The organism is Aquicella lusitana, assembly GCF_902459475.1.
In the GTDB taxonomy this organism is placed as follows: domain Bacteria; phylum Pseudomonadota; class Gammaproteobacteria; order DSM-16500; family DSM-16500; genus Aquicella; species Aquicella lusitana.
On sequence record NZ_LR699114.1, the window covers coordinates 1,958,642 to 2,154,315 of the forward strand.

Genomic DNA, 195,674 nt, shown 5'->3' on the forward strand with positions numbered 1-195,674 from the left:
CCTCACGGTGTTTTGCCTGGCGGAATGCCGCCACTTCTCTCGCACGTTTTTCATCAGGCACAATAATAAAATCATCACCTGCCTGTGGAACGCCAGAAAGACCCAGCACTTCAGCGGGAATAGAAGGTCCTGCGCTTTCAATCGGCTTGCCGGTTTCGTCAAATAACGCGCGAATACGACCGTATTCAAGACCCGCAAGAATAATGTCACCCTTGCGTAATGTTCCTTGCTGAACCAGTACGCTCATCACAGCGCCTCGTCCACGATCAAGACGGGATTCAATGACAACACCGCGTGCGGGACAATCAACAACCGCTTTAAGTTCTAATACTTCAGCCTGTACCAGCACGGAATCCAGCAGGTTATCGATACCCATACCCGTCTTTGCTGAAATAGGCACAAACATGGTATCACCGCCCCATTCTTCAGGAATCAACCCCTGCTTGGCCAATTCGTTTTTCACACGATCGGGATCGATACCGGGTTTATCCATCTTATTCATTGCGACCACAATGGGTACGTTCGCCGCCTTGGCATGCTGAATAGCTTCAACGGTCTGCGGCATGACGCCATCATCGGCAGCCACCACCAGAATAACAATATCCGTTAATTTTGCACCGCGTGCACGCATGGCGGTAAACGCAGCGTGGCCAGGCGTATCAAGAAAAGTAATGGTTCCTTTGGGTGTTTGGACATGGTAGGCGCCAATATGCTGTGTGATACCACCGGCTTCAGAAGCGGCGACTTTGGTGGTGCGTATATAATCGAGCAGTGTTGTTTTGCCATGATCAACGTGACCCATGATGGTAATAACAGGGGGACGCAGTTGGGCTTCTCCCTGCACTTCGACAGATTTCGCCAATGCTTCTTCGATCGCATCTGAACTGACAGGCTTTGGTTTGTGCCCCATTTCTTCAACGATGAGAACGGCCGTATCCTGATCAATGGTCTGGTTAATCGTGGCCATGACACCCATTTTCATGAGCACCTTAATTACTTCAGCTGCCTTCACAGACATTCGCTGTGCCAGCTCCCCCAGGTTGATCGTTTCGGGAATTTCGACTTCGCGTACCACTGGTGCAGTGGGTCGGGTAAAAGCTTGTACTTTGACTTTAGGTTGTGCGCCCGCCCGCATTTTGCCGCCTCGTCTTACGGCGGTATCAGCTAAATCGTCATCCGCATGCCGCAGCACACGACTTAAATCAGCGCCTCTCGCTAAAAGGGCTTCAAAATTTCTTTCCTCGACAACGCGGGAAGCATCACGCACTTTCTTTTTCTTTTTCCGCTCGCTTTCCAATTCTTCTGCTTCAGCATCACGGAATTTTTCTTTACGCTTAACAGCGGGCTTGGCTTTTTCTTCCGCTGTTTTTTCCTCTGCCGTTTTAGCCGCAGCTTCCTGATCGGAAACCGCTTCTGCAGGCACTGCCTGCGCTTCGCCGGTTGGTTCCGCTACAACTTCAGGTTTAGCAGCTTGAATTTCGGTGACTCCGGAAGGCGTTTCTGATACTTCTACGAGTGTGACAGGTTCAGCCTTGGCTTCTTCCGGTTTGCCTTTGGTTTCTTCTTCACTTAACGCGCGTTTTACATAAGTCCGCTTCTTGCGCACTTGAATACTGACCGTCTTGCCTGCGCCATGTGAACCGCCCAGCTTGATTTCGCTCGTTTTAGCTCGTCGCAATACAATTTTATCCGGCGCAGCTTCCTGTTTGGCGCCATGATGCTGCTGAAGATAACGCAAAAATTTTTGCATCTGATCTTCGTTGATAAATTTGTCTACCTTAATGCCGGCATCTTTAAACTGCTCATGCAAACGGTCTACAGACTTAACGCCAATTTCTTCAGCAAATTGTTCAATTGGCACGCCTTTCTTTTCAGTCTCTTTTACCATTCTCTTCACCACGCGGCTTATCTTCTTTAACCCTATATATTTTTCCGGGTACCATACCCGACCCTTTCTCCCGCCATGCCCTTCGCTTCGCCGCGGGAGAAGGAAGCTTCAAATTATACATGCAACAATATTATTTTGATTGCGGGTTTTTTTATTTTTTACGCCTTACCAGCCTCATCATCAAACCAGATTTTACGGGCTGTCATAATAAGTTTAGCAGCTGTATCTTCGTCTATTTCTCCAATATCAAGTAAATCATCCACGGATTGCTCGGCCAGATCTTCGCGGGTAACGATGCCATGGCTTGCCAGCTTGTAAGCCATCTGCTTGTCCATGCCTTCCATCTCCATCAGGTCCTGAGCAGGCTCAACTTCCAACGCCTGTTCTTCAGCGATGGCCTGGGTCAACAGCGCCGCTTTGGCACGTTCGCGCAGGGTATTCACCAGGGTCTGATCAAAACCATCAATCTCCAATAGTTCTTGCACCGGCACATAAGCGATTTCTTCCAGTGAGGAAAAGCCTTCATTCGTCAAAATCTCGGCGACCTGCTCATCTACATCCAGTTTCTCCTGGAACAATTTCAGCACTTTTTCACCTTCTTCTGCTGATTTGGCTTGCGCTTCCTCTTCTGTCATCACGTTAAGCGTCCAGCCGGTTAACTCGCTTGCCAGCCGCACATTCTGACCGTGTCTGCCAATCGCCTGAGACAATTGGTCCGCCTTGACAGCAATATCCATTGTATGGGTATCTTCATCCACTACAATAGAAGCCACTTCTGCCGGCGACATAGCGTTAATAACAAGCTGCGCAGGGTTGTCATCCCACAATACGATATCGATACGCTCTCCACCCAGCTCGCCTGAAACAGCCTGAACGCGGGAACCGCGCATGCCAACGCACGCACCAATTGGATCGATGCGTCCATCATTCGTTTTAACGGCAATCTTCGCACGTGATCCTGGGTCTCGCGCAGCCGCTTTGATCTCGATCAGCTCCTCTCCTATCTCCGGCACTTCAATCTTGAAAAGTTCAATCAACATTTCAGGACGCGTGCGGCTAACCAGGATTTGCGGGCTTTTCCCGCCATCAGCCTGAATATCGTACAAGTAGGAACGAACGCGGTCACCCACGCGAAAAGCTTCGTGAGGGATCATCTCAGCGCGCGGCAAGAGAGCTTCAGCATTATTGCCCATATCGAGCACAATAAAATCACGCGTCACTTTTTTGACAGTGCCATTAATGAGCTGGCCAATTTTTTCTTTATAAGCATTAACAATTTGAGCGCGCTCGGCTTCCAGCACCTTTTGAATAATCACTTGCTTAGCTTTTTGTGCAGCGATACGGCCAAACTCGACGGATTCCATCGGGTCCAACAAGTATTCGCCTGCCTTGATAGTGGCTTGCCGTTTTTTTGCTTCGCTCAATGTCAGGGTTGTCAGGCCGTCGTCCCCTTCCTCTTCTTCTTTGGCATCTTCAATCACCAGCCAACGGCGGAAAGTAGAATAATCGCCTGTTTTGCGGTTAATCTCGACTTTGACATCAATTTCTTCGTCTGCCTTTTTTTTCGTCGCCGTTTCCAGGGCAGCTTCTATCGCCTGAAAAATAACCTCTCTATCCACACCTTTTTCGTTGGATACAGCCTCAACTACCAATAAGATCTCTTTGTTCATAGCGCGACCTCATACGTCAGAAACCAGAAATCAGAAGTCAGATGCTTACCGACTTAGTCTTCTGTCTTCTGACTTTTGGCATCTGACTTTTGAAAACGGATATCACCAATTACATTACCTTTTTCAATCGTAGAAAAAGGCAGCACAACTTCCTGCTCCGAGTCCTCTACCAATAGGTAGATATTCTCATCCTCAACTCGTTTCAGCACACCCTTATACTGTTTACGTTGATTGATGGGCGAATACAACCGTATTTTCACCCGGCTACCTACCTGTTTCTGATAATGCCCGAGCTCAAAAAGCGGCCGATTAATGCCTGGCGAGGAAACTTCCAGGGAATAACGCCCCTGAAGAGGGTCCTCTACATCCATCATTGCGCTGACCTGATAGCTCACACTAGAGCAGTCATCTATTGTCACCCCTTTAGGGCTATCTATATAGATACGAAACACCATCTGCCGGCCCTGCGATAACAACTCGCAGCCAATCAACTCATAACCCATTGAACTTATTAGCTTTGCCAATCGTTCATGCAATTCGGGATCAATCTTTTTCATTATACTTGACCGATACAAAAAATGGGTCGTCATTTATGACCCACCATAAACAAAAAACCCCATAAGGGGTTCTATGTTTTTACTATTATTTGGTAGCGGGGGCAGGATTTGAACCTACGACCTTCGGGTTATGAGCCCGACGAGCTACCAGACTGCTCCACCCCGCAGTAACGGCGCTATTCTATTAAAAATTTGCAAATCCAGCAAGGTAAAAAGCAGTTATTTATAAAATAACCCAGGGCTTACGTCATGCCTCTGCCAGAATAGGGTAAAATAGTGTCATAGGCTAGATGAGTGTTATGCTATCTGAATGGCCCATGGAAAGGAGAAATAAGGATGAAACACGAAATGAAAAACAAAACTTCCGCTGCCCACAAGAAAAACCCTCAGTTAATTGACAGCCTTGCCCATCTGCTTGCTGATACTTATCATCTGTATCTCAAAACTCAGAATTTTCACTGGAATGTCAGAGGTCCACATTTTTTTGAATATCATAAAATGTTTGAAGAACAGTACCAGCAACTAGCCGATGCGACTGACAAGATCGCTGAACGCATGCGGGCACTCCGTGAACCCGCACCCGCTTCTTTTTCCAAATTTCTGCAATTAACCTCACTGGCAGAAGCAGGACACAACCTGAGCGCGAAAGAAATGCTGGAAGAAGCGCTTGCAGACCATGAAGCCATTGCGAAAACGATTGCCGGATTATTTGAAATCGCTGAGGAATGCGGCGATGAAGTCACGCTCGACCTTTTTATTGAGCGCAAAACGGAACATGACAAAACCGCATGGATGCTGCGCAGCCTGCTGGAAGCGAGGTAAAGGTAAGCGTGATTATTGCAAAGTGGTTTGATACAGAACGCATCACGCACAGCATTAAGACAGCGATAGCCTGCATGATTGGTTTTCTGTTAGCCAATATCGTGGGCTTTCCTACAGCAAGCCAATGGATCGTGGTTTCCATCATCGTCGTCATGTGTGCGCAAATTTATGTAGGCGGAATGATGCAGAAAGCCTATTTGCGCTTCCTGGGCACGATTGTCGGTTGCTTGTTCGCCATTATCGCGCTCACATCGGCTGGCGATACCGACCTCGTCATCATGATTACGCTCGCTCTCTCCAGTTTTATCTTTAGCTATCTTGCCACAGGCCAGGAAAGCATGAGTTATGCCGGCACCCTGGGTGCCGCCACCACAGCAATTATCATGCTGGGCAATCCACCTACCCTCCTAACAGCGGGCGCTCGCTTCATGGAAATCAGCATAGGCATTCTGATCGCAGCCCTTGTCTCACAATTTGTTTTACCCATCCACGCCCGCACCCATTTACGCCGCACGCAGGCCGCTACACTGTCTCAATTACGCGATTTTTACAAGAACCTCATGACCTCTTTCACGAGCAGCAGTGAGGCCATGCAATACGAAGAGCTTGATGACAGCATTGTCAAATCCATCTCGAGGCAGCGATTACTCGCTAAAGAAGCCTTGCGGGAAAGAGTGGGCGCCCTCTTCGACCCCAAACACTTTGTGCATTCCTTGTATTGCGAAAGAGAAATGCTACGCGCAATTGACTTCATGCACCATGCGCTGGTCAATATTAAAGATGCACGAGACCTCTTTACCCAATCCGCCGCGCTGCATACGCTTAACGATACAATTATTCAGTCTCTGGATACCATTATTCAAACCATTGAAGCAGGCACGGCCACGCCTGGACACATTCACATTCCTTCAATTGATCCACTCAGGGAAGATATTCAAAAGTCTGTATCCACACCTACACGGGAACAACAAATTTATATCAATGGCTTCCTTTTTTCCGCAGAAGTGCTGCTCCATTCCTTATCGAAGCTGGCAATGCTCTATCAAGTGCCTGTTTTTACCGTCAGTGAAGCGCCCGAGACGGTGAAAAAAGAAACGTAACTATTGCCTATTTTCTCTAAATCAACCAGAATTTAGCGCTTCTTGTTTAGTGCCATAGGCCGCGCAGGGATTCGCCGCTCCCATTTTTCAGTCCGGATGAAAGAGCCATTTTGATTAAAAGCTGTCCGGAGATAACATGAAAACAACCTCTTTTTTTGTCCTGATGGGAACCACCTGCTTTTTATCCTTCGCAGGCACAGCCTACGCTGATAATTACTATAGTTCTTCTTCCCAAATGCCCAATGAAGGCTATTATTCATCCCAAAGCGCAAATGACGGTGACTGGTATAGCAGCAATACAGAAAGAGAACGAACCCACCCTCATACAAAATCGCATCATGGCATATCCATTTCAGTAAACGTACCGAGCCTCAACGGCCGCGTGATAGCCGGTCGGGAAGGAACGTATTTTGTACCAGCACACGCGCGACGTCAGCACAACAGGACACCCCATTGGATCGACATGATGTCTGGCATGCCTGCGCCTGAAGACGCGGTTATTGGCGGAATCGAGCCCCAGAACACGCTGTATGTGTGCCGCGGCAACTATCGTGGCGGCATTCATCCGGGCAAAGTCGTTGCCGGCAAATGCAATATAAGCTGGGGCGGTGATGAAATTTCTCTATCCCGCTATCAAATCCTAGTAAGCCGTTCCCGCTTAAGCTGGGTTTCAGCGAGCCACGGCTATATCCCCGCCAATGCTATTCAAGGGGGTAATGAACACGGCGCCCCATTATATATTTGCCAAGCAAATTATCGCGGCAGCATGCACCCAGGCAAAGTAGTCGGACAAATGTGCAACATTGGCTGGGGCGGAAGAGAAATCGCGATTCCTTATTATAATGTGCTGGTAAGTTAGCGAAGGAAATTGAGAGAGTGTTTATTTGGCTAGCCACGTCATTCCCGCGCAGAGGACAGCATAGTTTTGATAAACACTCCCCGGAATTTTGTTTCTTATTCAATGCGGATTTTCCAAACTCAATACGCCTGAGTTGTAATCATATGCAAAGAGTTCCGCATAGCGACCCCACTCAATGACGGTACGCAACACACGCTCTGCTTCACTTTCTGACAAATAATCTTCCAGCAAAGACAAGTAATTTTCTTCCAGCGCACGGTGCCGCGGGTGTCGTATCAGCTGATCGTAAATATAACGGGCAAGTGGTACAAATTTTTTGAGATGAATAGAGAAAAGCTTTTTTCGCTCCAAAATATCCGCATCCACGAATGCCTTACCTTCTTCGGTAATGGTGATGTCCCCTTTGGAAACTTTGGCAAAACGCAAAATCTCGAGTAATTCCGTGAGCGGGAAAAGATCATCTATATCGAGCATTAAGGTTTCCGCCACATCGGGCAAATCCATTTTTCCCTGATGTTCGGGCGAATTCAATATCTCAAGGAGGCCGGTGACTTCCGCCACACTCGCTTCCGGCAGGCGATAACCGATATCGATAAAGCCCTGCTGCAACTTTTCTTCCTGGGGCTGCGTCGTCATTAGGGTATAAACACGATCAACCTGATTGCGAAATCGCGGATCCAGATCGCTGCGCGGAAATGGCAGCGTGACTTTCAAGTCGGAACGTATTGAGCCCGGGTTACTGCCAAAAATAATGATGCGGTCTGCGATAGCGATGGCTTCTTCAATACTGTGCGTTACAAACAAAATGGCATTTAATCCTGTTTGCTTGCTTTGCCACAAATCAATAAGATCGCTTTTGAGGTTGTCCGCCGTTAATACATCCAAAGCGGAAAACGGTTCATCCATCAATAGAATATCCGGATTCACCACCAGCGCCCGCGCAAAGCCCACGCGCTGGCGCATACCGCCTGATAATTCTTTTGGTAGCGCGGATTCAAAACCATCCAATCCGATCATGTCTATGGCTTTTAAGGCCCGTTCACGGCGCTGCTCGCGTTCAATGCCGAGCGCTTCCAGCCCAAGCTCCACATTTTGCAGTACAGTCAACCAGGGTAAAAGAGCGAATGTTTGAAATACCATGGAAATCCCGCGCACCGGTCCTGATACAGGCCGGCCACGATAATGAACGGTGCCTCCGCTGGGTTTTACCAGTCCCGCGATAATGCGTAACAACGTTGATTTGCCGGAGCCTGACTTCCCGAGGATAGCAACGATTTCCCCTTCATACATTTTAAAATGAATGTCGTCCAGGACGAGCAATTCCTGACGATCGCCTTTTTTAAACGATTTCTGTACGCCAATTACTTCAATAATCGGTTCATTTGTCATTCATTACTCCAGCGTGAAACGATTTTCGGCATACACATAAAGCGGCCGCCAAATTAAACGATTAAATACCAGCACCAGCAAACACATCATGCCTATTCCCAACGCCGTGCGTGAAAAATTACCTACCGTTGTGTACTCTGTAATGTAAGCTCCAAGGCCCGTTGCCGCTAGCTTTTCCTGCCCCCAACTCGCTACTTCCGCCACGATGCTTGCATTCCAGGCACCCCCTGCGGCCGTGATAGCGCCGGTGATGTAATAAGGAAAAATACCCGGCAGCAACAAGCGGCTCCAGCGCAACCAGCCACCCACACTCAGATTGTCCACTACCTGCAGCAAATCCTTGGGCAGCATGGAAGCGCCCGCGATGACGTTAAACAAAATATACCATTGCGCGCCCAGAATCATGAGCGGCGTCAACCAGATATTGGGGCTTAAATGATAATTGACGATAAACATCACAATAAATGGATAAAAAAGATTGGCAGGAAAAGCCGCCAGAATTTGCGCGATAGGCTGCGCGAGCTGCGCAACGCCCGGTCTTAGCCCTATCCAGACACCCACCGGCACCCAGATCAGAGAACAAAGAATAATCAAAATAAAAACGCGTAATGCCGTCACCAGACCTAACAAAAAAACATGTCCGATTTCACTGAGTGCCAGGTTTTGCCACATGTAATAACCCAAAAACACAACCGCACCGGCGCCCAATATAAAAATAATAGCGTCCCAGAGCAGCGAAATAACCCGGTCACTAACGGTCTTTTCGATTTCTTCTGCTGGGATGGAATAAGGAATTCGCAGCAACCGGACATTCACAAAAGCATCAAACAACCGCGCCATCTGTAGACCCAAATCCCGAATCATGCGGGTACGACGGAATAAGTTGATAACCCAGGATTCTGCCATTTTTTCCGCCGCCTGACTTTCCGGCTTGAATTTTTCCGCCCAGGCAACCAGTGGGCGAAATAGCAATTGGTCGTAAACCAGGATCACCACAAACATGGTGATGACAGCATAGGCGACCGCGCGCATATTGGCTGCTTGAATGGCCACCGCAATGTAGGAACCAATGCCCGGCAATAAAATCTCCTGATTGGAAACTGTGATGGCCTCTGCTGCCACGACAAAAAACCAGCCGGCTGACATGGATGCCATGGTATTCCACAACAATCCCGGCATGGAATAAGGCACTTCAATACGCCAAAAACGTTGCCAGGCAGAAAGATGCAGCATCTTCGCTGCCTCTTCCACTTCGGAGGGAACGGATCGCACTGTTTGATAAAAACCAAACGCCATGTTCCATGCCTGGGAAGTAAAAATCGCAAAAATAGCGGCACATTCCGGCCCCAGCATACTGCCTGGAAAAAGAGCAATGAAACCGGCGACCGTCACGGACAAGAAACCCAGGATGGGAACAGATTGCAGGACATCAATAGTAGGAATAATAATGCGTTCAGCGCGAGGGCTTTTAGCTGCCCAAGTACCAAAAATAAACGTAAAAAGAAGTGAAAAAAATAGAGCAATCAACATGCGCACTACCGTACGGGCAGCATACAGAGGCAGCGCAGAAGGATGGAGGGTGATGGGAATGGCCTCACCCAATTGGTAAGGCGTCGCCATTTGCTTGGCGTTCCACCCGAATAAAGTAATGATCGCAAGCACTAGTAACAAAGCAATGATGTCCCAGTAATTAGGATACAATCTTGCCCTGTACGCTGTCATAAATGTGTTGCGAAGAAAGCTCATGGCGCTCAACCGCCTCTTATTTTTACTGTCTACTGCCTGTATTTAAAGTCAGTTTCGCGCCGCCAAGCGTTAGCAAAAACCGCCTCACCGATGGTTATTAGCGGTTTCTTGTCTAGCCCAAAGTACGGCCGCCATCAATATTTAATATCTGCCCCGTGATAAAATCGGCATCCCGCACGAAAAAAAGCACTGCCTTAGCAACGTCCTCAGGACTGCCGGAGCGTAGCAAGGGTGTACGCTCAATAATTTTCTGTTTGTCTTCTTCTGACAGGGCATTATCCCCTTCTGGCCACAGGATTGAACCTGGCGAAATGCCATTGACACGGATAAGCGGCCCTAATTCTTTAGCCAGTATTTTTGTCATCGCGACCAGCCCGGCTTTGGAAATGCAGTATACGGCAAAATCATGCAGAGGCCTGTCAGCATTCACGTCGGTAATATTAATAATCGTTCCCTGCGTCGCCGCCAAAAAAGGAGCCGCGGACTGAGCCAGAAAAAAAGGCGCCTTCAGGTTGCTGTTCATTAAATCATCCCATGCATAGTCCGTGATTTTTCCAATCGAGGTCCGATAAAAACGTGATGCATTATTCACCAGCACGTCCAGGCGCTTCCAGGTTTCCGCCGCTTTTTGTATCAGCATTTTCCCGCTTTCTGCTTCTTGTAATTCAGCACGCATGACGACAGCAGATTCTTTGCGTTTTTGATTAAGCTGCTCGCAAAGTTTAAACGCTTCTTCTTCTGATACGTTATAATGGAGCACGATATTCATCCCGGCATCATGCAGCGTTCGGGCAATCTCGGCGCCAACTCGTCGTGCCGACCCGGTGATCAGAGCGACCTTCGAAGCTAATGAACTCTTTTTCATGGCACGTTTTCCTTTATGATAAGGCCCAATATTGATTAACATTATAGACACATATGGCAACATCTTCTAACGCATTAATACAAATCCTCCGCCAGGAAATAGAGAAAGAAGACGGACGCATTTCATTTGCGGCATTTATGGAGCGGGCACTTTATCACCCGGCATTTGGTTATTACAATACACCGCAATTCAATCTGGGCAGGGAAGGTGATTTTACGACGGCACCCGAGATTTCCCCGCTGTTCGCTCGCTGTTTTGCGAGGCAATACATGGAGATTTTTGATGCGCTCAGCACAGGCAACCTGCTGGAACTGGGTGCTGGCACCGGCCGTTTCGCAAGCGACTGCCTGCTTGAACTTGAGCGCCACCGCAGCCTGCCTGACCGTTATTTCATTTATGAAATCAGCGAAACATTACGTCTAAAACAGCAAGCACTGCTTGCATCTACCTGCCCACATCTGCTTCCCCGCGTAGTCTGGCTCAACGAATTGCCTCAGCAATTTGTTGGCATTATAGTGGCCAATGAAGTGCTGGATGCGCTGCCGGTGCACTGCTTTCGTATCGAGGGACATACTGTTAAAGAGCGCTGCGTAGCATGGGGAAAAGACCGATTTATCTGGCAGCCGACGGCACCCACCGTGACAGAGCTGGCAGAAAAAACAATGAAAATTCGTGAACGATATGAACTCGCCGACGGCTATGAGTCAGAATTGAATTTAAACCTGCCACGCTTCATTGAATCCCTGACAGGCGCCCTCGCACAAGGGGTTATCTTGCTCGCGGATTATGGTTATGGGCAGCAGGAGTATTATCATCCGGAACGCAGACAGGGCACCCTGACCTGCTTTTACCAACATCGCCGCCATGACGATCCTTTGATCCTTCCCGGACTACAGGATATTACCGCGCATGTGGATTTTACCCCCGTTGTAGAAACTGCTGTCGCGAACGAATGCACCCTGGGCGGCTATACAACACAAGCAGCATTTCTTTTCGCCAATGGATTGATTGAACTGGCTGAAATAGAAGAAAAAAATCTTTCGCCAGCCGATACTTTCCATCTCCATCAAGCCATCAAACAGCTTACACTGCCCACAGAAATGGGCGACCGCATTAAGGTCATGGCCCTTTGCAAGAACATGGAACATCCTCTCTCGGGTTTCAGTTTACTAGATAGAGGACGCGATCTCTGAATTTGTGTATAATTGCGCCCCGTTTTAATAAAAAGCAGGTTACAACAACACAGGCACCTCCCACGGGGCTGCCGTACAAACAGAGGAATAGCAAGTGGTCCGTTTTGCCAGTCTAGCGATACAAAAAGAAGAGCTTTCTTTTTCCGCCGGTCATTTCACCATTTTTTCAGCGACTGAGCGTGAACAACTGCATGGGCATAATTATTATGTCAGCATTGAATTTCTTATAAAAATTGAGCATAACGGCCTGTCCTTCGATTACCGCCACTACAAGCGAAAAATGCTGACACTCTGCGACCAATTAGACCGGCATTTTCTCCTCCCCAGCCAATCGCCCTATCTCAGACTTGAAGACAGTGGAGAATACTGGATTGCCCATTTCAACCAGCGCAAGCTTCCTTTTCTTAAAGAAGACATTGTGCTTTTACCCCTGACCAATATCACCATTGAAGAATTGTCTCACTGGTTTTTACAAAAAATACTGGATGATTCAAAGCAGCTTGCCGAGCACAGCATTCACGGCGTTACAGTAAAAGTCTATAATGGCCCGGGTCAATCGGCAGGTGCAAGCTGGGACAAAAGCGCATCCTAGTTACTGCATCTTCTCCTGCAAATCCATTTCACTCGAGTAATTCTTTCATAGTAAGATTGTCGCGCCGGGACATTCTTTCATATGGAATAGAACATGAAAAAATCAAGCATTTTTGTTGGCTCGCTTTCCTTATTTTCTCTTCTATCGGCTTGTTCTCCGATTGATTCGCTCAAGCCATTTGACCAGCAGCAAGCGGCAATACTCATGCAGCAACGCGGCGCAGCCACTCCTTCAAAACAAATGGTGAGCCTCTCACTACCACAGAAAGAAGCGTGGAAAAAAACCCGATTCACACCCGATGAAACCAGCGCTTTAGTCGTTCTTGTACCGAAGCAACAAACCCCTGCGGATTTTAGTGAAAGCATTCAGGCAAGAGTCCTTCCCTACGAATACACGCCTGATGTCACTGCAAAAAAATATGTGGACGCAGAAATAGCTTATGCAAGAAAAAATTGCCGGCAAACGGAAGCCAGCCTACTGCGTGATACCGCACAGGAAGTCATTTACCGCATGAAAATGATCCAGTGCCACAATAGTCAAGATCAATGGCAAATAGGCAAAGTATTTAACGGCGTGGATGGTGTTTATTCAGTGCGCTATGTGGGCGACGCCGGCAGCATATCAGAAAAACACTTTATGCAAATGGCACAAGTCATCAGTACAGCAACATTGGTAGGTGATCCCAGAGCAGGCCTTTAAGTTTAGCGCTCTTTGCTTAACATGATTAATTCACGATTAATGGAGAAACTCAGCAAGGTTCGAATAACAACAATGATCGCCAAAAGCCCGACGGCGTAATAATCCGGTGTTGTCGTTGTACCAATCAGATCTGCTGCTACAATAAACTCTAATCCCAAAATCAGGATGCGGCCCAAATTGAGCCTGATATCATTCACTTTAGTGCCTTTTTGGATCAACTGGCCGGTAAGGATATAAAAAAGGTATTGAACCAAGGCAATGGCCACACCCGAAATGATAATAAGAATACCAATCGTTGAAACCGTTCGTTGCATGAAGACGAGAACTGTGTGAATTATTTGCCAATCCATTGACAGACCTTTCTCTTTCACCTAACCATGCTCTTATCTTAAAGGTTATTTGTCGGCAACAGCAATAAAAACTTCATTAACTCTGGGCAAACCAGCAACTAAGCAGCACGACTGCGTTGACACTTTCCTTTTCAGCGACACCAGTTTTAAGACTTCCTTAAGCAAAACTCGCTTATGATGTGAGTTCACCCAAGGATCAATTTTAAAAACGGAAAGGGAGGAGGTTTGCACATGGGACAACCGCTTAAGAAATTTATTCCACTCGCCACGACTGAGTTAATTCAACGTGTCAATATTGTTCGATCCAACTATAAAAATAAAAATCCATCCAGGCTGGAGTTGATTGAAATACTCGACACCTTTCAATCCCTGGTCGGCTCAATTGGGCAGGATGAAACGCGATCAGAAACAGAGACGCAGGAAATTGCCATGGGAGCCTGGGTTTACTGCCTTGAAATTATCCTACAGGAATACTACCTGCTTTCACCCGAACACAAACCAGGCTACGTTTTTAACACTGGCAGTACGCTGTACAGTATCTTACTGGAACAACTGGATATTAATGAAGAAAACTTACTGGAAGATCACGATAAACTGCGTTATCTGGAAAAATTTTATTACTACTTTTTAAACGACGAAAATGTAGATATGGGTGCAGCTGAAGCATTAGAAAAAAAGCAGCTTTCACTATCCAACATCAAAAAACAATCCATTGAATTAATGAAAAATATTTTAAAACGGATGAGCACAGAGATAGCCCATACAGTCAATGCCATCCCAACCGAACAATCCATCGATAACCAGATGTCCCATTTGCACACGGATTTTAAAAAAGACGAAGAAAAAGGCAAATATCCCTACCCTTTTTCCCTATTTCAGTCACAGAATGAAAATCACGAATTCCTGACCCAGCTCGCCGAAGCTCTGACGCATATTAAGGTTGTGGGCGAAGAGAACCTCCCCCCTAACACCATGAGTCGCGCCCAAAAAATAAAAATGGGTCTGCTGTTATATATCATGCTGCTCATCGAAAATGAATATAGCTGGCGAAGCCCAACCAATGACCCGCTCTACGTCCGATGCAGCAAAATGCTGAATGTCGCTTGCGTTAAAAATTATAACCACAGCATCAAATTAGCCTGTATATCCGCTTTAGAAACATTTCTATCTGATAAAGACTGCCCTGTTTATTTAGAAAATTATGGCCGACAGAATTTTAAGGATAAAAATTTATTACAAGACGTTGACGCAAAACTGATTGATCTGCGTAAGGGATTAGAAAACAGCAGACTCAATCTGCAAAAATCGCCGCCCACTTCCTGGCCCATTACTAAAACAATGTATGGGATTGGCGAAATGATTGGTGCAGCACCCGGTTACGGATTGGGCTACGTCGTGGGATACACGGCAAGCGAAACCAATAAAGCTGTACCCACTAAAATAGCACTAAGCAAAGGCGTCAGTTACATTGGCACTGCTTTTTTTGGCCAAACCAGCGGCTGCCTGGGTTTTCTGGCTGCAGATTTTATCGTCGCCTCTACGCTAACACGCGCCTTTGCAAAGGTATTTGAGCAAATCGGAAAATTATTGGGCGGTGCCACTTTGGGCATGGTTGGGTTGACAGTAGAATTGTCATGGAGTGGACTTCAAAATCTATGCAATTATTTTTTCCACTTGCATACCAAAATCGATGACCCTGAACTCATCAGCAAAGTCGACCCGGAAATAGTAAAAACCCTCGCTGGGCTTCCTCTCGCGGCTTTTGACAAGCAGGAACATATTAATCGCTTGGTATATGGAGAATCCAATCTCAATTTTGACGCTGGACAGGATGACGCGGTCAGACGTAATTTTGTATTTATGTAAATTAGCGCTCCCTATGGGACTCGAACCCATGTTACCGCCGTGAGAGGGCGACGTCCTAACCACTAGACGAAGGGAGCAAGGCATGAAAGAGCGCGTATTATTACGCAATTTTTGGGCTTTGGTAAGCGGTTTTTCATTTATCGAGGCAGGTGATAACCGGTCTCTCGTCGAGACTCTCTTCCCCGGGAAAAAGATGGTCAGCACCCCATTCTGCCCATGAACCATCGTATAGTGAATGTTCAGTGTGACCCATGAGATCCAGCATGAAATCCAGAATGGATGCCGTCATGCCTGAACCGCACATCGAGATAACAGGATAATGCAAATCCACGCCAATGCCGGTTAATTGTTTACGTATTTTTTCCATCGGCTTAAAGCGTCCATCGGCCTCGAACATGGTCATATAAGGAAAGGAATAACTGCCCGGTATGTGCCCTGAGCGCAAACCCTGACGCAGTTCTGGGCCACCGGCATAACGCACAGGATGCCGCATATCTACTACTTGCTCTGCGGGATGATGCAAATTGGTTTTCATCTGCACTAGCGTGCGAATCAAGTGAGCTTCAAAATTCGTTTGGTAGATTTTAGATGAAATATGCTTTGCCTCGCCGACTTCAATTTTTCCACCGTATCGCTCCCATACGGAATAGCCGCCATCTAATATATACAGCAGGTTGGGATTATGCCCGAACACTTTAAACATCCATAAAGCACGGCAACTGGTGTGATTATCACTATTATCATAAAAAATAACTTTATGTTCTTTGGTAATGCCGAGTGCGCCCATTTTTTCACTGATCAAGGCCTCATCACGTATCAGCATATTAGGCAGGCTGGATTCCTTGTCATGAAAAGCATCCAGATCAAGAAACCGTGCGCCCACAATATGGGTCTTTAGAAACTCTTCCCGGGCATCACGGCCAGTGACGGGCAGGTGCGAAGTTGCATCCAGCAGAACGACATTCTTCTGGCTTTTTCGGAATTTGTCTAACTGTGCGGCATTAATCAACCAAGGCATAAATTTTCTTCATTATAATGTTACCTCACCGGAGCGGGCCTTTGGCCAGAACCTCGCCCATTCCTATTGGAAATCCATATTACTCCGGTGAGCGTTGTGACTACAACCAGTAAACAAATACAAACAGAAATAACCAGACCACATCCACAAAGTGCCAATACCAAGAAACGGCTTCAAACGCAAAGTGGTGTTCGGGCTGGAAGTGACCTTTAAGGCAGCGCAAGAGAATAATGAAAAGCATAATGATACCGATGCTTACATGCATAGCGTGCAATCCCGTCAGGGTGAAGAAAGTCGTGCCGTAAATACCGCTATGCAAGGTCAGCCCAAGCTCGGTGTAAGCCTCAATATATTCATGTGCTTGAAAGCCTTCGAAGATAAGCCCCAACAAAATGGTCGCAATCAGACCAATAACAAGCTGCTTTCGGTTGTCTTTCTTTAATCCCCAATGTGCCCAGGTAACAGTGACGGCGCTAGTCAATAAAATGAGGGTATTGAGCGCCGGAATGCCCCAGGTTTCAATCACTGCTTTAGGCCCTACAAATAAAGCAGGATCCGGATTGGTCAAGAGAGGCCACTCAGCCTGGAAGTGCGGCCACAAATACTGGTGGGTAGCAGGTCCTTTGGTCATTAGCAAATCCCTGGCAAATTCAAACGGCGCAGCGCCCAGCTCAGGGATGGTAAAAAGCCGTGTATAAAATAGTGCGAAGAAAAAAATGGTAAACAAGGCGACTTCGGACACAATGAACCAGAGCATGGCCCACCGATAAGTTCTGTCCATTTGCGGACTGTGTAACCCCTGCAGACTTTCATGGATGACATGGCCAAACCAGCCAAACATGGTCGTCAGCAAAATAAGCACTCCGAATCCTGTCAGGTAGGGCCCAAAACTGCCTCCGTGGAGTATCTGCACGAAACCCAATACCGTGCAAAAAAGCCCAATGGAGCCAACAATAGGCCAGAAAGAAGGCTCGGCGATATAATAATATTTAACTAACTGATGTTTTTTCATGTCTTGTCTCATTACTGTCATTGAATTATCCCTTGCTCGCTTCGTTTGGCGTAGCATCAAATAGAGTATAGGCCAAGGTGATTACTTGTGTCTCTTTTGGCAAGTCCTTGTCAATCTGAAACAGCAAGCCCATTTCCCTGCTTTCACCCGCTTTCAGTTTTTGCTGATTAAAGCAGAAACATTCAATTTTGTGAAAATGGCTGATTGCTTCCGTCGGTGTCATCGCAGGAATGGCTTGTGCGGTCATGTTTTTCTCGGTGGGATTTTTGGCGTAAAAATACACTTGCACTTTTTCACCCGGGTGGACTTTGACTGATTTAGTGCGCGGATAAAAGTCCCAGGGCATTCCCATATGATTCGTCGCGGTAAATTGCACCGTGATTTCGCGAGACATATCAATATTCTTACCCAATGCTGCCGCAACACTGGGTTTAGTCAATTCCGTGCCTGCTACCGATGTAGTGTTAATACCCGTTTTTTTGCAGATCAGTGTATAAAGCGGCACCATCGCAAAACAGAATCCAAACATGAGTACGGCGACAATACCGCCGATGATAAAAATTTTGCGGTGTGATTTCTTCTCCACCATTGATCTGCTTCCTTATGGTTGAACATGTTCGAATTTGTCATCCGCTTCCGTTTTGATTTCACCAAATTTGGGCGGCGTGGAAAAACTGTGATAAGGAGCAGGTGATTCAAGCGTCCATTCAAGGCCATGCGAAGCTTCCCATACACGCGCATCCGCTTTTTTACCTTTCCCGAACATGGTAGCCAGCACATTATACAGGAAGATAAATTGGGCAAATCCAAGGATGAAAGCACCAATGGTGGCCATCATATTAAATTCCGTATACTGCACGGCATAGTCGGTAATACGCCGCGGCATACCCGTGAGGCCCAAAAAGTGCATCGGGAAAAACGTAATATTGATCGCGATGACAGTCAGCCAGAAATGCCATTTACCCAGCGTTTCGTTGTAATAACGGCCCGTCCATTTTGGCAGCCAGTAATAAACCGCACAAAAGATAGAGAGCAACGCACCCGCCACCAATACATAATGGAAATGGGCGACAACAAAATATGTATCCTGATACTGGTAATCAGCCGGCACAATCGCAAGCATCAAGCCAGAAAAACCGCCGATGGTAAAGAGAACCACGAATGCAATGGCAAACAGCATGGGCGTTTCAAAAGTTAATGATCCCCGCCACATGGTAGCTACCCAGTTAAATACTTTAACGCCTGTTGGCACGGCAATCAGCATGGTCGCATACATAAAGTACAATTGCGTACCTACCGCCATACCGGCCGTGAACATATGATGTCCCCAGACGATATAAGACAGGAAAGCAATAGCCGCGACCGCGCCCACCATAAATTCATAACCGAATAATTTTTTGCGCGCGAAAGTCGGGATCACTTCAGACACAATGCCGAAAGCAGGCAAAATCATGATATACACCTCAGGATGGCCAAAGAACCAGAACAGATGCTGGTACATTACCGGATCGCCGCCACCTGCTGCATTAAAAAAGCTGGTGCCAAAATGGCGATCAAACAGAATCATGGTCACCACACCCGCGAGCACAGGCATTGCCCCGATCAATAAAAAGGCGGTGATAAACCACGTCCACACAAAGAGCGGCATCTTCATCCAGGTCATGCCTGGTGCGCGCAGGTTAGTGATGGTAGCAATGATATTGATCGCGCCTAACACAGAAGAAATACCCATTAAATGGATAGCCACGATCAGATAATCCGTGCTGGGCGGCCCATAGGTAGAAGAAAGAGGTGCATACAGCGTCCAGCCAAAGTTGGGGCCGGAACCTGGTACAAAAAGGGAAATCGTCAGCAAAGCGAATGCAAACGGCAGGATCCAGAAACTCCAGTTATTTAACCGTGGCAACGCCATATCAGGCGCACCAATCATCATCGGAATCATCCAGTTGGCGAGCCCTACAAACGCCGGCATGATAACGCCAAATACCATTACCAGGCCATGTACTGTCACCAATTCATTATAAAAATTGGGATCAAAAAAGCGCGCGCCCGGCTGAAAAAGCTGAAGCCGAATCAGCAACGCCATGGCGCCGCCGTAAAACAACATAATCAAGCTTAAAATCAGATAAAGCGTGCCTATATCTTTATGGTTGGTCGTAAAAAGCCAGCCCTTGGTCCATGCCACAAAACCATTCTTCATTGAATGATGCGGCGGTGATTCATGCTCATGGTCATGCGCATGGCCATGTGCTTGATGATGTTCGTGGGTCGTCATGATTTCGCTCCCTGTTATTTATTGTTTTTGCCCTGTTTGACCTGATTGACGCGCTGCCTTGATATTCTCCGGCTTCACCAGCGTACCTGTATTGTTACCCCAGGCGTTACGCTCATAAGTCACCACATCAGCAATTTCCTGATCATTCAGCTGGTCTTTGAAAGCCTGCATTGCTGTACCGGGTTTGCCATATAAAACCTGGTGTATATGTGCATCTACCGGCCCTGTTGTGATCTTGCCTCCTTTTAATGCCGGGAAAGTAGGCGGCATACCCGTTCCAGCCGGCTGATGGCAAACGGCGCAAGTATTTAGATATACCTTTTCGCCGCGCTCCATAGCTGCTTTCAGCGCATCGGCAGGCGAAGCAGCAGGCGCTTCAGCCGGTTTCGCTGCTTCTGCAGGCACTGGCGAAACCGATTTCATGGGTTCCGCAGGCTTGGTTGACTCACCTTCCGGTTTGCCTTCTGGCGGAGTCGGTTTGGCAGGCTCTCCTTTGGGTGCCGCTTCCGGTTTGGCAGCCAGCGCCTCATCCATGGATTTGCCGTCACGCAATGCCTTGATTTGTACAGGCTGCACCATCGTCCCTGTGTTATTACCCCAGGCATTGCGCTCATAGGTGATCACAGAAGCCAGCTCAACATCGTTTAGCTGGTTTTTAAACGCCTGCATCGCTGTACCAGATTTGCCGTTAAACACGATATTGATGTGGTCCCCAACGGGGCCTGTTGCAATCTTGCTGCCCTTTAATGCTGGGAAAGTTGGCGGGAGACCGGTGCCAGCAGGCTGGTGACAGGCAGCGCAAATGCGTGAATAAGTCTGCTCACCCTGCTTCATCAATTCCTGCATGGTCCATTGCTTATTAACATCAGCCGCACCCTGTGTCGCTTCGCCTTTTTGCTGGGCCACCCAGTTTTTGTAACCTTCTTCTGTTGTTGCGATAACAACGATAGGCATAAAGGCATGGTTAATGCCGCACAATTCCGCACACTGGCCATAATACGTGCCAGGCTTATCTACCTTGGTCCAGGCTTCATTGATCAATCCCGCGATCGCATCGCGCTTCACACCAAAGTCTGGCACCCACCAGGCGTGATTAACGTCGTTTGAAGTAATCAAGAAACGCACTTTTTTATGAATGGGAATCACAAGCGGATGGTCCACTTCGCGCAAGTAATTTTTGCCTTTCGGCGCTTTATTTTGCATCTGGTCAGCAGGCGTTGAAAGATTGCTAAAAAAGCGGATGCCGTCTTCCATATACTCATATTGCCATTTCCACTGATAACCAGTGATTTTGATAGTCAGCTCATCTTTTTCATAGTTATTCATATTGAGCAGCACTTTGGTTGCCGGTATCACCATCAATACAAGAATAATGACAGGCACAATGGTCCAACCGATTTCAAGCCAGGTATGGGAATGAAAATCAGCCGCTTTTGCGCCGCGTGATTTGCGATGATAGATGATGGAATAAAACATGACGCCAAACACAACGAGTCCGATAACAACACAGATCCAGAAAATCGTCATGTGCAATTCATAGACGTCATGGCTAATAGGCGAAACGCCCCGAGTTAAATTCAGTGTCGTGTCCGCATAGGCCGCGCTACTTGCGGCAAGCAATGCAAACAAGGTAGATTGTACGCTTCGCACGCTATCTCCTTCCGTGAGTTTACGGTTTAATTATCGTTAGGGTTAAATTTAGTTTGGCGAATTATAGCTACACTTTTCTTTGATTAAAACCATGGGAATAAAAAAATATGCAAGATATGAATAACAACAACGACATTAACACTGTTCTGGTACGCGATCTTCTTAAGGAAAAACGCGCAGATCGCCGTTGGAAAAACATTCGTTTTATTGCCTGGTTCGCATTATTTGCCTATTTGATTATCGCTACTTTCAGTTTTCTGGGCAAAACACCCACGCCTGCCGGCATCGTCAATGGCAAATATGCTGCGCTGATTCGGCTAGATGGCATGATTGCACCAGGCAGAGATCTTTCCGCTGATGAACTACTTCCTGTTATGCGTGAAGCTTTTGCAGACAAAAACGCGGTAGGTGTTGTGATTAACATCAATTCACCCGGCGGCACCCCCGTGCAGGCAGCCATTATTCACGACGCCATTATTGCCTATAAAAAGAAATATCACAAAAAAGTGATCGTAGTAGGCGAAGATCTTTTAACATCAGGCGCATATTATGTCGCTGTCGCAGGAGATAAAATTTACGTCAACCCCAATACCATTACCGGCTCAATCGGCGTCATCATGAAAGGATTTGGATTCGTTGATCTTATGAAAAAAGTCGGTGTTGAGCGGCGTGTTTATACAGCAGGCGACAACAAGGACCGTCTCGATCCTTTCCTGCCTCAGACCCCGGCGGATCTGGAAAAAATCAAGGAAGTGATGACTGAAGTGCATCAGAATTTTGTACAGGCGGTTATTGAAGGACGCAAGGGCAAGCTAAATGGCGATCCAAAACAGCTGTTTAGCGGTGATTTCTGGTCAGGCCAGACAGCTGTCAAACTGGGCCTGGTAGATGATCTTGGTAATCTCATGGAAGCCATGAACAAGGAATTCAAGACCACGGAATACAAGGAATACGGCCCTTCAGCCAATATCTTTCGTATGCTAAGCGGTCAGTTAAGCAGCGCCTTTGAATTATTTTATACTTACGCGTAATAGTGATATGTAACATTGTCTATTTCATCCCTGCGCAGGCGGGGATGACATGATTTAGTAAATACTCTCATTTTATATAACTCATCGCACGCGCTGAACGCTTGGGTTTCCAGGGTGTACGCGGGCGGGAAGATATGCCTTCCATCTTGTAAAGATAGGGATGCGAAAGCGTGTAGGAATAAGGCCGGTATTCACTGTAATAATTACACCAATGACTATTACCCATTGAAATAATCCTGCCATCGCCGTTCACATATTCCGAAACAAGATTTGAAGGGCCAAAGAAATAAATACTGCTATCGCCTGCTGCAGAAGCAAACAATTTCTGGCTAGCTGTCACATTCATATGCGATGTATCATGCGCCCTGACAAACGCGCTTTGAGTGCAAAAATCACGCCCATAAAAACGGGAAGCATTAAATGTGTAAGCAGACAAAGTGCGCGCACAACCCGCAAGGCCAACACGGGCATGCTGATAAGCAGAAACCTTTATATTGTCGCTATTTACCAGATAAGCATAGACACAAGCATCATCTTTGGCTTCTACTTCTTTCAGATTCACAAAACCCTGGATGCCAATTTTGCCTTTTCCTTCGGCGCGAATGTTAAGTCCATTACTGTTTGCACCGATGATATTAATATCGCCCGCGCCCTGATGCTCAATGGATCGTACACCTACACTGCCGCTAATATTCACAGAGCCCGTACCGGATGTCTTGATTTCCAGCGCGGGCGTATACGCACCAAAAACACTAATGGCAGCATTGCCTGCGTTATCGACCCGCCTCAAATTGACATTTCCCGCCAAATAAACATTGCCGCAGGCGGTATTGGTGGCAGCGATGCAAAGGTTGCTGCTTCGGATGCGGATCGCTTCAATCGTACCGCATCCCATCTGGGTCAGATTACGCAAGCGCCGGACACCGATGCGTACAATGACACGCTCCATTACCTTGGGTGAAATATACTGTGTCTGGCGTATATAAAGCGTTTTGCCCTGAATTTCTACCGCCACCTCACGCACCCCTTCATTAGGACCATAAAGGTAGAGAGTGTTGTGTTCGTCTGTACCAAAAATCTGGACCTGAAAGGCGCCATCAATTTTGATATCGGTATAGTTGTCCGGCACAGTGACTTTCATTGTACTAATCGCCGCCCCATAAGGCGCGCGGCGGTTTATTAATTCTGCCATGTTCGGATTCCCCGTAAGGAACCAGCTATCAGCGCCTTTTGTCCATCGATGGGGATTGGTATCGACCAATTGACGCCAGTTTTCCTGGGTATGATCCGTACTAAGATAGGGGTTTTGATTGGTGCAGGCGGCCAAGGAAAGAAAAAAAGGAAAGACAACCCCTGCTAATAAATATCGTTTCATGACAATCCTCTTGTCACATGCCGGTGAAAAATATTAAATATTCACACTGTTGAAAATTTACCATACACACAGATCATTGTCATGCGAGAACCCCCAGCGCTTCTTATGGAGAAGGTTTCTGCAACAGATAGACATAACCCGGCACAGGCTGGCCTTCCTGGGTACGCAAGGCAGCTTTCCCTGCCGACAGCACAGCAAAATGATTTTGCAAAGCCAGCCTCGCAAGATAACGAGCATGATGAGCAAATCGTCCCGAAGCAGTCATCATATAGGCATCCGCTTCGCTGATTTCCGTGTTAAAAATAAAAAGCCCGCCCGGCTTTAACGCTTTCGCAACCGCCAAAAAAACACCCTCCAGATCGCCAAAATAGATGATGACATCACCAGCAATAATCAGGTCATACTTTTCCTTTTGATCATATAAAAAAGACAGCATCTCGGATTGGATGAGTCGGTCATAACAATTTTTTTGTGCCGCGACAGCGAGCATTTTTTCGGAGAGATCTACACCCGTCAGCGTTTTAGCCAATGGTTTAAACTGCTCGCCACACAAGCCTGTCCCACAACCCAAATCCAGTATCGCCCACCGCTGGCCTTCAACTGGAACCGCCTCTTGAATGATTTGGTACATCATTTGGGGCAATCGGTAATCGAGTAAATGCAGCAGATGCGGTTCATAATGGTCTGCATAGGAATCGAACAAAGAACGAATATATTCGGGCGGTGAAACAGATAAATCTTTTCTGTGCGTCAGAATATCAATGGTATGGCGTATCGCTTTGTTATGCGGCTCCTGGCGTAGACATGCGCGGAAATGGTCTAGCGCCTCATCCGGCTTTTTCATGACCAGATAGACAAAACCAAGATTGTTGTGCGCCTCATAAAAATCGGGCTTGATCTCTAAGGCCCTGGAATAAAACTCGATAGCCTGAACCAATTGGCCTTGCTGCATGCTGATCACGCCCAGATTAAAAAGCACCTGCACATCATCAGGCTGAATCGCCAGCGCTTTTTGATAATGGATTTTCGCCTCGTTAAGCTTTCCCTGCTTTAAATAACACGCTGCCAGATTGATCTGCGTTTCAAGATGAAAAGGATGGTTGTCTTCAATGAGACGGAAATGTTCGATAGCCTGTGCATATTGCGCCTTCTGCATCGCAAGACAGCCCAGCTGAAAATGCGCACCCGCATGTTGCGGAATCAGCTCGACCAATGCCTGATAAGCATGCCATGCCGCGTCATGGCGACCAGATTTTTTAAATGCAAGTCCGAGATTATAATAAGCATCTACGTAATCAGGTTGAATTTGAATGGCAGCCTGAAAAGCATCAATGGCTTTCTGCCATTGATCCTGAACAAAATACACTGTTCCCAGATTATTAAACGCCGCTGCAAAATCCGGATGCCGCTCAATGAGATCAAGCAGAATCTGTTCGGCTGCGGCATAAGACTGTTTTGCTTTTAACAAGTTTGCATAATGGATGAGAAAAACAGGGTTATCTGGTTGAATGCTGATCGCTTTTTTAAGTAAAGCCTCAGCCTCGGCAAGCTCGCCTTCTTCGGCATATAAAAGTGCCAGCGAGTGCAATACGGCAGGGTCATCAGGATAAGTTTTCAGCAAAGCAAGATAACCCTCCCGAGCTTCTTCCAGCCGTCCGGCCTGATGTAATTGCTGGACTTCAGTGATGTTCAGCGACTTTTTCATATCTTATCTTTAATGATCTTGATAAATTGAGTATAACGTATGTATCAGCCAAGGTTGACAAGGAAGCCCTATGCAGCTCACGATCAGGACCGCCAAAGCACCCATACAAGCCAATGTGATCATACCGGGTTCAAAAAATATTGCCTATCGCGCAATCATTTTGTCGGCGCTAGCAGATGGCGTGTGTGAAATTTCGGGACTACAGGTGAGCGAGAATATCAAGCTATTGATTGCTGCGCTGCGCGAACTCGGTATTGTCACGCAGCTAGATGAAGCATCACGGTACTGCATTATTGCAGGTGGCAACGGTAAACTCCCCAAGAAGCAAGCAACTTTATGGTGTCATGATTCGCTTACACTTTCCTACCTGTTAATGGCTATCTGCTCGGCCACTTCCGGCGTGTACTACTTTGACGGCAGCGCATCGTTACGTGAACGTCCGCTCACATTTATGATGAATACTTTAAGTCGTCAGGGCATCCAATTTATCCCAGGCGATTCACAAAAAATGCCTTTTACACTCGTAGGTGCAGACACGCTGGAAGGAGGCGAAGTCATTTTGGATCACACTGCCAACCAACATATCGCCAGCGCACTGCTCATGATCGCACCCTTTGCACGTTCGCCTTTTACTTTCACCCTGCATGAAACGGTTAACCAAAGCCATATTGATATGACTTGCGCGATGATGGCGGAGTTTGGCGTACTCGTCCACCGCATCCATCAAAGGCAACTAATGGTACCCGTTCCCCAACGTTATCATGCCAAAGATTATGTAGTTGAACCTGATTTCGCTATCGCTGCTTATTTTTTTGCTGCCGCTGCAGTAACCGGCGGTGAAATTACCATCCAGCCCGTCAAGCTTGCGCAATCCAAACAGCCTAACGCCAAATTTCTCACTATCTTGGAAAAAATGGGATGTCGCATTCGCGAAACCAAAACAGGTCTTACACTTTCCGGGCCGGCGCAATTGCAAGGCATTGAAGTCAGCATGCGCGATTTTGCCGACACCTTTCTGGCTCTCGCTGCTATTGCCCCTTTTGCCAAATCCCCTGTTCGCATTTCTCATCTGGGTCCACTGCGTCAAAAAGAAAAAAGCCGCATGACTGCGATGAAAACCGAGTTAACCAAAATGGGCATCCAAGTCGAAACAGGCGAAGACTGGATTAAAATTTTCCCCGGCTCGCCTCTGGGCGGCGTTATAAACACGCATGCAGATGCCCGCATTGCCATGGCTGCTGCCATTATCGGACTAAAAGCTCCAGGCGTGATCATTGATGACGCAAAGTATGCAGAAAAAACCTGCCCTGAATTTTTTTCCCTATGGGAAAAATTGGCAGAACCGCTCAACATCAGTGCATGAGCGCTGGATCAGCGCAAGACATGGATACTTAATAGTTACTAACTCTGTACACGACAAAATTTCTAACCGTTCGCCCTTCGAGACGGCCGCTTCGTCGGTCTCGAAGGGCGAACGGTTAGAAATTTTGTCGTGTACAGAGAGTTACTAATTATTCTCGTCGCTATGCATTTTTCCTGCAGACCAAACCGCAAGCGCGATCTCAATGAGCAGTAATGCGGCGACTACATATTGCCCATAACCCGCAATCAGCATAACAAGCACATTTGCATCAGGTTGGTAAAGAAAATAAAAGAGCGTAAACGCATAAAACATTCCGAATGTAAAATTACGCGACCACTGCGGCGTGCGATAAACCCAGAGGCCCTTCATGAATCCTTTTAGGCGGATACGTATCATAAGGCGAGAAAATTCCAACAGTTCAACGATGAAAAAAGAAATCGCTGTCCACCACCACGCTGCCGCTATGATCCAGTCAGGAAATACTTGCAGCGAAATAATAGCAAGGCCCGTAATAGCCATGGCGCCATGATTGATGCAATTTGCATCCGGCCAGACAGCCACCAGATGTCGTCTGTGTGAGCAAATAAGATAACGCAAAATCAAGTACAAACCGAGCAGATAAAATAAGAAACCTGCTATTATAAGCAGCTGGTAACTCCACATCGGAAGATGATGATGGAAAAGCGCTTGAAGCATTAACACAATCGCCTGAGTACTTACCGCCGCCAGCAAAATCATGCCATTTTCTGGCATATGTAATCGCTTGCGTATCGCGCGCCAGAACCATTTACTAATCATGGCTAAATAAATAACCCACATCAGAATAGCTATCATCGATAACAACACGATGACGCCATGTAATGTTTCTTCCACCTGATCGAGCAACAATACGGTAATGGCTGTACCTGCCACCCAGGTTCCCATGCCTGCACAGTGATCAAACCGATTCAAGAAAAACAAACCCTGCAAATAGGCATTCAAAAACCCTACAGCCAGATAAAACCAAATGATTAGCACTTCAAAAGCAACCATGCGCATCACCAGAGCAGGAAAATGAAACTGTGGCAAGCAGTGCAATGCAAATATACCTATCGCCATCACAATGGCGCCGCTTGAAACTGGTGGGATCAGATGGCTGAAAAAATGATAATAAATTAGGTGCGTAAAAGCCAAAAGCAGAACGAGCAAAACAAGCGGTGACTCGATAAGCGCAGTCCATTCAAGCATCGTAGCTGGCATCCCTGCATTCAAATGACATGGCACTTTCTTTTATTATACCTTATCAGGGCATGAATATTTTGACCTTTTCTCTTCAATCTTTGCACATTTTACAAGCATCCACTTCCTAAAAAGCGGAGCCGGGGAAGGATAACTCCGCATAGTTTTTTTTTGAAAAAATAGGTACTCTAATATTATTTCCCGCGTTAGGAATGGAGCCGGACCATGGAAAAAGTGTCAGCCACTACCTCAAAAGTAAACACGAACACGGATACCGCTAAAAATATTGCACAACAGCTTTTGGAATCAGCCGGCATTGCCATTAATGGTCACGAACCATGGGATATACAAATTCACAATGAAGAAATCTATTCACGCGTCTTACATGATAACTCTCTGGGCCTCGGCGAAGCTTACATGGACAAATGGTGGGACTGCCAGCGATTGGATATTTTCTTCGAAAAAATTCTTCGCGCCCGACTTGATGCGAAAATAAAAATTCCTTTTCATTTTTATTTAAGGCTCCTTTTAGCCCGCATTATTAATTTTCAAACTAAAAGCCGCGCAAAACAGGTGGCTTATAAACACTATGATCTTGGCAATCCGCTTTTCACCGCGATGCTGGACAAACGCATGATTTACAGCTGCGCCTACTGGAAAGATGCCGCAACGCTCGAAGAAGCACAAGAAAAAAAATTGGACCTTATCTGCCAAAAATTGCAGTTGAAACCAGGTCACCGCTTGCTGGATATAGGCTGCGGCTGGGGCGGGCTCGCACGATTCGCCGCCGAAAATTATGGCGCGAACGTAGTAGGCGTCACCATTTCAGAACAGCAATATCGTTATGCAAAAGAATACTGCAAAGATTTGCCAGTCGAAATCCGGCTACAGGACTATCGTGACATCAACGAAACATTTGACCGCATCGTCTCGGTTGGCATGTTTGAACATGTGGGTTATATGAATTATCCCACTTTTATGGCAACAGCACATCGCGCACTCGCCGACAATGGATTGTTTTTGCTACATACCATCGGCGTAAATGAATCGAGCTATTTCGCAAATGAATGGATCACCAAATATATTTTTCCCAACGGCATGCTGCCTTCCATTGCGCAAGTTGCAAAACCTACTGAAAAACTATTCGTTATGGAAGATTGGCATAACTTCGGCTCTTATTACGACAACACCCTCATGGCCTGGCATGAAAATTTCTTACGTCATTGGGAAAATTTAAAATCGCAATATGATGATCGTTTCTATCGCATGTGGACTTATTATCTGCTTTCCTGTGCAGGAGGCTTTCGTGCGCGCACGATTCAATTATGGCAAATTGTATTCTCCAAACGGGGTGTCATCGGCGGCTATCTCGCGCCACGCTAATAAACTTATTGTACAGGCAGCGTTGACACCAATTGCAATAACAGCTTGCGCGCCTCTTTTATGTCATAGATGAACCCTACCACGGTTAGAAAATCAGGCGAAATATCCAGCAATTCCAGCTGAGCCGGTATCAACGACTTTACCTTATTTTCCAGTTCCGAAATGTCACTTGTGAAATCAGATTCGGTTTTGACAAGCTGGGCACTGGCGAGGTATGCAACCAATATCCTCATCAACTCTTCATTTTTTTGCGTGACAATCGTGACTGGTGTAGACAGTTTTTTAATCAGCTCCGGATCTACCGGCTGTGCAGCCCGATAGTCCATCGAAAAAAATGTATCCGTGAGATGCTCGAGGTTGGTTAAAAAAAAACGAAAGCCCGCACGCAAGCCAGGATTAAATCCCGCTTCATAAACCCATTCCGGGTAATTGCCTTTTTGTGTTTGCAGTGCTTTTTCAACCTCAGACTTTATTCTCAACAGCGCATCCGCATCCTGATTTTGTCCGGTAAACCGTTCTGTAATACCATGCGAATAATTGATTAGCGCATGCAACAACGGCAACAAACCACTGCAAAATTCCCTATCAAACTGAACCGGCAATATGATTTGACTGCATATCACGCCGATGGCCGCTCCCATCACTGCATCTATAAATTGATCACGTAACGGCGAAATTGCCGTGGGCGATAGGGCAATGACAAGTAAAACCAGAGAAAAAAGCATGATGAGAAAAAAAGTTTTATTCTGTACCGGGCGATAGATGAATGTCAGATAACCACTGAGCATAAAGATGGCACTAATCAACAGATAAATCACACTCCGCTGCTTTATAACTGTCAGCGCCAGTGCAAAGACCAGTATACCTGTCAGCACAATGAGCGAGTAGAGCAATCCCTGACGCAGCGGTGTGCCGCGCGTTGTTTGGCTTACCAGAAATGCTGTCAGCACAAGAAAACCTTCACCGCCGTAGGCCAAATGCTGATTGGCGTATACTGAAAGAAAAATAGCCACACCTGCGCTTATGGCATGACGAGCAGTAAATGATTTCAGCCAAGTCATCTTACTTTCTCTCTCGCTTTTACTATAACCGAATACAGGCTATTCATTTCATCCTGCAGTGATTTCAAGCTCGCGATAAACAAGGCAAAAACTAATGGGTCTTGCGCAGCAATTTGTAGCACATGATGGTAGGTGTCTTCAAAGCGCTCGATTTTTTCATTTAAACCCTGCGTATTAATATGGTATCTTTTGCCGCGCAAAACAGCCATCATGTCAGAAAAAATAGCATGGATTTGCTCGCCTATGGCAGTTAATTCCTCTGCGCACACTGATAAAACAGTATAATCACCCACTCGTATACGCAGTAGCGCACAGTCGATCAACATGCCGTAGAGCACTTCAGACTGGTTGGCAAATGCGGTTAACACCCTGCTATCGGTTTCAATTTTTTTTGTCTCGGACAGCTTGATGAACTCCCTCAGCTGGCTGATGGAATGCAGATATTGGGTTTTCTTTACGTGTAATCTTCTTTCATGCAGATAGATGTTTTCTGGGTATGAAGGCGTTAAGAAACAAGTAAATATTTCCTGCTGTAGTTTAAGCAGGCTGCGCAATGTCAGCATCATCCATGCCTGCAATTCATTCCTCACAAAATAGGGCCAAAATAGAATCTGAGGCAAGCCAGCAATGAGGGTTCCTATCAGGATAAACTGGGCACTGGTCGCGGTAGGCAAATTACTAACAGAAACGACGGCAAATAACATTATCAGGAAAACAGGAAAAAAATAATTCGGGTAGCGCTGAACCAGATACATGCCTATCCCCGTTATCACACTGAGATAAACAGCAAGGAGCAGCGTAAATGACGCAGCGCCGCCTGTTAGCAGCACAGTGATAGCCAGCAGCACACCTGTCGCGCCCAAGACCATTATTCTGCGACTGAATGTGTTTCCGAACTGGATCAGTGACAAGGCAAATGCCGACCAGACAATCCAGTGACTTTGCGCCCCTCCAATTTCATGCTGCGCCAGCAATGCGCCTGACATCACAATGAGAAGATAAATGAAACGCTTGATGGATAACGCGGTGAAAATCAAATCCATGTGGGTTCCAAGTGGTGGTTTATCTCGGGTTATCAGTCATCCAGACTTCAAGTTTACACCTGATGACACTTGCAGTGTAGATTTTGCAACTTCATCCCCGCGCAGGCGGGGATCTTTTCATCCTTGGCAACAACAGTGCTAGAAAAATGATGGGTCCCCGCTTGCGCGGGGATGATACTTGTGTGGGAATGACAGCTTCTATTCTTTCTTATGTTTCTTTACATCTTTCCAGTATTCGCGTTTCAGCAAATACATAAGCACAAAGAGGATGACGAGGAAACCTAATACCCACCATCCAATACGCTGCTGTTCCTCATGATAGGGCTCAGCCGCATAGGCAAGAAAATTGACCAAATCCGCAATAGTGGCGTCAAATTGCTCCGGCGTCATGCTGCCCTGCTTGGTGAGCTTAAGCAAGTCATAGTATTGCACATCACCAAAAATGGCACCGGCATCCGGTTTCGTCGTCAGCAACACCTGGTCACCCTGATAAGGTGCGAGTATATCGGGCATAGCCGTATTGGGCACCAGCAGATTATTGACGCCGGTAGGACGGGAACTATCCATATAGAAACTATGGAGATAGGTATAAATCCAGTTAACGCCACGAATATCCGTTTCCAGTGACAAATCAGGCGGTGTGACGCCATACGGCCAGCTCTTGATATTGATCGGCATTTTATCGAGAGTGATTCCCGCTTCTTTTGCCACTTTGTCATAGCGCAGATAAATCATGGTGTGACAAGTCATGCAGTTAGTAGCAAAAAACTTGGCGCCTCGCTTAATGGATTCCATATCAGATCGATCAATGGGCGCGCTCGCGAGCACAAGCCCTTTAGACGATTCACTTCCTTCCGCCCAAATCTGGGTAGAAAACGCAGCCACTAAAATGGCCAACAAGATTTTAAATACGCGATGCTGCCTCATCATTCTGTGACCCGTTCTGGTAAAGGTTTGGTTTTTTCGATCTTTGAATAAAACGGCATTAGCAAAAAGAATGCAAAATAAGTTACCGTCAACAGTCTGGCGAGCAGCGTATAGAGCGTAGAAACGGGTTCGCTGCCCAGATAGCCCAAGCCAACGAAACTGATAACAAAGATAACAATGGCAATTTTCGATAGCGTTCCTTTATAACGAATTGAACGCACCGGGCTTCTATCCAGCCAAGGCAACACAAACATGACGGCAATACCCGCAGCCATTGTCATCAAGCCAAAAAGTTTATTGGGAATGGCACGTAGCATGGCATAGAACGGCGTCATGTACCATACAGGAGAGATTTCCAACGGTGTCTGCAAGGGATTGGCTGGTATAAAATTATCATGTTCTATAAAGTAGCCGCCCATTTTTGGCGTGAAAAACACAACAATACTGAACACAAACAAGAAAACGACTACACCCACCAAATCCTTAACCGTGTAATAAGGATGAAAAGGTATACCATCCAGCGGCACGCCTTCCTTATTTTTCTTTTTCTTGATGTCAATGCCATCAGGATTGTTAGAGCCCACCTGATGCAGCGCGACTAAATGCACGAAAACCAGCACCGCCAAAAAGAGCGGAATGGCAATCACGTGAAGCGAGAAGAATCGATGCAGTGTCACGCCGGATACGTTAAAGTCTCCGCGCAGCCAGATCAGAAGAAGATCGCCTAAATAAGGGATCGCACTGGCAAAAGAAGTGATAACCGCAGCACCCCAGTAAGACATTTGCCCCCAGGGAAGCACATAGCCGGTAAACGCTTCGATCAGCAGAGCAAAATAGATAACCATACCAATTAACCAAACTAGTTCGCGCGGTTTCTGATAGGATCCGTAAATCAGCGCACGGTACATATGCAGGTAAACCACGACAAAAAAGGCTGAAGCGCCGGTAGTATGCATGAATCGCAGCAACCATCCGTACCGTACTTCGCGCATGATATGCTGAACGGAAGCAAAGGAACCATCCGCAGTAGGGACATATTCCATTACCAGCCAGATGCCTGTGAGAATTTGCATGACAAACACAAGCAGCGAAAAGGAACCAAAGAAATACCAGAAATTAAAATTTTTAGGTGCGTAATACTCCGTCAAGTGCTTACGCATGAAATCAGTCCACGGATAACGCGTATCCACCCATTCCATAAACCGATTTTTTTTATTCACGGCTTTTTCAGTCATTATGTATTTTTAACTCCTTCCTTGCACTAGCTAATGGAAATTGCGCCCTGTACGCCATCCTTATCTTCACCTATCAGGATTTCCGTATCACTCACGTACATGTGGCGCGGAATCTTCAGATTCAAAGGAGCGGGTACATCTTTATAAACTCTTCCCGCCAAATCATACTTAGAACCATGGCAGGGACAATAAAAACCACCCAGCCAATCCGGAGAAACACTGGCTACATCCGGTCTATAAGTAGGCACGCAGCCAAGATGAGTGCAGATACCGATCGCAACCAGGAATTGAGGCTTGATGGAACGATGAATATTTTTGCAATAAGCAGGCTGCTGATCCTGTTCGCTCAGCGGGTCACGCAGGGTGCTATCCAGTTTGGGAAGCGTATCCAGCATTTCCTGGTCACGGTAGATGACCCAGACAGGCATGCCGCGCCATGGCACCGTTAACTGCTCACGTGGCTTCATTTTGCTGATGTCAATCTTGATTGGCGCGGCCGCTGCTTCAGTATCGGCACTCGGCATCCAGTATGAAAAAAACGGGACAGAAGCTGCTGCGAGTCCGATCCCCCCTACAGCAGTTGTTGCACGGCGCAAAAAGCATCGCCGCTTTTGATCAATTTCGTCCTTCACGCTCTTATGTCCTTAGCTTGACTTTTATTGTTTTAGACTCGGTTTAAAGCTCGTAAGTTTAATCATTCAAAAATAAGATGGCCAGTGTTTTTTAAGTGATGCGACGCGAATACATTGCCATTCAGGCAAAACAGGAGACTTAATCAACCATTTCACATTACCGTCCCGGTATAAAAAGTAAAACCAAACATCTCCATCATGTTTTCGCGATGCCATAAAAAAACAGCAACTCAAGTTGGGCGTAGAGTTATACCGAGAACGAACGAAATTATCAAATAATTATTGCGGTATCGATCCTGAATCGGCTGGCTAACGCTGAGTTCATACTCAAAAATCAACAGATAGAATTGCTTGCTCAGTGATGAGCTTCAGTTTATCCAGTATTTCCATATCAATGGTAAGAGGCGGCAACCAATAAAGTGTGTTACCCAGCGGCCGCAATAATGCGCCAAGCGCTACGGCCTTCTGATAAATCTCAAAACCCAGCCGCCGTCCTGGTTGATCACACACTAAATCTGCCGCAACGATTGCGCCAATCTGCCTGACATGTGTTAGCTTTTGTGTTTTATCCGCAATTGATTGCATATAAGTGCGCATCATAGAGCCAATTTGATTGGCTCTGTCACATATTTTATCTTCCTTCATCATAGCAAGCACTTCCACCGCGATACTTGCCGCAAGTACATTCCCGGAATAGGTATGTGAATGGAGAAAAGACTTTCCAGACGCATAATCATCATAAAACAGATCATAAACAGCAGAGGTCGTTAATACGGCGCTCAAAGGCAGCCAACCGGCTGTGAGCCCTTTTGATAGGCATAAAAAATCTGGCTCAACATTCGCGTATTCACAGGCTAGCATTTTTCCAGTACGACCTATTCCTGTCATAATTTCATCTGCTATAACATGAATACCGTGCTGCCTGGCCCAGACACATAAACGCCTGAGAAAATCCTGACTATAAATCCGCATGCCGCCCGCACCCTGCACAATCGGCTCAACCAGAATGGCTGTAATGCGTTCAGATAACGGTTCCAACTGTTTTTCAATGGCACGCCAGGCAAAGCCGCAATCTACCCATAGAGGATGATCTGCGTGATTCACGTAAGGCAGCGCAGAAATAAAATAAGCATCAAACAGGAACGGCGTATAAGGATCTCGATAAATGCCAAGATCGCTCACACTCAAGGCACCGATGCTTTCGCCATGATAACTATTCTCCAGCGAAACAAACAACGTTCGCTGATGTTCGCCTTGTATTTTTCTGGCGTGCGCACTCATTTTAATTGCCACCTCAATGGCAGAAGAACCATCGCTGGCATAAAAAACCTTGCTGAGCGAGCGGGTTAATTGCGTCAGTTTTTCCGACAAATTAACGATGACTTCGTTGGTCGTATTAGCCAATGCGACATGTTCAAATTTTTCAATTTGCCGCTTGATTACGGCTTTTAAACGAGGATGGCCATGCCCTAACGACTTGCACCACCAACTTGAATTCGCATCAATAATCTGCCGGCCGTCTTTTAACTCTATATGCGCACCTTGGGCCGCGACCACTTCCAGCGGCTTGAATAGCTCATAATCTTTCATCTGTGAGCAAGGATGCCAAATAGGGTTTAAATTTTTTTCTTCCCTATACGTATCGAGATTCATTTATAGTAAACCTTATTTTTTTTATTGGTTGACTGTTTGAGAAAGCTAACATATATTTTTTCAGCCGACAATAAAATAAAAATAAGGACCCCTCTCAACCATGTCAGAATCAAAATGGAATACAGAAAGCGTAAAGCGACTATTTGAATTGCCACTTGTTCATTTGCTGTTTGAAGCACAATGCGTGCACCGGCTGTACTTTCACGCAGATGAACTTGAGCTTTGCACTTTGCTTAGCATCAAAACCGGCGCCTGCCCTGAAGATTGTGCATATTGCCCGCAAAGCGCCCACTACAGTGCTGATGCTAGCCGTGAAAAGCTAATCGATGTTGAAAAAGTTGTACGGCAAGCGCAAATCGCCAAAGAAAAAGGTGCGGTGCGTTTTTGCATGGGCGCAGCATGGCGCAGTCCTCCCAAAAAAGATTTTCACAAGGTGCTGGAAATCATTCGCGCTGTTAAAAACCTTGGCCTTGAAACCTGTGTAACACTCGGCATGCTAAATGCAGAACAGGCAGCCATGCTGTATGCGTCCGGGCTGGATTTTTACAATCACAACCTGGATACTTCGCCGGAATATTATAAAAAAATCATTACCACCCGCACATATCAAGACCGGCTGGATACATTGCACCACGTGAGAACAGCCGGCATTAAAGTTTGCTGTGGCGGCATCATTGGCATGGGGGAATCGCGCGAAGATCGTATTGCGCTTTTAATCCAGCTTGCAAGCTTGCCTAAGCCACCCGAAAGCGTTCCTATTAATCGCCTCATTCCTTTTGAAGGAACACCATTGGCAAACTCGCCTACGCTAGACAATTTCGAGTTCATACGCACCATTGCTGTTGCGCGCATTTTAATGCCGACATCAATACTGCGACTGTCTGCTGGCAGGATCACCATGTCGGAAGAAATGCAGGCCTTGTGCTTTATGGCGGGCATTAACTCGATGTGGCTGGGTGAAAAGCTATTGACCGCCAAAAACCCACAATGTGGTGAGGATCATGCCCTTTTGCAAAAACTGGGAATGAAAAACAGAAAAGTGGCCACACAATGAAAATCATTCCATCTATTCAGAACAAACTTGATCAGCGAGCGGCTCGCTTTCTGCTAAGGCAGCGATATATCATCGATACCAAACACAACAATGAAGTATTCATAAGCGGAAAACGCTTAATTAATTTTTGCAGCAATGATTATTTAAATCTGTCCGGCCATGTTGAAATAAAAAACGCATTTATGCGAAGCGCGCAAAGATATGGAACAGGGAGCTGTTCATCGGCATTGATTTCGGGCTATTCCAAATCGCATTATCAACTCGAAGAAACTGTTGCTGACTATCTAAATCAGGACAGAGCTATTCTCTTTAACTCGGGATATCATGCCAATCTTGGCGTCTTAACTGCGCTTGCCCATAAAAACAGCCTGATCATTGCTGATAAATTTTGCCATGCATCACTCATAGACGGTATCCAGTTATCGCAGGCCAAATTCCATCGATATCGCCATCATGATCTCAATCATGCGAGCGCGCTAGCTGAGAAATACAAGCACTCTCCCTTGCTATTTGTCACCGAAAGTGTTTTCAGCATGGAGGGCAACATTACCGATTTAAGAAAGCTTTCTTCGCTCGCTAGCCAACATAAGGCAGCACTCATCGTCGATGACGCGCATGGTTTTGGCGTATTAGGCGCTAAAGGAAAAGGCATCATTGAACATTTGCAAATGTCAGCAACTGATATTACCTGCCTTATCATTCCCTTTGGAAAAGCATTGGGCAGCTTTGGCGCCATCGTTTCTGGAAGCGAGGAAATAACAGAAGCCATTCTGCAGCTGGCAAGAACTTACTGCTATAGCACCGCCTTGCCTCCGGCCATTTGCGACGCCACAAGACAAGCCATCAGAATCATGCAGGCAGAAAATTGGCGCAGGGAAAAATTGCTTTACCTGATCAAATTATTTATTCAGGAAGCCAAAGCAAGACAACTACCCTTGACTTCTGACGATGAAACACCCATCAAATCCATCTTGATTCGAAATAATCAGCTCGCACTGCGATTACAGCAAAGATTAATGCAAATGGGCTGGTTCGTCTCCTGCATTCGTCCACCTACCGTACCCGACCAGACATCACGAATACGTCTATCGCTTAATTGCATGCACACTGAAAAACAGATCATAGCACTGCTTGATCACATCAAAACGCTATTCGATATCGTTACAAAAACACAATGATGGACAAAAAAGCGCATCTTAAAAAATTATTTAACAAAGCTTCCCACAGCTATGATGAACAGTGCCAACCGCAACAATACATCGGCAGCAAACTACTTCGTTTACTCATGTTATCTTCACCCTCTTCACAACGTATTATGGATTTAGGCTGCGGCACAGGTCTTGTTACCGCAGAGCTTGCGCGCACGTTTACGTACCAGGATTTTCACGCAATTGATATTTCTAATGAGTCGCTTTGTCTTGCCGCCAAACGGCTGCATTGTTTAGGTATAAAGACTTATGAAGCTGATTTTGACCGGCTATCTGCCTATGGCACACCATTTGATATAATATTCTCTAATATGGCGCTGCATTGGAGCACCTGTTTTATCTCCACACTGAGCCGGTTGAGCACGCTGCTTTCTCCTCATGGCACACTTGCCTTTTCCATTCCACTTCCAGGGACATTTCATGAATTGCAAAACGCTTATTCCCGTTATTATTTTTTCGATCAAACGTTTATCGCAACACTGCTTACACACTGCGGGTATGATGTGCTCATACAAGAGCGAGAAACCATGATTTATAAATTTTCAGATACCGTTTCTGCCTTGCGCTCGATCAAACAGACTGGCGCTTCGTATGCTTCCGATAGACGCCACCGTAGTTTGTTAGGCAAATCGTTTATTCAACCGACGAAAGTAACTCAGTTAACCTACGTAGCTGGCTTCTTTATCGCTGTCAAAAGGGACATTCATGTCAATCAAATTATTCGTCGCCGGAACCGATACCGATGCAGGAAAAACCTATATTAGCACCGGATTATTGAGAGCCTTTCATCATGCTGGCTTGTCTAGCCTTGGCATTAAACCCGTTGCTTCGGGCTGCTTTCAGGATGGAACACATGTATTCAATCGTGATGCACTGTTGTTACAACAAGCTTCATCTATAAAATTAAGTTATGAAAAAATTAATCCCTTCGCTTTTCTGCCGCCAATTGCACCTCATCTTGCGGCCCAGCAGGCTGGGATCGCTCTTAACCGAGAAAAACTCAGTCACGGCATTCATGCTGCACTCAATTCGCCTGCCTATTTTTGCCTGATTGAAGGGGCGGGGGGATGGCATGTTCCACTCAATGACACGGAAACGCTGGCGGACTTGGTCATGCATCACCGCTGGCCTGTATTGCTGGTAGTTGGTATGCGGCTTGGCTGCCTGAATCATGCAATTTTAACCTGCAAGGCAATACAACAAAGCGGTGTAACGCTCATAGGCTGGATCGCAAACTGCATTGATCCCGGCATGGCTTATTGTCAGGAAAATATTGCAGCACTACAAAAATGGCTTTCTGCTCCTTTGCTTGGCATTGTGGGACAAAATGAATTGCCGGAGAGAATGATGGATTTAGATATGCTAAGGAAGATAATGCGGGATGACAGGGGGAGCAAGCGAGTGCGGTTGACTACTTAGGAGTGACCAGGAGAAGAATGTTCACCCTTCTTCACAATCGAAGTATCACCCGATGAAAACGCCCGAATAGAACCATTTGCAAGCCGCAGTAACAAGTGCCCATGCTCATTGATGCCGGCAACTTTGCCTCTTATTTCTTCTCTGACGTTCTTAAGCGTAATCGTTTGGTTTGCCAGAGCATCTGCTTCTGACCATCTATCAACAAAACCTGAAAATCCAACCTCCTCAAATTCGCGCAAATCAGCAAGCAGCGTATTAATCAGGCGTGCACAAAGTTCATTCCTATCCACAGGGCTGCCGAGAATTTTCCGCATGGAAGTCCATGCCTGGGTAATCGGTAGATCACCGCCAAGCATGTTAACGTTTAAGCCGACCCCGATAATGGCCTGACAGAACCCGTGTGTTTCTGCCTGGATTTCAATCAAACTGCCAGCGATTTTTTTATTACCATGTACAATATCATTGGGCCATTTCACAAACAGTCCTGTGATACCATAGTTTTTTAATGTTTTTAAAATCGTAAGACTGATCACCAAGCTCAACCCCGATAATTCGCTGATGTCTTTTTGGAAAGAATAAAGGCAAGATAGGTAAATATTCCTGCCAAAAGGCGAATACCACTCGCGGTTCAATCTCCCCTTGCCACTGGTCTGCTGTTCTGCCAAGCAAAAAGAAATGCCTTTGACCGGCTTGATTGATTTCAGGTAATCGTTAGTTGATGCAATGCTTTCGAACAAATGCAGATCCACTTTCTCATTAAGCCTTTTCTTAATTTTTTGCGTTTCAAGCAAAATCAATGGATCAAACAAGGCATATCCCTTACCTTTAACGGAATCGATAGCAACCTCATAAGCTTCCAGCTTTTTAATCGTTTTCCACACGGCACTGCGCGTCATGCCAAGCCTTCTGCCAACAGAATCGCCGTCATGATACTGACCATCATTTAATATATTTAACAGCTTGACGAGATTGGGATTGAATTTTTTCATCATGGGCATTTCGACCATAACCTAATGATTAAAGTGTCACAAAATTAAGATTGATTTTTATCTCACCAAACTAACGCGCCTATCTTGAGCCTTTACCTAACAGGGAGATATAAATATCCTGATGCCTGTCTGATTCGGGAATCATGTTTTCGCTTTCAATGAATCGGGTCTTCTTTAACACAGATATCAATTCCTTTTTATTCCACGGCTGCCCTTCAAAGAAGGTGTCCGGCGTTTCTGTAATAAAACGAGAAAATGCATTCAAATAATCCTCATCCGATTTTTCTCGACTGATTTTATTCAGCGCTTTGCTTACCAATTTAGCTAACTCGCTATGGCGAGGAGGATTATACATCATAGCAAATCCAGCTCGGCGACATGCTACTCTGTATTCCTCCTGAATGAATTTCAAAGCAAAAAACAATGCGCCTTTAAGTGCAGCAGCGCTTATCGAGGGTTCGTTTTTTAACAGGATCAAGAAATTGATCAAAGCAATACGTTGCTGATTTGAATGACGATATGATTCTTTTATTTCTTCTATTTTCTCGCCCACTTCCCGCAATTCACGATACCTGCATTGCTCTTTATAATTAAGACTATCATTAAACTTTAACTCTCCCTTATGCGCAGCAGATGCATAAAGCCCGAACCATAATCTATTATTATCAGCCAATTCCTTGGTTTCTTTTGAAACCAGTGAAAGCATCAGTAAATCTTTTATTTCTAAATACTTCAGTATCTCCAGGGCGATATCGAACGGAAACACAAAGGTTCTATTCTGCGGCGGCTGAATTTTTTCTACAAGCTGTCTGCCTATCATGATTATCTTTCCTCGTTTGAATGTTTTAAATGAAAGAATGCAACCTTAAATAGAAACATTTCCAAGTAAAGGTATATAGCTGCTCTTCTTTGACGCAGCATTTGCCTTCTCTATTTCCATTAGCATGATTTTATTAATAGCGGTTATTAATTCCAGCCTTTTCCAGCGCAAATCAGCAAAGAACATATCTGGTTGCGTCTTGATGAACTGGTGTAACACTTCCAAGTAATCGTTATCGGATCTATCTAGATTCATCTTATTCAATGCAGTGCCTATTAAGGAAGCGAGCTGATGACACTTACCATAGAGGCAAAAGGCGGCACTCGAGCTAACGATTTGTTTCGACACAAAAAGAAGCGCGCCTTTAAGCACATCTGAACCCACAGAAGGATTTGCTTTTAACTGCGTTAGCAGGTTGACGAGAGCGAGTCGATCAACATTCTGTGTGCAATACACACCTTTAATCCGCTCTATTTCCTCGCCTATCTGTTTAACTTCCATTTCAGACTGTTTCTTATACTGATCCTTATAACAAACCGTGTCATCGATTTTTAACAATGACTGCTGGGCACGGGCAGCATAAAACGGAAACCATAGCCGGTTATTCTCGGCCAATTCCTTGGTTTTTTTTGAAACCAGCGAAAGCATCAGCAAATCTTTTATTTTTAAATACCTCAGTATCTCCAGGGTGATATCAAATGGAAATGGAAAAGGAAACGTATCATTTTTTTGTGATTGATTTTTTTCTGCAACCGCTCTGCCTGTCATGTTCTCTCCTCATTTCGTTCATTTATAAATTTTAAGTTTATGAACTCTTTACACAGACGCATTACTACGCCTCACAAACCGTGACATCAGAATACCCGCCTCATATAGCAGCCATATTGGCACCGCCAGAACAGTTTGCGATAGTACATCCGGCGGCGCGAGCAGCATACCAATAATAAAAGCGCCTACAATGGCATACGACCGCATTTTAATGAAACGTTCGCGGGTCACGACGCCCGTCGAAACTAGCAGCACCATGATGATGGGAATCTCAAACAAGCCGCCAAAGACCAACAGCAACTTGATAGTAAAATCCAGATACTCGCTGATATCGGGACTTAAAATGACACCCACTGGCGCAATACGGGCTAAAAAATGAAACAGCATGGGAAAAATAACAAAATAGGCAAACGCAATCCCTGCATAAAAGAGACCCGCGCTCACCAGCAAAAAAGGCCAAATCATGCGGCGCTCATGGCCATACAGGGCGGGGGCGATAAACGCCCAGGACTGATAAAGAAAAAACGGCACAGCGAGTAGCATCGACGCCATGAAAGCGAGTTTGAAAGGCACAAAAAAGGGTGAAACAATCTGGGTAGCGATCAAGTGTCCCTGGGGTAAAAACTTGAGTAAAGGCAAAGCGAGCAGGGTATAAAGATGATTGGCAAAATAGACAAGGACCGCGAATAACAGAAGCAAAACAATCAGTGAATAAATGAGCCTCCTGCGCAATTCCACTAAAAAGTTGATGGCCTCATTACTGTTGCTGCTCACGTTTGCGCTCATTAGAAGTATCAACCGTATCGATGAAACCGTTTAAATCATCTTTCATGCGGCCAAACAGACGGCGCACAGATTGCATGAAGCGGCCCAGTGTGTAGGCAACTTCCGGTAGCTGCTCAGGCTTGATGACCAGCAGGGCGATCAACAGGATAACGATAATTTCACTGATACTGAAATTCACGATTTATTTTCCTTGCTCTCTTCTGTATTGCCCTGATCTTCCTGTAAACCTTTACGGAAATTACGGATAGCAATCGCAAGATCATTACCGATGTCACGCAGGCGCTGCGTACCAAATACCATCATGAGGATCATGAATACCAGCAGCAACGTGCCAAAATTACGAAAACCCATACATCCTCCTTACCCAATGGAATGCGGAGTAATCCATCCCAAGGCAAAAGCGATAATTAATAAGACAAATAAAACCAATGACAAGCTAATACGCCAAGTCAATGCCTTGACGATACGCGTGGAATCTCCTTTCTCGCCGCGAACAAGATAATAAAGAGCGCTGGCCAGCGAGAAAAAAATAAACGCAAGCAATGCGATGATAATTATTTTGATAAATAAAGTCATTGTACTTACAATCCCTTAGTCCTGCCGTGTGCGCTTAGTATATTCAGATACCGTAAGGAATGCACTACATAATGCCAATCAGAATTAAAATTAAAAACTGGAAGCTAGCACTCCTCGCTTTTGTCTTTTTCTGCCTCTTTTGCAGCCTGGGTACCTGGCAACTATCCCGCGCCAATCAAAAAAAAATACTCTTAAAGTCCTTTCATGAGCGTACTCTTCACGCTCCCTTCCTGGCGGCTCACCTCAACACCGCCCAGGACTTACGTTTTTATCGGACTCAACTTACCGGCTCGTTTGATAACGCGCATTCTATCCTGCTGGATAATAAAATTTTTCACGGGAAAGTGGGGTATGAAGTTTTCACGCCTTTTAAGGCTGATGGGATCGCAACACCCATACTCATTGATCGGGGCTTTGTACCCATGGGCACCAACCGTAAAACACTGCCTCCACTCACCCGCATTCACGGACATGTTACCCTGACCGGCCTTATCAATCAGCCGCCTGCTTATGTGGCGCTCGGCTCCATGATGGAGTCCACAACGCCCGTGTGGCCGCTGCGTATTGAGTACATTAATATGGACACCCTCTCCACCCTGCTGAACCAGCCCTTATTCCCTTATATAGTAACCCTTGCGCCCACGGATGCCGCGGCTTACGCCATCGAATGGCAGATCGTCACCATGGGACCTGAGAAACATCAGGGCTATGCCGTACAATGGTTTGCTTTAGCACTCACCTTGTTGATATTATTTGTCGCGCTTAACCGTGACAGAGGCCAGACATAACGCTGCGTAATGATGCGGTTCGCCGTCAGAAACTATATGTCCATGAAGAAGATAGCAAAAATTTGATTGAGGACAACTCCTTGACCCATTACTGGTTTATATCAACAAAATATCGACGCAATTCCAAGCTGGCGCTGTTTACGTTCCTTTTAGCTTTCGTCGTGATCCTGCTTGGCGCCTACACACGTCTCACCGACGCAGGATTGTCCTGTCCAGACTGGCCCCATTGTTACGGCTTTATCACAGCCCCGCATACCGCTTCTCAGCTGCAGGATGCCGCACAAAAATACCCCATGGCACCCGTCGACATCAAAAAAGCCTGGACTGAAATGACCCACCGTTATTTTGCCGGAACAGAAGGCATTCTCATCCTCATTCTGGCCTTTTCCATTCTATTTACTCGCAAGGCCAAGGATGTGAAAGCCAAAACAATCGCCTTCGCCCTGATTGCCCTGTTAGGCGTGCAAGTCATGCTGGGCATGCTGACAGTGACCGAAAAACTGAAGCCTGTTATTGTACTCGCCCATTTGTTAACAGGCATTTCTATCCTGAGCGTCCTCTGGTGGGCTTATCTGGATGTGCATGTACACGACGATTCTTTTGTCAAAAAAACCAGTCCATTGCTCATTCCCTGGATTTGGCTCGGCCTTCTGATCGTTGCCATACAAATTACGCTGGGCGGATGGGTAAGCACGCATTATGCAGGCCTTGCCTGTATCGATTTTCCTTATTGTAACGGACAGCTTCTGCCCAATCTGCAGTTGAACAAAGCAGACACCGACCTCATCACCATTCATATGCTGCACCGCCTGGGCGCCCTGGTCACTGCCATCTATCTTGGCATCCTGGCCTTGTTTTTATTTGGCAAATCCTCCTTTAAATCCATTGCCCTATTGATCTTTGCCTTGGTGGTCTTGCAGATTACGCTCGGGATCCTTAATATTGTGTGGCTGCGTCCTGTCTGGGTCGCACTGATTCACCATTCAGTTGCCATTATTTTGTTATTAACGCTAATAACGGCGCTGGTAAAAGCTTATTTTCAATCACGGGATAATCGGTATGGCTCCTTTCTTGCGTGATTATCTTGTTCTCTGCAAACCGCGCGTCGTCCTGCTGATGCTGCTCACTACGTGGGCAGGCATGTACCTTGCCACCACGCAGTCGCTGCCCTGGTCCTTGTGGATTTATGCTACTGTCGGTATCGCGTTGATGTCAGGTTCAGCAGCGACACTGAATCATATTATTGATCATCGCGTGGATGCATTAATGGAGCGGACCAAAAACCGGCCGCTCGTCACTGGAAAACTTTCACTGCGTTCGGCATGGATTTTTGCCACAATGCAGGGCGTCATCGGTTTTCTGATTCTCTATTTTGGCGTCAACCCGCTCACAGCCATCTTAACTTTCCTGGCCGCCGTTGGTTACGCAGGCGTTTACTCCCTTTATCTGAAACGCGCAACATCGCAGAATATCGTGATCGGTGGGCTAGCAGGTGCCATGCCGCCACTCCTCGGATGGACTTCCGTCACTGGCCAGCTTGACCCCGAAGGCTGGCTGCTCGTGCTGATTATTTTCAGCTGGACACCTGCGCATTTCTGGGCGTTGTGCTTACACCGTTATAATGAATACAAACAGACGTCCATTCCCATGCTGCCCATTACCCATGGCATCTCCTTCACCAAACTGAATATTGTATTGTACAGCTTGCTCACGATTGCCTGCAGTCTGCTACCTTTTGCCATCGGCATGAGCGGCCAATTCTATCTCATCTGTGTGCTGCTGCTGGATGCGGGCCTGCTGATATATGCACTGAAATTACAGTTTGCCACCCAAGACAATTTAATCGCGCTCAAAACATTTCAGTATTCACTGATTTACTTGACGGGATTGTTTTTAGTGATATTACTGGATCATCATTTACTGATTAACTGAATACATTTATGGAAGAAGCCAATCAGACTGTTTCAACGCAGAAAATTATTCTGTTCGTGGTATTTATTTCCGCAGCATTAATGACACTACTTTTTGTTTTTCATATGGGGCATAAACCCCAACCCACACTGGCGGAAGGGGATGGCACGCTTTTTCCCGCGCCGCGCGATATTAAGCCCTTTCAGCTTGCCACAGACAAGCAATCTTTCACGCAAAAAGATTTTCTTAATCACTGGACGCTGCTGTTTTTTGGCTTCACGCATTGTTCCAGTGTTTGCCCTGTTACCATGACCATGCTCAATCAGGCTTATGAAAAACTCCAGCGCACTTATCCTGGCGTGCAAGTCGTACTGGTTTCACTGGACCCGGATCGTGATACGCCGTCTTCCGTCATGAAGTACGCACGGTCTTTCAATCCGAACTTTATTGGCGTAACAGGAAAAATTCCGGAACTGCGAAAATTACAAAGCCAATTAGGTATTTTTGCTGCACGAGATGCATCTGCTACCGAAAATAATTATCAATTGCAGCATACTTCTTCCATCCTACTCATCAACCCGCAGGGAAAATGGGCAGGGATTTTTAAATACGGCATGCCGCCTGAACAATTCGCTAATGCATTTGATGTGAGCATCAAATCATTGTCACGTTATGCTTGATCAACAGGCGGCACTCAGCACCGCCTGTTTGGAGTTGTCAGCTTGTCTTTGTCGGCTTAAGCTGTGCCAAAGCTTTAATTTCCGCGCAATCCCTGAGCTCGGAAAGCATCTTTGCTATTTTGATTTCATAATTGTTTGGCATAGAGCTTCCATGGGGTGAGTGTAAAGCCCAAGCGCTCAAAACTGACTGCACTTCATGATTCACTGCGCCAATATTAAGACCCAAATGCTGATAAAGCGCTTCCAGCACGCGCACACGCAGCTTCAGGCTTGTTTCAAAAGGCTTGCCATCCTTGTTTAAATCCTGCCAAACCGTACGGAGCAAATCTTGGTTGCCCAATGCGTAGTCTGTTACAAAACGTTGATAAGCTGTCGCTCGGTTGCGTCCCGACGCTCCGCTTCCTGATAGGAACGTCAAAATATTGGTTACCACCGATGATTCTTTTGGTTGGGGGTTATCAAACGTAAAATATTCATCAATTTTGCTTAACAAAATTTCTCTTAATGAGGTTCTTGTTTGCATTTCTTCTCCTCCTTTAATAATTGGAATATTCGATCAGGCTGCTGAAACCAAGAGATAGCCCTTTCTCGTCTTTACCCGCAAAACTACACAAAAGCCAACATGACTGCAACCTACATTATTCTGCCCAGAAGGACTGCCAGCGCGGCGTTATTCAGCTATAATGCCTCCCTTTCAATGACAGGTTTTATTTTTATTATGTTCAATCAGCTTTTTGCCTACAGTCAGTACCTGCTACCTCAGCATCTTTTATCCGCTCTGGCGGGACGCCTCGCTGAGTCCCGCTCACCCCGACTTAAAAATAGTCTGATCCGGTTTTTTATTCATCGCTATAAGGTGGATTTAAGTGAAGCCATCAGTGAAAATCTGGATGATTACCCTACCTTCAACAGTTTTTTTATCCGCCAATTAAAACCCGGCATTCGCCCCTTGGCATTAGCACCTGAAGCTGTTATCAGCCCTGTTGATGGCCGCGTTGCTGCGCTCGGCAAAATTAATCAAAACCAGCTCTTACAGGCAAAAAAGCATTATTACAACCTTGAAACGCTACTCGGCAACGATAAAGAGCTAGCAACACTTTTTTCTGACGGCGATTTTGCCACGCTCTATCTTGCACCGCAGAATTATCATCGTGTGCACATGCCTTTATCCGGCACGTTAACAAAAAGTATTTACGTGCCTGGCAAGTTATTCTCTGTCAACCGTATTACATCCGAACTTATCCCTAATCTTTACAGCCGGAATGAACGTCTTATCTCGTTGTTCGATACTGAAGCGGGAAAAATGGCCATGATTCTTGTTGGTGCAATGATTGTTGGCAGCATCCAAACTGTTTGGATGACTCAACCCATACGTTCGCACCAGATGATCACCGAAACTTTTACCAATGGATTAACCCTGCAAAAAAGTGCTGAACTGGGTTATTTTAAAATGGGCTCTACTGTCATCCTGTTATTTGAAAAAAACAAAGTAACGTGGTCGCCCTCATTTAAAACTAACAGCGCTATCCATTTTGGGCAATTTTTAGGAAAAATCGCCAAATAAGTCACGAAATTAAGCTTGTCTTAAGATAAATTATTTAGAATGGTTATCACCTGACCATATTCTAAACAAGAAATAAAAAATTATGCGCAAACTCGTTTCACAAAACATAAGTAAATTCATCATCACTGTCACAGCCATTTATATGGCTTATTATCTATTGTTACATGATAATTTTTTGCATAGCTCCATTGCATCGATCATTGACTCTGCAAACCGGCTGAATATTAAGGAGCACTTACTCATCGTCGGGCTATTACCTATCTACATTGCGATGATGATTTTTGGCGCAGCACTGGCGGGTGTTTATCTCGGATCAAAATTACAACTTTTGTTTGATCGCTATCCCATTCAAAATATACTCTGGCTTAATACCAAAATAAGCGACTAAGCATTTCGACATTTTTCTTGTAAGATAATACATATAAATCTTGTAAGCTTTAATCCATCAATCTTCTGCTCACGCCCAATTAAGCACTTGAAAGCAATGCAAATCAATCTTCTCTATTTTACTCCCCCACCACCATACTCGCATAAAAACATTGAGCTAGTTTAAATCCTTTTGTTAATCTAGAAGTTGTCATGGATGAGCGCTAAGGACAGGCATCAGGGAATCGATGCACCAATCACGGATAGTACCGCCAAGGACACGGTAGACTGGGCTAGGAAGCCTGGGTAGGCAAAAAGGGGCAGTTTAAGGATTAAGCTGCCCCTTTTGCTTTTCTCGATCATACAGATGTTATGCCACTGCTTTTTTTTGCTGATAACGCTTTATGCTATCCATAATTTCCTTTTTCGCTGACTCTATGCCTTCCCAGCCTTCCAGCTTTGCCCACTTGCCTTTATCCAGATCTTTATAGTGTGTAAAGAAGTGTGCAATGGTATCTAGCAACTCTTTCCCCAAATCTTCAGGTTTATGCACCTGGTGATAGCGCGTTGTCAGTTTATCAACTGGGACAGCCAGAATTTTGGCATCTTTGCCCGACTCATCTGTCATGCGCAGGAGCCCCACGGGGCGGCAGCGTATCACTGAGCCTGGCAGCAGGGAGAAAGGAGAAATAACCAATACGTCTACAGGATCGCCGTCTTCCGATAAAGTATGGGGTACAAAGCCGTATTCGCAGGGATAAAACATGGCTGTTCCCAGAAAACGATCTACCATTACCATCCCGCTTTCTTTATCAATTTCATACTTGATCGGACTGTGATGCGAAGGTATTTCAATCACTACATTGATATCATCAGGAACCTGCTTTCCCGCTTGGAGATTTTCTAATCCCATAAAACATCCTCTTCATATTTTTGGATAAGCCATAAAAATTCGGGCGTCAGTGCATGTCACTCCCTGAATAATGGGGAAAAAAAATGACACCTGCGTGAGCCTAGTGTACTTTCCATTACCAATTTTGCAAGTCAGACACAATATAATCTCCTCAGGGGGAGCGGAGGACAGTTTTGACGAACACTCACGTACAAATTTATTATCTCATTGATTAAAATGGATTTCCTTTAAAAATAGCCGACATATTCTTCATACTCACCTAACTTGCGTATATACTACCCCCACCTTGGATGAGGAGTTGTGATATGGATTGCTTATTTTGTAAAATTGCTAACGGAGAAATACCGGCCCAGATTATTTATCGGGATGATCTTATTGTAGCGTTTGATGATATCAATCCACAGGCGCCACAACATAAAATTATTATTCCGCAAAAGCACATTGCAACGCTTAATGAATTGCGTGGAGAAGACAGCGAACTCATCGGATACATGGTTCAATCCGCTGTCATGCTGGCTAAGCAGCTTAATATTGCCCATGACGGATATCGAGTGCTTTTTAATTGCAACGCCGGCGCAGGCCAGAGCGTATTTCATATCCATCTGCACTTACTAGGCGGTAGGCGCATGAACTGGCCGCCGGGCTAACAGATAGAAAACATGACAACGACAGGTACTAAACAATGCAAACCTATTTCAAAAAAATCATCGAAGCGCTGGGCGAAAATCCAGAGCGCGAGGGATTAAAAAATACACCTAAACGAGCCGCTAAAGCCATGGAATTTTTAACGCAGGGATATCATCAGTCTATTGATCAGATTCTAAATGGCGCGCTTTTTGAAACAGACAATGATGAAATGATTCTTGTCAAAAACATTGAACTCTATTCATTGTGCGAACATCATTTACTTCCCTTTATTGGCAAATGCCATGTCGCTTATGTTCCCAACGGAAAAATCATCGGGCTATCCAAGATAGCGCGCATCGTCGATATGCATGCAAGACGGCTGCAAGTTCAGGAAAATCTTACGCGCGAAATTGCACAAACCATCTTTGATGTCGTAGGCGCAAAAGGCGTGGGCGTTATCATCGAGGCACAACATCTTTGCATGATGATGCGCGGCGTTGAAAAACAAAATTCAGTAATGAGCACTTCTGTCATGCTGGGTCTGTTACGCGAAGACTCACGATCACGAGCGGAATTTTTAAGCCTTGTGAAGCATTAATTTTTTCCTGCATCAGGACGGGATTAAATAAAAGCCGTTCCATGTTCCAGCAGCGGAAGACCCAGGTGTTTGGCAAGGGTTTGCCCGATATCAGCGAAAGTATCACGCAACCCAATAGGACCTGGTTTGACGGAAGGTCCAAAGGCAATCACGGGTACGTGTTCCCGTGTATGATCCGAGCCCTGCCAGGTGGGATCGCAACCATGATCCGCGGTGATAATCACCAAATCATTTTGTTTTAATTCTTTTTCGAAAGCAGGCAACCATCCGTCAAATTCTTCCAGTGCTTTTGCATAACCTGCCACATCACGACGGTGGCCATAGAGCATGTCAAAATCAACCAGGTTTACAAAGGTAATACTGTGATCAGGCGCATGTGTAGCCGCTTCCATAAAAGCAGCAAACAATGCCTGGTTACCATCGGCTTTGATTGTGCGAGTAATGCCTTGATGAGCATAAATGTCAGCAACTTTACCTATCGCTATAACTTCGCCGCCATCTTCTGTCAGCTTGTCCAGCAATGTGGGCGCAGGAGGTGGTGTTGCATAATCACGACGGTTGCCTGTGCGGTAATAATGACCTGGCACACCCAAAAACGGCCGTGCAATCACCCGGCCAATATTGTATTGATCCACCAGCTCGCGGGTAACTTCACATACGTCATAGAGACGCTGCAATCCAAATGTTTCTTCATGCGCTGCTATCTGAAAAACACTGTCGGCGGAAGTGTACACAATAGGTTTGCCAGTTTTTTGATGCTCTTGACCAAGTTCCGCGATAATCATTGTGCCTGAAGCGTGTTTATTCCCCAACACACCAGGAAGATTGGCGCGATGAATAAGTTCATCTAGCAATGCTTTGGGAAAACTGGGATAAGCGGGTGAAAAATAACCCCATTCAAACAGGACCGGCACCCCAGCCATTTCCCAATGGCCGCTTTGTGTATCTTTGCCAAGACTTATTTCTTTCGCGCATCCATAAGCCGCCTTGATAGGAGCGTTTTCATCAAGTCCGGGAACCGCTTTGCCGCTGCTGATCATTGCTGCGCCGTTTAATCCTAGCCTCGTCAGATTAGGAAGGTGCAGGGAGCCTGAACGTACACCGGCTTTATTTGCTTTGCCCTGTTGGCAATGCTCAGCGATATGGAGCAAGGTATTGGCGCCTTCATCACCGTACTTGTACGCATCGGCAGTCGCGCCTAATCCGAACGAATCCAGCATAATGATGAAAGCACGCGCCATGTTTTCGTCCTCTATGCTTGCGAGCGGCAGTAGGTTTCACGAATAAAAAACGCGATCACGAGAGCAATAATAAATGCAATCGGCATGACCAGCATAGCACGATTAAAATCCTGGGCTGTATAGATTGTCAAACCATTCACAACTGCATGCACGCCTGTGCCTTCCATTAACCAGCCAAAAAACGGCGGTACAACAAATCCGCTTACCATGATGCAAACTGAATCAATACTGACAGCCGTACTGGTAAGATAAATAGGATTCAACTCAGCAATGGTGGGATAGGTCAGTACTTGTGAACTGGTAACAAGGCCCACCAGGAAGAACAGCAGAATCAGCGACCAGAGCGATAACCCCGGCACATACATCAGGATACCCATTACAACCAGGGAGATAATGGCACCCACTATCATGGGGAATACGCGCCTTTCAATATGATCTGAAATCCAGCCATAAATCAGCGAGCCAAAAATAACCCCTACAAAAAACATTGTCGTGGCATAGGAGGCTTCTGCCATCGTGATATGGTGAACATTCGTAAGATACAGGATTCCCCACAATCCACCGAGGATAAAAACGGGTAGGTTCATGAGGGACGTATAAAGCCCGCCAAACCAGTTTTGCGGGTTAAGCGCTGCCAGCTTGATGCAACGCCACAAACCGAGTTCTTTCAGATGCTGGTGATCAGCTTTGGCTTCTTCATGCGAATCCGGCGGCCGGTCCTGCACGACAAAAAGTACGGCCAGTAAAATCACCACCCCGAGTCCGGTATTGATCATCAGCGCCTGACGCCAGCTACCGAGGTAACTGACAAGTAAAGCAAAGGGTGTCTGCGCAACCAGGCCGCCTAGCATGGCCATCGTGACAATGACCCCTGTCACAAATGCCATTCGGTGCGGCGGAAACCAGCGCGAAGCAAGGCGAATACAGCTTAAAAAACAGAACGAAGCGCCGCAACCTACCAGAAACCGGCCAAGCGCTGCGACCCAGAAAACATTGGCAATAGTGAAAATGAATGTGCCGAGGGTACAGATGCTGACTGCAAAAGTGAGCATTTTTTTAGTGGAAAAACGATCAAGCAGGTTCCCTACCGGGAAAAGACATAGTGCATTGGCATAAAAATACATGGAAAATAACTGGCCAATCTGTACCGCATCGAGCTGAAACGTTTCTCTTAATTGGGTATTAATAGAATTAAAAAAATTCATCTGGATGAATTCGTAAAAGAAGAAAAGCGAAGCAGTCAATGTCACTGCCCAAGCGAGCTTGTTGTGCGATGTTTTTTCATGTCGGTATGTGTTTGGCATAGGATGCTATTATCTAGTTATGTTATGGAGTTAAAAGTTGGCTAATTTTAAACACAAGTGAAGGAATTATACTAGCCCATTTGATGCCTTGAGGCGGTCATTCCCGCGTTCACTAAACCCCAAGCACCCGGCAAGTGAGTGGCAAAATTAAAAGAGATGATTGCCCTTGTAAAGGATCCTCAATTGGCATTAAATACAATGCAGTATCTCATCCACTAGCTTGCTTGAACCGATTCTAAAAGTATCCGGAGAGATCCAGTTTTTGCCCAGTATTTGATCAGCCAGCTCAACATATTGAGCTGCCTGCTCCATGCTTCTTATGCCGCCAGCCACTTTTAACCCCATGGGACGCTTGATATGCGCATTCAAATGCTCGACCACTAACAGCATCGTTGCTGCTGCTTCCAGTGTCGCGCCTTCCGGTATTTTTCCTGTCGACGTTTTAATAAAATCCGCCCCGCTGGTGAGCACATCCAGACTGGCATCCGCAATGATGGCAAGATCACTTAGCACCCCTGTTTCCAAAATGACTTTGAGGGTGACTGCATTGCCGCACGCCGCCTTGCACGCAGCAACAAAACTATGTGCATATTGCCGCTCACCGGCCAAATAACGTTCATAAGGAAAAACTACGTCTACTTCTTGCGCGCCATCCTGTATGGCTTGGCCAATTTCAATCAGAACAGTCTCAAGCGATCCATCACCCTTTGGAAAATTGGCAACCGTCGCCGTTTTAACGGGCGAGCCAGCAAAAACTTCCGCCACTTGTCGGACAAAAGGACGTCCCACGCAAACAGCTGCCACATGCCCTAAGGGTGTTTGTGCTTTTTTGCAAAGCGCTGCGATATTCGCTTCAGTATCCGTTTCATTTAGGCTGGTGAGATCTATTAAACCCAGCATTCTATGTTGTAGCGCCGTATCTACCTTGATTGGCTTTAATGCATCAATCTGCTTCCTGACCGCTTCAGCCCATTGCATAAATGCTGTTCGCTTCTTTGATAAACTCAGGAATCAGTTTCGTTAATTTGCGTGCCGCTAACTCACCGAAGTGCAGTGTACCGTCATGGCTGATTTTCTCTTTGCTAAGCCCCGCAGCGAGATTCGTAATAGCTGCCACGCAGGCTACGCGCATGCCGCAATGCCGTGCCAAAATGACTTCCGGCACGACTGACATGCCTACCGCATCAGCGCCCCACCGTTTGAAAGCGCGAATTTCTGCTGGTGTTTCAAAAGACGGTCCCAATGTTGAAATATAAACCCCTCTGTGCAGAGTAATATTTAACTTGTCCGCGGCCGTTTGCATAATATCCTGCAGATCAATGTCATAAGCATCATCCATGGCAAGGAAACGCGGCCCGATGGTTTCATCGTTAGGCCCCACTAGCGGATTACCGGGATGGAAATTGATATGATCATTGATCATCATCAACTCGCCCGGCTCTGTTTCTTCACGCAACGAACCTGCGGCGCCAGTGACAATAAAGATATTGCAGCCCAGTTTTCTGACAATGCGCACCAGGAGGCGAATGGAATCATAGGAAACACCTTCATAAAGATGCAAACGGCCGCGCAGACAGACCACTGGCACATCATTCAGATAGCCCATCACCAACAACGAGGCATGCCCCGCCACATTTCCGGTTTGCAAACCGGGTATCGCCTGATAAGGAACAGAAACAGGATTAACGATTTGTTCAGCCAGGGAAGAAAGGCCGGAACCCAGGATCATGCCAATTCGGGGATTAAAGCCCTTTGGCACATAACGTTGAATGACTTGCATCACCTCAGCTAGGGAAGAGGCCATGTTTTTTCTCCGGTTAATGATATTTCGAGAACATTTACCTAACTATGCCATCCCTGCCTACGCGGGGATGGCAAACACAAACTAGGAAAGGGTGCTACGTCGATTTGCCGCTCCCTACAAGCTGCTTTTACTTAAGCACTCAGCTTGGATCGCTCAGTTGTTTCACCTGATAAGCTTGATACCTTCATCCAAGCAACGGCTACATCCAGCATGCGGTTTGAGAAGCCCCACTCATTGTCATACCAGGCAAGCACTTTAACCAAGTTACCCATCACTTTAGTACCAAAGGTATCAAAAATAGCCGAGGCAGGATGATGATTGAAATCAATGGATACTAACTGTTCATCATTATAAGCCAGTACACCTTTCAAGGCGCCGTTTGCTGCTTTTTGAATGACGTTATTGATTTCATCCACCGAAGTAGCTCGTTTGGCTTCAAACGTCAGGTCAACCAGCGAAACATTGATGGTCGGCACGCGTACTGCAAAACCATCCAGTTTTCCATTCAACTCGGGAAGAACTAGACCGACAGCGGAAGCTGCGCCTGTCTTCGTGGGAATAATGGATTGCGTAGCTGAACGAGCACGGCGCAAGTCGCTGTGATAAACATCCAGTAGGCTTTGATCGTTCGTAAACGCATGCACGGTATTCATCAGACCGCTGACCACGCCCACTGCTTCATGCAGTGGCTTGACAATGGTGGCAAGACAATTGGTGGTGCAGGAAGCGTTGGAAATCACGGTATCGCTCGCTTTAAGGACATCATGGTTCACGCCATACACAATCGTCGCATCGACACCGGTTGCTGGCGCGGAAATAATGACTTTCTTGGCACCCGCTTCAAGATGCTGTGCCGCTTTTTCCTTGGAAGTAAACAGACCAGTGCATTCAAATACGATATCCACATTCAACTCTTTCCAGGGAAGTTTTTTGGGATCCCGCTCGGCAACTACACGGATTTTATCGCCGTTCACAATCATTTCATTTCCCGACAGCGATACTTCGCCTGGAAATTTACCGTGCGTCGTGTCATAACGCGTAAGATGCACATTGGTATTCACATCGCCCAGATCGTTGATAGCGACAATCTGAATTTCTGGATGCACTTTTTTTTCATAATGAGCACGCAAGATATTGCGGCCGATACGACCATAACCATTAATCGCGACGCGAATTGCCATGAGATGTCTCCTTAAAACTGAAGCCTGTTTTAAAAAATGTCTTTCTCATCTCTAAAAGAGAGAATTTGCTTATTTAGCTATGTCATGCCTGCGAAGGCTTGCATGACAATCCTTAACGCCTTCCTGAAAAAACTTACTTTTCCATTCCTGATGCGCATTTTGCATCAAAATGCAGCGAAGCATTGGCAGCAGAATATATAACTTCCTTAGTAATTGCTACTACGTGGTCAACGGTAAAACCGCAATCGCGGAACACGTCCTTAGCTGGAGCAGAAGCACCAAAGCGGTTCATGCCTATTACCTTCCCATGCAAGCCCACGAAGCGATACCAGTAATCGCCGGCCGCCGCCTCAATAGCCACTTTTGCCAAAACCGAACCAGGCAAAACTTGGTTGCGATAGTTTTCATCCTGCGCGAGAAAGACGTCAGTAGAAGGCATGGAAACCACGCGCACATAGATTTTCGCGTCTTTCAATTGCTTTGCCGCTTCAACAGCCAGTGCAACTTCTGACCCTGTTGCAATTAAAATCGCGTCAGGTTTGCCGTCTGCATAATCCAGAAGAATATAACCGCCGCGCTGAACCAATGGCAACTGGTCCGGATGCCGCTCCTGGTGAGGCAAGGCCTGGCGCGAAAAAAGAAGACAAGTCGGCCCCTGGCGTTCGATCGCAGCCCGCCAGGCCACAGCCGTTTCTACCGTATCGCAGGGACGCCAGACAGAAAGCCCAGGCATGAGACGCAAGCCCGGTAGCTGCTCCACCGGCTGATGGGTAGGGCCATCTTCACCCAGCCCGATCGAATCATGCGTATAAACAAAAATGACCCGCTGACGCATTAACGAAGCGAGCCTGATGGCATTACGCGCATAATCTGAAAAAGTTAAAAAAGTGCCGCCAAACGGAATGATGCCCTTGTAAAGCGCTAAGCCATTCATGATGGCAGACATGCCAAACTCGCGCACACCGTAGTGAATATAGCGGCCTTCTGGCACCTGGTCAGAAAACACTTTCATGCCCTGCCAATTCGTGCAGTTTGATTCTGTTAAATCTGCGGAACCGCCCATCATTTCAGGCAGATGATTGGCATAGAGGTTAAGACAAAGTTGGGAGGCCTTGCGGGTCGCAACAGACTGTTTTTTTTCATTCAGCTCATGCAGCAACTTGTCTGCTTGTGTCTGCCAGTCAGCAGGTAACCGGCCTTCTATACGGCGCAGCAATTCTTTTGCGAGCTCCGGATATTGATGCTGATAACGGTCGAACAATGCCTGCCACGCTTTTTCAAGTGCCGTCCCTTTTTGACGAGCATCCCAGGAAGCATAAACCTCTTCTGGAATCACAAAAGGAGTATGCGGCCAATTAAGCTGTGTTCGTACAGCAGCGATTTCTTTCTCGCCCAGCGCTGCGCCGTGCGTCTCAGCTTTACCAGCCAGATTGGGTGATCCCCAGCCTATCGTGGTCTTACAGCAAATGAGCGTGGGCTTATCCGTCACCGCCTGTGCAGCAATGATAGCCTGATGTATCGCTTCGCTGTCATGGCCGTTTACATTCGGAATCACATGCCAGCCATAAGCCTCAAAGCGGAGCGGGGTGTTATCGCGAAACCAGTTTACAACTTCACCATCGATGGAAATGCCATTGTCGTCATAAAAAACGATCAGCTTGCCGAGCCCCAATGTTCCTGCTAGGGAACAAGCTTCATGCGAAATACCTTCCATCAGGCAGCCGTCGCCGGCAAAACAATAAGTATAATGATCAATGATGGGAAAACCGGGCTTATTAAAAAGAGAAGCGAGATGTTTTTCTGCGATAGCCATCCCCACGGCATTCGCAATGCCCTGACCCAAAGGACCCGTCGTGGTTTCCACCCCCGGCGTTTCGCCAAATTCGGGATGCCCGGGCGTCCTGGAGTGTAACTGACGGAACTGCTTGATATCTTCAATTGTCAAATCATAACCAGCGAGATGCAAAAGCGCATATTGCAGCATGGCGCCATGTCCGTTAGAGAGCATAAAACGGTCGCGGTTCATCCAGTGTGGATTGAGGGGATTATGGCGTAAGAAATCATGCCATAGCACTTCAGCAATATCTGCCATACCCATTGGCATGCCAGGATGGCCGGAATTGGCTTTTTGTACGGCATCAATACTTAAAAATCGAATGGCGTCTGCACGATCTCTACGCGTAGGCTGTGACATAGCTATTACCCTCGGGTTAATCCGTTAGATCCTAATGAGAATGATTGAGCGCATCTTACCTGAATTTGCATGAATCCACCAAGTGGGAGGTGGTCTTATTAACACCCTGGTCTGCACTGGCAAACGTTCATTGAAGAATCTGAACTTCTTCGCCATAAAACTGATTAAATTCCCGAAGCAGTATCGCAAGGGGAGCGCTTTTAGCAAAAGGAGAGGAAAGCCCTATCGTCCACTTGCCTGTTCTTACATTCACTAGCACAAAATAGGGACCAATATCATACGGTTTCAAAGTGAGCTGGTCCGGTTTAGCAGGTGAAACAGGTACAAAACCCAGCCGTGTTTCCCTGGGATAATGCGCCAGCAGCCAGTCGCCCAACAGCATGGCCCTTTGCTTATTTTTGAGTATGGACTGTTCGAATGCCGCATTCAAAGTCAGCAATCCATTATTCAAATTAATAGAATAAGCACTGATTCGTTTACCTAGTACATTTTGAATATTGATATGACTGCCTTCTGCCTCCGCCACTCTGTCACCTGTTTCCATAAATAATGGTCGAAGCGACACGGCCTGGTTTTCTTGCTTGAGTAAATAATTTTTAAGTGAAAGACCATCTGCAGGCTTCAGGGGCGGCAAACCAAGCCAATCTAGAATGGTAGGCGCTACATCCATAAGGGAAACAGCTTCATTCACGCGCTGAGAAGGGATGCGCAGCCCATACCCCTTAAACGCTATCAGCACATGAGACTGCTTAAGACTCAGTACATCATTACCCTGGCCATAAGCAGCGCCAATGGAATAATCTTTTTTGAAATTGGCACTGAAAGGGGTGGCCGTATTGAGACGTGAGACGGAAATCCGTGACAGCAAGCGCTGATCACCCTGATATTTTTCTTTAGCCACAATGCGGTCATCAGGGAGACCAAGGGCTGTACCGTGATCGGATAGGAGAACCACCAGGCTGTTTTCCAGCAAACCCTTCGCCTTTAATAAGCGCAGCAATTTACCCAATTGCGCATCTACCGCAGAAACGCTGCTACGATAGCGCTCGGATAAAATTAAATCTTTTTCCTGCCCGTCACGTGCCCATGTATATGGCCAATGTGTCAGACACAAATGGACTGCAAGCATCACAGGCTTGTCTGCAGGCTCTGCAAGACCCGCGTTTATCAATTGTAAAAAACTGTCAGGCTCATAGGTAATACTGGCGGCGCGATTGCCATAATTATAGGGGAAAATCCATCGCCCAATAGGCAGCCGGATGAGAAGATTGCTCAGGGGGAAATCATTCAAACCGCCGATTAAAAAGTCATTTGCCCCCATGCGCGGCCCGATAATGCGATCAAACCCGTACTGCTTGGTAATATTGCTGAAACGCTTTTCATCCGTCGCGTAGATAGTCTCGTAACCCGCTTGTTGCAACCGTGTGGCCAATGTTGTCTGGGCCAGCAAGGTAGAAGGGTCCGCCAAATTATTGCGTGCACGATGATGCTTGGGGTAGCGCGCTGTTAAAATACTCATCCAGGCAGGAAAGGTGCGAGCAAGCGGTGTATATCCTTGGGTAAAAAGCGTTGCCTGCCGCATGAATTGATCTATATGCGGTGTATGTACCCTTTTGTTACCCAAAAAGCCGGTAAAATCCGGTCGCAATGAATCAAGGCCGATCAGGATAATATTGGGTTTTAAAGAAGGTTGATGTACTCTCTCACGAGAAAGATAGTATTTGTCGCCGAGACAAATCGCTATCAAAACGGTTCCTATCAGCAACAATAGGTAACCGGTTATAACATATCCGCTGCGCTTATTTTTATCGCGCCAGAAAAAATAAACATACGCCAAGAGTGTCATGAGCAGCAGGATCACCCCCAATCCCATCAGTAAGAAATGGCTTAGAGCATCAATCCATGCATAGTAATGAAATGGCGCGGCGAAGAATGAATCCGGAAAGTAACAATGGTTTAACAGCAAGATAAAAATGCAGCCCAAAAACCACACGAGAATGCTTGACCAGCCAGTCGCATCGGCCGACAACCTGAACAACGCTCCCAAGGAAACAGAAACAAACCAGATCCAGCTGACAAACAAAATATAGGCAACAACTTGGATGAAAACAAACTGCAGGACAGGGACCAAAATCACCGGGCGCAGCAAAACCGGCAAAATGGAACTGCGTGTAAGCGAATCAATGAGTTCTGCTACATGATAATGAGGATAAAAAAACGCCAGCTGGCCAAAAACAAAGAGCCCGGTCAGACATAAAAGCCTATTAAAAAGATTTTTTGGTCTGGCAGTATGGCGCATGATTCAAAAATCCATTTGAGATCGCCTAAGAAACCTTTACCAATGGCTATAATAACATGTTATTATTCTGCGCAATTTTTAATTTTAGGCAGCATTGCTGCATAAGTCCCCGCCTTCAAACCGGGGAGAATTGGGGTAAGGCATGAAACGGCAAAATGAATTTTTATTTACGTCTGAATCTGTTTCGGAAGGCCATCCTGACAAAATTGCAGACCAGATTTCTGATGCTATCCTCGATGCCATTTTACAACAAGACAAGCGGGCACGCGTGGCCTGCGAGACGCTTGTCAAAACAGGTATGGTTTTCGTTGGGGGTGAAATCACTACCAATGCCTGGGTTGATATTGAGCAAATTACCCGTGAAGTGATCCGTGATATTGGCTATACCAGCTCAGAAATGGGCTTCGATGCAGATTCCTGCGCGGTGATTACGGCTATTGGCAAGCAGTCCAGCGACATTGCCATCGGCGTGGATAAAAAAACCCATGAAGAGCAGGGTGCAGGCGACCAGGGCCTTATGTTTGGCTATGCCTCAAATGAAACAGATGTGCTAATGCCAGCACCAATCACCTATGCACACCGCTTGATGCGCCGGCAAGCCCAGCTTAGAAAAGAAGATGTGCTGCCGTGGCTCCGGCCCGATGCAAAAGCTCAGATTACTTTCCGCTACCTGGATGGGAAACCTGCTGAAGTCACCAACGTCGTACTTTCCACACAACATCACCCCGACATCAGCCATGTGAATTTAGTTGAAGCAGTGATCGAGGAAATCATTAAACCCACACTGCCTGAAGAATGGCTAAAAAAAACAACTTACTACATTAATCCCACCGGGCGGTTTGTGATAGGCGGGCCCCAGGGAGATTGTGGACTGACGGGACGCAAAATCATCGTTGACACGTATGGCGGCATGGCTCGTCATGGCGGCGGCTGTTTTTCCGGTAAAGATCCTTCTAAAGTAGATCGTTCCGCTGCTTATGCCGCCCGTTATGTTGCTAAAAATATTGTCGCGGCCGGCCTTGCTGCACGCTGCGAAATCCAGATTTCTTATGCCATCGGCGTTGCTGAACCAACCGCTATTCATCTCGAAACGTTTGGCACTGGCAAGATCCCCGATCAGGAAATCATTAATCTTATTCAAAAACATTTTGATTTGCGGCCATACGGCATCATCAAAATGCTGAATCTGCTAAGGCCCATCTATCGTCAAACCGCGAGTTACGGGCATTTTGGCCGCGATGATTTAAATGTTCAATGGGAAAAAACAGATAAAGCTGACATGCTTCGTGAAGCAGCGCATATAGAAAAACAGTAAAGCCTGCGGCAAGAAGCCGCGGGACCCCGTATTAATAAAATAGGAGAAACATCATGCAGGTATCCATGAAAGCTATTGCAACGGACTACAAAGTCGCCGATCTCAAACTCGCCGAATGGGGCAGAAAAGAAATACAGATTGCCGAAACGGAAATGCCGGGTCTCATGGCTTTACGTGAACAATATAAAGGAAAAAAACCACTCCAAGGCGCGCGCATCGCCGGCTGCCTGCATATGACTATTCAGACTGCCGTTTTAATTGAAACCCTGGTAGAGCTGGGCGCTTCAGTTCGCTGGTCTTCCTGCAATATCTTTTCCACGCAGGATCATGCTGCGGCAGCCATCGCAAAAGCCGGCATCCCTGTTTTCGCCTGGAAAGGTGAATCAGAAGAAGAATACCTGTGGTGCATTAGGCAAACCATCGAAGGACCGGATAACTGGCATCCTAATCTGATTCTCGATGATGGTGGCGATCTGACGCTTATGATGCACAATGAATATCCCGAGCTGTTGCAAAAAGAAGTCAAGGGATTATCAGAAGAAACGACAACAGGGGTGCATCGTCTTTATGAAATGCATAAAAAAGGCGAATTAAAAGTTCCCGCCATCAATGTCAATGACTCCGTCACCAAATCCAAATTTGACAATCTGTACGGCTGCCGCGAATCCTTGCTTGACGGCATCAAGCGGGCAACCGATGTCATGATTGCAGGAAAAATTGCAGTCGTCTGCGGTTATGGTGAAGTGGGGAAAGGCTGTGCGCAGGCGCTGCGTTCTTTTGGCGCGATTGTGCTGATCACCGAAATTGATCCCATCTGCGCCTTGCAGGCTGCGATGGAAGGCTATCGTGTAGTAACGATGGAAGATGCGGCACCCATTGCGAATATTTTTGTAACCGCAACCGGCAATTATCACGTAATTACACATGACCACATGTTAAAAATGCAGGACCAAGCCATTGTCTGCAACATCGGACACTTTGACTCTGAAATTGATATCGCCTCTTTGCGTCAATACAAATGGGAAAATATCAAACCGCAAGTGGATCACGTCACGCTGCCCAGCGGCAATAAGATCATTATCCTGGCGGAAGGACGCCTGGTAAACTTGGGTTGTGCAACCGGCCATCCCAGCTTTGTGATGTCTACTTCCTTCACCAATCAGGTGCTGGCTCAAATTGAGCTCTGGCAAAACCATAAAAACTATCCAGTGGGCGTCTATGTTCTGCCCAAAAAACTGGATGAAATGGTGGCACGCCTACATCTTCAAAAATTGGGCGCAAAGCTGACCCAATTGACAAAAGAACAGTCGGAATACCTGAATATTTCCCAAGAAGGTCCGTATAAATCTGATCAGTATCGCTATTAATTCAAGCAACCCTTCTCCCGCATCACGCGGGAGAAGGGAACTTTTAATCTCCTCTCAGCAAATCACTACTTTCCACCGCTTTAAATTACGGCTAAACTTTTTTTATTCAGGGAGATCTTCACCATGCAAAAAAAATTATTGATTGCGCTTTGTTCTTTATTCGCTTGTTCATTGAGTTACGCCGACACCTGCCCTAGCGTTCAGGACATCAAAACAAACAAACTGCATGGCTGGAAAGCCTATGATAGTGACGAAGATACACAGCTACCGCCCAAGCGACTGGCCATTTTCAAAAAAGAAGTCACACAGTTTGTATTGGCAGAATTGGGCAACGAGCACAACAAAAATAATACCATGCGCTGCTACTACAGCGACAGCAATGGATCACATCTGGAAACCTATCTGGCCAAAGATCATTTCTCGCTATCAAAATCCAAATCCTACTGGTATCAAGTCAGCGGCTCCATGCATTGCGCAGCCGGTGTGGATAAATGCAAATTTAATCCATACGTGCTGTCGCAAAATCAGTTGGCGAGAAAATAAACCCTGACGCGACCACTACCCGGCGATAGAAACTGAGCACAGCAAATCGCATAAAACTGGATCTTGGCCATTTTCAAAATACTCGACAATGTTGTCATCCTGAGCGAAGCACACTACTGTCCGGTGAACCAGATTAAAAATTGATCGTCCTTGGTAAAGCGCTATGATAGCGCGCTAAACACCACATTTAGCACCAAGGACGAACTGATGAAAGATACCGTTTTTCAACGATTATTAAAACCCGTTACAAAAAAATTAATGAAGGAATGTATAGAACGCTTTCGATCTGATCATCGTTATGAATCATTTAATACATTTGAACATTTAAAAACGATGATTTATGCACATATTAATGAAATTAAAAGCTTACGCACGTTAGAGGTTGCGATAAACAGTCAAAAAATTGGTATAAAAACGCAAGTAAAACGCTCGACCTTAAGTGATGCCAATCGAAAACGACCAGCCGAAAGTTTCTTTTGGATATTAGAACAGCTTATGTCTTTGTTACCCAGGAAAAAACATAAAGAAATAAAAAAAGTAATCAGGATATTAGATAGTAGCCCGATACAGCTAAGAGGCCAAGGGTACGATGAGTGGTCAAAGCAATATGCGACTCGGCATATACAAGGATTAAAACTACATGTTGAATATGATTTAGGATTAGATTTGCCCTTAAGGATGAAGTTGAGTCATCCAAATTGTAATGATGCGACGATGGGACAAAAATGGCCAATCCTTAAAAACACCCTTTATGTGTTTGATAAAGGTTACTACGATTACAATTGGTGGTGGAGCATCAACAAAAGGCAGGCTTATTTTGTGACTCGATTAAAGAAGAATGCGGCCATTGTTATAGAAAGCCGGCAAAAAAATACTCGCGAACCCATCTTACAAGATTGTCTTTTTAGAATTTCAAATAAAGTTCCACGTGGTGGAAAACGCATGGAATATAGCGAGACGCTGAGATATATAAGTGTAAAAAGGGAAGGAAAAACTCCTCTTATTTTGGTAACTAACTTGAAAGATTTACCAGCAGAAAATATTGCTAAGCTTTATAAAGCCCGATGGGAAATAGAGCTATTTTTTAAATGGATCAAGCAAAATCTTCGACTTAAAAAATTTCTGGGCCGATCTTCTAATGCGGTTAAAATTCAAATAGCAACAGCCTTGATTGCTTTTATATTGATACAGATATTTAAAAATGTTTCAAATGAGAAACGTTCATTACATCTCGTTTTAGTCTGGATCAGACATAATTTGCATGTTGCAGAATATCGCAATAGACAATACAAGCCTCCTATTTATTTAATTTCAAGGAGACCTGTTTATTTATGATACAGGTTCACCGGACAGTAGTGGAGCGAAGCAAAGGATCTCCTTTTGCACATCGGGAGATCCTTTGCTTCGCTCAGGATGACAACATTCAAAATATTTTCTTTGTATATTGACCCTCGCTTCAATACACGGTAGATTGCCCTCCGCAATGTAATAGGTGACGGGAAGTTGGTGCAAAACCAACGCTGCCCCCGCAACGGTAATCATCTTTTTAGAGCCTGCTTCAAATATCACTGTTTTGAATTGGATTCTAGATGAGTCAGATAACGCCACTGTACTAACAATATGGGAAGGCGCTGACTGATGTGAAATAACTTCACTTGATGTAAGCCCGGAGACCGGCCTGCTACATATTTTATTCACTCAAGTAGCGGAGGGCTCACATGAGAATACGCACTCATTTTTATTGTTTATTTTTTTCTGCATTACCTGTCAGCGCAGTCGCGATGAGCGACAGCCAAAACACAGTTATTCCGCCGGTCATTGTGAAAGCCAAACAAACACTTTCCCTGACAGCAGGTCCCAAAACCGTCATTACGCACGAACAAATGACAGCAACCGGTGTCACAACACTTGCGCAAGCGCTACAAAGCCTGGGCGGCGTACAATTGCAAGATACGGCCGGAAACGGCAGTCAAGTCCTGCTCAGTATGCGCGGGTTTGGTGCCAATGCCAGTAGTAATACACTTATGCTGGTGAACGGCATTCCTTTGACGAATCCAGATCTCGCACCGCCCGATTTGAATGCGATTCCGATCAGTGAAATTAAATATATTGAAATTATTGCCGGTAGTGAAAGTGTGCTATACGGTGACCAGGCGGTGGGCGGCATCATCAATGTTATTACCCATCCTGAAAAAAAAGAACGTGTTGCCCTTTCGTGCGGAGCAGGAAGTTATAATCAAAAGAATTGTTATGCAACTTATAGTCATCACTATCGCCAATTAAATTTTGATATTACTGCCTCTGCGAGCCATACCGATAATTATCGCGATCATAACGATTATGATCAAGCACTGGTATTTGGCAAACTGGATTATCCTTATCAGACAGGGCGGATCAGCTTTGATTACAAGCTTGCAAAGGAAAATATGCAGTATCCGGGTGCATTAACCGCAGCTCAGGTCAGACAAGATCGGCGACAAGCCAGTAATAATACGGATTTCTTCAAGGATTGGAGTGATTTCTTTCATCTTCGCCATCAGCAAAATCTGAATGAACGCTGGCACCTGCTGACTGATCTGGCATTTCGTGAAATGCAGGGTGACGGTGTCCTTTCTGTTCCCTTCACACAGTCGAGAAATATTCTTTACGTGAAACCTCAATTAGCCGGCAAGCTGGGAACGACGCGTGTCACAGGCGGCGCAGATTTCCAAAGTGACCGTTATCATCTGGACAGCGCTTTTGGTACCACCAAAGATGATGAGCAAAAATATGGTCTTTTTGGTATTGCCCGCATGCCGATTTATCCCAAACTTACCTTATCCCTGGGCGCACGCGGTGCACAACAAAACAGCCGTCTCACCACAACCACTGAAAATAATAATATCAATCGTGCTTTCGCGAGCACAGTGGGTATCCTCTACCAAATTACGACTGATATTGATTTTTATTTGCGCCGTGCAGGCAGCTTTCGTTTTCCCAAAGCCGATGAAAATGCAGCCACCGCTTCCGGTATAACTTCTCTTCGGACGCAGCGAGGAATCGCTTATGAAACAGGCGTACAGATGGAAAGGGAAGAGTATTCCGCGAAGATTGAACTCTATCAGCTCGATTTACGAGATGAAATTGCATTTGATCCAACGCAAACGCCTCAAGACCCTTTTGGCTCAAATCGTAATTTATCACCCACACAACGCCGGGGATTCACGCTGTCGGGAAAAAGAAAAATTACGCAACAATTAACGGTGGATGGACAATATAATTATGTCAATGCGCGGTTTCAGGATGGGATCAATGCGGGCAATCGTATTCCGCTGGTTGCTGAGAATGTTTTGCGTGCAGGACTCAATTATCAGTTTGCCCAGTATTGGCAGGCCTATACTGAAGCACTGTATACTGGTAATCAGTATGCCGCCAATGACGACGCAAACGTCGCTGGAAAAACGGGTGGATTCACCACTTTTAATTTTAACTTGCGTTATACTTATCGCAAACTCGCAGCTTCTTTTCGCGTCAACAATATCTTCGATAGGGATTATTATTTTTATACTGTTTATCAACCGAGCATGCAGAGTGAATTTTTCTATCCTGCACCGGGCAGAAATTTTACACTGATCGTTAATTATTTATTCGATTGATACAAATAGGATAGCGGAGCGAGGCATCTCGTCTTCGCTTACCTTCATGCGGATAAGCGAAAGTGGTCACTAACTACAAATATTATCTCTTGTTTTCAACCCTGGGGCACCTGATATTAGTGCTTTTGCTTGCTTTAAATCTGGTTAACTCCAGCAATTTAAAAAAATCCGGGGGAAACCCCCTACCAGCCTACGCCGCTTCTTTTCCCCCTCGTTTTGCAAGACAGCAGGAAAATAAAAAAACGGATATATTGTCAGTCAAAAAATCAGCCGTGATAAAGCCTGCCCATACTAAAAAACTACTCAGCGAGAAAAATAATTTGCGACATCAAACAAGCTCTCAGGCAGCAAATAATAGTGATAGCCATAAAGCCAACAAAGATGAGCAGAAGATATTAACACTCTTGCATCAGGCCATTGCCGCAAGACAATCCTATCCGGATGATGCATTAGCATTACAGCAAACGGGAAAAGTAACCATTCGATTTTTACTCTATCCTAACGGCCACCTTGAAAATGTCGCTATCATTAAATCAAGCGGCATTACGAGTATTGATCATGCGGCACTCATTGCAATCAATGCCATTTCACCTATCAGAGAGGTAAGCGCTTATTTGGCAAAAGCTGCGTTTTTTTCGGTCGACATCGTTTTTCAATAGTTATCCATCCACTTTCCAACCTCCTAATCACTGGCTTAATCAGTACAGATATAGTAGATTTTTTATAATTATCACCCTGATAAAGGATACTTGTTATGATAGGCGAGTTAAGTAATACTTTTTTTACTCAATATGGCAAGTATTTTTCTTCGCAACAGATAAAAAAAGCTTCATCGATCCCCTTCAAGGATCATCCGCAGTTTGGTGTCCTGATTGACATTCTGAGCCGCAAAGATAATCATCATGTTGTTCTGCACTCGGAATATTCCCACCGGATGCATATCGCTTTTATTGAAGCATTATTGCTCAATTTAACACATGAACACATTCCCTATCCCCTGCAGGACAGCGAATTAATTTATCTGGATACGGAAAATTTAATCGTTAATGAAACAGAAACAAGCCTGATTGAAAAAAATTTTCAGGATTTAAAGCGTTTATTGGATTTTGCGGATAAAAATCTGCTCCTGGTGTTGAATCGCTACGATTTAATGAACGACACTTTCTTGAAAAAGCAGTTTGCGAGGCTTTTTAATCATCACAAATGCCGCTTCCTTATTTTTTCGCCGCGTTTCAATTTCGACAACCTTAACCAGCCTTATCTGGCCAAATTATTTTCCAACCTGCACTTGACTGCTGCGACAGAGACAGACATTTTCCTGCTGCTAAAACAGCAGCGCACCGAGCTTGAAAATTACCATCATGTTCTGATCCCTGATGAATTATTGTCCCAAGCTTATGCCTTGACTGAGCGCTATTTATCCGCCACCGATATACTTGAAAAAACCATCCAATTGCTTGATAGCAGCGCTGCACGCGCAGGGGCGATTGAGCGGATGGATAATAACACTCAATTCAAGCCGGTTTTAACGACTTCCATACTCATTAACGTGCTATCTAACTGGACACAGATACCTGTTACGCATTTACAGATAAACAAATTCAAACTCAGCGAATTCACACAAGGCATGCATCAGCGTGTTTTTGGACAGGAAGCAGCAGTAACAGCACTGGGTAATGCCCTGCAGCAAGCAAACGCGCGCGTGCAGCATCATACCGGCCCTTTTTGCAGTCTGCTTTTTGCCGGACCAGAACATACGGGCAAAAGAACCACAGCACTTGCACTTTCCGAACAGTTATTTAAACAATTGCATTTGCTTTATTTCGCTGCGCTTCCTTCCAAACAGCACTCCATTCTGGATTTACAGCTGCAACGCTGTACTGATAAGCGCTATCTTACGTTGAGAGAAATCATTAGTCAGACACCCTATGCCATTATTTTGCTCGAAAATATCCACCATGCCGCACCCGCGCTGCTAGAGGACATACAGAAAATATTGGATACGGGATTAATTCATGATGAAGGATGCGCTTATCACTTTCACCAGTCCATCCTAATCCTAAGCACCACTCTGGGTTCACAGCGGCTCGGCATTCTGGCGCAATCGTTATCGCCCAATGAAGATGCGCAGCCAGTTGACCTGATGCAATTGATCATGAATGAACAGAAAGAAAATGTGCTTTCTCAACACAACCTCTATTCGCCGCAAGAAATCATTGACGAAATCCTGCCAGAGATCAGCGCTTCTTTTCCGCTGACCGCTTGCGAACATTTGCATGTCATACCTTTTATTCCGTTAAACCGGTCAGCTGTTGAGCAAATCACACGGCTCAAGCTTAAACTATTAGGTAAAATGCTGGATTCCCGGTATGGCATTGAACTGGGTTACGCCCCTGAAGTTATTCGTTATTTAGCCAATGAAATTTTGGCTAAACAGGATGCCGAGAAGCAGGTTATTGATACAGACAAGGCATTGAAGCAACTTTATTTTGTCATCGAACAGGCGGTGCTAAGCCAAGCCGATAATAAAAATCGGCCTAACCAACTGTTTATGCAATTAAATGAAACAGGACAATTATTGCGCTGCGATTGGTTATCGATGACCGCTGTACGGCAACATACGCCGTAAGACATCATCCCTCTTAATATAGTGATGATAAAGCGCTGCAGTGACATGAATCACAAAAAGAACAATAATGACTATCGCAACGATGCCATGAAGCTCAAAAGCAGCCTCGGCTAAGGCTTTATTTTGCTCAATGGGTAAAGTAAATTTGAAGTCGCCTAAATGAGGCGGCCGGCCACCTGCTACTGAACCAATCCAACCTGCGAGCGGCATGGTGATAACCGCTACATAAAACAGAAAATGCACTATGCGCTCTGCCATGCGTTGCCAAGCCAAGGTATCCGCAGGTAATGCAGGTTTGGGATTCACAAGCGCCCAGAAACCGCGCAAAACCATCAGTGCAAGAATGGTTAATCCTGTCAGCTTATGAAGGTTATATGCTACCGGTTGATAATCTTTGGGCAGATCTTCCAGAAAAAAACCGAAGACAATCATGAAAAATAACAAAAGAAAAATCAGCCAATGAAAGAATTTAGCAACACTGCCGTAGGTAGATACCGTATTCCGCAGGCTCATAACTGTTATTTTCTTTTAGTTAATTTTTATCTAAAAAAACAGCAGGATACTAATGTATCCCGCTGTTTTAAACCAATTACGGATTAAGTGTATAAGTGATCGTACCGCAGCCGGAGGCAACTGTATAATTTGCACTAGCGGTAAGCTGTCTTGTAACCAGATCGCATACACCCGTTGGGACATTTGCTGCAGTAATAGTAAAACCTGTTGAAGAGCCCGCGACAGTCAACCCCGAGCCTCCCCATGGTGGGATGAGACCGTTTGGCGGCAATATGGCTTGAATACTCGTCTCAGATAAACCGGAATAAGTTCCTGTCGATTGCGACATACTGTTCATCGCAGAGCTAATCGCCTGTACCTGCGACAAGAAAGCATTGGCCTGCTGGGATATGCTGGCTGATTGATAGTAGCGTACCGACATAACAATAATCATTGCAGCAATAGCTAATACCAACATGATTTCAAGCAAGGTAACGCCTAGCATCGAGGACTTCAATCTTTTCATAAAAACTCCCTTCCTACTTAAAACAGGATTATTTACATTCAGGCATAGCGATTATTATGTTATTTTTCCGTTCGATTAAGCAAGTAAATTATGAAAATGAAAAGGTTACCTATGCCAGCTAAAAACACGAACACTTTATCCGCGATTGAAATCGCACCTGAGTCTGTTGCAAAACGAAGTATCATCTGGCTGCATGGCCTCGGCGCAGACGGAACTGATTTTGTACCTATTGTTTCCGAGTTGCATTTACCTGCTGCAATGGGAGTACGTTTTATTTTTCCGCATGCACCTATTATGCCTATCACGGTCAATAATGGTTATGAAATGCGCGCATGGTATGATATTGCATCATTAACAATCGATGGCATGATCGATAAAACCGGCATACTGAGATCAATCCATCAGCTTGAAATGCTGATTGAAAAAGAAGAGGCGCGTGGAATGGCTACACGCGATATCATGCTAGCTGGTTTCTCCCAAGGGGCAGCTATCGCTCTCGCTACGGGTGTTCGATATACCAAACCGCTCGGCGGCATCATTGCCCTGTCCGGTTATTTGCCTTTGGCACAGGAAACATTTGAACATGCCAGCAAAGCGAATCAATCCATTCCTATTTTTCTTGCTCATGGCATGGAAGATCCCATCGTACCGTATGCGCTTGGCAAGGCTTCTTACGTCATGCTAAAGCAGGCAAACTATCCTGTCTCATGGCACAGTTATAACATGCCACATTCTGTTTGCGCAGCCGAGATCCAGGATCTCAGCAACTGGCTAAAAACCGTTTGGAATAAATGAGCATGCCTCCTTCGCTTTCAAACTCTGCCATTCCTGCCTGCGCGGGAATGGCAGTGAAACTAATGCGAGGATGGCACAGTTAAAATAAACGCCTCAAAAATCTTAGAGAGGAGCAGCATGCCAGTTTTTTGCTGGCATGCATGCGGAATGATTTAACCAAAAATAGCAGAAACACCAATAGAATAAAGGTCAGCCGTACCGGTGCGATTACTCCCTTCAGCACGCTGCCATTGGCCAACCATCGCTATCTCAGGTGTAAAATAATATTGCCCGCCAACGCCCAGATAGAGACCTGTCGCCGTGTTGTCACTGCTGCTAAGACCAATATTATTGGCCGCCGCAGAATTGCTCAAGCTAACGCGGGAATACAGACGCTGTACGCCCACTTTTGCAAATAGCTCCAGGCCCGAGTCATACACAGGCACAATGCCTTTGCCGGCTAAATCAATGGAATGACGTTTATTATTAGCCGCCTTCGTACCGGTTTGATCCTTGATATCCTGGCTGGAATATTGGGTATAACCTACCTCAGCCGCAAAATACGGCATGAATTTATATCCAACATTGATGTTGCCGCCCAATCCGGAATTGGTGGTCGAGCTGCCGGGTGGATTATTTTCATTCGAAATGCGCGTCGCGCCGATATTGCCTTCAGCATACCATCCATAAGGCGCAGACATGCTGCCATAAGCTAAAGCGGATACGGAAGCAGATAATGCTGCGAAGCTGGCCGCAGCGAGTAACGTTTTTTTACCCAGCATGAACAATCCTCCCTAATCTAACTGGGATTAGTATATATCCAGAAAGTTGAAACAATAAAACGTTTTAAAAAATCTTTTAGCAGAAATGACGGGAGCCACACTAAGACTGCAACAACGCAATGTCTGCTACTTGCAAGAATAGCGCGCGCAGCTTGCCCAACAGTAAAATACGATTTTCACGCCGCGCTTTATCTTCCGTCATTACCATGACATGATCAAAAAAATCATCGACTGGCTGGCGCAATTCTGCTAACTGCAGCAATATCTCATTGTAGTTTCCTGATTGCGATAATGCCTCGATAGTGCGGCTTTTAAATTCAAGCTGTCGGGCTAATTCCTGTTCGGATTCGTTTTCAAAAAAATCGCGGTTAATCTGTTTGGCGTCAATGGTATCAGCATATTTTGCCAAAATATTGCTGACGCGTTTATTGGCAACACTCAATGCTTCCGCTTCGTTTAATTGCTTGAAGGATTGTACGGCTTTGATGCGTTTATAAGCATCGTAAGGATTGGTAATCTGGATCGCAGCGACCGCAGCAAACACATCCGCAGGCACTCCTGACTCCAAGCACCAGGAACGCATTCTTTCTTGAATAAACGCGAGCACTTGCTGCACTGTTTCGGGATTACTTAATTTCTGCTCATAACATGAAGCAGCAAATTCCATCACAGGTTTCAAATCCAAATCTATTGTTTTTTCAATTAGGATGCGCAAAATTCCAAGCGCCGCGCGGCGTAAACCATAAGGATCCTTATCGCCCGTAGGTATCTGATGAATACCAAACGCACCTGTTAACGTATCAACACGATCTGCAATCGAGAGCGCCTGTCCAATCGCATTTTCAGGTAGTCTATCGCCCGCAAAGCGCGGCAGGTAGTGTTCCTTCATGGCCTTAGCGATATTATCGGATTCACCGTCATGAATGGCATAATAATACCCCATCACACCCTGCAGCTCAGGAAATTCGCCTACCATATTGGTCGTTAGATCGGTTTTTGCCAGCATGCCGGCCCGCGTTGCTTCATCAATTGAAGCGTCGGTTTTTTGGGCAATAAAAGCGGCAAGCTTGCTAATGCGTTCGGCTTTTTCATATAACGTACCAAGCTTCGCCTGAAAGATAATTCCCTTTAAACGCTCAACCCGCTCAGCCAAGCTTTCTTTCTGGTCCGTGTCATAAAAAAACGCAGCATCGGCAAGACGCGCACGCAACACCCGCTCATTACCATGAATCACACGCTGCGGTTCATGGCTTTGGATGTTGCTAATAGTCACAAAATAGGGGAGCAATTTTCCCTGATGATCTTTCACGGGAAAATAACGCTGATGATCTTCCATTGAAGAAATGAGTACTTCTTCAGGCAACTTTAAATAAATCGAATCAAGCTTGCCGCAGAGCGCAACAGGCCATTCAACCAAGCCCGTTACTTCATCAAGAAACGCATCACTTGAAATATAAACCTCGCCTTTCGATTGCAATTCTTTATTCACGCAATCAACCGCTTTTTGACGAACCAGTTGACGACGCTTGACAAAATCGGCGACCACATACCCTTCCGTTTCCAACAAGGATTCATAGGCGGCGGCATGTGGAATCGTGATCCATTCAGGTGCATGGAAACGGTGTCCACGCGTCACCCGATTAGCAGGGCAGCCCAATAACGTCGCATCCATTACCTGGTCGCCATAAAGCATGATGACTGAAAGCACGGGCCGCACGAATTGCGAATCCCCTTCGCCCCAGCGCATGCGCTTTGGGATAGGCAAGGTTGCGATGGATTGTTCAGCAATCTCCGGCATCAATTCACTGACGGATTTTCCGCGCACATGCTGCCTGAAACCTACCCATTCTCCCTGATCATTACTAATGGTAATAAGCGATTCGGGCGCAACACCACAGGAACGCGCAAATCCAATGCAGGCCTTGGAAGGATGGCCTTCTGCATCAAATGCGGCACTTTTGGCAGGCCCTCTGCGTTCGACCATTTGATCCGGCTGTTCGGCAGCCAATTCTTCTACCAATACGGCAAGACGACGCGGGGTGGCATAGGATTTAATTTTTGTAAACGCAAGACCCGCTTTTTGCAACCCTTCTTCTATGCCTGCGCGAAAGGCATCGGCAAGCTTCGCCAATGCTTTAGGCGGCAATTCTTCTGTGAGAATTTCAATGAGAAAATCATCGCGCTTCATTATTTTTTCCTTGCAGCAAAGGGAAACCGAGGGCTTCGCGTGCCTGATAATAACTTTCCGCCACCGCCTTGGCGAGGCGGCGTATCTTTAAAATATGATGCTGACGCTCGGTCACTGAAATAGCGCGACGCGCATCTAGCAAATTAAACGCATGCGACGCTTTCATGACCATTTCATACGCTGGCAAAGGCAAGCCTGCTTCGATTAACCGCAAACTTTCTTTTTCGTAAAAATGAAAATCCTTGAAAAGCATGTCCACGTCCGCCATTTCAAAATTGTATTTTGACATTTCGACTTCTGTCTGATGGCAAACGTCACCATAGGTCACGACGCCTTGCGGCCCCACACACCAGACCAGGTCATAAATATTGTCAACGCCCTGCAACGCCATCGCCAGCCGTTCCAGGCCATAGGTAATCTCACCCGTTACGGGTTTACATTCCAGCCCGCCTACTTGCTGAAAATAAGTAAACTGTGTTACCTCCATGCCATTCAACCAGACTTCCCAGCCCAGGCCCCAGGCACCCAGCGTAGGTGACTCCCAATTGTCTTCGACGAAACGTATATCATCTACAAGCGTATCTACTCCAAGCGTGCGCAAGGAAGCCAGATAAAGATCCTGAATATCGGCAGGTGAAGGCTTCAGCACAACTTGAAACTGATGGTGCCGCTGGACACGGTTTGGATTTTCACCATAACGGCCATCCGCAGGTCGTCGGCTTGGCTGCACATAGGCAGCACGCCAAGGCTCAGGGCCAATGGCTCCCAGAAAACTTGCAATATGAAAAGTACCGGCTCCCACTTCCAGATCGACCGGCTGCATGAGCACGCAACCCTTGCTGCCCCAAAAATTCTGCAGCGCAGAAATAAGCCCTTGAAAAGTTTTAGTATTCGCTAAGTCCATGTATTTATCGCCAAAATTGAATCGCTCGGATATGATAAGCGGCAGATTATAGCATTCTTAATCAAGATAGGGAGTGCTATCCTTATAATATAGATTCAAGTCTTATCGATTCTTAAAAATTCCAATAAAAACAATTGATTTTAGGAGTGCGCCCATGTTGAATCCACCATTCAGCCAATCTGATCTTCCTCGGTTCAAAGCAATTGATCCGGTGAAAATTAAGCCGGAAATCAGCACGTTGCTTGAAAAAAACAAGCAAAAAATCAATGGATTATTATCTTCAGCTGGCCCTTTTACTTGGGACAATTTGATGCAGCCGCTAGAAGACTTAAGCGATGAATTGAGTAAAATTTGGTCACCCATTTCTCATCTGCACGCCGTCATGGAATCAGATGAACTGCGTAAAGCTTATAATGAAACCGTTCCCTTGATCACCGAATATCACACCCAACTTTCACAGAACGAAAAGCTTTTTCAGGCTATCCAGTCTCTCATTCGCAGCCCTGATTTTGAAATGCTGAGCCCCGCGCAAAAAAAAATCATTGAAAATGATTTGCGCGATTTCAGATTAGCAGGTGTTCATCTGCCCGCTGATCAAAAAGAACGAATGGCAACGCTGCAAAAAGAACTCACACAGCTCATGACCAAATATTCAGAAAATGTAATGGACGCAACGCAAAGCTGGACTTTGCACATTACTGATCCCTACCAACTGGAAGGCCTGCCGCCACAAGCCCTGCAGCTCGCGATCGATAATGCAAAACGGCGTGGATTGGAAGGTTATGTTTTCACGCTGGATTATCCTTCTTATTCCACAGCGGTCCGATTTTTACGTGATCGAGAGTTGCGTAAACAGCTTTATGAAGCTTACTCAACACGCGCCTCAGACCAGGGACCGATGGCAGGCAAGTGGGATAATACCGCGATCATGGAAAAAATTCTGAAAGTCCGTCATGAAATCGCACAGCTAGTAGGATTTAAAAACTATGCGGAATATTCGCTCGCCACTAAAATGGCAAAGACACCCGATGAAGTCTTGCATTTTTTGCATGACTTATTGATAAGAAGCAAAGCCATCGCGGAAAAAGAATATGAAGAAGTCAGGCAGCTTGCCAAATCACTGGACAACCTGAGCGCGCTTGAAATCTGGGATGTCTCTTATTATTCCGAAAAACTACAGGAATTAAAGTTCAAATTTTCACAAGAAGATTTCCGTCCTTATTTTCCCATCCAAAAAGTCCTAGACGGTATGTTTACACTTGTTAATAAACTCTATGGCATCCATATTCGCGAAGAGAAAAATATAGAAGTATGGCATCCGCATGTGCGGTTCTTTTCCATTCATGATGATAAAAATGAATTGCGCGGCGGATTCTATATTGATCTTTACGCGCGTCCGCATAAGCGTGACGGCGCATGGATGGATGAATGCCGTGTGCGCCGTTTATTAGATGGAAAAGGTATTCAGCATCCTATCGCTTATCTCACCTGCAATTTCATGCCACCCGTAGACGGCCTTCCGGGTTTATTAACCCATGACGACGTATTGACACTCTTTCATGAATTTGGCCACTGCCTGCATCATATGTTAACTAAAGTGGATTATCCGTCTGTCGCGGGTATTAATGGCGTTCCATGGGACGCTGTCGAATTCCCAAGCCAGTTCATGGAAAATTATTGCTGGGAAAAAGAATCCCTATCCCTGATTTCGGGCCATTATGAAACGGGTGAGCCACTCCCTGACGAACTCTATCAAAAAATGATCGCAGCAAAACATTTCCAGACAGGGCTGCAAATGGTGAGACAGCTTGAATTTGCGATTTTTGATTTTCGCCTGCATCTGGAATACGATCCGGCAAAATCGGGAGAAGGTGAGCCGCAAACACAACTTATTCTAAATGATGTACGCAAAAACACCTCCGTCATCCCTGTGCCTGCTTTCAATCGCTTCCAGCATAGCTTCTCGCATGTTTTTGCTGGCAGTTACGCGGCGGGCTATTACAGCTACAAATGGGCCGAGGTGTTATCGTCTGATGCATATGCCAAATTTGAAGAACAGGGTATTTTTGACCGCAAAACAGGTCGAGCCTTTATGGAAAATATTTTGGAAATGGGTGGTGTACGCGACCCCATGTCAGCTTTTATCGCATTCCGGGGGCGCGAACCCACGATCGATGCCTTACTCAAGCAAAATGGAATCACCAAACGCACAGCAGCTTGACGCTCCAACCATTCTTGTACGGATGTTTTCACCCGCACTGCGCTATTGTCACACTGCACTTGCTTTATGTCATTCCGCATTGATCACTCTGTCACCCCGCGCTTGTTGCTGAGGGATGACAAAAAGCAAGTGCGGGATGACCAGAAGGCAGGTGTGGGTGAAGAAAGCAAATACTGGAAAAAGCCCCGTTAATGACCCATAACTAATGACATCTCTTACCATCAGCGCCATAATATCGGGTTCTATTGATTAATCGTGTCAGGAGAAAACTTATGGATGCCGTCAAATCGCATCATCCACGGGCGTTGCCATTTTTATTTTTTACAGAAATGTGGGAGCGATTTGGTTTTTACATTGCGCAAGGGTTACTTGTGCTTTACATGACGCAGCACTATGGCTTCTCTGATGATATCAGCGACACCATTTCTGGAATATTTGCAGGACTTGTTTATATTTCGCCTTTCGTAGGCGGCTTCCTGGCGGACAGGATTCTGGGATTCAAAACCTCGATTATCTGGGGAGGTTTTTTTCTGATAGCGGGTTACGCCCTCCTGGCACTGTCATCTACCTTTGCCCTGTTTTATACCGCTCTTGCGACCATTATTGTCGGCAACGGCCTCTTTAAACCCAATATTTCCGGTCTGCTTGGCACCCAATATGCACCCAACGATCCGCATCGGGATGCAGGTTTTACCATTTTTTATATTGGCATTAATATTGGCGCCGCGCTTTCGGGCCTTTCCGGCTATGTCAAAAATGCATTTGGCTGGAATATCACCTTTGCCATGGCGAGCATAGGCTTGATCATTGGGTTAATCACGTTTTCTTTTGGCCTAAAATATATCAAGCCCACACAACAGCTCAAACCCGTTACCCGCAAATTCAAGTATCAGTTATTCCTCTATTGCATACTTGCCATTATCGGGCTCAGTTTTTTACTCAAGATACACTCGCTGGCAAATTATTTGCTGCCCGGAGCAGGCCTTGTGTTGCTCGTCTTTCTTGTCGTCTTGACCCTGCAACAAAATGCCGAATATCGTAAACGCCTGCTTATTCTTAACACGCTGATTGTTTCATCCATTATTTTCTGGGCGTTATTTCTTCAACTATTTATCTCAGCCAATTTATTTGTCGACAGGCTCGTGGACAAAAACCTGTTTGGTATCCCGCTGACAACGACTGTGTTTTATGCCTCTGAAAGTGTATTCATTATTTTGCTGGGCCCCCTCTTTGCCTGGTCATGGCAGACACTTGGCAAGAATGACCGGAATCCCTCACCTGTTAGCAAATTTGTCATTGGTATTTTCTTTGCCGGTCTTGGATTCTTCGCGCTCAGCACGAGCACACTGTATCCGGATAGCGCAGGCATGATTCATCCGTTGTGGGTATTTTTTGCCTATCTACTCATTACCATCGGCGAATTATTACTTTCCCCCATTGGCTTATCTGCCGTTACCTTGCTTGCTCCTCCTCACTTGGTGGGCATGATGATGGGCATCTGGTTTGTAGCGACTGGATTTGGCGGCCTTTTCGCTGGCATGATTGCAAAGATTGGCAGTGTGCCCGAAACGGCAGTCACTAACGCAGAAAAATTAGTCATTTATCATACAGCTTTTCTCGACTTCGCTTATTTGGCTTTCGTTGTGGCAATAGTATTATTTTTCGTGCAGCTGCTGCTAAAAAAATTGACTCAATCGTCATAGCAGACCATTTGCTCTGGGGGCATCGCAAGGTTATCATAAGGCCCATTTGCGATGTCGCAACATAGGCAAGCTGTATGCTGTTTCGCGGCACACCACCATTTTCCTAGGAGTCAGGCACATTATGTCAATGTACGGTTTAAATGAAATACGAAGCGGGATGAAACTCATTATTGATGGCGATCCTTGCGTTGTAGTAGACAATGAGTTCGTCAAACCCGGCAAAGGGCAGGCTTTTAACCGCCTACGCTATCGCAATCTTAAGACAGGCCGCGTCATCGAGCGCACCTATAAATCAGGCGACAGCATTCAGGCTGCGGATGTAGTCGAAATTGACGCGCAGTTTCTCTATGGCGACGGTAATGAATGGCATTTCATGGCAACCGAAACGTATGAGCAGTATGCGCTCCATGAAGCAGAAGTCGCTGAAGCCAAGCTCTGGCTCAAAGAGCAAGCCGAATGCAAATTAACCTTATGGAATGGCACGCCTATTCTTGTGATGCCATCCACTTTTGTACAATTAAAAATTGTAGAAACCGATCCAGGCCTGAAAGGCGACACAGCTGGCAGCGGCGGCAAACCAGCCAAATTAGAAACCGGCGCGGTTGTGCGTGTGCCTTTATTCGTTCAGGAAGGTGAAGTAATCAAAGTGGATACTCGCACAGGCGAATATGTGTCCCGGGTGAAGGAATAATACTTTTCCACTGGCCATGATGCAGGTCTAATATTCTGCATCATAGCGTTGGCTATAGCCTATGAAAACAAAATGGCAGCCTTCGGCTCCCTTAAAAAACCTGCAGCTTCGTGCACATATCTTAAGCCAGATTCGCGGTTTTTTTGCGGCACGCAACGTGATGGAAGTGGAAACACCGCTGCTCTGTCATACATCGGTAACGGATCCGTTTATCCAAAGCATCCCTGCGTTTTTCCAGGCGCAACCCCGCGCACAGACTCAACGCTACTACCTGCAAACCTCGCCTGAATACGCCATGAAGCGGTTACTGGCGGCAGGCAGCGGCGCAATTTATCAAATCACAAAAGCCTTCAGGCAAGGCGAGGTTGGGCGCTTTCATAATCCGGAATTTACCATGCTGGAATGGTACCGGCCTGGCTTTGACCATCATGACTTGATGAATGAAATGGATGAATTGCTGCAACTGATATTTAAATCACCCGCAGCAGAGCGTAAAACTTATGCGGAATTATTTCAGGACTTTCTGCATATTGACCCCCATTCCGCCAGTATAGAAGCATTGCGAAACTGCGCGGGTGAAAATCATATTGTAGTCAATACCGAGCTAACCGATCGCGACAGCTGGCTTAACTTATTGCTTTCGCACTGCATTGAACCGCAGCTTGGCAAGGATCGCCCTTGCTTTATCTATGACTTCCCCGCCACACAAGCAGCGCTTGCGCGAATCAGCCAGGACAATCCGCCCGTAGCGGCCCGCTTTGAAGTGTACATGCAAGGGATTGAACTCGCGAACGGATTCCACGAATTACAGGATGCGCACGAACAGCGTCGACGCTTTGAAAAAAATCTTGCCACGCGCAAACAACAAGGACTGGAAGAAGTAGTAATAGATGAATATTTTCTTGCCGCGCTGGAACAAGGCTTGCCTGATTGTGCAGGCGTTGCATTGGGAATCGATCGGCTGGTCATGCTGGCAACCAGCAGTAGTCAAATCGCGGAAGTATTAAGTTTTGATTTCTCTCGCGCTTAAGTGGATCCAGTCTGCGCTATCATACCCTTGACCGGAATCTGTCATCCTAAGAGTGTTTTTTGCTCGAAGGATCTCTGTATGCACAACAGGAGATCCTTCGCTGCGCTCAGGATGACAAAGCTGTACTACCGCGCATTATACAGATTAATGTTTCATGATAACTGGTTAAGCTCGCTTCTCAAGCACTGAACGTGGTACCCCTTTCACATCCCAAACAATGCCGAGCAATTCCATTAACTTGATCACATAATATGTGATATCAATTTCCCACCACACAAAACCCTGACGCGCTGTGGCAGGGTAATAGTGATGATTATTGTGCCAACCCTCACCGAAGGTCAGCAATGCGAGTAAAAAATTATTGCGGCTGTTATCTTTAGTAGCAAAACGCTTTTTGCCTATAACGTGCGAAACGGAATTAATAGTAACCGTGGTATGAAACAGGGCAATGGTCGAAATACAGAATCCCCAGACGATCATTTGTCCTGCGCTTGTGCCAAGTCCTGGCGCAAACTTATGCATCAGAAAACCGGCGACAAACAAGGAAATAAACAGAACAGTAGGCATCAGATTGTCATAACGGTCCAAAAACACGAGCTCGGGGTAACGAGCAAGGTCTTTAACACGTTCAGGATTATAATAATAATGTTTTTTGGATAAAAACCATCCTACATGGCTCCAGAAAAATCCATGCTGCACTGGCGAATGCGCATCCGCTGGCTCATCAGAAACCATGTGGTGCTGACGATGATGAGCAGCCCACCAAAGCGGCCCGCGCTGAGCGGAACTCGAGCCTATCATGGCAAAAATACATTGCCAGAATCGGTTGGTTTTATATGTCTTATGTGAAAAATAACGGTGATAAAACGCACCAATTGAGAATAACCGTACAAAATATAAAACGGCAGCCGTGATAAACGCCACCCAACTAAACCCAACCCAAAATACTAACAAACATCCTAGGTTAACAAGAATGAAGGGCATGGCGCGTAACCAGTCAATTTTATCTGGGTAATTTGCGTTGGGATCATAGTTATTTTCATTTGCCAGCCATTTAAGCATTGTTTGCCAAAGCGTCTTCATTAAAAACTCGTTCCTGTCTAAAAAAAATCGATGGTGGGGTATTCATTTAAAACGCCAATATACTAGCGTTATCAGCCATAAATAGAAACAGAAATATAACCCAACACCCAGTAAGCGAATAGAAACAACACTAAACTTTTCCCATCTCCACCTTGCTACTTCAGGCAAAAAGAGTAAAGAAATGATAAAAGCACTTGCTTTCTTGCCAAAATAATGTTCAGATATCCTTACTGAGTTTTTATATTATCATTACCAATGCGTTAAATTCCCTTCCAAAGTAATTGTTACTCACGCAGGGGCCACCTGAATAAATCGAGGTTACATTGGCGATGATATGCTTTCCGGGTTATAAGCCCTTGAAAGTATTACATTAACAGCCAGCTATTTAGGTCCTTTTTCCTTGCAGAAATAATGCGAATACTGAACCTACATGGCTCGCATTATTCTATAACGAGGAAAAAAAAGTGTTATTCTCACAATTAAATTTACATCCCGCTATTTTTAAAGCAATCGAAGCATGCGGCTATACAACTCCAACACCCGTGCAAGCAAAATCCATTCCGAGCATTCTGGCGGGCAAAGATATTATTGCTTCCGCACAAACCGGTTCAGGAAAAACCGCAGCATTTGTATTACCGGCGCTTCATCATCTTTCAGAGAAAAAAGGCCCGAGAAAACCTTGCATCCTGATTCTAACCCCCACACGTGAACTGGCAAACCAAATTACCAAGGCCGCCAACACGTATGGAAAATTTCTTCGATTCAATATCGTGAGTCTGGTCGGCGGTATGCCATATCATCACCAGATCAAAGATCTGGCGCGCGGAGCCGATATTATTGTGGCCACGCCAGGACGCCTGATGGACCATTGGGAGAACAAGCGAGTTGATTTATCCGCTATTGAAATGCTCGTACTTGATGAAGCCGACCGCATGTTAGACATGGGTTTTATTGATGATGTTCAGGCAATCGCCAAACTTACACCTGCTCATCGCCAAACATTACTATTTAGCGCAACTGTAGACAAGAAGCTCTCTAAAATTACGCAGCAGCTGCTAAAAAATCCGCAGCGAATTGACTTGTCACAAGAAAAAATTTCCGCACCTAAAATCAAACAGGAACTCTATAAAGCCAACAATGCGCATCATAAGACACGCTTGTTAAAACATTTTCTCAATGACGCCAATATTTATAAAGCGATCATCTTTTCAGCCACAAAGATCAATGCTGACAAGCTCGCTAATGAACTGCGGAATGAAGGTTTTTCTGCTGCAGCACTGCATGGTGATCTAAAACAGAATGTACGCAACCGCACTATCGAGCAACTGCGTCATGGCAAAATTCAATTCCTGGTAGCAACAGACGTTGCTGCGCGCGGCATTGACATTCATGATGTTACGCATGTCATCAACTATGATTTGCCAAAATTTTGCGAAGATTATGTACATCGCATTGGCCGCACAGGACGCGCTGGGAAAAGCGGTGTCGCTATTTCCTTTGTATTGCCTTCTGATGCAAAGCATCTTCAGCGCATTGAACGTTACATCGGTGAACGGATAAAAATGGTTCACAATGTTGAAATGGATCAGGCAGACTTTACAAAACCCAGTCCAGTTTCAATTGATAAAGTATCTATACAAAAAAACAAATCTGCCGCTCATCATGATGCCGCGCCATCCAAAAAGAAGTTTTCTTCAGCTAAGAAACGCTGGTCTAGCAATGATCGCTATAACAAACCTTCTGAGAAAAACAATCAGCGCTTTCAAAAGAAAACGGGCAATAAAGACCGCTAGTCCTTGCATGAAATAAATGTTAGCCAAGCAGTTCATCCGGCAAGGGTGAAACTGCTTGCTGCATAGCTGGTTCACCTTTTACCTGCAAAGTCCTAAACGTGTGCGATCTCACCACTACTGTATCAGTGGTGAGATCGCATTTGATAGAGAGAATATTTTTTATTTGCCGCCTAATTCTACAATTCGTTTCCATTCTTCCTTTGTCACTGGAGTAATGGAAAGTCGATTACCTTTTCGCATGATGAGCATATTTTTTAACTGCGGTTGCTTTTTAATTTCATCCAGCGCAACAAAATGCGAAAATTTTTTAATTAATTTCACATCCACCATATACCAGCGCGGATTTTCAGGCGTGCTCTTGGGATCATAATGCTCTGAATCCAGGTCCCAGGCGGTAAAATCAGGATAACCCTCTCTCACTACTTCTATGATGCCGGCAACGCCGGGCGGGGTACAACTCGAATGATAAAAAAAACCTTGATCCCCTTTTTTAATCTGATCACGTAGCATATTTCTTACTTGATAATTGCGCACGCCATCCCAAGGCGATATTTGCTTAGGCCGTTTGCTTAAATCATCAATACTAAAACAGCCGGGCTCTGACTTAAATAACCAATATTGCATATCTATTACCTAATTTTAGTTGCAACAGCATCCAGAATATCCCAGTTTACAACCCAGCGGAAACAAGAAACCAAAAGAGGAAAATAGAATTTCTCTCATCACGGATAATCCGGTTCTATAAAAAACCCGGACAATTGTTTTGTCCGGGTTTGGGTGGAGAATAAAAAAAGAGAGAATTAAAATCGCTTCATGGCATCAAAAAATTCATCATTGGTTTTAGTATCTTTCATCTTGTCCATGAGAAACTCGACAGCGCTTTCTTCCATGGGCTGCAAGAGTTTGCGTAAAATCCATATTTTTTGCAGCTCTTCTTTTGGAACAAATTTTTCATCACGGCGTGTACCGCTGCGGTTAATGTTTATCGCCGGATAAATACGCCTTTCTGCAATACGGCGGTCCAAATGGATTTCCATATTGCCGGTGCCTTTAAATTCTTCATAAATGACATCGTCCATTTTGGAACCGGTTTCCACCAACGCAGTTGCGATAATGGTCAAACTACCACCTTCCTCAATATTACGTGCGGCACCAAAGAAGCGCTTGGGGCGCTGCAAAGCATTCGAATCCACACCACCCGTCAGCACCTTGCCAGAGGCGGGCACGACCGTGTTGTAAGCGCGTGCAAGACGTGTAATCGAGTCAAGCAGAATGACTACATCACGCTTGTGCTCAACCAACCGTTTCGCTTTCTCAATGACCATTTCCGCCACCTGAACGTGACGGTTGGCAGGTTCATCAAAGGTACTGGCAATCACTTCGCCTTTTACCGAACGCGACATTTCCGTTACTTCTTCCGGGCGTTCATCAATCAAAAGCACAATGAGATAACACTCCGGATGATTATGAGCGATGGAATGCGCAATGTTCTGCAGCATCATCGTTTTACCTGCCTTCGGCGGCGACACAATCAAGCCGCGCTGGCCCTTGCCAAACGGAGCGATGAGGTCAATCACCCGAGCGGTAATGTCTTCCGTGCTACCGTTGCCGCACTGCATGGTCAGGCGCTGTTCGGCAAAAAGCGGTGTCAGGTTTTCAAATAAGACTTTGTTTCGCGCGCTTTCTGGCGCTTCAAAATTGATTTCATCTACTTTTAACAGAGCGAAATAGCGTTCACCTTCTTTAGGCGGGCGAATCTTGCCAGAAATGGTATCGCCGGTACGCAGGTTAAAGCGGCGAATCTGGCTGGGAGAAACATAAATATCGTCAGGACCGGCAAGATAAGAGCCTTCCGCAGATCTTAGAAAGCCAAATCCATCCTGAAGAATTTCAAGCACCCCATCCCCGTAGATATCTTCACCGCGTTTCGCATGCTCCTTCAAAATGGCAAAAATTATATCCTGCTTCCTTGAGCGGGCCATGTTTTCCAGCCCATACTGCTCAGCCAAAGTAATAAGCTCAGCTGCACTTTTCTTTTTAAGCTCAGTTAAATTCATAATAATGTAGATCCTAACTATAAGAATATTGATTGATTTTTTATAACAGAAGTGACCTTATTGCCTGCGCTTCATAAACCTTCGATTCGCTGTTTTTTTTCGTAACGATCACGCTGATGAAGTCAGGCTCAAAAACAGTGTCCGACAAGTCCGCAACACACCTGATAACCGCAAACACAAGCTATGGAATTAACGACAGGTAAGGGGGTTATCTATAAGGCTAAAAATAGCATTAATTGATAAGAATATCCAGCACTCTTGCGTGCTCCCTTATGATGACATAACCTGGTTAACTGCCGTCGTCCCGCGACAGCAAGAGCGGGAAATTACCGGACAGTAATGCGCCTTCGCGGGGATGACAAAATCATGGTGGGCACATTATGCCTTGCCCACCGGAAAATATAAAAGGGGAGTTAAAACCAAACGCCTAAGATAGATGACTATCAATAAACTGGACCAGCTCCGCCTTGTTCAAAAGACCCACCTGCGTTGCCTTTACCTGGCCGTCCTTAAAGAGAATCAAAGTGGGAATACCGCGCACCCCGAACTTAGGTGGTGTGGATGGATTGCGGTCCACATCAAGTTTGACGAATTTCACTTTATCCGTATATTTTTGAGCAATTTCTTCAAGAAGCGGTGCCAATGCCTTGCACGGACCGCACCATTGGGCCCAAAAATCAACGAGAACCGGCGTAGTGGATTCTATCACTTCTTTTTCGAATGAATCATCGCTGATAGCATGAATATGACTGCTCATGGTGATACCTTCTCTGATTGTTTATAGTAGATTTGGTCATCTTATTAAATATGGCCGCACAAGGCCATACAGAAATCAATAATGCGTTAGTTTTAAGCCCGGAGGTGCCCAGGCAATATGCGTTTTATATCATACATGAACAGGCCGCACACCTTCTTTTTCCTTCTTTTGTTATCCGGTATTTGCCTATTGGCCTGGCTGATTCAGCGTGAGCTGATTTTTAATTATGATGTTAGCTGGCTACTGGAGGCATCGAAACGATTAAGTGCTGGCGGAACATATGCCCATGATTTCTTTGAAAATAATCCGCCACTTATTTTATATCTCTATATGCCGCCCCTTGCGCTCAGCCATTTGTTTTCCCTAAATCTGATCCTCTCCATGCAGATCTATATCTGCTTGTTGTCACTTTTATCGCTCTATCTATGTTCATTTTTCACCCGCAAAATTTTCCTTGAAAAACCGGCGTTGAATTTCCTATTTTTAATAACACTTGCGTTTATTTATCTTGTACTACCCCTCTTTGACTTTGCTCAGCGGGAACATTTATTAATTCTTTTTTGTATGCCCTACCTTTTGATGATTACCTATCGCCTCGAAGGGAACTCAATGCAGCGATACCACGCAGCTGCAATCGGCCTGCTGGGCGGCATTGGGTTTGCCATCAAACCTTATTTTTTAACAGTATTTTTTCTACTCGAACTCTATTACGTTCTTTATCAAAAAAATAGTCTGGCATGGATAAGAGTTGAAACAGGCGTGATTACTGCTTTATTAATGTGTTATCTGGCGGTAATTTTTTTCTTTCATTCTGATTATCTTTTTATTGTCATGCCTTTTTCACTGCGCTGGTGTTATCTGGGCGTCAGCTTGCCTTGGCCCATTGTTTTATTCCATCCGCCTGTCCTTTTTTGTCTTTGCGTCATTCTGTTTTACGCAGCACAACCACGCCCCCATCCCTACCCATTACTTTGCTCAGCGCTAGTAATTGCAATTATCGGGTTTTTATTTTCCTACGCAGTCCAACGCACCATCTTTTCCTATCATCTATTTCCTGCATATGCATTGGCGTTTTTATTATTAGCGATGTCTTTTGGCTTGCAAGCGCGACAAATCCTGCCTGACAAATATTGGCGAATACGACAAGCACTGTTTATAGTCATAATGTCACTCTTCCTCTATTACAATGCCCCCAATGTATGGACTATACTCGTATTCCAGCCTGCTGCTTTCTTTATTTTTTTTACCGGACTATTTTTTATATCGCTCTATTTAAATCCACTTGATCAAAGGCCTTTTAAAGTTCTTAAAATCATTTTTTCCGTATCTATTATCATTACTACTGGCTTTTTATTTTCACATTGGCTACAAGGCACCGCATGGTACGGCAATCGCTTTTTAATCACTGTCATTTTGCTTATTGGTTTATTTGCATTATTGTCACCTGGTACTGCCGCTACTAAAGTAAATTATTTAATCCTCGCGACTTCCGCCACACTCTTTTTTTCTTTCCCGGCCTATCTTGCGTATACGTATTACAATAAAAATGTCGCCTATAAAACCACGCTGCGGAAATTAACAGATTTTGTTACTTCGCATGCAGCGAATCGTCCTGTCTTTATCTTTAGCACCTGGATTTATCCTTTTTCACAAGTGTGGGACAGCGCCCAGCACGGTTCACGATTTTCCGCTTTTTGGATGATTGGAGGACTCGTTAAACAATCTTATTTGCCCATGAAAGAAGACCGGCGGCTGCAGCTGCAAAAAGACAAGCGCTTTCTTATCGACATGATCGCCGAGGATTTGAACCGATACAAACCTGTTTATGTATTGATTGAAACCACTAAAAATAAAACACATCTGGCTTTTTTTGAAAAATCAGGCGGTACTCATCTTCCCACTTACCTGCCTTTTGAATACCTGCCTTATTTCTTGAAAAACCCGAACTTTCAAGAAGCATGGCAAGCGTATCACTATGTAACCACGCTTAAGGAAGACGCTAATTCTGAACAGCCTATTTATCAATTTGCCGTATTTGAACGCAAAAGCCGATCTTCTTTTACCTTCACCGGCAGTATTAATAAAATGCCCATCACAAAAAAAGTGAGCACGGTTGCCATGCCTACACGTTGACTATCAAAAGCCAGCGTCATCTCTCCCAATAACCACGGGCCGATAAATGCGGTAATTTTACCTGACAGGGCATACAGCCCAAACATTTCAGTCGCCGCGCCTTTTCCGGCAATCAGACGCACCATTAATGATCGACTGGCTGATTGAACAGGCCCTACAAACAAGCACAATACCAGCGCCATTGCCCAGAATCCGTATTTGTGCTCCATAAACAGAATAGGGAGACCAAAGATGAGTATACAAATTAATGAAACGATAACTGTAAACTTTGAACCCAGGTAATCATCCACCCACGAAAGCAGGATCGCGCCCAAGCCCGCTGTTATATTCATGGTAATGCCAAATATCAAGACTTCTTTAAAACTGAGCCCATACGTACCTGCCGCATAAATGCCGCCAAACGCAAAGAGGGTATTCAGCCCATCGGCATAAATCATATGAGCAACCAGAAAGAGAAGAATATTTTTTTCACTTGGCAGTTTTTTTAGTGTCGCTAGCAAATCACGAAAACCAAAACGAATAGCTTGCCGCAAGGGATGTGGCTGAGAAGGAATATCTGGCGTAAGAAAAAACATGGGAAGAGAAAAGAGCGCATACCAGATCGCGACAAAAGGGCCGCTGATGCGAATTTCTTCAGCGTTTTGAGTATTGAGCCCCAAAGCGTTTGCATCCACAAATACAACGAGCGCGATCGTAAGCGCCAGAATACCGCCGATATAACCCGTACCCCAGCCCCAACCCGAAATGCGGCCTAGATAATTCTTTGGAGCAATATAGGCGAGGTAAGCATTATAAAATACAGTACCCACTTCCAAACCGATGGTGCCCACCACCACGCATGCCAGCGTAAAATAGACGGCACTATGGTGCGGATAGGCAAACCACAACAGTGCACTCGCGATAATGGCGAGCCAGGTAAAGCAAAACAGCCAGCGTTTATGATGGCCGCCATAATCTGCAATCGCACCAAAAAGCGGGCTGGTAAAAGCAATAATAATACCGGCAAGCGCAGTCGCGTTCGCCCATTGATAAGTGCCTATGATCGTATTTTCTGCAACTTTTGTTGTGAAATAAGTAGCAAAGATAAAAGTCGTTACAATGACAGGAAACGCGGAAGATGCCCAGTCATATAGACACCAGGCGCCAATCACGATGACAGGATGTCGGCTTTGCAATGCTCCTCCTCAATTTATCGTTGTGGCTTGGGTGCGACTGTTTGCGCGGCAATCATATGAAGTGATGGCTCGCCACAATATTTTTCAATCTCGGCACGCACAGCGCTCCGCAGTTGCGTGATGTCCTGCCACTCAGCGCCCGATGGCTGAATTGGCTCACAAACAGTCATGGTGATATGACCTGGCTGCATCAATTTTTCATCTGCACGCAGGATTGATCGGGTTCCTTTTAAAGCAATAGGACACACCGGCACATTGGTTTCAGCCGCGATTTTAAAAGCACCAAGGCGAAATGGCCGCAAACCCGATGCATAGCCAAATGTACCTTCAGGAAAAATGAGAATGGAATGACCCTGCTTTAAAGTCGCTTCTATATGGCGTGTATCTTCCAGTCCTTTGGGCAAATCCATACGATCAACGCCAAGATATCCCAACTTATGCATAAAGGTGCGTATCACCGGCGTGGAAAATAATTCCTTTTTTCCCACAAAGCGGGTATCCGGCGGCAAAAATGCGATCAAAGCAACGGCATCAATATAGCTTGCGTGATTGGCTGCAAATACTGCCGGCTTCGCCTTCTCCAGGTTAGCAAGACCCGACGTTGTCATGGGACAAAAGACAGCTTTTTGTATCACTTTCGCCCATATCCTGCATGCACGGGCAAAGGACTGACGAGAGGCAAAGAATGCAAATAAATAAAGCGGAAACAGGGTAGTGACTAACAGAAAACCCACATAGGCCGTATAAATTGCCTTCGCTAAGGTTTTAAAAACAGCCATACTTTTTCGCCCCAGCCACTCCGTTCCCAATTTGCTTACCTGAAGCCACGGGGGCAGGCCTGTTTTGCCCAATTGGCCTGCTAAATACTTTTTCTTGCACGCAGCACGCTGTAATTTACCGCTAGACGTTTTAGGTACTGCATGCGGGGGAACCAGTATCACTTTGTCCGGCACGATATCCTGCATAGTGGCCATTGCTTCTCTGATTTTATCTTCGATCTCCTGCCGTTTTGCCTTATTTTTTTCGCGTGTTTCAGCCACAACGATGAGCTGCTCCGTGCTTTGGTTTTCATCCATTACACTAAAGGCCGTCACGCAGCCCTGACGCACGCCAGGAATGTGGCCGACCAATTCTTCAATTTCGACCGGATAGAGATTGCGGCCTGCCTTGATGATCAAATCCTTGCGGCGACCGGTAATAAAAATCTCACCATCTGCCTGATAGGCCAAGTCACCGCTATCGATCCAGCCATCATGAAAAACTGCTTTTGTTGCTGTTGGATTATTATAATAACCCTGCATGCTGGAAGGTCCGCGAAACTGTAAATTGCCCACGCACCGTTCGCCCAGCACATTGTCCTGATCATCCACAATGCGAACTTCATGTCCTTCCAGCGGCAAGCCGCACGAAGCAAATTCCAGTGCATTTTTTTCATCGGAGGGAACAGCGCGCGACTGCTCTTCAAATTTTCTTCTATCAACGCGATCAACGCGGAATTCACGATCAAGCGGTGGAATAGTTAACGCCACACTGGATTCTGCCAGCCCATAAACGGGCAAGAGTATTTTGGAATTCAATCCATAAGGAGCGAATTTAGTGGCGAAATCTTTTAATGTACGGGGATAGACTTTTTCGGCGCCATTTGCTGCCATGCGCCAGGAACTTAAATCCAACCCTTCGATCATGGCCGGCTCGATCTTGCGCAGGCATAATTCATAAGCAAAATTGGGTGCGCCTGAATGCGTGCCACGATGATGATGAATAGCCCATAACCAACGTTCAGGACGATTCAAAAAAGAAAAAGGTGTCATCAGAATAAGCGGAATACCATGGTACAAACTACCCAGCCACATGCCTATCAATCCCATATCATGATAAAGCGGCAGCCAGCTGACAGCGACTGAATCCGGCGTCACATTGATTCCCTTGCCATATGCGCGTATGTTGCTAAGCAGATTATAATGCGTTAACACCACACCCTTCGGATCAGCCGTGCTGCCGGAGGTATATTGAATGAAAGCGATATGATCGGATTTTGCCTTCATGGCATTTTGCAGCTTTTCCGGCTGCATCAATTCATGCACCGTCGTAACCGTCTTTAGGCTTGGCACAAACCCCTGCAGTAATCGGCTTAATTTTTCCGCTTGTTCAAAAGTCACTAAAATACGGACTTCGGCATTACTCAAAATGCGTGATTCGGTTTTAGCATAAGCTTCCAGCATGTACATACGAAAGGGCGGATAAATCGGCACGGGAATGCCGCCCGCCAAAAGCGTTCCAAAAAAAGTATAAAAAAATCCGGGATGCGTCGGCAGCATGATAGCAACGGTTTCGCCCTGCTGAAGACCTCGCTCAATGAGTCCCTTTGCTACTTGTAATGAAGCAGTCAATAATTGTTGATAGGTGATCACTTCCTCATTGCCGTCTTCATTTTGAAAATAAATGTGCGCCTTGTCCGGCGATTGTTCGGCATAGAGCAGCAGCGCTTCAGTCAATGTAGCGGCACGAGAAGGATCAACATGTGAAGGCTCACCATGGGAAGTAACGATACTTAGTTTCTCGATTTTTTTGCTGCCGGGATGCGCTTCATAAATAAAACTTGCAATATCACTTAGGGTTTCTGCTTCTGCCAGAATGCGGTCTGGCACCGTTACATCAAATTTTTTTTCAATACGGCGAAACAATTCTGCCCGCCCCAGGCTATCAATGCCAAGGCGCTGCAAGGAAGCATCCAGCCGTATTTCCCGTTGCTGAGTTTCGCCCGCTTCTTTTAATAGCCGGTCGGTTATGTCAATTAATTCTTTTTCTATATCACGAGGAGGATTTTTTGTCATAATTCCTTTGCACTCAAAAGTAAACGGGGAACAGAACCTGTTCTGCCCATCATTGTCTCTATAAATCGCTTCTTAATCGGCGTGGCCAAATCAAACCCTGTCATACAAAGCGGCAAAAGGAAACTTAAGCATCGGGAATCTGTGGAAAGCAGCCGTGGAAGACGGTCTGATACCGCGATGCTTGCCGCTTGTTGTTTTTGCGTCTGCGCCAGCGTTTCTGCCAGATCCACGGCGGAAAACGGCTGATGCTTGCTTATTTTTTCCATGATGTTTTCGATGAACACCGCGACTTCATACAAAGCCAGATTAAATCCCTGCGCCGCAATAGGGTGCAATGTGTGCGCTGAATTACCGAGCAGATAAACGCATTGATCTACTGCTTTCGTTGCGCGCACCATCCGTAAAGGAAAAACATGCCGTTCTCGAATGCCCCGCAAACGACCCAATCGATAACCGAAAGCATTTTGTAATTCATAAAGGAACAGCTCGTCTGAAAGCGCCATCAACTCAGCAATACGCTTACTATCTGCCGTCCAAATGGTGGCGCTTTCGTCTCCGGTCAGCGGCAGCATGGCAATGGTTCCGCGAGGCGTGAAGCGTTCATAGGCGATATGCTGATGCGAACGCTTGAGCAGCGTACGCGTAACAAGGGCGCTTTGTTTGTAGTCGACAATATCCGCCTCAATATTCAAGAGTGAACGCACTGTCGATTCGGTACCGTCTGCGCCAATAACGAGCGGCGACTGCAGCACGGTTTGGCCTTCAGGCTTGTCCAACGTCAACGTAGCGGTCTGCGCTTGTTGTTGAAGTGCAATCAGCTTGGCAGGTCTGAATAAATCAATAGCCGGATCATCAAGCAACAGTGTATTTAATGCGGATTCAATCCATCGCGCAGGAATAACGTAACCCAGTGAAGCAAGATGCACATCTTCACGGTTTAAACGCACCGCACCAAAACGACCCTGATAAGAGACATGTACCTGGTGAATAGCTGCCGCATGTTCTGCGAGCTCCTCCCAGATACCAACATTCTTCAGAAACTGACAGCTACCGGCGTTTAATGCGAATAAGCGCGGATCATTACTGCTGGGCAGCCGCGCATCAACCAACGCAATTTTGATACCCGCATGACGCAAACCCGCTGCCAATCCCGCGCCAACGAGTCCGCCGCCGACGATAATAAGATCATAATACATCGATCACGCCCACTCATTTCTTCATGACTGCTTCAATATCCGCAACCGTTTTTGGAATACGTTGACTGAGTACGTCTCGGCCTTTTTCAGTGACGACAACATTGTCTTCGATACGCACGCCGATGTTATGCCATCGTTTGGGGACACCGGGAATGTCAGCAGAAATATAAATACCGGGCTCCACCGTCAGCACCATACCCGGCTCAAATGGCCGCCACTTCTTATTCACTCGGTAGCAACCCACATCATGCACATCCAGCCCCAGCCAGTGCCCTGACCGGTGCATATAAAATGGGAAATAAGCCTGTTTTTCGATTAAATCATCCAGGTTTCCCTTCAAAATACCCAGGTCAATCAACCCCTGGGTTATGATTTTTACAATGACATTCTGCGGCGCAGTCCATGCAGCGCCTGGCTTCACCGCCTTGATTGCCGCCATTTGCGCATCGAGGACAAGCTCATAAATAGCGCGCTGCTCCGCTGAAAAACGGCCGTTTGCCGGGAAAGTTCGTGTCACATCCGCCGCGTAATTTTGATATTCTGCACCCGCATCGATTAGAACCATATCACCGTCAGCGATTTTCTGGTTGTTGTTAACATAATGCAAAATACACGTATTGCGACCTGCGCCCACAATGGGATTATAGGCAGGGAAGCGCGCACCATTGCGTATAAATGCATACATCAATTCAGCCTCGAGCTGATATTCATACATACCAGGCTCGCATACTTCCATCGCACGCAGATGCGCTTTTTCGGTAATATCAACCGCCTTCTGCATAACAGCAATTTCAGCCGCGCTTTTAAACAGACGCATTTCATGCAGTGAAGGCGCAATATCAATAAAAGCAATGGGAGCCTGCAATCCGCTACGAATTCTGGCACGAATATTATTGACAGCATTCAATAGTAATTTATCAAAGTGCTTGTTCAAACCGAGTGAATAGTGAATAGATTCGCGCCCAGCTAATAATTCAGGCAACATGGATTCCAATTCGCTTATTGGAAAAGCCTGGTCCGCCAGAAAATCATTCACTGCACCTTCTTGACCTGCGCGGGGACCATCCCATATTTCGCGATCGCGATCGCGGACGCGATTAAAAAGCAGGTATTCACCTTCCTTACGCTTTGGCGCCAGAATAACAACGGCTTCCGGTTCTTCAAAACCCGTTAGGTAATAAAAATCGCTATTTTGACGATAAGGATAAACCGCGTCACCGTTACGCGGTACTTCTGGAGCTGCCGGGAGAATAGCAATACCCGTAGGGCCAATGGTTTGTATTAATTCTTTTCGTCGTTTGGCGTATTCACTCATTTTAATCATGGCATTTCCCTTTTATTTATCAGCCACTCCCGCTTAAACGCGCGGGAACGCCTTAATTGCTTATTTACCTAACGCGACAAGCGAGGCTTCGCTTGCTTATACGGAAAGGAAGAATCACCATTCTTCTCTCCAAGAACACTCCGCAGCGGCCATGTGAATCTTTCTGCCGTGATCATGCCAGCCATCTAAATGACAGGGCATTTTTGTGCAGAATGATTAAACCTGTTTTAATGCAGATGATTAGAAGAGCGAGTTGCTTTTGCAGCGGTTTCATTCTCACGCAAATCCTGATAAATAAGCACCACTGCCATGCGTACATATTCAACCAGCTCTACATAAGCCTCTTCATCTTCTTCGTTTGCCACTACTTCTTCATAATTCATTTTTGCAATTTCAATCAGGTCATTGATCGCTTCCGTCATTTCACTGGGTTCGCGTTCAATAATCTGTACTTGCGCCACCTTAAGACCTGTCAGAAATCCCTGGCACCACAATGTCAATGCTTCAGCTCGCATAGGCAGCGTTTCCGAATCAGCAGGCAGGCTCAATTGAAATTCAAATAAAAAGTCGCGTAACTGTTTGGCGCTGGCATCATAGAGTGACTGCAGCACCTCGTGCGTTTTGCCTGGCTCTTTTCCGCCTGTAACCAGCTCTTCCCACGCCTCGGAACTATGGGGGTTACCGCTAAGAATGCCGCAAATGAGGCCATGGACCTGAGAGGGATGCAATTTAAGCGTCGTTTTGCTGAGCACCTGATCAATCTCATGGTATTTAGGCAGGGATGTTTTTGTCATATTAAAAGCACCGGCATAAAACGTCCCATATTATCGAAATCCACCCGTGCCGTCATCCCCTGTAAGCGCAGAGCGAGGCAAAAGTACAGAACACCGGCCCTGTTCAAAAGAAGTGTATCTGCTACAATCAGCACGAATATATCCGATCAGAGATTGTTTATGATTCTCTCAGCCATCGCCGCCCTATCAGAAAATCGTGTCATCGGTAAAAATAATCAACTCCCCTGGCACTTGCCGGCTGACCTTAAACATTTTAAAGCATTAACAACTGGGCACCCTATCGTAATGGGGCGCAAGACATATGATTCCATTGGCAAACCACTGCCGCAACGAACCAATATTATTATGACACGTGACTCTTCCTTTCAAGCGCCCGGCTGTCGGATAGTCAACTCGATTGAGGAGGCAAAGGCAGTTGCCGAGAAAGAGCAGGCAGAGGAGCTTTTCATCATCGGTGGCGCACAAATTTATAGCCAGCTATTGCCGATAACACAGCGTCTTTATCTCACCATTGTGCATCAAATGTTCGAAGGCGACGCTTTTTTTCCTGATCTAAATATGAGCGAGTGGAGTGAGACGGAACGCGAAACGCATCGTTCCGATGAAAAAAATCCTTATGATTACAGCTTCGTGCGATTGGAACGAATCATTAACCACACTTCACAGTAAAACGCTTTTCATCCTCCAAGCGCATGGCCGTCAGGCAGTTTCCCCATACGCAACCCGTATCAAGCGGATAGATATTGGACACATCGGCTTTTCCACCCAGCGCAGCCCAGTGGCCGAATAAAATTTTAACGTTGCTATTCGCCCGGTCCGGCACATCAAACCAAGGAATTAGCCCTGGAGGCATTGTATCGATACGGCCTTTGTAAGATAACTCGAGCCGGCCATCTGGATGGCAAAGACGCATGCGCGTCAGATAATTGGTAATGCAGCGCAGCCGTTCGATACCTGTCAAACGATCTTCCCATAGATCAGGCTGATTACCGTACATCTGCTTAAGATAATAAGCAGGTGTATTCCCCCGCAAAACAGCTTCCACTTCCTGTGCCAATAGGCGTGCTTGTTTCAGGCTCCACGCAGGCGCAAGCCCTGCGTGTGTCAGCACAAAACCCGTATTTTTATCTTCATAAAGTAACGGACGATGACGTAACCAATCCATTAACTCATTGCGGTCAGGCGCTGCTAGCACCGCCTGCAAAGTATCATCGTGATGCAACTCGCGCACTCCGTATGCCACAGCCAGAAGATGTAAATCATGGTTACCCAGCACCGTTTTTTGGCGCGCTTCGCCCAATGTTTTAATGAAACGCAGTACCTCGAGTGATTGCGGACCGCGATTTACCAGGTCGCCGGTAAACCAGAGGATATCGCGTGAGGAATCAAAGTGAATGGCAGTAAGCAGCCTTTCCAAGGCGTCAAAACAACCCTGTACATCACCGATCACATAAGTTGTCATGCCTTCGCCCCCTGATCCAGGCTATTGCTGATCTCGACAAAATCCTGAACAGACAAATTCTCCGGACGCAAATCAGAATGAATGCCTATGTGGGCCCAGACATCATCATTAATCAATTCTTTTAAACTATTACGTAATGTTTTACGGCGCTGGCCAAAAGCCTGTTTGACAATAGATTCAAATAAAGCGTAATTTTTCGCAGGATAGGGATAGTCACGATAAGGTGTCAGCCGCACGATACTGGACTCCACTTGTGGAGGAGGATAAAAAGCACTCGCCGGCACATTAAATAGCAACGCTACCTGACAGTGATACTGAACCATGACACTGAGACGCCCGTAAGCTTCACTATTCGGCTTTGCAGCCATTCGCTCTGCGACTTCTTTCTGCAGCATAAACAGCATATCCGAAATGATAGAAGCATAGTCGAGCAAATGAAAAATCAGCGGCGTAGAAATGTTATAAGGCAAATTGCCAAAAACACGCAGCGGCCGGTCATCCTGTTTAACGCTCGCAAAATCAAAGGCAAGCACATCAGAAGAATAAATGACAAGTTCGCCATGTCTTCGCACACGCGACCTGAGTTCAAGAATCAGGTCACGATCAATCTCCACCGCTTCAAGATGATGAATTTGCTTGATGACAGGAAGCGTAAGCGCGCCCTGACCAGGCCCAATCTCGATCAAGTGCTCATCTGGTTGAGGAGCAAGCGCGGCAATGATGCGCTGAATAATTGCCTGGTCATGCAAAAAATGCTGGCCGAAACGCTTGCGCGGGGCAGGCATTGTAATTAAGACCGGGCTAGCGCGATACGTGCCGGTTCAAAACCATGCGCAGCGGATTTTTGTATCCATTGCATGGCGAGTGTTTTATTGGGTGGTGTGCCGAGACCATGGAAATACATCAATCCAAGATTATATTGGGCACTAGCCAATCCATGATTAGCCGCTTTCTGGTAATAACTTAATGCTTTTCCATAATCACGGGAAGTGCCTTTGCCGGTTGCATACATATAAGCCACTTCATTTTCAGCAAACGGATCATCGTCATCCGCTCCCTGCTTGAAATAGGTAAACGCTTTCGCATCATTTTGTGCAACGCCCCTGCCGAGCAAATAGCGCGCGCCTTTATCTGTTGCCGTCTCTGGCCTTCCGGATGCCTGCATATCGTAACCATACTGTCCTGTACAGCCCGCAAATAGCACGCACAATCCCATTAATAACGTGATTTTTTTAATGGACATATCGTAAACCTTCTTTTATGAATCAGGAAAAGTTATTCTCATGCCCTTCAAAAAACTGGCAGGTAGAATAGATGCTATTATAATGTGGCTTGCCGAGATTGGGAACGAATAGTCAAAAAACAAGCTAATTGAATGAGGAGCCCTGGGTGATACCGTACACATATACCCCGCTTTTAACAGATCTTTATCAATTCACCATGGCTTATGGGTATTGGAAGCTCAATATGCACGAGCAGGAAGCGGTGTTCCACCTGATCTTCCGTAAAAACCCGTTCAAAAGCAATCGCGCGCTCTGCTGTGGACTGGCTAGCGTCGTGGAATTTCTTAAAAATTGGCGCTTTCAGCAAGATGATCTTGACTTTCTCGCGACCTTGAAAAATATACGCAATGAGCCCTTGTTGCCCGATGAGTTTTTGCATTATTTGAGCCGGCTAACCTTCACCTGTGATGTGGACGCTATCCCGGAAGGAACGGTCGTGTTTCCGCATGAGCCATTATTGCGTATTCAGGGCCCTTTGCTTCAGTGCCAATTGTTGGAGTCGCCGCTGCTTAATATCATCAACTTCCAAACTTTGATCGCCACCAAAGCATCTCGAGTCTGCCGTGCCGCTCAAGGAGAACCCGTCATCGAATTTGGTATGCGCCGCGCACAAGGTCCTGATGGCGCTCTGTCAGCTAGCCGCGCATCTTACATTGGCGGTTGTGTCGCCACTTCGAATACCCTGGCCGGCAAGCTCTATGATATCCCCGTGCGCGGTACGCACGCGCATAGCTGGGTTACCGCTTTTGCGAATGAAAAAGAAGCTTTTGCGTCGTACGCGAGCATCATGCCGCATAATTGTGTTCTGCTTGTTGATACCTATAACACCGTGGAAGGGGTAAAAAACGCCATTGAAATTGGAAAAAAACTGCGTGAGCAAGAAGCAGATTTGCTGGCGATCCGCCTGGATTCGGGCGACATGGCGGACTTGAGTATAAAAGCAAGAACCTTGCTGGATGAAGCCGGATTTGAGAAAACAGGCATCCTCGCGAGCAACTCGCTCGATGAATATGTCATTCATGAACTCAAAGAACAGGGTGCAAAAATTTCGTCCTGGGGCGTCGGCACGAATCTTGCTACCGCATACGATCATCCTGCGCTGGATGGCGTATACAAATTGTCTGCCTTACGCGACCCGGAAGGCCAATGGCAATATAAACTGAAATTATCCGAACAGTCTGTCAAAATTTCCAATCCTGGCAGACATCAGGTTCGCCGTTTTTTCTGCAATGAAAAATATGTTATGGACGTGATTTACGATTTGGAACTCGGCATTTCCGATACACCTGAAGCCGTTTTGTTGGATCCGGGGCAACAGCTCAAAAAACTGGATGACATTGATGCCTTTGTCGATCTTCTAGAACCCGTGTTCCGCAAGGGACAATATATCCATGAAGCAACATCTATTCACACGATTCGTGAAAACGCCATCGAAGAAACAAGCAATTTCTATAGGATGCATGGCGAGTCACAATATGATGTAGGACTGGAAAAAAATCTTTATACCCTCAAGCTTGAGCTGATTGAAAAAGTAAAACCCTAAGCGAAAATTTTTAATAACTGCATCAGGTTGTGATTGCTGCCAGTACGCTGTTTACGTTTTTTTGCAAGTGATCAGGATTAATGGTGCCCACAATCACACTGGTCACACCGGGTTCTGCAAATATAAACCGCATGGTGTCCTGAACGGGATCTGCGGACTGCATTTTTTGCAAATGCCCGCTCATCAGTGCTTTTTTGATAAAAATACTTTTATTTTTTTGCTGCGCATACGCCATCACAATGCGTTCATCTACATACTCAGGATTAAATGCCACCATTGCAATGTCTGCCATCTCAATCGTTAGCAATCCGCCAGCAATCGTTTTGGTTGACATGCCATAAGCACGAATTTTGCCTGCCTGTTTCAGTGCATTGAGCGTCGCAAAAACATTTTCTTCTTCAATAAGCCGCTTATCTTCACCGTTGGAATGCACCAGCACAATATCAAGATAATCGGTACGCAAGCGTCTTAAACTGCGCTCCACACTTTTCTGGATGGCCTGTGGTGAAAAATCAAAATGTGATTCGCCTTCAATAAATTCCTCGCCAACTTTAGTCGAAATGATCCAGTCTCTGCGTCTACCCTGTAATAACAAGCCTAAACGCTCTTCACTGGTACCGTAAGCAGGCGCGGTATCAAGCAGATTGACGCCTAATTCGACAGCACCATTTAATAGCCGTTCTATTTCTTCATCTGTTGGCAGTGAAAAAGAAGCAGGGTATTTAACGCCTTGATTGCGACCAAATTTGATCGTACCCAATCCAATGATACTCACCTCAATATCGGTGCTGCCTACGCGACGCTTTTGCAAAATGCCTCCTCCCATACTGGTCGCGCCAAAGGCGGCATCGGCCAGGAACGTAATTCCCGTGTATCAAACAGTTTGGGTGTCAATTGTAAACCTTGCAGCTGCGCGATAATGTCTTCTGCCAATCGAGGGGCTAGCGCCAGCTTGGTGGGCCACCCGATTATCATATTTTGAATCCGCTTGGTATAAACCGTTTCAGGTTTTAAGCCGCTTTTTTGCAACGGTTCTGCCCGGTCAATCATAAACGAAGCAAATTCCGCTTCTGTAAAATCAAGCCAGGGAAAAAGTGCATGCAGCTCCGCTCTCGCTGCTTTAATCTGTGACTCGCTATCTCTGCTTACGCCGTCTTCTGCCAGCTGGCCTCCCAGATACCAGATAGTGCTGCCATCCTGTGTGTGATGCGTTGTAATAGTGATACGTGGACGCGGGCCAAATCCCAGACAGTGGGCATAAAGCGGATAATCAAACGGCGTCTTAACCAGCACCATGTGCAGAGGCCGGCGCTGCATGGCAATATCCTGATGCTTGAGGCGCTTGATAATGACTTCATTACCAGCGCCTGCTGTAAAGATAAAATGCTGCGCCTGTACTTCAATCGATTTGCCTGACAAAGAGATTGTCGCTGAACACAACCGACCTGCATCATCCAATTTCAGGCCTGCATCACAGAGCGGCTCAATTTTAAAAATTGCATCCTGATTAGCTTTGACCAACTCGCGCACCAATGCTGGCACATCAATGACTATTTCATCCAGCGAAAACACTTCACCCTTGAAGGCGGCATGGCGAAAAACTGCGGGATACGTTTCCCGCGCCAGCGATTCGACTTTGCTGGTGAGTGTTGCGCTCGCCAAAAAACCCGTCAGCTTGGAAGCGAGCCTTGAAGGAGACCACAAATAATGCCGGGAAGAGAGAACAGGGACATGAGAAAGATCAAGCTCGCCTTTGCCAAGCAAGCATTGCCGCCATCGTTCGGGCATATCCGCCATGACACGCGCCTCGGATGTCAACGCTCCCTGCAAGGCGTATTTCATGCCGCCATGGATGATGCCCTGGGATTTATGTGTCTGACCGCCTCCCAAGGCGCCAGATTCAAATAAAATCGTCGAAAATCCAGACTGACGTAGCCGGTTCAACAGCCACAGTCCTGCGATACCGCCGCCGAAAATAACAATATCGGCTGCTGCTGCATTTTTCATAAGGTCCTCATTGCTGGTGGAGTAGAAGAGTTATATTTTTTCTTTCAGAAGAGATGAGCCGCTCAGGCCACTCTTTTTCAAACCATGGATTTTAACTTTTTTGGCCGGGATAGTAAAATTTTCGCTCAGCGGTTAGAATAACGCTCCTAAAAGGGCGGTCACCCCATTTTTGATTGAAATAAATTAATATTATGATAAATATAAAAAATAAATTTGATGTCATTGTGGTCGGCGGCGGTCATGCGGGAACTGAGGCTGCGCTCGCTGCTGCACGTATGGGAGCTAAGACGCTCCTGCTCACTCACAACATTGAAACGCTGGGACAAATGTCCTGCAATCCCGCCATTGGCGGTATTGGTAAAGGCCATCTGGTCAAGGAAATCGATGCCCTAGGCGGCGCCATGGCGCGCGCCATTGACAAGGCCGGCATCCATTTCCGCATTTTGAATGCCAGCAAAGGCCCCGCCGTGCGGGCAACCCGAGCGCAGGCTGACCGTGTGCTTTACAAACAGGCGATACGTACTTTCCTTGAGACACAGCCCAATCTGGTGCTGTTTCAGCAAGCAGTGGATGATATTCTGATCGAACAGAATCGCGTTGTCGGTGTCGTCACTCAAATGGGCCTAACCATTCAATCCGCCGCCGTTGTACTGACCGCTGGCACGTTTCTGGCTGGCAAAATCCATATTGGCCTTAATCATTATGAAGCAGGGCGGGCCGGCGATCCGCCTGCCAAAACACTGGCAGCACGTTTGCGTGACCTACCGTTTCGCGTCAACCGCTTAAAAACCGGCACGCCGCCACGCATTGATGGCAAAACCGTCGATTTTAGCGTAATGGAAAAACAAGAAGGCGACACGCCTACGCCCGTTTTTTCATTTATGGGTCGTGCTTCAGACCACCCCCAACAGGTTTGTTGTTACATAACGCACACGAATGAAACCACGCATGCACATATACGAAACGGCCTTTCCGAATCACCCATGTACACGGGTGTTATTGAAGGCATTGGTCCACGATATTGTCCTTCTATTGAAGACAAAGTAGTACGTTTCGCTGATAAAACTTCGCACCAGATTTTTGTCGAACCGGAAGGATTGACCACACATGAACTCTATCCAAACGGTATTTCCACCAGCTTGCCCTTTGATATACAACTTGAGTTTGTGCGCTCTATCCGCGGATTCGAGCGCGCTCACATCACCCGACCGGGTTATGCGATTGAATATGACTTTTTTGATCCGCGGGATTTGAAACCTTCTCTTGAGACCAAAGCTATCGCAGGCCTTTTCTTCGCCGGGCAAATTAATGGCACGACAGGCTATGAAGAAGCGGCCGCACAGGGGATTATTGCCGGCATGAATGCCGCCCGTTGTGTACAAGATAAAGAGCCCTGGACACCACGTCGTGATGAAGCCTACATTGGTGTCCTGATTGATGACCTGGTCACACGCGGTACACTGGAGCCCTATCGCATGTTTACTAGCCGCGCAGAATATCGGCTGTTGCTGCGTGAAGATAATGCTGATTTACGCCTGACACCTAAAGCACATGAGCTCGGGCTGATTGATGAAGACCGCTGGCGCCGCTTTCAACAGAAACAGACGCTGATCGCGGAGGAAGGCAAACGCCTGCAGGCCACCTGGGTACGGCCCAATACGCCTGCTGCGCATCAATTAGAAGCGCGAGTGGCACAACCACTCGCGCGCGAATACCGCGCGATGGAATTATTGCGCCGTCCGAACCTTACTTATCGTGACCTAATGAACATCGAAGGCCTGGGCCCTGGCATCACTGATGCTGATGCGGCACAGCAAATCGAGATTCAAGCCAAATACGCAGGCTACATTGACCGGCAGGAAGAAGAAATCGCCAAGCTGGTGCGTTATGAAACGTTAAAATTACCCGCCGACTTAAATTATGCCGACATTGTCGGCTTATCCACGGAAGTGCGACAAAAGCTGAGCATGGCCACGCCTGCGACCGTAGGGCAGGCATCACGTATTCCGGGCATGACACCAGCAGCGGTTTCATTGCTATTGGTGCATTTGAAAAAGAAAAAGGCGAATGGAAATGAAGATGCTGCTCACTCAGGCGCTTAAAGAAAATTCGCTTTCACTTTCAGGCGCCGTTCAGCAAAAACTGCTGCGCTATCTAGCATTGTTACAAACCTGGAACCGAGTTTTTAATCTCACGACCATTACCGACCCGCGGGAAATGATTTATCTCCACCTGATAGACAGCCTGGTCATGTCGCCTTATCTTCAGGGGATACGCTTGCTGGATGTAGGAAGCGGCGCAGGTCTGCCTGGTATCCCCCTTGCCATCGCGCATCCTGACCAGCAATGGACACTACTCGATAAAAGCAGCAAAAAAACACGATTTTTAACGCAGGCAGCCGCGGAGCTAGAACTGGCGAATGTTTCTGTCATCCATCATCGTTGCGAAGATTTTCAACCCCCTGCCGGTTTTGATAGTATTCTCTCACGTGCCTTCGGTACGATACGCATGTTTGCGGAAACAACCGTGCATCTTCTCGCGCCGGATGGCATCCTGATTGCCATGAAAGGCAAATACCCGCAAGAAGAGCTTGCGGACGTGCCCGCAGCTTTTACAGTCGAAGATGTCATACGTCTGGATATAAAAGGAATCAATGCCGAGCGTCATATTGTTCGTTTACGGATGAAAAAATAAGAGGAATCATTGTGGGAAAAATTATTGCGATCGCCAATCAGAAAGGCGGGGTAGGAAAAACGACTACCAGCATCAACCTGACCGCTTCCTTCGCTGCCATGAAGCGCAAAGTGCTGCTGATCGATTTGGATCCGCAGGGAAACGCAACGGTTGGTAGTGGTGTGCATGCCGACCAGGTGCAATATACTTCCAGCCAGGTTCTGTGCAATGAAGTTCCTCTTAAAGATGCGCTGGTTAAAACAGCAGGGGGCTTTGATCTACTTGCCACGCATCAGGAATTAATTGTAGCTGAGATGCAATTGCTACAAGCACCACAACGCGAACAGCGTCTCAAGTCTATTTTAACACCCCACATCAACGACTACGATTATATTCTGATTGACTGCCCGCCTTCCTTGAGCGTATTGACTGTTAATGCATTAGTGGCTGCGCATTCCGTGCTGATACCGATACAGTGCGAATATTTTGCACTTGAAGGATTGAGCGCGCTCTTAAACACGATTGAACAAATACGCAACACAATCAATCCCGCACTGCACATAGAAGGTCTGCTGCGCACCATGTATGATGGCCGCAACCGGCTGGCGCTCGATGTATCCGCGCAGTTGCTCGCGCATTTTCCTGAACGCGTTTATCGCACCGTCATCCCGCGTAATGTGCGTCTTGCGGAAGCGCCAAGTCACGGTACGCCTGTTCTTCATTATGATGAAAAATCGCAGGGCGCCATGGCCTATCTGGCGCTGGCAGGTGAAATTTTGCGACGGGGTCAATAGAAAAAAAACCGAGAACAGCATTCATGCGAAACATTGATTTATCTCAGGCACCACTTGGCAAAAGCGCCACCTATCACTCCCATTACAAACGTGATTTGCTTTTCACGCTTCCGCGCAAAACCAAGCGTGAAGAAATTGGCATCGCCGGTACTTTGCCCTTTCAGGGCAATGACATCTGGAATGGCTTTGAATTATCCTGGCTCAATACTAAAGGCAAGCCTGTGGTTGCGATGGCTGAATTCATTATTCCATGCGAATCGCCGCGTCTGATTGAATCAAAGTCTTTCAAACTCTATTTGAATTCCTTTAACAATACGCAATTTGATTCTTATGCTACGGTAGAAAATCTTCTAGTGCGTGATCTTTCCGAAGCGGCGGGCGCGTCCATTACCGTTACACTGTTACCCCTTTCGCACGCTCCCGCTCTTCTACAGCGACAGTTTGAAGGCGTGTCCCTGGATGAGCAAGATATTATCTGCGACAGGTACACCCCTGAGCCCCGTTACTTAAAAACAGATAATGAAACAGTAACAGAGACGCTTTATTCAGACCTGCTAAAATCAAACTGCCTGGTCACAGGACAGCCTGACTGGGCTAGCCTGCAAATTACTTATACCGGCAAAAAAATAAATCATGCCGGCCTGCTGCAATATATTGTTTCCTTTCGCGACCATAATGAATTTCATGAACAATGCGTCGAGCGTATTTTTGTTGATATTTCAACTTATTGCAGGCCAGAACGTCTGCTGGTGTATGCGCGTTATACCCGGCGTGGCGGCCTTGATATCAACCCCTATCGGGCGAACTATCCTATTCATTTGAAAAATATAAGGTTATGCCGGCAATAAGCGATCTTTTTCAGCCATTTTGGCCATCTGCGCTATACTAAATAAAGCTAATCATTTTCCAGGTGGGGAAATTATGAAATGGAAGCAAGTTAATCCCAAACTGCTTTTAAATCTGTTTCTTATCGCGGTCATATTTGGCTTGTCGCCTGAAGCATTTAGCCAGATCCGTATTACTCCAGGAATCGAGGCTCAGCCAATAAATGTAACGCCCTCTCCTTCACCAAAAGGAACCAGCACGCTAAATACGCCACTTAGTCCTACGAATGTGACGGTTAAATATCCATCACAAACCATTCCGACTGCACCCGTATCGAGCGAGCAATACGGTCTGCTGCCATCCTGCCCGGGCGATCCAGCTCCGACGACCAGTATTAGTTACATAACTGGGTTTTCTTGGCCAGGTGGCTTTACTTCCGCTACGCGTCCTACTACGCCCAAATGCCCGGATATTAATAACCGCTGGCCTGAAGATGCACGGGGTGACCAGGGTTTCACTATTTTTACTGATGCTTATGGCACGGGGAGAATTGTATCAACGAGTATGTTTTTCTGCCCGGATATTTGCACTGTCACTCGTTCTGTCACCACCTCCGGCAACCAGATAACAAGCACGCAATCGCCTGTTTGCCCGGTGGGATATACCCAGGTGGGTCAATTTAATATGCAGCGTGAAATTATTTATAATCCCAGTGCTTCGCCTGTCACCAATATCACTAGCCAGGCAACCATTAATAATTATATTAGTTCCGGATGGACGTGTTCCGTGACAGGATCAACTGGAACAAGGCCACTTTGTGATGACGATAATCCAAACTTATCACTCGGGGTAAATACCTCGATTCCAACAAATGCTGGGACATTTATAGGACAATATTATTCTGTCTCGAGCGTAGGCTGCTATATAAATAGTTTTTGCAGTGGTATCACTATGGACTGTGATTTAGCAAGGCTTTTTACGGGGTTTCAGGATCCTTATAGAAATTATTATTACCGCTATCGGCTCATTGTCTGCAATCCGCCTGCATCCGGTTTATATTATACAGATCATCGAATATCTGCCTCGCTCATCTGTGCGCGTACAAAACCCGAATGGCATGACAGGAAATAATTACCCTTGTTCGCTAACGGGGATGACCCCGCCCTGATTTCACGTATAATAAGTGTTGTTTCATTTCATTAAAAATCAGGGTGTATAAAATTCATGTCATGGGATGTTAATAAAAAAACCACGCATTTTGGTTACCGTGAAGTGCCTGTTTCTGAAAAAGCCAATTTGGTAGGTGAGGTATTTCGTTCAGTTGCACCCAAATATGACCTGATGAATGATTTAATGTCACTGGGATTGCATCGATTATGGAAGCGCATGACCATCAGCGAAGCCAGCCTTCGGCCGGGTGATCGCGTGCTGGACGTTGCCTCAGGCACGGGTGATCTTGCAAAGGCGTTTGCCAAAATCGTCGGCAAGCGGGGCAAAGTCATCATGACTGACATCAATGAAGCCATGCTGAGCGTAGGACGTGACCGGCTGGCTGATCAAGGTATCATCGGCAATGTAGACTGCGTGCAGGCCGATGCGGAAAACCTGCCTTTCGCGGATAATTATTTCGATTGTGCGACCATTGCATTTGGCCTGCGGAATGTTACTAACAAACACGCAGCGCTCGCTTCACTCTATCGTGTCCTGAAGCCGGGCGGCAGATTGCTGATACTGGAATTTTCACATCCAACCCTGCCTTTGATAAATACCCTTTATGATCTTTATTCTTTTCATGTGATCCCCAAACTGGGTGAAATTATTACGAGAGATCGTGGGAGCTACCAATATCTGGTCGAGTCCATACGCATGCACCCAGATCAGGAAACACTCAAGGCCATGATGCTGGAAGCGGGCTTTGAAGACGTAGATTATCTCAATTTAAGTGGCGGCATTGTCGCCCTGCACAAAGGATTCAAGTACTAACATGCATCCCTTTTTTCTTTCCACATTTGCTCGTGCAATGAATGCCTGCCTCCGCATGGATCCGGAATCCAAGCTGCGTTTATCCCGACTACAGGGCAGGGTCATTACAATTGAATTGCTTCCATTTCACTATATTTTTCAGTGTCAATTTACGGAAGCAGGCGTCACATTGCACGCCAATGAGCCCTTTCCCGCTGAAGCCGCGCTTCGCGGTACGCCCCTCAATCTGCTTGGTGTGATGCTAGCCAAAGATCATCGGCATCGTTTTTTTGCTGAAGACCTAGTCATAACAGGCAACGCAGAATTGGGACAACAGGTGATCGAATTATTTGACGAATTGCAAATTGATTGGGAAGAGCAGCTTTCCCATTTAACAGGTGATGTTCCCGCCTATCATGTTGGTCGCTTCATACGCGGCATCAGTGAATGGCTGCGCCGTACGGAAAAAACAGTTGCGCAGGATGTCAATGAATTTGTACACGAAGAAACTGACTGGTTCCCTGCGCGCGAAGCCCTGCAGGATTTTTTCAACGACATTGATGGTTTGCGTATGGATGTAGACCGCATGGAAGCCCGCATTATCCAGTTGCAGGGCTTGATATCGCCGACCGCAGACTATGCAAATAAAAAAAATAGTGAAGATGAGGGATCTCAGTGAAATTTATTACACGTTTGTTTCGCCTGGCTCGCATCAACTTTATTCTGGCGCGTTATAACATTGATGAAATTGTACTGGGTTCACACTGGTTTTATCCCATGCGTTTTATCATGTATTTCAATCCCTTTTATTGGACAACGGGAAGAAAATTGCCACGCGGTGTGCGTATTCGCCGTGCACTCGAAGATTTGGGCCCTATCTTTGTCAAGATTGGGCAGATTATCTCGACGCGCCGTGATTTGTTACCCGACGATATTGCTATTGAGCTTGCCAAATTGCAAGACCGTGTTCCGCCTTTTTCAGGCGTCATCGCTAAAGCTACCATTGAGGAAGCATTAAATTGCCGCATTGAAGACGCTTTTTCTGAATTTGACATGAATGCGCTCGCTTCTGCTTCTATCGCGCAAGTACATGCAGCCCGCTTACTCAATGGCGAAGCCGTGGTGGTAAAAGTGTTGCGCCCGCAAATCAGAAAAATTATTGAGAACGACATTGATTTGCTCACTACTTTTGCGACCATGGCTGAGCGTTACCTCTCTCATGCACGTCCATTTAAACCTAGACAGATCGTCTCGGAAGTCGCGCAAACCCTGTATGATGAACTCGATCTCATGCGCGAAGGCGCCAATGCTTCGCAGTTGCGTCGCAATTTCGCTGCTTCTCCACTTTTATATGTACCCAAGATCCACTGGGAGTATTGCCGGTCCAATGTGCTGGTAATGGAACGCATCTATGGCATTCCTGTTCACGATGTGGAAAGACTTCGCCGCGCCGGTGTCAATATGACAAAGCTGGCGCAACGGGGCATTGAAATCTTTTTTACCCAAGTATTTCGCGACAGCTTCTTCCACGCCGATCTGCATCCTGGCAATATTTTTGTTTGCGATACTGATCCTGAAAATCCTACTTATATCGCTGTGGATTTTGGTATCGCCGGTTCACTCAGCCATAATGATCAACGCTATCTGGCCGAAAATATGATTGCTTTTTTTAAACGCGATTATCAGCGCGTTGCTGAACTGCATATCGCCTGTGGCTGGCTACCGCCGGATACGCGCATTGACCAGTTCGAAGGCGCTATTCGTGCTGTGTCAGAACCTATCTTTGAACAACCCCTGCGCGATGTTTCATTCGGTCAATTACTGTTACGGTTATTCCAGGTGGCACGGCGATTTAATATCAATATCCAGCCGCAATTAGTTTTGCTACAGAAAACATTATTGAGCATAGAAGGCTTGAGCAGAACGTTGGCGCCTGATCTTGATCTCTGGGGATCCGCCGCGCCACAAATCGAAAAATGGTTAAAAAAACAGGTTGGGGTAAAAGCATTTTTCAACCGTATTCGTGAAAACCTGCCACTTTGGTCTGAACAGTTGCCCGAGATGCCTTCCCTGATTTATGAAGTATTGAAAGAATCCAAACAACAGCAGGAACGCGTACGCTTTGCCCGTATGATTTCAAACGCCCAAATAGAAGCAACGGCTCATATGACGAAAACGAAAGTCGTTTATTTTCTTACGGGTGTAGGTGTATCACTTCTGGCGATGGGTGTGTTTTTTTATTTCGGATTTTAAGGACTGATGCCATCTGCGCAAAACGCATTACTATTTGGTAAATTTCCGCTCTCGGCGTCTAAACCCCGCTGACAAGCAGCGGGACGGCGGTGGTTTAATCATCCCAGCCGCTTGTATCGTGTAAGCGCCGTGACAATTTTGTCTTCGATAGCCTTGTAACGCCAGCCCAATCCTTTGCTACCATTTATCATAATAACAAAGGCAAGCGGTTCTTTGTCCCCGCTAACTGCATAACCTGCGAGGCTCACGACCCCTGAAATTGTACCCGTTTTTGCACGCACCTTTCGGGCAATATTACCCATGCGATGCTTTAAGGTGCCATCCACGCCCGCGATGGGCAGCGCAGAAACAAACTCATAACTGGTAGGATAGTGGTGGAAAGCAAAATCCAGTACTTGCATCATTTGCGAAGCGGAAGTGAGATTATCCGGCGAAAGACCGGAGCCATCAAGCACGCGCAAGCCGGCAATATTGACGCCCGCACGTTTGGAAAGAATCTGCGATACAGCAAAGCTTCCATTTTCCCAGCTGCCCGGTTGACGCGTATACAACTGACCCAGTTTCTTGAATAGCGCACCTGCAATGATATTGTCCGATTTTTTTAGCATATCATTGATCAGCAATCTTAAAGGCTTAGACGCGTGCGCACCCACCAGAGAAAGATTCTGCGGAGTAGATCCAAATGTCACACTGCCAAACACATTAATTCCCTGCCGACTCAGCAGATTCTTAAACAAAGCGCGATTATACTCTGGAATATCTGTAACCACATAACTGACACCCCAGGCATAGCGTCCTTTGGGCATGCACCCATCGATAGAAATCATGCTTCCCGGATCTTTGGATAACCGCACGGAACAGGAGCGGGAAGGATTTGCTCTGGTAACAACGGAGTTTTTGATCGGTGGATAAAAATATTTGGGCGAAGTGACAACCTGGGCAAGGCGACCTGTCACTTTGGAAGGCGCTACTTTAAATGAGATGCAATTATGGTTAATGATGCTTGCGCTGATAGGCGCAGCATAACAATAATTTTTATCTTCCCATACCCAGCCTGGACCATAAAAACTTTCATCATATGCCGTATTGTCTATATAAACGTTCCCTGCAATCGCCTGGATTTGCTGGGATTTGAGTGTCAGCATCAAGTCTACTAGGTCATAGTAGGTAAGCGTAGGATCTCCGCTTAACACAATATAGAGATTACCTTCCAATATGCCGTTTTTAACGGTTTTGGCATCGGTCAGCACACGAGTAGAAAATCGGTAATCGGGTCCCAGATAAAGCAGGGCCGCTTCCGCTGTCAGGATTTTTAGGGTACTTGCAGGTGTAAAAAATTCGTAGATGTTGCGTGCATAAAGCGAATCGCTGTTTTTCATTGATTTAACATAAACAGTAATATCTGCTTTAGAAATGCCCGAGTTAATAATATTATTCAGCTCATTTGACAACTGTGCCACCCCATAAATGGCAGGCACAGCAACATGGGCGCGGGAAATACGTTTTGTCTTTTGCTTGGACTTTGATTTTGACTTTGCAAATGCCATATCGCTTGAGCAAAACACGATTCCTATTAGCGATATTAAAAATATATAAAGTATTCTCATTGAATCTCCATCAGGGGCGCATGCTGCTTTTCTGTACAATCGCCAGGCCACACCTTACTAAAGTTATAAAATGATGTAAATATCATCTTCGCAATAAATCAGGCTCTTATGACCATCTTGTACAATCCTCGCTCCTGGAAGATGCCTTAGCTTATTTCCGCTATTATGCTATAATTCCAACTTGTTAGAGGAGCCCTTATTTATGATAAATATTAAAGAACTTCTCGGTCTTACCTATTATACGAGCGAACTGGATCAATTTCTTTCAGATTTTGATAAAAAGCACCCCAAGCTGTCCGCTTCACAGCGCAAGGAAAAAGATAAATACGATCGCATTTATCGGCTTCGGGACAAACCTATCCAGGATGGATTAGAGCATACTTTCTGGGATAAATTTTAATCCATCGTCTGAGGCAGATTATGCAGCGCTTTCTTAATCAGCTTATTCCATTCCTTTTACTGGGCATCGCCATTGTCGCCTTCGTATTAGGCATTATGTTACTTGCCTATTTGTTTCTGTTCGGCGCTATCGTGGGGTTAATTCTGTTTGTTATTGCCTGGATACGGCAAAAATTCTTCCCTGCCAAAACCGTGGCACGTACCAAAAAACGCACTTCTGGCCGCATTATCGACTCCGATGATTGGAAAAAGCTCTAACCGTTCTCCAAAGCTATTTAGCAAAAGAGCACGTTAAGCTATGATAATAGGATGATCGTTTCGTCTCACAGGGAACATCCATCATGGCGCTTACATGGAAAGAGCAGCTGCAAAACCGACTGATTCAGCAGTATGGAAATAAAAAAGGGTTGGCGCTTAGTAAAAAATACAGCCACGCTTTTTCAGCCGGTTACAGTGACGAATACACCGTAGACACAGCTGTCAGCGATATTGACTATCTCGAGCAGCTCTCTCCAGAAGACACTTTAAGAATCAGCTTCTATTACGCACCCGAAAAAGAATATCCCCTCCACTTGCGCCTTTTTCAATGGCAAAAACCGATACCCCTGTCAGATATTCTTCCCATGCTTGAAAATCTCGACTTGCGTACTTACAGCGAGCGTCCACATAAAATCATGGTCGGCAAGGATCAACCGATCTGGATCAGTGATTTTGCTGTTGTCTACACGCGATCGCAATTTGAAATTGATAAGGTCAAATTACTGTTTCAGGATGCGTTCTCACATGTTTATTTTGGCTTATCTGAAAATGACGGATTTAACAAGCTGGTATTGGGTGCTTCTCTCTCCTGGCGACAGATTATCATTTTACGCACTTATGCAAAATATCTGCGCCAAGTTGGTTTTCGTTTTAGCCAGTCTTATATCGAAAAAGCTTTGGTCAACAATGCCCCGGTGACCAAAGCCCTGGTTGAGCTTTTCGAAGCGCTGCACAATCCAGAGAAGCAGGCCAAAGCAAACACGCAGGCTGCACACCTGGAAAAGCAAATTCTGCAAGCGCTCGAATCCATCAGCAGCCTAGACGAAGATCGTATTATTCGGCGCATGCTCGACCTTGTCAAAGCAACCTTGCGCACTAATTATTTTCAACCGAATAAAGACGGCACACCCAAGCATTATCTCGCTTTAAAATTAAACTCCAAAACCATCCCCGAGTTGCCCTTGCCGGTTCCTTTGTATGAAATTTTTGTTTATTCGCCTCGCTTTGAAGGTATTCATCTGCGTTACACCAAAGTCGCCCGCGGCGGCATTCGCTGGTCGGATCGCCTCGAAGATTTTCGCACTGAAATATTGGGATTAATGAAAGCGCAGACGGTTAAAAATGCGATCATCGTCCCATCAGGGGCAAAAGGCGGATTCGTGTTAAAAGCGGTTCCTGTGCCGGCCACGCGAGAATCTCTTCAAACCGAAGTGATTGCCTGTTATAAATCATTCATTAGCGGTTTACTGGACCTGACGGACAATATCAAAGACTCAAAATTTATTCGTCCTAAAAATGTGGTTTGTTATGACGACACCGATCCTTATCTTGTTGTCGCAGCCGACAAAGGAACGGCTACTTTTTCTGATATCGCAAACAGCCTTTCAAACGCCTATGATTTTTGGCTGGGCGATGCTTTCGCATCGGGTGGCTCGACAGGATACGACCACAAAAAAATGGGCATTACTGCGCGCGGCGCATGGGAATCTGTAAAGCGGCATTTTCGCGAGCTGGATATCGACATTCACCGAACCGACATTACGGTTGTCGGTATTGGAGACATGAGCGGTGACGTGTTTGGCAACGGTATGATTTATTCCAAGCACATCAAACTGGTTGGCGCTTTTGATCACCGGCATATTTTTCTGGATCCGGATCCCAATCCGGAAATAGCTTATTATGAACGCGTGCGTCTTTTCAATTTACCAACGTCCTCATGGGAGGACTATAATGCAAAATTAATTTCAAAAGGCGGCGGCGTATTCAGACGCAGCGTCAAATCCATTACACTCACGCCACAGATCAAAAAAATATTAAACGTACAAGACAACGTGCTTACTCCCACTGACCTGATACGTGCGCTGTTAAAAGCGCCCATTGATTTATTATTTAATGGCGGCATTGGTACGTATGTCAAAGCCAGCACGGAATCAAACGCCGACGTGGGCGACCGTAACAATGATTACTGCCGTGTGAACGGCGGCGAACTGCAATGCAAGGTGGTGGGCGAAGGCGGCAATTTGGGATTCACTCAACTGGGTCGCGTTGAGTTTGCCTTAAAAGGCGGCCTGATCAACACTGATTTTATTGATAATTCGGCGGGCGTTGATTGTTCAGATCACGAAGTGAATTTAAAAATCCTCCTAGGACAGGATGTACAAAAAGGCAAGCTGACGCTTAAAAAGCGCAACACCTTACTCTCGTCTGTTACACAAGAAGTAGCTGACCTGGTATTGAACGATAATTATGAGCAGGCGCTGGTGATGAGCTTTTCCGCATTCCATGCCAAAAAAAATGTGGGCTTGCATACGAGTTATATAAAAGAACTGGAAAGCCTTGGCATTCTAAATAGGCAAGTCGAATTTTTGCCCGATGATAAAAAGCTTCTGGAACGCAAGGCTGCAGGGGAGGGACTGACCCGACCGGAATTAGCCATCTTGCTTGCTTATACCAAGATTCATGTCAAACACGAAATTTTGAAATCTTCCTTGCCGGAAAATCCTTATTTGTCTCAGATTGTTGAAACGGCTTTCCCGCCTTCCATCCGTAAAAAATACCAGCATGCAATGAATGATCACCGTCTGCGTCGAGACATTATTGCCACACAACTCAGTAATCGTGTAGTCAATGAAATGGGTTTTACTTTTGTGTATCGGTTGCAAGTCGAAACGGGCGCAACCGTTGACGAAATTATTCAGGCACAGGTCGTAGCCTCACAAATTTTTGGTGCGCCTGAATTGAGAAATCTCATCCAATCGTTGGATTTTAAAATCCCGATTAGCGATCAATATGAAATGCTTTTCAATATTCGCAACCTGATTAATCTTGCCGCCCGTTGGTTCCTGCACACCAATTATCTCAAAACGGATTTAAAAACGTTGATCGAGCATTTTTCAGAGCGCGTAAAAAAACTGGAAGGTTTAATTCCCGATCTCATGGGAGGCCTCACCAAGGAATACCTGAACACGCTTGTCGACCGCTTTCTAAAAAGCGGTCTTTCCAAGGAAATTGCCTTGCGCATCGCGACTTATAGGGCAATTTATACTGCATTAAACATTATTGACGTTTCAACACAAAACAAACTTGACCTGATGAAAACGGCCAAAGTTTATTTTGCAGCAGGCGAACGAATTAATCTGCTCTGGTTCCGGGATCAAATTGCGCATGATACACGCGAGGGGCACTGGAACACGCTGGCGCGCTTAACGCTACGAGATGAACTGGATTTTTCACAACGCGCGTTGACTGTCGCGATCATTGGCAAAAATAAAAAAGAAACTGATACGACAAAATTAATTGATAACTGGATGAGCCAAAATCAGCGGGCACTGGAACGCTGGGAAAAAGTATTATCCATGCTGCATGCAAGTACCAGCGTTGAATATACTATGTTCTTTATCGCAATCCGTGAATTAGTTGGCATGATTCTCACCAGTCAATGACGTAAGGACACTATGCAAAACCTATTAATTGCCGGCTTAGGCGGTTTTATTGGTACCATGATGCGTTATCTGCTTAATAACGCCATTTATAAAATACTTAACTATCCGCTTTATCCATATGGAACCATGACGATCAATATCACTGGTTGTTTTTTTATAGGCTTGATTGCTAGCCTGGCTGAATCACGCATTACCCTGACACCTGAAGTGCGCACATTTATTCAAATTGGCATACTGGGCGGGTTTACCACTTTTTCAACATTTGGTTATGAAACATTTACACTGATGCGTGACGGACAATTTATATTATGCGTCACGAATATTTTGACGCAGGTGCTGCTGGGTCTTGTTGGTGTATGGCTAGGATATCAGTTAGGACAATAGCGCTAAGGAAAATGGATTATGTTAACTGAAGACGGCTATTTATTACGGGTTTTTATAGGCGAATCTGATAAAAAGGACGGAATGCCGCTCTATGAATGGATTGTCAGGCGCGCAAAGAAGGAAGGCATCGCAGGCGCGACTGTTTTACGCGGTATCGAAGGTTACGGCGGCAGCAGCCAGATTCATACCGCTAAAATCTTGCAACTCTCGACCGATTTGCCCGTCATTATCGAGCTCATTGATACACTAGATAAAATAGATCGTTTTATGGCTGTCCTGGAAGAGGTCATCGAAGGCGGGCTGGTGACACAAGAGAAAGCAAAAATTCGCTTGTTCAGGAGCGCGCGATAACGCTTACGGTAGTTTTGAGTCAGGATCAATATGAAAAAATCGAAACGATCTTCAGAACTTCTCATGGAGATTGCACAAGACAAACCATTAGCGGGTGATTTGACTTATCAGCACTTTTTGCAAAGGCTTGGCGACCGTGCATTTGGTATTGTTTTATTATTTTTTGCTTTGCCAAGCGCATTACCTTCTTCATTTCTTCCTGGCATTTCTTTAATTTTTAGTCTACCTATCGCGATTTTTGCGCTGCAAATAATTTTTGCCAGGAAGACACTTTGGTTACCCAATGTGATTGGGAAGCGAAAAATTTCTCATGAAAAAATCTCGAAGATCATCCATGCAGCCGTACCTTATTTAGCGAAAATCGAGCGATTTCTAAAACCTCGATGGGATTTGATGATGATGCCTGTCATGGAAATCATCCATGGCATTGCTATTTTCTTTTTGGCCTTATTGTTAATACTGCCCATCCCATTTAGTAATTTTATTCTTGCAACGTTAGTTATTATTTTTAGCCTTGGTTTCGCTGAGAAAGACGGTGTCTTCATTGTGATAGGCTACATCGGTTCTATTCTTTATGTTTCTTTTATTTATTTATTAATTATTGCCACCATTAAAACGGTTTTATCAGGACATGGGGTTTAATACACGCAACCATTTTTCTTCTGTCATTATCGCATCCACCGTGACATCCCATGGGTCCGATGGCAAACGCTCCGCCTGCTGAACGGCATAACCCACGCCGACGATAAAAGGCTTGTCAGTAAGTTGGGTATGAATAAATGCAAAGGTACGATCATAATACCCGCCGCCTGTCCCTAAACGATGACCATGCACATCGAATGCAATTAGCGGTGTAATAACTATTTCCAGTCTTTCTGGAGTAATGATACCCGAGAGATTGTCAGGCTCGGGAATGCCATAACGATTAGGTCGCAGCGTGTCGCCAGGCTGATAGAGCGCGAAACGGAGTGGTGTTTCTTTTTCTTCAGCAAGCACAGGCAGGTAGCAATATTTTTGTGCTTGCCAGATAGACTCAATCAAAGGCATGGTTTCGAATTCATGATGAAACGCAAGATAACAGGCAATATGCTGGCTTTGTTTAAAAACTGCCTGACTGACGAAAATATTCGCTGCCGCAAGCGCAGCCTTGTCACGATAAGCTGGAGAAATGGCCTTGCGTACTTCGCGAAAGTGTTTTCGAAGTGTCGCCTTGGGATCGGTGCTCATATCCATGATAATCACTACAGGATAACGCAGCTTTGCTTATTCTGCAGTATAGATTAGTTCCGTTTGCATCGCTTTATTAATAGTCGTATCCAGCTTGTCCTGCAGTAGCGTAATACGTTGATTGATCTTGCTCATGAGGCTGGTTTTCTGTTGGTCTGATTGCAGAAATTGATAAGCAATATTGAGCGCTGTAATGATGGCAATGCGCTCCACATTAATCGCCTTGCCAGACTCCTTGACCTCCAGCATCTTCTGGTTAAGAAAAGCAGCGGCCTGCTGCAATGACTTCAATTCCGATTCCGGGCATCTAATCGGGTAGAGCTTGCCTAAAATATCAATGGTGGTGGTGATGATTTTATCCGTCATGGCAGATTCTCTATTTCCTTTAATTTGGATATCAACGTTTTGATCTGTGAGATGGCCTTTTGCTGCTTTCCCAGTAATAATTCTCGTTCACGGATGAGCGATGACTTTCCCTGATACAGGCTTTGATTCGATTGCTTTAACTGATCATGTTGAGCTATCAGTGCCTTGATCTGCTTTTCGAGACGTTTCAGTAACTCTTCCATGATTGATGGCCTTATCTCATAAAAAAACACGCAGAACTGAATATCATCATATTGATACAAAATAATTTATAAGCATCATATAATATACATGGCTAAATATAAAGTGTATAGAATGAACGTACCAGGACGCCTCTAACATCATGAAAAATCTTACTGAATTACCCGAATGGCAGGCGCTCTTCGCGCATCACCAGGAAGTCGCAAACCTGCATTTGCGCGCGCTGTTTGCCGAAGACAGGTCGCGTTTTGCCCGATTTTCTCTGGAATCCGGCGAGCTTTTTCTGGATTATTCACGCAATCGTATTTCATCCGAAACCATTAAATTGCTCACAGAACTCGCGGAGGCTGTTCAATTACGCCAGAAAATAGAAGCCCTGTTTAACGGACAACCGATCAATCATACTGAAAAACGGCCTGCGCTACACACAGCCTTGCGTGATAAAAGACACACGCCCATACAGGTTAATGGAGAAAATATCGCTTCCATTATTGCGCATATGCAACAGCAACTACATGATTTTGTTGATAATATTCATTCAAAGACCTGGAAGGGCGTGACGGGCAAACCCATCAAACATATCGTAAATCTGGGCATAGGCGGCTCCCATCATGGCCCTCAGATGGCAATTCATGCGCTAAAGGATTTTGCAGTAAGCGATCTGCAATTTCATTTTATTTCCAGCGTGGATAAGGCCCATCTAAATGATGTATTGGAACAAATTGATCCGGAAACATCGCTTTTTATCCTCTCATCTAAATCTTTTACAACCATCGAAACACTCACCAATGCACGCACTATCCTGGCCTGGCTTAGGGATAAATTCGGCGAAAATGTCCTCAAACACCACTTTGTGGCTGTGACAGCCGCACCAGAAAAAGCCATTGCCTTTGGCATTCCCAAAGAAAATATTTTCCCGCTATGGGACTGGGTAGGTGGACGTTATTCGATTTGGTCGGCCATTGGATTGCCCATCGCCCTGATGCTGGGCAACAAGCATTTCGAAGATTTCCTGGCAGGCGCCTATGAGATGGATCAACATTTCAGGCAGGCGGATTTTTCTAAAAATATGCCGGTTTTATTAGCCCTGTTGACCGTTTGGTACCTTAATTTTTTTGGTGCGCGTGCACAAGCCATCGTGCCTTATGCCCACCGCCTCCGATACCTTGTTCCCTATTTGCAGCAGGCGGAAATGGAAAGCAACGGTAAATGTATTCGCTCTGATAGCAGTCACATTCTTTATGCGACAGGACCTGTTATTTTTGGCGAAGAAGGCTGTAATGGTCAGCACACTTATCATCAGTTGCTGCATCAAGGGCAGCATCTGATTCCAGTCGATTTTATTCTGATTGGCAAAATGTCTCCGTCAGCAAACGATCACCATCATGAAACACTCATAGCAAGCGGCTTAAGTCAGGCCCAGGCGCTGATGCGTGGCAAAACATTTGATGAAGCTTACCAGGAACTAATCGCCCGGCATTGTTCGCCCGACGAAGCAAAACAGCTTGCGCATCACCAGATGATCCCAGGCAATAAACCGAGCAACGTGCTGGTGATGGAACAACTGACGCCTCGAAATCTGGGCGCGCTCCTTGCGCTTTATGAGCATAAAATTTTCGTCCAGGGTATCATCTGGGACATTAATCCCTTTGATCAATGGGGCGTGGAGTTGGGCAAACAGTTGTTACCGCAGATTATTCATCGCCTGAAGCATATGCATACAGAAGATGAAACAGATTGTGCAACAGAAGGCTTGATTCATCATTATAAAAAAATACAGGATAGATTATGAAAAAAGGATTTATTTTCTTGCTTGCCGCCTGCCTGATACTTTGTGCCTGCGGCCAATCAGGCAAGCTTTATTTACCTGATCCTAATGCGGTTTCCGAACAAGATCAGGGGCCGGATCAAAATCAGAATTAGGATTAACCATCATTTTAAAATGAATATAGCCATGCAGAAAAAAATCCATTTCGCCAAAATGCACGGTCTTGGCAATGACTTTGTTGTTATTAACGCAACCCATCAGGCTTTTGATTTAACTAGCCTGTCTATAGTTGGCCTCGCCGATCGGCATACGGGTATTGGGTTCGACCAGCTTCTGATTATTCAACCTTCTGATCGCGCGAATTACTTTTGCCGCATTTTTAATGCCGACGGCAGCGAAGCGGAGCAATGCGGTAACGGCTTGCGTTGTGTCGCGCGTTTTCTGCACGAAACTGGATTTTCCTCTTCTTCGCTTCAGTTAGAAACAAAAGCAGGTATTTTTCCCATTGCCATCAAAGATTATGATCATATCCGCGTCACCATGGGTGTTCCGCATATTCAAAATAATCTTGTTGAACTGCCGATAAAAAATACTACTCAGCCTCTGCACGCGAGTGTGCTGTCATTGGGCAATCCGCATGCCATCATCAAGGTTGAATCCGTTGATACTGTGCGCACTGACCAATTAGGTGCTGAAATCTCAACCCATGTTTTTTTTCCTCAAGGCGCCAATGTAGGATTCATGCAAATTGTTAATCAAAACCATATACGCCTGCGCACATTCGAAAGAGGTGTAGGCGAAACCCTGGCGTGCGGCAGCAATGCCTGTGCAGCTATTTGTGCAGGGATTGTAAATGGCTGGCTTGGTGATCAAGTTAAAGTAGAGTTTCGTCATGGGGATTTATGGATTGAATGGGACAGAGAAAAGCAACTGATTCACATGACCGGGCCTGCTGCTTATGTATTCTCTGGTGAGTTTTTATTGTAAAAAGCCGGTGTATGACACTTTACAATGCTGTCATCCTGGGCGAGCTGTCATCCTGAGCGAAGCGAAGGATCTCCTTTTGTACATCGAGGAGATCCTTCGCTTCGCTCAGGATGACAAAGTCATAACCACCTGATTCTTCTGAAGTTAAATAATGGGTACGAGCGAAATTTTCTTTCGCACATTATTTTTTTCCAAAATCACACCTGATCTATCGATGGAAACTACTTTCGAACCATCTGGAGGTAAGATGTCCCCAACAGTTACATTATAAAGGCTGCCTTGATAACCTAATACGGCGTTCCATTTGTAGCGCAACTGAGAAACTGAAATTACAGTATAGCTAATTTCTGGTTGCGAAGGTGCTGAAATAGTAGGCGGCATTTGTATGGGAGGCTGGGTGGGCTGAGCAGGCCGCGCCGTACCCGGCATCACCAAACCTCTCGCATAATCCGGCGTAATTTGAGGAGCAGGAGGCGCCAGGAGATCCACGATACCTTTCTGTGCTGTCACGGTCGCCAGTCTCGCGGTTGCAATAGCTTGATTGGTTTCAGCTAATTCCCGTTCTACTCTTAACATTTGAAGCTCATTTAATGCAGAAAGGTATTTAGTCTGCGTTTCCTGCTGGAGCTTTAACAATTCCATTTCACGTTGTGACATAGGCTGCTGTTTTTGCAATTGAGCAGGCAGCGGCTTTTGAGGTTGCGGCTGTGTCATTCCCGGTGCTGCGCCTGGCGCTGCACCTGTCATGGTTGTCGGCCGCGTCGCTGGTGCGGGGACAGGGGTAGTGGTCCCACCTCCGCCAAACAAGCCGGCGACCTGCCAAATAATAATAATCAGGATCAGGATAAAAACACCTGCTGTCACCTTTTGACGTGTCGTCATGTTTTTAAACTGTTGCATGATGTCTGCCATAGTTAGCTACCCAATGCTTCAATTGTGATTGAACCCGAGAAGTTTCCATTCGTCACTGTCAGGTTTACCTTGCTTAACACCAATGGTAACCCTTTAAGCTGCTCTCCTATCAACGCTAAGATAACGGGTGTCACATCCGTTAATGTGAGCGTCATTGTTACCTGAGTAAATACACCCTTATTCAAAAAATTGCCCAGCCTTAGATTGTTTCCTGGATAAACATCCGCTAAGCGGTCTACCAACTCCCCGATGACCTGTTTAATGGGATAAATACGATTTGGAACAGGGCGATTAGGCATCGTCAGTGTTAGTGCCACAAAGATGCCAGTGGATTTGATATTAATAACGGCTTTGTTTTGACTTGCCCATTCAAATAACTGCTCAGTCTTGCTGCCAGTCGATTGCACCAAGGCGGAGAGATTGCGATTGCTGTAATCAATGGTATAAGGCAGCCAGCCTGGCATCGTAAATAACAGTCGCACACCATCCAGAAATTTTTTCATTTCTTCATCCGGCGCCGGTGTGGCAAGCGTTGTATTGTATAGTTGATAGGGATTGGGTTCAGCCAAGAATTCAGGCATTGCTTCTCTACGCGCGGAAAGGAAGGACCAAGCCATCCAGAGCAACCCCAAAACAACAATCACCAGCATTACCTGTTTAATGGGAAATACACCGATACCATGCGCTTTCAGTACAGTATCGACGAGTTGTAATTGATATATCTTTAACAAAGGAAGCGTGGGGAATACAGGCTTGTCCAGCACAGTAAACGTTTTGACTGAGCTCGCATCAAAACTGAACTTGCCTTCTTCAGGCATCTGGCTAATGGGAACATCGCCATAGATATAAATTTCAAAATTATTCTGCTGGGTTAAAAAGATAACGAGTTCTTCCGGAATACTATCAAGCGGGAAACTGCCATCCAGATAAACACTTCCGGATTTTACAATTACCAGTATCGCTTCTGTTGTATTGGGAATCGCCTCGCAATAAATCATATCCACTGGGCGTTTAAAGTGGTGCCAAATAGATTCGCCTAGCAAATAGCCTGTGTCTGGTGAAAACGCGACTTCATACTGGTTGGAACCCTTTCGCTGCAAGGTGATGTATTCACCATAATTCTGACTCAGCAAAAGAATTTCTTTTTTGAGGGCGCTTTTGTTTTTTACCGCCAACACATCGCGATAAGACGGTATAACAAAATGTTCTCCATCTTCACGAGTGATATAAGCCATCAGGCACTAGTTCCACTCAATATGATTGGTGTAATAAGCACAATTGTCTCTCTGTTTAATTGCGCAGACGCTTTTCCGCCCATGGCTTGAGATTCCATGAATTGCATTGCATTAGCCCTGTTCCCCACCTGCCTAAACCCGGACAGTATCAAGGTATCGCCTGAGCGAATCATGCTGCGCTGATTGAAATGTTTGGATGTAATGCGTGGCAGCTGAATACCGCTTCCTGAATCAACATCGCCAAAATTTTGGAACCCGTCATTCGTTGAAAGATCAGCATTCACTTGTAAATAAACTTTATCTTTTAAAATCTTCGGTAAAATATAGAGCGTCAGTCCAGTGACAACCGTTCCGGGCGTAATTTGTGAAGTCACTGTATTACTTGCATTGACCGAGGGTGTGGTGCCGCCGCCCAGCGTTGTGTTCTGAATACTCGCTGCATAGCCTTCCGAACGTACTATGCGTACCACAGACACTTGGTTGTTCAGGCAGACGACACGAGGTTCAGAAACCAAGGAAGTCTTGCCCTGTTGGTTAAGGGCATTAAAAAGTATCTGGTAACTCGGAATTTTATTCGGATTAGGATCCTGCGTTGGGTTTAAACCGATTTGAGGCTGCGTAAGTGAACCTGACAGCGTCTGTGACAGAACAATAGGCGTGCCATAATTCGCGTTGAAAACGAAAGGTGATTTATTAAAGGCTCTAGAAATCAAAGCCCAGTCAATGCCGAAGTTGTAATTACTCTGCAAATCAATTTCTAATACTTGAACTTTAACGAGAACCTGTTTGGAAAGATTATGATTCAGGTTATAAATATACTGGCCAATTAATTCGACATTTGTCGGCCTGTCGCGCACCGTTACGGATGTGGTGGATTCTGACACCATCACTTTCCCCTCAGGAGACAAGAGCTGGCGAATGGTGCTATCTAGGTCCTTCCAAATCGATAAAGTCCCTTTCAGATTGCTATATTCTGAATCCGAGTAGTCCGAGCTGACATAATTTGAGACCTGGCCACCACCTGTTCCACCCGCAGCCGGCCCTCCAGTTGCGGCACCTGTTCCGCCGCTGCTTTTACCCATCAGATAATCTGTGCCGCCAGGCATAAAAGCGATATCAAATGTTTTAGTAACAAATGACTGCCAATAGATGAGGCTGCCTCGTACGCTATAGACATAACCCGTTTTGGTAGCAAGCAAATCTAGCGCGCCTTTGATCGTGCCGGAGTAATTCATCGTAACGTTAACAGCCGGATCAAGCCCTGTCTGATACTTGGTTAACACATTGCTGCCCGCACCGCTTGCAATGGTACGGCTATAGTATGAAAAGGGCAGTTGATCGCCGCGGATAACAATACGGTTTCGGAGCCACAGTGGATCTCGCGCAATGCTCACGGGCGTGGTATCAACATACAAACCCTTTTTGACTAAAAGAGAAGGCTGAGGTTTTGCCATCGCATCGGATCGATGCCTGGCTTCAGATGTTTTCAATGTGATGTCCGCCACATTTCCTTCGGTTTGATTGTAAACAGGCGAATTACAGGCAGACAGCATAAACACTGTTGTGAGAAGCAAGACAATCCAATTCTTTAGCATTATTCTCTTCCTATGCTCGATATCTTGTTCTTGTTGTGATCATAATGGTACGGTTAGACATATACATTACAGCCTGCAGGGGAAAAGGCTGTAATAACTTTTCAATGACATTTGGCAAACTGGAACCTGTGACCCTACCATCAAAGTTATAGTCATAGGGCGATTTCCAGATTACTTTCCAGTGATACCGGCTCATAATACGTTCAAGATTTTCCTTGAGCGAACCACTGATGCTGACGGCATAAACGGGAGCAGGCTGCCCAAGACTCGCGTACTGATTGGGGAAAGCTTCACCGCTATAGGAAGAGGGCACAAAAGCTGTTTTTGGCTGTGACCCTGCTTGAAAGAAAGGGTCGCGAGGAACAGCGGATTCAGGTCTTTCAACTTGCCACCCGGCGGTGGCGCATAACGGTATGGCAAAAAGAAACGCGCTAATAAGTAATCCATGAATGTTCATGATACGGCATCTCATCCTTATTTCCCTTACCTTCATGCCAAGATATCTGCAATAGTTTTAGTAATCAAGTATAAGAGATTTATAAAAAATGTGTAAGCGGTTTTTCAATTTGACCAAACATGGAAACCGGAACCTGAACTTTCATTGTTAATGGCACAACGTGTCACTGCAATAATGGTTCCCTCCAGCTGCCCCCATGGACTTGTGGTAGGTGTCACAGCACCACGTTCAGTGATGGTTGAAAGACAAACTCGCCAATACTTATTATTATCTTGTATGGTAGTTCCTGTATCGTCAGCAACACAAACAGCCGACGTCTGTGAACCATCACAGCTCGCCGGTCCGCCTGAAGCCGTTGCCGTAGCAGGGTCTTTTGCATTTGCAGCAAAGCTGCTGATGGGATAAACCGCTACCTCACACTGACTGGTATCGTCATTAGTGCAACCCGCTTGGCCTTGATTCGTGGGCGCGTCATTAACGCCACTTACACCCGCAGGGGCTACCATAATTTCTGCCGTCATGGGAATGCCGTTTTGGTCTACAGGGCAAGTAGGCACGGGCACGCAAGCACCGTTATGATAAATGCCTGCAAAGTTAATAGCAGAAGCATTATTGAGGTTTTGTCCCGGAATATTCACACTCGCAACAACGTTACACGTCAAATCCGTTGCGCCAGGCTGACAAGTTCCATCATTGTCAGGCGGCGTACCAGTGGTATCGGAAGTAACATAACTTAATGGCAATTTACCAGCGATGGTATTCGCCACCGCAGCAGCCTGACCCGAAGCGGTTGCATAAGTAATAGGTGTATAAACATAAAATAAAGAAGACGGCGTAGTAGGAGCGGGCGCCACTTCATAAGGAAGACCCCAGGGACTCACAATATTCAAATTCGACGGTAAAAAAGACCCGCAACCCGTTGTTGTATCCGGTGGATCCGTTTGCAGACAGGCTAGATCCGCTGGCCAATGCCCATTCGCAACATAATAGGCAAGCGCCGCGTTCAGAATTTGCTGCATCTGGGTACTTGCGCGGTCGATACGCATGGCAAGTGTGCGCTGTTCAATAAAATTAACCCCCATGACAATAATCATACTGACGATCACCATCACGAGCAGTATTTCAATCAGGGTAAAACCGGTCATCTTTCTATATGCTTTCATATTTCACCCATCAACTACCGCAGTAAATATATTGTGGTTGACCGCCGGGTATATTTCCTTCATTGGGCGGCGTAATCAAATAAACCATCGGATAGGTTTGATACATCTGTGTAAACTGTTGCACAGTTGGGTTCTGAAGCCAATAGTCTGTTTGCAGGTCAGGGGAAGCAAATGAAGGCAGGCGCTCCCATACGACATAACTGCCGCTACCCGGAAACCCCTGACAGGGCGCAACGGTCTGGGTTCCAGCATCATAATCTGACAGGCAATCGCCATTTAATAAACGCAGATATTGATCCGTGGTATCCGGGTCGTTTAGCTTGACTGCGACCTGCGCACGCCAGATCACGATCGTACCCATTTGTTTTTTGCTGGTACAGTTTGTGTCATAAGGGGTATTCACGCTTACATTCCCGTTTGTTGTCTCACAAACATAGCGATCTAAAATGGATTCATTAAATTGAGCCACATAACCGCCCAAATTACCATCCGAATAATCTACCAACGGATTGAGCGGCAGACCGGTCGGCAGATTACTGATTAAAAAACGCTTATCTATTAAGTCAGTTTGTATGTTAACCGGAAAAGGATTGGTTACATCAGGATGATTAGGATTGAGTGTGCCCGGTTCAATTTGTCCCGGTGGATTATATGCTGTACCAGCGTTGTCAGGATCGACACGGCCATAGCAGTTTACTTTGTAATACCTCGCCATAGCCTGAAAGATGGTATCTACGTTATATTTCAGTTGCTGTACATCCGCATCTACTCTATAACTCTGAAACTGCCTGATGGTAATAAGAAGGAGACTCGCGCCAATCACTAAAACCAGAAGCACTTCAAATACGGTAATACCTCTATTTCGACGCCAGTCATTTGCGATCACTCAATGCTCACCTCTTTTTGCACCCCTTCATTTGAAAACGCTATTTATCTGTGTTTTCTTTTTTTATCACGCAGTGCCCATGGACATACCTGTGAGATAAATTCCCTGGATGATAATGATAATAAGCACCGCACCCACAGCAAGCAGTGCGCCGCCAACAATGCGCGATATCAATTTTAATGTGGCTGTAGCCTGTTCTGTCCCTCTCACACCCATACGCACCAGCCCATGTTCAAATCCTTTGACTTCAGCCATCACGCGTAACCGCATCAAATCCTGATTCTCAATGAGTCCTGTATCCAGCACATCACCAATATTGGTTTTACCCATACCGAGCAGATGCTCTATCATCACCAGATGGGAATTGAGGTAGGGATTCGCCTGGTATTGCATGACTTTGATAGCGGATTTAAACACAACGCCGTTTGCAACAAGCAAACCCAGCGTTTCCAGCATACGTGACGAGACAAACCGTTTATAAAAAGAAAAAGGCGGAATCTTATCAAGGGTAGGCCTGAGTTCGCCGGTATAATTAATCATAAGCCACCGTAAAATGACAACCACCACTACGACAGCCAGAATGACCAGCCACCACCAGCTTTGAATAACGTTCGCCACCGTCACCAGCCGCCTACCAGACTCCGGCCACATTTCAATCGGTTTGATCGCACGAAACTGCACAAAAACGGATTCATTCAAATACACAATGACGGCGCAAGCAATGAAAAGCACAATCAACGGATAAGTCACAGCGCCCACAAATGCACCCATCGCTACACCGCGCTGTGAGAGCATGTTGATCGCTGATTTGATCGTTTGCGCAAGCGCACCGCCCGCTTCACCTACGCGAATAATTTCTACCACATTCATGGAAAACCATTCCTTCATGCCATCCGCAAGCGGCTGGCCTTGGGCGATTTTTTCTGAGAGTGACACCGCGACTTCATGTCTCAAGCCATGTGTCACTTGCGCCATCATGTCGACAGCACGATTTGCGGGAATACCATCATTGATCAGCGTGTACAAGTCTTCTAGAAAAGCGAGTTGGGCCTTATTGCCAAACTGCCATCGTTTGAAGGCTAAGGTAACTTTACTGCCTATATTTTTCAATTCATCAAATGATAGTTCCATACGCTTCCGCTCTATACGTATTTAAATATTCTAGATTGCGTTGCCGGATTAATCGGCCCTACTACTTTTTCCGCGTCGAAAGGATCACACAAGCCGGACTGAATCAAATCAATCGCCCGATCACGAAAATCCATCCATCCGTTTTCTTTCAGATATTTCTCCCAGTTTAGCGTATCGCATTTCTGAATAAATTGCCTGCCTTCTTCATCCACCCAGATCACTTCCGCAACGACAATTCGTCCACCAACGCCAGAACGATTACATTCCGCGCAGCCATTCCCTCTGGCTTTTGCCCGATCAATGATTTCTTTGCCTAACACAGCTTCCCAATCAGCGAGGTAAGGCAAATGCTTGGGAGAACTGCGTAATGGTACAGCGCAGCCAGGACAAACTTTTGCAATCAAACGTTGACACATCAGGCAACGAAGCACACTACTATCGCTTAATAAGACGGGTGATATACCCATGTCTACCAACCGGGTCACAATCGCCGTAGCGCGGTTAGTATGTAATGTGGTAAGAACCAAGTGACCAGTGATGGATGCACGCACCATGACGTGTGCGGTATCTTCATCACGCATTTCACCGAGGATGATCACATCAGGGTCCATACGCAAGGCAGCGCGTCCCATGCTAGCAAAGCTGCGATCTTCTTTTTCAGTATTAACGGGCACCTGCGTTGCTGCTTCTACTACCTTTTCAACAGGGTCTTCAATGGAATAAAGTTTCTGTGCAGGCTCAACCATTTCCATACAACTCGCCAGCGTGGTTGTTTTACCGGATCCTGTTGGGCCTGCGACAATGATGGCACCAAACGGTAGTTTCATTGCCATCTTGATAATATCAATCTGTTTTTGTGTATAACCTAATTCGTCAAGCGATTTGCTGCGTTCTTCGCCGGTGGCAAGAATACGCATGACCATATCGAATCCGCCATGCGCAGGAACGCTTGCTAAACGCAAACGAATGTCCTTGCCCTGTATTTTGAGCGGCATGGATGCGTCTTGTGGCACAAGCGGATTAAAATGTGAAGTAGCATGGTCCGTTTCCTTATTAAAGGCAACCGAAGCAATTTCACGTCCTAACCGTTCAGACCATTCTGCATACACGCGCAATTCACCATGCTGACGCATGCGGATTTTGGTGTAGGTTTGACGGACTTGAATGTGAATGTCACTGACATGCTGCATAACGGCTTCATAAACCAGGTCGCGCAAATGCCGTTGCTGATCACTGAACGAAACGTTGGTTTCACCCTTATGTTTTTTGGCAAAGTCTTCTTCTGATCCGCTCGCCAGTAGAAGGCTTAATAACGCAGGCGTTGCCGCATAAACTTGGCCAGGATGTATTCCCTTGCTTAACAGCAAGGATTTACAATTTTGTACGGTACGGGAAGTAGGCTCAGAAGATAAAATAGTCGCGCTTTTTAAAACAACGATATTCGCCTGCTCCTTGCACCAAGCAAGCATTTCATCCATGACCTTGTCTTTAGTATCCAAATCCGAAGGGCTGGTAATGACTTTTGTTCTAGTTGCTTGCGCATATTGCTCAAGCAAATTTGCATGGGTCCGCTGCCCTTCCCCTGGCGGTAAAATGACTTCAGCCATACTTAACCTCGCAATACAATTGCGTTAATAAAAATAAAACGCACTTAATAGAAAAAGTCTATCTTTATTATAGAACTTTTTATGGGTTAAGATGGCCAAAGTAAAATAATATTCGTCCCTTCAGCCAGCTAGACATCCAGATTAATGACTTCTAAGGCATTGGATTCAATGAATTGTCGTCTGGGCTCCACTTCGTCACCCATGAGAGTGGTGAATATTTGATCCGCCGCGACAGCGTCTTCCACTTTTACCTGCAAGAGGCAGCGTCTTTCAGGATCCATGGTCGTCTCCCAGAGTTGATCCGGGTTCATTTCACCAAGACCTTTATAACGTTGAATAGATTGGCCTTTTTTGGCTTCATTAATGAGCCAGTTCATTGCTTGGCCAAAGGTTTCAACCGGCTGTTTTTTGTCATCGCGCTGTATATAAGCCGAAGGAGTGATGAGCTGATTTAATCTATGGCCTGATTCCGTTAACTTGCGGTAATCCGGAGATAAAAATAAATCTTTATTAATCAATATACTATTGGTAACACCGTGGCTGGTAGTCTTAAGTTTAGGCAGCCACCAGTGTCGTTCAGTTTCTTCAACGAGCTCAATCTCAAAGTAAGTCGTCGCGGATTGGCGACTGTTGAGCTTTTCCTGAAGCTGTTTGATGAGTTTTTCCATTTCCCCTCGCTGGGCAAGCAGTGTTTCACTCAGATAGGGTGCATACATCAGCGCCTCTATAAACTCTCGGGGATAACGCTTTGAAAGGCGACTCACAATCGCCATCATGGCATGATATTCATTCACCAGCGCTTTCAACTCCGCATCCGTCAACAAGGAACCTTCTCCGGGATAAAAAGAAGTGCCATCAAGAGCCATTTGAAGAAGCAGATCTTCGAGCGCTTTCTCATCTTTTACATATCGCTCCTGTTTATTTCTCTTTACCTTGAATAAGGGCGGCTGGGCAATATAAATATATCCCTTTTCGATCAATTCTGGCATTTGACGGTAAAAAAAGGTCAGCAATAAAGTGCGGATATGGGAACCATCCACGTCAGCATCTGTCATGATAATAATGCTGTGGTAACGAACCTTTTCCGGCGCATATTCATCACGACCAATTCCGCAGCCTAAAGCCGTGATCAAGGTGGCCACCTCAGCTGATGAGAGCATTTTATCAAAGCGGGCTTTTTCTACGTTCAGGATTTTTCCTTTCAATGGCAGCACTGCCTGTGTTTTGCGATCTCGTGCCTGTTTGGCAGAACCGCCTGCCGAGTCGCCTTCCACAATAAAGAGTTCGGATTTTGCAGGATCTTCTTCCTGACAGTCAGCTAATTTTCCGGGTAGACCCGCTACATCCAGCGCGCTTTTACGGCGCGTCAATTCTCTGGCCTTACGTGCAGCCTCGCGCGCACGCGCTGCGTCTATAACTTTTGAGACAATACTTTTGGCATCTTGAGGGCTTTCCATCAAAAAATCTTGAAATTTTTCATTCATTAACGATTCAACAATGGATTTGATTTCCGAGGAAACCAGCTTGTCTTTTGTTTGAGAGGAAAATTTAGGATTGGGCATTTTGACAGAAAGAACTGCCGTTAAGCCTTCACGCAAATCATCACCTGAAGTCGCTACCTTTTCTTTTTTAGCGTAACCCTCTTTTTCAATATAGTTATTTAATACCCTGGTTAGTGCGCTGCGAAAACCTGCCACATGTGTACCGCCATCTTTTTGCGGGATATTATTGGTATAGCAGAAGAGTTTTTCCTGATAAGTGTCGTTCCATTGCAGCGCAACTTCTACGGTAACATGGTCTTTTTCAGCACTGAAATAAAAGATCTTGGGATGAATAGCCGTTTTATTGCGATTTAAATCTTCTACAAACCCCTTCAACCCGCCATGATATTCAAAAAAATCATTTTTATCGGTTCGTTCATCAGTTAAATGGATGCGAATGGTATTATTCAGAAATGCTAACTCGCGCAGCCGTTTGGCCAATATTTCATAATGAAACTGAATATTCTTGAATATTTCTGCACTGGGCTTAAATCGAATTTCAGTACCTCGCTCCGTTGTCTCGCCTACCATCGCTAAAGGGGCAGCAGGCACGCCCAAGTGATAATATTGCTCATAAACCTTGCCATTCATGCGAATAACCAGGTGTAATTCTTCTGATAAGGCATTGACAACGGAAACACCTACCCCGTGTAACCCGCCAGAAATTTTATAAGAATCATTATCGAACTTTCCGCCTGAGTGAAGAACTGTCATGATCACTTCAGCTGCTGAACGCCCCTCTTCCGGATGAATATCCACAGGAATGCCCCGGCCATTATCTTTTACTGAGACAGATTCATCGGCATGGATCGTTACCCAAATGGTATTGCAATGCCCAGCCAGCGCTTCATCTATCGAATTATCGACTAATTCGAATACCATATGGTGTAGTCCAGTACCATCTTCTGTGTCACCAATGTACATACCTGGACGCTTGCGTACCGCATCAAGGCCTTTAAGGACTTTAATTTTAGAAGAATCGTAGCTTTCAGCTGTGTTCATGGTCACCTTTAAGCACTCCTAACTATATTCTATGCCCGCTATATGAGGCTTCATTCTATTCGAACGCGGCTATGGCGGGACTCGTTACATTCCCATGTTCCACGTGAAACACTTTCACCGGTATATTCGGTTTGTCATTGATAAAATGACAAATTGCTTCGCTTTCGATTGCCGTAATGAAAACCTGGGTTTGCTGGCTGGACAAGAGTGAAATCAGTTTCGCTCTGCTGAGCATATCCAATTCAGAAGGCAAGTCATCCACGAGATAAATCAACCCTCTTTTTGTATGCTTCTCTAATAGCATTCCCTGGGCGAGTATCATAGCACAAATCAGCAATTTTTGCTGTCCTCTTGATAGAAAATGTTTCACTGAAACAGCGTTTATTTGAATATCAAGATCGGCACGATGCGGGCCGAATTGGGTATAACCAAAGCGGTATTCATCAGGGTAGCTATTTGCTAAAACAGAGGCATAATCTTGGTTTTCATCCCACCCGGACTGATAGCAGATAGCAAGTTCCGTGATACCCAATAACTGATGCGCAAGCTCATTCAGCAAGGGTGTCAGTAAGCGCACATATTCGCGGCGCAAGCTATCCAGCTCCAGGCCATGCCTGATCAGTTCCTCTGTCCAACCATCCAGTTCTCTTTTTGGCCACTTGTCCTTTAATGCAGCATTTCGCTGTTTGAGTGCCCGTTCAAAATGCCGCCAGCAATGCAAAAAACGCTCAGAGTGGTAAAACAATCCCCAATCCAAATATTTTCTTCTATACACTGGTCCAGATTCAAACAGATGGTGGGATTGAGAGTTAATTAAACGTAATGGTAAAAAAGAAGCAAGCTCGGTAATACTAGTCGCATCCTGCTCTGCAATTCGCAGCCTGGAAGCACCATTGGTACACCGCTCAGCCCCGACCGGAATCTGTCTTCCATCACTAACTATTTGAGCAAACAAGGAAAATTGGCTTGCTGCCTGCCGAATAAGGCGGGCAGCCGTGGCACTTCGAAACGAGCGTCCTAAACCCAAATAATAAATGGCTTCCAACAAACTGGTTTTGCCGCTGCCATTCTGGCCACAAATTATGTTTAAACCATGCTGGCCGGGCTGCAAACTAACCGTCGCTAAGTTTCTAAAATCTGTTATGTGTAATGAAGAAATCGGCATGAAAATGATATATTCCTCTATTCAAAGTATAGCCGGGTACGCCTCATTATTCTTCTTATTGTTAAAATAATAAAGTTATAGCGCTTTGTAAGGATTAAAGAAACAAGGGTTCAGCCGCTGAAGCTATGTAATGCCTTAATGCTTATCCTACAACAGTGCGATAGGCAACGGAGAGAAATGGAGTTTCAAGAGACGTTATTCCCTCAGGATTTGGCCATTTTTGACAAATGATGCTGATTCTACAGAATGGCTGTCCTCCTGAGCACAGCGAAGGATCTTCTTGCGCATTTGGAGATCCTTGCTCAGGATGGCAGTTTTGTGAACCGCTTTTCAAAAATGGTCAAAGTCCGGATTCCGCATGACTGCGGGGAAGACATGTGCGCAATAAAAAGGTAGCCATGCGGGCTCTAAATGCAGCATAGCTACCCTTCATGGATGCCTATAGCCGCATAGGCATCACAACATAAAGGCTCTGATCCCCTTCCATCGGTTCTATTAAAACACCATTATTGGGATCCGTAAAAGCGCAGCGAATGCTTTTTGCTGATATGGAAGACATCACGTCCAAGAGGTAAGCAACATTAAAGCCAATTTCCATGTTACCGCCCTCATAAGCCAGAGAAACGGCTTCTTCTGCCTGTTCATGATCCGAGTTGTTGGCTGTGATACGTAGTTTATTAGGCTCAAACTGAAAACGTACACCGCGGAATTTTTCATTCGAGAGGATGGAAGCTCGCGTCAATGCCTGCTTAATGGCTTCACGATCACCTACCGCTACGGTTGTGCCACGCGGAATCAGACGATTATAGTCAGGATATTGCGCATTAATTAGCTTTGAGGTGAAAATATAATCTGAAGTAACCACGCGAAAACGGCTGTCGCCAATGTGAATGGCAGCATCCTGATCATCATCATTGCCCAGCAGGCGTATCAGTTCCAGCACACTTTTACGTGGCAAAATCACACGTGCTTCAACTTGACCAATAGTTTCATCCTCGATTGTGGTTAAAGCGAGCCGATGACCGTCTGCTGCTACGCACTTGACCGTATTCGTTCCAATATCGAGAAAAGCGCCATTTAAATAGTGGCGCACATCTTGCTGGCCCATGGCAAAATAAGTTTTAGTGAGCAAATTCTTGAGATGATTCTGTTTAATCGTAAAGTGGGTCGGGTAGACACTATCTTCCAGACTGGGAAAATCCTGCGCTGGCAGCGTATTTAGCATAAAGCAGCTTTCACCTGCACGGACCACCAGGTAGTTTTTTTCCAGGGTTAAACGCAGCAATACCGCTTCAGGCAGCGTGCGGCAAATATCAAATAATTTTCGAGCCGAAACCGTAGCGACACCTTCCGCCATCAGGGATTCAATGGGTACAAAGCCAATCAGTTCAATTTCAAGGTCGGTGCCAGTCAAACACAACTTGCCATCCTTGATGGTCAACAATACATTCGAAAGAATAGGCAGGGTCTGTTTTTTTTCGACAACACCACTCACGGCCTGCAGCGGTTTTAAAAGCGCTTCGCGTTGAACAGTAATATCCATAAGTTTTCTCTCTTATGTGGTTAGTATTCTAAGCAAATTGGTATAGTCTTCTTCAATATCTGCATCGGATTGCCTTAATTCGGTAATCATACGGCAAGCATGCAGAACCGTAGTATGATCCCTGCCTCCAAACGCATCCCCAATCTCGGGCAAACTATGGTTTGTCAACTCTTTAGCCAGCGCCATGGCAATCTGGCGCGGTCGGGCCACAGAACGGTTACGGCGCTTCGATAATAAATCCGCCACTTTAATTTTGTAATATTCAGCAACCGTACGCTGGATATTTTCAATCGTCACTAACTTATCCTGCAAAGCCAGCAAATCGCGCAGCGCTTCTTTCACGAATTCCAGCGTGATAGCCTTGCCCGTAAAATGGGCATTGGCAATAATGCGCTTTAAAGCTCCTTCCAGCTCACGTACGTTGGACCGAATACGCTTTGCAACAAAAAAAGCGACTTCGTAAGGAAGATCAATATTCGTCTGCTCCGCTTTGCTCATTAAAATAGCAACGCGTGTTTCAAGTTCGGGCGGTTCAACTGCGACAGTCAATCCCCACCCAAAACGCGATTTCAAGCGTTCTTCTACGCCGTTAATTTCTTTAGGATAGCGGTCGCAGGTCAAAATCACTTGTTGCTGGCTTTCCAGCAGTGCGTTAAAAGTGTGGAAAAATTCTTCTTGAGAGCGGTCTTTACCGGCAAAAAACTGGATATCGTCAATCAGCAGCGCATCCACATTGCGATAATAGCGCTTAAATTCATTCATGGCATTCGTTTGTAATGCCTTTACCATATCCGCCACAAAACGTTCTGAGTGAAGATAAAGCACTTTGGCACGCGCATTGTTCCGTATAATCTGGTTTCCGATTGCATGCATCAGATGGGTTTTGCCCAATCCTACGCCGCCATAAAGAAAGAGGGGGTTGTAAGCGCCCGCCGGATTTTCTGCAACTTGCAGACATGCTGCTTTGGCCAGCTGGTTCGATTTACCTTCCACAAAATTATCAAACGTAAAATTGGGATTCAGATTGCTTTGGTAAATTGTAGTATCGGTATAGGTAAATGCGCCCTTATTGGCAAGCGTTTGCGTTTGTGCGGCCTTAAATGCAGGCTGCTCGGGCGATTTGTGGCCATCAGCGCGTTTGCTGCCTATCTCAAGCAGCACTGCAGGTGGTTGGCTTTCACTAAATTGATTGATTAACTCATTAATTCGCGGCAAAAAGCGCTCAACAATCCAATCCAGGACAAACCGATTCGGCGCAAGGAGTACTAATTTGCCGTCCGCATATTCCGCTTGCAGAGGACGGATCCATGTGTTGAATTGCTGAGAAGGAAACTCACTCTCTAATGAATTCAAACATTTTTCCCAAAGCGACACACTCACTCGTGCGACTCTCCATTTTATCGTTTTTAGTGGACCAGCATAACTACACTATCTGGGCATACAAAACAAGGTGCGGTTATTCTTGCAGCCAGCCAGAATAACCGCGTAGGGATTGAAAATCTGCGAAAATAGTGATTTAAACTTCGCTTCTCTTAAAAAAGAATCCCAGGTATAAGGCAACGAGCGCAATAACAAGGTGCAGAATATTATCTGCTGTATTGAATTGCATCATGATGAAACTCAAATCCCCGTTCCGGGCAAACCCAATGATGGTGACAATAGCGTAAATAATGCCGAAAACCTGAAAATATAACCGGGAGTATTTATGACTCGTTGCAGCCATAATGGCGATAACGCCGCTTATAATATGTACAAGATTGTGCATGGCATTAACTTGAAAATAGCCAAGCAGAAACCCATCCGGTGCCAACGAAGGCAGAAAACCGGCAACGCCTGCAAAAATAAATGCGATACCAAAGATAACAGCAATAATCCTTAACATAAAGACCTCCCTGTGGTTTTTAGCCATCCAATTATAACGTAATTCTGTTGACACGCTACTCTAAAAAAGGATACGCATTCTTAAAATACACATTATAAAGAAGCCTGTTATTTAAATTAGCAATTTAATCCATTTTGAAAATTACGTAACCTTGTGCGCTCCAGAAATTCATATTATGCTCACGTAAAAATTTGCTTATCCAGCGGGTAAATCATGGCTGATAATAAACCACTCATTCTTGTCGATGGCTCCTCCTATTTATATCGCGCATTTCATGCACTCCCTGCGCTCACAAACTCAAAAGGTTTTCCTACCGGCGCAGTGTACGGAATGATCAATATGCTCAAGCGGCTCATTGCCGATTATCAGCCTGAAAACATGGCAGTCGTATTTGATGCAAAAGGAAAAACCTTTCGCGATGAAATATACAAAGAATACAAGGCAACCCGGCAGGAAATGCCCGGAGAATTAGTCGTACAAATTGAGCCCATTCATCGAATTATCACCGCCATGGGCATTCCCCTGATTATGGTGGAGGGCGTAGAAGCTGATGACGTCATTGGCACCCTTGCAGCACAAGCTGCACAGGCTGGGGTACCAACACTTATTTCCACCGGCGACAAAGACCTGGCACAACTGGTTAATGACCATATCACACTGATTAATACCATGACAAACACCACGCTGGATCCAAAGGGAGTGCAGGAAAAATTCGGTGTCCCGCCAGAACGTATAATTGATTATTTAACACTGGTAGGCGATACCTCCGATAATATTCCTGGCGTCCCCCAGGTGGGGCCTAAAACGGCAGCGAAATGGCTTCAAATATATGGATCGCTCGCTAACATTGTTGCAAACGCTGAAAAAATCAGTGGTAAAGTCGGTGACAATTTACGGCAGTCCCTTTCCCAACTGCCGCTTACCCAATCCCTCGTCACCATCAAAATGGATGTCGATTTGCCACTCAGTTTTGCTGATTTAAAAATAAAACCGGCTGACAAATCAGTCCTGATCGATTGTTATAAAGAAATGGAATTTAAAAACTGGTTATCTGAGTTATTGGAGGAACGGAAGGAAAATAACACGGATAAATATAAAAACTACCGCATTATTACAGATGAAAACGCCTTCAATGATTTACTTAAGCAGATCGATCAAGCGCATGAAATCGCTTTCGACACTGAAACAACCAGTCTTGATTATATGAACGCACAATTAGTCGGCCTTTCAATTGCATTTGCCCCTGGCACCGCTTTTTATGTTCCCTTTGGGCATGATTATCCCGGCGCACCCAGACAATTGACAAAAGAACAGGTATTGGGGCAGTTAAAACCCTTGCTTGAAAATCCGCGCATTAAAAAAATCGGCCAGAATCTCAAATATGATATAGAAGTATTAGCCAATGCCGGTATTCAGCTGCAAGGTGCAGCCTATGACACCATGATTGAATCATACGTGCTCGATAGCGCCAGCAATAGCCATAGCATGGATATGCTGGCACTCAAGTACCTGGGTTGGCGTACCATTACGTTTGAAGACATCGCAGGCAAAGGAAGCAAGCAGCTTTGTTTCAACCAGATTGATGTCCAACAGGCGGGCATTTATGCCGCGGAAGACGCCGATGTCACACTTCAGCTGCATCACAAATTATGGCCTCGCATCGCTCAAGAGCCAGGCTTGAAACATATTTTTACTGACATTGAAATGCCGCTCATTCCCGTGCTCGCCGCCATGGAATGTCATGGCGTACTGATTGATCCACAAAAGCTGGAGAAGCAGGGTAAAGAGTTAAAAGCGCGTTTGGCAGAACTCGAAGAAGAAGCTTTTATACTGGCCGGCCAACCTTTTAACCTCAACTCGCCCAAACAACTACAAGAAATTTTATTTGAGCGGCTCAAATTGCCTATTTTACAAAAAACACCCACCGGGCAGGCGTCAACCGCCGATGGTGTTTTGCAGGAATTAGCTCTGGATTTCACTATCGCGCGCACCATTATCGAATACCGGAGCCTGAGTAAGCTTATTTCTACTTACACAAGCCGGCTTATTGAGCAGATCCATCCCAAAACACATCGCATTCATACATCCTATAATCAAACGGGCACAGCGACCGGAAGGCTTTCTTCTTCTGAGCCCAATTTACAGAATATTCCCATACGCACTTCCGAAGGCCGGCGCATTCGTCAGGCTTTTATCGCGCCAGAAGGATACCAACTTATCAGCGCCGACTACTCACAGATTGAACTAAGACTGATGGCGCATATCTCAGAAGATGCAGGGCTATTACACGCATTTAGCCAAAACCTCGATATCCACCAAGCAACCGCAGCAGAAGTTTGGGGCGTGCCGCTTGATCAGGTGACCCAGGAAATGCGCCGTAATGCCAAGGCCATTAATTTTGGACTCATTTACGGCATGTCTGCATTTGGTCTGACCCGCCAGCTTGGCATTGATCGCAAAGCAGCACAGGATTATATAGATCGCTATTTCGCCCGTTATCCCGGCGTTAGAGCCTACATGGATAACACGCGCAAACTGGCCAAAGAAAAGGGCTATGTGCAAACACTCTGGGGCCGCCGGCTTTATTTGCCTGATATTAATGCGAGCCAGATACCGCGGCAAAAAGCTGCTGAACGCACCGCTATTAACGCACCCTTGCAGGGCAGCGCAGCTGACATTATCAAGCTGGCCATGATCCGGATCGATCGGTGGCTGCAGCAAGAAAACATCGATGCCAGAATGATTATGCAAGTACATGACGAGCTGGTTTTCGAAGCAGCAACAGATAGCCTGCCTCAAATGATGGAAGGTATTCGACACCACATGAGCGAAGTGGTTCAATTGCGCGTGCCGCTGCTTGTATCCATCGGCACAGGCGATAACTGGGATGCAGCATCTGCTCATTGAGGCTTGCGTCTCGCATCATGAAATGCCTTTTAATAAAATGAATGGCATGGGATTGTCCAAAATGAATAACTATTCGATAATGTACGAACTACGTGAGCCGGTTTTTCTTGGGCAAAGGCAAACCAACTGACTGAAAGGAATAGATGTACAATAGTCTCTAAAAGCAACAACAGAAGGATAAGCGTATGGACACCATGTTACCTTCACAACCCGAATCATACAGGCCGCTCATCAACCGCAGCTTCAGGCTTTATCGGGCCAGTTTTTCCAAAGTCATCTGGCCGGCGTTGATATTATCCATTGTTATATTCATTCCCAGGCTCATTTCTGTTATCGTTGGCCAGGATATTCTTGCAACGCTGCCGGCTTTTAGTCCTTACCGCTTATGGCAAATCTTAATTAATCTTGTCGCACTCATGCTTTTTATCGCCATCATGTGGCACATGTATTGCGAAGCACGCGGTTTGCACGAACCATTAGTGGAAGATATTGGAAAAGGGATCAGGAAAGCCGTATCAGTGTTCATTGCCACCATCATCCAAAGCGCCATTCTCTTCGGGATTGCCGCGATTATGCTGGGCATACAAATCCTGCTTCATCAATATAATTTACTTTTTGCAAATAATTGGGTGGGTATTATCGCAACTAGCATCGCCTTCATTGGGCAGTTTGTATTGTTATTATATGTCTCTGTGTTATTTATTTTTCTAGTTCCGCTTATTGCAATTGAAGACAAAGGAATACTCGTTGCGCTTGAGCGCAGTGTTTTGCTTGCATGGAACCATTGGTGGCGGGTTTTTTCAGTTCAGCTGACACCCTGGATTTCTTATATCATTCTGCTTTTCCTCATCCGCTTTGGGCTTGGCATCAACATTCATATTTTTTTCTTGCAGGATGTGCCGCATACCATTTGGACTTCGTTATTGCATCTTCTGATTTTTGCCCTCTTTATTCCTTGGGTCGCTGCGTTATTGCTAGTGCAGATAAAAGATCTTGAATTGAGGCACGAATTGGCCCGACATGAACAAAAAGCCTGATACCGCGCCCAAGATCCTCATTGGATTTGATTTCGGCATGAAACGAATCGGTGTCGCCATCGGACAAACCATCACGCAAACTGCGCGTCCACTGGATACCATTCAATCCAAAGAGGGTGAACCTAACTGGGACGCAATTACACATCTCATCAAAAAGTGGCTGCCTGATGCGCTGGTGGTGGGTATTCCACTTAACATGGATGGCACAGATCAAGCTATCACACATCATGCACGGGCATTCGCAAATAAGCTGCATGACCGCTTTAAGCTGCCTGTCTATGAAATGGATGAGCGGCTGACGACTAAAGATGCAAGAGAGCGATTATTTATTCAGGGTGGTTATAAGGCACTTCAAGGTGGACAAGTAGACCGTGTCGCTGCACAATTAATCCTTCAAAACTGGTTTGCAGAAAAACTAAAATAGCTAAAAACAATAATGGATAATTTTATGTCCTCACGACTACTTTATTTCCTCGGCTTTGTAATTATTTGCTTTTTGCTGGCGACAGGATTTTATTTGCAATATGTGGACGGGATTATGCCTTGCCCGTTATGCATGCTGCAGCGCTTTTGCTTTGCGGGCTTGGGCATTCTGTTCTTCATCGGCTTCTTCGTACATGCCAAACCCCTCGCGCGCTACACCATTGATGCTCTCTCCGTTTTAGTTTCACTGCTCGGTATTCTGCTAGCAGGCCGGCAAATCTGGCTGCAGCACTTTTCTACTGCCGAGAACAGTGAATGCGGTGTCAGCCTTCAATATATGGTCCAAGCGCTGCCATTGCATGAAGTTATGCAGAAAATTATTGCAGGCAGCGCTGAATGTACCCAGCGGGGATGGGAATTTTTATATCTCGACATGGCTGAATGGTCGTTAATCTGGTTTATATTTTTTCTACTGCTGTCACTTTACCTGCTGCTAAAAAAGGTAAAATAAAACAGCGCGGTTAGACGTTTCCTTTAAAAAGACCGAGGGACACCGGTACGCTTTTCATTACCAGGACAATGGCGAGAATGGTTCCTGCAACAAGAGCAAAACGTCCCAGAAAAAGCCCTGTCTGCAGCCATTTTTGCAACTTGTACCGCAACGATAGTGGTTTAGGCTCCGCATTACGATAATGGAACCAGTCCTTGCTGTAATAAATTAAAATTTCCGCATCCTTGCTAATCGGCTTAGTGGCATGAAAACAAAGCAATCCGTTTTCTTCATCAAAAATGACCTTTGCATTAGGCTGATCCGAATGGTTATAAAGAGCACCGTTACCAAGCGGCAAGATTCTGTTTTCATCAATACAAAATGCGTAATCAATTAATGCATCCTTTACCTTAGGGAGCAGCAAATACCGGCATTCTTCAATAATCTCATCCGGTTGAATATCCCGGCTGGCAAAAACTCCATAGCCATGAATGAGCAATTTTTTAACATTCGTCTTATTTTGAATCAATGGCATCTCTGATGCGCCTAACAGCATAGTCTACTAATCCTTAGCATGAAAATAAGTTCTACGATAAAATAGATATATTAACTTTTGGTATGTCCATTATCATGCTAAAAAAATACATTGCCTGTCTATGCTCATTTTTCTTGCTGTTTTCCATGACAGCAGCAAGTTATGCAGAGCCGGATGACGGCGTTGGGCAAACCATTCAAATTTATACTCGTTTTCATACCTTCGTGGGGAGACCTTCATGGCTGCTTGTCATCCGCGATGTGGACCACAATCAAAATATACCTTATCTGTTTGACATCGAAAGGGGCACGAATTTCTGGCTCGCCTTTACGCGAGGTAGAAATTACCTCATTACAATATCGAATCTTCAATTTGCGCCCTATAAAGGAATGCCTTATTACAACACAAGAAAGATTAATAACTTTTGTCATTTAGAAAGTAATGGCAGGATTATCCGCGGCGAATCACTTTACATCACGATTAAAGGTAATTTAACGCCTAACACCAACACCTTCACCTGTTATGTCTCACGCTATGCAGACTCCAATTTTACCATCGCATCGCCAAAGGCTGCGGAGTAAGTCTGTGACAATATTGTTTCAAGCTTGCCGATATGCGCGGCTATTTTTGACGCCATTATTCCGTAACACTCGTTTTTCAAGGAGAATTTATGCTATTAAACACCATTCTTGATGCGATAGGAAAGACACCTATCGTTCGCTTTAATCAAATCGGCCGGGATTTGCCATGCGAGTTATACGGAAAATGTGAATTTTTAAATCCAGGCGGCTCCGTCAAAGACAGGATCGCGCTGAAAATGATTGAAGAAGCGGAAAAGGTTGGACGAATCAAACCAGGCGACACCTTAATTGAAGCAACGTCAGGAAATACGGGAATTGGATTTGCCCTAGTAGGGGCGGTGAAAGGATATAAAGTCATTATCACCATGCCGGCCAAAATGAGCCGCGAAAAAGAAGTCGTGCTGGAAGCGCTTGGCGCAAAAATATATCGAACGCCAACGGAAGCAAAATGGAGCGATCCAGATAGCCATCTTTCGTTGGCAAAACGTTTGCAAAAAGAAATCCCTAACTCGCATATTCTGGATCAATACACAAATCCCGATAATCCCGCCGCACATTATGCATTCACGGCGCAAGAAATTTTGGATGACATGGGACATGATTTAGCTATGGTCGTGATGGGTGTAGGAACTGGCGGTACCATCACGGGCGTCGCAAAAAAATTGAAAGAGAAAATACCTGGTATAAAAATTGTTGGCGCCGATCCATACGGCTCCATATTAGGCGGCGGCACAGAAGTATATCCCTATCTTGTGGAGGGAATAGGCTATGATTTTTTCCCTGAGGTCCTCGATAATCATTACGTAGATGAGTATGTCAAAGTACATGACAAAGAATCGTTCGAAACGGCACGACGCCTCATTCGTGAAGAAGGCCTGCTCATTGGCGGATCTTCCGGCACTGCCGTATGGGCCGCATTGCAAGCCGCAAAACAGCTAAAAAAAGGGCAAAAATGTCTTGTGCTTTTGCCGGACAGCATACGTAATTACTTGTCAAAATTTGTTGATGACCATTGGATGCAAGAACATGGGTTGCTTGCAGAAAATGAAAAACAAGAACGGGTGTAACATGAAAAAAAATAAACACAACATTGCTACGCGTGCCATACATGCAGGACAACATCCAGATCCTACAACAGGTGCAATCATGACACCCATTTATGCGACATCCACTTATGTGCAGCAAAGCCCCGGAAAGCATAAAGGATATGAATATTCACGCACTAAAAATCCAACACGCGATGCATATGAACAATGTGTTGCGAGTCTCGAATCAGGAAAGAGAGGGTTTGCTTTCGCATCCGGCATGGCAGGAATAGCAACGATTCTGGAAATATTAAAACCCGGCGATCACGTCATCGTCTGCGACGATGTATACGGGGGAACGTATCGCCTCTTCGAAAAAGTACGCAAGCGCTCCGCCGGGTTGAATGTTTCTTTTGTGGATCTTACGCAGGTGGAAAATATTGAAAAAGCTATCCGCGCTGAAACGCGTATGATTTGGATTGAAACCCCCACGAATCCCATGCTGAAACTGATGGACTTGGAACGCATCGCTACGATCGCAAAAAAACATGGGCTCATTTCCGTCGTTGATAACACTTTTGCAACGCCCGTCATTCAACGTCCACTTGAATATGGTTGTGATATAATCGTGCATTCGGCAACAAAATATTTAAACGGTCATTCAGATATGATCGGCGGAGTCGTAGTCACAGGAGATAATGCAGAACTCGCGGAACAGATTGCGTTCTTGCAAAATTCAGTGGGTGCAATTGCAGGGCCTTTTGACAGCTTTCTTGCCATGCGCGGCTTGAAAACATTGATTGTACGCATGGAGCGACACTGCGAAAATGCACTGGAACTGGCACTGTGGCTGGAAAAACAGCCTAAAATTTCACATGTCATTTACCCTGGCTTGGCTAGTCATCCACAGCATAATCTGGCAAAAAAACAAATGCGCTATTTTGGCGGCATGATTTCTGTTGAATTAAAAGGCAGCTTAAAGGAAACCATCGCCTTTTTGGAACATTGCGAAATATTCGCCCTGGCAGAAAGTCTGGGTGGCGTAGAAAGCCTGATTGAACATCCTGCCATCATGACACATGCAAGTCTGCCAGCAGAACAGCGCCATTCGCTAGGTATAAAAGATAATTTTATCCGGCTATCCGTGGGAATAGAGTCCATTGATGACTTAAAACAGGACCTCGAACAAGCTCTCGATTTTATATGAGGAACACACTATGGATGTACGTCAAAATGAACAACGATTTAAAATGATTATACAATATGCCTATAGTGAAATACCCAAAATTGTGCTTGATTATCTAAATCAAAAATTACCTGACCAGCGCTTTTTTCCCATGTACTGTAGCAAAGCGAATATGCTTCTTAATCAGCTCGGTCTTATTAACGGAAAAAATATAACCTATCAGCAAAAAGTGGAAATGCTGGAGCCTCTGCTGCGCGAGTACGTTATCAATAAAATAGGCGGGGCTCATTTGCAAACTGCATTGGGTGATATCTATCAAGTTGTCAACAGCACCAAGTCTCTCAATTCAACAAATTTTTATCAAACTCCCAACTCTTCGATAAATAAAACTTAAATAAATGTAAAACTGGTAACATCAACGATACAGGAATTAAATTACAATTAATTTACCTCTATACATTCCCATCTGGCAGGTAAAATCTATTTGGCCTGGTTGTTGCGGCGGAATGACAATTTCTACTTTTTCATTGACGGGTAACGAATAAGATATATTCAATTGTAAAAAGGAAACAGTTTCTGCACACGGTGTTGCGTCTTTTCTTATAAAGTGCAGCTTGACTGCTTTACCGGCTGGAATCTGAATATGAGATGGTTCATAAATCCCATCTTTAACTAGCACAGGAATAGGTTTGTCTGCTTCCCCTCGCTTTGCTTTGGGCTTGCTGCCAAAAAACCATACAATGACAAAAATAATCAGCAAAACCGCCGCGCTATTAACGATAATAATATCCATGCTCATTTACTCCGTGGGCGGATTTTTAAAAAACGTAAACGATTTGCGTTAAGCACCACCGTCAATGACGAAAGTGCCATGGCAGCACCCGCCATCATCGGATTCAATAACACGCCGATGAAAGGGTAAAGAACACCCGCAGCAATAGGAATGCCCAGCACATTATATATAAAAGCACCAAACAGATTTTGTTTAATATTCCTAACGGTTGCGCGTGATACTTTGATTGCGTCTGCAACACCATGCAATGATTCGCCCATCAATATTAAATCCGCGCTCTCAATCGCAACATCAGTGCCATCGCCAATCGCAAAACCGACGTCTGACTGTGCAAGCGCCGGCGCGTCGTTGATCCCATCACCTACCATGCCGACTACCTGACTTTTTTCCTGCAAAGAGGCTATTTTTTCAGATTTTTCGGTTGGCAATACTTCCGCGATGACTTCATCAATGCCAACTTGCTGCGCCACATAGCGCGCAGCTGTTGTCTGGTCACCGCTTAACATTACTGTTTTCAAACCCATCGCATGCAACCGTGCAATCACATCACCTGCTTCTGGTTTAATGGTGTCTGCTACAGCAATGATACCCGCCAACTTGCCGTCAACCGCCAGATACATCACTGTTTTCCCCTGTGAAGACAGATTTTCTACCTGGGAAACCAGCTCGGAAAGTGAAACGGATTGCTGGTCCATGAGCTTCCGATTACCCAGCAAGACCTGCTTATTATTAATGGTTCCGCCAATACCATGGCCAGGAAACGCCTTGAATGCGACAGCGGGGTACAACTTAAGCGACTGTGTTTTTGCCGCAGATAAAATAGCTTCTGCCAGTGAATGCTCTGATCCTTGTTCGAGGCTCGCAGCAAAAATTAACAATTCTTTCTCGTCCCACGGCGGCAGCGCAAGGATTTTATTAACGCTCGGTTTACCCGCCGTAATCGTACCTGTTTTATCGAAGACAATCGTTGTCATTTGCCGCGTTTTTTGCAATGCATCGCCGTTACGGATCAGGATACCCATCTCTGCTGCCTTGCCTACACCCGCCATGACAGCAAGCGGCGAGGCAAGTCCGAGCGCACAGGGACAGGCGATAAGCAGCACTGTCGCTGCCGTCACACACATGAATGCAAGCTTGGGAGCAGGACCAAAGTCATACCATGCGGTCGCAGTCAAAATAGCGATAATCACGACTGCGGGGACAAAAAATGAAGCAATGATATCAGCGAGCCTGGCAAGCCTTGGCTTGGTGCTCTGCGCACGATTCACCATTTCAATAATGCGGGAAAGAACTGTATCACTACCAATTCCGGTTGCACGAAAAAGAAAAGTACCCGTTTTATTCAGTGTGCCGCCCACCACTTTATCATCTACCGATTTCTCAACGGGAATCGGCTCACCGGTCAGCATGGATTGATCAATGCTGGAGTGCCCTTCTGTAATGACACCATCGACAGGAATTTTCTCGCCCGGCCGCATGCGAATCAAATCACCTACCACTACCTCTTGCAAATCAACATCAATCTCTTCACCGTCACGAACCACACGCGCTCTTTTAGGGCGTAAATTCAGCAACTTCTGTATCGTTTCTTTTGTTTTACCGCGCGTGCGCATTTCCAATGCGGCCCCAAACTTGATAAAACCGACAATAATCAATGCTGATTCGAAATAGACTTCACGGGTACCTTCAGGCAAAAGCGCGGGGAAAAAAGTGACTGCCATTGAAAAAAACCATGCAACACCTGTTCCCATCGCAATCAGGGTATCCATATTGGCAACATGTGCTGTGAAAGCTTTCCAGGCGGCGAGATAAATATCGCCCGCAGCATAAATGAGAATAAAAAAAGAAATAACGCCAGCCACACCCCAAAATAACTGACCGGAAGACGAGGCAATGGTGGGGATGCCAGGTAAATAACTTAACACCATCAAGATGATACCCACCGCACCTGACACAATCGCTTGATTACGTAAATGCTGGTATTGCTGCTGCTCTATCTCGACGTCTTGAAATTCATCTTGTGATGTTTTTAATTCTTTTGCCTGATAGCCAACATCCACTACTGCCTGGATTAACGCCTCAATATCTGTCGTGCCTTCTACGACAGCGGTTCGACTCGCAAAATTGATATTGACACTTTTGACACCAGGGACGGCACGCAAGGCATTCTCGATTGTTTTTACACATCCGGCACAGGAAATATCGGCTATTTTTAATCTGTATTCCTGCGCTTTTTTCTCTGTTTGCATACCTTGTTCCTCGTTTAAAACCATTTCATTTTTTTAAATAGCAGCAGCAAACCAACGCCGCAAACCACCATTAATGAGAGCGCCCAGAAATAACCGTACTTCCAGTGAAGCTCGGGCATCCATTCAAAATTCATGCCGTAAATACCGGCGATTAACGATAAAGGTAAAAAAATGGCCGCAAAGGCAGTGAGCACCTTCATGGTATTGCTCATGTTTTGCATGAGTGCATTGTCTATCTGGTCGAGCGAACTGTTTAAAATATCTCGTATTGCATCTGCCTCGCTGATAATGACCTGGCTGTGATCAAACAAATTGGCTAAGGAAGCACGACAACGTTCTGATACCACGGTTATCTTGCGCCCCGATATGCGCATTAAAATATCGCGGATAGCAGCTGCATAGCGCTTTATTTTCATCACCTGTTTTTTAATATCAATCACTTCATCATAAATATTTTTATGCGTTTCACGTATACGCAGATCAATCTGGTCTGTTACCAAATCAAATTCAAGCAGCATTTCGGAATAGTCATTAATGGCATTATCCAGCATTAAAAACAGGATAAAACAGGGTGTCTTGGCGTACTTGACCGCTTTTGGATAATTATGCATAAACGATGACAGGGCGGGTATCGGATGTGAGGCCGCTGTAAAGCAGTAATGCTGCGTTAAATGGATGACCACATTTCCAAAATCTACATCGTGGTGAATACGATGAGGCTCGCAGGGCAGCAGGCATTGAATGCGCATTGTCAGTGATTCATCTGAATCATTCAGCTTGGGAAGAAGCTCATCCTCTTCACAAAGTTGAATAACGTCCTCAGGTAATTGCAACCGGACAGATAACTGCCTGAAAGTATCCTTATCATTCAAATCGCAGTGCACCCAGTAGATTTTGTTTTTTTCCTGCCGTGAAATCACTAATTCATCGAGGCGCAATGGTCTGAAGCTATGGTCCGATAAATCGAATTCAATCACGGTGGAAGGAAGCGCAGCCATGCAAGATCCTTAAAGCAAGTGACTGTTCATTGATGTGTAAGCATTAGCCTTCATTATAACAAAAATAAAGCCCGCCAGAATCCCAGGGCCGCGAAACCTATTAAAATGATTCCGCCAGCAATATTGATTTTTTGAATTGTACGTTTCGACAGACGGTGGCGGGTGAAATGCAAAAAACCATTTAAGCCGGCAGCCCAGCTGAATGTGCCCAGTAAAACACCTAAGCCTGCATAAAAAACAGCATGATCGCTGGCATGTGTCATGACGGCAATGGTCATGCTGATTGAAGACCAGAATAGAATCGTATAAGGATTGATCAGGGTTAACAAATAGCCTTCGATTGCATGCCGCCAGGGTGAGCGGATGCGCATGGGCGCCTGTGGCTGGTCATTAAAATAAACCGATTTTAAACGCAATGCCTTATAACCAAACCACGTCAAAAGCAGCGACCCCAAAATACCCACCGCCTTGATAACAAAGGGATGATGCAAAATTTGCAGCACGCCTAATGATAAGAGAACCAAATAGGTCACATCAGCGCAGCAAGCGCCAAACCCCAGAGCCAAGCCAGCGGCGGTGCCAAATTGCAAATTACGCCGAATCATCTCCAGATTAATCGCCCCGATAGGAATTGCTGCACCCCATCCTAAAAACAGCCCTACAATCACCTGATCAAACATGCCTCACCCCGCACCAACTTATTATCCATCTGGCTCACTCCCGCAAACCTGTCACCGCGGGATTCAGCGTGCCACATAGCACCTTGGGAGTAAATTAACATTTCCTGCAGCCTACTTTGCCATTTTTGACAAGATGCTAATTCTACAGAATGGCTGTCATCCTGAGAGTGTTTTTTACTCGAAGGATCTCCCGATGTACAAAAGGAGATCCTTATGCAGTACCCATCCATCTAAAAATAAATAAACTTACACAACCCTTAACCATTGCCATCAAGGTGGCTCTTTATTATACTCCCGCAATCCGCCGAGAGAGCTTAATAGGCGCATGGCAGCCAAATCACTTAGAAAAGTCGTACAACATGAAGCTTACCAAATTGTGTTTTGGCAATTGGCAGGCGTCATTGCATTGGCCTTGCTAGCCTTATTGATCCGTGGCGCTACCAGTGGATTTTCGGTACTGATGGGTGGAATGGCCTACGGTTTGCCCAATCTTCTCTTCGTATGGCGGGTGTTTCGGTTTTCCGGCGCACATCAGATGGCACAATTTCTGGCCGCATTTTTTATGGGCGAGATGATGAAACTGGTGCTGAGCGCTATTTTATTTTTAGTTATTGTTAAATACTTGCCAGTTAGTTTATTATCCACGCTCGTTGGATTTATAGGTGCGATTGTTTCATTCTGGATCGTTTGTATGTGGCATTTTTCTAGACAAGGCAGGCTGAGACGGCAGGGAGTGGAAGGATGAGTGAAATGAGCAATATAACCCCCGGTCAATATATACAACACCATCTTGAGCATTTAACGCTCAACCTTAAAACTTTCAGCATTGATGAAGGTGGCGGCTTTTGGACGCTTAACCTCGATACACTGATCGTGTCCGTTTTTATAGGTGTGCTGATTTTTGGCGGCCTAGGCTATGTGGCAGCCAGGATGACTGAAGTGCCTGGCAAACTGCAAAATATGGTTGAAATTATTATCGATTTTGTTAATAACGCCGTACATGAAATTTTTCACCACAAAAGTACTTTTATTCCAGCTCTTGCCCTGACCATTTTCCTTTGGGTGTTTTTTATGAACGCGATGGATCTGTTGCCAGTCGATTTTCTACCGCGCCTGCTGGGCTTTTTCGGGGTCCCTTACTTTAAAACGGTGCCAACTGCCGACCCTAATGCCACCTTCGCGATGTCCCTCAGCGTATTCGCCTTAATTATCATCTTTAACCTCAGAGCCAAAAAACATCGTCTGCTCAAGGAAATGCTGACCTTTCCATTTGGTCCTTATCTTTTCCCCATTAACTTCGCATTTCGTCTGGTCGAAGAATGCGTTAAGCCTTTATCGCTTGCGCTTCGACTTTTTGGCAACATGTTTGCCGGCGAGCTGATTTTTATTCTGATCGCCATTATGCCCTGGTGGATACAATGGCCTCCTGGCGCAATCTGGGCCATTTTCCATATTCTGGTCATTACGCTACAAGCTTTCTTGTTCATGATGCTGACCATTATTTACCTCAGCATGGCACAGGAAGGGCACTAAATTCGGTACCTGCGCATCTTCCGATGTGCGGGCATCATTCAAGGCAAAGGTTTTACGTTTATATTAATTTGTTGAGAGGAGGTTCCATGGAAATCGTAGGTATTGTGGGTCAAGTACAAGGTTTTAGCGTCCTGGCAGCGGGTCTGCTTATCAGTCTGGCAGCGCTTGGCACCGGCATTGGATTCGGTCTCTTGGGCGGTAAATTCCTTGAAGGCGTCGCTCGTCAGCCTGAATTAGGTCCCATGCTCATGATGCGCATGTTTATTATGGCAGGTCTCGTAGACGCATTTGCCGCTATCTCTATCGTGATGGGCTTATTGCTGTTTTTTGCAACCAACCCCTTCTTGTCAGCGGTTTTGAATGCAGCAAAACCTGCGGTAGGCGGCTAATAACGAGGAAAAACAATGGATATTAATGCCACGATTATCGGCCAATTTATCACCTTCAGTATTCTCGTATGGTTTACCATGCGGTATGTATGGCCGCCGATTACAAAAGCCATGCATGATCGTGAGAAAAAAATTGCTGCGGGTCTGGAAGCGGCAGAGCGAAGCAAGCGTGAGCTCGAGCTGGCAGAGCATAAAGCGTTATCCATTATTCGTGATGCCAAACAACAAGCAACGCACATCATTGAGCAGGCCAATTTGCATTCCTCTCAATTGATAGATGAAGCGAAAGTTCAAGCCAAGCAGGAAAGCCAGCGTATTGTTGAAATGGCACAAAGTGAGATTGATCGTGAAGTCACGCGGGCCAAAGAAGCGTTAAAAACACAGCTCGCAACATTAGCTGTCGCAGGCGCTGAAAAAATTATCCAGCGCAACATTGATCCGTCTTCACATCAGGATTTATTAAATCAATTAGCAGCTGAGATTTGATCATGGCAGACCTTTCGAGCATTGCAAGACCCTATGCTCTCGCCGCGTTTGAATACGCGCGTGATAAACAGCAATTGCCAGCCTGGAAAGCTTTTCTTGAATCGGCAAAGGAAGTAGCGCAAACGCCTTCTGTTGCCAGGCTATTGGAAAATCCTGAAGTCTCCTCAGCCATGCTGTTTGACCTGTTTTCTCACGTGCTGGTATCGCTGCTGGATCAGGAACGGAAGAATTTTTTGCTATTGCTTGCTCAAAATAAACGCTTTATAGTGCTGCCAGATATTGCTGAATCTTTTAATGCATATTATGCAGCCTATGAAAAAACAAGCTCGATCCGGGTCGTCACCGCTGTTGAAGTACACGATGATTTCCGTAAAAAGCTCGAACAAGCCTTAGCAAAACGTATTCAGCGTGAGGTCACGCTGCATTGTGAAATTGACCCCGACCTCTTAGGCGGCGCGGTGATTCACATTGGCGACAGGGTAATCGATGGCTCCATTCGCGGAAAATTAACCCGCCTGTTACAAGACCTGGCGAGTTAAAAAAATGAGAGCCGCAAACATGGTAACATCTGCACTTTCTTTAAGGTAATAACTATGGCTACGCAAGTGAAGCAATTAAGTCCAACGGAAATTAGCGAATTAATCAAAGAACGCATCGTCCATTTTGACCTGAAACCGGAAATCCGGACAGAAGGTACGGTTGTTAGCGTTAAAGATGGTATTGTCCGCCTGTACGGTCTTGCGGACGTGATGCAAGGGGAAATGATTGAATTCCCCGGCCAGACTTATGGCCTTGCGCTTAACCTTGAAAGAGACTCTGTGGGCGCTGTTATTCTCGGCCGCACGGATGAATTGTCAGAAGGCCAGACTGCCAAATGCACCGGGCGCATTCTGGAAGTGCCTGTAGGCGAAGCTTTATTGGGCCGCGTTGTTGACGCGCTGGGCAACCCCATTGATGACAAAGGTCCAATCCAAACGGACAAGAGTTCCCCTGTAGAAAAAGTGGCGCCCGGCGTCATTTTCCGGCAACCCGTTTCTCAGCCTTTGCAAACAGGCTTAAAAGCGATTGACTCAATGGTACCCATCGGACGCGGACAGCGCGAGCTTATCATTGGTGACCGTCAGACAGGTAAAACTGCCATTGCCATTGATACCATCATCAATCAGCGTGATACCGGCGTGAAATGTATTTATGTTGCCATCGGTCAAAAAGCATCCTCCGTCGCAGCAGTTGTCCGTAAGCTGGAAGAATTTGATGCACTAAAACATACCGTTGTTGTCGCTGCAACAGCTGCTGATCCAGCCGCCATGCAATATATTGCAGCCTATGCGGGTTGTGCTATGGGCGAATACTTCCGCGATAAAGGCGAAGATGCGCTTATCATTTATGATGATCTCACCAAACATGCCTGGGCTTATCGCCAAATTTCATTGCTGTTGCGCCGTCCACCGGGCCGTGAAGCGTATCCTGGCGACATTTTCTATTTACATTCACGCTTATTGGAACGCGCCGCTCGCGTCAGTGCAGAATATGTAGAGAAATTAACGGATGGAAAAGTGAAAGGCAAAACAGGATCACTGACCGCCCTGCCTGTGATTGAAACACAAGCAGGCGACGTATCCGCGTTCGTACCAACCAACGTTATTTCCATCACTGATGGTCAGATCTTCCTTGAAACCGATTTATTCAATGCCGGCATACGCCCTGCAATCAATGCGGGTTTATCCGTGTCTCGTGTAGGTGGTGCGGCGCAAACCAAGATCATGAAAAAACTGGCGGGCGGTATTCGTATCGGACAAGCCCAATATCGCGAATTGGCAGCCTTTTCCCAGTTCTTGTCAGATCTTGATGAAGCCACCCGCAAGCAGTTGGAACGCGGTCAGCGCATTACCGAAGTCATGAAACAGAAACAATACATCCCGCTGTCCGTTGCAGAGCAGGCCACGATTTTGTTTGCTGTTGATCAAGGCTATCTGGATGATGTACCCGTCAATCGTACGGCTATTTTTGAACAAGAGTTGAATAGCTACTTAAATACAAATTACCGTGATTTTGTGGAACGGCTTAACAAGACTGGCGATTACAATGATGAAGTCGTTGCGACCCTGCGGTCCATTCTTGAATCATTTAAAGCTAATCAGTCATGGGATTAAATAATTAAAGCAAGTTGAGGAAGGCAGTATGGCCATTGCTAAAGAGATACGCCTCAAGATCCATAGCATCAAGAATACGCAGAAAATTACAAAAGCGATGGAAATGGTGGCGGCCAGCAAAATGCGTAAAACACAAGATCGCATGCAGCGCGCTATTCCTTATGCAAAAAAAATCCTGAATGTGATCAGTCACGTGGCACAAGCCAATTCTGAATACCGGCATCCGTTTATGGAGCACCGCGACATCAAGCGTGCTGGCTACATCATCATCACAACCGACCGAGGCCTTTGCGGTGGATTAAACAATAATCTGCTCAAAGCCACGCTTAGGGCCATCAAAGAAAATATAGATAACGGTATTGAGGCAGAACTTTGTCTGATCGGTAACAAGGCCATGGCGTTTTTCAAGCGCATTGGAGGCAATGTGGTTGCACATAAAGGCAACTTAGGTGACACACCCAGCCTCGCTGACCTAATTGGCATCATCAAGGTAATGCTCGACGCTTATCTCGAACAGCGTATAGATGCGCTGTATCTCTGCTCCAACGAGTTTGTTACCACCATGCGGCAGGAACCTAGAATACAGCAGGTTTTACCCTTGATTCCTGCTGAAGATACAGAATTACAGCATCACTGGGATTATATCTATGAGCCCGATAGTGCGCCTGAATTGCTGGAAAAATTGCTGACACGCTACATTGAGTCGCAGGTTTACCGCGCTGTCATTGAAAATATTGCTTCCGAACAGGCTGCGCGTATGTTGGCCATGCGAAACGCAACAGACAATGCGGGCGAATTAATTTCAAGCTTGCAGCTTGCGTACAACAAGGCGCGTCAGGCAGCAATTACACGCGAACTTTCCGAGATTGTTGCTGGCGCATCTGTCATTTGATGGCCATCTTCAGGAAGTTGCGTTGAAAAATGGATAAAAAAGGGCAGGTCGCGAGAAGGTTAAGTTATATGAGGTCAAGCAAATGAATCAAAGCAAACAAGGCAAAATTGTAGAAATCATCGGCGCAGTCGTTGACGTTGAGTTTTCGCATCAGGATGTGCCCCGCATTTACGATGCGTTAAAAGTAGAAGATAAAAATCTGGTGCTGGAAGTTCAGCAGCAGATTGGCGATGGCGTTGTCCGCACTATTGCGCTGGGATCCACAGACGGTGTACGCCGTGGACTTCAGGTGATTAACACGGGTAATCCTATTATGGTGCCCGTAGGAAAGCCTACACTGGGACGCATCATGAATGTATTGGGTGAAACCATTGACGAAAAAGGGCCGGTAGAAACCGATCAATTCTTACCTATCCATCGCCCAGCGCCTACTTTTGCTGAACAAGCGCCTACACAAGAGTTACTTGAAACCGGGATCAAGGTCATTGACCTCATTTGTCCTTTTGCCAAAGGCGGTAAAGTCGGTCTCTTTGGTGGTGCAGGCGTAGGCAAGACCGTCAACATGATGGAACTCATCAATAATATTGCCAAAGAACATGAAGGGTTGTCCGTATTCACCGGCGTAGGCGAGCGTACTCGCGAAGGCAACGATTTTTATCTGGAAATGAAAGAATCTCAGGTACTTGATAAAGTTGCATTGGTCTATGGTCAGATGAATGAACCTCCAGGCAACCGTTTGCGTGTTGCGTTAACAGGCTTGACTATCGCAGAAAGTTTTCGTGATGAAGGCAAAGATGTGTTGCTCTTCATTGACAATATCTTCCGTTACACACTTTCCGGTGTAGAAGTGTCCGCACTGCTTGGACGTATTCCTTCCGCTGTAGGGTATCAGCCAACACTTGCTGAAGAAATGGGTGTACTACAGGAGCGTATTACTTCTACCAAAACTGGCTCTATTACCTCGGTGCAAGCAGTTTACGTACCGGCGGATGACTTGACTGACCCGTCACCTGCCACCACCTTCGCGCATTTAGATGCAACAGTCGTATTGTCCCGTCAGATTGCTGAGCTCGGTATTTATCCTGCCATTGATCCGCTGGATTCCACCAGCCGGCAGCTTGATCCGCTCATTGTCGGTCAGGAGCATTATGACGTCGCGCTACAGGTACAAAAAACCTTGCAGCGTTATAAAGAACTCAAAGACATTATCGCCATTCTCGGCATGGATGAATTATCTGAAGAAGACAAGCAGATTGTTAACCGCGCGCGCAGAATTCAGCGCTTCCTGTCACAGCCGTTCTTTGTCGCCGAAGTCTTCACCGGCACAAAAGGCCGCTATGTTTCCATCAAGGAAACCATTCGTGGCTTTAAAGGCATCTTAAACGGCGAATATGATCATTTGCCTGAGCAAGCCTTTTATATGGTTGGAACCATTGATGAAGCAGTGGAGAAAGCTAAAACATTATGACCAAATCTACTCTTCGATTAGATATCGTGAGTGCTGAAAAAGAGATTTTCTCTGGCGAAGCTGAAATGGTGTTTGTTACCGGCGAGCTGGGTGAATTGGGCATCGCGCCAGGCCACTCGCAATTACTCACGACATTAAGGCCCGGCTATGTACGTACCATCCTGCCTAATAAGGAAGAAGAAGTCTTTTTTATTTCTGGCGGCATGCTTGAGGTACAGCCTTACATTGTTTCCGTTCTTGCCGATACCGCCATGCGCGCTGCTGATATCGATGAAGCGGCCGCACTGCAGGCAAAAGAGCAGGCAGAAAAAGCGCTGGCCGGCAAGATTTCTGCTATCGATCTCGCTAAAGCAACGGCTGAATTAGCTGAGATCAGCGCACAAATCCGGGCTATTCAACGCCTGAAAAAACGAGCCAGAGGCGAGCGGGCATAAAACTCGGGCACAAAAGCGACCGAGTTTGCTTCAATGTTTATATCGCTTCGCGGGAATGACGCTCTCACTACGTCTTTGCGCTATCATGCGATTAAGAGACAAGATAGATAAGGAGTTATCTTATGGTCGAAGCGGTTAGTAATCGTTCCAACCCCAAACGATTTGCCCATCCTCATGTTCATTATACAGTTTGCGATAGCCTCATGCGGTATGCAGAATTTCTCGGCTTCGGCGAAATTCATACCAAGATAGACGAAAAAACCGGATTAAAAGCCATTATCGCTATCCATAACCTCAATCGTGGACCGGCTATTGGCGGCTGTCGGATGATTACGTATAAAACAGTCGATAAAGCATACGAAGATGCCATGCGACTTGCACACATGATGAGCTTTAAAGCGGCGATTAATAATCTTTCTCATGGCGGCGCTAAAGCGGTATTAATCAAACCCAAAGTTATCAAAGATCGCGAAGCTTATTTCGAAAAATTTGGAGAATTTGTCAATGACTTGGGCGGTCGTTACATTACCGCGGTCGATAGCGGTACTAGCCCGCAGGAAATGGACATCATTGCCAGGCGCACGCCTTTTGTCACCTGCACCACTAAATCGGGTGCTGAGAGCGATCCTTCTCCCCTGACTGCGTTAGGTGTACGCCGCGGAATACAAGCTGCGGTGAAATTCAAATTAAACCGTGACTCTCTCGAAGGTATCCATGTTGTCATTCAGGGCGCAGGACATGTGGGATATCATCTGGCTCAAGAATTGCATAAGCTGGGGGCGAAACTGACCATTGCTGATGTTAATCTAAAAGCCCTTCAACGCTGTATCGATGAATTGAATGTTAATGTATGCCATCCCGATGAAGTTTACAGCCTTGAAGCCGATGTATTTGCCCCTTGTGCGCTGGGTTCAATCCTGAATCTCAATACGATTAATCAGCTAAAAGCAAAAATTATTGCGGGCTCCGCTAACAATCAGCTTGCTCATCACCACTATGGTGCGCTGCTGCATGAACGCGGCATTTTGTACGCGCCCGATTTTCTCATTAATGCAGGCGGTCTCATTCATGTGGCTGTCATTTACGATCATGGCGATCTGAAGAAATCCATGGAACAAATCAATAATATTTATAATACGGTATATGATATTTTTGAGCGCTCCGCCCATGAAAATCGCGCTACCAATGAAATAGCGGAAAAAATTGCGCGGGATCGTTTGCGGTGATTCGGTGAATGTCATCAGAACTTAATAAATGCCCTTGCGGCTTAAATAAAAATTATAATGAATGCTGTGGCCGTTTCATTAACGGCGATCAATACCCATCCACGCCTGAGGAATTGATGCGCTCGCGTTACACAGCCTATACGCAAGCGAATATAGACTATATTCAGCAAACCATGAAACTGCCCGCTGCTAATCTTTTCGATGCCGAGAAAGTGCGGCAATGGGCCACAGAAATAAAATGGATAGGCTTAAAAGTGATTGCCTCTTCCTGTGATAAAACGAAGGGGATTGTTGAATTTGTCGCTTCTTTTTCTTATCACGATCAATTACAACAAATGCACGAACACAGCGAATTCCGGCTTGAAGAAGGAAAATGGTTTTATGTAGACGGGAAGATCTTGCCTTCCCATCCAACCACCGCTACCGTATCTAAAATTGGCCGAAATGAAACTTGCCCTTGCGGCAGCGGTAAAAAATTCAAGAAATGCTGCGGTATTTAATCAGCGCTTAATTACCATTTGGCTCTTGGCATCTTGTTTAGGGTTATCATGGCCACCCAATGCCGCATTTGGCTGATACATAACAAAAGGATACATTGACAACACTGAAGTGGATGCTTTCGAGGCTTTTAATGATGAAAAATGCTTTTCAACGATCGCCATTACTTTGATTTTATATAAATGGGAAGGCATCATTCTGTTGACTTTATTCGCTTCATTCCAGATTAAAGTCAAGAAAGGTCTTTTTTCGCTCGCGTTCGAAAAATACCGCTCATAGTATGGCAAATCAGTTTCCACTTTATCCAGGCATTCTTTTAAAGCACGACCGTTTTCCTCACTCACGATATTCGCGTGCCATAGCTTCGCATGCCGCTCAAGCTCGGCCGCGTTTTTCGCTATAAAAAGTAAAATAACTCTATGCTTTTCAAGAAAAGCTTCCAACAGTTTGCCGTGGCCCTGCGTTAGATTGAGAATTGCGTTTTGATACTGCATTTTAATGCTAGCAAGCGTTTGTTCGAACTCGGAGAGGCTTTGATACTGCCTATTTCGATGGGTATAAAAATTCGCCGGCACACGGCCCATTTCCTTCTCAGTAAGAGCATCTAAAGCCTCATGCGTGAATGCCAAATCAAATGAAGCACTTAAATCCGAGAACCGTTTATTCTCGTTAGCCAGCTTCATGATAATTTCGCTCTTGAAAAAAGGCGCTGCAAAAAAATCAGCGTATTCGTATAAAAAACGGACTACATCCTGAATAGAATTAATCGCCCTTGCCTTCATGATATTACCCTCGTTTTGGTTAGTCTTATATTTTGTTGTCTGATACTACCTGAAAGCTTATTTTTTATCCATGTCCTCCTGTATCGCTTTAGCTGCCACCACGCCATCTGCCATGGCGGTGGTCACACAGGGGTGCATACGATTCGCCACTTCACCTATGGCATAGATCCCAGCAACCGGCGTACGGCAATACATATCGGTAGCGATGAAACCGCGATCATCTCGTAAAACAGACTCAAGTGATAAGAGGCAGGAAGGAAAATTGGCTTCCCAGCCATATAAGACAATAATGACGTCATAACGCCTGGTTTCGCCCTGGTGAGTAATTGTTTTAGCAGCCTGGTCTACATCATAGGGAAATAGATAAACATCTTCCGGATGGACTAACCCCCATAAACTTTTACGGGCACGTATGGTTCGAGTATAAACATGACAAGCTGTTGGTTTTTGCTGTTGGATTAAATCATAATTCTCAGCCGCATTATCACCGCCGCCCAAAATAGCAACGCGTTTATTTGCAAAATCAAAATCGAAAATACGCTGGCCTGGGCCGATGATAGTATCCGCAGATTCAGAAAAATAATCGCGACATGGTTTCACACCGGTTGCAATCACTACATTATATGCGTCAATGACTTTATCGCTGAGCTGCACAGTAAAACCTGTCGATAAAGATTGAATGTGAGTAGGCGTTTGATTAAAAAAAACAGGTATATTCATCCATTCAATGTGCTGTTGAATATGTTTGGCATACTCACGCCCAGTAAGATGCATTACACCAAGCATCCAATTATTTTGATAAGGACTGGATGCCTGTAAGCCGCCCAATCGGTCGCTTTGTTCAACAATGATCGCTTTATAACCCAGCATGCTGAGCCATAAAGCACACTGGCAGCCTGCCGGCCCGCCGCCTATAATCACTGCAGCATTCATACGCCTCACCCTTTGCTTCTATCGTAAAAAATGGATCGAAATAATTTTTTGATTATCGCTTCCCACCGAACAGAGGGCAATCATGCCGATGGGCATACGGATAATCGTATAAATCATGCCGCTTGCGGCCGAGTTTTATAAAACCAGGTATAAATAAGAATAGTTTATTATAATAGGCGAAGCGTACTTGACGATAGGATCAGAAAAAGCGACATTCTAACTTTTGGAAAACAGCCACGGAGGGAACATGCGTCTATTCTTGCCAATCATTGCTAGCGTACTCAGTGCGTTCACCATAACGGCTTATGCTGAAACCGCTCCGGCTGCTAATGCATTTACCATGAACACCACTGCTTTTCTTGATAAAGGCTTATTGCCTGTTTTGTATACTTGTGATGGTAAAGATAAATCGCCCGAACTTAGCTGGACAGGTGTCCCCGCAAAAACAACCAGTCTGGCCCTGATCGTTGATGACATGGACGCGCCAACTCCTCCTTTTTATCATTGGGTGCTGTATAACATCCCCAACACTGTTACCATGCTGCCTGAAGGCGTCAGCAAACTACCGGCTGGGGTCATGACAGGCAAAAACAGCTGGGGAACCGAAGAATACAAAGGGCCTTGTCCGCCCAAAGGTACTTCTCACACTTATGTCTTTACCTTATACGCCCTTGATACTAAGCTCAATCTTCCGGCGGGAGCAGAAGCTAAAAAAGTGATTGAAGCCATGCAAAATCATATCATTGAGAAAGTCACTTTAACCGCTGTCTACAGCCGCTGGCTCACATGAAAAAAATTTTTTGTCTTGGCGGTGCAACAATCGATCATAAACTCAAGTCCTCCGCCTCTTATCTTCTTGGTACATCCAATCCCGTTTCATCCATCACGACATTTGGCGGTGTCGCCCGCAATATTGCAGAGAACCTTGGGCGTTGGTCAAAAGAAATTCATTTGCAATGCGCTGTAGGAAATGACAGAGATGGGCGGCAACTGCTAGCGCATATGCAATCCTTGGGTGTAGATACGGACGGCAGTTTGGTATTGGAAAATGCATCAACCGCGCACTATTATGCTGCACTTGCACCCGATGGCGAGCTTTTTATCGCGTTAGCCGATATGGAAATTTATAACCAGGTACAGCTCGATTCTTTTACTCCTGCATGGGAACGTTGGACGAAGAATAGCCTTATCTTTATTGACACCAACTTGCCTGTGACTATCATTGATGAAGTTATTCAGCGATGCCGTCATCGGCAACTACCTCTTTGCATTGATCCAGTGTCTGTCGCTAAAGCCGGCAAACTGGCCGCATTGGAACTGGAAGGAGTTTTTCTCATCAAACCCAATCAGCTGGAAGCAGGTGCATTAACGGACATGGAAGTTGATTCAGTTAGAAAGTGTATCCATGCGGGCTGCCGTCTGTTGGATAAAGGAGTCAAAAATGTTGTCATCAGTCTGGGCAAGGCAGGCTGGGTTATCGTCAATGAATATCAACAGCAGCATTTTGAAGGCATTGAGTTATGCGATATTCACGATGTAAATGGGGCGGGTGATGCATTTATCGCAGGGATTTTATATGGATTACAGCAGCAGGCAAATTTAGAAGAAGCTTGTTATCTTGGTGCTTCTGCAGCAACATTAACGCTTAAATCTTGCAGTAGCGTCGCTCAAGGTATAACGGCGAAGCATCTGAAATCATTGCATGGATCACCTGTATAACCCACACCTTATTCATGTATAAATAAAAAATAAACCAAGGACATCAACATGCAACAGTTTTTCGAATATTCAACAGAAGTCAGAGAAGCCATGCAGGCAAAAAAACCCGTGCTGGCGCTTGAATCCACTTTGATTACCCATGGCTTACCTTTCCCGCAAAATATTGAAACGGCCATGGTTGTCGAGCAAATTGCGAGAGATCATGATGTTACACCTGCTACCATTGCCATCATGCAAGGCAAGGTCAAAATTGGTTTATCATCTTCCGAACTTGAAACACTAGTGTATGACAGCCAGCGAGTCAAAGCGAGCCAACGGGATATACCTTATGTTTTAAGCATGGGATTAAACGCCGGAACAACTGTCGCTTCTACTTTGTTTTGTGCGCATCATGCAGGTATCAAAATTTTTGCAACTGGCGGTATTGGCGGCGTACACCGAGGTGACGATCAGGATATTTCTGCCGATTTAATTGAATTATCACGCACACCGCTCGCATTGGTTTGTGCGGGTGCAAAAGCCATACTGGACTTATCCAAGACAATGGAACTCATGGAAACGCTCAGCATTCCTGTCGTAGGATATCGCACAGAATATTTACCTGCCTTTTACTCTTCAACCTCACCCTATAGCTTGCCCATAAAAGTTGACGACCTGGCGGCGCTGGTAAAATTACTTCAAGCTCACTGGCAGCTTAATTTATCAGCGGGCATGTTGATCGCCAACCCCATTCCCGTTGAAGATGAAATTCCTGCGGAAATAATTGAACCTGTCATATCTGCCGCGCTTAAAAAGGCTGAGCAGCAACATATCAGAGGAAAAGCCATTACCCCGTTTCTTTTAAATGAAGTAAGGCTTGCGACACAAGGGCAAAGCTTGCAGACCAACATTCAATTAATCAAAAATAACGTGAAACTAGGCGCGGAGCTTGCCAAGGCATTAGGAAATTTGAATTAAGACGTTGAGAGAAAATATCATGGCGCTGCATGAAGCAAAAAACATGAATACAATGCCTTCGTTTGAGAAAAGCCCTGCAAGCTTCTCATTTTTAAACTCCCTACAAAAAGAAAGCTATCATCGCGATGGCTACCTTGTATTACCTCAATTTATTAATGAGACCATTTGTCGGCTGCTCATTGATAGAGCAAACATGCTGATTGCGAATTTTGACGCAAGCAGTATAAAAGTCATTTTTTCCACCCAAGACAGGCGCCATACCAAAAACCAATATTTTCTTGAATCAGGCGATAAAATTCACTTTTTTTTGGAAGAAAACGCTGTCAACGCACAAGGTGAATTAAATACAGACAAATTATATTCTATTAATAAAATCGGGCATGCTTTGCATGATGTGGATCCTGTCTTTAATTGCTTTAGTCGCATGCATAAAATTGCCTGCCTTATTCATGATCTGGCTATCGCAGATCCTTTGCTCGTTCAATCCATGTATATTTGCAAACAGCCTTTCATGGGCGGAGAAGTAAACTGTCATCAGGATAATACTTTTTTATATGTGAAAGAACAGCCTATTACGGGGCTGTGGTTCGCGCTTGAGGATGCAAATAGAGAAAATGGTTGTCTATGGGCTATCCCGGGAGGCCATCGAATACCGCTTAAATCCAGAATGTTACGAGATAAACATCATCAAATTTGTTATGAAACTTATGACCATACGCCCTGGCCCCTGGAGGAAATGGTTCCGCTTGAAGTTTCGCGCGGCAGTGCGATTGTGTTGCACGGCCTTTTGCCACACATGAGCAAGCAGAACCTATCGTCTCGATCAAGACATGCTTATACGCTGCATGTCATGTCCGGGCAGCACGAATATGCAGCGGAAAATTGGCTGCAACGGCCAGCTGACATGCCTTTCAGAGGTTTTTGGTAGGAAAATATTTTAGTAGGGCGTTATTGCAACGAATAAATCGCATTTCGACTCGTGAATATTTCATCGACCTCAGACGCTAACGCTTTGGATAAAGGATACATTATCTCGACGGGATCAATTCTTGTTATTTCTTTTTCTACATCCTCACCTTCTATGAAAGGACGATAACGGTTTGGCTTGCCATGCCGGCTACGAATAAAAATATTCGCCCTTACATCATTTCTCTCATCAATCTGCCGGCAGGAAGGATCAAATAAAACATCGATAGAAACCGCGGGGTTTTTAGCAAAAATGCGTAAATAAGCATGGCTCATGCTGGACAAATTAGGACCTGAAGCCATAACAGAAATATAATAATTTTTTAATTCTTTTTTATGATGAGCAAGAAGATAAGCCAAAGCTAGAATAACAAATTCACCGCAATTTCCAATTTCACTTTTTTCGATGTGTCTCTTCTTTATCTCGATTGCCAAAGGGTCGCTAAAGCCAAGATGATTTGCCAAATCACTCGCGTGAATTTCATGATAGCCATAAATCGACTTGATAGATTGGAAAATATCCATCCGCATATTGCTAACAGTATCATCTATAAAAACGACATCTTCGATCGGCGTGGTAGGTAAAGTAGCAGAGCTTTTAATAACGGTATGCGCATATTGATGCGCTTTTTTCAATATACTAATTAGCCTGTCTTTTTCTACATTATTTATAAAAAGTTTTCTGAAAAACATAGTGATTTCTTTTCGGAATTATCTAATTAACTTGCTCCTATTTTACCCTTCTCAGACTTAAACCAATCTTAAGGCAAGAATGCATTAATAAACTAAATATATTATGAAATCAAAAGCCTAATTTAAAATCTATTCTATAAAGTAAATAGACAGAAAAATATTTGGTTATAATAGGCAAATAAAGCCGAAGGAGGGCAAGCCATGAAAAAAAATATCAACCATTTAATTACCATTGCGGTCACAATCCTGCTGTCATGTATGATGAGCCAAGTTTGGGCAGCGCAATCTAAAAATAAAATGATCGTTAAAGGCAAATTACCGCAAGGGATCGTCATTAAAAACAATCAGATAACGCTGAAAAAAGGTTATTATTTTGAAAAAGTGTCAAAAAGCCGCGTGAATATCATGGCACGCACGCGAGGAGGCACAGGAATCACCGGTTCATTTGATTGCACATGCAACGGGGAAAGTGGCGGCTGTGACGTTATCACAACACCGACCAGCGTCTCTTGCGCCACATCCACTTGTAAGTCAAGTTGCTATATGATCACCACGATCCCTGGCAGTCAGGTGCATGGGTATTTATATATGAATAAATAAATATAAGACGCCACTTCGCAAACGAAGCAACCCAGGGATTTTCGGGCGCTGATTGTGGGGAAACATTGTAATGACATCTCATAAACTGGACATTGGTCATTTTAAAAAATACTCGATGATGCTGTCATCCTTCGCTACGGTCAGGATGACAGCATTGGGAACGATATTAACTCACCAGATATTTATCGAACCAATTAATAGCAAGCCGCGCAACATCACTCAGCTTGCCTGGCTCTTCAAACAAATGCGTAGCACCTGGAACAATCTCGATTTTTTTTATTCCAGGTAATTTTTCATATGCTTTTTCATTTAATTCAATAACAGGCTCATCATTGCCCCCAACAATAAGCAAGGTGGCAGCTTTTACTCGTTTCAATGCCTCACCAGCAAGATCAGGCCGGCCACCGCGTGATACAACTGCTTTCACAAGATCTTGCTCCTGTGCAGCTGCAACTAAAGCAGCGCCACCGCCTGTGCTAGCTCCAAAATACCCAATGGGTAATTTATTGAGAATAGGGTTCGTTAGGATCCAATTTGTCGCCGCCAAGAGCCGTGCTGACAGGAAATTGATATCAAATCGATATTCCATGGTTCTATTATCGATTTCTTCTTCTTGATGCGTTAAAAGATCAAATAATAATGTTGCGAATTTCGCTTCTTGTAATTCCTTAGCAATAAACTGATTGCGTTGGCTAAAACGGCTACTACCACTGCCGTGGGCAAAAATAACCATGCCACGAACGCCGCTCGGAATATGCAATAATCCATCGAGGTGCACATCTTCGCAGGGAATGATAACAGGATGTTCCGTATCAATTTCAAATTCCAGCATCATATTTTATTCCCGTTTTTTTTAAGTTGCTTTGCCTCTTTTAAAAGAGTATACACTTCTTCATCTTCTGTCTGCGAAAAATCTTCATACCATGCACCCACGGCATATAAGCTGGATGGTTTTAAGGGGCAATACAATTCATCCACCATAAGTTGTAATTTTTCGCACAGCGAAGGATCGGCGACAGGTACAGCAAGAATAATTTTTTTAGGCTTCTGTTGTTTAAGAGCATTAATCGCAGCACGAACAGTGGCACCGGTTGCAATTCCATCATCAACCAGAATAATGATTTTTTCTTTAAGAGAGGGGAATGGCTGGCTGCCTCGATATGCCGCATTACGACGATTCAATTCCTGCTTTTCCTCCGCAATCACTGCCTGTATCGCAGACTCGGGGATTTGCAGGTGCTCCACGATATCTTCGTTAAATACAGCTGTGCCTCCCGTTGCAATGGCACCCATCGCCAGCTCACTGTGTCCTGGTACACCCAGCTTTCGCACAATAAAAACGTCGAGCGGTGCCTGTAGTGCTTTAGCAATTTCAAATGCAACCGGCACGCCTCCGCGCGGCAAAGCAAGCACAATAACATCATCCTGGCCAGCATAAGCACTTAAGGCCCTCGCCAATATTTTTCCTGCTTCTTTGCGATTACGATACCTTTCCATAATATTAAAATTCTGGGCCATAAACATAGAATGGTCAAATACATACGGACTCTCTCTATTAGAATCACTATGTTACAGCTAACTCAGCCTATCAAGAGCAGGGATATGCTTGCAGAAGAAAAATATGGTAGATTAGTATTAGCCTCAAAGGATATTGGGTTAGATTTAGATCTAAATTTAAACAAGGAGAGAGTTTATGGCTTACACAAGGCATGAAGCCGCAGCACATGAGACTATGATAATCGTTGGCGGCTGGTCAATGGTTATCTTTGCGATCTTGTTTGTGGGCATCACTTTATTAATTGATAACTTGGCTCAAGCCCAAACCATGCTGTATGGTATGGAACAGCACAATTTATTTAAAGTGGCTGCCGGCTCTGAAACCATTCGCACATTACTCGTTATTTATGCGCTTCTTCCCTTATTATTAATTCCCGGTTCTGTAGGTACATTTTATGCCTTCATTGAACCTCACGAAGCCAATATGCGATGCGGTATGTATTTTGCAACAGCAGGCGCACTTGCGTTAACCATCAGTTTGATGATGCTACCCAGTATCAACTGGCATCTGGTGACTTATATTCAAGCTAAAACTGGCGAATCTCAATCAAACCTTATCATCATGCTGCAATCTTTGCACAGTTATTTAGGTGTTTTCGTCGGCGATTTGGTGGGCTTTGGTTGCCTTCTCATCTGGTTCTTCATTACCAGCTTTGTCATGCTGCGCACTACGGTAATGCCCCATGCAGTCGGCGTTATACAACTTATCATTGCTATTATTGCCACACTCATCCTTGCCTTGCGTTACAGCGGCCTTATTCCGGATGTGCACATTAACGTTCAAGCCCCTGGTATCATCGCGCTCTGGATATTTATAACGGGAATTGGTCTGATCTCACTGCGTAAATAAAGCCTGTCATTCTCTTTACTGTTTTAAAAACCCTTGCTGAATCAGCAAGGGTTTTTTATGAAACTCATAACAAATCAAATTTATTAAAATAAGATGGTTAATTTCTTTAAAGATATAAATCCATTATTTCCCTATACAGAAGTTAGAAAATATGCGTCCCAACAAATCATCCGGGGTAAATTCGCCCGTTATTTCACTTAGTGCAAGCTGGGCCAAGCGTAAATCTTCTGCAGCAAGCTCACACGACCTAAATACTTTCATTTGCGTTATACTGGCTTGAACAAGCGCAAAAGCCCTTGCTAATACGTCAAGATGGCGTCTTCGCGCAAGGAAAATTCCCTCGGTCGTATCAGTGAAGCCAACCAAAGATTTAATATGCTTTTTGAGCAACGCAATTCCGTCCCCTGTTTTTGCCGACAGCGCAATAGTGGCATTTTCATTCTCATTTTTGATAGAAGGCTGAGACTGGATCAGGTCAATTTTATTATGAATAAAAATGACTGGACGAGAAGCAATAATATCTGGCAATCCTTCTATGGAAGCGGATTTGCTCGCATCCAGCACGTATAACACAAGATCTGCTTTTTCAATTTCATGATAAGCGCGTTTTATTCCTTCCTGCTCAACTCGATCTTCGCTATCACGTAACCCCGCTGTATCAATAATATGAATAGGCATGCCATCGATCAGAATATAATCGCGCAGCACATCACGTGTGGTACCAGGAATATCCGTTACAATAGCAAGTTCTTTTCCACTCAGCCTATTGAGCAAACTGGATTTGCCTACATTCGGTTCCCCTGCAATCACAGCCGTAATACCTTCACGCAGAAGGCTACCATGTTTTGCTTTCTGCTGTATGGCTGTTAATTCATCAAGAATGTTTTCAAGTTCCGTACTGATTTTTTCCATGCTTAAAAAATCAATTTCTTCTTCGGAAAAATCAATCGCTGCTTCAATAAACATGCGCACCCGAATCACTTTTTCATTAATCGCCTGGATTTCGTTCGAAAAGGCGCCTTGCAAGGAACGTACGGCAAGCCGGGCAGCTTGTCTAGAAGAGGCATCTATTAAATCAGCAATCGCTTCTGCTTGAGCCAAATCAATTTTTCCGTTTAGAAATGCACGTTCGGAAAATTCACCCGGGCGGGCGAGCCGAGCACCCAGGTTTATCAGGCGCTGGAGAAGTAAATCCACCACCACAGGGCCCCCATGTCCTTGCAGCTCCAATACATCTTCACCCGTAAAGGAATGTGGGTTAGGAAAATAAAGCGCAATACCCTCATCAATAACTTCGCCCGATACCTCTTTAAAAGGAAGATATACTGCTTGTCGAGGTGCAAGCACTTCTCCCCAAAGATCCAGCATCATTTTTTTGACCAGCGGGCCCGATACACGCACAATCGCAATCCCGCCGCGTCCCGGAGGTGTCGCTTGAGCTACGATGGTATCTGTAATGATGGGAAGGCTATGAGTCATAATTGAAGGGTAGGGTAGTTATTCACTCGTTCGTTATTTCTACTGTGTAATACAAGGCGAAAAATACGTTATATCCTCGCTTACCCCCGTCATTCAGGATAAATGGATTCCCGCTTACGCGGGAATGACCATATTGAGTAACAAACGCTGTGTGCGCTGCCGATTATCCTTTTGCCTTTCGAGCATGTGACTCTTTTTCAAGCTTATGCATAATGTACCATTGTTGCATAAACGACAGGGTATTGTTCACAAACCAGTACAGCATCAAACCTGCCGGAAAATTGGCGAACATGATTGTGAATACCACAGGCATCGCCATCATTATTTTCGCCTGCAAAGGATCTGGCGGAGGTGGGCTCAACCGCTGTTGAATAAACATGGAAATGCCCATCAGGATCGGCAGGATATAATAAGGATCATGCTGGGAAAGATCGCGAATCCAGAGAATGAAAGGAGCTTGCCGCAATTCCACGCTTTCTACCAAAACCCAGTATAAAGCAATAAAGACGGGAATTTGAATAAGAATAGGCAGGCATCCGCTCATCGGATTTACTTTTTCTTGGCGATATAATTCCAATGTCGCCTGCGTCAGCTTCTGTCTATCATCGCCGTAGCGTTCTTTCAGCGCTTCGATACGCGGCTGCAGTCTTTTCAAGGCGCTCATCGAGCGATAGCTCTTGGCAGACAATTGATAAAACAGCAGCTTGATGATGATGGTTACCATCACAATGGACCAACCCCAGTTGCCTACAACTTCGTAAATCTTCTGCATCATCCAGAAAATGGCGACGGAAATAAACCAGAACCAGCCAAAATCAATGGTCAACTGCAAATTAGGCGCCGCTTTTTCCAGGCGATCCGCAATCGCAGGGCCAGTATAAAGCTTGGATTCCGTATAGAATTTACTTCCTGGTGCAACCGACAGGGCCGGCCCGATCATGCCAATCGTGTAAAGCCCATTGGGTGTCACACGGGAATAATAAGTAGAAGTCGCTGTCTTAGGCGGGATCCAGGCAGTAATAAAGTAATGCTGTATCATGGCCGCCCAGCCGTCTTGGCCTACCAGGTTGAGATTATTCTGATGCATTTCCTTGAACGTCACTTTCTGGAACGGCTTTTGAGGCGTTGAAACTGCGGCGCCAAAATAGGTTGCCAGATTCACAAAACCACCCTGGCTGGGGGGCGGATTATCCGTGCGCATCAATTGAGTATAAAGGTTGCCTTCCCACGTCTGTTGGGATTGATTAATGATCTCATAACCCACTTTTACTTCGTAACTATCACGGATAAAAGTGAATACCTTGCTTACCTTAACACCATCTTTTTGCCAGTCGAGCCTGACGGTCAGATCATTTTCACCCGGATTAAGAGTATAGGATGGTTTATCTGAAGTATAAAGCGCCTGGCTTTCCGGAGTATCCGGTCCCAGTTTGCTTAACAAACCGCTTTCTGCAATATAACGGGATTTAGCATCATCATTCAGCAAGGAAAACGGTGTTTTGGAGCCCAGCGATTCCGGATATTTCAATAACTTGGCTTCAATGATATCGCCACCACGGGTATCAATCGTTACCTCGAGCACATCTGTCGTGACCTTTATCAGTTTTCCCATTGCAGGTGGCGCAGCAAGAGAAGGAACACCTGACTGGGCAGCCGTTGCCATACTGGCTGCGGCAGGTGCACTGACTGCCGTGTCTGTCGCCTGGGGAATATACCGGCCGGAAGGCATCTCTTTTGTTTCAACCGGAACAGGAAGTTCAGGCTTGGGATGGTCTTTTTCCCAAGCCTGGAAAAGTAAAAAGCTGACAATCACCAGAAGGATATAAAGTGTAACTCGGATGTAATCTTGTAATTTCTCTAACATAGTCGACTTCTAAACCGTTTTAGTGAGGATTATTTAGGTACAGGGTCCATACCGCCCGGATGCCATGGATGACACCGCAACAGCCGCATGATCATGAGGCGACACCCCTTTAAACAGCCATGGCGTTTGATCGCTTCCATGGCATAAGTAGAGCAGGTCGGCTCAAATCGGCAACAATGTCCCAGCAAGGCACTGATAGCAAGGCGATACAGGCGAATCAGGCTGATTAAGACAGCCGTGAACATTTTATTAATGCTTGCCATAAGTTCCCAATGTCATCTCGCAATATTTTTTTGCCCTGCAAAGAGCGCAGGAGGGACGTACATTCTGAACGCACCAGTACAATGATATCAAGCCCTTTTAGTGCTTCCTGGTGGTGCCGGAAGCTTTCGCGAATCACCCGCCTTAACTGGTTTCTGGCTACGGCTGTTTTGATGTGATGCTTGCCAACAATGATGCCTAATCGCGCATGTGAACGCTCATTAGGCCTGTACAGGGCAAGTAAGTATTTATGCGCGACTTTACCAGGCTTGGCAAACACAAACTGGAATTCCTGTTTGGTTTTCAGCCTGCTGGTACGGGTGAATTTAGACAGCGAGTCTTGCCCGCCCTTTAGCACGACGCCGGCTCAATACAGCACGTCCATTTTTGGTTGCCATACGGGCACGGAATCCGTGGGTTCTTTTTCTTTTTAAAACACTAGGTTGATAAGTTCTTTTCATAGCTAATCCAATCCCAAATTACTTTCTCTAGAGGGGGCTTATCTTAGGGGGAGCCGGAAAATTTGTCAATTGATCTGGCTATTTAGCTAGTATCTTCGTTATATATATATTATTACCCCGATTTAAGATTTTGTTCACAAATTGAACATATAATAAGTAAATATTATGCGAGGTATAAAGAGATGCTGAGCCATCAGGTAGTTAGTGCTTATCAAGCAACAGAAGGAGCACGCCACATTCGAATGGAAATTCGGGATAGTGACCTGAAAAAAGAAATGGCCAAAGGTCTCGTTTTTGTCAAAGCAGACCTTCATCAGATCAAGACTGTTCCTCCCAAAGTCACGGACATTCAACAATTCGGCATTGGCAACTGCTATCTTCTTTCCACTTTGAGTACCATCCTTGAACGTGATCCCGCTTATATCAACAAGATTTTAAAAATAAATGAAAACGGCGACGTGGAAGTCACGCTATATGATGTAGAAGATCCAAATAAAATTTTTACGTATGTCATGGACCCCACCAAGATAGTCGGGCGCAACCGATTTCTGCCTCTAGGCAGAAATACCCACAGCCATGACGCCATTTATATGATTGAAAAGGCTTATGCCTTCCATCATATGATCGTGGATCAAAATAAATATACTGAAGATCAAGAATACATTATTGAAGCATTGCTTAATAACAAACATAATATCCATAAGGCATTCGCTGAACTGACATCACACCCCAAAAAAACACTTCCGCCAAGCTTTAAAAATTTAAAGTTAGCTGACGTAGAAAGCACAGAAAAAAGCTTTGCGAAGCATCGCGTTGATCATAAATCGGGGCTGACTTCAGGGAGCTCCCGTGTGGCTTATGCTTCATTACTTGGTGTAAAAGCATTACGTCATGATCTTGAGACTGAAATTGATGAGGATTACTTTTTTGCTACATTTCTAAGTCACATAGCCACCTTCAACGCTTCTTATTTAACCGGTGAGAAATTACCCGACAATATAAATACATTGTTAGAAAAAAAGTTAGTTGATAAGGCAAAGCTGTACCTGAATAAAATATTTGGCGATTACCGTTCGCCTGAAGCTATTTATTTCATTCGATGCATTGATTTCAAAACATCCGCTTCTCTTGTCCAGGAAAATAGACCCTTTTTTGAATACATCCATGTGCTTGATAGTGCCCGTGAATCAATCAAAACAAAATTCAATAAATACATGACGCTGACTGATGTAAGCAACGTGGAAGAAAGGGCTAAGCAGAAAATTTTTCACTTCATTGATAAAGAAATACCCTACAAACGCGGATTGAAAACCCACACTACTTCAGCGCAAGACGAAAATTATGAATATATAAAAGAACAGCTTCAACAAGGACAGTTGGTAACGCTGTCTACCAAAGAAGGTGTGGGCAAAAAAATGGTGAAAAACAGAATATCCAAAACGGGTGAACCTTTATCAAAAGGTCTTGCGGGTTCACATTCCTATCAGGTTGAAAATTGTTATGAACGTGATGGACGCAAGTATGTTCTGCTGAGAAATCCGTGGGGCAGATACGTGCGCGATTATGAATATAAATCCAAAACAGTAGGCGGTCATAAAATAGATGTGCTAAGCGCGAAGGCCAAATTACAAATTGGCAGTTTTTCACTTTTCTACAAAGTTAAAGCAAAATTATTTCAGGCTTTTGGTATTAAAGGCGCGAGCAAACGCCAAAATCCGCGATCGTTTCCTATTTCCAATCCGGCTGTTCCTTTGGCTCACTCTCAAGATTACTATGAACAAAATGGTTTTTTTGAAGTGGAAATCTCGGACGTTACCAAACGATTTGACTCCATCAGCTTGACCAGTAAAAAAGGAAGTGTCACACCCGTCATCAAACCGGCTAATAGATCTTGTATACTTGCATTTTTGCGTGCCATGATCTCGGGAAACACAATGGGCATGAATCACGTGAAAAACTTTTTCAACGCCATGCTCTTAGATAAATCCGATCCTCAAGTGCAGCTAGACATCTCAGCAGCATTAGCCATCCATTACAAGCTCATCGGTAACGAGGAGCTTTCAGCAAAATGGCTTGCCAAGCTTGGCACTAATTGGACTTTAGAAGAAGCTGTCTCGCACCTTCAGCGCGAATATCAAAAGGACCTGCCGGATTTCACTCATATCTTATCCTCCGGCGCTGTTGTAGCTAATCAAAAGCGCAGTTAAATCCAGTTACCTATTTCGTTGATGAAATTGCATCTGTTATTGCGAGCGTAGCGTAGCGAAGCAATCCAAGACTGGATCTTGGCCATTTTACAAAATGCTTGATAATGCTGTCATCCTGAGCAAAGCGAAGGATCTCCTTTTGTATATCGGGAGATCCTTCGCTTTGCTCAGGATGACGGCATTGTGCAGTTTATATCGAAGGAGGTCTGGATTGCTTCGCTACGCTCGCAATAACAGATGCAATTTCATCAACAAAAAAAAGGCACTCAATCGAGTGCCTTTTTACGCTTCACATCATTTACTGACTTTGTATTTCGACTTCCTTCATGCTCAAGCGGATTCGTCCCTGGCGATCGATTTCAAGTACTTTCACTCTGACTACTTGACCTTCAGCCAGTTTATCGCTCACTTGCGCGACGCGCTCATTGGCAATCTGGGAGATATGCACCAGTCCCTGTTTACCAGGTAGTATGCTGACAATGGCGCCGAAATCCATAAGCTTGGTCACAGTACCTTCATAGATATTGCCGACCACGACATCAGCTGTCAGGCGCTCGATACGACGGATGGCTTCTTCGCAGGCAGCAAGATCAGCAGCTGCCACTTTGACTGCGCCGTCATCACTGATATCCACCACGGTGCCAGTTTCTTCTGTCAGCGCTCGGATAGTGATGCCGCCTTTACCGATTACATCACGGATTTTATCGGTTGGAATGCGCATGGTTAAAATGCGCGGCGCATAAGCGGACATTTCCTGACGTGGGCCATGAATAGCCTGGTTCATGATGCCCAGAATATGCATACGACCCTGAGCAGCCTGCTCAAGCGCGCGCTGCATGATCGTTTCAGTAATACCGTCAATTTTGATATCCATTTGCAATGCGGTTACACCACTTGTGGTACCGGCGACTTTAAAGTCCATATCGCCAAGATGATCTTCATCACCCAGAATATCGGTAAGCACAGCGTACTGGTCGCCTTCCTTCACAAGACCCATGGCCACGCCCGCCACATGGGACTTGATCGGCACACCGGCATCCATGAGTGCAAGGCTCGTGCCGCAAACGGTTGCCATGGAACTGGAACCATTCGATTCGGTAATTTCAGACACCACACGCAAAACATAAGAAAAATCTTTCTGTGAAGGCAGCACAGGTGCCACACCGCGTTTCGCCAAATTACCATGGCCGATTTCACGCCGTTTCGGACTGCCCACCATACCGACTTCGCCCACCGAATAGGGCGGAAAGTTGTAATGCAGCATAAAGTTTTCTTTGCGTTCGCCTTCCAACGCATCAATGACTTGTGCATCCCGTTCGGTGCCCAACGTCGCCACGACTAGCGCCTGGGTTTCGCCACGTGTAAACAGGGCCGAGCCATGTGTACGCGGTAATAATCCCACCTGGATGGAAATCGGTCGAACCGTGGTTGTGTCTCGACCATCTATGCGTGGTTGACCTTGCAGGATACGGCTGCGCACAATATTGCGCTCAATGTTATTGAACACATAGCTGATATCGGCTTCCAGCGCAATTTCATCTTCTGCCTTGCCTGCGTTTTCGGCCAGCATCTTCTCAATCGCCTGCTCGCGCAATTTGGCAATGGTATCCTGACGCTCCTGTTTGTCCTTAATTTGATAAGCCTTTTCAATATCAGCCTGACACAGTTCGGTCACCCGTTTTTCAACGGCCGGATTCACAGCTCGCGGCGTCCAGTCCCACGGAACGATACCAGCTTCACTGACCATTTCCTTGATGACCTTGATCACCGTCTGCATTTCACGGTGTGCAAACATCACTGCACCCAGCATGACGGATTCGGGCAATTCTTTAGCTTCTGATTCGACCATCAGCACGGCATTTTCGGTGCCAGCTACCACCATATCCAATTGAGACGTTTCCAACTGGGGAATAGTGGGGTTTAAAATATATTGCCCATCCTGATAGCCTACCCGCGCAGCCGCCAAATGGCTTGGAACGGGCATCCCAGAAAGCGCTACAACAGCGGCCGCACCAATCATGGCGGGAATATCCGGGTTAATTTCCGGGTTCATGGACATCACCGTTGCAATGACCTGAACTTCAAAATTGAAACCCTTGGGAAAAAGTGGACGTAAAGGCCGGTCAATTAACCGGGAAGTAAGGGTTTCTTTCTCACTCGGCTTACCTTCACGCTTGAAATAGCCGCCTGGAACACGACCAGCGGCATAAGTACGTTCCTGGTAGTTTACTGTGAGAGGGAAAAAGTCTCTGCTTTCTGATTCGGACTCCTGAGCGACCAATGTCACCAGTACAACCGTATCATCCATGCTTACCATAACAGCAGAAGTCGCCTGCCGGGCAATGGTCCCTGTTTCAAGGGTTACCGTATGATTGCCATAACGAAATGTCTTTTTAATTGCAGTCAAAATATCACCTAAATTTTCTATCTAAATAAATGACGAAATCCCGGACAACCACCCACCCTAATGATGAGGATTTCCAGGACTACTTGTTGTTACCACGTGGAAAACGACTTTAGTCAAGGCGTCTTGATTAGCCACGTATATCTAACTCTTTGATTACATGCTGATAACGCTGTAAATCCTTGCCCTTCAGATAACGCATCAGTCTGCGGCGCTGGCTAACTAGCTTGGTCAAACCGAAACGGGTATGAAAATCGTGTTTATGCACTTTCAGATGTTCTGTTAAAGTATTAATACGCGCGGTAAGCAGCGCAATCTGCACTTCGGGCGAGCCTGTATCGTTCTTGCTTTGCTTGAATGTTTTGACAATCTGCGCCTTGGCAGCGGTTGTTAACGACATGAATACAATCTCCACTAAAATTCTTATAGATCTATAAAAGCCAGTTATTGTAACGGGGAGCTCCTCCCGGAACAAGCCCCGGACAGCAAATAGCGAAAAGATTGCCATCCCTCGGTTTTAGTAGAAAAGAGGCCAGCTAGCTGGATCATCCTTTGTCATCTTTACTGATTCAGGTAATATATCCGTCAATATCATAGATCTACGTACTAACTCAGGAAATGAAATAATGTTATATCCAATAAAAATAAGATTTCTCGCCATCTTAACAGGGTTCTTGCTTTCTTCCGCGGTCTTAGCCGCTCCCATTGGGCAACCAGCGATACCCGACGCATTTCCACAAGGTCAAAAACTTTATGACCGCTACCCTAACTCTGTTATGTATTATTATGGGATTACCGGCACCGACCCCCTTCTCAGAATATTGACGGGTGGCTTTCACCGTTGGCCCGAGCACATTCAATCTCTCGAGCTTGCCCACACCCTAAGTGAAGAAAATTTCCTGCGCCGATGGCTGAGCCCTCTGGTAGGTGTCGTGCAAGTGGCGGGCAATATCACTGTACGTAATGGCAGCAATGAAAATACGATTTATGAGTTTGATCCTTATCTCATGTTCCGATGGGCCAACTTGCCCTGGAATGCTTATATCAATACCTCCTTTGCCATAGGCGAAGGTATTTCTTATGCTAGTTCCGTGCCCTCCATCGAAAAGAAAGACAATGATAATACCAAACGCCTGCTCAATTATTTGATGCTGGAAGCCACGTTTGCACTACCGGATCATCCAAACTGGCAACTCGTTGCACGCATTCACCATCGCTCTGGTGCTTATGGTCTCTATCGCGCGGGTAACTCCGGATCGAATGATATCGGCTTAGGTATACGCTATCTGTTCAATTAGTCATTTAAAAAAGGAAATAACAGTGGATACCCGAAAAAAATTTACCTATGATGCTTCTCATCCCAGCCTGCTTTTCCAACAGATGCAGATTAAAAGCGCCCGACCTCTTACGATTGTCTCAATCTATTCTGCCGAAGATCCACGCAATCAGAATGGAAAAAGGACCGCAACAGATGATCCGCGCATGGATGATGAATACAGAATGGAGATAGACATGAATTTAACTGCTGATCCTGGAATTTTATACAGCCAAAATAAAAAACGTTAACATGGATAGGAAAATCACATTAAAGGCAATGAATCTCGGCTGCATTCGACAGCACAAGACTCTTTTTACCCACATTTCCTTTTCATTGATTCCCGGCCATGTCCTGTTTGTGGAAGGGCCAAATGGATCTGGCAAATCGAGTTTACTGCGGTTGCTAACGGGCTTATCTACGCCATCTGAGGGGGATGTTTTCTGGGACGGGACGCCTATTCAGCATTTGCGGGCCGCTTATTGGCATCACCTACATTATGTGGGGCATCCAAACGGCATTAAAACCGGCCTGACTGTCACAGAAAATTTGCGCCTGATATGCCAGCTTGGTTTATCTACTTCCGCTATCGCCTATGACACCGTGTTATCCATGTTGCAGTTGGACGGAGATAAAAACACGCAGGCAAAATTTTTATCTGCGGGACAAAAGCGCCGTTTAGCATTAGCAAAATTATTTCTGGTTTGGAAACCACTCTGGCTGTTGGATGAGCCCCTTACCGCACTCGACCATCAAACACAGCAATTATTTTTATTCCACTTGGAAAACCATTTACAAAAGGGCGGCATCGCTGTCATCAGTTCACACCATGCCATCGCCGTAAAAAGTTCAGGCGTGCAAACACTTAGGCTGCAGCCATGTTGAAAGCGGCTCTGTATGTTTTTTATCTGGAATTAATACTGCTTTTGCGGCGATCACAGGAATGGCTTTATCCGTTGGGATTTTTTGTCATTGTCGTGAGTCTCTTTCCCCTGGCTTACACGCCTGACCCGGTTTTTTTACAGCAATTCATCCCCGGCTGCATCTGGATTGCTGCTTTGCTTGCAAGTTTGCTATCAATTGAGAATGTGTTTTTTACTGATATGGAAGAAGGAAGCGCCGAGCAGTTTCTTTTAAGCGAAATTCCCCTAACTTTACTGCTATTGGCAAAACTGTTCGCACATTGGCTCGTTACTCAACTGCCTTTAATTGTATTAACACCTTTGTTAGGTTTGATGTTTAATCTTTCCGGCACAGCCATTACCGCCCTGTGTCTCAGCCTGCTGCTAGGCACACCCATTTTAACATTGATAGGCAGTCTCGGCGTTTCGCTCACCTTGGGATTAAGACAGCAAGGCGTCCTGCTGGGCCTGCTCATTCTGCCGCTGGTCACGCCGGTGCTTATTTTTGGCGTGATGATTGTCCAGCAATCGCAAACATTTTCTGCTATAGCAGGCCCCTTGGCTTTTTTAGCGGGACTCTCTGTATTTGCGATCACCGTCCTGCCCTGGACGATTGCGGCAACGCTTAGGATTAGTTTAGATAATTAGCCACTGTGATAAGCGCGCGGGTGACAGATCGAATGCAAGGATAGTGTACCCCGCGCGCGGAACAAAAAGTAAAAATTTACTTACTCACATTCCCAAGCGGTTTAAACGCCTGAATACCTGTTTGCGATCGGCCGAGGATAAGCGCGTGAATGTCCGCTGTGCCTTCATAGGTTTTTACCGTTTCCAGATTCAACATATGGCGAATCACCTGATAATCTTCAGTAATGCCATTTCCACCATGAATATCGCGTGATTCCCGTGCGACATCAAGCGCAGTTAATGTTGAAAAACGCTTCATCATGGAAATCATGGGTGTTTCAACCCGCCCTTCATCTTTCAGGCGTCCAAGACGCAGACAACCCTGCAATCCCAATGTGATATTGGTTTGCATGATTGCAAGCTTGTTTTGAATCAGCTGGTTTGCCGCGATGGGATGCCCGAACTGCTTGCGCTCAAGCGCGTACTGACGCGCCGCATGCCAGCAAAATTCCGCGGCGCCCAGCGCTCCCCAGGCAATGCCGTAGCGCGCATTATCCAGACAGCCAAGCGGGCCTGATAAACCGTCTGCGCCGGGCAATTCATTTTCCATCGGCACAAACACGTCATCCATCGTAATTTCACCCGTGATCGAAACGCGCAGGCTTAACTTACCGTGCATCACAGGGGCAGATAGTCCTTTCATCCCTTTTTCCAAAATAAATCCGCGAATTCTGCCCTTATCATTCTTTGCCCAGACCACAAAGACATCGGCGATGGGCGAGTTGGTGATCCACATTTTACTGCCCTTTAACACATAGCCGCCTTCAACGGATTTTGCTCGCGTTTCCATGCCAGCAGGATCCGAGCCATGGTTCGGTTCTGTGAGACCGAAACAGCCGATCCATTCGCCCTGTGCCATTTTCGGAAGAAATTTTTGTTTTTGCGCTTCGCTGCCATAAGCATAAATAGCGTGCATGCTCAAACTCGATTGCACACTGGCCGCAGAGCGATAACCTGAATCGACCCGTTCCAGTTCGCGCATGATGAGACCATAAGAAACATAATTTACGCCGGCACAGCCGTAACCATGAATCGTCGCGCCTAATATGCCTGCCTTACCCATTTCGCGCATAATGGCTGGATCAAATTTTTCATTGCTAAAAGCTTCGATAACATTTGGCTGCAATTGCTCTTGTGCAAATGCGCGCACAGAATCACGTATCATGCGCTCTTCTTCAGTTAACTGGTCATCGAGAAAAAGGGGATCGTCCCATTGGAAGATGGATGGTTTTGTCTTGGTCATGCTGTCTCCTTTCACGCTTAACATGCTATTCTCCCGTCCTTTATAGTCACTACACGCTGGCAGCGCCGGCTCACTTCATTATCGTGGGTGATGATAACAATGGTTCTGCCTTCATTGCGATTCAAATCAACAAATAATTGCATCACTTCTTCGCCTGTCTGCGAATCTAGCGCACCCGTTGGTTCATCAGCAAGAATAATTTCTGGGTTGGTCACCAAAGCGCGTGCAATCGCGACGCGTTGCTGCTGGCCGCCGGACAATTGGTTCGGTTTATGATAAGCCAAATGGCCTACACCTACTTTATCAAGTAGATGCATTGCATTCTCTTTCGCCTCTTGTCTGGGCGTACCGCGATAAAATAGAGGCAGCATCACATTTTGCAGCGCATTTGACCGAGGCAGCAAGAAAAAAGACTGGAAAACGAAACCAATTTTGGTATTGCGTATTCCCGCGAGATCCTGCTCAGCCAGATCTGAGACATCTGCACCGGCGAAAAGATAACGCCCTGTGGTACAGCGATCCAGAAACCCAATGATGTTCATCAGGGTCGATTTCCCTGATCCCGACGCACCGACAATCGCTGTCATCTCGCCGCGTTCCAGTTCAAAATAAATATTTTTCAGCGCCGAAAAAGCATGCTCGCCAAGCTGATAAACTTTCGATACATTTTCGAGACTAACCAGGGATGACAATTTTATCTCCTGCTTTTAATCCGGAAAGAATGGCCACCGTATCGGCTGTTGCTTTTCCCGTCTTTACTTCGACCCAGGGCGTTTTTCCTGTTTTCGTGTCATAGCGTCGTATATAAGTGGCGCCGTTTTTCTCGCTAAGCGCTGCAAAGGGTATCATGATTTGCGGCGCCTCCTCGATATTAATTTCCACCTTTGCGCTCATGCCCACATGAATCATTTTTTGCTGTGCGGCTGTCAGCGTAGGAACGGTGATTTCGACAGAGAAAGTCGGCAATCCGCCGTTGGTTGCTTCGCCTTGTTTATCAACGCGTTTGATTTCGCCCTTTAATATTTCATCGGGAAAGGCAATACCGGTCACTTTGACTTTTTGTCCTATCCTAAGTTGGTTCACCGTCAGCTCATTAACTTTGATATGCACAGACAGGCCATTCATGTCACCAATCACTGCCAACACGTCGCCTTGTTTAACTGCGTCGCCTTTGGAAATTTTTTTATTTTCTTCTTCCGTTTTGGACGGCGACAGAACTGTTCCTTCCGCTGGCGAAAAAATGCGTAAGTTTTCAGAACTCATCCGCAAGTGCATTGCCTCGGTAATCTTGTCAATGTCTGCGATGGTAAGCTTATACAAGTTAATATCCTTGATATCCAACTGCTTTAATAAATTTTCAAGCGCATCCTTTGCCTGGAGCAAAGCCAGACGATTGGCATAAAAAGTTGATTTTTTCATTTTATAATCATCGTCGGAGATGAGTTCATTTTTATGGAGAAACTCTGCCTCGGATAGCATCCCCTGACTATTGTTAAAATCACTTTTGGCCTTAATGTATTGCATGAGGGCAGACTTATAGTCTGATAGAAATTTGGAAGAAGAAATCAAAAACAATAATTGTCCTGGTTTCACCTTTTCGCCATATTGAAAAGGCATATCGACAACCACGCCGTCCGTGGGGCAGGGCACCACCAATGTCTTCAATGGCTGTATGGTACCAGAGTAGTAAAGCGTGTTCGCGAATGAGCGCGCTTCAATTGTCACCACGCGTCCGCCTTCCACTTTTGGCTCTCGGGAGCAGGCAGAAAGCAGACATAACACTGTTAACACAATCAGCGGCAGATAAAACAAATGGCTCTGATTTTTCATTTACAACCTCACCTTTATATCCCATGTATTAAGTGTATTCCCTATTAACAAATCCAGATTCACTAGCGCCTTCAGGTAACCAATTTGCGCGTTCAGCAAGGTTTGCTGGGATTGAATCAATTGCACCTGCGCTGTTTGCAATTCAAGACTATCGATCAGACCATGGGCATATTTTTGATAACTAATATTATAAGTTTTTTCCTGTAGCACTTCTGCGTCTTCTGCAAAACGCAACGCTCTTTCTGCGCTCACGACATTATTCCAGCCATTGATCGCGCTCGTTTCTTTGCTCCATTTTTCCTGCATGAGTGCAAGTTCAGCCTGCTTCAGTGCAATTTTTGCATTGACGACAGCTTGTTTGGAAAGCTGGTCGTCAATAGGAATTTGTAATGCCAATTCCACATTATTGCTTCCCGCATTGCGGGTGGCCGCATTAGCAGTGAGATTAAGTTGCCATCGGGTATTGTCTTCAGCAACCATCAAACTGCGCGTGGTGGGACCATGCAGGGTAATCTGATCAATCTGATATTGAATATCATTATGTAATGTTAATTGCTTAGCCTGATCGAGCAAAGGAAGATGATATTTTTTAATTAAATTTTCCGGGTTGAGTGTCGTGAATCGAACGGGTGTATTAGGATCCATTCCAATGGCGGTCAATAATGCATAGCGTGCCTGCACAAGATTATTTTTGTCATTTTCCAGTTGAGATTTACTGCTGGCCACGTCGGCTTGAACAGTCACTAATTCATTTCCAGCTTTATGTCCGGCCTTAATAAATAATTTAGTCTGTTCAACCGATTTTTCTGCGCGCTTTACCGCAGCTTCATCAATGGCGATCGTTCTTTCCGCTGTCACCACATCAAGATAAGCGTTAATCACAGCAGTGATTGTGCTGCGCAAGGTCCCTTCCACCGTCAGACGTGAAATGACTTCCGTGTCTTTGGCATTGTTGAGTGCCGATTCAACAATCGCTTTACCAAAACCGCGCATAAGCGGCTGCATGACTTTGAAAGACAAATTTGGGCTATAATGATTTGTCTCCGTATTCGCCGAAGCAAGCGAAACCTGTGTACCAACTGGCGTCAGCAGTGAAACACTGGGTTGAATATTAAAGCTGTTGGTCTCCCCGCCTGTCGCAGATGCCTGAAAGGCATAATGCGGATAAAACTGCCATTGCTGAACCCACAAATTGAATTTTTGTGAAACATAACTTAATTGGGATTGCTGCACATTAGGATTATCTCGCACAGCAACAAGAATGGCTTCGTTAAGAGAAAGCGTTAGCGAATGGTTTGTAGAATCGGGCTGCGGCGAATCCATCTTGCGGATTTTTTTTTGTTCTGGAAATAATGGCGCTTTGGCATTCGCTATACTTGAAAGAAAAAGAAAAAGAACGATCAAACAAAACAGTCGGTTAACAAGCACTTTCCGGTGCCAACTTAAAGATGATGCAGCAGCCGTCATTGCAAATGCTGCGAAAACATCCGGATAATTTTTATAATAAGCAGAAATTTTTCGCATGCCATTAACAATCTATCCCGCATAGCTTCGAATCAGCCGGCTTTTATTTTTATGCCGTTTAATCGCGAGTTCAACCAGATGCGTCAATAATTGTGGGTAAGGAATGCCAGAAGCATCCATGAGTTTAGGATACATACTAATCTGAGTGAAACCAGGAAGCGTGTTAATTTCGTTAAAAAATATTTCCTGCGTTTCTTTATCAAGAAACAAATCCACACGCGCCATGCCTTCGCATTCCAGCGTGTTAAAAATTTTCTGCGCGAGCCGCCGCGCTTTTGCTTTGATTTCTTCTGGAATCGGAGCTGGTATTAACAATTCAGCGCCATTTTCATCAACATATTTTGCATCATAAGAATAAAATTCATGCCGCGGCCTGATTTCTCCCACAACGCTAACGATGGGCTCTTCCTCAGGTTCCAGTGATTCAAGCACAGCCAGTTCCAGTTCAATAACAGAAAGCGCCTTCTCTACCAATACCTTGGTATCAAAGCGGAACGCTTCGTTAATCGCAGCTTGCAATTGTTCTCTTGCTTTTACCTTGGTGATCCCAATACTGGAACCCGTATTGGCCGGTTTGACAAATACCGGAAAAGAAAGTTTTTCATCGACTTCACGCAAAAAAGAAGCCGGATTTATATCCCATTGATTCTGTTTAATAACAAGATAGGGTGGAACAGGAATATTCGCACTCATGGCAAGACGTTTGGAAACGTCTTTGTCCATGCCAATGGCCGAAGAAAGCACACCGCAGCCAACATAAGGAATATCGGCAAGTTCCAGCAATCCTTGTAATGTTCCATCTTCACACAAGGTGCCGTGCACAACAGGAAAGACAACATCAAAAAACTGGCCGGAAACAGGACGCGAAATCAATTCCTTAACCTGCTGTTTCTCTACCGGTTTACCTACCCATTCTGGTGTAAACCAGGTGTCACTATGGCCATGAAGCTGGGGAACTTTATTGTGCTCCAGGCTTTTTTTAAAAATATCATTACCCAGAAACCAGCTGCCCTGTTTATCAATACCAATAGGAATAATGTCGAAACGCGAAGGATCAAGATATTGGATAACATTAGCGGCTGAGCGCAATGAGACTTCATGTTCTGCCGAACGGCCTCCAAAAAGAACAGCAACACGGATTTTATCCAACGATTTCATGACAATAACCTACCTGAAATTTTTCCTCTGGCGAGAGAAATTATTTAATTTTCTATTCTGGTCTAAGAGGATAACAAATTTTTTGATATAAAGACTCTTTTTTTCTATTTAGGAGCGGTTGACATTTCAGCAGGGCATTTTACATGGGGTATCATTCTGAGCGTAAACACCGTCAGCCCTGTTTAGGAAAAATTCTGCACAATTAAGTTCGCAATTTCTGCGCTAATCTGAAACTTAAAAAATATTTTAAAAACAGTGCCCTATATCTTATTCTGTTAAGTGCCAGGCCAATATTCGTTGACAAGCCATTTATTGCTGTATAAAAATGCCCCTCTCCCTCATAGAATGTTCAAAGGATTGCCTCTGGGATTCTTGATTGAACAAGCATTAAACTAACTTTGAAGACAAGCTGAGAACGACTATGAAAATACGTACTACATTATTTTTATTTGCCTTGTTAGGTTCACTGGGATTTAGTTGGCCCTTTTCATGGCTTTTTTCAGGCGGCGTCAATGGAGAGCAACCGGGAACCAATTCCTGGGTTGAACGGGAAATTCAAATTCTGAAATCACAAGCAGGTAATATTGATACCAAAGTATTGCGCCTTAGCCTCATTGCCTACTCAAAAGCAAAACAGAAAGGTATTACTGACAACAAGCAGGTATTAACCGTCATTGACTATTCCAAGCCCTCAACTGAAAAGCGTTTATGGGTATTTGATCTCAAACGGGGCCGGACGCTTTTTAATACGCTGGTTTCGCATGGTAAAAATAGCGGTGGAGTGGCTTCTTCCTCTTTTTCAAACAGCCCGGGCAGTTTAAAATCCAGCATAGGTGTATTTGTTACCGATGAGCCTTATATTGGCAAAAATGGGTATTCATTACGCCTGAGAGGATTGGAACGTGGAGTTAATGATAATGCTTATCGTCGAAGTGTGGTTATCCATGGCGCCTGGTACGCTACGCCGGATACCTTGAAGCGATATGGACAGATCGGGCGCAGCTGGGGATGCCCTGCAGTAAGCCAGGATTTGGCCAAGCCACTCATCAACACGATTAAGGAGAATACATTAATTTTCGCCTATTATCCTGACAGGAATTGGTTATCCCATTCCCGATTTTTAACTTAGTTAACGTTCATTCAGACTCGCGTCAATGTTAAACTGTGATACATCGGGTTCGAATAAACCCCCACGATGGGGAACATATTCTGCTCGACACTTTACGGGTCGAGCAGAGTCCATTAGCTAATTAAGGACAAACAATGAAAATAGGAAAAGTTCTTTTTTCAGCCGCGTTATCGTTTTTTTCAGCCTGTTCATTTGCTGCAACTTATTCGCTGCCTGCTTCCAATGAATCGATCATTGGACAGGTTCAATATAGTAGTGCGGGATCAGGCGACAATGTTGTAACTGTAGCCAAGCGCTATGATATTGGTTTTAATTCACTGGAAAGTGCAAATCCTTATCTTAATATGGGAAGAGGATTTACATCCGGTACGCCCTTGCTCATTCCTACCCAGCATTTGCTACCAAACCAGCCGCGTAAAGGTATTGTGATCAACTTGCCTGAAATGCGCATGTACTATTACCCGGAAGGATCCAATCAAGTGCTGACTTATCCTATCGGAATAGGAAAAATTGGCAAAACCATTCCAATCACGAAAGCAAAAATTACACGAAAGGCAACTAATCCTACATGGATACCCCCTCAGGATATTCGTGAATTTAATCTTGAACAGGGAATTGTACTGCCGCGCATCATGCCGCCAGGTCCTGACAATCCTTTAGGTCCCTACGCAATCTATATGAGCATTCCGACTTATCTCATCCATAGCACGATCTTTCCAGAAAGTGTAGGTAGAAGGGCCAGTTTTGGCTGTATTCGGATGTACGAATCCGATATCGAACAATTTTTTCCTTCCGTAAAAGGTGGCATACCCGTTGTCATTACCAACTCACCTGTTAAGGCCGGCTGGCAGAATGATCATCTTTACCTGGAAGCACATCAGCCGCTTGAAGAACATAATGCGAATTTCGATGCTTCATTGCCTGGCATGGTGCATATGGTAGCTAACATGACTAAAGACCAACCTACTTTGGTAGACTGGCAGCTTATTTCTTATATTGCCAAAGAAAGAGATGGCTTACCTCATGAGGTGGGCGTCAGAATTCAGTAATCCACTTCCTTCTTCTTCATTTTGAAAGACCCGCTTTTAGAGCGGGTTTTTTTATTGATCTCGCAGTACTACCATTTAACCATGTCATTCCGCATTAGCCTCTCTGTCATTCCGCTATGTGTATTTTCAAGTTTGCGCATAGCGGCATCTCCTGCTAATAAAAGCACTTATTTTTCAATTTAAAACCAACTCAGAAGCCAGCTCTTATACCGATCCTATCACTAGACCTTGTAGGCCAATCTGCTATTCGTGGTCGTTTCCGTAAAAACGCGCACAAGTTGTTCATTCGGTCTTATAATGCCTGCCCCAAACTCGCGAACGTGGTCCCTAAAAATTACAGACTCACAGGATGACTGAACGAGGTCAGGCAACCTTTTCCTGAAGCGAACAAGCTTCTTGAGTTGGTTTTATTTCATATAATGCTCCTGTTAATACACAAGATCGAATACGGCCTGCTAATCGTCGTGCAACACCAACGATTGCACGCTTTTTTCCTCGATTATTCGAGAGACGATTAAATATTTCTTTCAGGCTCGGGTCTTTTGTAATGGCTATCCATGCTGCTTCTATAAAAATTCTGCGTAATACTGAATTTCCTTGTCGTGTAATATGACCCTGTCGAGTATGCTCACCCGATGAATGCTCACTCGGCGTTAGTCCTGTAAAACTAAATAACTGTTTTTCATTTTTAAACTGAATCATATTACCCAGCTCATTGGCTAATTGTCTTGCATGAATTGGGCCAATCCCTGGGACGCTTTCATAAATCATTTGCAGACTTTTTTCATCATTTGCCTGAATTTCAAGCCTTGCTTCTATTTCTTTCATTCGTTTCGTCAATTGCATCCATTGCTCAGCATATTGATGAACGCTATAACAAAAATCGTTTGAATAATTCCCCTGTTCCACTTCACTTAACTTTTGAGATAACCATCTTGGACAAATCACCGTATCATCTTCTACTTCTATTAATCCTTGAGTAAATAATAGTCCTTTAAATTGCTGACCAACTTGATGCCGTAGTTTCAATATATTTGTCCGTAATCGCGTCATGCTACGTTTCTCTTCTCGCTCTTGGCTTGGCACAAAGATCCCATGCAATCGCCCAGCAGATAATTGTAGGGCTATTTTTAATGCATCGCGTTTATCTGTCTTGACCCGATCTCGGGAGGCTACTTCAATAGAACCAGGATGGACCACTATGTTATTTATTCCATGGGAGACCAAATAGCGATGCAGATGAAATCCAGAAAATCCAGCTTCGTAAGCAGTTTTGATGACCGCTCCAGAAAACGTATTTTTTAGATAACTTACCAATATCTCAGCTTTGGCTGGCATTGTATCTCGTTTCACTACTTCTCCTTCGCAAATAATAACGCAAGAATAGGTCTTTTTATGAACATCTATACCAACGTATACCTCTTTCCCTGTATAATCGTACTGTTTCATGAGACCCCTCCGTTGTTTAGTTTGTTGGTCGCAAACTATTTTAACTGGTGGGGTCTTTCTTAATACAGCATAGCAACTCGCGCAGACACATTACTGTCCGGTAAATTTCCGCTCTTGCCGTCGTCATGCGACTTGTTCGCGGAATCCATCAAACATTTAATGAGTTTCTTTATGAACCCGCTTCTCGGCGTTGATCCAGCTGACAAGCAGCGGGGTTTTGAATGCCTGTTCCGTCTTTTCTTCTTCTCTCTAATCAAAATAATTTATTTATTTTTTAAGACTTTTTTGGTTATATAGCAGGGTATTTTTTGTGGATTAATTCATAAAAATAATTATAATCATATAGTTACAGAAAACAAAACCTGTGGAAAACTCAAGGTGAACGTGGAAGGTAGTGGGGATAAAAATGACGGAACGCAAAGGATGAAAATTATTCGTATCTTATACACAGTCTGTTAAGAGGAAATAAGATGTATTTATCCACATTAGCTGAATGGCTGGATTGGATCGCTTCCATTCATGTCGCTGAAATCGAATTGGGTTTGGATCGGGTCAGGGTTGTGGCTGCACAGCTGGGGCTATTATCGCCTTCCTGCGCGGTGATCATTGTAGGAGGGACCAATGGCAAGGGGTCTACAGTCGCGGGCCTGGAATCCATTTACAGGGCGGCCGGCTTTAGGGTGGGTACTTTCACTTCTCCTATTTTGTTTAAACACAATGAGCAGGTGCGTATTGATGGCAGGGAAGCGACTGATGAAGCCTTTTGCAACGCTTTTCAACAAATTGAATCTGCGCGCGGCAACGTATCCCTTACACCGTTTGAGTTTCAAACTCTGGCCGCCTTACTGATCTTTAGCCAGCATTCCCTGGATGTCATGATACTGGAGGTAGGTTTAGGAGGACGTCTTGATGCGGTCAATATTCTCGATGCTGATGTTGCTATCATTACCAGTATTGATATTGATCATGTTGAATGGTTGGGATCGACACGGGATGAAATAGCGTATGAAAAAGCCGGAATTTTCCGTCATGGCAAACCGGCTGTTTGTGGTGATGCTGATCCACCCGCCTCACTTATCAAACAAGCTGCATTAAAAGATGTGCCACTTTATTGCCAGCATAAAGATTTTGATTATCGTGAAAGCGAGCGGCATTGGTCATGGAAATCCTTTATAAGTACTTATGATGCGCTGTCCTACAATGCGCTCGCAACGCAAAATATGTCCACTGTGCTAATGGCAATGAGTTTGCTTCAAGAACGATTGCCGGTTGCACGCGAAGCAATCGACAAGGGTTTGACAGAAGTAAAATTGCCAGGCCGCATTCAGATTATTCCGGGGCCTGTTACACATATTTATGATGTTTCTCACAATCCGGCAGCAGTCACTCATCTTGCCAAACAACTTGCAACCATGCCTTGTGATGGAAAGACACACGCAGTATTTTCCATGCTGGCTGATAAAGATATCACAACAAGTATTCGAGCCATTCAAGACAGCATTCATACATGGTATATCGCACCCTTGTTAGTAAAACGGGCAGCGACCGCTTCTGTTCTAACCCGGGCTTTTGAAGCAGCAGGTGAAGGTGATATCCCTCTTTTTGCCACAATAAGCGAGGCTTATGAAGCTGCCTTGCGTCAAGCAGTAGCGGGAGACAGAATCATTGTTTTTGGTTCTTTCCATACAGTTGCTGAAATATTCAAGAAGCAAAGAACGGCCTTTTTTACAACGCAGCCTGGACCCTGAAGCCGCGCGCACACATTTCCACATTATGCACGCGCAGATAATCCACGGGCTGTTTGGCGAGGTACAGTGCGATAGAGAGTGTTTCAATATCCCGCTCGGCAAACGTATGCGGCGTAAATAAAGAAAGAAAAGATTTACGTGAATGGCCGATCAATACACGCGTGCCTAATTGCTTGAACACATCAGTGTGCCGGATCAGTTGCAGGGAGTGTTCGGCTACTTTACCAAAACCAATGCCTGGATCAAAAATAATGCGCTCGCGGGAAATGCCCGCTTTTTCAAGCACATCAATTTGTTTTGCTCCCCATTCATAGACAAGACGCACCGGATCCTGATGACGCGGAAGAACGTGCTGGCGACTTGCTGGAATGCTCATGTGGTGCATGACTACACAATCGGCTTTAGATGTGCAAACAAGCTCACGCATTGCCTCATCCTCTAGTCCTGTTACGTCATTGATCCAGTCCACACCCTGCTTCAATGCCTTGGCTGCCACTTCACTATGACGTGTATCAATACTGATTTTGGGCAGTATCATAAATTTATCTTTAGCAGCTTGAATTGCGGCCAGCACTGGTTCAAGCCGTTGCCATTCTATGTCCGCAGTGAGCGGTTTTGCACTTGGCGCGGTGGACTCTGCGCCAATATCTATAATTTCGGCACCAGAATAGACCAGATATAATGCTTGCTGTAATGCTTTTTCAGCTTCCAGAAATGCGCCGCCATCAGAAAAAGAATCCGGCGTAACGTTGACCACGCCCATCAATTGTGGCGTATCAATGCGCTGATAAATCTGTCGTGCGCGAAGCGGTGCGTTGCCAGTGAAGCGTGATCCCCATTGCTCGCCTATTTCTGCGGCGGTTTTATCGTGATAAGGACCGTTGAGTGGAAACCGCCAGTCGGGTGCAACATCGGCCAGCGGCCATAAAGCAAAAGGCCGCTCCTGAAGACTTTCATGCGGGACCGTTAGTCTTTCACTTTTTATGATGTCGCTATTCCACGCAAGAATATCAACATCTAAAATGCGCGGTCCCCAATGACGTACTTCCGGTTTTCGGCCAATAGACCATTCAATTTTTTTCAGCTGATCGAGCAGATCAAGCGGCTCAAGCGTGGTGTGACAGCGCAGTGCTAGATTAAGATGCGGCATGTCCCATTCTGGCGGCGCATTTTCTGGAAGTAGCGCGTCAGAAAGATAAACAGGCGAGACTTGTTCAACGATCATGCCCGGAATTTGTCTAATCGCAATGAGTGCCTTTCTCAGGTTTGCCATGCGATCGCCCACGTTGGAACCGAGTCCTAGAATAACCATCTTTATTAATCGTCCGAATAGCTGAATTGAATGCCGCCAGTTAAACCCTGAATCTCAGGGTGTTTGGTAACGCGTACAGTAAGATGTGATTTTACCGGCAAATGGGATCTGATGAGCTGATAAATTTCATGCGTTAAATGTTCGATCAGATGAAACTTGCGAGTCTGAAGGTATTCACGTAATGCGTTAATCAATGCGGAATAGCACAAAGTATCATCGAGATGATCAGTGGTACACGCTTTGGGCGGCGCTGGAAAGAAAATATCTGCATCGAGCAGTACCGTCTGTTCATGCTGGCGCTCAATATCCGGCCAGCCCAGGTGAACGCGTAATTCAAGCTGGCGTATCTGTAAGGACGTAATAGCTGTTTTAGTCATGTCGTGTCACACAATGCTGTCAATTTTTTTCAGGATATCGGGGGTCAATTTATTTTTCACAGCGGGCGCATCCAGATTTTCTATTAATTGTTCAATATGAGTTGCGCCAGTAATCACTGAACTGACATTGGGGTTTTTTAAACACCAGGCGATAGCGAGCTGCGCAAGCGTGCATTCCAGATCCTGTGCGATAGTTTCAAGCTGCTTGGTTTTTTCGATCAGTTGCATGAAATTATCCGGTACTAGCCAGGTTTCTCTGGCAAGTCGGCTCTGGCTCGGAATGCCCTGATTATATTTGCCAGAAAGAACGCCGGAAGCAAGCGGACTCCATGTGGTCGTTCCCATGCCATATTTTTCGAAAAGCGGTAGATAATCTTTTTCAAGATGATCACGGAAATAGAGATTATATTTAGGCTGCTCCATGGAGGGCTTGATGCAATTCAATGCTTCGGCGGTTTTATACGCCGCTTCAATTTGTGTTTCACTCCATTCCGATGTGCCCCAATAAAAGACCAAGCCTTCACGAACCAGATAATCCATGGCAAGCACGGTTTCATCAATGGGCGTATTAGGGTCGGGACGATGGCAGAATAATAAATCAACATAATTAAGCTGTAGGCGTTTTAAAGAATTTTTGGTGCCTTCAATAAGATGTTTGCGGGAAAGGCCCGTATCATTGGGTCCGTTTCCACCCCAAAAGATTTTAGTTGAAATGACCAGATCTTCGCGCCGGAATTCCTTAATCGCTTTTCCCATCAGGATTTCAGCTTCGCCGTGCGCGTAACTTTCTGCGTTATCAAAGAAATTGACGCCGCGGTCAAATGCCGTATGCATCAATGTTTTAATTTCGCTCAATCCAATCTGTTTCCCGAAAGTAATCCAGGAGCCAAATGAAATTTCGCTTAAGCGGATGCCTGCCCTGCCGAGCTTGTTATATTGCATAACGTAAAATCCCTATTTTTTCTTGTGGAAAATATTCCTGATAATCTACTACTAGATCGTGCCTGGGACAATGACACTCTCCCAAATCCCTTGCTCCAATCAGTACAAATATGGTACTGTATCGCCCAATTAACACTATAACTAAAGTCAGATATTCCCATGCTTCGT

188 protein-coding genes, 2 tRNA genes and 1 riboswitch (1 of these 191 cut by a window edge) are annotated in these 195,674 nt (G+C 45.5%); of the genes, 89 read left to right on the forward strand and 101 right to left on the reverse strand.

Annotation, left to right across the window (positions count from 1 at the left end; all coding sequences use genetic code 11):
- The 4 genes from infB to AQUSIP_RS09100 all read right to left on the reverse strand — a co-directional run.
- On the reverse strand, positions 1–1,888 hold the 5' portion of the coding sequence (infB, locus tag AQUSIP_RS09085; protein ID WP_114834723.1) for a translation initiation factor IF-2. The gene continues 680 nt to the left of window position 1, outside the view; the window shows 1,888 of its 2,568 coding nt (coding positions 1–1,888); its start codon is at positions 1,886–1,888; its stop codon lies off the left edge, out of view.
- Positions 1,889–2,046: 158 nt separating this feature from the next.
- Complete coding sequence (gene nusA / locus AQUSIP_RS09090; RefSeq protein ID WP_114834722.1) at positions 2,047–3,558, reverse strand: transcription termination factor NusA; 1,512 nt, start codon at positions 3,556–3,558, stop codon at positions 2,047–2,049.
- A 53-nt stretch (positions 3,559–3,611) separates the two neighbouring features.
- On the reverse strand, positions 3,612–4,115 hold the full coding sequence (gene rimP / locus AQUSIP_RS09095) for a ribosome maturation factor RimP (protein ID WP_170131830.1): 504 nt from the start codon (positions 4,113–4,115) through the stop codon (positions 3,612–3,614).
- Positions 4,116–4,205: 90 nt separating this feature from the next.
- Positions 4,206–4,282: transfer RNA gene (locus AQUSIP_RS09100), tRNA-Met, on the reverse strand.
- 169 nt (positions 4,283–4,451) lie between these two features.
- Here AQUSIP_RS09100 and AQUSIP_RS09105 point away from each other — a divergent pair.
- The 3 genes from AQUSIP_RS09105 (at position 4,452) to AQUSIP_RS09115 (ending at position 6,896) form a co-directional block, all read left to right on the forward strand.
- Positions 4,452–4,937, forward strand: coding sequence for a Dps family protein (locus AQUSIP_RS09105; protein ID WP_211310094.1), 486 nt, complete (start codon positions 4,452–4,454; stop codon positions 4,935–4,937).
- Complete coding sequence (locus tag AQUSIP_RS09110) at positions 4,904–6,037, forward strand: FUSC family protein (protein ID WP_114834720.1); 1,134 nt, start codon at positions 4,904–4,906, stop codon at positions 6,035–6,037. The genes AQUSIP_RS09105 and AQUSIP_RS09110 overlap by 34 nt, the downstream gene beginning before the upstream one ends.
- Before the next feature lie 136 nt (positions 6,038–6,173).
- A complete protein-coding gene (locus tag AQUSIP_RS09115; protein WP_114834719.1) occupies positions 6,174–6,896 on the forward strand; it encodes a DUF3421 domain-containing protein in 723 nt (240 codons plus the stop codon).
- A 99-nt stretch (positions 6,897–6,995) separates the two neighbouring features.
- Here the strand turns inward: AQUSIP_RS09115 and AQUSIP_RS09120 are convergent, their stop codons facing one another.
- The 3 genes from AQUSIP_RS09120 to AQUSIP_RS09130 form a co-directional block, all read right to left on the reverse strand.
- On the reverse strand, positions 6,996–8,285 hold the full coding sequence (locus AQUSIP_RS09120; RefSeq protein ID WP_114834718.1) for an ABC transporter ATP-binding protein: 1,290 nt from the start codon (positions 8,283–8,285) through the stop codon (positions 6,996–6,998).
- A 3-nt stretch (positions 8,286–8,288) separates the two neighbouring features.
- On the reverse strand, positions 8,289–10,031 hold the full coding sequence (locus AQUSIP_RS09125) for an ABC transporter permease (RefSeq protein ID WP_170131829.1): 1,743 nt from the start codon (positions 10,029–10,031) through the stop codon (positions 8,289–8,291).
- A gap of 112 nt (positions 10,032–10,143) precedes the next feature.
- Positions 10,144–10,896, reverse strand: coding sequence for a pteridine reductase (locus tag AQUSIP_RS09130; protein WP_114834717.1), 753 nt, complete (start codon positions 10,894–10,896; stop codon positions 10,144–10,146).
- Between the two features lie 53 nt (positions 10,897–10,949).
- Between AQUSIP_RS09130 and AQUSIP_RS09135 the strand changes: the two genes are divergently transcribed.
- The 3 genes from AQUSIP_RS09135 (at position 10,950) to AQUSIP_RS09145 (ending at position 13,380) form a co-directional block, all read left to right on the forward strand.
- Positions 10,950–12,089: a class I SAM-dependent methyltransferase gene (locus AQUSIP_RS09135; protein WP_114834716.1), complete on the forward strand. Its 1,140-nt coding sequence runs from the start codon at positions 10,950–10,952 to the stop codon at positions 12,087–12,089.
- Positions 12,090–12,183: 94 nt separating this feature from the next.
- Positions 12,184–12,681, forward strand: a complete 498-nt coding sequence (locus tag AQUSIP_RS09140; protein ID WP_114834715.1) for a 6-pyruvoyl trahydropterin synthase family protein — start codon at positions 12,184–12,186, stop codon at positions 12,679–12,681.
- 93 nt (positions 12,682–12,774) lie between these two features.
- Entirely contained in the window at positions 12,775–13,380 is a 606-nt protein-coding gene (locus AQUSIP_RS09145) for a hypothetical protein (RefSeq protein ID WP_114834714.1), read from the forward strand.
- A gap of 2 nt (positions 13,381–13,382) precedes the next feature.
- On the opposite strand, the gene AQUSIP_RS09150 is transcribed toward AQUSIP_RS09145, so the two are convergent.
- Complete coding sequence (locus tag AQUSIP_RS09150; protein ID WP_114834713.1) at positions 13,383–13,730, reverse strand: DUF1622 domain-containing protein; 348 nt, start codon at positions 13,728–13,730, stop codon at positions 13,383–13,385.
- A 231-nt stretch (positions 13,731–13,961) separates the two neighbouring features.
- Here AQUSIP_RS09150 and AQUSIP_RS09155 point away from each other — a divergent pair, with 231 nt between their 5' ends.
- On the forward strand, positions 13,962–15,596 hold the full coding sequence (locus tag AQUSIP_RS09155) for a hypothetical protein (protein ID WP_114834712.1): 1,635 nt from the start codon (positions 13,962–13,964) through the stop codon (positions 15,594–15,596).
- Positions 15,597–15,601: 5 nt separating this feature from the next.
- Here the strand turns inward: AQUSIP_RS09155 and AQUSIP_RS09160 are convergent.
- The 6 genes from AQUSIP_RS09160 to coxB form a co-directional block, all read right to left on the reverse strand.
- Positions 15,602–15,673: transfer RNA gene (locus tag AQUSIP_RS09160), tRNA-Glu, on the reverse strand.
- 56 nt (positions 15,674–15,729) lie between these two features.
- The gene (locus tag AQUSIP_RS09165) at positions 15,730–16,614 is read right to left on the reverse strand and encodes a sulfurtransferase (RefSeq protein WP_114834711.1); all 885 of its coding nucleotides are present in this window, start codon (positions 16,612–16,614) and stop codon (positions 15,730–15,732) included.
- A gap of 100 nt (positions 16,615–16,714) precedes the next feature.
- Positions 16,715–17,626 (reverse strand): cytochrome c oxidase subunit 3, encoded by a 912-nt coding sequence (locus tag AQUSIP_RS09170; protein WP_114834710.1) that lies wholly within the window; start codon positions 17,624–17,626, stop codon positions 16,715–16,717.
- A 25-nt stretch (positions 17,627–17,651) separates the two neighbouring features.
- Positions 17,652–18,215, reverse strand: coding sequence for a cytochrome c oxidase assembly protein (locus AQUSIP_RS09175; protein WP_114834709.1), 564 nt, complete (start codon positions 18,213–18,215; stop codon positions 17,652–17,654).
- A gap of 12 nt (positions 18,216–18,227) precedes the next feature.
- Positions 18,228–19,826: a cytochrome c oxidase subunit I gene (ctaD, locus tag AQUSIP_RS09180; protein WP_114834729.1), complete on the reverse strand. Its 1,599-nt coding sequence runs from the start codon at positions 19,824–19,826 to the stop codon at positions 18,228–18,230.
- A 93-nt stretch (positions 19,827–19,919) separates the two neighbouring features.
- Complete coding sequence (coxB, locus tag AQUSIP_RS09185) at positions 19,920–21,551, reverse strand: cytochrome c oxidase subunit II (RefSeq protein WP_114834708.1); 1,632 nt, start codon at positions 21,549–21,551, stop codon at positions 19,920–19,922.
- 107 nt (positions 21,552–21,658) lie between these two features.
- Between coxB and AQUSIP_RS09190 the strand changes: the two genes are divergently transcribed.
- Positions 21,659–22,582, forward strand: a complete 924-nt coding sequence (locus AQUSIP_RS09190) for a S49 family peptidase (RefSeq protein ID WP_114834707.1) — start codon at positions 21,659–21,661, stop codon at positions 22,580–22,582.
- A gap of 67 nt (positions 22,583–22,649) precedes the next feature.
- Here the strand turns inward: AQUSIP_RS09190 and AQUSIP_RS09195 are convergent, their stop codons facing one another.
- The gene (locus tag AQUSIP_RS09195) at positions 22,650–23,957 is read right to left on the reverse strand and encodes a GIN domain-containing protein (RefSeq protein ID WP_114834706.1); all 1,308 of its coding nucleotides are present in this window, start codon (positions 23,955–23,957) and stop codon (positions 22,650–22,652) included.
- Positions 23,958–24,060: 103 nt separating this feature from the next.
- A complete protein-coding gene (locus tag AQUSIP_RS09200; RefSeq protein WP_114834705.1) occupies positions 24,061–25,662 on the reverse strand; it encodes a tetratricopeptide repeat protein in 1,602 nt (533 codons plus the stop codon).
- Positions 25,663–25,732: 70 nt separating this feature from the next.
- Between AQUSIP_RS09200 and aroA the strand changes: the two genes are divergently transcribed.
- On the forward strand, positions 25,733–27,025 hold the full coding sequence (gene aroA / locus AQUSIP_RS09205; RefSeq protein ID WP_114834704.1) for a 3-phosphoshikimate 1-carboxyvinyltransferase: 1,293 nt from the start codon (positions 25,733–25,735) through the stop codon (positions 27,023–27,025).
- Positions 27,026–27,169: 144 nt separating this feature from the next.
- Here the strand turns inward: aroA and AQUSIP_RS09210 are convergent, their stop codons facing one another.
- Complete coding sequence (locus AQUSIP_RS09210; RefSeq protein ID WP_114834703.1) at positions 27,170–28,252, reverse strand: TDT family transporter; 1,083 nt, start codon at positions 28,250–28,252, stop codon at positions 27,170–27,172.
- 216 nt (positions 28,253–28,468) lie between these two features.
- Here AQUSIP_RS09210 and cfa point away from each other — a divergent pair, with 216 nt between their 5' ends.
- Positions 28,469–29,626, forward strand: coding sequence for a cyclopropane fatty acyl phospholipid synthase (gene cfa, locus AQUSIP_RS09215; protein ID WP_114834702.1), 1,158 nt, complete (start codon positions 28,469–28,471; stop codon positions 29,624–29,626).
- A 5-nt stretch (positions 29,627–29,631) separates the two neighbouring features.
- Here cfa and AQUSIP_RS09220 read toward each other — a convergent pair whose 3' ends face one another.
- The 6 genes from AQUSIP_RS09220 to bioA form a co-directional block, all read right to left on the reverse strand.
- Complete coding sequence (locus AQUSIP_RS09220; RefSeq protein ID WP_114834701.1) at positions 29,632–30,687, reverse strand: aromatic acid exporter family protein; 1,056 nt, start codon at positions 30,685–30,687, stop codon at positions 29,632–29,634.
- A complete protein-coding gene (locus AQUSIP_RS09225) occupies positions 30,684–31,730 on the reverse strand; it encodes an FUSC family protein (RefSeq protein WP_114834700.1) in 1,047 nt (348 codons plus the stop codon). The genes AQUSIP_RS09220 and AQUSIP_RS09225 overlap by 4 nt, the downstream gene beginning before the upstream one ends.
- Before the next feature lie 198 nt (positions 31,731–31,928).
- The gene (locus tag AQUSIP_RS09230; protein ID WP_114834699.1) at positions 31,929–32,660 is read right to left on the reverse strand and encodes a cytochrome c1; all 732 of its coding nucleotides are present in this window, start codon (positions 32,658–32,660) and stop codon (positions 31,929–31,931) included.
- Entirely contained in the window at positions 32,657–33,892 is a 1,236-nt protein-coding gene (locus AQUSIP_RS09235) for a cytochrome b (RefSeq protein ID WP_114834698.1), read from the reverse strand. Before AQUSIP_RS09235 ends, AQUSIP_RS09230 begins: the two co-directional genes overlap by 4 nt.
- Before the next feature lie 26 nt (positions 33,893–33,918).
- A complete protein-coding gene (gene petA, locus AQUSIP_RS09240) occupies positions 33,919–34,524 on the reverse strand; it encodes a ubiquinol-cytochrome c reductase iron-sulfur subunit (protein ID WP_114834697.1) in 606 nt (201 codons plus the stop codon).
- A 327-nt stretch (positions 34,525–34,851) separates the two neighbouring features.
- A complete protein-coding gene (gene bioA / locus AQUSIP_RS09245) occupies positions 34,852–36,177 on the reverse strand; it encodes an adenosylmethionine--8-amino-7-oxononanoate transaminase (protein ID WP_114834696.1) in 1,326 nt (441 codons plus the stop codon).
- A 100-nt stretch (positions 36,178–36,277) separates the two neighbouring features.
- On the opposite strand from bioA, the gene bioB reads away from it, so the two are divergent.
- From bioB to bioD, 4 genes are read left to right on the forward strand one after another with little or no spacing between them, the layout of a single operon-like run.
- A complete protein-coding gene (bioB, locus tag AQUSIP_RS09250; RefSeq protein ID WP_114834695.1) occupies positions 36,278–37,231 on the forward strand; it encodes a biotin synthase BioB in 954 nt (317 codons plus the stop codon).
- Complete coding sequence (locus AQUSIP_RS09255) at positions 37,228–38,409, forward strand: aminotransferase class I/II-fold pyridoxal phosphate-dependent enzyme (RefSeq protein ID WP_114834694.1); 1,182 nt, start codon at positions 37,228–37,230, stop codon at positions 38,407–38,409. Before bioB ends, AQUSIP_RS09255 begins: the two co-directional genes overlap by 4 nt.
- The gene (locus AQUSIP_RS09260) at positions 38,406–39,203 is read left to right on the forward strand and encodes a methyltransferase domain-containing protein (protein WP_114834693.1); all 798 of its coding nucleotides are present in this window, start codon (positions 38,406–38,408) and stop codon (positions 39,201–39,203) included. Before AQUSIP_RS09255 ends, AQUSIP_RS09260 begins: the two co-directional genes overlap by 4 nt.
- Positions 39,145–39,858 carry a dethiobiotin synthase gene (gene bioD / locus AQUSIP_RS09265; protein ID WP_114834692.1) on the forward strand — a complete coding sequence of 238 codons (714 nt, stop codon included), beginning with the start codon at positions 39,145–39,147 and terminating at the stop codon, positions 39,856–39,858. The genes AQUSIP_RS09260 and bioD overlap by 59 nt, the downstream gene beginning before the upstream one ends.
- Here bioD and AQUSIP_RS09270 read toward each other — a convergent pair.
- The 7 genes from AQUSIP_RS09270 to AQUSIP_RS09300 form a co-directional block, all read right to left on the reverse strand.
- Positions 39,855–40,850: a biotin--[acetyl-CoA-carboxylase] ligase gene (locus AQUSIP_RS09270; RefSeq protein ID WP_232058662.1), complete on the reverse strand. Its 996-nt coding sequence runs from the start codon at positions 40,848–40,850 to the stop codon at positions 39,855–39,857. The two genes, bioD and AQUSIP_RS09270, sit on opposite strands and share 4 nt — an antisense overlap.
- Before the next feature lie 76 nt (positions 40,851–40,926).
- Positions 40,927–41,667: an F-box protein gene (locus AQUSIP_RS09275; RefSeq protein ID WP_114834691.1), complete on the reverse strand. Its 741-nt coding sequence runs from the start codon at positions 41,665–41,667 to the stop codon at positions 40,927–40,929.
- 45 nt (positions 41,668–41,712) lie between these two features.
- The gene (locus AQUSIP_RS09280; RefSeq protein WP_114834690.1) at positions 41,713–42,435 is read right to left on the reverse strand and encodes an F-box protein; all 723 of its coding nucleotides are present in this window, start codon (positions 42,433–42,435) and stop codon (positions 41,713–41,715) included.
- A 48-nt stretch (positions 42,436–42,483) separates the two neighbouring features.
- On the reverse strand, positions 42,484–43,209 hold the full coding sequence (gene tatC / locus AQUSIP_RS09285; RefSeq protein WP_232058663.1) for a twin-arginine translocase subunit TatC: 726 nt from the start codon (positions 43,207–43,209) through the stop codon (positions 42,484–42,486).
- Positions 43,193–43,399, reverse strand: coding sequence for a twin-arginine translocase TatA/TatE family subunit (locus AQUSIP_RS09290; RefSeq protein WP_170131828.1), 207 nt, complete (start codon positions 43,397–43,399; stop codon positions 43,193–43,195). The genes tatC and AQUSIP_RS09290 overlap by 17 nt, the downstream gene beginning before the upstream one ends.
- Positions 43,396–43,572, reverse strand: coding sequence for a twin-arginine translocase TatA/TatE family subunit (locus AQUSIP_RS09295; protein ID WP_114834687.1), 177 nt, complete (start codon positions 43,570–43,572; stop codon positions 43,396–43,398). Before AQUSIP_RS09295 ends, AQUSIP_RS09290 begins: the two co-directional genes overlap by 4 nt.
- A 9-nt stretch (positions 43,573–43,581) precedes the next feature.
- Entirely contained in the window at positions 43,582–43,797 is a 216-nt protein-coding gene (locus tag AQUSIP_RS09300) for a twin transmembrane helix small protein (RefSeq protein WP_114834686.1), read from the reverse strand.
- A gap of 71 nt (positions 43,798–43,868) precedes the next feature.
- Here AQUSIP_RS09300 and AQUSIP_RS09305 point away from each other — a divergent pair, with 71 nt between their 5' ends.
- From AQUSIP_RS09305 to AQUSIP_RS09320, 4 genes are all read left to right on the forward strand, one after another.
- Entirely contained in the window at positions 43,869–44,585 is a 717-nt protein-coding gene (locus tag AQUSIP_RS09305) for an SURF1 family protein (protein ID WP_170131827.1), read from the forward strand.
- Between the two features lie 80 nt (positions 44,586–44,665).
- Entirely contained in the window at positions 44,666–45,664 is a 999-nt protein-coding gene (locus AQUSIP_RS09310) for a COX15/CtaA family protein (protein ID WP_170131826.1), read from the forward strand.
- On the forward strand, positions 45,645–46,517 hold the full coding sequence (gene cyoE / locus AQUSIP_RS09315; protein ID WP_114834683.1) for a heme o synthase: 873 nt from the start codon (positions 45,645–45,647) through the stop codon (positions 46,515–46,517). The genes AQUSIP_RS09310 and cyoE overlap by 20 nt, the downstream gene beginning before the upstream one ends.
- Positions 46,518–46,525: 8 nt before the next feature.
- Complete coding sequence (locus AQUSIP_RS09320) at positions 46,526–47,176, forward strand: SCO family protein (protein ID WP_114834682.1); 651 nt, start codon at positions 46,526–46,528, stop codon at positions 47,174–47,176.
- Between the two features lie 37 nt (positions 47,177–47,213).
- Here AQUSIP_RS09320 and AQUSIP_RS09325 read toward each other — a convergent pair whose 3' ends face one another.
- Positions 47,214–47,699, reverse strand: coding sequence for a hypothetical protein (locus AQUSIP_RS09325; protein WP_114834681.1), 486 nt, complete (start codon positions 47,697–47,699; stop codon positions 47,214–47,216).
- Positions 47,700–47,798: 99 nt separating this feature from the next.
- On the opposite strand from AQUSIP_RS09325, the gene asd reads away from it, so the two are divergent.
- Both asd and AQUSIP_RS09335 read left to right on the forward strand, forming a co-directional pair.
- A complete protein-coding gene (gene asd / locus AQUSIP_RS09330; protein ID WP_232058664.1) occupies positions 47,799–48,740 on the forward strand; it encodes an archaetidylserine decarboxylase in 942 nt (313 codons plus the stop codon).
- An 82-nt stretch (positions 48,741–48,822) separates the two neighbouring features.
- Positions 48,823–49,128, forward strand: a complete 306-nt coding sequence (locus AQUSIP_RS09335) for a hypothetical protein (RefSeq protein WP_114834680.1) — start codon at positions 48,823–48,825, stop codon at positions 49,126–49,128.
- A 348-nt stretch (positions 49,129–49,476) separates the two neighbouring features.
- Here AQUSIP_RS09335 and ppa read toward each other — a convergent pair whose 3' ends face one another.
- Positions 49,477–50,019 (reverse strand): inorganic diphosphatase, encoded by a 543-nt coding sequence (gene ppa / locus AQUSIP_RS09340; RefSeq protein WP_114834679.1) that lies wholly within the window; start codon positions 50,017–50,019, stop codon positions 49,477–49,479.
- Between the two features lie 305 nt (positions 50,020–50,324).
- On the opposite strand from ppa, the gene AQUSIP_RS09345 reads away from it, so the two are divergent.
- Both AQUSIP_RS09345 and folE read left to right on the forward strand, forming a co-directional pair.
- Positions 50,325–50,666: a histidine triad nucleotide-binding protein gene (locus AQUSIP_RS09345; RefSeq protein WP_114834678.1), complete on the forward strand. Its 342-nt coding sequence runs from the start codon at positions 50,325–50,327 to the stop codon at positions 50,664–50,666.
- A gap of 35 nt (positions 50,667–50,701) precedes the next feature.
- Positions 50,702–51,244, forward strand: coding sequence for a GTP cyclohydrolase I FolE (gene folE, locus AQUSIP_RS09350; RefSeq protein WP_114834677.1), 543 nt, complete (start codon positions 50,702–50,704; stop codon positions 51,242–51,244).
- Between the two features lie 23 nt (positions 51,245–51,267).
- Here folE and AQUSIP_RS09355 read toward each other — a convergent pair whose 3' ends face one another.
- The 7 genes from AQUSIP_RS09355 to AQUSIP_RS09385 form a co-directional block, all read right to left on the reverse strand.
- Positions 51,268–52,485, reverse strand: coding sequence for a phosphopentomutase (locus AQUSIP_RS09355; protein WP_114834676.1), 1,218 nt, complete (start codon positions 52,483–52,485; stop codon positions 51,268–51,270).
- An 11-nt stretch (positions 52,486–52,496) separates the two neighbouring features.
- Positions 52,497–53,789 carry an MFS transporter gene (locus tag AQUSIP_RS09360; protein WP_114834675.1) on the reverse strand — a complete coding sequence of 431 codons (1,293 nt, stop codon included), beginning with the start codon at positions 53,787–53,789 and terminating at the stop codon, positions 52,497–52,499.
- A 189-nt stretch (positions 53,790–53,978) separates the two neighbouring features.
- The gene (gene deoC / locus AQUSIP_RS09365) at positions 53,979–54,767 is read right to left on the reverse strand and encodes a deoxyribose-phosphate aldolase (protein WP_114834674.1); all 789 of its coding nucleotides are present in this window, start codon (positions 54,765–54,767) and stop codon (positions 53,979–53,981) included.
- Entirely contained in the window at positions 54,754–55,593 is an 840-nt protein-coding gene (locus AQUSIP_RS09370; protein ID WP_114834673.1) for a purine-nucleoside phosphorylase, read from the reverse strand. The genes deoC and AQUSIP_RS09370 overlap by 14 nt, the downstream gene beginning before the upstream one ends.
- 131 nt (positions 55,594–55,724) lie before the next feature.
- Entirely contained in the window at positions 55,725–56,774 is a 1,050-nt protein-coding gene (gene gap / locus AQUSIP_RS09375; protein WP_114834672.1) for a type I glyceraldehyde-3-phosphate dehydrogenase, read from the reverse strand.
- Between the two features lie 133 nt (positions 56,775–56,907).
- A complete protein-coding gene (tkt, locus tag AQUSIP_RS09380; RefSeq protein ID WP_114834671.1) occupies positions 56,908–58,968 on the reverse strand; it encodes a transketolase in 2,061 nt (686 codons plus the stop codon).
- Positions 58,969–59,095: 127 nt separating this feature from the next.
- On the reverse strand, positions 59,096–61,267 hold the full coding sequence (locus tag AQUSIP_RS09385) for a sulfatase (protein ID WP_114834670.1): 2,172 nt from the start codon (positions 61,265–61,267) through the stop codon (positions 59,096–59,098).
- Positions 61,268–61,409: 142 nt separating this feature from the next.
- On the opposite strand from AQUSIP_RS09385, the gene metK reads away from it, so the two are divergent.
- From metK to AQUSIP_RS09420, 7 genes are all read left to right on the forward strand, one after another.
- On the forward strand, positions 61,410–62,582 hold the full coding sequence (gene metK / locus AQUSIP_RS09390) for a methionine adenosyltransferase (protein WP_114834669.1): 1,173 nt from the start codon (positions 61,410–61,412) through the stop codon (positions 62,580–62,582).
- A 53-nt stretch (positions 62,583–62,635) separates the two neighbouring features.
- Entirely contained in the window at positions 62,636–63,949 is a 1,314-nt protein-coding gene (gene ahcY, locus AQUSIP_RS09395) for an adenosylhomocysteinase (protein ID WP_114834668.1), read from the forward strand.
- A 123-nt stretch (positions 63,950–64,072) separates the two neighbouring features.
- On the forward strand, positions 64,073–64,492 hold the full coding sequence (locus tag AQUSIP_RS09400) for a DUF3757 domain-containing protein (protein ID WP_114834667.1): 420 nt from the start codon (positions 64,073–64,075) through the stop codon (positions 64,490–64,492).
- Between the two features lie 207 nt (positions 64,493–64,699).
- Positions 64,700–65,827 carry an IS4 family transposase gene (locus AQUSIP_RS09405; RefSeq protein WP_232058605.1) on the forward strand — a complete coding sequence of 376 codons (1,128 nt, stop codon included), beginning with the start codon at positions 64,700–64,702 and terminating at the stop codon, positions 65,825–65,827.
- 138 nt (positions 65,828–65,965) lie between these two features.
- Positions 65,966–66,188: riboswitch (cobalamin riboswitch) on the forward strand.
- A 22-nt stretch (positions 66,189–66,210) separates the two neighbouring features.
- Complete coding sequence (locus AQUSIP_RS09410) at positions 66,211–68,127, forward strand: TonB-dependent receptor family protein (protein ID WP_114833778.1); 1,917 nt, start codon at positions 66,211–66,213, stop codon at positions 68,125–68,127.
- A 62-nt stretch (positions 68,128–68,189) separates the two neighbouring features.
- Positions 68,190–68,786, forward strand: a complete 597-nt coding sequence (locus AQUSIP_RS09415) for a TonB family protein (RefSeq protein ID WP_114833779.1) — start codon at positions 68,190–68,192, stop codon at positions 68,784–68,786.
- A 95-nt stretch (positions 68,787–68,881) separates the two neighbouring features.
- Positions 68,882–70,756: an AAA family ATPase gene (locus AQUSIP_RS09420; RefSeq protein ID WP_114833780.1), complete on the forward strand. Its 1,875-nt coding sequence runs from the start codon at positions 68,882–68,884 to the stop codon at positions 70,754–70,756.
- Here AQUSIP_RS09420 and AQUSIP_RS09425 read toward each other — a convergent pair.
- Positions 70,721–71,269: a cytochrome b gene (locus tag AQUSIP_RS09425; RefSeq protein ID WP_114833781.1), complete on the reverse strand. Its 549-nt coding sequence runs from the start codon at positions 71,267–71,269 to the stop codon at positions 70,721–70,723. The genes AQUSIP_RS09420 and AQUSIP_RS09425 overlap by 36 nt on opposite strands.
- Positions 71,270–71,345: 76 nt before the next feature.
- Positions 71,346–71,774: a hypothetical protein gene (locus tag AQUSIP_RS09430; RefSeq protein ID WP_114833782.1), complete on the reverse strand. Its 429-nt coding sequence runs from the start codon at positions 71,772–71,774 to the stop codon at positions 71,346–71,348.
- 90 nt (positions 71,775–71,864) lie between these two features.
- Between AQUSIP_RS09430 and AQUSIP_RS09435 the strand changes: the two genes are divergently transcribed.
- The gene (locus AQUSIP_RS09435) at positions 71,865–72,569 is read left to right on the forward strand and encodes an alpha/beta hydrolase (RefSeq protein ID WP_232058665.1); all 705 of its coding nucleotides are present in this window, start codon (positions 71,865–71,867) and stop codon (positions 72,567–72,569) included.
- A 152-nt stretch (positions 72,570–72,721) separates the two neighbouring features.
- On the opposite strand, the gene AQUSIP_RS09440 is transcribed toward AQUSIP_RS09435, so the two are convergent.
- The 3 genes from AQUSIP_RS09440 to glyQ form a co-directional block, all read right to left on the reverse strand.
- The gene (locus AQUSIP_RS09440; protein ID WP_114833783.1) at positions 72,722–73,330 is read right to left on the reverse strand and encodes an outer membrane beta-barrel protein; all 609 of its coding nucleotides are present in this window, start codon (positions 73,328–73,330) and stop codon (positions 72,722–72,724) included.
- A 100-nt stretch (positions 73,331–73,430) separates the two neighbouring features.
- Positions 73,431–75,518, reverse strand: coding sequence for a glycine--tRNA ligase subunit beta (gene glyS, locus AQUSIP_RS09445; RefSeq protein ID WP_172621976.1), 2,088 nt, complete (start codon positions 75,516–75,518; stop codon positions 73,431–73,433).
- Complete coding sequence (glyQ, locus tag AQUSIP_RS09450; protein WP_114833785.1) at positions 75,505–76,422, reverse strand: glycine--tRNA ligase subunit alpha; 918 nt, start codon at positions 76,420–76,422, stop codon at positions 75,505–75,507. Before glyQ ends, glyS begins: the two co-directional genes overlap by 14 nt.
- 154 nt (positions 76,423–76,576) lie before the next feature.
- Here glyQ and AQUSIP_RS09455 point away from each other — a divergent pair, with 154 nt between their 5' ends.
- From AQUSIP_RS09455 to epmA, 5 genes are all read left to right on the forward strand, one after another.
- Complete coding sequence (locus tag AQUSIP_RS09455) at positions 76,577–78,643, forward strand: M3 family metallopeptidase (RefSeq protein WP_114833786.1); 2,067 nt, start codon at positions 76,577–76,579, stop codon at positions 78,641–78,643.
- A gap of 66 nt (positions 78,644–78,709) precedes the next feature.
- Positions 78,710–78,835 carry a hypothetical protein gene (locus AQUSIP_RS12570; protein WP_267896344.1) on the forward strand — a complete coding sequence of 42 codons (126 nt, stop codon included), beginning with the start codon at positions 78,710–78,712 and terminating at the stop codon, positions 78,833–78,835.
- A gap of 80 nt (positions 78,836–78,915) precedes the next feature.
- Positions 78,916–80,346, forward strand: a complete 1,431-nt coding sequence (locus AQUSIP_RS09460) for a peptide MFS transporter (protein ID WP_114833787.1) — start codon at positions 78,916–78,918, stop codon at positions 80,344–80,346.
- A gap of 121 nt (positions 80,347–80,467) precedes the next feature.
- Complete coding sequence (efp, locus tag AQUSIP_RS09465; protein ID WP_114833788.1) at positions 80,468–81,037, forward strand: elongation factor P; 570 nt, start codon at positions 80,468–80,470, stop codon at positions 81,035–81,037.
- Positions 81,038–81,098: 61 nt separating this feature from the next.
- Positions 81,099–82,067 carry an EF-P lysine aminoacylase EpmA gene (gene epmA / locus AQUSIP_RS09470; RefSeq protein WP_114833789.1) on the forward strand — a complete coding sequence of 323 codons (969 nt, stop codon included), beginning with the start codon at positions 81,099–81,101 and terminating at the stop codon, positions 82,065–82,067.
- Between the two features lie 165 nt (positions 82,068–82,232).
- Here epmA and AQUSIP_RS09475 read toward each other — a convergent pair whose 3' ends face one another.
- Positions 82,233–83,150: an acyl-CoA desaturase gene (locus AQUSIP_RS09475; RefSeq protein ID WP_114833790.1), complete on the reverse strand. Its 918-nt coding sequence runs from the start codon at positions 83,148–83,150 to the stop codon at positions 82,233–82,235.
- Positions 83,151–83,614: 464 nt separating this feature from the next.
- Here AQUSIP_RS09475 and AQUSIP_RS09480 point away from each other — a divergent pair, with 464 nt between their 5' ends.
- Positions 83,615–84,943: a DEAD/DEAH box helicase gene (locus AQUSIP_RS09480; protein WP_114833791.1), complete on the forward strand. Its 1,329-nt coding sequence runs from the start codon at positions 83,615–83,617 to the stop codon at positions 84,941–84,943.
- Positions 84,944–85,102: 159 nt separating this feature from the next.
- Here AQUSIP_RS09480 and AQUSIP_RS09485 read toward each other — a convergent pair whose 3' ends face one another.
- The 3 genes from AQUSIP_RS09485 to trxA all read right to left on the reverse strand — a co-directional run bounded on the left by AQUSIP_RS09485 (position 85,103) and on the right by trxA (position 87,757).
- The gene (locus tag AQUSIP_RS09485) at positions 85,103–85,567 is read right to left on the reverse strand and encodes an EVE domain-containing protein (protein WP_114833792.1); all 465 of its coding nucleotides are present in this window, start codon (positions 85,565–85,567) and stop codon (positions 85,103–85,105) included.
- Between the two features lie 176 nt (positions 85,568–85,743).
- The gene (gene rho / locus AQUSIP_RS09490; protein WP_114833793.1) at positions 85,744–87,000 is read right to left on the reverse strand and encodes a transcription termination factor Rho; all 1,257 of its coding nucleotides are present in this window, start codon (positions 86,998–87,000) and stop codon (positions 85,744–85,746) included.
- Between the two features lie 427 nt (positions 87,001–87,427).
- Positions 87,428–87,757, reverse strand: coding sequence for a thioredoxin (gene trxA, locus AQUSIP_RS09495; RefSeq protein ID WP_114833794.1), 330 nt, complete (start codon positions 87,755–87,757; stop codon positions 87,428–87,430).
- A gap of 117 nt (positions 87,758–87,874) precedes the next feature.
- On the opposite strand from trxA, the gene AQUSIP_RS09500 reads away from it, so the two are divergent.
- Positions 87,875–89,890 (forward strand): hypothetical protein, encoded by a 2,016-nt coding sequence (locus AQUSIP_RS09500; protein WP_114833795.1) that lies wholly within the window; start codon positions 87,875–87,877, stop codon positions 89,888–89,890.
- Here AQUSIP_RS09500 and AQUSIP_RS09505 read toward each other — a convergent pair.
- The 5 genes from AQUSIP_RS09505 to AQUSIP_RS09525 form a co-directional block, all read right to left on the reverse strand.
- Complete coding sequence (locus AQUSIP_RS09505; protein WP_114833796.1) at positions 89,779–91,065, reverse strand: MFS transporter; 1,287 nt, start codon at positions 91,063–91,065, stop codon at positions 89,779–89,781. The two genes, AQUSIP_RS09500 and AQUSIP_RS09505, sit on opposite strands and share 112 nt — an antisense overlap.
- Before the next feature lie 14 nt (positions 91,066–91,079).
- Positions 91,080–93,899, reverse strand: coding sequence for an AMP-binding protein (locus AQUSIP_RS09510; RefSeq protein ID WP_114833797.1), 2,820 nt, complete (start codon positions 93,897–93,899; stop codon positions 91,080–91,082).
- Positions 93,896–95,095 carry an FAD-dependent monooxygenase gene (locus tag AQUSIP_RS09515; RefSeq protein ID WP_114833798.1) on the reverse strand — a complete coding sequence of 400 codons (1,200 nt, stop codon included), beginning with the start codon at positions 95,093–95,095 and terminating at the stop codon, positions 93,896–93,898. The genes AQUSIP_RS09510 and AQUSIP_RS09515 overlap by 4 nt, the downstream gene beginning before the upstream one ends.
- A 13-nt stretch (positions 95,096–95,108) precedes the next feature.
- A complete protein-coding gene (gene pepP / locus AQUSIP_RS09520) occupies positions 95,109–96,419 on the reverse strand; it encodes a Xaa-Pro aminopeptidase (protein WP_114833799.1) in 1,311 nt (436 codons plus the stop codon).
- Between the two features lie 227 nt (positions 96,420–96,646).
- Positions 96,647–97,213 (reverse strand): UPF0149 family protein, encoded by a 567-nt coding sequence (locus AQUSIP_RS09525; protein ID WP_114833800.1) that lies wholly within the window; start codon positions 97,211–97,213, stop codon positions 96,647–96,649.
- Between the two features lie 159 nt (positions 97,214–97,372).
- Here AQUSIP_RS09525 and AQUSIP_RS09530 point away from each other — a divergent pair, with 159 nt between their 5' ends.
- Complete coding sequence (locus AQUSIP_RS09530) at positions 97,373–97,882, forward strand: dihydrofolate reductase (RefSeq protein WP_147277462.1); 510 nt, start codon at positions 97,373–97,375, stop codon at positions 97,880–97,882.
- Here the strand turns inward: AQUSIP_RS09530 and AQUSIP_RS09535 are convergent.
- From AQUSIP_RS09535 to AQUSIP_RS09545, 3 genes are read right to left on the reverse strand one after another with little or no spacing between them, the layout of a single operon-like run.
- Positions 97,863–98,675 carry a symmetrical bis(5'-nucleosyl)-tetraphosphatase gene (locus tag AQUSIP_RS09535; protein ID WP_114833801.1) on the reverse strand — a complete coding sequence of 271 codons (813 nt, stop codon included), beginning with the start codon at positions 98,673–98,675 and terminating at the stop codon, positions 97,863–97,865. The two genes, AQUSIP_RS09530 and AQUSIP_RS09535, sit on opposite strands and share 20 nt — an antisense overlap.
- Complete coding sequence (gene rsmA, locus AQUSIP_RS09540) at positions 98,672–99,460, reverse strand: 16S rRNA (adenine(1518)-N(6)/adenine(1519)-N(6))-dimethyltransferase RsmA (RefSeq protein ID WP_114833802.1); 789 nt, start codon at positions 99,458–99,460, stop codon at positions 98,672–98,674. Before rsmA ends, AQUSIP_RS09535 begins: the two co-directional genes overlap by 4 nt.
- Positions 99,461–99,465: 5 nt before the next feature.
- Complete coding sequence (locus AQUSIP_RS09545; RefSeq protein ID WP_114833803.1) at positions 99,466–99,918, reverse strand: tetratricopeptide repeat protein; 453 nt, start codon at positions 99,916–99,918, stop codon at positions 99,466–99,468.
- Between the two features lie 146 nt (positions 99,919–100,064).
- Between AQUSIP_RS09545 and AQUSIP_RS09550 the strand changes: the two genes are divergently transcribed.
- Positions 100,065–101,501: a nicotinate phosphoribosyltransferase gene (locus AQUSIP_RS09550; protein WP_232058666.1), complete on the forward strand. Its 1,437-nt coding sequence runs from the start codon at positions 100,065–100,067 to the stop codon at positions 101,499–101,501.
- 22 nt (positions 101,502–101,523) lie between these two features.
- Here AQUSIP_RS09550 and AQUSIP_RS09555 read toward each other — a convergent pair whose 3' ends face one another.
- Positions 101,524–102,312 carry an aldo/keto reductase gene (locus tag AQUSIP_RS09555; RefSeq protein ID WP_197737848.1) on the reverse strand — a complete coding sequence of 263 codons (789 nt, stop codon included), beginning with the start codon at positions 102,310–102,312 and terminating at the stop codon, positions 101,524–101,526.
- Positions 102,294–103,508, reverse strand: a complete 1,215-nt coding sequence (locus AQUSIP_RS09560; RefSeq protein WP_114833805.1) for an NAD(P)/FAD-dependent oxidoreductase — start codon at positions 103,506–103,508, stop codon at positions 102,294–102,296. Before AQUSIP_RS09560 ends, AQUSIP_RS09555 begins: the two co-directional genes overlap by 19 nt.
- Before the next feature lie 191 nt (positions 103,509–103,699).
- Here AQUSIP_RS09560 and mnmG point away from each other — a divergent pair, with 191 nt between their 5' ends.
- From mnmG to ubiB, 8 genes are all read left to right on the forward strand, one after another.
- Positions 103,700–105,610 carry a tRNA uridine-5-carboxymethylaminomethyl(34) synthesis enzyme MnmG gene (mnmG, locus tag AQUSIP_RS09565; RefSeq protein ID WP_114833806.1) on the forward strand — a complete coding sequence of 637 codons (1,911 nt, stop codon included), beginning with the start codon at positions 103,700–103,702 and terminating at the stop codon, positions 105,608–105,610.
- Complete coding sequence (gene rsmG / locus AQUSIP_RS09570) at positions 105,582–106,202, forward strand: 16S rRNA (guanine(527)-N(7))-methyltransferase RsmG (protein ID WP_197737849.1); 621 nt, start codon at positions 105,582–105,584, stop codon at positions 106,200–106,202. The genes mnmG and rsmG overlap by 29 nt, the downstream gene beginning before the upstream one ends.
- An 11-nt stretch (positions 106,203–106,213) precedes the next feature.
- Positions 106,214–106,975: a ParA family protein gene (locus AQUSIP_RS09575; RefSeq protein ID WP_114833807.1), complete on the forward strand. Its 762-nt coding sequence runs from the start codon at positions 106,214–106,216 to the stop codon at positions 106,973–106,975.
- Between the two features lie 23 nt (positions 106,976–106,998).
- Entirely contained in the window at positions 106,999–107,823 is an 825-nt protein-coding gene (gene queF / locus AQUSIP_RS09580; RefSeq protein ID WP_114833808.1) for an NADPH-dependent 7-cyano-7-deazaguanine reductase QueF, read from the forward strand.
- A 73-nt stretch (positions 107,824–107,896) separates the two neighbouring features.
- On the forward strand, positions 107,897–108,931 hold the full coding sequence (locus AQUSIP_RS09585) for a hypothetical protein (RefSeq protein WP_114833809.1): 1,035 nt from the start codon (positions 107,897–107,899) through the stop codon (positions 108,929–108,931).
- Between the two features lie 93 nt (positions 108,932–109,024).
- Complete coding sequence (ubiE, locus tag AQUSIP_RS09590) at positions 109,025–109,783, forward strand: bifunctional demethylmenaquinone methyltransferase/2-methoxy-6-polyprenyl-1,4-benzoquinol methylase UbiE (RefSeq protein ID WP_114833810.1); 759 nt, start codon at positions 109,025–109,027, stop codon at positions 109,781–109,783.
- A gap of 1 nt (position 109,784) precedes the next feature.
- Complete coding sequence (locus AQUSIP_RS09595; protein WP_114833811.1) at positions 109,785–110,441, forward strand: ubiquinone biosynthesis accessory factor UbiJ; 657 nt, start codon at positions 109,785–109,787, stop codon at positions 110,439–110,441.
- On the forward strand, positions 110,438–112,015 hold the full coding sequence (ubiB, locus tag AQUSIP_RS09600) for a ubiquinone biosynthesis regulatory protein kinase UbiB (RefSeq protein WP_114833812.1): 1,578 nt from the start codon (positions 110,438–110,440) through the stop codon (positions 112,013–112,015). Before AQUSIP_RS09595 ends, ubiB begins: the two co-directional genes overlap by 4 nt.
- A gap of 98 nt (positions 112,016–112,113) precedes the next feature.
- On the opposite strand, the gene dacB is transcribed toward ubiB, so the two are convergent.
- Positions 112,114–113,622: a D-alanyl-D-alanine carboxypeptidase/D-alanyl-D-alanine endopeptidase gene (dacB, locus tag AQUSIP_RS09605; protein WP_114833813.1), complete on the reverse strand. Its 1,509-nt coding sequence runs from the start codon at positions 113,620–113,622 to the stop codon at positions 112,114–112,116.
- Positions 113,623–113,824: 202 nt separating this feature from the next.
- Here dacB and AQUSIP_RS09610 point away from each other — a divergent pair, with 202 nt between their 5' ends.
- The 6 genes from AQUSIP_RS09610 to AQUSIP_RS09635 all read left to right on the forward strand — a co-directional run bounded on the left by AQUSIP_RS09610 (position 113,825) and on the right by AQUSIP_RS09635 (position 119,099).
- A complete protein-coding gene (locus AQUSIP_RS09610) occupies positions 113,825–114,022 on the forward strand; it encodes a CBU_0585 family protein (RefSeq protein ID WP_114833814.1) in 198 nt (65 codons plus the stop codon).
- A 20-nt stretch (positions 114,023–114,042) separates the two neighbouring features.
- Positions 114,043–114,279 carry a hypothetical protein gene (locus tag AQUSIP_RS09615; RefSeq protein ID WP_114833815.1) on the forward strand — a complete coding sequence of 79 codons (237 nt, stop codon included), beginning with the start codon at positions 114,043–114,045 and terminating at the stop codon, positions 114,277–114,279.
- Between the two features lie 83 nt (positions 114,280–114,362).
- Entirely contained in the window at positions 114,363–117,722 is a 3,360-nt protein-coding gene (locus AQUSIP_RS09620) for an NAD-glutamate dehydrogenase (protein WP_114833816.1), read from the forward strand.
- Positions 117,723–117,734: 12 nt separating this feature from the next.
- Entirely contained in the window at positions 117,735–118,106 is a 372-nt protein-coding gene (gene crcB / locus AQUSIP_RS09625) for a fluoride efflux transporter CrcB (protein WP_114833817.1), read from the forward strand.
- An 18-nt stretch (positions 118,107–118,124) separates the two neighbouring features.
- A complete protein-coding gene (locus AQUSIP_RS09630; RefSeq protein WP_114833818.1) occupies positions 118,125–118,457 on the forward strand; it encodes a DUF190 domain-containing protein in 333 nt (110 codons plus the stop codon).
- 30 nt (positions 118,458–118,487) lie between these two features.
- On the forward strand, positions 118,488–119,099 hold the full coding sequence (locus AQUSIP_RS09635; protein ID WP_114833819.1) for an exopolysaccharide biosynthesis protein: 612 nt from the start codon (positions 118,488–118,490) through the stop codon (positions 119,097–119,099).
- On the opposite strand, the gene AQUSIP_RS09640 is transcribed toward AQUSIP_RS09635, so the two are convergent.
- Genes AQUSIP_RS09640 through AQUSIP_RS09650 form a run of 3 tightly spaced genes read right to left on the reverse strand, consistent with a single transcriptional unit; the run spans position 119,082 to position 120,253 of the window.
- On the reverse strand, positions 119,082–119,690 hold the full coding sequence (locus tag AQUSIP_RS09640) for a 5-formyltetrahydrofolate cyclo-ligase (protein ID WP_114833820.1): 609 nt from the start codon (positions 119,688–119,690) through the stop codon (positions 119,082–119,084). The genes AQUSIP_RS09635 and AQUSIP_RS09640 overlap by 18 nt on opposite strands.
- 30 nt (positions 119,691–119,720) lie before the next feature.
- Positions 119,721–120,050: a cell division protein ZapA gene (locus AQUSIP_RS09645; RefSeq protein ID WP_114833821.1), complete on the reverse strand. Its 330-nt coding sequence runs from the start codon at positions 120,048–120,050 to the stop codon at positions 119,721–119,723.
- A complete protein-coding gene (locus AQUSIP_RS09650; protein ID WP_114833822.1) occupies positions 120,047–120,253 on the reverse strand; it encodes a hypothetical protein in 207 nt (68 codons plus the stop codon). Before AQUSIP_RS09650 ends, AQUSIP_RS09645 begins: the two co-directional genes overlap by 4 nt.
- A 140-nt stretch (positions 120,254–120,393) precedes the next feature.
- Here AQUSIP_RS09650 and pgi point away from each other — a divergent pair, with 140 nt between their 5' ends.
- Genes pgi through dapF form a run of 3 tightly spaced genes read left to right on the forward strand, consistent with a single transcriptional unit; the run spans position 120,394 to position 123,006 of the window.
- The gene (gene pgi, locus AQUSIP_RS09655; protein WP_114833823.1) at positions 120,394–122,043 is read left to right on the forward strand and encodes a glucose-6-phosphate isomerase; all 1,650 of its coding nucleotides are present in this window, start codon (positions 120,394–120,396) and stop codon (positions 122,041–122,043) included.
- Positions 122,040–122,174: an LPS translocon maturation chaperone LptM gene (gene lptM, locus AQUSIP_RS12490; RefSeq protein ID WP_114833824.1), complete on the forward strand. Its 135-nt coding sequence runs from the start codon at positions 122,040–122,042 to the stop codon at positions 122,172–122,174. The genes pgi and lptM overlap by 4 nt, the downstream gene beginning before the upstream one ends.
- 31 nt (positions 122,175–122,205) lie before the next feature.
- The gene (gene dapF, locus AQUSIP_RS09665) at positions 122,206–123,006 is read left to right on the forward strand and encodes a diaminopimelate epimerase (RefSeq protein WP_170131750.1); all 801 of its coding nucleotides are present in this window, start codon (positions 122,206–122,208) and stop codon (positions 123,004–123,006) included.
- Positions 123,007–123,150: 144 nt separating this feature from the next.
- Here the strand turns inward: dapF and AQUSIP_RS09670 are convergent, their stop codons facing one another.
- The 13 genes from AQUSIP_RS09670 to AQUSIP_RS09730 form a co-directional block, all read right to left on the reverse strand.
- Entirely contained in the window at positions 123,151–123,906 is a 756-nt protein-coding gene (locus AQUSIP_RS09670) for a hypothetical protein (RefSeq protein ID WP_147277463.1), read from the reverse strand.
- 14 nt (positions 123,907–123,920) lie between these two features.
- A complete protein-coding gene (locus AQUSIP_RS09675; RefSeq protein WP_114833827.1) occupies positions 123,921–125,153 on the reverse strand; it encodes a hypothetical protein in 1,233 nt (410 codons plus the stop codon).
- Positions 125,153–126,748 (reverse strand): type II secretion system protein GspD, encoded by a 1,596-nt coding sequence (locus AQUSIP_RS09680; RefSeq protein ID WP_114833828.1) that lies wholly within the window; start codon positions 126,746–126,748, stop codon positions 125,153–125,155. Before AQUSIP_RS09680 ends, AQUSIP_RS09675 begins: the two co-directional genes overlap by 1 nt.
- 10 nt (positions 126,749–126,758) lie before the next feature.
- Complete coding sequence (locus AQUSIP_RS09685) at positions 126,759–127,220, reverse strand: TcpQ domain-containing protein (protein WP_147277464.1); 462 nt, start codon at positions 127,218–127,220, stop codon at positions 126,759–126,761.
- A gap of 89 nt (positions 127,221–127,309) precedes the next feature.
- The gene (locus AQUSIP_RS09690) at positions 127,310–128,368 is read right to left on the reverse strand and encodes a type II secretion system protein (protein WP_114833830.1); all 1,059 of its coding nucleotides are present in this window, start codon (positions 128,366–128,368) and stop codon (positions 127,310–127,312) included.
- A gap of 10 nt (positions 128,369–128,378) precedes the next feature.
- Entirely contained in the window at positions 128,379–129,254 is an 876-nt protein-coding gene (locus AQUSIP_RS09695) for a type II secretion system protein (protein WP_114833831.1), read from the reverse strand.
- Between the two features lie 66 nt (positions 129,255–129,320).
- Entirely contained in the window at positions 129,321–130,385 is a 1,065-nt protein-coding gene (locus AQUSIP_RS09700; protein ID WP_114833832.1) for a type II secretion system F family protein, read from the reverse strand.
- A gap of 11 nt (positions 130,386–130,396) precedes the next feature.
- Positions 130,397–131,992 carry a GspE/PulE family protein gene (locus AQUSIP_RS09705; RefSeq protein WP_114833833.1) on the reverse strand — a complete coding sequence of 532 codons (1,596 nt, stop codon included), beginning with the start codon at positions 131,990–131,992 and terminating at the stop codon, positions 130,397–130,399.
- 128 nt (positions 131,993–132,120) lie between these two features.
- Positions 132,121–134,535, reverse strand: coding sequence for a DNA topoisomerase (ATP-hydrolyzing) subunit B (gene gyrB, locus AQUSIP_RS09710; protein WP_114833834.1), 2,415 nt, complete (start codon positions 134,533–134,535; stop codon positions 132,121–132,123).
- 55 nt (positions 134,536–134,590) lie between these two features.
- Positions 134,591–135,700, reverse strand: coding sequence for a DNA replication/repair protein RecF (gene recF, locus AQUSIP_RS09715; RefSeq protein WP_114833835.1), 1,110 nt, complete (start codon positions 135,698–135,700; stop codon positions 134,591–134,593).
- 439 nt (positions 135,701–136,139) lie between these two features.
- Entirely contained in the window at positions 136,140–137,243 is a 1,104-nt protein-coding gene (dnaN, locus tag AQUSIP_RS09720) for a DNA polymerase III subunit beta (RefSeq protein ID WP_114833836.1), read from the reverse strand.
- Between the two features lie 12 nt (positions 137,244–137,255).
- Positions 137,256–138,623, reverse strand: coding sequence for a chromosomal replication initiator protein DnaA (gene dnaA / locus AQUSIP_RS09725; RefSeq protein WP_114833837.1), 1,368 nt, complete (start codon positions 138,621–138,623; stop codon positions 137,256–137,258).
- Positions 138,624–138,759: 136 nt separating this feature from the next.
- Positions 138,760–139,125 (reverse strand): DUF4383 domain-containing protein, encoded by a 366-nt coding sequence (locus AQUSIP_RS09730; RefSeq protein WP_170131751.1) that lies wholly within the window; start codon positions 139,123–139,125, stop codon positions 138,760–138,762.
- A gap of 213 nt (positions 139,126–139,338) precedes the next feature.
- Between AQUSIP_RS09730 and polA the strand changes: the two genes are divergently transcribed.
- The 4 genes from polA to AQUSIP_RS09750 all read left to right on the forward strand — a co-directional run bounded on the left by polA (position 139,339) and on the right by AQUSIP_RS09750 (position 144,003).
- Positions 139,339–142,032: a DNA polymerase I gene (gene polA / locus AQUSIP_RS09735; protein WP_114833839.1), complete on the forward strand. Its 2,694-nt coding sequence runs from the start codon at positions 139,339–139,341 to the stop codon at positions 142,030–142,032.
- Between the two features lie 185 nt (positions 142,033–142,217).
- A complete protein-coding gene (locus AQUSIP_RS09740; protein WP_114833840.1) occupies positions 142,218–143,069 on the forward strand; it encodes a DUF7847 domain-containing protein in 852 nt (283 codons plus the stop codon).
- Positions 143,053–143,493 carry a Holliday junction resolvase RuvX gene (ruvX, locus tag AQUSIP_RS09745; protein ID WP_114833841.1) on the forward strand — a complete coding sequence of 147 codons (441 nt, stop codon included), beginning with the start codon at positions 143,053–143,055 and terminating at the stop codon, positions 143,491–143,493. Before AQUSIP_RS09740 ends, ruvX begins: the two co-directional genes overlap by 17 nt.
- 24 nt (positions 143,494–143,517) lie before the next feature.
- On the forward strand, positions 143,518–144,003 hold the full coding sequence (locus AQUSIP_RS09750; RefSeq protein ID WP_170131752.1) for a disulfide bond formation protein B: 486 nt from the start codon (positions 143,518–143,520) through the stop codon (positions 144,001–144,003).
- 10 nt (positions 144,004–144,013) lie between these two features.
- On the opposite strand, the gene AQUSIP_RS09755 is transcribed toward AQUSIP_RS09750, so the two are convergent.
- Positions 144,014–144,538: an SET domain-containing protein-lysine N-methyltransferase gene (locus tag AQUSIP_RS09755; RefSeq protein ID WP_114833843.1), complete on the reverse strand. Its 525-nt coding sequence runs from the start codon at positions 144,536–144,538 to the stop codon at positions 144,014–144,016.
- Between the two features lie 74 nt (positions 144,539–144,612).
- Between AQUSIP_RS09755 and AQUSIP_RS09760 the strand changes: the two genes are divergently transcribed.
- The 4 genes from AQUSIP_RS09760 to AQUSIP_RS09775 all read left to right on the forward strand — a co-directional run bounded on the left by AQUSIP_RS09760 (position 144,613) and on the right by AQUSIP_RS09775 (position 147,703).
- Positions 144,613–145,098 (forward strand): hypothetical protein, encoded by a 486-nt coding sequence (locus AQUSIP_RS09760; protein ID WP_147277466.1) that lies wholly within the window; start codon positions 144,613–144,615, stop codon positions 145,096–145,098.
- An 89-nt stretch (positions 145,099–145,187) separates the two neighbouring features.
- Positions 145,188–146,165, forward strand: a complete 978-nt coding sequence (locus AQUSIP_RS09765) for a pyridoxal-phosphate dependent enzyme (RefSeq protein ID WP_114833845.1) — start codon at positions 145,188–145,190, stop codon at positions 146,163–146,165.
- A gap of 1 nt (position 146,166) precedes the next feature.
- A complete protein-coding gene (locus tag AQUSIP_RS09770) occupies positions 146,167–147,330 on the forward strand; it encodes a cystathionine gamma-synthase (RefSeq protein WP_114833846.1) in 1,164 nt (387 codons plus the stop codon).
- A gap of 10 nt (positions 147,331–147,340) precedes the next feature.
- Positions 147,341–147,703 (forward strand): hypothetical protein, encoded by a 363-nt coding sequence (locus AQUSIP_RS09775; RefSeq protein WP_114833847.1) that lies wholly within the window; start codon positions 147,341–147,343, stop codon positions 147,701–147,703.
- A gap of 36 nt (positions 147,704–147,739) precedes the next feature.
- On the opposite strand, the gene AQUSIP_RS09780 is transcribed toward AQUSIP_RS09775, so the two are convergent.
- The 4 genes from AQUSIP_RS09780 to AQUSIP_RS09795 are packed head-to-tail and all read right to left on the reverse strand — an operon-like array spanning position 147,740 to position 152,029.
- Positions 147,740–148,102: a cupredoxin domain-containing protein gene (locus AQUSIP_RS09780; RefSeq protein ID WP_170131753.1), complete on the reverse strand. Its 363-nt coding sequence runs from the start codon at positions 148,100–148,102 to the stop codon at positions 147,740–147,742.
- Positions 148,103–148,104: 2 nt separating this feature from the next.
- Complete coding sequence (locus AQUSIP_RS09785; protein WP_114833849.1) at positions 148,105–150,351, reverse strand: heavy metal translocating P-type ATPase; 2,247 nt, start codon at positions 150,349–150,351, stop codon at positions 148,105–148,107.
- 14 nt (positions 150,352–150,365) lie between these two features.
- Positions 150,366–151,349: a magnesium transporter CorA family protein gene (locus tag AQUSIP_RS09790; protein WP_114833850.1), complete on the reverse strand. Its 984-nt coding sequence runs from the start codon at positions 151,347–151,349 to the stop codon at positions 150,366–150,368.
- Between the two features lie 53 nt (positions 151,350–151,402).
- Positions 151,403–152,029 (reverse strand): LysE family translocator, encoded by a 627-nt coding sequence (locus AQUSIP_RS09795; protein WP_114833851.1) that lies wholly within the window; start codon positions 152,027–152,029, stop codon positions 151,403–151,405.
- A 325-nt stretch (positions 152,030–152,354) separates the two neighbouring features.
- Between AQUSIP_RS09795 and AQUSIP_RS09800 the strand changes: the two genes are divergently transcribed.
- The 11 genes from AQUSIP_RS09800 (at position 152,355) to AQUSIP_RS09850 (ending at position 161,110) form a co-directional block, all read left to right on the forward strand.
- Entirely contained in the window at positions 152,355–152,774 is a 420-nt protein-coding gene (locus tag AQUSIP_RS09800) for an ATP synthase subunit I (RefSeq protein WP_114833852.1), read from the forward strand.
- The gene (atpB, locus tag AQUSIP_RS09805; protein WP_114833853.1) at positions 152,771–153,562 is read left to right on the forward strand and encodes a F0F1 ATP synthase subunit A; all 792 of its coding nucleotides are present in this window, start codon (positions 152,771–152,773) and stop codon (positions 153,560–153,562) included. The genes AQUSIP_RS09800 and atpB overlap by 4 nt, the downstream gene beginning before the upstream one ends.
- A gap of 86 nt (positions 153,563–153,648) precedes the next feature.
- Complete coding sequence (gene atpE, locus AQUSIP_RS09810) at positions 153,649–153,951, forward strand: F0F1 ATP synthase subunit C (RefSeq protein ID WP_114833854.1); 303 nt, start codon at positions 153,649–153,651, stop codon at positions 153,949–153,951.
- A 15-nt stretch (positions 153,952–153,966) separates the two neighbouring features.
- Complete coding sequence (locus AQUSIP_RS09815; protein ID WP_114833855.1) at positions 153,967–154,437, forward strand: F0F1 ATP synthase subunit B; 471 nt, start codon at positions 153,967–153,969, stop codon at positions 154,435–154,437.
- A 2-nt stretch (positions 154,438–154,439) separates the two neighbouring features.
- Positions 154,440–154,976 carry a F0F1 ATP synthase subunit delta gene (locus AQUSIP_RS09820; protein WP_114833856.1) on the forward strand — a complete coding sequence of 179 codons (537 nt, stop codon included), beginning with the start codon at positions 154,440–154,442 and terminating at the stop codon, positions 154,974–154,976.
- Between the two features lie 54 nt (positions 154,977–155,030).
- Entirely contained in the window at positions 155,031–156,590 is a 1,560-nt protein-coding gene (gene atpA, locus AQUSIP_RS09825; protein WP_114833857.1) for a F0F1 ATP synthase subunit alpha, read from the forward strand.
- Positions 156,591–156,618: 28 nt separating this feature from the next.
- Positions 156,619–157,482, forward strand: a complete 864-nt coding sequence (gene atpG / locus AQUSIP_RS09830; RefSeq protein WP_114833858.1) for a F0F1 ATP synthase subunit gamma — start codon at positions 156,619–156,621, stop codon at positions 157,480–157,482.
- An 82-nt stretch (positions 157,483–157,564) separates the two neighbouring features.
- Positions 157,565–158,950 (forward strand): F0F1 ATP synthase subunit beta, encoded by a 1,386-nt coding sequence (gene atpD / locus AQUSIP_RS09835; protein WP_114833859.1) that lies wholly within the window; start codon positions 157,565–157,567, stop codon positions 158,948–158,950.
- Positions 158,947–159,384, forward strand: coding sequence for a F0F1 ATP synthase subunit epsilon (locus AQUSIP_RS09840; protein ID WP_114833860.1), 438 nt, complete (start codon positions 158,947–158,949; stop codon positions 159,382–159,384). The genes atpD and AQUSIP_RS09840 overlap by 4 nt, the downstream gene beginning before the upstream one ends.
- Before the next feature lie 203 nt (positions 159,385–159,587).
- Positions 159,588–160,610 carry a Glu/Leu/Phe/Val dehydrogenase family protein gene (locus tag AQUSIP_RS09845; RefSeq protein WP_407641499.1) on the forward strand — a complete coding sequence of 341 codons (1,023 nt, stop codon included), beginning with the start codon at positions 159,588–159,590 and terminating at the stop codon, positions 160,608–160,610.
- An 8-nt stretch (positions 160,611–160,618) separates the two neighbouring features.
- Entirely contained in the window at positions 160,619–161,110 is a 492-nt protein-coding gene (locus tag AQUSIP_RS09850; protein WP_114833862.1) for a YchJ family protein, read from the forward strand.
- Here the strand turns inward: AQUSIP_RS09850 and AQUSIP_RS09855 are convergent, their stop codons facing one another.
- Both AQUSIP_RS09855 and AQUSIP_RS09860 read right to left on the reverse strand, forming a co-directional pair.
- Complete coding sequence (locus AQUSIP_RS09855) at positions 161,111–161,890, reverse strand: hypothetical protein (protein ID WP_114833863.1); 780 nt, start codon at positions 161,888–161,890, stop codon at positions 161,111–161,113.
- Positions 161,891–161,947: 57 nt separating this feature from the next.
- The gene (locus tag AQUSIP_RS09860) at positions 161,948–162,823 is read right to left on the reverse strand and encodes an NAD(P)/FAD-dependent oxidoreductase (protein WP_114833864.1); all 876 of its coding nucleotides are present in this window, start codon (positions 162,821–162,823) and stop codon (positions 161,948–161,950) included.
- A 247-nt stretch (positions 162,824–163,070) separates the two neighbouring features.
- On the opposite strand from AQUSIP_RS09860, the gene AQUSIP_RS09865 reads away from it, so the two are divergent.
- From AQUSIP_RS09865 to AQUSIP_RS09880, 4 genes are read left to right on the forward strand one after another with little or no spacing between them, the layout of a single operon-like run.
- Positions 163,071–163,613 (forward strand): YbhB/YbcL family Raf kinase inhibitor-like protein, encoded by a 543-nt coding sequence (locus AQUSIP_RS09865; protein WP_232058667.1) that lies wholly within the window; start codon positions 163,071–163,073, stop codon positions 163,611–163,613.
- A complete protein-coding gene (locus tag AQUSIP_RS09870) occupies positions 163,610–164,542 on the forward strand; it encodes a carbohydrate kinase family protein (protein WP_114833865.1) in 933 nt (310 codons plus the stop codon). The genes AQUSIP_RS09865 and AQUSIP_RS09870 overlap by 4 nt, the downstream gene beginning before the upstream one ends.
- Before the next feature lie 48 nt (positions 164,543–164,590).
- Complete coding sequence (locus AQUSIP_RS09875) at positions 164,591–165,499, forward strand: pseudouridine-5'-phosphate glycosidase (RefSeq protein WP_114833866.1); 909 nt, start codon at positions 164,591–164,593, stop codon at positions 165,497–165,499.
- 19 nt (positions 165,500–165,518) lie between these two features.
- Positions 165,519–166,427, forward strand: a complete 909-nt coding sequence (locus AQUSIP_RS09880) for a phytanoyl-CoA dioxygenase family protein (protein WP_197737850.1) — start codon at positions 165,519–165,521, stop codon at positions 166,425–166,427.
- Positions 166,428–166,447: 20 nt separating this feature from the next.
- Here the strand turns inward: AQUSIP_RS09880 and AQUSIP_RS09885 are convergent, their stop codons facing one another.
- Positions 166,448–167,158 (reverse strand): hypothetical protein, encoded by a 711-nt coding sequence (locus AQUSIP_RS09885; RefSeq protein ID WP_114833867.1) that lies wholly within the window; start codon positions 167,156–167,158, stop codon positions 166,448–166,450.
- A gap of 201 nt (positions 167,159–167,359) precedes the next feature.
- Here AQUSIP_RS09885 and AQUSIP_RS09890 point away from each other — a divergent pair, with 201 nt between their 5' ends.
- Positions 167,360–167,758, forward strand: coding sequence for a hypothetical protein (locus AQUSIP_RS09890; protein ID WP_114833868.1), 399 nt, complete (start codon positions 167,360–167,362; stop codon positions 167,756–167,758).
- A 166-nt stretch (positions 167,759–167,924) separates the two neighbouring features.
- Here the strand turns inward: AQUSIP_RS09890 and AQUSIP_RS09895 are convergent, their stop codons facing one another.
- Positions 167,925–168,593, reverse strand: a complete 669-nt coding sequence (locus AQUSIP_RS09895; RefSeq protein ID WP_325048278.1) for a dienelactone hydrolase family protein — start codon at positions 168,591–168,593, stop codon at positions 167,925–167,927.
- Positions 168,590–169,255 carry a phosphoribosyltransferase gene (locus AQUSIP_RS09900; RefSeq protein ID WP_114833893.1) on the reverse strand — a complete coding sequence of 222 codons (666 nt, stop codon included), beginning with the start codon at positions 169,253–169,255 and terminating at the stop codon, positions 168,590–168,592. The genes AQUSIP_RS09895 and AQUSIP_RS09900 overlap by 4 nt, the downstream gene beginning before the upstream one ends.
- A 196-nt stretch (positions 169,256–169,451) precedes the next feature.
- On the opposite strand from AQUSIP_RS09900, the gene AQUSIP_RS09905 reads away from it, so the two are divergent.
- Positions 169,452–170,165: a DUF4386 family protein gene (locus AQUSIP_RS09905; protein ID WP_114833869.1), complete on the forward strand. Its 714-nt coding sequence runs from the start codon at positions 169,452–169,454 to the stop codon at positions 170,163–170,165.
- 123 nt (positions 170,166–170,288) lie between these two features.
- Here AQUSIP_RS09905 and mnmE read toward each other — a convergent pair whose 3' ends face one another.
- From mnmE to rpmH, 5 genes are all read right to left on the reverse strand, one after another.
- On the reverse strand, positions 170,289–171,626 hold the full coding sequence (gene mnmE / locus AQUSIP_RS09910) for a tRNA uridine-5-carboxymethylaminomethyl(34) synthesis GTPase MnmE (RefSeq protein ID WP_170131755.1): 1,338 nt from the start codon (positions 171,624–171,626) through the stop codon (positions 170,289–170,291).
- Between the two features lie 181 nt (positions 171,627–171,807).
- Positions 171,808–173,508, reverse strand: coding sequence for a membrane protein insertase YidC (yidC, locus tag AQUSIP_RS09915; protein WP_114833871.1), 1,701 nt, complete (start codon positions 173,506–173,508; stop codon positions 171,808–171,810).
- A gap of 29 nt (positions 173,509–173,537) precedes the next feature.
- Positions 173,538–173,753 carry a membrane protein insertion efficiency factor YidD gene (yidD, locus tag AQUSIP_RS09920; RefSeq protein WP_407641498.1) on the reverse strand — a complete coding sequence of 72 codons (216 nt, stop codon included), beginning with the start codon at positions 173,751–173,753 and terminating at the stop codon, positions 173,538–173,540.
- Entirely contained in the window at positions 173,735–174,127 is a 393-nt protein-coding gene (rnpA, locus tag AQUSIP_RS09925) for a ribonuclease P protein component (protein ID WP_114833873.1), read from the reverse strand. Before rnpA ends, yidD begins: the two co-directional genes overlap by 19 nt.
- Positions 174,096–174,230 carry a 50S ribosomal protein L34 gene (rpmH, locus tag AQUSIP_RS09930; RefSeq protein ID WP_114833874.1) on the reverse strand — a complete coding sequence of 45 codons (135 nt, stop codon included), beginning with the start codon at positions 174,228–174,230 and terminating at the stop codon, positions 174,096–174,098. Before rpmH ends, rnpA begins: the two co-directional genes overlap by 32 nt.
- A 182-nt stretch (positions 174,231–174,412) precedes the next feature.
- Between rpmH and AQUSIP_RS09935 the strand changes: the two genes are divergently transcribed.
- The gene (locus AQUSIP_RS09935) at positions 174,413–176,437 is read left to right on the forward strand and encodes a hypothetical protein (protein WP_114833875.1); all 2,025 of its coding nucleotides are present in this window, start codon (positions 174,413–174,415) and stop codon (positions 176,435–176,437) included.
- 298 nt (positions 176,438–176,735) lie between these two features.
- On the opposite strand, the gene pnp is transcribed toward AQUSIP_RS09935, so the two are convergent.
- Both pnp and rpsO read right to left on the reverse strand, forming a co-directional pair.
- Positions 176,736–178,844: a polyribonucleotide nucleotidyltransferase gene (gene pnp, locus AQUSIP_RS09940; RefSeq protein ID WP_114833876.1), complete on the reverse strand. Its 2,109-nt coding sequence runs from the start codon at positions 178,842–178,844 to the stop codon at positions 176,736–176,738.
- Positions 178,845–178,971: 127 nt separating this feature from the next.
- Entirely contained in the window at positions 178,972–179,241 is a 270-nt protein-coding gene (gene rpsO, locus AQUSIP_RS09945; protein ID WP_114833877.1) for a 30S ribosomal protein S15, read from the reverse strand.
- A 226-nt stretch (positions 179,242–179,467) separates the two neighbouring features.
- Here rpsO and AQUSIP_RS09950 point away from each other — a divergent pair, with 226 nt between their 5' ends.
- The 4 genes from AQUSIP_RS09950 to ccmB are packed head-to-tail and all read left to right on the forward strand — an operon-like array spanning position 179,468 to position 181,706.
- A complete protein-coding gene (locus AQUSIP_RS09950) occupies positions 179,468–180,139 on the forward strand; it encodes a hypothetical protein (protein ID WP_114833878.1) in 672 nt (223 codons plus the stop codon).
- 22 nt (positions 180,140–180,161) lie between these two features.
- Positions 180,162–180,407 carry a hypothetical protein gene (locus tag AQUSIP_RS09955; protein ID WP_114833879.1) on the forward strand — a complete coding sequence of 82 codons (246 nt, stop codon included), beginning with the start codon at positions 180,162–180,164 and terminating at the stop codon, positions 180,405–180,407.
- Between the two features lies 1 nt (position 180,408).
- Positions 180,409–181,041: a cytochrome c biogenesis heme-transporting ATPase CcmA gene (gene ccmA, locus AQUSIP_RS09960; protein WP_114833880.1), complete on the forward strand. Its 633-nt coding sequence runs from the start codon at positions 180,409–180,411 to the stop codon at positions 181,039–181,041.
- Positions 181,035–181,706, forward strand: a complete 672-nt coding sequence (gene ccmB / locus AQUSIP_RS09965) for a heme exporter protein CcmB (protein WP_114833881.1) — start codon at positions 181,035–181,037, stop codon at positions 181,704–181,706. The genes ccmA and ccmB overlap by 7 nt, the downstream gene beginning before the upstream one ends.
- Positions 181,707–181,782: 76 nt before the next feature.
- Here the strand turns inward: ccmB and AQUSIP_RS09970 are convergent, their stop codons facing one another.
- The 5 genes from AQUSIP_RS09970 to AQUSIP_RS09990 are packed head-to-tail and all read right to left on the reverse strand — an operon-like array spanning position 181,783 to position 187,500.
- Positions 181,783–182,988 carry an acyl-CoA dehydrogenase gene (locus AQUSIP_RS09970; RefSeq protein ID WP_114833894.1) on the reverse strand — a complete coding sequence of 402 codons (1,206 nt, stop codon included), beginning with the start codon at positions 182,986–182,988 and terminating at the stop codon, positions 181,783–181,785.
- 17 nt (positions 182,989–183,005) lie between these two features.
- A complete protein-coding gene (locus AQUSIP_RS09975) occupies positions 183,006–183,671 on the reverse strand; it encodes an ABC transporter ATP-binding protein (protein WP_114833895.1) in 666 nt (221 codons plus the stop codon).
- Positions 183,664–184,818: an efflux RND transporter periplasmic adaptor subunit gene (locus AQUSIP_RS09980; protein ID WP_114833882.1), complete on the reverse strand. Its 1,155-nt coding sequence runs from the start codon at positions 184,816–184,818 to the stop codon at positions 183,664–183,666. The genes AQUSIP_RS09975 and AQUSIP_RS09980 overlap by 8 nt, the downstream gene beginning before the upstream one ends.
- On the reverse strand, positions 184,819–186,342 hold the full coding sequence (locus AQUSIP_RS09985) for a TolC family protein (protein WP_114833883.1): 1,524 nt from the start codon (positions 186,340–186,342) through the stop codon (positions 184,819–184,821).
- A 12-nt stretch (positions 186,343–186,354) separates the two neighbouring features.
- Positions 186,355–187,500 carry a D-alanine--D-alanine ligase family protein gene (locus AQUSIP_RS09990; RefSeq protein WP_197737851.1) on the reverse strand — a complete coding sequence of 382 codons (1,146 nt, stop codon included), beginning with the start codon at positions 187,498–187,500 and terminating at the stop codon, positions 186,355–186,357.
- Between the two features lie 421 nt (positions 187,501–187,921).
- Between AQUSIP_RS09990 and AQUSIP_RS09995 the strand changes: the two genes are divergently transcribed.
- Positions 187,922–188,629: a murein L,D-transpeptidase catalytic domain family protein gene (locus AQUSIP_RS09995; protein ID WP_114833884.1), complete on the forward strand. Its 708-nt coding sequence runs from the start codon at positions 187,922–187,924 to the stop codon at positions 188,627–188,629.
- Between the two features lie 134 nt (positions 188,630–188,763).
- The gene (locus tag AQUSIP_RS10000; protein WP_114833885.1) at positions 188,764–189,678 is read left to right on the forward strand and encodes a L,D-transpeptidase family protein; all 915 of its coding nucleotides are present in this window, start codon (positions 188,764–188,766) and stop codon (positions 189,676–189,678) included.
- Between the two features lie 363 nt (positions 189,679–190,041).
- On the opposite strand, the gene AQUSIP_RS10005 is transcribed toward AQUSIP_RS10000, so the two are convergent.
- Entirely contained in the window at positions 190,042–191,127 is a 1,086-nt protein-coding gene (locus AQUSIP_RS10005) for an IS110 family RNA-guided transposase (protein ID WP_197737807.1), read from the reverse strand.
- Between the two features lie 470 nt (positions 191,128–191,597).
- On the opposite strand from AQUSIP_RS10005, the gene folC reads away from it, so the two are divergent.
- A complete protein-coding gene (gene folC / locus AQUSIP_RS10010) occupies positions 191,598–192,875 on the forward strand; it encodes a bifunctional tetrahydrofolate synthase/dihydrofolate synthase (protein WP_114834978.1) in 1,278 nt (425 codons plus the stop codon).
- Here the strand turns inward: folC and folP are convergent.
- The 3 genes from folP to AQUSIP_RS10025 are packed head-to-tail and all read right to left on the reverse strand — an operon-like array spanning position 192,853 to position 195,506.
- On the reverse strand, positions 192,853–194,187 hold the full coding sequence (folP, locus tag AQUSIP_RS10015) for a dihydropteroate synthase (RefSeq protein WP_114834977.1): 1,335 nt from the start codon (positions 194,185–194,187) through the stop codon (positions 192,853–192,855). The genes folC and folP overlap by 23 nt on opposite strands.
- Positions 194,188–194,192: 5 nt before the next feature.
- Positions 194,193–194,564, reverse strand: coding sequence for a dihydroneopterin aldolase (locus tag AQUSIP_RS10020; protein ID WP_114834976.1), 372 nt, complete (start codon positions 194,562–194,564; stop codon positions 194,193–194,195).
- A gap of 6 nt (positions 194,565–194,570) precedes the next feature.
- Entirely contained in the window at positions 194,571–195,506 is a 936-nt protein-coding gene (locus AQUSIP_RS10025) for a potassium channel beta subunit family protein (protein WP_114834975.1), read from the reverse strand.
- Positions 195,507–195,674 lie beyond the last annotated feature (168 nt).

What these genes read in the sequence shown, in the direction of transcription:
- mnmG (WP_114833806.1), top strand. Translation starts at nt 103,700, where the DNA reads ATGATAAATATAAAAAATAAATTTGATGTCATTGTGGTCGGCGGCGGT.
- AQUSIP_RS09980 (WP_114833882.1), bottom strand. Translation starts at nt 184,818, where the DNA reads ATGAAAAATCAGAGCCATTTGTTTTATCTGCCGCTGATTGTGTTAACA.
- dacB (WP_114833813.1), bottom strand. Translation starts at nt 113,622, where the DNA reads ATGAGAATACTTTATATATTTTTAATATCGCTAATAGGAATCGTGTTT.
- AQUSIP_RS09135 (WP_114834716.1), top strand. Translation starts at nt 10,950, where the DNA reads ATGGCAACATCTTCTAACGCATTAATACAAATCCTCCGCCAGGAAATA.
- ruvX (WP_114833841.1), top strand. Translation starts at nt 143,053, where the DNA reads ATGAACAAAAAGCCTGATACCGCGCCCAAGATCCTCATTGGATTTGAT.
- atpA (WP_114833857.1), top strand. Translation starts at nt 155,031, where the DNA reads ATGGCTACGCAAGTGAAGCAATTAAGTCCAACGGAAATTAGCGAATTA.
- AQUSIP_RS09680 (WP_114833828.1), bottom strand. Translation starts at nt 126,748, where the DNA reads ATGCTAAAGAATTGGATTGTCTTGCTTCTCACAACAGTGTTTATGCTG.
- AQUSIP_RS09170 (WP_114834710.1), bottom strand. Translation starts at nt 17,626, where the DNA reads ATGAAAAAACATCAGTTAGTTAAATATTATTATATCGCCGAGCCTTCT.
- AQUSIP_RS09150 (WP_114834713.1), bottom strand. Translation starts at nt 13,730, where the DNA reads ATGGATTGGCAAATAATTCACACAGTTCTCGTCTTCATGCAACGAACG.
- AQUSIP_RS09200 (WP_114834705.1), bottom strand. Translation starts at nt 25,662, where the DNA reads ATGAAAAAGTCGCTGAACATCACTGAAGTCCAGCAATTACATCAGGCC.
- metK (WP_114834669.1), top strand. Translation starts at nt 61,410, where the DNA reads ATGAAACGGCAAAATGAATTTTTATTTACGTCTGAATCTGTTTCGGAA.
- AQUSIP_RS09475 (WP_114833790.1), bottom strand. Translation starts at nt 83,150, where the DNA reads ATGAAGACGCTTTGGCAAACAATGCTTAAATGGCTGGCAAATGAAAAT.
- AQUSIP_RS09855 (WP_114833863.1), bottom strand. Translation starts at nt 161,890, where the DNA reads ATGAAGGCAAGGGCGATTAATTCTATTCAGGATGTAGTCCGTTTTTTA.
- AQUSIP_RS09630 (WP_114833818.1), top strand. Translation starts at nt 118,125, where the DNA reads ATGTTAACTGAAGACGGCTATTTATTACGGGTTTTTATAGGCGAATCT.
- yidC (WP_114833871.1), bottom strand. Translation starts at nt 173,508, where the DNA reads ATGTTAGAGAAATTACAAGATTACATCCGAGTTACACTTTATATCCTT.
- pgi (WP_114833823.1), top strand. Translation starts at nt 120,394, where the DNA reads ATGAAAAATCTTACTGAATTACCCGAATGGCAGGCGCTCTTCGCGCAT.
- AQUSIP_RS09880 (WP_197737850.1), top strand. Translation starts at nt 165,519, where the DNA reads ATGGCGCTGCATGAAGCAAAAAACATGAATACAATGCCTTCGTTTGAG.
- ccmA (WP_114833880.1), top strand. Translation starts at nt 180,409, where the DNA reads ATGGATAGGAAAATCACATTAAAGGCAATGAATCTCGGCTGCATTCGA.
- AQUSIP_RS09115 (WP_114834719.1), top strand. Translation starts at nt 6,174, where the DNA reads ATGAAAACAACCTCTTTTTTTGTCCTGATGGGAACCACCTGCTTTTTA.
- AQUSIP_RS12570 (WP_267896344.1), top strand. Translation starts at nt 78,710, where the DNA reads ATGTCATTCCGCATTGATCACTCTGTCACCCCGCGCTTGTTGCTGAGG.
- AQUSIP_RS09900 (WP_114833893.1), bottom strand. Translation starts at nt 169,255, where the DNA reads ATGGAAAGGTATCGTAATCGCAAAGAAGCAGGAAAAATATTGGCGAGG.
- AQUSIP_RS09280 (WP_114834690.1), bottom strand. Translation starts at nt 42,435, where the DNA reads ATGACAGGCAGAGCGGTTGCAGAAAAAAATCAATCACAAAAAAATGAT.
- AQUSIP_RS09875 (WP_114833866.1), top strand. Translation starts at nt 164,591, where the DNA reads ATGCAACAGTTTTTCGAATATTCAACAGAAGTCAGAGAAGCCATGCAG.
- AQUSIP_RS09780 (WP_170131753.1), bottom strand. Translation starts at nt 148,102, where the DNA reads ATGGATATTATTATCGTTAATAGCGCGGCGGTTTTGCTGATTATTTTT.
- AQUSIP_RS09870 (WP_114833865.1), top strand. Translation starts at nt 163,610, where the DNA reads ATGAAAAAAATTTTTTGTCTTGGCGGTGCAACAATCGATCATAAACTC.
- AQUSIP_RS09425 (WP_114833781.1), bottom strand. Translation starts at nt 71,269, where the DNA reads ATGAGCCTGCGGAATACGGTATCTACCTACGGCAGTGTTGCTAAATTC.
- atpD (WP_114833859.1), top strand. Translation starts at nt 157,565, where the DNA reads ATGAATCAAAGCAAACAAGGCAAAATTGTAGAAATCATCGGCGCAGTC.
- AQUSIP_RS09545 (WP_114833803.1), bottom strand. Translation starts at nt 99,918, where the DNA reads ATGTCCATTAAAAAAATCACGTTATTAATGGGATTGTGCGTGCTATTT.
- AQUSIP_RS09785 (WP_114833849.1), bottom strand. Translation starts at nt 150,351, where the DNA reads ATGCAAACAGAGAAAAAAGCGCAGGAATACAGATTAAAAATAGCCGAT.
- AQUSIP_RS09360 (WP_114834675.1), bottom strand. Translation starts at nt 53,789, where the DNA reads ATGCCAAACACATACCGACATGAAAAAACATCGCACAACAAGCTCGCT.
- nusA (WP_114834722.1), bottom strand. Translation starts at nt 3,558, where the DNA reads ATGAACAAAGAGATCTTATTGGTAGTTGAGGCTGTATCCAACGAAAAA.
- cyoE (WP_114834683.1), top strand. Translation starts at nt 45,645, where the DNA reads ATGGCTCCTTTCTTGCGTGATTATCTTGTTCTCTGCAAACCGCGCGTC.
- dapF (WP_170131750.1), top strand. Translation starts at nt 122,206, where the DNA reads ATGCAGAAAAAAATCCATTTCGCCAAAATGCACGGTCTTGGCAATGAC.
- folC (WP_114834978.1), top strand. Translation starts at nt 191,598, where the DNA reads ATGTATTTATCCACATTAGCTGAATGGCTGGATTGGATCGCTTCCATT.
- AQUSIP_RS09235 (WP_114834698.1), bottom strand. Translation starts at nt 33,892, where the DNA reads ATGACTGAAAAAGCCGTGAATAAAAAAAATCGGTTTATGGAATGGGTG.
- dnaN (WP_114833836.1), bottom strand. Translation starts at nt 137,243, where the DNA reads ATGGATATTACTGTTCAACGCGAAGCGCTTTTAAAACCGCTGCAGGCC.
- AQUSIP_RS09865 (WP_232058667.1), top strand. Translation starts at nt 163,071, where the DNA reads ATGCGTCTATTCTTGCCAATCATTGCTAGCGTACTCAGTGCGTTCACC.
- atpG (WP_114833858.1), top strand. Translation starts at nt 156,619, where the DNA reads ATGGCCATTGCTAAAGAGATACGCCTCAAGATCCATAGCATCAAGAAT.
- AQUSIP_RS09275 (WP_114834691.1), bottom strand. Translation starts at nt 41,667, where the DNA reads ATGATAGGCAGACAGCTTGTAGAAAAAATTCAGCCGCCGCAGAATAGA.
- asd (WP_232058664.1), top strand. Translation starts at nt 47,799, where the DNA reads ATGACTGCAACCTACATTATTCTGCCCAGAAGGACTGCCAGCGCGGCG.
- AQUSIP_RS09950 (WP_114833878.1), top strand. Translation starts at nt 179,468, where the DNA reads ATGTTATATCCAATAAAAATAAGATTTCTCGCCATCTTAACAGGGTTC.
- aroA (WP_114834704.1), top strand. Translation starts at nt 25,733, where the DNA reads ATGCAGCTCACGATCAGGACCGCCAAAGCACCCATACAAGCCAATGTG.
- AQUSIP_RS09455 (WP_114833786.1), top strand. Translation starts at nt 76,577, where the DNA reads ATGTTGAATCCACCATTCAGCCAATCTGATCTTCCTCGGTTCAAAGCA.
- AQUSIP_RS09740 (WP_114833840.1), top strand. Translation starts at nt 142,218, where the DNA reads ATGGACACCATGTTACCTTCACAACCCGAATCATACAGGCCGCTCATC.
- AQUSIP_RS09300 (WP_114834686.1), bottom strand. Translation starts at nt 43,797, where the DNA reads ATGACTTTATTTATCAAAATAATTATCATCGCATTGCTTGCGTTTATT.
- AQUSIP_RS09895 (WP_325048278.1), bottom strand. Translation starts at nt 168,593, where the DNA reads ATGATGCTGGAATTTGAAATTGATACGGAACATCCTGTTATCATTCCC.
- AQUSIP_RS09700 (WP_114833832.1), bottom strand. Translation starts at nt 130,385, where the DNA reads ATGGAACTATCATTTGATGAATTGAAAAATATAGGCAGTAAAGTTACC.
- AQUSIP_RS10005 (WP_197737807.1), bottom strand. Translation starts at nt 191,127, where the DNA reads ATGAAACAGTACGATTATACAGGGAAAGAGGTATACGTTGGTATAGAT.
- AQUSIP_RS09840 (WP_114833860.1), top strand. Translation starts at nt 158,947, where the DNA reads ATGACCAAATCTACTCTTCGATTAGATATCGTGAGTGCTGAAAAAGAG.
- pepP (WP_114833799.1), bottom strand. Translation starts at nt 96,419, where the DNA reads ATGATTAAAATGAGTGAATACGCCAAACGACGAAAAGAATTAATACAA.
- AQUSIP_RS09175 (WP_114834709.1), bottom strand. Translation starts at nt 18,215, where the DNA reads ATGGTGGAGAAGAAATCACACCGCAAAATTTTTATCATCGGCGGTATT.
- AQUSIP_RS09585 (WP_114833809.1), top strand. Translation starts at nt 107,897, where the DNA reads ATGAAATGGAAGCAAGTTAATCCCAAACTGCTTTTAAATCTGTTTCTT.
- AQUSIP_RS09355 (WP_114834676.1), bottom strand. Translation starts at nt 52,485, where the DNA reads ATGGCGCGTGCTTTCATCATTATGCTGGATTCGTTCGGATTAGGCGCG.
- AQUSIP_RS09535 (WP_114833801.1), bottom strand. Translation starts at nt 98,675, where the DNA reads ATGACAACTTATGTGATCGGTGATGTACAGGGTTGTTTTGACGCCTTG.
- AQUSIP_RS09890 (WP_114833868.1), top strand. Translation starts at nt 167,360, where the DNA reads ATGAAAAAAAATATCAACCATTTAATTACCATTGCGGTCACAATCCTG.
- glyS (WP_172621976.1), bottom strand. Translation starts at nt 75,518, where the DNA reads ATGAAGCGCGATGATTTTCTCATTGAAATTCTCACAGAAGAATTGCCG.
- AQUSIP_RS09190 (WP_114834707.1), top strand. Translation starts at nt 21,659, where the DNA reads ATGCAAGATATGAATAACAACAACGACATTAACACTGTTCTGGTACGC.
- AQUSIP_RS09195 (WP_114834706.1), bottom strand. Translation starts at nt 23,957, where the DNA reads ATGAAACGATATTTATTAGCAGGGGTTGTCTTTCCTTTTTTTCTTTCC.
- AQUSIP_RS09515 (WP_114833798.1), bottom strand. Translation starts at nt 95,095, where the DNA reads ATGTATTATGATCTTATTATCGTCGGCGGCGGACTCGTTGGCGCGGGA.
- atpB (WP_114833853.1), top strand. Translation starts at nt 152,771, where the DNA reads ATGAGTGAAATGAGCAATATAACCCCCGGTCAATATATACAACACCAT.
- AQUSIP_RS09440 (WP_114833783.1), bottom strand. Translation starts at nt 73,330, where the DNA reads ATGCTGGGTAAAAAAACGTTACTCGCTGCGGCCAGCTTCGCAGCATTA.
- ahcY (WP_114834668.1), top strand. Translation starts at nt 62,636, where the DNA reads ATGCAGGTATCCATGAAAGCTATTGCAACGGACTACAAAGTCGCCGAT.
- bioB (WP_114834695.1), top strand. Translation starts at nt 36,278, where the DNA reads ATGTCAGAATCAAAATGGAATACAGAAAGCGTAAAGCGACTATTTGAA.
- AQUSIP_RS09295 (WP_114834687.1), bottom strand. Translation starts at nt 43,572, where the DNA reads ATGGGTTTTCGTAATTTTGGCACGTTGCTGCTGGTATTCATGATCCTC.
- AQUSIP_RS09130 (WP_114834717.1), bottom strand. Translation starts at nt 10,896, where the DNA reads ATGAAAAAGAGTTCATTAGCTTCGAAGGTCGCTCTGATCACCGGGTCG.
- rho (WP_114833793.1), bottom strand. Translation starts at nt 87,000, where the DNA reads ATGAATTTAACTGAGCTTAAAAAGAAAAGTGCAGCTGAGCTTATTACT.
- AQUSIP_RS09675 (WP_114833827.1), bottom strand. Translation starts at nt 125,153, where the DNA reads ATGGCTTATATCACTCGTGAAGATGGAGAACATTTTGTTATACCGTCT.
- AQUSIP_RS09795 (WP_114833851.1), bottom strand. Translation starts at nt 152,029, where the DNA reads ATGTTTGATCAGGTGATTGTAGGGCTGTTTTTAGGATGGGGTGCAGCA.
- AQUSIP_RS09970 (WP_114833894.1), bottom strand. Translation starts at nt 182,988, where the DNA reads ATGACCAAGACAAAACCATCCATCTTCCAATGGGACGATCCCCTTTTT.
- atpE (WP_114833854.1), top strand. Translation starts at nt 153,649, where the DNA reads ATGGAAATCGTAGGTATTGTGGGTCAAGTACAAGGTTTTAGCGTCCTG.
- lptM (WP_114833824.1), top strand. Translation starts at nt 122,040, where the DNA reads ATGAAAAAAGGATTTATTTTCTTGCTTGCCGCCTGCCTGATACTTTGT.
- AQUSIP_RS09345 (WP_114834678.1), top strand. Translation starts at nt 50,325, where the DNA reads ATGGATTGCTTATTTTGTAAAATTGCTAACGGAGAAATACCGGCCCAG.
- AQUSIP_RS09595 (WP_114833811.1), top strand. Translation starts at nt 109,785, where the DNA reads ATGCATCCCTTTTTTCTTTCCACATTTGCTCGTGCAATGAATGCCTGC.
- glyQ (WP_114833785.1), bottom strand. Translation starts at nt 76,422, where the DNA reads ATGGACTTAGCGAATACTAAAACTTTTCAAGGGCTTATTTCTGCGCTG.
- AQUSIP_RS09270 (WP_232058662.1), bottom strand. Translation starts at nt 40,850, where the DNA reads ATGATGAAAAAATTCAATCCCAATCTCGTCAAGCTGTTAAATATATTA.
- AQUSIP_RS10025 (WP_114834975.1), bottom strand. Translation starts at nt 195,506, where the DNA reads ATGCAATATAACAAGCTCGGCAGGGCAGGCATCCGCTTAAGCGAAATT.
- ctaD (WP_114834729.1), bottom strand. Translation starts at nt 19,826, where the DNA reads ATGAAGAATGGTTTTGTGGCATGGACCAAGGGCTGGCTTTTTACGACC.
- AQUSIP_RS09210 (WP_114834703.1), bottom strand. Translation starts at nt 28,252, where the DNA reads ATGCTTGAATGGACTGCGCTTATCGAGTCACCGCTTGTTTTGCTCGTT.
- gap (WP_114834672.1), bottom strand. Translation starts at nt 56,774, where the DNA reads ATGGCAATTCGCGTCGCGATTAATGGTTATGGTCGTATCGGCCGCAAT.
- AQUSIP_RS09165 (WP_114834711.1), bottom strand. Translation starts at nt 16,614, where the DNA reads ATGCCTTGGTTGATTAATGCCGCACAGTTAGACAAATTCCGAAAAAGC.
- epmA (WP_114833789.1), top strand. Translation starts at nt 81,099, where the DNA reads ATGAAAACAAAATGGCAGCCTTCGGCTCCCTTAAAAAACCTGCAGCTT.
- AQUSIP_RS09635 (WP_114833819.1), top strand. Translation starts at nt 118,488, where the DNA reads ATGAAAAAATCGAAACGATCTTCAGAACTTCTCATGGAGATTGCACAA.
- AQUSIP_RS09305 (WP_170131827.1), top strand. Translation starts at nt 43,869, where the DNA reads ATGCCAATCAGAATTAAAATTAAAAACTGGAAGCTAGCACTCCTCGCT.
- AQUSIP_RS09435 (WP_232058665.1), top strand. Translation starts at nt 71,865, where the DNA reads ATGAAAATGAAAAGGTTACCTATGCCAGCTAAAAACACGAACACTTTA.
- AQUSIP_RS09815 (WP_114833855.1), top strand. Translation starts at nt 153,967, where the DNA reads ATGGATATTAATGCCACGATTATCGGCCAATTTATCACCTTCAGTATT.
- AQUSIP_RS09685 (WP_147277464.1), bottom strand. Translation starts at nt 127,220, where the DNA reads ATGAGATGCCGTATCATGAACATTCATGGATTACTTATTAGCGCGTTT.
- ccmB (WP_114833881.1), top strand. Translation starts at nt 181,035, where the DNA reads ATGTTGAAAGCGGCTCTGTATGTTTTTTATCTGGAATTAATACTGCTT.
- AQUSIP_RS10020 (WP_114834976.1), bottom strand. Translation starts at nt 194,564, where the DNA reads ATGACTAAAACAGCTATTACGTCCTTACAGATACGCCAGCTTGAATTA.
- AQUSIP_RS09525 (WP_114833800.1), bottom strand. Translation starts at nt 97,213, where the DNA reads ATGACAAAAACATCCCTGCCTAAATACCATGAGATTGATCAGGTGCTC.
- AQUSIP_RS09820 (WP_114833856.1), top strand. Translation starts at nt 154,440, where the DNA reads ATGGCAGACCTTTCGAGCATTGCAAGACCCTATGCTCTCGCCGCGTTT.
- rsmA (WP_114833802.1), bottom strand. Translation starts at nt 99,460, where the DNA reads ATGCCTGCCCCGCGCAAGCGTTTCGGCCAGCATTTTTTGCATGACCAG.
- AQUSIP_RS09860 (WP_114833864.1), bottom strand. Translation starts at nt 162,823, where the DNA reads ATGAATGCTGCAGTGATTATAGGCGGCGGGCCGGCAGGCTGCCAGTGT.
- bioA (WP_114834696.1), bottom strand. Translation starts at nt 36,177, where the DNA reads ATGAATCTCGATACGTATAGGGAAGAAAAAAATTTAAACCCTATTTGG.
- AQUSIP_RS09730 (WP_170131751.1), bottom strand. Translation starts at nt 139,125, where the DNA reads ATGTTAAGGATTATTGCTGTTATCTTTGGTATCGCATTTATTTTTGCA.
- AQUSIP_RS09145 (WP_114834714.1), top strand. Translation starts at nt 12,775, where the DNA reads ATGAAAAAATCAAGCATTTTTGTTGGCTCGCTTTCCTTATTTTCTCTT.
- AQUSIP_RS09500 (WP_114833795.1), top strand. Translation starts at nt 87,875, where the DNA reads ATGCGTTTTATATCATACATGAACAGGCCGCACACCTTCTTTTTCCTT.
- AQUSIP_RS09775 (WP_114833847.1), top strand. Translation starts at nt 147,341, where the DNA reads ATGGATGTACGTCAAAATGAACAACGATTTAAAATGATTATACAATAT.
- ppa (WP_114834679.1), bottom strand. Translation starts at nt 50,019, where the DNA reads ATGGGATTAGAAAATCTCCAAGCGGGAAAGCAGGTTCCTGATGATATC.
- rpmH (WP_114833874.1), bottom strand. Translation starts at nt 174,230, where the DNA reads ATGAAAAGAACTTATCAACCTAGTGTTTTAAAAAGAAAAAGAACCCAC.
- folE (WP_114834677.1), top strand. Translation starts at nt 50,702, where the DNA reads ATGCAAACCTATTTCAAAAAAATCATCGAAGCGCTGGGCGAAAATCCA.
- rimP (WP_170131830.1), bottom strand. Translation starts at nt 4,115, where the DNA reads ATGAAAAAGATTGATCCCGAATTGCATGAACGATTGGCAAAGCTAATA.
- AQUSIP_RS09615 (WP_114833815.1), top strand. Translation starts at nt 114,043, where the DNA reads ATGCAGCGCTTTCTTAATCAGCTTATTCCATTCCTTTTACTGGGCATC.
- AQUSIP_RS09325 (WP_114834681.1), bottom strand. Translation starts at nt 47,699, where the DNA reads ATGCAAACAAGAACCTCATTAAGAGAAATTTTGTTAAGCAAAATTGAT.
- crcB (WP_114833817.1), top strand. Translation starts at nt 117,735, where the DNA reads ATGCAAAACCTATTAATTGCCGGCTTAGGCGGTTTTATTGGTACCATG.
- AQUSIP_RS09405 (WP_232058605.1), top strand. Translation starts at nt 64,700, where the DNA reads ATGAAAGATACCGTTTTTCAACGATTATTAAAACCCGTTACAAAAAAA.
- AQUSIP_RS09935 (WP_114833875.1), top strand. Translation starts at nt 174,413, where the DNA reads ATGCTGAGCCATCAGGTAGTTAGTGCTTATCAAGCAACAGAAGGAGCA.
- AQUSIP_RS09755 (WP_114833843.1), bottom strand. Translation starts at nt 144,538, where the DNA reads ATGCTGTTAGGCGCATCAGAGATGCCATTGATTCAAAATAAGACGAAT.
- AQUSIP_RS09220 (WP_114834701.1), bottom strand. Translation starts at nt 30,687, where the DNA reads ATGACTTGGCTGAAATCATTTACTGCTCGTCATGCCATAAGCGCAGGT.
- AQUSIP_RS09765 (WP_114833845.1), top strand. Translation starts at nt 145,188, where the DNA reads ATGCTATTAAACACCATTCTTGATGCGATAGGAAAGACACCTATCGTT.
- AQUSIP_RS09885 (WP_114833867.1), bottom strand. Translation starts at nt 167,158, where the DNA reads ATGTTTTTCAGAAAACTTTTTATAAATAATGTAGAAAAAGACAGGCTA.
- gyrB (WP_114833834.1), bottom strand. Translation starts at nt 134,535, where the DNA reads ATGAACACAGCTGAAAGCTACGATTCTTCTAAAATTAAAGTCCTTAAA.
- AQUSIP_RS09510 (WP_114833797.1), bottom strand. Translation starts at nt 93,899, where the DNA reads ATGACAAAAAATCCTCCTCGTGATATAGAAAAAGAATTAATTGACATA.
- AQUSIP_RS09335 (WP_114834680.1), top strand. Translation starts at nt 48,823, where the DNA reads ATGCGCAAACTCGTTTCACAAAACATAAGTAAATTCATCATCACTGTC.
- bioD (WP_114834692.1), top strand. Translation starts at nt 39,145, where the DNA reads ATGTCAATCAAATTATTCGTCGCCGGAACCGATACCGATGCAGGAAAA.
- AQUSIP_RS09105 (WP_211310094.1), top strand. Translation starts at nt 4,452, where the DNA reads ATGAAACACGAAATGAAAAACAAAACTTCCGCTGCCCACAAGAAAAAC.
- AQUSIP_RS09620 (WP_114833816.1), top strand. Translation starts at nt 114,363, where the DNA reads ATGGCGCTTACATGGAAAGAGCAGCTGCAAAACCGACTGATTCAGCAG.
- AQUSIP_RS09760 (WP_147277466.1), top strand. Translation starts at nt 144,613, where the DNA reads ATGCTAAAAAAATACATTGCCTGTCTATGCTCATTTTTCTTGCTGTTT.
- AQUSIP_RS09155 (WP_114834712.1), top strand. Translation starts at nt 13,962, where the DNA reads ATGGGACAACCGCTTAAGAAATTTATTCCACTCGCCACGACTGAGTTA.
- queF (WP_114833808.1), top strand. Translation starts at nt 106,999, where the DNA reads ATGCGAAACATTGATTTATCTCAGGCACCACTTGGCAAAAGCGCCACC.
- AQUSIP_RS09460 (WP_114833787.1), top strand. Translation starts at nt 78,916, where the DNA reads ATGGATGCCGTCAAATCGCATCATCCACGGGCGTTGCCATTTTTATTT.
- AQUSIP_RS09850 (WP_114833862.1), top strand. Translation starts at nt 160,619, where the DNA reads ATGTCATCAGAACTTAATAAATGCCCTTGCGGCTTAAATAAAAATTAT.
- AQUSIP_RS09255 (WP_114834694.1), top strand. Translation starts at nt 37,228, where the DNA reads ATGAAAATCATTCCATCTATTCAGAACAAACTTGATCAGCGAGCGGCT.
- efp (WP_114833788.1), top strand. Translation starts at nt 80,468, where the DNA reads ATGTCAATGTACGGTTTAAATGAAATACGAAGCGGGATGAAACTCATT.
- AQUSIP_RS09985 (WP_114833883.1), bottom strand. Translation starts at nt 186,342, where the DNA reads ATGCGAAAAATTTCTGCTTATTATAAAAATTATCCGGATGTTTTCGCA.
- AQUSIP_RS09995 (WP_114833884.1), top strand. Translation starts at nt 187,922, where the DNA reads ATGAAAATACGTACTACATTATTTTTATTTGCCTTGTTAGGTTCACTG.
- recF (WP_114833835.1), bottom strand. Translation starts at nt 135,700, where the DNA reads ATGCCGATTTCTTCATTACACATAACAGATTTTAGAAACTTAGCGACG.
- AQUSIP_RS09800 (WP_114833852.1), top strand. Translation starts at nt 152,355, where the DNA reads ATGGCAGCCAAATCACTTAGAAAAGTCGTACAACATGAAGCTTACCAA.
- folP (WP_114834977.1), bottom strand. Translation starts at nt 194,187, where the DNA reads ATGGTTATTCTAGGACTCGGTTCCAACGTGGGCGATCGCATGGCAAAC.
- AQUSIP_RS09485 (WP_114833792.1), bottom strand. Translation starts at nt 85,567, where the DNA reads ATGCAATATTGGTTATTTAAGTCAGAGCCCGGCTGTTTTAGTATTGAT.
- AQUSIP_RS09670 (WP_147277463.1), bottom strand. Translation starts at nt 123,906, where the DNA reads ATGCAACAGTTTAAAAACATGACGACACGTCAAAAGGTGACAGCAGGT.
- AQUSIP_RS09125 (WP_170131829.1), bottom strand. Translation starts at nt 10,031, where the DNA reads ATGAGCTTTCTTCGCAACACATTTATGACAGCGTACAGGGCAAGATTG.
- AQUSIP_RS10000 (WP_114833885.1), top strand. Translation starts at nt 188,764, where the DNA reads ATGAAAATAGGAAAAGTTCTTTTTTCAGCCGCGTTATCGTTTTTTTCA.
- rsmG (WP_197737849.1), top strand. Translation starts at nt 105,582, where the DNA reads ATGAAGATGCTGCTCACTCAGGCGCTTAAAGAAAATTCGCTTTCACTT.
- AQUSIP_RS09750 (WP_170131752.1), top strand. Translation starts at nt 143,518, where the DNA reads ATGTCCTCACGACTACTTTATTTCCTCGGCTTTGTAATTATTTGCTTT.
- AQUSIP_RS09690 (WP_114833830.1), bottom strand. Translation starts at nt 128,368, where the DNA reads ATGAAAGCATATAGAAAGATGACCGGTTTTACCCTGATTGAAATACTG.
- AQUSIP_RS09400 (WP_114834667.1), top strand. Translation starts at nt 64,073, where the DNA reads ATGCAAAAAAAATTATTGATTGCGCTTTGTTCTTTATTCGCTTGTTCA.
- AQUSIP_RS09225 (WP_114834700.1), bottom strand. Translation starts at nt 31,730, where the DNA reads ATGGATTTGATTTTCACCGCGTTATCCATCAAGCGTTTCATTTATCTT.
- AQUSIP_RS09560 (WP_114833805.1), bottom strand. Translation starts at nt 103,508, where the DNA reads ATGAAAAATGCAGCAGCAGCCGATATTGTTATTTTCGGCGGCGGTATC.
- AQUSIP_RS09640 (WP_114833820.1), bottom strand. Translation starts at nt 119,690, where the DNA reads ATGGATATGAGCACCGATCCCAAGGCGACACTTCGAAAACACTTTCGC.
- AQUSIP_RS09430 (WP_114833782.1), bottom strand. Translation starts at nt 71,774, where the DNA reads ATGAAAAGATTGAAGTCCTCGATGCTAGGCGTTACCTTGCTTGAAATC.
- AQUSIP_RS09420 (WP_114833780.1), top strand. Translation starts at nt 68,882, where the DNA reads ATGATAGGCGAGTTAAGTAATACTTTTTTTACTCAATATGGCAAGTAT.
- deoC (WP_114834674.1), bottom strand. Translation starts at nt 54,767, where the DNA reads ATGCAATGGGCTGAAGCGGTCAGGAAGCAGATTGATGCATTAAAGCCA.
- AQUSIP_RS09645 (WP_114833821.1), bottom strand. Translation starts at nt 120,050, where the DNA reads ATGACGGATAAAATCATCACCACCACCATTGATATTTTAGGCAAGCTC.
- AQUSIP_RS09385 (WP_114834670.1), bottom strand. Translation starts at nt 61,267, where the DNA reads ATGCGCCATACTGCCAGACCAAAAAATCTTTTTAATAGGCTTTTATGT.
- rpsO (WP_114833877.1), bottom strand. Translation starts at nt 179,241, where the DNA reads ATGTCGTTAACAACCGCTGCCAAGGCGCAGATTGTCAAAACATTCAAG.
- tkt (WP_114834671.1), bottom strand. Translation starts at nt 58,968, where the DNA reads ATGTCACAGCCTACGCGTAGAGATCGTGCAGACGCCATTCGATTTTTA.
- AQUSIP_RS09260 (WP_114834693.1), top strand. Translation starts at nt 38,406, where the DNA reads ATGATGGACAAAAAAGCGCATCTTAAAAAATTATTTAACAAAGCTTCC.
- cfa (WP_114834702.1), top strand. Translation starts at nt 28,469, where the DNA reads ATGGAAAAAGTGTCAGCCACTACCTCAAAAGTAAACACGAACACGGAT.
- AQUSIP_RS09610 (WP_114833814.1), top strand. Translation starts at nt 113,825, where the DNA reads ATGATAAATATTAAAGAACTTCTCGGTCTTACCTATTATACGAGCGAA.
- AQUSIP_RS09110 (WP_114834720.1), top strand. Translation starts at nt 4,904, where the DNA reads ATGGATGCTGCGCAGCCTGCTGGAAGCGAGGTAAAGGTAAGCGTGATT.
- AQUSIP_RS09120 (WP_114834718.1), bottom strand. Translation starts at nt 8,285, where the DNA reads ATGACAAATGAACCGATTATTGAAGTAATTGGCGTACAGAAATCGTTT.
- polA (WP_114833839.1), top strand. Translation starts at nt 139,339, where the DNA reads ATGGCTGATAATAAACCACTCATTCTTGTCGATGGCTCCTCCTATTTA.
- ubiE (WP_114833810.1), top strand. Translation starts at nt 109,025, where the DNA reads ATGTCATGGGATGTTAATAAAAAAACCACGCATTTTGGTTACCGTGAA.
- AQUSIP_RS09370 (WP_114834673.1), bottom strand. Translation starts at nt 55,593, where the DNA reads ATGGCCTCTTCCCTAGCTGAGGTGATGCAAGTCATTCAACGTTATGTG.
- yidD (WP_407641498.1), bottom strand. Translation starts at nt 173,753, where the DNA reads ATGTTCACGGCTGTCTTAATCAGCCTGATTCGCCTGTATCGCCTTGCT.
- trxA (WP_114833794.1), bottom strand. Translation starts at nt 87,757, where the DNA reads ATGAGCAGTCATATTCATGCTATCAGCGATGATTCATTCGAAAAAGAA.
- AQUSIP_RS09230 (WP_114834699.1), bottom strand. Translation starts at nt 32,660, where the DNA reads ATGATGAGGCAGCATCGCGTATTTAAAATCTTGTTGGCCATTTTAGTG.
- AQUSIP_RS09650 (WP_114833822.1), bottom strand. Translation starts at nt 120,253, where the DNA reads ATGGAAGAGTTACTGAAACGTCTCGAAAAGCAGATCAAGGCACTGATA.
- AQUSIP_RS09410 (WP_114833778.1), top strand. Translation starts at nt 66,211, where the DNA reads ATGAGAATACGCACTCATTTTTATTGTTTATTTTTTTCTGCATTACCT.
- AQUSIP_RS09770 (WP_114833846.1), top strand. Translation starts at nt 146,167, where the DNA reads ATGAAAAAAAATAAACACAACATTGCTACGCGTGCCATACATGCAGGA.
- AQUSIP_RS09530 (WP_147277462.1), top strand. Translation starts at nt 97,373, where the DNA reads ATGATTCTCTCAGCCATCGCCGCCCTATCAGAAAATCGTGTCATCGGT.
- AQUSIP_RS09905 (WP_114833869.1), top strand. Translation starts at nt 169,452, where the DNA reads ATGGCTTACACAAGGCATGAAGCCGCAGCACATGAGACTATGATAATC.
- AQUSIP_RS09990 (WP_197737851.1), bottom strand. Translation starts at nt 187,500, where the DNA reads ATGAAATCGTTGGATAAAATCCGTGTTGCTGTTCTTTTTGGAGGCCGT.
- AQUSIP_RS09845 (WP_407641499.1), top strand. Translation starts at nt 159,588, where the DNA reads ATGCGGTATGCAGAATTTCTCGGCTTCGGCGAAATTCATACCAAGATA.
- AQUSIP_RS09790 (WP_114833850.1), bottom strand. Translation starts at nt 151,349, where the DNA reads ATGGCTGCGCTTCCTTCCACCGTGATTGAATTCGATTTATCGGACCAT.
- AQUSIP_RS09320 (WP_114834682.1), top strand. Translation starts at nt 46,526, where the DNA reads ATGGAAGAAGCCAATCAGACTGTTTCAACGCAGAAAATTATTCTGTTC.
- AQUSIP_RS09705 (WP_114833833.1), bottom strand. Translation starts at nt 131,992, where the DNA reads ATGGCTGAAGTCATTTTACCGCCAGGGGAAGGGCAGCGGACCCATGCA.